Below are 221,209 nucleotides of genomic sequence, written 5' to 3'. Positions count from 1 at the left end.
CACAGCGGGCCGATGCGCTGGCCGTCCGGCACCACCAGGCGGAGCTGCGCCAGCAGCCCGGCCAGGCGCGCGAGTTCGGCCGGCGCCGAGGGCGACAGCCTGGCGGCGGCGGCCAGGAAGGGGGGCAGGCCGGTCATCGCCCTCGGTGTGGACGGCAGCGCCGTGCTTGTCCATCGGCCCGCCTTGCCCGGCGCGCGCCGCCGGCGCAGGTTGCCGCCGTGATCGCCCTTCTCCGACGCCATGCCAGCCTGATGGTGATTGCCGCCATCGGGGTCGCGGCCGCGGCCGCGCTGTGGCAGCGCGACGGCGCGCCCGCGGTCGGCGCCGCGCTGCTGCATGCGTGGGAGCTGTTCCTGTTCATCGCGCCGTCGCTGCTGGCGGGCCTGCTGCTGGCCGCGGCGCTGCGGCAACTGATCTCCCCGGGCGCACTGGCGCGGTGGATGGGGGCCGAGAGCGGCTGGTTCGGCCTGGCCGTCGCCACGCTGGCCGGCGCACTGACGCCCGGCGGGCCGATGGCCGCCTTCCCGCTGGTGCTGGTGCTGGCGGGTGCCGGGGCGGATCGCGGCGCGCTGGTCGCCTATATCCTGTCCTGGGCGCTGAACGGCTTCCAGAAGCTGCTGGTCTACGAGATGCCGCTGCTCGGGCCCGACTTCGCCATCATGCGCACGCTGGTGACGCTGCCGATGCCGATGGTCGCCGGCTGGATCGCGCGGCGCCTGCCGATCGCCTGGGACCCGCCGAAGTGACCGGCGGGCAGGTCTTCCTGGCGGTGGTGGCCTGCATGGCGCTGGGCCTGTGCCTGCGCCGCGGTCCCGGCACGGCGCGGCGCGCCGTCATCGACACCGGCCAGGGGCTGTGGAAGATCCTGCCGACCTTCGCGGTGGCGCTGCCGATGGCGGCCTTCCTGGCGGAGCTCATGCCGGCCGATGCGGCGGTGACCTGGATCGGGCCGGAGTCCGGCCTCAACGGCATCCTGGTCGCCTCCTTCGCGGGCGGGCTGATGCCGGGCGGGCCCTTCGTGACCTTCCCGCTGGTGCTCGCCTTCGCGAAGGCCGGTGCGGGCGTGCCGCAGATGGCGGCGCTGATCACCGGCTGGTCGATCTTCGCGCTGCACCGGATCATCACCTGGGAATATCCGGTGCTGGGCTGGCGCTTCGTGGCGATCCGCCTGATCGCCGCCTTCCCCCTGCCGATCCTCGCGGGGCTGCTGGCCGAGGCGGTGGTGGCGGTGGTGCCGATCGGCCTCGGCCGGCCCTGACGTCGCGCCGCAGGCGCGCGGGAGTCCCCGGTGCGCCGCAGGCGCGCGGGAGTCCCCGGTGCGCCGCAGGCGCGCGGGAGTCCCTGTCGCGCCGCAGGCGCGCGGGAACGTCCCCGGTGCGCCGCAGGCGCGCGGGGATGTCCCTGGCGCGCCCCGCCGGCTTCGGGCATGACGCCGGCAATGCAGTCCAAGCCCCTCGACCCCGCATGGTCGGCGCTGCTGGCCGCGCGCGACGATGCGCCGCCCGCCGGCCCGCTCTCGGCGCTGTTCGCCCCGGTGCTGGCGCCACCCACCGCACCCGATGGCTGCCGCGTGGTCGGCCGCCTGGCGCAGACGCTGGACGGGCGAATCGCCACGGCATCGGGCAGCAGCCAATGGATCGGCGGGCCGGGCGACATCCTGCATACCCATCGCCTGCGTGCCCTGTGCCACGCCGTCGTCGTCGGCGCCGGCACGGTGCGCCACGACGACCCCCGCCTGACCACGCGCGAAGTGCCCGGCCCCGACCCGGTCCGCGTGGTGATCGACACCGACCGGCGGCTCTCGGCCGACTACGCCGTGTTCCGCGACGGCCCACCGACGCTGCTGGCCTGCGCGCAGGACGCGCCGGGCCCCGACACGCACGGCACCGCCCAGGTCCTGCGCCTGCCGCGCGAGGCAACCGGCGGCATCGCGCCGGGCGCCCTGCTGCGTGCCCTCGCGGCCCGCGGCCTCACGCGCATCTTCGTCGAGGGCGGCGGGCTCACCGTCTCCCGGTTCCTGGCGGCGGGCTGCCTCGACCGGCTGCACGTGACCGTCGCACCGGTGCTGCTGGGGTCGGGAATACCGGCCTTCACGCTGCCGGAAGTCAGCCGCATATCCGATGGGCTGCGGTTCACCTGGCAGGTGCACGAGATTCCACCCGACATCCTGTTGGATATCGTGGTCGATCGCGCGCGGCCAGGGACCACATGAGAAGCAAGCAGTGGGGGAGAGAACTCCCCCACACCCCCTCCTTTTTCTGGCTTTTGGGGACTGACGGGTGAAGGACGCACGCGCACTCTGGACCGTCGCGGCCAATCGCTGCGAGATCCGCACGGAACCCCTGCCCGTACCCGGGGCAGACCAGCGCATCATCCGCGCCACGGCATCGGGCATCTCGCGCGGGACCGAACGGCTGGTGCTGATGGGCCGCGTGCCGGAAAACCAATACGCCACCATGCGCTGCCCGCTGCAGGACGGGGATTTCCCCTTCCCGGTGAAGTACGGCTACAGCGCGGTCGGCACCATCGAGGCCGGCTCCGGGGCCGGCCAGCGCGTCTTTGTCCTGCACCCCCACCAGGACCGCTTTGTCGCCCCCGCCGCCATGTGCGCGCCGATCCCCGACAGCGTGCCCGACCGCCGCGCCATCCTCGCCGCCAACATGGAAACCGCGGTCAATGTCCTGTGGGATGCCCGCCCGCTGGTCGGCGAACGCGCCCTGGTGATCGGCGCCGGCGTGGTCGGGCTGCTCACCGCCTGGCTGCTCGCCCGCATCCCCGGCATCGCGGTGACGGTCTGCGACATCGACCCCCGCCGCCGCGCCATCGCCGAAGCCCTGGGCGCCGGCTTCTGCGCGCCAGAGGACGCCCCGGGCGAGCGCGACCTGGTCATCCACGCCTCCGCCGACCCCGCCGGCCTGCGCCGCGCCCTCGACCTCTGCGCCTTCGAGGCCCGCATCGTCGAGGCCTCCTGGTTCGGCACCCGCGAAGCCACGCTGCCGCTGGGCGAGGCCTTCCACAGCAAGCGGCTGCAGATCGTCTCGACCCAGGTCGGCGCGGTGGCGCCGGCGCTGCGCGGGCGGCGCACCCACGGCCAGCGCCTGGCCCTCGCGCTGTCGCTGCTGGCCGACCCGGCGCTCGATGCCCTGGTCGGCCCGGCCACCCGCTTCGACGACCTGCCCGCCGCCATGCCCGGCCTGCTCAACCCCCCGCCCGGCGAGATGCCCCCGCTCTGCCCGCTCGTCACCTACGATTGATCCCGGCAACCCGGGGCGCGCCGGGCCGTTCTCCCCGCATGACATCCGGGAGACACGGCGCCATGGCGCAGCACGAGACACGCCCACCCATGACCCCGCGCGCGCGCGAAACCACGGCGGTGCGGCAGGGCGTGACGCTCGGCGTCATGCGCTACGTGCTGCTGGTGTCGCTGGTGCTGGCCATCGCCGCCCTCGGCGGGCTGTGGTTCGCCTTCGGCGGCTGACCCAGGGGCGGGGCGGCCGCAGGCCCGCCGTGACGGCGCGGCGCGGCGGCGCTAAAAGGGCGCCATGTACAGCCTCACCGTCGTCGACCACGTGATGATCGCCCATTCCTTCCGCGGGGAGGAATTCGGCCCGGCCCAACGCCTGCACGGCGCCACCATGGTGGTCGAGGCGGAATTCCGCGCCCCCGGCCTGGACCGCCTGAACCTGCTGGTGGACATCGCGGCCGCCAAGGTGGAGTTGCGGAAGATCCTCGACGCCTTCGACTACCGCAACCTCGATGCCGAACCGCAATTCGCCGGGCAGAACACCACCACCGAATTCCTCTGCGCCCATATCCACCGGATGCTGTCGGTGGCGCTGGCCGAAGGGCTGCTCGGCGATGGCGGGCGCGCCGTCACCGGCATCAAGGTGCTGCTGAAGGAAAGCCACATCGCCTGGGCGGCCTATGAAGGGGCGCCCGCCGCTTGACCCTGCACCTCCTCGTCCCCGCGCCGTTCGATGCGATCTCGGGCGGCTATATCTACGACCGCCGCATGGTCGACGGGCTGCGCGCGCTCGGCGAGAGCGTCGAGGTCGTCGAACTCCCCGGCCGCCACCCCGCCCCGGACGAGGCCGCCGAGGCCGGTGCGCGCGCCGCCGTGCAGGCGCTGCCCGCCGATGCGCGCATCATCGTCGACGGGCTTGGCCTGCCGGCCTTCCTGCCGCTGGCGCAGGAGCTCACGGCGCGGCGCGCGGTGGCGCTGATCCATCACCCGACCGCGCTGGAACACGGCGCCGACGACGCCACGCGCACCGTGCTCAAGGCCAAGGAACGCGCGCTGTTCGCCGCCTGCGCGCGGCTGGTCTGCACCTCCCCGCTCACGGCGCGCCGCGTGGCGGAGGATTTCGGCATCGAACCGCTGCGCATCGGCGTGGTCGAACCCGGCACCGACGATGCGCCGCGCGCGGCGGGGTCCGGCGGGCCGGGCTGCGCCATCCTGTCGGTCGGCACGCTGGTGCCGCGCAAGGGCCACGACGTGCTGCTGCGTGCGCTCGGGCGGCTGACGGACCTTGAATGGACGCTGACCATCGCCGGCGACGACCGGCGCGACGCCACCCACGCCCAGACCCTGCGCGCGCTGGCCGAGGAGCTCGGCATCGCGCAGCGCGTCACCTTCGCCGGCGAGGTCGCGGGCGACGCGCTGGAGGCGCTGTACCACCACGCCGACCTGTTCGCGCTGGCCACCCGCTGGGAGGGCTATGGCATGGCGGCGGCCGAGGCCATGGCCCGCGGCCTGCCGCTCGCGATCACCGCCGGCGGCGCGATCGCGGAAGTCGTGGTGCAGGGCTCCGCCATCGTCTCCCCGGTCGATGACGCGATGTCGCTGTCCAAGGGCATGCGCCGGCCGATCTTCGACGCCGACCTGCGTGCCGAGATGGCCGCGGCCGCCTGGCAGGGCGGCCAGCGCCTGCCGCGCTGGACCGACCGCGCGCAGGCCTTCCGCGCCGAACTCGACAAGGCATTCGCATAGTGGCGGAAGAATTCGACGGCGACTGGCTCGACCTGCGCGAACCCTACGATGCCGCGGCGCGCGATCCCGGGCTGGCCGCCAGGCTCGCGGCCGCGCTACCGGCCCGCCCGCGCGTGCTGGACCTGGGCGCGGGCACCGGTTCCCTGCTGCGCTGGCTGGGGCATTTCATCGGCCGCGCCCAGGCCTGGACGCTGGTGGACCGTGACGCGGCGCTGATCGAACGCGCCTTCGAGACCATCGCCGATCGCGCCGAGGCGGTCGGCTGGGCCGCCACCTGGCCCAGCCGCAACACGCTGCTGGTGCATTCGCCCGAAGGCGCCTGGCGTGTCGAGGGGCTGATCGCGAACCTGGTGCTGGCGCCGGCGAACCTGCCGCTCGACCGCGTCGATGCCGTGGTGAACACGGCGCTGTGCGACCTGGTCTCGCGCGACTGGATCGAGGCGATGGCCGCGGCCTGCGCGCGCCGCCGCCTGCCCTTCTATGCCGCGCTGAACGTGACGGGGCGCGAGCGTTTCTCGCCGCCCTGGCCCGGCGATGCGCTGGTGGCGCGCGGCTTCCGCCGCGACCAGCGGCGCGACAAGGGCTTCGGCGGCATCGCGCTGGGCCCCGCCGCGCCGGAGGTGATCGCCGAGGCCTTCGCCGCGCATGGCTACAGCGTGCATCGCGCGCCGTCGGACTGGGTGGTGGACCGCCGCTCGCGCCTGTTCGCGCAGGAGATCGCGACCGGCCACGGCTCCGCCGCGATGGCCTGGGAACGGCGCGAGGCCTGGAAGATCGAGGACTGGATCGAAGCCCGCCGCGACCAGGCGATGGATGCGCTGCTGTCGGTGCGCATCGGCCACCAGGATGTGCTCGCCCTGCCCCCCGCCTGAGGACGCCCGCCATGAGCCAACGCCCCATCGCCGTCACCGCCATGGAGGTGCCGCCGCGCGCCAGGCTGTCCGGCTACCCGGCGGACCTGGTGGCAAAGATCGGCGACCGCGAAAAGCGCACGCTGGGCGACCTTTTCGGCCTGCGGAACTTCGGCGTGAACATCACGCGCCTGCCGCCGGGCGCGGCCTCCGCGCTGCGCCACGCGCATGAGAAGCAGGACGAATTCGTCTACATCGTCGCGGGGTCCTGCACGCTGGTGACCGATGCCGGCGACACGCCGCTCAGCGCCGGCATGTGCGCGGGCTTCCCCGCCGGCACCTGGGACGCGCATCACCTGGTCAATCGCGGCGATGCGGATTGCGTCTATCTCGAAGTCGGCGACCGCACGCTGTTCGAGCGCGTGATCTATCCCGACGACGACCTCGACATCCGCCCCGGCCCGGACGGGAAATCCGTCTACTGCCGCAAGGACGGCACGCCCGTTTTCTGAAGGAGGGCGACCATGCCCCTGCTGCTCGGCTGCATCGCGGATGACTTCACCGGCGCGACCGACCTCGCGAACACGCTGGTGAAGGGCGGCATGTCCGCCGTGCAGGTCATCGGCGTGCCCGACGGGCCGCTGCCCCAGGCCGATGCCGTCATCATCGCGCTGAAAACCCGCACCGCGCCGGTGGCCGATGCGGTGGCGCAGTCGCTGGCCGCCTGCGACGCGCTGGTCGCGGCGGGGGCGCGGCAGCTGTTCTGGAAATACTGCTCGACCTTCGACAGCACCGATGCCGGCAATATCGGCCCGGTCGGCGATGCGCTGCTGAAGCGGCTGGGCTCGGGCTTCGCCATCGCCTGCCCGGCCTTCCCGACCAATGGGCGGACCATCTACCTGGGCCACCTGTTCGTCGGCGGCGCGCTGCTGAACGAAAGCGGCATGCAGGACCATCCGCTGACGCCGATGACCGACCCCAACCTGGTGCGCGTGCTGTCGCGCCAGACCTCCGGCGGCGTCGGCCTCGTGCCCTTCAACACGGTGGAACAGGGTGCCGCCGCCATCCGCCGCGAGATGACGCGCCTGGCCGATGCCGGCCGCCGCTGGGCGATCGTGGATGCGGTGACCGACGCGCAGCTGATGGCAATCGGCGAGGCGGTGCAGCCCCATGCGCTGGTCTCCGGCGGGTCGGGTGTCGCGATGGGCCTGCCGGAGAATTTCCGCCGTGCCGGCCTGCTGCCCGCGCGCGCCGATGCGGACCTGCTGCCGCCCATGCAGGGCTTCGCCGCCGTGGTGGCGGGGTCCTGTTCGCGCGCCACGCTCGGCCAGATCGGGCTGGCGCGCGACCACGCGCCGGTGCTGGAGCTCGACGCGCTGGCCACCCCCGACGCTGCGGCGCTGGCGGCGCAGGCGCTGGGCTGGGTGGAGGGCAGGCTGGCCGCCGACCGCCCCGTGGTGATCGCCGCCTCCGCCGCGCCCGAACGCGTCGCGGCGCTGCAGGCGAAGCTGGGGCGGGACGCCGCCGGCGCGCTGGTCGAACACGCCGTCGCCACCATCGCCGAGGGCCTGGTCGCGCGCGGCGTCGGCCGCCTGGTGGTGGCGGGCGGCGAGACCTCCGGCGCCGTGGTGCAGCGCCTGGGCGTGACGACCTTGCGCATCGGCCCGGAGATCGACCCCGGCGTGCCCTGGACCTACGCCACGCCGCGCGGCATCCACCTGGCGCTCAAATCCGGCAATTTCGGCGCGCGCGACTTCTTCCTGAAGGCCTTCTCCCATGGATGAGGCAGCGCTGCGCGACCAGTTGGCCATGCTCGGCGCCTCGCTGTTTGACCGCGGGTATTCGGTCGGCACGGCGGGCAATATCTCGGTGCGGCTGCCGGATGGCTACCTGATGACGCCGACCAATTCCTGCCTCGGGCGGCTCGACCCCGCGCGCATCAGCAAGCTGGCGCCGGACTGGTCGCATATCGGCGGCGACAAGCCCTCGAAGGAGGTCTTCATGCACCGCGCCGTGCTGACCGCGCGGCCGGATGCCGGCGCCGTGGTGCATCTGCATTCGACCCATGCCACCGCCATCGGCTGCCTGGCCGAACCCGGCGAGAGCGCACCGATCCCGCCGCTCACGCCCTATTTCGTCATGCGCGTCGGGCGCAGCCTGCCGGTGATCCGCTACTACCGCCCGGGCGACGGCGCGATGGAAGCCGAGATCCACGAAGCGTCGAAGAACGCCAAGGCCGTGCTGCTGGCGAATCACGGCCCGGTGGTGTCCGGCCGCACGCTGGCCGATGCCGTCGCGGCGGCGGAGGAACTGGAGGAATCCGCGCGCCTCGCCCTGCTGCTGCGCGGCGCGCCCGCCCGCACGCTGACGCCCGCGCAGGTGGACGACCTGCTGGCCACCTTCGGCTGATGTGGATCATGGTCGCCGGGCCCTATGCGACCGGCGGCGCGGATGCGGCCCTGCGCGCGGGGCGCCTGGCCGCGATGAACCGCGCCGCACTCGCGCTGTTCCGCCTCGGCCACGTGCCCGTCATTGGCGTGAACATGGCGCTGCCCGTCATTGCCGCGGCCGGCCACGATGCCCATGACGAGGTGATGCTGCCGCTCTCGCTCGCGCTGGCCGAACGCTGCGACGCCATCCTGCGCCTGCCGGGCGACAGCGCCGGCGCCGATGCGGAAGTCGCCCGCTTCGCCGCCGCCGGCAAGCCGGTGTTCCGCGACCTGGCCGCGGTCCCGCCCGCGCCGTGACGCGCAGCGCCTCGCTGCCGATGTACAACCTGCCGCCGATGCGCCCGGTCAATGCGGCCTTCTGGGATGCGCTGGCGGCCCTGCTGCGCGACCGCGGCATCCACGACCTGCCGGCGACGCTGGCCTTCGAGCGACCCGCCGTGCCCGACGCCATCGGCCCGGAGGTGCTGTTCACCCAGACCTGCGGTTATCCGCTCGGCACGATCTATCGCGGCCAGCACGCGCTGCTCGGCGTGCCGGATTATCGCGAAGCCGACGGCCCCGCGACGTCCGCGCCCGGCACCCATCGCGGCCTGTTCGTGGTGCGCGCGGATGATCCCGCGCAGCGCATCGAGGACCTGCGCGGGCGCGTCTTCGCCTGCAACAGCCGGCATTCCAACACGGGCATGAACCTGCCGCGGCGAACGCTGGCGCCGCTCGCCGGCGGGCAACCCTTCTTCGCGCGCGTGGCGATCACCGGCACGCACCCGGCCTCGATGGCGCTGGTGCAATCGGGCGGCGCCGATGCGGCGTCGATCGACAGCCTCACCTACGCCTTCCATGCCGACCACCAGCCCGAGGCGGTGGCCGGCCTGCGCATCCTGGCCGCCACGGTGCCGAGCCCCGCCATCCCCTTCGTCACCTCCGCCGCCACCGACAGCGCGACGCAGGCCGCGCTGCGCGACGCGCTGGCCGCCTTCGGGCAGGCGCCGGCCCACGCCGCGCTGCGCCAGGCGCTGCGCCTGCGCGCCATCCTGCCGCCCGATGCCGCGGACTACGCCGTGCTCGCCCGCTACGAGGCCGAGGCCAGTGCGCTCGGCTATCCCGACCTCGCCTGACACCGCGGCGCCACGGCGCATCCGCGCGACCCGGCGCCGCGCTTGACCCCCCGCCGCCGCCGGGCGAGACGGCAGCCGAGGACGTCGCGACGCAGCGCCGCCGCCACCGCCGCGCCCGCGCCGGCCGTCCCCCGCAGCAGGAGAAAACCACCCGCCATGACCGACCGAACCGCCCCCGCCGCGCATGCCATCGCCCCCATGCTCGCCGCCCGCTGGAGCCCGCGCTCCTACGAGGACCGCGCGGTGCCCGACGCCGCGCTGGCGCAGGTGCTGGAGGCCGCGCGCTGGGCGGCGTCCTGCATCAATGAACAGCCCTGGAACTTCCTGGTGGCGCGCAAGGCCAAGGAGCCCGAGGCGCATGCGCGGCTGCTCGCCTGCCTGTCGGTGAACAACCAGGGCTGGGCGGTGCGCGCGCCGGTGCTGATGCTGGGCGTGGCGCGCACCGCCTTCGCCTCCAACGGCAATGCGAACCGCCACGCCGGCTACGACCTTGGCCAGGCGACGGCGAACCTGGCGGCGCAGGCCGCCGCGCTCGGGCTGCAGGCGCACCAGATGGCCGGCTTCGACGCGGCCAAGGCGCGCGAGGCCTTCGCCATCCCCGAGGGCTTCGACCCGATGACCGCCATCACGCTCGGCTATCCCGGCCCGGCGTCGGCGCTGCCCGAGGCGCTGGCCGCGCGCGAGGCCGCGCCGCGCGCACGCAAGCCGATCGGCGAATTCACGCACCTGGGTGCCTGGGGCGCGCTGGGGTCGCCGGCATGACGGACGCGCATCTGCTCGACGACCTCGCGCTGCGCCGCCTGGTGCAGGATTGGGCCGTGTGGCGCGACGCCGGCGACTGGGACCGCTTCGCCGGTTGCTGGCACGACGACGCCCGCATGATGGCCACCTGGTTCCAGGGGCCCGCCAGCGAGTTCATCAAGGTCTCGCGTGCCGGCTTCGAACGCGGCGTGCGCATCCTGCACTTCCTGGGCGGCACCAGCGTCGACATCGCCGGCACCCGCGCGATCGTGCAGACGAAGATGACCATCAGCCAACGCGCCCAGGCGGAAGGCGTGCTGGTGGACGTGGTCTGCACCGGGCGCTTCTACGATTTCTGCGAAAAGCGCGACGGGCGCTGGGCCGTGGTGCTGCGCCAGCCCATCTACGAGAAGGACCGGATGGACGCGGTGGATCCCGCCGCGACGCCCGCGCTCGACCCCGCGCTGCTGGCGGAATTCCCAGAGGGCTACCGGCACCTCGCCTATATCCAGACGCGCATCGGCTACAACGTGAAGCGCGACATGCCGGGCCTGACCGGACCGGTGGTCGAAGACCTGTATATTCGCGGAAAAAAATGGCTCGAAATTAAAGAATAAAAAGACAATACGCACCCATCTACCCTCAAACAATAAATATCACTGAAGTATACTATATCAAATATAACAAATTTTGATTCTATTATTATTCTTTCTATGACTCAAATCGCCGCGCGTCATATAGTAAAGGTAGCCACTCTAACGAGTCATGGCCAAATTTTATTCTTCCACCCAGCCAAATTAGAGGCAAACACGTTTTTGGTATACTGTGTGAAAATACCGTAAACGCACCAAATCTATGCGCACCCAGAGAAAATCCTGACATTATGTCAGCCGGCCAGTTTTTATCGTGCTTTTCGACATATTTAGTAATGAGCTGATGCCCCAATTCTTGACAAATATTCAGTGCGTCAAAATATTGATCTCTCCAAATTAGCTTATTCCGAAAAGCCAGTGGCTCGACATGGTTTGAAATCCAGCGCTCGAAGTCCCGAGGAGATAGGTGCCAGTTCTGCTTGATATCGATTTCTCGAATCGAAGGCGAAATTAAATTTAATACCTTCTGATTCCCATCTAATATAAAGTCAATTTTTCCTACTAGATTTTTCTTTTCGATGAATTGTCTACAGCACAGGAGCCCAAAATCTGTAACGAGAGCATGACGAAAGTCGATTCTCTTGAGCGGACTGTGATCACCAAACATATCATTCGACGCAACTTGCTCGATGATTTTGCAGGCTTCATTTCCCGTCCAGAGTGCATCTTCGCAGAGAATGATCCTATCCACGTCGTGGCAATCAAACCTCAGATCCGGCTCCCCACAAACACGATCCTTTCCGTAAAGCTGCACTAGGATTGCGCCAATTCGATTTGAACTTGCGGCTGGATCCATCTCAGGGACGAATGCGAATTTCATTCGCTGCCCGAGATACGAATGAGCTGGAAGTATAAACGCCCTGTTGAGCTCGTCCGGGCCAATAATTTCGAGCTGACGCAACAAATTTTCGCCGATAAACCGGATTCCAAAATGATCAAACTGTTCAAGCCAATGATCGACATCAGTTCTTTTAGCCGCCCACTTCTCTAGCTGCTCGCTGATATTTTTTTTCCAAAGAAGGCCGCGAAGACTAAGTTCTTGACGCAGCAGTCGCTGCCTCAAGAGACTGATAGTCGCACGCCGAATATCAAATTGTGAATATACATCAAGAGTCCTTTGGTCACAGCAAACATCTTTAGCAATAATTAAGCATTGCGCTCCAAACTGTTCTGCCTCATCTAGAAATTTTTTTGCCTGAGCGCTCGCAAAATCGCCCGCTCTTTTTCGTGCGGGCGCAGCGATCAACTTGACTTCATTAGACCAACCCGAAGACGCGATTCCGTTAAGATACTCTTTCGTTCTATCAAACTCTAGTTCAGAAACAACAAGGATAAGGCGCTCCACCATAGCTGGACAGAATCGCCCCCATCAAGGTTGCCTCAGAAGGCCCGCGTCGATTAACACACCCAACGGTATCGCGATCCGACGAACATCCTCAATCGCCATGTGCTCGATAGCGGCTCTGGCAACCGATCGCAAGTCGTGAACAGGTTGCTCTGACAACGCCGCACGCGATGGCCTCGCTGGAACTTTTGCCGCCCCCATCTCGATGGGCCGCTCGGCCTGCGTCGTCTGGACCATCCGGGAAACCCTCTCCCGGAATGCACGCACCTGCTCCGCCTCCATCCGCGACACAAATTGCTGAATCTCCGCCTCAGGCAATCCACTCGCCCGCATATTCTCTCGAAACAATTCCTTAATCGTACCGACTCGAAAAATTCCCCACCTTTGATAATACAAAGGAAATTGCGATCTCAAGATGGAGGTCCATTCCGTGTAGTAATTTTCTCTTTCTAGCACTTCTTCCAATAGATTACTAATTTCCTTTGGTGCAATTTCAAGGAATTTTCTTGATATTTCTCGAAAATCTTCCTTTTCGAGTGGCTTAATTGCTAAATATCCATCAGGAGTGGGTGAATCAATAAATTTACTATGCATTCTTTTCTCGGATGGGGAGTATATCAGCTGTTGCCTTAATGATGGGCTGGAAAAAATACTCCAAAGATCGGGATTCTTTTCCACGCGCCCATCACTGTCATCGGTGGACGCCGGAGATTCGTGGATTAGGTATATTGGGTCGCCCCCCCGCTTTCCAATCGGTTGGACGAGATCTGCGACTTCCGTCGCTAGAAATTTCGTTAGCGCGCCCGGACCGACCAAGATCCCTGTTGCTTCACGCAAATTGAAATCTGGGCACACCGCCTCAATAAGCGACTTCAGCTGACTTCCCGTTTTCTCAAGGCCGGCATACCTGCGGAGGGCCTCACGAATGCGCGAAACATCGCTATCGTTGGCGTTGGCGTTCTCATTTAGAGACAATGCGACATCCTCGTTGTAAATGGCTGCCCAGCGTAATGCCGAGCAGCCAAATCCAATGATCGGGAATGTCGCAGGACAACGGCCCGATTCTACCGATGTCCGCAGCCTGAGTCCGTAGGGTACCAATCAGGCCACGAGTCTTCCGTCTACCCCAACCTATCCAGCCGAGTCGGTCAACGACCTGCCTTCGCTGGCTAGGCACTCCGTGAGTTTGATACGGGATTTCAAGTCGGACTTCAAGTCTGTCGCGTGGCTACCAGCGCCGAAAACGGACAAGTGGCTTCATGAACTTGCCCCCCCCCTCACGGCAGCATCTTCCCCGGATTCATCACCCCGCCCGGGTCGATTGCCGCCTTCACCGCGCGCATCAGGTCCAGTGCCACCGCGTCCTTGTGCGTCGCCATCGCGTGCCGCTTGGACTGCCCGATGCCATGCTCGGCCGAGAAGGAGCCGCCGAGGTCCACCGCGATCGCGTTCACCGCCGCCTCGGCATCGCGGGCACGCTCGCGCCAATCCTCCCGCGACATGCCCGCCGGTGCGTTCAGGCTGATGTGGATGTTGCCGTCGCCGGCATGGCCCAGCGCGATGAACTCGCCCTCGGGCCAGCCTTGCGCGAAGGCCGCCGCGACGCGCGCGCAGAATTCCGGCACGGCCGAGACCGGCACCGAGGTATCGGCGCCGATCGCCGGCCCGTGGCGGCGGTGGCACTCCGGCCAGTCCTCGCGGATGCGCCAGAAGGTCGCGCGCTGCGCCTCGTTGTCGGCGAGCGTGGCGTCGGTCACGTCGCCAGCCTCCATCGCGGCGGCCAGCGTGTCCTCCAGCATCTCGCGCAGCGGCACGGCGGGGTGCGACGCGGCGATCTCGACCATCACGACCCAGGGGCTGTCGATCGGCAGCGGCGAGCGCAACCCATTGCCCATGAGTTCCACGATCTCAAGGCAGCGGCGGATCATGATCTCGAAGGCGATCACCTCCGCCCCGCTTGCCATCATGCGCGAGAACAGCGCCAGCGCGGCATCGGGCGAGGGCACCGCGACGAAGGCCGTCTCCACCCGCTTGAGCGCCGGCACCAGGCGCAGCGCGGCGGCGGTGATGACGCCGAGCGTCCCCTCCCCGCCCAGGAACAGGTGGCGCAGCGCGTAGCCGGAATTGTCCTTGCGCACGCGCCGCAGGTCGTTGAGCACGCGCCCATCCGGCAGCACGACTTCGAGGCCCAGCACCAGGTCGCGCGCATTGCCCCAGCGCAGCGTGCGGATGCCCCCCGCATTGGTGGACAGCGCGCCGCCCACCATGGCCGACCCCTGCGCGCCCCAGGACAGCGGGAACAGCCGGTCGACCGCGGCGGCGGCCTGCTGCACGGTCTGGATGACGCAGCCGGCCTCGGCCACCAGCGAGAAATCCCGCGCATCGACATCGCGGATGCGGTTCAGCCGTTCGAGGCTCAGCACCACCGCGGGCGGCCCGTTCTCCGCCACCACCGCGCCGCCGCACAGCCCGGTGCGCCCGCCGGCCGGCACGATGGCCAGGCCCTCGGCGGCACAGGCGCGCACGGCGGCCTGAACTTCCTCGACGCTGCCGGGCCGCAGCACGGCGCGCGGGATGCCGCGATAGGTGCCGCGCCAATCGACCGCATAGGGCGCGATGTCGTCGGCGGCGGTCAGGCAGTTGCGGTCGCCGAGCGTTGCGGCGAGGTGCTGGATCGTTCCCATGGGCGCGATCCTGCGCCCGCCGGCGTGCCGGTCAAGACGCCGGCGTCGCCTTTTCGGGATACATCGCGGCGATGGCGGCTTCGGTCGCGGGGATGCGCCCGCGCTCCGTGATCAGGCCGGTCACCAGCCGCGCCGGCGTCACGTCGAAGGCCGGGTTGGCGGCGGGGCTGCCGGCGGCGGCGACGCGGATGGTCTCGATCCGCCCATCGGCGGTGCGGCCGGTGACGTCGGTGACCTCGGCGGGGCTGCGTTCCTCGATCGGGATCTCGGCCACACCATCCCCCACGCGCATGTCCAGCGTGGAATGCGGCAGCGCCACCCAGAACGGCACGGCGTTGTCGTGCGCCGCCAGCGCCTTGAGGTAGGTGCCGATCTTGTTCGCGACATCGCCGGTGCGCGTCACGCGGTCGGTGCCGACGATGACGATGTCCACCTGGCCGTGCTGCATCAAGTGCCCGCCGGCATTGTCCGCCACCACCGTATGCGCCACGCCATGCGCGCCGAGTTCCCAGGCGGTCAGGGCCGCCCCCTGGTTGCGCGGGCGCGTCTCATCCACCCAGACATGCACGGGCACGCCGCCATCATGCGCCGTATAGATCGGCGCCAGCGCGGTTCCCCAATCCACCGTGGCCAGCCATCCGGCATTGCAATGCGTCAGCACGTTCACCGGTGCGCCGCGTTTGCGCGCGGCGATCTCCTCCAGGAGCGGCATGCCGTGCCGGCCGATCGCCTCGCAGGTCGCGGTATCGTCGTCGGCGATGGCGGCGGCCTCGGCATAGGCGGCCGGCGCGCGCGCCGCGGGGGGGATGTTGCGCAGCGCGCCCAGCATCCGGTCGATCGCCCAGCGCAGGTTGATCGCGGTCGGGCGGGTCTGCGCCAGCATGGCGCACACGTTCTCCAGCGCCGCCGGATCGCGCCGCATCGCGAGTGCGACGCCATAGGCCGCCGTGGCGCCGATCAGCGGCGCCCCGCGCGCCTGCATCGACCGGATGGCATGCGCGACCTGCGTTTCATCCGTCAGCCGCAGCCATTCCACCGCCCAGGGCAGCCGCGTCTGGTCGAGGATGCGGACCGACCAGCCATCGGCCTCATCCACGCGCACGCTACGGTGCCAGATGCCCTCGACCCTCATGCGTGTCTCCGTGTCATGTCCGGCGCGCGGGCGCGCCACCAGCCTTCCGGGCGCGATCCGGCGCCCGTCACGCCACCAGCCGCACCGGCCCGGGATATTGCCCCAGCGCGCGGTCGGCGGTCAGCAGCGTCGCGCCCTCGGTCTCGGCCTGCGCCAGCAGGATGCGGTCGAAGGGGTCGCGATGCAGCGGCGGCAGGCGCATCAGCGCGATGGCGTGCTCGGCGGTGACGGGCAGTTCGCGATACCCCGCCGCCATCAACCCGCCGCGCAGCACCCGCGCATCCAGGGTGAAATCCGCGCGCCCGAGCGCCGCCTTCACCACCACCTCCCAGATCGAGGCCGCGCTGAACAGCAAATGCTGCGCCGGATCCTCGATAAGCGCGCGGGCGCCGGGCGTCAGCCGCGCGTCGTCCAGCGCCGCCCAGAGCAGCAGATGCGTATCCAGCAACAGCAGGCTCACGCGCCGTCGAACTGCTTCACGATGTCGTCCTGCCCCATGCTGTCGAAGTCGGCAGGCAGCGAGAAGGCGCCAGCAAGGAAGCCGACGCGCTTCACCGGCACGTCGGACGCCGACAGCGGCACCAGCTTCGCCACGGGCTTGCCGGCCCGCGCGATGACCACGCTCTCCCCGGCCCCGACACGGTCGACCAGGCGGGAGAAATGCGTCTTGGCCTCATGGATATTCAGCGTGGACATGCCGAAGATCTATCGGACTAAGTCCACTTGGTCCACTCAAATCCGCTGGTGCAACGCGCAGACCAGCGTGAACAGCCGCCGCGCCGTCTCGAAATCCACCGCGATGCGCCCGGCCAGCCGCGCCTGGAGCAGTTCCGCCCCTTCGTTGTGCAGCCCGCGCCGGCCCATGTCGATCGCCTGCACGCGGCTTTCCGGGCCGGATTCCGCCACCGCCTGCTCATGCGCCTCGACCACCATGTGGTAGTCCTTGATGAGGCGCCGGAACGGCCCCAGCGCCAGCGCCAGCACATGCAGCGGCCGGTTGTCGACATCGCGGATATCGAGCACCAACCGCCCCTCCCGCACCGACACCGCCAGGGCATAGGGCCCGGGCGCCAGGTTCGCCGGGTCGAAGCGATTGCCGGTCAGCAGGTCCGCGATCGCCTGGCGCCGGTCCGCCTCGGCATAGACCGACGGCGCCGGCGGCTCCTCGGGCAGTTCGATGCGGACCAGGCGCTGCTCAGGCATCGCCGGCCGGCCGTCGCACGGCAAGCTGCGCCGGCCCGGCCGGCTGCACGGCGGCCGGGATCGCCGGCCCCTGCTCGTCCCCGGTCAGGCCCAGGCGCAGCATCCACGCCACGACCATGCCCTTCACCGGCCGCAGCATCAGCGTGCAGACAATGGCGAACAGCGGCAGCCAGATCGCCATATGGACCCACATTTCGGGCCGCCACAGCTTCTCGACCAGGAACACCCCCGGCACCAGCACATGCCCGGCGATCAGGATGGTGAAATAGGGCGGCGCATCATCGGCCCGGATCCGCCCGAGCGGCACGTGGCAGGCCGAGCATTCATCGGCCAGCCGCAGATAGCCGTCGAACAGCTTGCCCTGGCCGCAGGCCGGGCAGCGGAACATGGCGCCGCGCGCCAGCGCCACGCCGACCGGCGGGTGCGTCACGGGGAACGCGGCGGGGTCGCGCCTCGGGTCCAGGGGCATCGGCGTTCCTTTCGCGGGCACTCCGCCCGCAGGCGCCTTGGGGCGCCCATTGTGCAACGCAACATTGTCGGCGCTCCGGCCGACGAATTCAAGCATTCCCCACAATGCCGGGCTTGAACAGGGCGCGCCGCCGGCGCGAGGATGCGCCATGGTCGAACGCATCCTGGTCATCAATCCGAACTCCAGCCTGTCCTGCACGGACGGCATCGCCGGCGCCATCGCGCCCTTCGCCGCACCGGGCCTGCCGCGCCTCGACGTCACGCGCCTGCCCGACAGCCCTGGCGCGATCGTCACCTGGCGCGACTGGTACGCCGTGGCCGAACCCCTGTGTCGCATGGTGGAAGCCGAACCGGCCGACGCCTACGTCATCGGCTGCGTCTCCGACCCGGGGCTGGAGGCGGTCCGCACGGTGACCGACAAGCCGGTCTTCGGCCCGCTGCGCTGCGCCGTCGCGGCCGCCATGATGCGCGGCGAACGCTTCGGCATCATCGCCTTCACCGACAAGTCGAAGCCGCGCCAGCGCCGCGCGCTGCAATCCATGGGCGTCGACACACGCCTCGCCGGCACCATCCCGCTCAACCTCGACATGGAGGTGCTGACGGACCCCGTCGCGCCGCGCGCCCGCCTGGCCGATGCGGCGCGCGAGCTGGTCGCGCTGGGGGCGGAGGCCGTCATCCTCGGCTGCGCCGGCATGGCCGGCCACCGCGACTTCGCCGAACAGGCCTGCGGCGTGCCGGTGATCGAACCCTGCCAGGCGGCGGTGACGCAGGCGCTGCTGGCGGTGGTCGCGGCACGCGGCGGCCGCATGCGCCTCGCCGCCGAATAGATCGGATGCCGGTCCGATGCGCCCCATCCGGTCCGGTAGCGGTGCTCGTGCAAGCAAGCGGCTGGAGGCCTCGCGGCGCGCCCAGGCAAACGGCACCGGCGCCGGCCGCGATGTCCCGCAGGCTTCATCCGGCGCCGCCCGCGCCCGGCGCATGATGGCCGGCATGCGTCCCGCCGTCCTGCTCGCCGCCCTGCTGCTGCCCGCCGCCGCCGCCGCCGCGCCGCCGGACCCGATGGACGACCCCGCCGCCATCGAGGCCGTGCGCCTGCAGGCGACCGGCCGCTACGACCTGTCGGTGCCGCTGCTGGAATCCGTGCTGGCGCGGCTGCCCGGCGACCCCGACGTGCTCACCTACCTGGCGCTGGCGCTGCGCAGCGACGGTCGCTTCGCGGAGGCCGCGGCGCGCTACGACCAGGCACTGGCGCGCGACCCGGCGCACCTGCCCGCCCTCGCCTACCAGGGCGTGATGTTCCTCGAGACCGGCCAGCGCGAGCGTGCCGCGGCGAACCTGCGCCGGCTGGAGGCGCTGTGCCCCGCCGCCTGCCCGCCGCGCGACGACCTGGCGCGCGAGATCGCGGCACGGCGCTGAGGCGCCGCGCGCGGCTCACCCCCCCTGGGCGGTGGTGATCTGGCGGAACACTTCCTCCGCCTCCTTGAAGGTTTCCTCGGCGCGCGCCTTCATCGCCGGATCGGCGAAGCGGTCCGGGTGGAAGCGCAGGCGGAAGGCGCGCCGCGCCGCATCGACCAGCCAGGTCGGCGCGGTCTCCGACAGATGGACGCGACGCAGCAGGGCGTTGCTGCGCGCCGGCAGCGCCTCGGTCGCCAGCGCGCGCTCGGCGGCCGAGGCGCGCTGCTCGGCCTCGCGCAGCCGCGCCTCGGTGGCTTCGAGGCGCGCGCGCAGGTGTTCCAGCCGGCCATCGCGCTCGGCCGCGACCTCGGTCGGGTTCTGCGTCGCGCCATTCTCGGCGCGGTTGAGCAATTGGCCGACACGCCGCGCCGCGGATTGCGCGACCTCGACATCGCGGCGCCCGAGCTCGCCCAGGATGAAGGCGAGCAGTTCCACATCCCGAGGATGTGCCTCGGCGAACTCCAGCAGGCGCGAGGAAGGCCAGTTGGTCAGGGCCTTCTTGTTCGCGAGCGGCGAGGTGTCCGACATCGGGTTCTGGAAAGGCCCCTCCATTATTTTTGAGACCTAGCAGTCTTGCGAGTGGCGTTCTACGCATCAGGGGTTGGGTTCGCACAATCCTTGGTTGCTTTCGCGGGCGGAATGCCCCGGGCGCCTCGCGCAGGGATGGCAGCGCGGCGGGCCATGCCGCGCCGGAGTGGTCGATGGCCGCCGGCGCGCTCAGCCGCGCGTTTCGATTTCCGCGAAAACCGCCTCGGCGCGCTTGAAGACCTCCTCGGCGCGGCCGCGCCGGCCGGCATTGGCGTGGCTGTCGGGATGGTAGCGCCGGCGGAAGGCGCGGCGCACCTCGCTGACCAGCCAGGCCGGCGCATCGGGGGTCAGGTAGACGCGCCGATGCGGCCCCGGGTCGTCCTGCTCCCCGGCGGCGGCCAGGCGCGCCTGCGCGGTCGCCAGCGCGGCGCGCAGGCGCACGATCTCCCCGGCCGCGGAGGCCAGCAGGTCGCGCAGGTCGGCCACCGCCATGCCGCGCGGCGCCGCGCCGGCTTCCTCCTGCAGGCGCTGCAGCCGCGCGAGCAGGGCGCGCGCGCGCGTGCCGGGCCGGTGCGCGACCTCGGCCGCCAAGCCATCGAGCACGGCGCGGTTGGCGACATGCAGGATCGCCTGCTCCGCCAGTTGTTCGAGCGGCCATTCGCGGAACGGCCTGTCCTCCGGCATGGCGCCAAGACCCTCCTGGTCCCTGCCTGCGATGTGCCATGGCGCGGGTGAATGCCGCGTGTACGCCCCGCGCTTCCGGCGCGCGCCGGGATGGGCAAGACTGCGCCCGTTCGGGACAGGAAACGCGACATGACGATGATGGACGGCTTCGGGCGGCGCACGCTGCTGGCCGGGGCGGGCGTGCTGGCGGCGCCGGCGGTGCGGGCGCAGGCACCGTGGCCCAGCCGCCCGGTGCGCCTGGTGGTGCCCTTCCCGCCCGGCGGGTCGAACGACGTGGTGGCGCGCCCGCTGGCCGAACGGCTGCAACAGAAGCTGGGCCAGCCGGTGGTGATCGAGAACCGCGCCGGCGCGGGCGGCGCGATCGGGGCGAGCAACGTCGCGCAGTCGCCGGTGGATGGCTACACGCTGATGGTGTCGTCATCCTCCTTCGCCACCACCTCGGTCTCGCAGCGCGTGCCCTGGGGCGTGCTGGAGAACTTCACGCCGGTCGCGCTGCTCGCGCGATCGCCCTTCATCGTCATCGTCAACAACGACCTGCCGGTGCGCAGCATCCAGGACCTGGTGCGGCTGGCGAAGGAACGGCCCGGGCGGATCGACTACGGCACCTCCGGCCCCGGCGGCATCAACCACTTCGTCACCGAGTATTTCGCCCAGCGCGCCGGCGTGCAGATGAACCACGTGCCCTATCGCGGCACCGGGCCGGCGGTGACGGACCTGGTGGCGGGGCATATCCAGCTGATGATCACCACGCTGCCCAGCGCCGCCGGCGTGGTGCGCGACGGGCGCGTGCGGCTGCTGGCCTACAGCGCCGAGGGCATCCCGGCGGGTGCGCCGGCCGCACCGCAGGTGAAGGACAGTGGCCTCGACTACGACATCGCGATCTGGTGGGGGCTGTTCGCGCCGCACGGCCTGCCGGCGCCGATCCTCGAACGGCTGAACGCCGAGGCCAATGTCGCGCTGCGCGACCCCGACATGGCGCGGCTCTACCAGGGCGAGGGTGCGACGCCGTCCCCGGGCACGCCGGCGCAATTCGCCGACATGCTGCGCGCCGACATCGCCCGCTGGCGCGAGGTGGCGCAACTCGCGAACATCAGGATCGAGTGATGACCGGCATCCATCGCAAGGCCTTCGACCCCGCCGCGCGCGGCGCCATGGATGGCGTGCGCGTGGTGGACCTGTCGCGCCTGGTGGCCGGGAATGTGCTCACCAAGGTATTCTCCGACCACGGCGCCGAGGTGGTGAAGGTCGAACCGCCCGAGGGCGACACGCTGCGCGCCTGGCGCGTGGGCGGCGTCGAGACATCCTGGAAGACCATCTGCCGCAACAAGAAGTCGGTCGCCCTGGACCTCAAGCGGCCGGAAGGGGTCGCCGCGGTGAAGGCGCTGGTGCGCGAAGCCGCGATGTTCGTGGAATCCTTCCGCCCCGGCGTGCTGGAGGCGATGGGGCTGGCGCCGGCTGACCTGCTGGCGATCAACCCCGCGCTGGTGATCGTGCGGATCTCCGGCTGGGGGCAGGACGGGCCGTATCGCCACAAGCCGGGCTTCGGCACGCTGGTCGAGGGCTATTCCGGCTTCGCCGCGGTGAATGGCTTCGACGACCGCGAGCCGGTGCTGCCGCCGATGTTCATGGGCGATGCCTATGCGGGGCTGTATGGCGCGTCGGTGGCGATGATCGCGCTGCGCCACGCGGAAGCGGGCGGCGGCGGGCAGGTGCTGGACGTGTCGCTGTTCGAACCGCTGTTCAGCGTGCTGGAACCGCAGGTGGCGAATTGGCGCATCACCGGCAGGCGCAAGCCGCGCACCGGGTCGCGTTCGACCAATACCTCGCCGCGCAACGCATACCGCACGAGCGATGGCGGATGGGTGTGCCTGTCGGCCTCGACGCAGGGCATGACGGAAAAGCTGTTCCGGTCGATCGATCGCCCCGACCTGATCGCCGACCCGCGCTTCGCGAACAACCCCGCGCGGCTGCAGCACTGGCAGGAGCTGGACGCGATCATCGGCGGCTGGATCGGGCAGCGCACGCTGGCCGACAACGTCGCGCATTTCGACCGTGCGGGCGTGACCATCGGCCCCATCATGGACACCGCCATGCTGGAGACCGACCCCTACACCATCGAACGCGAGGCGCTGATCGAGGTACCGGACGACGACATGCCCGGCGGCTGGCTGCCGATGCACGGCATGGTGCCGCGCCTGTCCGCCACGCCCGGCGTGCTCGCACGCCCCGCACCGCGCATCGGCGAGCACAACGACGAGGTGCTGGGCGCGGCCCTGGGCACGGCGGAACTCGCGCGGCTGCGCGGGCTGGGCGTGGTGCGCGACACAGCGCCGCGCAGCGCGGCTTGATATTGGAACGACCGTTCCATATCCTGCGGCGCCCACCGGAGACCGCCCGCCCTGGCCCGACCCCGCACCTTCGACGAGGACGCCGCCCTCGACGCCGCCATGCTGCGCTTTTGGGAGCACGGCTATGCGGCGACCTCGGTGCGCGACCTCGGCCAGGCGATGGGGCTGGGCGCGGCCAGCCTGTACAACAGCTTCGGCGACAAGCATGCGTTGTTCGCGCGCTGCCTGGATCGCTACCTCGATGGCAACATGCGCGAACGCATCGCGCGGCTGGAGGCGACGCACGCCCCGCGCGCGGCGATCGAGACCTTCCTGCAGGAGATCGTGGCGCGGTCGCTGGCCGACCGGCGCGGCTGCCTGCTGGTGAACACCGCGCTGGAAGTCGCCCCGCATGATCCGGCGATCGGCGCCATCGTGGCCGAGCGCCTGGCCGAGCTGGAAGGCTTCCTGCGCCGCTGCGTGGTGGCCGGGCAGCGGGCGGGCAGCATCGCGCGCGGGCGTGCGGCGCGCGACCTGGCGCGGCTGCTGTTGACCACGGTGATGGGGCTGCGGGTGCTGGCGCGCGCGCGGCCCGAGCCGGCCCTGCTGCGCGGTGCGATGCGCGAGGCGCTGGCGCTGCTGGACCCATCGACGACATCGCGGGACGCGGCACGCCCCGCGCGGCGCCACTGACAGGAGAGGCATGATGGCACGGCAACTTTTTGAACTCTACGGCACGGATCCTGCGCGCGTCTTCAGCCCCTTCTGCTGGCGCAGCCGCATGGCGCTGGCGCACAAGGGCCTGGACTTCGACAGCGTGCCCTGGCGCTTCACGGAAGCCGCGCGCCTCGCTTTCGCCAACTACGACAAGGTGCCGGTGCTGGTGGATGGGGATGCCGTCGTGGTCGATTCCTTCGCCATCGCGAAGCACCTCGACGCCGCCTATCCGGATGCGCCGTCGCTGATGCACGGCAATGCCGAACCCTACGCCTTCATCGGCGCCTGGACCGACACCGTGCTGCATGCGGGCGTCGCCGGCCTGGTCGTCTCCGACATCCCGCCGCTGCTGGATGCCGCCGACAGCGCCTATTTCGTGCAGAGCCGCGAAGCGCGCTTCCGCAAGCCGCTGGCCGAGGTGACGGCCGGGCGCGAGGACCGCCTGCCCGCCTTCCGCGCTTCCCTGCTGCCGCTGCGCCACGCGCTGCGCGGGCGGGATTTCCTGGGCGGCGCGGCGCCGGATTATGCGGACTACACGGTGTTCGGCGGCTTCATGTGGGCGCGCAGCGTCAGCCCGCTGCCGCTGCTGGAAGCCGACGACATCATCCATGCGTGGCGCGAGCGGATGCTCGACCTGCATGGCGGCATGGCGCGTCGTGCGCCGTGCTTTGGCGCTTGAGGAGAACGGACATGAACGCAATTCCCGCCGGCGCGCCCTTCCCCGCCATCAGCGTGCCGCGCCTGGGCGGCGGCGAAGTGGCGCCCGCCGCGATGGAGGGCTGGCGCCTGGTCGTGGTGTATCGCGGCAAGCACTGCCCGCTGTGCAAGCCGTATCTGACCGGCCTCGATGGGCTGATCGACACCTTCGCGGAAGCCGGCGTGCAGGTCATGGCGATCTCGGCCGATCCGCAGGAGAAGGCCGCGGCCGATGCGGCCGAATACAAGTGGCGCTTCCCGCTGGGCTATGGGCTGACCATCGCGCAGATGCGCGAGCTGGGCCTGTACGTGTCGGACCCGCGCTCCCCGCAGGAAACCGACCGGCCGTTTGCCGAACCGGGGCTGTTCCTGATCAACCCGGCCGGCACCGTGCAGATCGTGGATGTGTCCAACGCGCCCTTCGCGCGGCCGGACCTGGCGGCCATCGCGCGCGGCGCCAAGCGCATCCAGGAAATGAACTACCCGATCCGCGGCACGAATCGCTGAGGCGTCAGAAGGCGATCTGCACCTTCATCGCGCGCGTGCGGTCAGCGGCGAGTGCGAAGGCCTCCGCCGCGCGTTCGATGGGGAAGCGTTCGGTCAGCAGTGGCGCGACATCGATGCGCCGCGCCGCCAGGGCCTCCACCGCCATGGCGAATTCGGCGTGGAAGCGGAAGGTGCCGCGCCAGGTGATCTCCTTCGCGGCCAGCACCGACATCGGCACCGGCACGTCGCCGCCGATGCCGATCTGCACGATGGTCCCGCCGGGGCGCACCACCGGCAGGATGCCGAGCAGCGCGCGCGGGCTGCCGGAGGCTTCTAGCGCGACGTCGAAGAAGCCCTTGTCGGCGGCGTAGCGGTCGAGACCGTCGGTGTGGAAGCGGTCCGCGCCCATCTTCAATGCGACATCACGCGGCGCGTCGGACAGGTCGGTCGCGACGATCTCCCGCGCGCCGCCCATGCGCGCGGCGGCGATGGCCAGCACACCGATCGGCCCGCAGCCGGTGACCAGCACGCGACGGCCCAGCAGCGGGCCGGCCTGCCGCGCGGCATGCAGGCAGACCGCGAGCGGTTCGGCGAAGGCGGCGGTGGTGGTGTCGAGGCCCTCGGGCAGCGGGATGGCCTGCGTGGCCTCGCAGACCAGCGCCTCGCGGAAGCCGCCATCGACATGCGGGTCGCGCATCGCGCTGCCGTAGAAGCGCATGTCGAGGCAGTGCTGCGCGGCACCCTCCAGGCAGTAGCGGCAGCGCCCGCAGGGCAAGGACGGGTTCACCGCCACCGCCTGGCCGGGCTTCAGCGTCGTGACGCCCGCGCCCACCGCGTCGATCACGCCGGCGACCTCGTGGCCCAGCACCATCGGGTGCTTCACGCGGATGGCGCCGAAGCCGCCATGCTGGAAGTAGTGCAAATCCGACCCGCAGATGCCGCCCGCGGCGATGCGCACGCGCACTTGCCCCGGGCCGGGTTCGCCGGCCTCGCGCTGTTCAACGCGCAAATCCTGCGCGGCGTGGATGACGACGGCGCGCATCACGGCACCGGCGTGGGCAGCGGGCGCCCGTCGAAATGCGCTTCCAGGTTCGCCAGCATCAGCGCGCCCATGGCCTTGCGCGTTTCCACCGTGCCGGACGCCTGGTGCGGCGAGAGCACGACATTGGGGAAGGTCGCGAAGACCGGGTCGATGGCGGGTTCGTTGTGGAAGACGTCCAGGCCCGCGCGGGCGATGCGGCCCTGTTGCAGGGCTTCGACCAGCGCGGCTTCGTCAACGACGCTGCCGCGCGAGACATTCACGAAGATCACGCCGGGGTTCAGTGCCTCGATCGCCGCGCGGTCCACCAGGCCGGCCGTCGCGGCGCCACCAGCGGCGGAGACGACGAAGATGTCCACATGCGGCGCCATCGCCGCGGGTGACGGATGGAAGCTGTAGGGCACATCCTTCTGCGTGCGGCCGGAATAGGCGATGGCCATGCCGAAGCCCTCCGCGCGCCGCGCGATGGCGCGCCCGATGCGGCCCAGGCCCACGATGCCGATCCGCTTGCCCCACACCCGCGTGGCAAGGCGCATCGGCCCCTGCTTCGCCCAGGTGCCGGCGCGCACATAGGCGTCGCAGTCGGGGATTTCGCGCGCGGTCGCCAGCAGCAGGGCGAAGGCCATGTCGGCCACGTCCTCGGTCAGCACGTCCGGCGTGTTGGTGACCGCGATGCCGCGGGCGCGCGCCGCGGGCAGGTCGATGGCATCCACGCCGACGCCGTAGCAGGCGATGATCTTCGCCGCCGGGCAGGCATCCATCATGGCAGGGTCGGCGCCGAGCTCGCCCTTGGTCGCGATGGCGCGTATCGACGGGCCGTGCTGCGCCAGGAAGGCGGCGCGGTCGGGGGCCTCGTACAGCAGGTGCAGGGTGAAGCGGCGCGCCAGCGCCTCCAGGTCCCAGTCGGGCAGCACGCCCACCACCAGCAGTCCCGGCTTGTCCATGCGTGGTCCCTCCCCCTAGCCTTGGCGCGACCTAACACGAGGAAACGCCGATGTCGCGCGCGCTGTTCGACCTGACGGGGAAGCTTGCCCTGGTGACCGGATCGAGCCAGGGGATCGGCCTGGCCTTGGCGCGCGGCCTGGCCGATTCCGGCGCGCGCGTGGTGCTGAACGGGCGCGACGGTGCGAAGCTGGAGGCCGCGCGCGCGCATGTGCCCGGCGCGGTGACGGCGGCCTTCGACGTGACCGACCATGCGGCGGTCGAGGCCGGCGTCGCCGCCATCGAGGCCGCGCACGGGCCGCTGGACATCCTGGTGGCCAATGCCGGCATCAACCTGCGCGCGCCGTCGGTCGAGATGCCGCCCGAGACCTGGCGGCGCGTCATGGACGTGAATGTCGACGGCGTCTGGTATTGCTGCCAGGCGGCGGGCAAGCGGATGGTCGCGCGCGGGCGCGGCAAGATCATCACCATCTGTTCCGTGCAGAGCGAACTCGGCCGCCCCACCATCGCGCCCTATGCCGCCAGCAAGGGCGCGCTGCGGATGCTCACGCGCACGCTGTGCGCCGAATGGGCGAAGCACGGGGTGAACGTGAACGGGCTGGCGCCGGGCTACTACGATACGGAACTGACCAGCGCGCTGGTGCAGGATGCCGCCTTCACCAGTTGGCTGTGCCAGCGCGTGCCGGCAGGGCGCTGGGGCCGCGTGGAGGAGTTGATCGGCGCCGCGGTTTTCCTCGCGGCGCCGGCATCGAACTTCGTGCACGGTCAGTTGCTGTTCGTGGATGGCGGGATGACCGCCGTGGTCTAGCCCGCCCGCGCGATCAGCCGCCGCGCGCGGTCCACGATCGGCTTGTCGATCATGTCGCCCTCGAAGGCCACGGCGCCCTTGCCTTCGGCCAGCGCCGCCTCGAAGGCCGCGACCAGGCGCTGCGCGCGCGCGACCTCCTCGGGCCGCGCGCCGTATTCCTCGTTGATGATCGCCACCTGCGAGGGATGCACGCAGGACGCGCAGGCGAAGCCGATGGCGCGCGACCGGCGCAGCATGGCGCGATAGCCATCGAGGTCCTTCAGCCCCGCCACCGTGCCGATGAATCCCAGCGGCAGCACGCCCGCCGCGCGTGCCGCGACAACGCCCATGCGCTTGGGCAGGTCCAGCGCATCGGGTGTTGGTTCGGCGCCGAGGTCGGTCGCGAGATCCTCGCCGCCAACGCCGAGCGCGACCACGCGCGGATCGGCCGACGCAATGGCCTGCGCATGCGCGAGCGCGGCCGCATCCTCGATCAGCACGATGAAGCGCACGGAGCCGATCGCGCGGCCTGCCTCGGCTTCGGATTCCGCGGTCAGTTCCGACAGCAATCGCACATGATCCGCGCCCATCATCTTGGTGCAGACCAGCCCATCCGCGCCCGCCGCCACCGCCGCGGCGATGTCGCGCGCCGCCATGCGCAGCGGGCGGTTGATGCGCACCACCACATCCGCGCCGTTGCGCCGCACGCTCGCGGCCGATGCCGCCAGCCCGGCCCGAGCCGCGTCCTTCGCATCCGGCGCGACGCCGTCCTCCACGTCCAGGATGATCGCATCCGCGCCGCGCTCATGCGCCTTCGCGACGAATTTCTCCGCGCTGGCGGGCACATACAGCAGCGACCGCCAGGCCGGCAGAACGCGCGTCATGGCAGCATCTCCTACCCCGGCACGATGCCCTTGGGCAGCGACGCCGCGTAGCGCGCCACCTCACCCGGCCTTGCCACCCACAGGCGCTCGCGGTGCGACATGACGTGCCGCAGCGCATCGCGCAGCGCGCGCAGGCGGAAGGGCTGGCCGACGATGAAGGGGTGCAGCACGATGGAACATACCAGTGGGCGCTTGCGGGATTGTTCCAGCATCTCGTCGAACTGGTCGATGATCATCTGCGCGAACTCACGCCCGGTATGCTGGCGGAACACCTGCGCGGGGCTGTCGTTCAGCTCGATGGAATAGGGCACGGACAGGATCGGCCCGGCGCGCGTGGTCATCCAGAAGGGCTGGTCGTCGGCGGGCCAGTCCATGACGTAGGTGAAGCCTTCCTCGCGCAGCAGATCCAGCGTCACCGCCGATTGCGCGATATAGGGGCCGAGCCAACCGGCCGGCGCGCTGCCCGCATGGCGGATGATGGCGTCGCGGCTTTCTGCGATCAGGCGCCGCTCATCCTCCTCCCACATCCCGTCCTGGCGTTCGGCATTGGTGCGGCCATGGCCGATGAATTCATCGCCGCGCGCGCGCAGCGCCGGCGCGATCTCCGGGCAGGCATCGAGCACCGCGCCGTTGACGTTGTGCGCGCAGGGAATGTCCAGCTCGTCCAGCATATCGAGCATGTTCCACAGCCCGACGCGATTGCCGTAGTCGCGCCAGGCGTAGTTGCGCTGGCCCTGCGGGGCCGCCGCGCCGGTGCTGTCGGAACCAAGCCCTGCGCGATAGGCAAACGCCTCGATGTTGTTGCACACCACCACCGCGAGCCGCGCGCCGTTCGGCCAGTCATAGGTGGGGCGCGAGGGAATGGCGCTATGGGCGTAGCGCCCGTGGCCCGGCAGTTTCATCGTGCAACCCTCCGCTTCACGCGGAGGCTGTGGCAGGCGCGCGCGCGCGTCAACGCGGGCTCAGCCCTGCGTCGTGATGCCGGCGGCGCGCACCACCGGCGCCCAGCGGTCGAATTCCTGGCGCACGAAGGCCTCGGTCTCGGCGGGCGGCATGTACAGCGGCTCGCTGCCGATCGCGACCAGGCGGCCGGCGACCTGCGGCGCGGCGAGCGCCTCACGCACCGCCGCGGTGAAGCGCGCGACGATCGGCGCCGGCGTGCCGCGCGGGGCGAACAACCCGGTCCAGGACCGCACCGCGTAATCGGCCACACCCTGTTCCGCCACGGTCGGCAGGTCCGGACGGATCGACACGCGCTCCGCCGTGCAGACCGCGAGGATGCGGACACGCCCGTCGGAGGCCGGCGGCGCCACGGTCGGCAGGTTCATGAAGGCCATCGGCACGGTGCCGGCGATCAGGTCGTTGATGGCGGGCCCGCCACCGCGATAGGGCACATGCGTGAGGTCCACGCCGGTCCGCAGCCTGAACAGCTCCCCCGCCAGATGGTTGGAGGTGCCCACGCCGGAGGAGGCAAAGGACACGCCGCCGCGCGTCGCGCGCACCTTGGCGATCAGCTCCTGAACATTGGTCACGCCGAAACCCGGATGAACGGCCAGGACGTTCGGCACGTCCACCAGCATCGCGATGGCCGGCAGTGCCTCGCGCGGGTCGTAGCCGAGGTCGCCCGACACCAGCGGATGAAACACATGGTTCGATGCCGAGGAGATCAGGAAGACCGACCCGTCCGCCCGCCCGCGCGCCACCATGCCCATGCCGAGCGACCCGCCGCCACCCGGCCGGTTCTCCACCACGAAGGGCTGGCCCAGGCGCGCTTCCAGCACCGGCGCGATCAGCCGCGCCACCACGTCGTTCGACCCGCCCGCGGCGAAGGGCACCAGCAGCGTTACGGGGCGGCTGGGCCAGGCATCCTGCGCGCGCGCGGCGAAAGGCGCGGCAAGGAATGCGGCGGCGGCGATGACATGCCTGCGGTTCATTGGACGGCTCCCGATTTCCGTCCCCCGCGCCTACTCCCTTTGGGTGGGCGCAGGCAAGGCGTCAGCGGATCAGGCGGAGATTCGCCAATTGCCCGCCGATCTCCCGGAAGGCCGCGCGCAGCGATGCCGCGTCCGGGCTGTTGAAGTAGTATTCCGGCCGCGTGGCGCAGGTGCGGTACAGGTTCTGCGTCGTGCTCGACCCGACATTGAAGGTGACGGTGTAGACGATGATGCCGGTCGCCTTGATGCTGGTGCACAGGCGCGACATGCGGGCGTTGATCTCGGTCAGCGCGCGGGCATTGGTGATGCCGGCGACGCCCAGGCGGTTCTCGCGCAGCCGGCCATAGGCGGTCATGTCGGCATCGCCGTCGCTGGCATAGCCGCTGCGGCAGGGCGGGTTGCTGCCGCTGGTGCGGCACGAACCGGGCGCGCCCTCGCCCCAGTCATGCCATTCGTTGTTGCCGTCGGTCATCAGCACCAGGACCTTGTCCATGTACGGCGTGTCATAGGCCAGCGGCAGCGTCGCGCTGCCCCACAGCCCGCGCCAGCGCGGCGACAGCGTCGCCCAGCCCATCTGCAATCCCAGATTGGCCATGGTGCCGCCGCGATGCGTGGCGCGCAGGCTGGCGATCTCGGTCAGCAGCGTGGCGCGCGACTGGATCAGCGGCGTGATGGCGCGCCCGCAGCCCAGGTTCGGACCCCGCGCCTCATTGCCGATGGCATTCTGCGCGCTGTCCGATGCCGGGCTCTCGGGGTTGGGTTCGGTGATCGACCAGGTGGACCATTCATTGTCGCCCCGGTTCGGGCTGTAGCGCCCCACCGTGGACGGCCACACATACGGCTGGAACGGCACGATGGTCGGCGGCGTGTCGGTCTCGTCCTCACGGTTCTGGTGGCGTGCCTGCACGCAGCCGCGCCAGACCGTGCTGCCATAGGCTGTCGGATCGAGGCTGCCCGCCGCCAGCCAATTGGTCCGCCCGCGCCCGATATTCACCATCGAGGTATAGGGCACCACGGACATGTAGAAATTCGGCACCGTCTCGTTCGGCCCGAACAGGATGGTGATCAGCTCGGTGGCGGAATCGCGCAGCGCCGTCATGGACGCCCCCGCCATCGACCCCGTCACGTCGAGCACGAGCGCGAGCTCCATGCCGCGATCCTGCCGGCGCGCCGCGTGGTCGGCGGTCGCCACCAGCGTGTCCTGCCCGAACAGGCGCAGCACCGTGGTGGGCAGCGCGGCCCGCACGCGCAGCCGCACCACGCGGTTCGATTCCTCGACGCTGATGTTGAAGCTGGTGATCTCCGCCCCCAGGAAGCCGGTCTGGCCGAGTTGCCTCTCGCGCGTGAAGTTGGCCCAGAACCAGCGCTGGATCTGCGCGTCGCGATCGAGGTCGTTGATCACGCGCGCGCCCGCCAGCGCCGCCGCATCGACCGAGGTGACCAGGCGCGAATGCAGCAGGTACAACCGCGTCAGGTCGATCGCCGCGCCGGCGATCGCCAGCAGCGGGATCGCCGCAAGCCCCGCCAGCATGGCCACCGCGCCGCGCCGGTCGGCCAGCAACTTCCGCAAGCGTGTCATGGCGTGGATATCCTCAGGATCGAGACCATGCGCGGCCGCTGCAGCGCGAAGGCCTGCAGGCGCGAGAACGGGTCCGCCGTCAGGAAGCGCCCCGACAGCACCCAGGGTTCGCGCGCGTAGAAGATCTCGGCGACCAGCGCCCCCTGCCCGACCGCCAGGCTGAGATCCGCCGAGCGCGCCGGGATGGTGGCGGCGCCGCCCTCGGTGCCGAAGGCGCTGGCATAGCCGCCCGAACCCTGCCGCCGCTGCCACATCACCATCGCCCCGGTGCCGGTATTGCCGAGCCCCGTCAGGATCACCGCGCCATCGGACTGGGTGACGCGATACGGCGCCGCGACACGCCCGGCCAGGTCGAAGATGGTCGCGAAATCCGCCTCGCGCAGCGCCTGGTACTGCGCGACGACGTTCACCACCTCGCCCGCCGTGCGTTCCAGCCGCAGCGCGATTCGCAGGAAGTCCACCACGTCCAGCACGGCAAGGCCGAGCACCGCCAGGATCGGCGCCAGCAGCGTGAATTCCACCGCCACCGACCCGCGGCGGCGACGGCGGCGCTCAGGACGGCGGGAAGGGTTCATTGCGCACGATCATCCGCGACCGGTGCTCGAGGCTCTCGCGCCCGAGGACCATCGCCGGGAAGGGGCTGAGGAAAGGTTGCTGGTACGCGAGGTCATAGAGCACCGTCTCGCTCGCCCCGCCGGCACCGGCGCGCGCCGCCCCCGGCGAGGCCAGGTCCTGCGGCCCGGCAAACGCCGTGACGGTCACGCTGAGCCGATCCTGGTGCAGCACATAGGGCCCGAAATGCAGCACCACGCGGCGCACCGCTTCCTCGCGCGAGGTGGGGGCCGGCGGCGGCAGCCAGTCCGGCATGGCCTGGCCGGTCGAGCCGAAGCGTGATGCCTCGCGCGCGCCGATGTCGAGCGTGGCGGCGGTCAGCGCCTGCCACGCCCCTTCCAGCACGGTCATCATCAGGGCGAACAGCATCGGCCCGACCAGGGCGAATTCGAGCAGGACGGTGCCGCGCCGTCCCGCGATGCCGTGCCGTCGCCCGGTCATGGACCCGCCAGCGCCAGGCGCCAGGCGGCGGCCGCCTCGCGGCTGTTGTCGCCCAGTTCGGGCGCCATCATCTCCGCCGCGCGCGGCGCATCGCCCGACGCGGCATAGGCCAGGGCCAGGTTGTGCCGCTGGCGCGGCGTGGCCTGCGGCGCGCGCGCGACACCTTCCAGCGTGCGCACCGCCTCCGCCCCCTGGCCCGACAGCGTCAGCGACAGCGCCAGGTTGGTCCGTGCGCCGGCATGCGCGGCATCGAGCTCCAGCGCGGCGCGATAGGCGGCCTGAGCCTCGGCATGGCGGCCCTGGTGGTCGAGCGCCACGCCCAGCCCGCTCTGCGCGCCGGGGTCGCGCGGCAGGGCGGCGATGGCCTCGCGGAAGGCGGCCTCGGCGCCGGCCGCATCGCCCCCGCGCAGCCGCGCCCGGCCGAGCCCAAGCCGCGCGGCGCGCGACGCGCCATCGGCCTGCACGGCACGCGCATAGGCCTGCACCGCTTCGTCCCAGCGCGCGCCGGCGGCGAGCATCTCGGCATGGCGCAGCTGCGCCGCCCCGTCGCGCGGACTGGCGGCAGCGGCATGCGCGCTCGCCGCCAGCGCGGCGGAGGGATTGCCGGTCGCCATCGCCGCCGAGGCGATGCGCGCCTGCTGGTCGGCGTCACCCCCCCCGGTCGCGCCACAGGCGCCAAGGGCGGCGGACAGGAAGGCGGGGATCAGGGTCTTGCGCATGATGCCAATTCCTTCGGCTTCAGGGACGCGCGGCGATATCGAGCACCCGCAGCACTGCGGGGCCGCCGACGATCAGGAAGATGCAGGGCAGGATGAACGCGATGGTGGGCAAGGTGAGCAGCGCGGGCAGCCGCGCCGCGCGCGCCTCGAAGCGCATCAGCGTCTCGTGGCGCAGTTCGGTGGAGAGCGTGCGCAGCGCCTGCGACAGCGGCGTGCCGTATTGCAGCGTCTGCGCCAGCGTGCCGCCGAGGCGGCGCAGCGATTCCAGCCCGGTGCGCTCGCCCATGTTCTGCAACGCCTGGCGGCGGTCGGACAGGATGCGCAACTCGGTGCCGACATTGGCGAATTCGGCGGCCAGCGCGCGGTTCGCCTCGACCATCTCGGTCGACACGCGCTCCACCGCGGCTTCCAGCGGCAGGCCGGATTCCGCGCAGATCACCATGAGGTCCAGCGCATCCGCCAGGCCGCGTTCGACCTGCCGCGCATGGGCTTCCTTCATGCGCCGCAGGATCATGTCCGGCAGCACCAGGCCAGCCACCGCGGCCCCGGCCACCAGCAGGTTGCGCCCCATCGGCCCGAAGCCGGAGGACAGCGGCAGCATCAGCACCGGCAGCGCGCCCATCAGCATGACCTTGGCGCCGATGAACACCGCGACCGGGCGCGTGCCGCGAAACCCGGCGGCGACCACGGTGCGCTGCAACTCCGCCAGCGTCTCGCCCTTCACGATGCCCGAGGCCAGCACCGCCTGCCCGACCGACCGCGCGATGCGCTGGGGCAGCGGCGCCTCGTCCGGCTGGGTGCGCCGCGCCAGACCTCGCAGCGTGCCCAGCCGCGCCTGCATCCGTTCCGCGCGCCGCATCCGCGGCACCAGCACCGCCACGCACAGCAGCATCGCCGCGACGATCCCGAACCCGGCCTGGAGCAGCAGCGTGCGGTTCACGACAGGCTCCGCCGGATGATCGCCTTCATGGTGCCGAGCCCGGTCGCCAGCGAGGCGATCGCGCAGGCCAGCACGATGTTGCCGCGCGGGTCGTTGAACAGCACCAGCACGTAGCGCGGGTTGATCAGCAGCAGCGCCGAGGCCGCGAAGACCGGCACGGCCGACAGCACATACGCGCTGGCCCGCGCCTGGGAGGCCAGCGCATGGCCGCGCTGGCGCGTCGCGACGCGCTTGCGGACCACATCCGCCAGGTTGTCGAGCGTCTCGGTCAGGTTGCCGCCCGCACTGTTCTGCAAGGTCAGCGAGACGGCGAAGAAGCGGTATTCCGGCAGGCCCGACCGCCGCGCCAGGCGCTTCAGCGCATCCTCCATGGTGATGCCGATGGCCAGCTGGTCGGACAGCCGGCGGAACTCCGCGCCGGTCGGGTCCGGGATCTCGCGCCCGACCGTGCGCAAGGCCTCGACCACCGGGATGCCGGCGCGCACCGCCCGCACCACCATCCCGAGCGCATCCGGCAACTGCTTGTAGAGCGCATCCGCACGCTTGCGGTGGATCGAGGCGAAGACCCAGCGCGCCACCATCACCCAGATCACGACGGTCGCGAACCAGCCGGCCGGCCCCGCCAGCTTCGCCACATAGGCGCCGCCCGCCACCGCCGGCAGCGCCGCCAGCAGCACCATCAGCGTCGGCGCCAGCGGATACTGGTCGAGCCGTTCGGAATCCCAGCCGAACACCGCCGACAACCTCGCCTCCAGCGGCGCGGGCATGCGGATCAGGCTGGCCTGCGGGGCGCGCTGCGCCAGGCGGCTGGCCATCCGCACCCGCGCATGGGGCAGCGAATGCGCCGCGAAGCGCGCCGCGAGCCGCCGCCCGCGCCCCTTGCTGCCGGTCGTGTGCAGGCCCCAGAAGGCCAGCCCGATGCCGACCAGCAGCGCGAGGAGCAGCGGCGTCATGCCTCCTCCTCCTCCAGCGCGGCATACCAGGCGCGCTCCAGCCCGAAATACGACAGCCGCGGCGCGAATCCCGGGCGTGCGCGGCTCATGCGGTAGATGCCGCGCAGCTTGCCGCCGGGGTCCTCGCCCTCGTACTCCCACTGGAAGATGTCGTTCAGCACGACGACCTCGCCCTCCAGCCCGCACACCTCGGTCAATTGCGTGACGCGGCGCACGCCGTCGCGCATGCGCTCGATCTGGATGATCAGGTCCACGGCGGAGACGATCTGCTGGCGGATGGCGCGCGCCGGCAGCGCGGTCTGGCCCATCAGCACCATGTTCTCGATGCGGGTGACGGCATCGCGCGTGGTATTGGCGTGGATGGTGGACATCGACCCGTCATGGCCGGTGTTCATGGCCTGGAGCATGTCGAAGGCCTCGGCGCCACGACACTCGCCCAGGATGATGCGGTCTGGCCGCATGCGCAGCGCGTTCTTCACCAGGTCGCGCTGCGTGACCTCCCCGCGGCCCTCCAGGTTGGCCGGGCGCGTCTCCAGCGGGATGACATGCGGCTGCTGCAACTGAAGCTCGGCGGCATCCTCGCAGGTGACGATGCGTTCGGTCGGGTCGATCAGCCGCGACAGCGCGTTCAGCATGGTGGTCTTGCCCGACCCCGTGCCGCCCGAGACGATCACGTTCAGCCGTGCGCGCGAGGCGATTTCCAGCACGCGGCCCATGGCCGGCGGGATCGACCCGTTCTTCACCATCTGCTGGAAGTCGATCTTGCGCTTGGCGAATTTGCGGATCGACAGGCAGGGGCCGAGCAACGACAGCGGCGGAAAGATGATGTTGACGCGCGACCCGTCGGGCAGGCGCGCATCCACCATCGGGCTGCTTTCATCGATGCGCCGGCCGATCTGCGCCGCGATGCGCTGCGCGATGCCGGCCAGGTGCGTGCCATCGCGGAAGCGCACGTTCGATTGCGTGAGGCGCCCCTTCTGCTCGATGAATACGCGGAACGGGCCATTCACCATGATGTCGGTGACGGTCTCGTCCTCCAGCAGTGGCGCCAGCGGGCCCAGCCCCAGCATGTCGTCGACCAGCTCGGCCGCGACCTCGCGCTGCTCGCGCGCCGACAGGCCGATGCGCTGGCCGTCGGCGATCTCGGCGATCATGCGCTCGACCTCGGCGAACAGCGCCTCCTGCGGAAGCGCCGCGACCGAGGCCGGGTCGATACGCGCAAGGCACAGCGTCCGCAATTCCTGCTTCTGCCGCTGCACCGGGGTCAGCGCCGCGGTCTGCGCGACCGGGGCCTCGGGCGGCGGCGCCTCGGGCAAGGCGGGCGGCGCCGCCGTCGCGACATCCTTGCGGACCAGCCGCCCGAAGGCGGGCGCGGCGTTGTCTAGCGGAACCATCGCTTGAACAGCCCCCGCTTCTCCTGCTCCTCGCCCTCGGCGCGGATCGAGGCGACTTCCTGCACCAGCTTCAGCAGCGCGGTGCGGAAGGGGCCGCGCTTCGCCCCGGCGGCCTCGCCCAGGTCGGCCGCGGCGGGCACCACCTTGGGCAGCCACGGGATCACCAGGTCGGGATCCTCGCCCATCGCCTCCTTGACCTGCGCGGCGGTCAGCAGGCCCGGCTGGCCGACGCAGTTCAGCACGGTGACGGCACGGCGCGACTGCGTCGGCGCGTTCGGAATGGCGCCGTAGCGCAGCATCTCCCGCGCGCCGGCCAGGGAAGGATCGGTCACCAGGATGCGCTGGTGCGCCATGTCCAGCACCTCGCGCGCCGCGGGGGCGCTGCGCGCCGGCAGGTCCACCACGACGAAATTGTAGCGCCGGCGCAGCATGGTGATCAGGCGCGCCGCGGCGCCGGGCTGGGCCTTCACCGCGTCGCCCGGCTTTTCCTCGGCGGCCAGCACGTGCAGGCGCTCGCCGACCGGCTGCGCGGTGCGCTCGACGAACAGCTCGTCCACCCGCTCGGGATGTTCCAGCGCGGCGCGCAGGCCGTTGGTGGTGCGCGCGCCCAGCAGCAGCGCCGCGGCGCCGGCATGCAGGTCGGCGTCGAACAGCACGGTGTGGCGGCGGGCTTCCTCACCCAGGTGCCAGGCCAGGTTGGCGGCGATGGTGGTGGCGCCGACGCCGCCGCGCACGCCGGTCACGGTGATCACGCGCCCGCCGCGCAGATGGACGTCGCGCTGCGTGCTGCCCTGCCGCAGATAGGGCAGCAGGTGGCGCGCCACCATCTCCTGGGTCAGCGGCTTGAACAGGTATTCCAGCACGCCCAGGCCGCGGGTGAGCTGGCGATAGAAGGCGGCATCCTGGCGTTCGCCGATCACCAGCACGCGCACGTCGGGTTCGACCACCAGCGCCAGTTCCTCGAGCGCCGTCAGCGGCTGCTCGACACCCGAGACATCCACCACCAGCGCCAGCGGCGTGTTGCTGCGCTTCAGCGCCTTGGTCGCCGCCACGATGTCGCCGCGGCGGACCTCGGCCCCCTCGCCCATCTCGGCCAGCAGCGTCTCGCGCAGGATCGCGTCGCTGTCGGCGTCGGTGACGAAGGCGATCAGCGGCGCGCGGTCGGCGGCCGCCGCGCTGGATTGCGCGCCGCCAGGCGCGACGCGATCGGGACCGTCAACGCCCGCCATCGCCACCGCCTCCGGGGGCCGCGGCACCGCCCGCCCCCGTCGCCTGGATGCGCGCCACGCCCGAGGCCGCCAGCGGCTTCACCCGGTCGGTGCGATAGCGATGCACCGCCGCCGCCGTCACCGCGCCATCGGCGCGCGGATCATCCACGCCGCGGTCCAGCATCGCCGGATCGGCGACATGGATGCGCAGGTTCGCCTCGTTGGCGCGCAGCGGGCGCCAGGCGCCCTCGCGCGTGTAGGGATCGATCTGCTCGCAGCCACCGAGCAACAGCACCAGGACCACCGCGCGACGCATCATGGCCTGCCTCAATCCAGCACGAAGCCGGGAATGCCCGACAGGTTGCGCGCCGGCGGCGCCGGTGGCGCGGCGCGGTTGGGCTGCCGCCCGGTCTGGCGCAGCAGCAGGATGCGTTCCACGTCGTTCGGCGGCACGTAGCCATCGGTCGGCGCCACGATGGCGCGCGGGCTCTCGGCCGGCCGCACCAGGTAGGGCGTGATGATGATGACCAGCTCCGTCTCGTTGCGCTGGAAGCGGTCGGAGCGGAACAGCGCGCCCAGGATCGGCACCTCCCCCGCATAGGGCAGCGCGCGCCCGGTCTGGCGCGACGTATCCTGCAGCAGCCCGGCGATCGCGAAGGCCTGGCCCGAGCCGAGCTCGACCGTCGTCTCGGCGCGCCGCACCGTCAGCGCCGGCACGGTGATGGTGTTGTTGTTGCCCGAGAGCAGCCGCACCGCGCCCTGGTCGGACAGCTCGCTGACCTCGGACCTGACGCGGAAGGAGATCCGCCCGTCCGACAGCACCGTCGGCACGAAGGCGAGGCCCACGCCGAACTGCTTGAACTCGATGGTGACCTGGTTCTCGCGCTGCGACACCGGGATGGGGAATTCGCCGCCGGCCAGGAAGGACGCCGTCTCGCCCGATGTCGCGGTCAGGTTCGGCTCGGCCAGGATGGTCACCAGCCGGTCCTGCGCCAGCGCATCGATGATGGCATTGATGTCGCGCAGCTCCGCATTGCCGGTGCGGAAGCCCAGGCCGATGCGGTCGGACGGCGCGGTGCGGTCGAAGGCGAAGTTGAAGGTCTCGGCGGCGATGCCCGCCGGCCCACCGATCGCCGTGCCGATCCGCCCGATATTGCCCAGCGCCTGCCAGTTCACGCCGAGCTGGCGCGTCACCTCGCGCGAGACTTCCGCCACCCGCACGCGCAGGTTCACCTGCGTGACGCCAGTGACCGCGATGCGGTTGTCGATCGGCAGCCGCTGGTCCTCGACGCGCGATCGGATCAGCGTCTGCGCCCGATCCGCATCGGCGGGTGCTGCGACCGTGCCGCTCACGACCAGGCCGCCCGGGCCGGATTCCACGCGCAGGCTGCGATTGCCCGGAAACGCCCGGCGCAGCGCCGATTGCAGGTCCGACAGCAGGAACGCCGAGGGCCGCACCGTGACTTCCCACTGCACCAGCGGCAGCCCCGCCGCGTCCATGGCGGCGAGCGTGGTACGCCCCGGCGCCACCCCGAACACGAAGACGCTGGTGGGGCTGGCCGGGCGCATCTCGGCGATGCGCGGATCGGCGGCGAACAGGCTCGCGGCGGGTGCGGAGAGCACCAGCACGCGCCCGGTGCCGGCCTCCAGCGACATGCGTTCCACGCGCAGGCCGGGCGGCGACTGCACGACCGGCAGCGCCCCTTGCGGATCGGTCTGCGCCGCCGCCGGCCACGCCGCCAGGGCGGCCGTGCAGGCCAGGGCGGCGCGAAGGATGCGGTGATTCATCGGAACTGGATCTCCTCGACCCGTCCTGGGCCTCCGAAGACGCGGATGCGCGCGCCCGAACCGGTCGCGGTCGCCGCGGTGGCGCCGGCCGGCGCGAAGGCGCCACTGACATCGCCGCCCCAGACCGGGCGCTGCGCGATGGTTTCCTCGACCGCCGTGCCGGCCGCGCGCAGCGCGAGCGACAACCGCCCGAGCCGCGTCGCGACGGCCACGCGCGTCGCCTGTTCGGGCGTCACCTCGATGGTGACGGTGCGGTTGCTCTCGCGCAGGCTGTCGCCGACCGCGGCCGGCTGCATGCCCTGCACCAGGTGGCGATCGACCGCGATGACGCGCGCGGCCGCCAGCACCGTCTCACCGGCCACCCGGCGCGCCGGCGCGATGTCGTTCTCGTCGAAGGCCTGGGTCAGGATCACGTCGACACGGTCGCCGGGCCAGATCAGCCCGGCCGTGCCGGTCACCGCATCCACGCCGACCGTCACCGCGCGCATCCCCGGCGCCAGCACGGCGGCCAGGAAGCCGTTCTCGCCAGGCCGCAGCACGGCATCGAGGCGCAGCACGTCGCCCTGCGCCAGCGTCCGGCGCACCATGGCGCCGATCATCTCGACGCGCGCCTCGGGCGAATCGCGCATCGCGCCGGCGGGCAGGTCCTCGGTGGGGAATTCGCGCGCGCCCAGGTCCTCGGGCTTCAGCAGCGTGCCGGCCTGCACGGCGCGCGCGGCAACCAGCAGGCTGATGCGCGCCGCCGGCGCGGCGGCCGTGGTGGCGGGCGGCGGCGGCGTGGGCGCCAGCGCGACCACGCCCAGCAGCCCGAGCCCGGCCACGCCGATGATCACCACCACGATCAGCACCAGGCGCATCGCCATCGGTTCAGGCCCCCGGCCGGGTCATGGCGACAACCGCGCCCAGGGCGATCGCCACGCCATAGGGCAGCGGCGCGCCGCGACGGATGCGCCAGGCCTCGCAGCGCAGGATCCGGCGCCAGGCGCCATCGGCGTGCCGCGGCACCGCGATGCGCCCGCGCAGGCCCAGATGCAGCGCCGCCAGCACGCCGCCGCACAGCGCCACCGCCAGCAGCAGGGCGGGCACCGCCGCGGCCGGCACCAGCAGGCTGGCCGCCGCCAGCAGCTTCACGTCGCCACCGCCGAGCAGCCCGCGCAACCACAGCGCGCCGGCGGCCAGCAGCACGCCGGCGGCGACCGACGCCGCCATCACCGGCGCGCCGAACGCGACCTGGCGCAGCACGCCGGCCAGCGCCACCGCGGCGACGACCCGGTTGGGAATCTCGCGACACGCCACGTCGCGCAGCGCCGCCACGCCAAGCGCGCCGATCGCCGCGAGCATGGCGCCATCCGACAGGATCTGGAGGGTGTTCGGGACCATCGCCGGGATCATCGCGGGCCCCCGTGAAGGAAGTGTTTAACGCTACGCCGGCCGGCCTGCGGCAAGGGGCGGCGGGTCCTTCTCCCGCCGCCCCGCCCGCATCAGGTCGGCGCCACGAACTTCGCGGCGATGCCGTTCAGCATCGCATCCAGGTTGCCGCCCAGCAGCGTCAGCCCGCCGATGATCGCCACCGCGATGAAGGCGGCGATCAGGCCGTATTCCATCGCCGTCACGCCACGCGTATCGGCCTTCAGCGCGGACAGGCGCGCCACGAACGTCTTCACCATTGTCAGGTCTCCGAGGACGCGCGCCGCACGGCGCGCGAGGGGGTGGAGGCCAGGCATCCTGCCAGCCGCAGAGCGGTCCCTTGGCCGCCACCGGCGCCATCGGCGCATCGGGGGGAGCGGTTCGGGCCCTCGCAACCATTTGCGGAGACTGCGCTTAACAAACCGTGAAGCGCGCCCGAGTCACGGCAAGGTGAAGAGGAATTCACCCAGCAGCGCGAAGAACCCCTCGGCGTCCAGCGCCTCCAGCAGCCGCGCATTGGGCGCCGCGCCGGATCGCTCCCAGCGGTCCACCACGGTGCGCCCGCGCGTCACGCCGCCGCATTCGACATGCACATGCACGTCGCGCGAGCTGAACAGCCCCGGCGCCAGCAGCCAGGCGATGGCGCAGGGATCGTGCAGCGGGTGCCCGCGATGCCCGAAGCGGCGCGACGCCGGCACGCTGGCCATGATGCGCGCGGCCGCATCCAGGCACGCCCCGCCGCCGCGCGCGCGCAGCGCGGCGATGCGCGCCGGCGTCACCAGCGCCTGCGCCGTCAGCTCGAGCGTCGCGAGCGTCACCGGCCGCCCGCATTCCAGCAGCACGGCCAGCGATTCCGGATCGGACCAGGCGTTGAACTCGGCCGAGGGCGTGATGTTCCCCTCGGCCCAGGCGCCGGTCATCAGCACGATCTCCTCGACGTGATCCACCAGCGCGGGTTCGGTGGCGAGCGCCAGCGCCAGGTTGGTCGCGGGACCGATGCCCACCAGCGTGACACGCGGTTCGGCGCGCAGCAGCGCACGGATGGCGTCGGCGGCGATGCCCGGCGTGGCGGGCGGGCCCTCGGGCAGCGCCACGCCGGCCAGGCCATCGGCGCCATGCACCTGCGTCTCCGACCGGAAGGCGCCGAGCAGCGGGCCTTCCGCACCCGCCACCACCGGCACGACGCGGCCCGACAGGCCGACGATGGCGCGCGCGTTGCGCAACGTATGCGCCAGCCCGACATTGCCGCCCGCCACCGTCACCAGCCGCACGTCCAGCATCGGCGCCGCGAGCGCCAGCCACAGCGCGATGGCGTCGTCCGTGCCGGGATCGGTGTCGATGATGCAGACGCGGCGCGTCATGCCAGTTCCTGTTCCACCAGCGCGCACCAGAAGGCCGCGCCATGCGCCAGTGCTGCGTCGTTGAAGTCGAAATGCGGGTTGTGGTGGAAGCCCTCGGGATGCGCCGGATCGCCGGTGCCGAGCCAGACATAGGCGCCGGGGCGTTCCGCCAGGAAGTCGGAGAAATCCTCGCCGGGCGTGAGCGGCGGGTGGTCGTCCATGGCCCGTGCATCGCCCACCGCGGCGCGGGCGGCGCGCAGCGCGACGGCGGCCTGCTCGGCGCGGTTGATGGTCGGCGAGATGCGACGGATGTAGCGCGGTTCGGCCCGCAGGCGGCAGGTCGCGGCGATGCCGTGCGCGACCTGCGCGATGCGCGCTTCCAGATGCGCGCGCACGGCTTCGGTGAAGGCGCGCGCGGTGCCGCAGAGGAACACCTCGGACGGGATGACGTTGGGCGCATTGGGCGCGCCGGCGGCCATGTGGCCGACGCTCAGCACCGCGGCCTGCAAGGGGTCGATCTCGCGCGCGACGATCATCGGGAGCGCCGCGATGAACTGCGCGGCCGCCAGCGGCGCATCGGTGCCCAGATGCGGGCGCGCGCCATGCACGCCGGCGCCGCGGAAGCGCACCTCCCAGGTGTCGGAACTGGCCAGCACCGCCCCCTTGGGCACCGCCACGCTGCCGAGCGGCAGGCCGGGCAGGTTGTGCATGCCGTACACCGCATCGACGGGGAAGCGGTCGAACAGCCCGTCCTTGACCATGCGCGCCGCGCCGCCGCGCGATTCCTCGGCGGGCTGGAAGATGAACTGCACGGTGCCGCCGAAGCGGTCGCGATTCATCGCCAGCCAGCGCGCCGCGCCCAGCAGCATGGCGGTGTGCCCGTCATGGCCGCAGGCATGCATCGTGTTGGGCGTGGTGCTGGCGTAGGGCGCGCCGGTCATCTCCGGCATGGCCAGCGCATCCATGTCGGCGCGCAGGCCGATGGCGCGGTTGCCGCCCGGCCCGCGCGTGCCGGTGAGCGTGCCGACCACGCCGGTCTCGCCGATGCCCGTTTCAACCGCGATGCCCCAGCCGCGCAGCAGGTCGGCGACGATGCCGGCGGTGCGGGTTTCCTCGAAGCCCAGTTCCGGGTGGCGGTGGAAGTCGCGCCGCCAGGCGGTCATGTCGGCCGCGAGCGGGGCGAGGTCGTCGGGGGTGGGCACGGGGGCCTCCGTTGCTGCGCTGCGGCGAAGATGCCACGCTGCGCACGCTTCCACCACGGGCCGCACCATGGAGTTCTGGCAAGCTTTCGCCCCGCCCGCCAAGGGCGACGAAGGCCCCTTCACCGACCGCTACGCCGCGCCGATGCCCGATGGCACGCGGCTGATGCTGCCGCTGCGCGACTATGGCGAGATCGCGGTGGCCGGCTTCATCGCCAACCAGGCGGCGATCCGCGTCGCGCAGCGCATCGGCGGCTGGATGGCCCAGGCCGCGCGCGGCCTGGGCGCGGAGGTCGTGGTCGGCATGCCCACCCTCGGCCAGGTCTTCGCGCCGCTGGTGGCGGAGGCGCTCGGCCACGCGAATTGGGTCGCCCCCGGCTGGTCGCGCAAGCGGTGGTACGAGGCGGCGCTGTCGGTGCCGGCGTCGTCGTCGACCGCGCCGGATGCGCGGCGGCTGTGGATCGACCCGCGCATCGTGCACCGGTTGGCCGGGCGGCGCGTGCTGCTGGTGGATGACGTGATCTCGACCGCGTCTTCCGCGCTGGCCGGCGTGGCGCTGCTGGAACGCGCGGGCGTGCGGCCGGTGGCGTTGCTGCTGGCCATGGCGCAGGGCGACCGCTGGCGCGCCGCCTGGCCCGCCGACATTCCCGTGCGCGCCGCCTTCGCCACGCCGATCTTCACGCGCGTGCCCGGCGGCTGGCTGCCGCGCGCGGGGTCCGTGCCGACCGAAACCCTGGGGGATGTCTCCGCATGAAGCGCCTGCTGCTCGCCGCCCTGTTGACGCTGCCGCTGGCCGCCGCGGCGCAGGACCGCGCCGCGCTGCGCATCGGCGTCGAGGCCGGCCCCACCAGCCTGGACCCGCACTACGCCAGCCTGATCACCAACATCGCCTATGCGCGGCACGTGTTCCAGCCGCTGGTCGAACAGGATGCGCGCCAGGTGCTGCGCCCGGCCATCGCGCGGTCGTGGCGCGTGGTGGACGACACCACCTGGGAACTGGAGATCAACCCGGATGCGCGCTTCTCCGACGGGCGCCCGGTCACGCCGGAGGATATCGCCTTCTCCATCGCGCGCGCCGGCGACGTGCCGAACAGCCCATCATCCTTCCGCTACGCCACGCGTCCGGTGGCGGCGGTGGAGCAGGTCGGCCCGCACACCATCCGGCTGCGCACGCACAGCCCCTTCCCGCTGCTGCTGAACCAGCTGGCGCTGGTGATGGTGGTGCCCAAGCGCGACGGGCTGACCACCGCCGCGTTCAACGATGGTTCGGCGATGATCGGCAGCGGGCCGTATCGCCTGGTGTCCTGGCAGCCAGGCCAGCCGGTGCGCTACGCGCGCAACGACGCCTTCGCCGGCGCCGCACCCGCCTTCGCGACCGTCGAATTCCGCCCCATTCCCAATGCCGGCGCGCGCGTGGCGGCGTTGCAGGCGGGCGACGTGGACCTGGTCGAGATCGTCCCGCCCGAACAATTCGCGCGGTTGCGCACCAATGCCGCCTTCACCACGGCCGAGAGCCCATCCAACCGGCTGATCTTCCTGACGCTGGATTCCGGGCGCGAGGAGAGCCCCCACATCCGCGTCCCCGACGGCGCGCCGCTGCGCAACCCACTGCGCGATGCGCGGGTGCGCCGCGCGCTGTCCATCGCGATCAACCGCGAGGCGATCGTCAGCCGCACGCTGCAAGGCCAGGCGGTGGCGGCCGGCGACCTCGGCCCCGCGGGGTATTTCGGCACCTCGCCCGACCTCACGCCGCCGGGCTACGACCCCGACGCCGCGCGGCGCCTGCTGGCCGAGGCCGGCTTCCCGCGCGGCTTCACCGTGCAGGTCAACGGCCCGAACGACCGTTACGTGAATGACGAACAGGTGGTGCAGGCGATCGCGCAGTTCTGGACGCGCATCGGCCTGGCCGCGAGCGTCGAGGTGAAGCCCCGCGGCGTCTGGCTGACCGAGGCGGCGCAGCTGCGCTACTCGGTCAACCTGGCGGGGTTCTCGCCGAACCCGGAAGTGCTCGGCATGCTCGAGACGCAGATCCATTCCTGGAACACCACGCTGGGCCTGGGCACGGCGAACCGCGGGCGGTTCGGCAACCCGGCGATCGACGCGATCATCCAGCGCGCCCGCACCACGATGGACGATGCCGAGCGCGCGCGCCTGACGCAGGACGCCACGCGCCGCGCGCTGCGCGACGAGACGGCGCTGATCCCGCTGTATTTCCAGGTGAACACCTGGGCGATGCGCCGCGGCGTGACCTACGAGGCGCGCACGGACGAGATGACGCTGGCCTTCTCGGCGCGGCGGGCGGAGTAGCGGCGCGCCAGAGTCGCGCCGAGACCGGGACGCTCCAGCGGCGCGCGTATGACCCACGCGCACCCGGCGCGCTGATCAACGGCGCCACGGCCAGCGTGTCAGCGGCGCGCCACGGGCGCGTTCATCCACGGCGCGCCACGGGCGCGTTCACTCGCGGCGCGCCACGGGCGCGTTCACTCGCGGCGCGCCACGGGCGCGTTCACTCGCGGCGCGCCACGGGCGCGTTCACTCGCGGCGCGCCACGGGCGCGACGACCTCATTCCGCCGCAGCGCCGGCACGGTCCAGGGCGGGTCGTAGAACCAGCCCTGCACGGGGCCGGTGGCCGTCCAGCCCGATTCGGCCAGCGCAGCCCTCAGCGCGGCCGTGCTCCGCGCCACCACCTCGGCCCGCGGCACGCCGGAGAAGCGCAGCACGGCCACGGTCTCCTCCGGCACGATCACCAGTGTCACGCGCGCATCGTCGGGCATCGGCAGGGTGTCCATCGTGAAGCGCGCTGGCATGAAGAAGCGGATGGTCCAGCCCGCCGCGTCGCCGGCCTGCGCGACCGGCGCGGTCATGGCGATGCGCTCGCCGCGCGCCTGCGCGACGGGTGCGGTCATGGCGATGCGGTCGCGCCGCGCATTGCCGCCGAAGATGTAGCCGGCCAGGCGGCGGAAGCCCTCGTTGCGCGCCGCCTCCTCCTCGCCGGGCACGGTGGTCTCGGCGGCGATGCGCGGGGCGTAGCGGCGGATCTCGACCTCGCCGATGGTCTCGACCACCTCGAAGCGCGGTTCCTCGGTGCCGCTGCGGATGCCCACGACGGAACAGGCCCCTAGCAGCAGGGAGGACAGGATGGCGGGCAGGCGGGCGGCCATGCGGGGGCACTCCGGGTCATGCGGCAGATATGGCGCGCCGGCCCCCTTTGCGAAGGCGGGGCGGCGTGCGCTACTCACCCCAAGGATAGCGATGGACGGGACAGATCATGCCGGCTGACGGCGGTTCGACGGACAAGATCATCTACTCGGCGCCGATCGGCGACGAGGTGAAGACCACCACCTGCTACATGTGCGCCTGCCGCTGCGGCATCCGCGTGCACCTGAAGGATGGCCGCGTCCGCTACATCGAGGGCAACCCGGATCATCCGGTGAACAAGGGCGTGCTCTGCGGCAAGGGCAGCGCCGGGATCATGACGCAGTATTCGCCGGCGCGGCTGCAGGCGCCGCTGAAGCGCGTGGGTCCGCGCGGGTCGGGCGAATATGCGGAGATCAGCTGGGAGGAGGCGATGGAGACCGCCACCGGCTGGCTCAAGCATGTGCGCGAGACGGACCCGAAGAAGCTCGCCTTCTTCACCGGGCGCGACCAGTCGCAGTCGCTGACCGGCTTCTGGGCGGCGCAATTCGGCACGCCGAATTTCGCAGCCCATGGCGGGTTCTGTTCGGTCAACATGGCGGCGGGCGGACTCTACACCATCGGCGGGTCCTTCTGGGAATTCGGCGAGCCCGACTGGGAACACGCGAAGTACCTGATGATCTTCGGCGTGGCCGAGGACCATGATTCCAACCCGATCAAGACCGGCCTGGCGGCGCTCAAGAAGCGCGGGTCGAAGATCGTCTCGGTGAACCCGGTGCGGACCGGGTATTCCGCGATCGCCGATGAATGGGTCGGCATCCGCCCGGGAACGGACGGCCTCTTCATCATGGCGCTGATCCACGAGCTGATCCGCACTGATCGCGTCGATGGCGAATTCCTGGTGCGCTACACCAATGCGCCCTGGCTGGTCGTGCGCAATCCGGGCGGGGCGGATGACGGGCTGTTCGCGCGCAATGCCGATGGCAAGCCGCTCGCGATGGACCGCGCGCGCGGCGCCATCGCGGCCGAGACGGCGGACCTCTCGCCCGTGCTGGTCGGCGACTTCACGCTGGAGGACGGCCGCCGCGTGCAGCCGGTCTTCAACCTGATGGCCGAACGCTACCTTGGCGCCGACTACGCGCCCGATGCGGTGGCCGAACGCTGCGGCATGACGGCGGATCGCATCCGGCGCCTGGCCGCCGAGGTCGCCGACATCGCCTTCAACCACCCCCTCACGCTCGACATTCCCTGGACCGACGTGTGGGGCCGCAAGCACGAAACCATGGTCGGCCGCCCGGTCGCCTTCCACGCGATGCGCGGCATCAGCGCGCATTCCAACGGCTTCCACACCTGCCGCGCGCTGCACATCCTGCAGATGCTGCTGGGCGCGGTCGATACGCCGGGTTCCTGGCGCTACAAGTCGCCCTTCCCGCGGCCGATCCCGCCGGGTCCCGGGCCGGCCGGCAAGGGGGCGAAGCCGAACACGCCGCTCGCCGGCAATATCCTGTCCTTCACCCATGGCCCGGACGATTTGCTGGTCGAGGATGACGGCACGCCGCTGCGCATCGACCATTCGTTTTCCTGGGAGGCGCCGCTCGGCCTGCACGGGATGATGCACACGGTCATCGGCAATGCGGCGAAGGGCGATCCCTACAAGATCGACACGCTGTTCATGTTCATGGCGAACATGGCCTGGAACAGCGCGATGAATCCCATGGAGACCATCGCCTGCCTGACCGCGCAGGACGAGAACGGCGACTACGTCATCCCGCACGTCATCTACTCCGACGCCTATTTCAGCGAGACGGTCCCCTACGCCGACCTGATCCTGCCGGACACGACGTATCTCGAACGCTGGGATGCGATCAGCATCCTCGATCGCCCGATCGGGTCCTCGCATGGGCCGGGCGATGCGATCCGCCAGCCGGTGATCAAGCCCGACCGCGACGTCCGGCCCTTCCAGGAGGTGCTGATCGAATTGGGCGCGCGGCTCGGCCTGCCGGCCTTCGTGAAGGAGGACGGGTCGCCGAAGTTCAAGGACTATCCGGACTACATCGTGAACCACCAGCGCATGCCCGGTGTCGGCCCGCTGGCCGGCTGGCGCGGCGAGGACGGCACGAAGAAGGGTGTCGGTGAACCCAACCAGGACCAGCTGCAGCGCTACATCGAGAATGGCTGCTTCTGGCGGCACAACCTCGCGCCGGAAGAGTCCTACTTCAAGCACGCCAACGCGACGTACCTGGCGAATGCCAAGGCGATGGGAATGCAGGGGCAGTCGAACCAGATCGTGCTGCAGATCTGGTCCGAGCCCTTGCAGAAGTTCCGGTTGGCCGCGGAAGGCCATGGCGCCAAGCAGCCGCCCGCCGCGCTGCGCGAGCGCGTGCGGACCTACTGCGACCCGCTGCCCTTCTGGTACGCGCCGCTCGAACAGCAACAGCACGACACTGACCCGTATCCCCTGTCCGCGGTCACGCAACGGCCGATGGCGATGTACCATTCCTGGGGGTCGATGAATGCCTGGCTGCGGCAGATCCATGGCTCGAACAAGCTCTACATGTCGCGCGAACGCGCCACCGCCGAGGGCCTGGTCCAGGATGACTGGGTCTGGGTGGAAAGCCGTAGCGGCCGCGTGAAGGCGCAGCTGTCGCTGATGGAGGGCGTCAACCGCGACACCGTCTGGACCTGGAACGCCATCGGCAAGCGCGCGGGGGCCTGGATGCTCACCCCCGATGCCGCGGAGGCGCAGCGCGGCTTCCTGCTGAACCACGTCATCAGCGAGTGGCTTCCCGCGCAGACCGGCCCGCGGCTGGCGAATGCAGACCCCGTCACCGGCCAGGCCGCCTGGTACGACCTGCGCGTGAAGGTGAGCAAATGCGCGCCGGGCGAGGAAGGCGTGACCGACCCCTTCCCCACCATGCTCGACCCGCCGCCCGACATGCCGGGCACGCCTGACATCCTGCGCTACAACGAAGGAGGGTCGAAGCCATGACCTCCCTGCCGCAACCCGGTGCGAAGAAACTCGGCCTGGTCATCGACCTCGATACCTGCGTGGGCTGCCAGGCCTGCGCGACCAACTGCAAGGAATGGAACACCAGCGGCCACATGGCCCCGCTGCCCGACCACAACCCGTATTCCGCGGGCCAGGAAGGCGTGTGGTTCAACCGCGTGCATTCCTACGAGGCCGGCGATGGCGAGGACGGCCGCACCGTCCACTTCCCGCGGTCCTGCCTGCATTGCGAAACGCCCGCCTGCGTCACGGTCTGCCCCACCGGCGCCTCCTACAAGCGCGCCGAGGACGGCATCGTGCTGGTCAACACCGACATCTGCATCGGCTGCCAGTTGTGCGCCTGGGCCTGCCCCTATGGCGCGCGCGAATTCGACGACGATGCCGGCGTGATGAAGAAGTGCACGCTGTGTGTCGACCGCATCTACAATGAGACCATCCCCGAACCGCAGCGCCAGCCCGCCTGCGTCACCACCTGCCCGGCCAATGCGCGGCATTTCGGCGACCTCGGTGACCCCAACAGCGCCGTGTCGCAACTGGTCGCCGAACGCGGCGGGTACGAACTCATGCCCGAGCTCGGCTACAAGCCGGTCAACCGCTACCTCCCGCCACGCCGCGCGCCGAAGGCCGATGCGGGTCCGCCGCGCGATGCCGGTCCCCTCCCCTCCCAGATCAAGAACCCGCTGCTGCGCTGGGTGGACAAGGTCCTGACGCGATGAATCCGGCGCCCTCGATCGTTTTCTTCACCGTGGCGTCCGGCGCGGGCTACGGGCTGCTGTTCTGGGTGGGGCTGCTGCGCCCGCTCGGCCTGGTGCCGGGCAGCGCGGGGTTCGGCGCGCTGGCGGTCGGCATCGCGCTGGTGCTGGTGATGCTGGGGCTGCTGTCCTCCACCGCGCATCTCGGGCGGCCGGAACGCGCCTGGCGGGCACTCAGTCAATGGCGGTCGTCCTGGCTGTCGCGCGAAGGCGTTGCGGCGGTGGTGACCTTCCCGCCGGCCGGGTTGTTCTTCATCGCCGTCATCGGCCACACCGAACGGCTGGCGCTGCCGGCGGGGCTGCTGGGCGCGGCAGGCGCCGCGGTGACGGTCTGGTGCACCGGGATGATCTACGCCTCGCTGAAGCCGATCCGGCAATGGCACCACCCGCTGGTCGCGCCCGGCTACATGCTGTTCGGCGCTTTCTCGGGTGCCGCGCTGCTGGCCATGCTGGCCGGCTTCTGGGGCCAGGCGGCGGTGCCCGCGGCGATCGCGGCCTTGCTCGGCGCAGGCGGCTTCATTCTCAAGCAGGCCTATTGGTCCAGCGTCGATGCCGCACCGCCGGTCGCGACGATGGAATCCGCCACCGGCCTCGGCGGCATCGGCACCGTGCGCGTGCTCGACCCGCCGCATACCGAGACCAACTACCTGCTGCGCGAAATGGCCTTCCGCATCGCGCGCGTGCATGCCGCGCGGCTGCGGCGCATCGCGTCGATCGGCGGCTTCGCGGCGCCGGCGGTGCTGCTGGCGCTGGCGCTGGTCACCGGCGGCGCGCTGGCAGGCGTGCTGGCGGTGCTCGCGACGGGCCTCGCGATCGCCGGGCTGCTCGCCGAACGCTGGCTGATGTTCGCGGAGGCGACGCATACGGTGGCGCTCTACTACGGGATGGGCGAATCGCGCGGCGCCGGCGCGCCCGCCGCCTGACGCGCCGGGGCGGCGCGCGGCCCGCATCGCTGTCGCGCGCCACCGGACGCTGCTATGGTTCCGCCCTGCGCTGATGGTCTTCGCGGCGCGTCACGGAAGGGCACCGCGACCGATGGGCACGCCCCCCGCCACCACCGCGTTCGAGCAGCGTCTCGAACGGCTCGACGTCACGCTGTTCTCCGACACCTCACAGACCTCCGAGGCGGATCGGCAATCGCTGCTGCGCGTGCAGGCGGCGGTGCGGTCCTTCCGCCCCACCTACCGGTATGGCGAGATCGGCTCGCATCTCGGCGGGTCGCTGGTGCCGCACCTGCTGGACCCCGCCTGCACGGCCATCGTGTCGATCGACCCGCGCCCCCTGTCGCAACCCGATGAGCGCGGCCACGATTTCGACTACGACGACAACTCGACCGCCAAGATGATCGCGGCGCTGCGCGACAGCGTGCCGGAGGCATCACTCGCCAAGCTGCTGACCTTCGACCTCGACGCGCGGGACGTGCCGGCATCGCCGCAGACCGCGGGCCTCGACCTCGTGCTCATCGATGGCGAGCACACCGACCCCGCCGCCTTCTCGGATGTCGTGAGCATGCTGCCGTTGCTCGCGCAGGGCGCCATCATTGCCTTTCACGATGCGGACCTGGTGATCGACGCGATCCGCAACGCCGAACGCATGCTGGAACACCTCGGCCGGCCGTTTCGCACCGTGCTGATGGCCGACCGCGTCGGCGCCATCGGCATCGACGACGGCGCCGACGCCGTCGAACGCCACCTGGTACCCCATGCAGCCGATCGCGAGGACTTCATCCGCAGGGCGCGCAGCCATATCTGGCGCAGCATCGTCGAAGCCGCGATCGAACGGGGCGACGCCCTGGCGCCGCTGCCCGCGTCGGCGCCGCACCCCGAACTCGATGCGCTGCGCGCCAGAACCGCGCGGCTCGACGCCGAACTCGCGGCCCTGCGCGGCATCGAGGCCAGCACCACCTGGCGCGCCACCGCGCCACTGCGCCGCATCGTGACGGCGCTGCGCGGGCGGTGATCCGCGCGCCCCGGCGCATCCGCGGATGCCCCGGGGCGCGTCGGCTCAGAAGATCGCGATGTCGCTCGCGCTGACCGCCGCCAGGTTGGTGAAGGTCGCGATCAACGACGACGCCCCCTCGCCCGACCCGTCCGCATCGAAGGACAGGCGCCCGGTGTCGGTCTCATAGATGAAGCGCGTCGCCGCATCCGTCGCGGCGCCACCGGCATTGGCCTCGAACAGCCCGGCCCCCAGCGGCCCCGCCGCCAGCCCGCCGAACACCGCCCCCGACAGCGCGATGCCGTCGATGCCGTGCACGAAGTCCAGCACCAGGTCGGAATTCAGCGCGCCATGGCTCGCGAAGCGGAACACGTCCGACCCGCCGCCGCCCGCCAGCACGTCATGCCCCAGCCCGCCATCGACGAAGTCGCGCCCCGATTCGCCGAACAGCCGGTCGTTGCCGTCGTCGCCATGCATGTTGTCGTCGCCCAGGCCGCCGCGCAGCGTGTCCTGCCCGCGCCCGCCGCCGACATCGTCGTGGCCGCCGCCGCCGGTGCCGCGGTCGCGCCCGTCGCCGCCGCTCAGCCGGTCGTCGTCCAGCCCGCCATCCATGCTGTCGTCGCCGCGGCCGCCGCGCAGCGTGTCGCGCCCGCTGTCGCCGCCCATGTCGTCATTGCCGTCGCCGCCATCGACATCGTCGCGCCCATGCCCGCCGCGCATCCGGTCGTCGTCGCCCTCGCCATGCAACCGGTCGTCGTCGAGCCCGCCATCCATGTCGTCGCGGCCGCGCCCGCCGCGCATCCGGTCATTGCCATCGTCGCCATACAGCCTGTCGTCGCTGTCATCGCCGCCGATGTCGTCGGCGCCATGGCCGCCGCGGATCGAATCCTCGCCGACGCCGCCGTACAGAGTGTCCGTGCCGCCGCCGCCGCCCATGCTGTCGTCGCCGCCACCGCCGCTGATGGTGTCGTTCGAATCATCGCCGTTCAGGCTGTTGCTGCCGTCGTCGCCGAAGTAGGCGCCGGGCGGGAAGGGCGTGCCGTCGGCCTGGGTGTGGAACTCCGCGGTCTCGATGTAGTCGCCGCCGGTGGTCGGGCTATAGACCTTGACCTCCCGATGGGTCGGATACAGCTCGCTCCAGAACACCTGGCCATCGGCCAGCGTGAACACATCGGTGCTGTCGATCGACTTGGCGCGCCAGGCGCCGTTGTGGAATTCGAGCACGCCGGTGACCTGGCCGCCGGTGATGGTGAAGCGATAGAGATCGTTGGCCATGAAAGGCCTCCCTGCAGGTGGATGGCGCGCGACGCGGCGCGGCACCCCCTGCCAATTGCACCGCGCGTGCCAGCCGGCCGGTCGGACACAAGACTTTGAATTGAAAGCATAATATTCCGGATGCCAGGCCGGCGGGCTGGGGCTTCACCCCCAGGATTGGGGGAAATGCCCCACCCACCCGGCGCCCGCCCGCACCCGCGCTCCGGCGCGCGCAGCGCCCGTCAGCCCGCCTCGTCGTCGCGCCGCGCCAGGCGATAGCGCAGCGTGTCGCGGCTGATCCCGAGGTCCCGCGCCGCGCGCGAGACATTGCCCCCGCTCCGCTCCAGCGCCCGCTCGATCAGCTCGCGCTCCATGCCCGGCAGGGTCTCGCGCGTCATCGCCCGCGACACCGGCGCCAGCGCCAGGTTCCCGGCCCCCACCAGGTCGCCGTCGGTGGACAGCGCCGCCTGCTCCATGGCGTTGCGCAGCTCCCGCACATTGCCCGGCCAGGCATGGCGCGCCACCACGGCCGTCGCGGCGTCATCCAGCCGCAGCGCCGGCTTGCCATAGCGCCGCCCGCTCTCGGCGAGGAAATGCCGCGCCAGGGTCAGCACATCGGCGCCGCGCGCGCGCAGCGGCGGCACCTCCATCTCGACCACCCGCAGCCGGTAGAACAGGTCGGCGCGGAAGCGGCCCTCGCGCACCAGCGCCTCCAGGTCGCGATGCGTGGCCGACACGAAGCGCACATCCACCTGCCGGTCGCGCACCGCGCCGATGCGCCGCACCATGCGGTCCTCCAGCAGCTTCAGCAGCTTCACCTGCACGGCGGGCTCGACATCGCCGATCTCATCCAGGAACAGGGTGCCGCCCTGCGCCGCCTCGACCAGGCCGATGCGCCGTTCCTTGGCGTCGGTGAAGGCGCCGCGCTCATGGCCGAACAGCTCCGCCTCCAGCAGATGCGCCGGCAGGGTCGAGCAGTTCAGCTCGATGAACGGGCCATCGCGCCGCGGTCCGTCGAAGTGCAGCGCGCGCGCCACCAGTTCCTTGCCGGTGCCGGTCTCGCCACGCACCAGCACCGCCGGGGGCTGGCCGCCCTGCATGTTGCGCTCGGCCACCAGCAGCCGCGCGATCGACTGGCGCAGCGCCACCACCGGCGGCGAATCGCCCAGGATCGCCGCGGCGCCCGCACCACGCGCATCGCGCCCGCGGTAGTACGACAGCGCGCCCTCCATGCGCTCCTGGCCCGCCGCCTTCTCGATCAGGATCCGCACCTCGCCCAGTGCCACGGGCTTGCCCACATAGTCGAAGGCGCCGGCCTTCATCGCCTCCACCGCCGTCTCGATGCTGCCATGCCCGGTCATCACGATGACCTTGGCGGCGGGGTCGCGCGTGCGGAGCTCCGACAGCACCGTCAGGCCCGAGGCATCCGGCAGGTTGAGATCCAGCATCACCACGTCCGGCCCGAACTCGGCATAGGCCGCCAGCCCCCCCGCGGCGGTCGGCGCGCTGCGCGCATCGAAGCCCTGGCGCTGGAGGTAGCGCACCAGGTTGCGCGCCAGCGTCTCCTCGTCCTCGATGATCAGCACCGCGAGCGTCATCGCGCCGCCACCGCCGGCAGCCGGATGGTCGCGACCGTGCCGCGCGGCGTGCTCGCCAGGGCCAGGCTGCCGCCATGCCCGCCGATGATGCGCCGCGCCAGCGCCAGGCCGAGCCCCGTCCCGCGCGCCTTGGTCGAGAAGAAGGTCGGCGGCCCCTCCCGCGGCAGCCCCGGCGGCAGGCCGGGACCGGTATCGGCGATGCGGATCTCGACCATCCGCGCATCCTCGGCCGGGCCAAGGCCCACGCTCACCGCGCCGCCGTCGTGCATCGCCTCCACCGCATTGCCCAGGATGTTCTCGATCGCCTGGGCCAGCGCGCCGGGCGTGCCGGACACCGGCGGCACGTCGTGCGCGGCGATGTCGAAGCGCACGCCGCGGCGCTCCGCGAGCGGCGCCAGGCTGCGCAGGCTCGCCTGCAGCAGGGGCAGCAGCGCCACGGCCTGGGGCACCACCTGTTCGCCGCGTGCCTGCAGCAGCAGGTCGCGCACCCAGCCTTCCAGCCGGTCGACCTCCCGCACGATGTCGGCGAAGCCCTCGCGCGATGCCTCCGGGCTCGCCTCCTCGGCGGCAAGTTCGGCCGAGGACCGGATCGAGGCGAGCGGGTTGCGGATGCCATGCGCCACCGCCGAGGCGACCGCGCCGATCGCCGCCAGCGCCTCGGCCTCCACCAGGCGGTCCTGCTGCTCGCGGATGGCGCGCCCGGCGCGCCGCACCAGCCAGGCCAGCGCCAGGTAAAGCAGCAGTGCGCCGGCGGCCGAGGACATCCAGACCAGCCGCACGCCCTGGTCCACCGCGCGGAACAGCGCCTGCGGCAGGCGGTAGATCTCGACCACGCCGATGACTTCGCGGCGCTCGGCATCCCATACCGGCAGGTAGGCCTCCATGAAGCGCGATCCGCCGGTCGCGGCATCGAGCGCCATGTGCTCCGGCTTGTCGGAATCGACATCGCCGTATTCCACCAGGACGCGCCCGGCGAAGGCCTGGTCCAGTTCAGGATTGCCGGCGAAGCGCCGGCCGATCATCGCCGCGTCGGACGACCACAGCACCGTGCCGTCGCGCTGGTAGACATTGGCGCGGACCACGCCGGGCATCTGCGCGACGTGGTTGAAGAAGCTGTCGAGCGGGCGGCGCGCATCGTCGCGGCCCGGGTCGGCGAACCAGCCCCAGGTGCGTTCGGCGCGCACGATGCTCTCGATGAAATCCGCGCTCACCTCGGCGTCGCGCTGGAGCATGTGCTCGGTGAGGAAGCGCGAGAGCACGACCGCCGTGCCGACCGCCGAGGCCACCACGCAGGCCAGGCTCAAGGACATGAACCAGCGGGCGAAGACGAAGCGGCGCGGGACGGATGGGGCGGCCATGGCAGGTTCCCCGGCGCTCGGGCGATCGGGCGGATTGGTCGGGCAGGCGGGATTCGAACCCACGACCCCCAGTCCCCCAGACTGATGCGCTACCAGGCTGCGCTACTGCCCGACCGAGGCGCGCGGTGTAGCACCCGCCGCGCCCGCGTCAAACCCCTGAGCATCCGTTTGCGCCCGCCGGCACCGAATTGCATCGGACGGCGCATGCCCAGGAGCTCCCTCAGCCGGTCAAGGCACGGAGGTCGCGCGCGATCTGCTCGAGTTCCGCCAGCGCGGCCCGCAGCGCCGCCGTCTCCTGTTCCTCGGCGGCGGGCGGCGGGTCGCCCAGTGGCAGTTCGGCGGTCGCCGCCTGCGGGCCTTCGTCGGTGCCGTCGCGCAGCAGCCGCTGCACGCCCTTGATGGTGTAGCCCTGGGTATAGAGCAGGTCGGAAATCCGCCGCAGCAGCGCGATGTCCTCGGGCCGGTAATACCGCCGCCCGCCGCCGCGCTTGAGCGGCTTCAACTGCGGGAACTTGGTTTCCCAGAAGCGCAGCACGTGCTGCGGGATGTGCAGGTCGTCGGCCACTTCGCTGATCGTGCGAAAGGCGGTCGGCGCCTTGCGCGTCTTGCCGCGCGCCTCGGCTTCCGGCAGGTCCTCGCTCATTCGTCGCTGCCCACCGGTTCGTTGTTGATGCGTGCCTTGAGCACCTGGGACGGGCGGAAGGACAAGACCTTGCGCGGCAGGATCGGCACCTCGATCCCGGTCTTGGGGTTGCGCCCCACGCGCTGGCCCTTCTGGCGCACCAGGAAGGTGCCGAAGGCGGAGATCTTCACCGCCTCCCCCGCTTCGAGCGCCGCCGACATGCGTTCCAGCACGGTCTCCAGCAAGGCGGCGCTTTCGTTGCGCGACAAGCCGACGCTGGCGTAGACCGCCTCCGCCAGTTGCGCGCGCGTGACCGTATTCATGCCCCCGATGCCCCGCAGTCCCTTGATCCTTCAAGAAAACCGGGAACCTGTGCAGGCGTCAACAGATTGATGCCCTCAATCGACGGGCGGGCCGAATCCGCGGCGCCTGCCTGCGCGCCATGGGCTGCCGCGCGGGCGGCCATCGCTGGCCTGGGCGCGGTCGCGTGTCGCGCGCGCGGATCGTGCATCCGCACCATCCGAAACCCCGCATGACCCTCACGCGGCGGGCGTGGGCGTCGCCGCCGCGGCGCGCCGATGCGCTCAGAACCGCGCGATCGCGGCACCCCAGGTCAGGCCGCCGCCGATCGCCTCCATCACCACCAGGTCGCCATCGGCGATGCGCCCATCGCGCCGCGCCTCGCACAAGGCCAGCGGGATCGACGCGGCGGAGGTATTGGCATGGCGCTCCACCGTCATCACCACGCGTTCGCGCGGCAGGTTCAGCTTGCGGCCCATCGCCTCGATGATGCGGGCATTGGCCTGGTGCGGCACCAGCCAGTTGATGTCGGCATGCGTCATGCCATTCGCCGCCAGCGCCTCATCGACCACCGCCGCCAGCTTGGTCACGGCATGGCGGAACACTTCCTTGCCGGCCATGCGCAGCAGGCCCGCCCCGCCGGTCGAACCGGCGCCGCCCTCGATGTGCAGGATGTCGCCGTGGCGCCCATCCGCATGCAGGTGGCACGACAGGATGCCGCGATCCGCCGTGGTGCCCGCGCCCGGTTCCGCGCGCAGCAGCACCGCGCCGGCGCCATCGCCGAACAGCACGCAGGTGCCGCGGTCGGTCCAGTCCAGGATGCGCGAAAAAACCTCGGTGCCGATCACCAGCACGCAGCGCGCCGCCCCGCTGCGGATCAGGCTGTCGGCGACGCCCAGCGCATAGACGAAGCCGGTGCAGGCCGCCGCCATGTCGAAGGCGAAGCCGCGCGTCACGCCGAGCTGCGCCTGGATCCGCACCGCGGTCGCCGGGAAGGCCGAATCGGGGGTCGAGGTCGCCACCAGGATCGCATCGACCTCCGACGCCTGCGCCCCGGCATGGGCCAGCGCCTCGCGCGCCGCGGCCGCGCCCATCTCGGAGGCCGTCTCGCCGGGCGCGGCCATGTGCCGGAAGCCGATGCCGGTGCGCTCGCGGATCCAGGCATCGGAGGTATCGAGCCCATGCAGCGCCGCCAGCTCGTCATTCGACAGCCGCTGCGCCGGCAGATAGGCACCGCAGCCGGCAATCCTCGCGCGCAGGACCATGGACGTCGTTGCTTTCTAGCGGGGGTCGGCCGCGATCCGCGGGCCGGCCGTGGACAGGCGGGTCAGGCCTTCACGGATACGCTCGTTGAAGCCGTGCGTCACCATGTCCATGGCGACATCGACCGCATGCGCGAAGCCCAGAGCGTCGGTGCCGCCATGGGACTTCACGACCACCCCGTTCAGCCCGATCAGGATGGCGCCGTTGTAGCGGCGCGGGTCCATCCATTCGCGCAGCCGGTCGAGCGCCGGGCGCGCCAGCAGGTAGCCCAGGCGCGCGGGGACGGAACTCGTGAAGACCTGGCGCAGCAGGTCGCGCATCAGCTTCAGCGCGCCCTCCCCGGTCTTGAGCGCGACATTTCCGGTGAAGCCGTCGGTCACGATGACATCGGTGGTGCCGGCGGTGATGTCGTGGCCTTCGACGAAGCCGCGGAACTGCGCGCCGATATGCGAATCGCGCAGCACCTCGGCGGCGTGGCGCACGCGGTCGTCGCCCTTCAATTCCTCGCTGCCCACGTTCAGCAGGCCGATCGACGGGCTGGTGAGGCCCAGCACGGCGCGCGCGAAGGCATCGCCCATCACCGCGAACTCGACCAGGTTGCGCGCATCGCACTGGACGTTGGCGCCGAGATCCAGCAGCACCACGTCGCCGCGCGCCGACGGCCCGATCGCGGCGAGCGCCGGCCGGTCGATCTCGGGCATGGTCTTGATGACGATCTTGGACAGCGCCATCAGCGCGCCGGTATTGCCGGCCGAGACGATGCCGGCGGCCTCGCCGGTCGCCACCGCGTCGATCGCCACGCGCATCGACGACCCGCGGATGCGCAGCGCGGCGGTCGGCTTCAGGTCGGAGGAAATGCGCTCGGGCGCATGGCGCAGCGAACAGGCGCGCGCGGCACGCTTGCGCCGCGCCAGGCCGCCGGCCACCAGGGCCTCGTCGCCCACCAGCAGGAATCGCGCGTCGGGATGGCGCTCGGCGGCCAGTTCCAGGCCATCGAGCACCACGTCGGGCGCATGGTCGCCGCCCATCGCATCGATCGCCAGGGAAAAGGGCGTCGCGTCCTGCGGCACGATCAAGGCTCTCCGCGCGCGGGCGTCAGCACCGCGGCTCAGCTGCGGATGGTCTGGCCCACGCGCTCGGCGGCCACGACCTCGCGCCCGTCATAGTGCCCGCAATGCGAGCACACATGGTGCGGCCGCTTCAGCTCGCCGCAGTTCGAGCACTCCTGGTAGGAGGGCACGCTCAGCGCCTCGTGGCTGCGGCGCATGCCGCGGCGGGAGGGCGAAACCTTCTTCTTCGGAACGGCCATGGTGCCGAGCCTCTTTCATCAATCAACGTGCAGGATAGCGGGAGGGCGGGGCATTAGCACCCGCCCCGCACGGGCGCAAGGCTCGGCAGGCGCCCGCCCGCCCGGCGCCTCACTCGGGTGTGCCATCCGCCCGGCGCAGCGCCGCCAGCGCCCCGAAGGCTCCCTGCGCCCCGTCCGGCGCCCCCTCGGCGCCCGGCAGCACCGCCCCGGCGGCGCGCGGATAGGGGTCGAGCGCCAGCGCCAGTTGCTCGGCCATGGCCTCGCCCAGGTCCACCGCATCGCCTTCGATCGGGATCTCGTCCGGCCCCTCGGGGTCGTCGGAGGGATCGGTCCCGGGCGGCAGCAGCCGCAGTTCGACGGGGTCGTCCACGCGCTCGGGCACCGGTTCCAGGCTGACCACGCAGGCCTGCACCACATCGGCGCGCAGCCGGCCGCTGACCATCACGCCGCCGCCGGGTTCGGGCCGCAGCAGCAGGCTGGCCTCCAGCCGCTCCACCGCCGCGATCGCGAATCGCCTGGCCAGCGCGGCGCATTCGGCGGGGCTGGCGCGCAGCACCGTCTCGCGCCCGGCCTCAGGCAGGCGGGCCAGCAGCACGGGGCGGGAGAATTCAGGCGCCATCGCCCGCCCCCCCGCTGGCCTGGAACGCGACCCGGCCGGCCAGCAGCGCGGCCATGTCCTGCCCGGCCAGGCGCGCCGCCTGCGCCCGCGCCAGGTCGGCCAGCGCCGCCGGCGCGCCCGCCGGCGGCTCGCCGCGCCAGACATTGCGGGCCAGCGCCTCGGCCAGCGCGTCCGGGTCCGGCGAATCGAGCGCCGCCTCATAGGCCAGGGCGCGGCCGTGGAAGGCCTCCCACAGGCCGCGCACGCGCTTGCCCACCGAAAGATCGCCCACGCCCATCTCGCGCAGGTTCACATCCATGTCGGCGAACATGGCGTCGAACACCGCCTGGGCCAGGCCGGGGCCGCGCGCATCGGGATCGGTGCGCAGGCGCCGGATCAGCAGGGCGACATGCAGGCTGACCAGGTCGAAGCGGCCCTCCATCGTGTCGGGCACGCCCAGGCCGGCGAAAAGCGCGGGGTCGCGCGCCGCCGCCACGGCGGCCCCGTACAGTTCGAACCCGGCCCTTTCATGCGGGCGGCGGCGGAACATGGCGAGCAGGCCCATCCTGGCGAATGCCTCCGGCCGCCATTCCCGTTGACCGGGGGGCGGCATGCTGTCTATCGATTGCCGCGACATGGCCCGCCATCCCCGTTCGGTCAACGCTCGCTTGGCCCGCCCCGCAGCTTCGTGCCTGGTCGCGCTCGTCCTGCTGGGCGGTTGCGGCTGGGTCACCGACACCCTCGGCCCCGACCCCGTCATGCGCGGGAACCGCGTTGATTCCGACCGGCTCGGGCAGATCACCCCGGGGGTGCAGACCCGCACCGATGTCGAGGCGCTGCTGGGGTCGCCCACCGCCCGCGGCACCTTCGACGAGGACAACTGGTACTACATCAGCGCCCGCACCCGCCTGCAGCCGGCCCGTTTCCTCGAGGTCGAGGACCGGCGCGTGGTCGCCATCTCGTTCAACCGCCAGGGAGTGGTCAGCGGCGTGCGCGAACTGGGTGATGCCGATGGCCGCAACGTCGCCGTGGTCCGGCGCGAGACGCCGGTGCCGGGCAACGAACGCACGCTGCTGCAGGCGCTGTTCGGCAATCTCGGCCGGCCGGGCCTGGCCGGCGCCGGCTCGACCAACCCGGCGAACACCGGCGGGCGGTACTGACCGCCAAGGCGGCAGCGACGGCCGCCTCAGGAACGGGCTGAGACCGCGCCTCCAGGCGCATCGGCGGCTCCGGCACCGATCCGTTCCGCCGCGGGCCTCTCGATGATGGCGGCCGGGTGCGCCAGTCGCCAAGGGCCGCCTCAGCCCATCGCCTGCCGCGCCACCCGGCCCCGCCAGCCCTGCCAGGCCAGCAACGCCAGCGCCAGCGCCAGCGCGGGCAGCACGCCGAGGTTCAGCACCTCCCACCCCGCCCGGTCGTGCACCGCGCCCGAGGCGAAGGCCGTGCAGGCCACGGTGCCGAACACCAGCACGTCGTTGGCCGCCTGCGCGCGCACCCGTTCCTCGGGCGCATGGGCGGTCGCCAGCAGCTGCGTGGCGCCCACGAACATGAAGTTCCACCCGATGCCCAGCAGCACCAGCGCCGCGGTGAAATGCGCGAAGGACCGCCCGGTCACCGCCACCACCGCGCAGCCGGCGGTCAGCACCGCGCCGGCCACGATCACCCGGCGCACGCCGTGCCGCGCGATCAGCCGCCCGGTCACGAAGCCCGGCGCGAACATCGCCACCGCATGGGCCTGGATGACCGTGGCGCTGGCCGCCACCCCATAGCCGCACAGCATCATCTCGAGCGGCGTCGAGGTCATCACCAGGTTCATCACGCCATAGGCGACCATGCCCGACAGCGCCGCCGCCATGAAGGCGGGGCGGCGCATGATCTCGATGACCGGCGTGGCCACCTTCTGGCGCGGCGGCGCCGGCGGCAGGTCCACCACCATCAGGATCGCCGCGCAGACCGGCGGCAGCAGCGCCAGCAGCAGGTAGGTGCCCAGGAACAGGAACGGCAGCAGCATGTCCTTGCTGTGCTTGACCAGTTCCGGCCCGATCACGGCCGAGGCGATGCCGCCCGCCATCACCAGCGCGATGGCGCGCGGCCGGTAGGCGGGGGTCGCGACCTCGGCGGCGGCGAAGCGGTAGTGCTGCGAGATGCCGAAGCCCAGCCCGGCCGGGATCGCCCCCAGGCAATAGATCAGGAAGTCCCCGCGCCAGACGCCCAGCGCGAAGACCAGCGACCCCGCCATCGCCCCCGCCGCCCCCATCAGGAAGCCGGCGCGCCGCCCGAAGCGGCCGAACACGATGCCGGCCGGGATCGACGCGCACATCGTCGCCAGCATCTGCAGCGCCATCGGCAGCGTCGCGAGCGACTTGTCGTCGGCCAGCGAATGGCCGATCAGCGCGCCCATCGCGACCTGGCCGATCATGCTGGCGCCCATCAGCGCCTGGCAGCAGAACAGCAGCCAGACATTGCGCTTCATGCGCGCGGCAGCGGCGGTTTCGGACACGGCGTTTCCCCAATCCGGCACCCACGGAGGATGCCTTGTCACGCAGACATGCCGCAGGGCGAAGGCTTCGCAAAGGGGCGATGGGGCAACCCTGCCTTGCGTGGGCGCCGGTCGGGGCGGTTGGGCGCGCAGGCCCGGCGGGGCCGCGGTCGCGCCACGGGCGTGGTGCCTGCGCGATAGGCCATGCGCCCCTCGCGCGACAGCCTCGGGCGCCGTTTCCGCGCGACCACCCCGGGAACGCCCCTCGCGCGACAGCCTCACGCGCGCTCCTCGCGCGACAGCCTCACGCGCGCTCCTCGCGCGACAGCCTCACGCGCGCTCCTCGCGCAGCATCATCATCCGAACCCGCGCATGCCGCAGGCCCGCGCGGCGCCCCGGCCCGCGCCGAACAGCGCGCCCCCCGCGCGGCCTCAGAAGTGGCTCCAGCCCCCCTGCGCGATCTCCAGCAGCGCGCCGGCGCCATCGCGCACCCGGACCTCCGGCGCCGCCGCCACCATGCGGCCGATCCGCGCGACAGGCGTGCCGGCGCGCCCGGCCGCCGCGCGCAGGTCATCCGCCGCCTCCGGCGCCGCGGCGAACAGCAATTCGTAGTCGTCCCCGCCGGTCAGCAGGCCCGCCAGCAGGCCAGGCTCGTTCGCCACCAGCGCCCGCGCGGCGGCCGACAGCGGCACGGCATCCGCCTCCACCTCGGCCCCGCAGCCGGCGGCCCGGCACAGATGCCCCAGGTCCTGCACCAGCCCGTCCGAGACATCCATCGCCGCCCGCGCCAGCCCGGCAATCGCCTGCCCCAGCGCCAGGCGCGGCCGCGGCAGGCGGTAGCGGGACGCCAGATGCCCCTCGGCATCCCCCGGCACCTGCCCGCGCAGCACGCGCAGCCCCAGCGCGCCATCGCCGATCGTGCCCGACACCCAGACATCGTCGCCCGGCCGCGCGCCGGCGCGCCGCAGCACCGCCCCCGGCGCCACGGTGCCCAGGATGGTCAGCGACAGGCAGGTCGGCCCCGGCGTCACGGTGGTGTCGCCGCCCAGCACATGCAGGCCGAATTCCCGCTGGTCCTCGGCCAGGCCGCGCACGAAGGCGGCGATCCAGTCATCGCCCACGCCGCGCTGGAAGGTGGTCGTCATCAGGTAGCCGAGCGGCGCCGCACCCATCGCCGCCAAGTCCGACAGGTTCACCCGCAGCAGCTTGCGCCCGATGGTCTCGGGCGGGTCGTCGGGCAGGTAGTGCACGCCCTCGACCATCGCATCGGCGGCGATCACCAGCCGCCGCCCGGCCGGGATGTCCAGCACCGCCGCGTCATCCGCCAGGTCGAGCGCCCCCTGCCCCGCCAGCGGCCGGAAATGCCGGGCGATCAGCGCGAATTCCGCCGGCAGGCTCACCGCGCGGCCCCGAACTCCTGCGGGCGCAGCGCGTGGGCCATGGCATCCAGCACGCCATTGGCGAAGCGCGCCGTCTCCTCATCGAGGAACCCCCGCGCGACATCGAGGTATTCGTTGATCACCACCCGCGCCGGCGGTTCGCGGCCCGCCAGCAATTCCGCCGCCGCCGCGCGCAGCACCGCGCGCAGCACGGGGTCCAGGCGCTCCAGCGTCCAGTCCTTGCTCAGATGCGCGCGGATCTCGGCATCGCCGGCCTCGCTGCCCTTGGCGGCGGCGCCCAGGATGGCCTGGAACAGCGGGATATTCGCCAGCGGCACGCCGCCATCCTCGAAGGCCTCCGCACCCTCGCCGGCGCCGATGCGGTGGCGGATGAACTGGTCGGCGACCGTCTCGGCGCTCTCGCCGGTCTGCTCGGATTGGAACAGGGCCTGCACGGCGGCGACGCGCGCGCCGGTGCGCGGGCGGCCGGCCGGGGTCTGGCGCTGGCTCATCCCGCCACGCTCCAGCCGCGCGCGAGGTCGATCTGGCCCAGCACGGCGTACGCGGCCTCGGCCCCCTTGTTCATGCGGTCGCCGAACGAACGGGCCTCGGCCTGCGCCAGGTTGTCCACGGTCAGCAGGCCGAAGCCGACCGGCACGGCGTGCCTGGTCGAGAGTTCCATCACGCCATGGCAGATGGCGTCGCAGATGAAGCTGTAGTGGTCGGTCTCGCCCTTCACGACGCAGCCCAGCAGCAGGAAGCCATCCCACCGGCGCGGGGAGGCCAGCGCCATCGCCAGCGCGGCGGGCAGTTCATAGGCGCCGGCGACCTCGACGATATCGACGCTGGCGGCCACGTCGGCCAGCACGCGCTCGGCACCGTCGCGCATGCCGTAGACCACGTCGCGGTAATAGGGTGCGGCGATCACCAGGATGCGCGGGGCCGGCCCGGCCAGCGTGGCAGGGCCGCGCTCGGGGGAATCAAGGGTGCTCACGCGTTGGAATCCGATTCGATGGGGCGTGTCTCGACATCCTCCAGCCCATAGCCTTCGAGGCCGACGATCGGGCGGGGGTTGTTGGACAGGCGGATGATGCGGCTGAGGCCAAGGTCGGACAGGATCTGCGCGCCGATGCCGTAGTCGCGCAATTCGGGCGCCACGGTGCGGCCACGCCCGCGGCGGATCTGGTCGGACAGCCCATCGGCGCGGCCATCGCGCAGCAGCACCACCACGCCGCGCCCGGCCTTCGCGATCATGCGCATGGCACCATGCAATTCGCCCAGCGTGCGCCCGGCCACCAGGTCGTTGATCAACGAGGCCGCGTGCATGCGCACCAGGACGGGTTCCGCGCCGGTGATGTCGCCCTTGACCAGCGCCAGGTGCTCGCCGGGGCTGACCGTGCTGGCATAGACCACGGCGCGCCAGTCGCCCCCGATCGCCTGCGGCAGGGTGCTGTCCTCGACGCGCTGCACCAGGCGTTCGGTGCGGCGGCGATGCGCGATCAGGTCGGCGATGGTGCCGAGCTTGAGGCCGTGATGCTGCGCGAAGGCGACCAGGTCGGGCATGCGCGCCATGGTGCCGTCGTCGTTCATGATCTCGCAGATCACGCCCGACGGGTTGAGCCCCGCCATGCGCGCGAAATCGACCGCGGCTTCGGTATGGCCGGCGCGCACCAGCGTGCCGCCCTCGCGCGCCACCAGCGGGAAGACATGGCCCGGGGTGACGATGTGCTCGCGCCCGAGGTCCGGGTTGATCGCGACCGCCACGGTGCGCGACCGGTCGGCGGCGGAGATGCCGGTGGTGACACCCTCGCGCGCCTCGATGGAGACGGTGAAGGCGGTCTGGTGGCGGGTGCCGTTCGACTGCGCCATCAGCGGCAGGCCGAGCTGCTCGACGCGCGCGCGCGTCATGGCCAGGCAGATCAGCCCGCGGGCGAAGCGCGCCATGAAGTTGATGGCATCCGGTGTCGCGAATTGCGCGGGGATGACCAGGTCGCCCTCGTTCTCGCGGTCCTCGTCATCGACCAGGATGAACATGCGCCCGCGCCGCGCTTCCTCGAGCAGTTCCTCGGTGGGCGAGAGGAAGTCGGAGAACGACGTGCGGACGGTCTGGGTGGTCGCGCTCAACGCTGGTACTCCCGCAGCCGCGCGACATAGCGCGCCATCGTGTCGACCTCGATGTTGACCCGGTCGCCGGGCTGCAGCGTGCCGAAGGTGGTGATCGAGGCAGTGTGCGGGATGATGTTGACCCCGAAGACCTCCCCGTCAACCTCGTTGACCGTGAGCGAGACGCCATCGATCGCGACCGACCCCTTGGGCGCGATATAGGGCGCGATGTCGTGCGGCACGCGGAAGCGCCAGCGCACCGAGGCGTTCTCCGGCGTCGCGGAGACCACCTCCCCCACCCCATCCACATGCCCGGCGACGATATGCCCGCCCAGCTCATCCCCCACGCGCAGCGGGCGTTCGAGGTTGATGCGCGCGCCGGGCTTCCAGCTGCCGGCGGTCGTCTTCGCCACCGTCTCGGCCGAGCAATCCACGCTGAAGGCATCGGCGGCGAGGTGCACCACCGTCAGGCACACCCCCGAACACGCGATGGAAGCGCCCAGCACGGCCGGGGCCGGCGAGGCCAGGAAGGCCGGGTCGGTGCCGATCACCAGGCGCAGGTCGTGGCCGCCGCCGATCGGCAGGATGTCGCGCACGCTGCCAAGCGCCGTCACGATCCCGGTGAACATCAGGGGCTCTCCTCGAATTCGGTCAGGATATCGGCGCCCAGGGGGCGGACCGCCACCCTGCGGAAGCGTGGCATGGCCGCCAGGGCCGCGAGGCGCAAGCCCTCGGCGGCCGGCCAGCCCTCGGCGCCGATGATGCCCGGCGCGTGGAACCAGGCCAGGCGATCGACCAGCCCGGCGCGCAGCAGGCCGGCGGCAAGCCCGGCACCGCCCTCGGCCAGCACGCGCGTCACGCCGCGCCGCGCCAGCGCGCCCAGCAGCGCCCGCAGGTCGAGACCCCCGGCGGGATCGGGGGCCACGGTCTGCACCGCGACGCCGGCGGCGATGTAGGGCGCCAGCGCGGCCGGCGGATGGCCCGGCGCGGTGATGATGCAGCTGGGCGCCACGCCGGCCGTCGCGACCAGCCGCGCGGCGACCGGCGTGCGCAGGCGGGCATCGGCCACCACGCGCAGCATCGGCGCGCGCTCCATGCCCGGGATGCGGCAGGTCAGGTCGGGGTCGTCGGCCAGCACGGTGCCGGACCCCACCAGGATGGCGTCGTGCCGGGCGCGCATTGCATGCACCTCGCGCCGCGCCTGCGGCCCGGTGATCCAGCGGGATTCGCCGGCGGCGGTGGCGATGCGCCCATCCAGCGTGGAGGCGAGCTTCAGCGTGACCACCGGCAGCCCGGCCTCGATGCGGCGGAAGAAGCCGGCGTTCAGCGCGCGCGCCTCGGCCTCGCACAGGCCTTCCTCGACCAGGATGGCGGCAGAACGCAGGCGCTCCAGGCCGCGGCCATTCACCCGCGGGTCGGGGTCGCGCATGGCCATCACCACGCGGGCGATGCCGGCGGCTTCCAGCGCATCGCAGCAGGGCGGCGTGCGGCCGTGGTGCGAACAGGGTTCCAGCGTGACATAGGCGGTGGCACCCCGGGCCTTCGAGCCGGCGCGGCGGATCGCCTCGGTCTCGGCATGCGGGCGCCCGCCGGGCTGGGTCCAGCCGCGCCCGACCACCTGGCCATGGCGCACCAGCACGCAGCCGACCGCGGGGTTCGGCCAGGCATTGCCAAGGCCGCGGCGGGCGAGCGCCAGGGCGGCGCGCATGTGGGACAGGTCGTCGGACATCGGGGCGCCGGGTTGTCGCGCGGCGGCGGGCGCGCGGCAAGCCGGCGGGGTCAGCGCACCACGCGCGCCAATTGCAGCAGCGACAGCAGCGCCCCCGCCAGATAGGTGAAGGCCGCCGCCTTCAGCACCGTGCGGGCGGCGCGCAGGTCACGCTCCGCCAGGTAGCCGCCCGCCTGCAGCGCCGGCAATGCGCGCCCGAAGGACGCATCGAATTCCAGCGGCAGCGTGACCAGCTGCAAGCCCACCGACAGCCCGAACACCGCCAGCGCCAGCAGCATCGAGGGCAGCACCAGGTGCCCCGCCCCGGTCGCCACGCCGACCAGCGGCAGCACCGTCATCAGCGCGATCGCCACCATCCGCAGCGGTCCCACGATGCGCGCCAGCGCCAGGCGCAGGTTGAACAGCGGCGCCCCGTCGCGATGCTGGACGGCGTGCGCGACCTCATGCGCCGCCACCGCCACCGCGGTGACCGACCGGCCATCGAGGTGTTCCGGCGACAGCCGCACCATCAGCGCGCCGGGATCGTAGTGGTCGCCCTGGTCGGTCGGCTCCACGCCCACCTGCGGCAGCCCGGCCTGGTCCAGCAGGTGGCGGGCCAATTCGCCGCCGGTGCCCGGCAGGTCGGGGCGATCCGCGCCATGGCGCGCCATCGCCCATTTCACATAGGCCATGGGCCCGAAGACCAGCAGCAGCAGGATGACGCCGCCGATGACGACCATGCCGCCCGCCGTCAGTCCTTCTGGCCGAGTTCGCCCAGGAAGGCCTGGAAGTCCTTCGCCTCGCTGAAATTGCGATAGACGCTGGCGAAGCGGACATAGGCGACCTGGTCGAGCTCGCGCAGCGATTCCATCAGCAATTCGCCGATCTTGCGGGACGGGATCTCGGTCTCGCCCTCGGTTTCCAGGCGACGCTGGATGGAATTCACCAGGCGTTCGATGCGGTCCTCATCGACCGGGCGCTTGCGGAGCGCGACGCGCACGGACCGCGCCAGCTTCTCGCGGTCGAAGGGCACGCGGCGGCCGTCGGTTTTCAGCACCGTGATCTCGCGCAGCTGCACGCGCTCGAAGGTGGTGAAGCGTGCGCCGCAGGCCGGGCAGGCGCGGCGCCGCCGGATCGCGGCGCTGTCCTCGGCCGGACGGCTGTCCTTCACCTGCGTGTCCTCGGAACCGCAGAAGGGGCATTTCATCGGTCAATAGACCGGGAAGCGGCGGCAGAGCTCCAGGACCTTGGCCGCCACCGCGGCCTCGACCGCGCTGTTGCCGCCTTCGGCATTGGCGGCTGCGGCACCGTCCAGCACCTCGCCGATCAGCCGGCCGACCTGGCGGAATTCCGCCGTGCCGAAGCCGCGCGTGGTGCCGGCGGGGGTGCCCAGCCGGACGCCGGAGGTCACCATCGGCTTCTCGGGATCGAAGGGAATGGCGTTCTTGTTGCAGGTCAGGTGGGCGCGGTTCAGCGCCGCCTCGGCGACCTTGCCGTTGAGCTTCTTGGGCCGCAGGTCGACCAGCAGCAGGTGGTTGTCGGTGCCGCCGGTCACCAGGTCGAGGCCCTGGGCCTTCAGTTCCTCGGCCAGCGCCCGGGCATTGGCCACGACCTGCGCGGCATAGGCCTTGAAGCCCGGCTCCAGCGCCTCCCCGAAGGCCACCGCCTTGGCGGCGATGACATGCATCAGCGGCCCGCCCTGCAGGCCCGGGAAGACGGCGGAGTTGAACTTCTTCGCCAGCGCCTCGTCATTCGTGAGGATCATGCCCCCGCGCGGGCCGCGCAGCGTCTTGTGGGTGGTGGTGGTCACCACATGGGCATGCGGCACCGGGCTGTCATGCGCGCCGCCGGCGACCAGGCCGGCGAAATGCGCCATGTCCACCATGAAATACGCGCCCACCTCGTCCGCGATGGCGCGGAAGCCGGCGAAATCCCAGGCGCGGGCATAGGCAGACCCACCCGCGATGATCACCTTGGGCTTCGATTCCAGGGCGATGCGGCGCACTTCGGCCATGTCGATGCGCTGGTCCTCGCGCCGCACCGTATAGGGCACCGGCTTGAACCACTTGCCCGACTGGTTGGCCGGCGAGCCGTGCGTCAGGTGCCCACCGGCGGCGAGATCGAGGCCCATGAAGGTGTCGCCCGGCTGCATCAGGGCCAGGAACACCGCCTGGTTGGCCTGCGCGCCGGAATGCGGCTGCACGTTGGCGAAGCCTGCCCCGAACAGCTGGCAGGCGCGTTCGATGGCCAGGCGCTCGGCGATGTCGACCGCCTCGCAGCCGCCATAATAGCGGCGGCCGGGATAGCCCTCGGCGTATTTGTTGGTCAGCACGGACCCCTGGGCTTCGAGCACGGCGCGCGAGACGATGTTCTCGCTGGCGATGAGCTCGATGCCATCCTGCTGGCGCGTCAGTTCCTGCGCGACCGCGGCGGCGATCGCCGGGTCGGCCTGCGCGAGGGTGGCGCCGAAGAAGCCGGCGGGGGGGGCGGAGCCGGTCGCGGCGCCGTCGGGGGAGCGGGTCGGGGCGGGGGCGGGGCGCGTCATGCGCCGGGTTTTGCGCCGGGGGGGCTCAGCTTGTCCACCCGCCGTTGATGGCGCCCGCCCTCGAAGGGGGTGGACAGGAAGGCGCGCACGGCGTCGAGCGCGGTCTCGACCCCGATGGTGCGGGCGCCAAGGCAGGCGATGTTGGCATCGTTATGGCCGCGGGTGAGGCGCGCCTCGGTCGAGTCGTGCAGCACCGCGGCGCGGATGCCGGGGTGGCGGTTGGCGGCGATCGCCATGCCGATGCCGGTGCCGCAGACCAGGATGCCGAAGGGGGCGGCGCCGGCGGCGACGGCCTCGGCCACCTTGGCGGCGAAGTCCGGGTAGTCTACGGAATCGGGACCGTGGGTGCCGAGGTCGGCGACGGTGTGGCCTTCCGCCTCGAGGGCTGCCTTGAGGGCGAGCTTGAGCGGGAGGCCGGCGTGGTCGGAAGCGAGGGGGAGCGCGATCGCGCCGGCCATGGTGAAGCCTCGTCATGCTGGCGGCGCCGCAGCTGACCCGATGTCGCCCGCGCCGCGGGCCGAGACCTAACCGATCAGGAAGCGAACTGGGATAGCCTTACGGAATGTCTGATCAGAAAAAACTGGCCATCCTTGTCGCCGCGGAGCGGTCCGGCACGCATTACGTTCGGTCGGTCATCAACCAGAACCGGGCGGGCCGCGCCTTCGGCGAGGTCGCCAATGCATCGGTCGACCCCGAACCGGGCGACACGCTGAACTTCTTCGCCTTTCGCCGCGACTACCTGCTGGCGCATCCGGAGATGTTCGTCCCGTCCGTCAGGAATACCGAACAGTTGATCAATGCCTATCTTGATCACTGCCTCGATATCGGCGCCAGCGTTGCCCCGCCGATGATCCTCGACATCAAGTATGGGCACCTCATGAACTTCACCAGCGGCTGGTGGGATGTCCTGTCACGACCGCTGCTGTTCGACATCGCCAAGTCACGCGGCATTCCGATCATCCACCTGGTGCGCCGGCGTGTGTTCGAAACCGTGATCTCCAACATGTACGCAAGCGCCACCGGTGTCTGGCGCGCCTCCTCCACCGAGGAACTGCAGACCATCCAGATCGACATCGACCGGGACCTGCTGATCGAACGCGCACGCCTGCTGCGGCAGTCCATCAACCTGTGCCGGACATGGATCGAGGGCAACCACCATGCCGAACTGCACTACGAGGACCTGCTGTCGGTGCCCTCGCCGGGCTGGAGCCTGCTGGGCTCCCTGACCCATTCGCACGTCACGGAGATCAAGTCGTTCTTCATCAAGACGACCCCGGCCTATGAGACGATCATCACGAATTTCCAGGACATCGCCGACCTGCTGACGCTGGATGTCGACGGCGATCTTCCGGAACCGCCGGCATGACGGATCCGATACCCGTCCTCGGCCCTGCGCGACCGCTGCACCTTCTCACCATCACCCACACGCCGGAGCTGGCCGCGCTGCGGCTGCAGGCGCGTTCGGTGGCGCGTTTCCTCGACCCCAGCCACGCCGGCGCCATCGTGGTCATCTGCAACGAACCGGCCATGGCGCCGTTCCGCGATCAGTTCGACGCGCAGGTCCGCCCGGAATACGGCGCGCATGCGCGCAGCGTCACGCTCATGCATCGCGACGAGCTGGCGCAACCGCGGCACTGGCGCCACGGCTGGCGCTCGCAGCAGCTGCTCAAGCTGCTCGCGTCGCGGCACCTCGCCGAGGGCGATGTCCTCGTGCTCGATTCGAAGAACCATTTCATCCGCCCCATCGCGGCGGACAGCTACCGCGCACCCGATGGCCGCCTGCGGACCTGGCGATCCCACCACCGCGGGCACATGGAGCAGTATTTCCGCGCATCCGTCGCCGCCTTCGATGTCCCGGTCGAACCGCATATCGACCACTGGACCCCGACGGTGACACCGATGGCGTTCCCGGTCGCCGATATCCGGGAATGCCTCGACGCCCTGTATGTCAGGTTCGGGGCCGAGTTCCACGAGACGTTCCTGGCTTCCGACTGCAGGATGACGGAATTCTTCCTCATCGCTGCCTGTCAATTGCGCTCGCAGGGCGATCTGGGCGCGCGCTATGTCTTCGGCGACCGGCCCAACAGCGCCATCCTGTTCAAGGACAAGGTGCTGGACCACAACCGCTTCGGCTCGGTGCTGTTCGCCGCGAGCCAGCCCCACACGCTCAGCTTCGCCATCCATCATGCGGCCGTCGGGCTGCTGAACGAGGCGCAGCGGGACCGGGTCACCGATTTCTGGGTTGATCGCGGCCTCATTGCCCAGCGTGAGGAAGCCGAGGTCTTCCTGCGGCCACCCTACGGTGCATGAGCCGGGCCTCAGCAGGCCGGGGCGCGACATCCGCCGCGCCTCGTCCGCGCTTCCCGCTCGCGCGGTCTGTGCCCCCCCTTGGACGAGGACCTCTTGGTGAACAAGCCAACGCTCGAAGAGACGTTTACCCGCATCTTCCGCTCCGGCTGGTGGGGCTCGGAGGAAAGCGTCAGCGGCCGCGGGTCGGAACTCGCCACGACGGTCGCGATCCGCGAAAACCTGGGCGCGTGGCTGGCGCGGAACCCTCGCGTCCAGACGCTGTTCGACGCGCCATGCGGCGACTTCAACTGGATGCGACTGGTCGATTTCCCCGCCGGCGTGCGCTACATCGGCGGCGACATCGTTGCCGACCTCATCGACAAGAACAATGAAACCTATGGCAACGACCTGCGGCGGTTCGTCCACCTGGACGCCACCTCGGACGCCTTCCCCCAGGCCGATGCGTGGTTCTGCCGGGACATGATGATCCATCTGCCCCTGCCGCTGTGCCTGTCCGCGATCGCGAACTGCAGGCGCGCGGGCATGACCTATATCCTCGCGACGACCTTCATCAATGCCGACAATCAGCGCGATATCGCCCCGGGTCACTACCGGCAGGTGAACCTGGCCAAGGCACCCTTCGATCTCGGACCGCCGATCGAGATGCTCCCCGATCCGGCCGAGAACAACCAGACGGACCGCTTCATCGGCGTCTGGCGCCTCGACTGACCACGGGCGCCGGCGCGTGGTCGCGCGCCGGGCATCATCCCAGGCGTTCGACCAACCGCTGGACCCGCTCGGGGGCGGTTCGCGCGAAGCCCGTCGCCTTCGCCACGAGAGCCGCGAGCCTCACGCGGTCGTCGGCGCGATGCGCGGCATCGGCGGCCGCCTCGATCCAGGACAGCCGGAGGTTCTCGGGCAGGCGGTGCTCCACCGCCTCGAACAGCCGATGGGCGCAAGCAGCCCGACGATCGAGCAACGCGCAGGACACCCCCACCACCCGCCGCGGCGAACGCCGCCTGGCGCCGAGCGCGAAAGCGACCGCCTCGCCGGCGCTGCCGTGCCTGCATACGGAAATCAGGTCGCGTATCGTGGCCGAGGCTGCGAAGGCGTGCCCGACCTCATGGCCAAGGCGCGGCATCGGCACCAGCCTGACACGGTCCGGCGCGACCGCGGCGAGACGCCCCGCCTGGAAGCGATCCGGCGGTTCGCAAGGGTCAAAGAAAACGAAGGCCCGGCCATCCACGGCGTCGTGCGTGACCGCCATGCCGTCATGCAGGCCGGGCACGTAGAAGCGCCGGTACCGCCGGTCAGCATCGCCGACGTCGTTGGGCGAAATGGACCATTGCGGCGCCCATGCGATGACCGTCGTCGCCTGAAGGTCCCGGCTCCATCGCAACGCTCCGTAGCCACCCATCGAAGACCCGAACAGCACGACCTCGCGGAACGCCGCGATGCGCGCACGGATCTCCCCGATCGCGGCCCGCATGGCCTCGGCCGGGAACCATGCGTCATGCCGATCGACGATGCCGATCGCCGGCAGGCCCAGCTTCTCGACCACGGTCCTGGCGAAAAATTCACCATCGGCATCGCCATGGCCCACATGCGAGAACGTGACCACGACGGCATCACCAACGCCGCCCGACCAATAGACGCGCAGCGCCGCGGAATTGTGAATCTCGTGCATTGTGCGATCCTGTCGCGCGCCGTCGTTGGATGCGGGGCTGGCGTCGGCCGATGGGGTGGGTTGAGGCTTCAAGGCGGCCCTTCGCTGATCTAAACACCCCATGGCGCCGTCGCGTGGCAATAGGCAAAGGCTCAAGGTCAGGATATGTCAGTGACCACCGATGGCGGGTACGAGGCCGCCCCCGACCTCGCCGCCCTGCGCGCCGAGGTCGCCGACCTGCGTGCCCGCATGGACTCCTACGAACGCATCCTGCAGCTGCGCGACGCGGCCCTGGACCAGCCCCCCGGGCCCGCCCCCGGGCCCGCCGCCACCCTTCCCCTGCCCGACCATTTCGACATCGCCGCCGACCAGCTGCTGCCGGTGCAGGACGGCTTCTACCAGCTCGAATGGGGCCCCGAGGGCGCGTTCCGCTGGACCGGCCCCGCCCAGGATGTCGGCTTCGACACCTGGGTCGACCGCTCCATCCCGCTGGTCGCCACGCTGCGCCTGTTCCATTTCGGCACCCCCGCCAATGCCGGCGAACTCGCCATCGAGGTCGACGGCACCGCCTATCCGCTGGCGCGCGAAGGCAAGGACAAGCTGCTGCGCTCCGAGCCCATCGCGACCCGCCCGGGCAACGGGCCGACACGCATCACCCTGCGCGTGCCGCACCTGCATTCCCCTGCCGCGCGCGGTGCCGCCGACCGCCGCGTGCTCGGCGTGGCATTCCAGCGCCTGCGCATCGAACCGGCCTGAGGATTCAGGCCCATGACCGTGTCCGCACGCCGCATCACCGCGGCGATCTGCACCTACGAACGCTACGACCTGCTGCCCGGCGCGATCGATTCCGCCCTCGCGCAGTCCCTCCCGCGCGACGCCTTCCAGGTCGTCGTGGTGGACAATTCGCCCGATCCCGAACGCTCGGCGCGCGAAGCCGCGGCCTTCGCCGGCCACGACAACCTGGTCTGGCACCACGAACCGCGCCCGGGCCTGTCCAATGCGCGCAACGTCGCCGCGCGGCTGGCCGGCGCGCCGCTGGTCGCCTACCTGGATGACGATGCCCGCGCCGATGCGGTCTGGCTCGAGAACGTGGCCGGCTGCTTCGACCAGTTCGGCCCCGCCGTGCAGGTGGTGGGCGGGCGCATCCGCCCCTGGTGGGGCGCGCCGCGCCCCGACTGGCTGGCCGACGAGATGCTGGGCGACATCACCGTGGTCGACCTCGGCCCGCACCGCCGCCTGCTGGCCGATGGCGAATGGGTGGCCGGCGCGAATATCGCGTTTCGCGTCTCGGCGCTGGCGGCGGCCGGCTGGTTCGACACCTCGCTCGGGCGGACCGGCGGCGGCGCCAGCCTGCTGTCGGCCGAGGAGACCGCGGTGACCGACCGCATCCGCGCGCTGGGCGGCCAGGTCGCCTACGACCCGCTGGCGGCGGTGGACCACTGGGTCGATCCCGACCGGCTGACGCAGCGCTGGTTCCGCCGCCGCGCCGCCTGGCAGGCGGTGTCGGACTACCTGCGCGACCCCAAGGCGCGCCTGGCCAAGCGCGACGAAGCCTGGGGCGCGGTGAAGGGCTTCCTGCTGCAACAGAACCCGGCCGACCGCACCATGCGCGGGCTGGCGCTGGAACAGGCATCGGCGCCGGATTTCCGCTGGCAGGTCTCGGCCGTCTACAACGCCGTCACCGCGCTGCTCGCGGGCCTCGATGAGCGCGATGACCTCTGACGCGCCCGGCGGCGGCGCGCCATCGCCCCCCGCGCCGCCCGGCGCCTGGGACGGGCTGCGCGTCCTGGTGCTCTCCCCGGTGCCGACCTGGCCGATCACGCTGGGCAACCGCAACCGCATCGTGCAGGTCAACCGCGCCCTCCAGCGCGAGGGCGCGCGCGTGTCGCTGCTGCACTACCCGTCCGACGACGAATGGCGCGTGCGCCTGCCGCGCGCCGCCCTGGCCGAGATGGCGCGGCAATGGGACGAGGTCTTCACCTGCCCCGTCACCCGCCCGCTGCACACCCGCCCCTCGGAAGGCGAGGATCACGCCGCCGATGACTGGTGGGACCCGGCGATCGGCCAGATGCTCGACTGGCTGTTCAAGGTCGGGCGCTACGACGCGCTGCTGGTGAACTACACTTGGCTGTCGAAGGCGCTGGAACACGCGCCGGCCGGGGTGCTGCGCATCCTCGACACGCATGACCGGTTTTCCGACCGCCGCGCGCTGCTGGCGCAGAACGGCCTGCCGCCGGAATACTTCCACACCACGCAGGACCAGGAACGCCTGGCACTGGACCGCGCCGACCTGGTCTGGGCCATCAAGGACCAGGAAGCGGAATTCTTCCGCACCATCACCGCGCGCCCGGTCCGCACGCTGCTGCACGCCGAACCCCTGCGCGCCGCGCCACCACCCGCCGTGACGGCGGCCGCGCCGGCCGCCCCCGATCGCGCCGCCGGCGTGCTGCGGCTGGGCATCGTGGGCGGGCGCAACAACATCAACGCCAGCAACATCCGCGGCTTCCTGAAGACCGCCGACGCCTACCTGCGGCGCACCCTGCTGCCGATCGAGATCGTGGTCGGCGGATCGGTCTGCGACCTGCTGGAAGGCCTGCGCCTGCCCTACCTGCGCCTGCTCGGCCGGGTCGAGGAAATGGACGAGCTCTACGACCAGGTCGATGCCGTGCTGGCGCCGCTGGCCTTCTCCACCGGCCTCAAGATCAAGGTCGGCGAGGCACTGTCGCGCGGCAAGCCGCTGATCAGCCATGTCCATGCCTTCGAAGGCTACGTCGCCACCCACCCCTTCCACGAATGCGCCGATTTCGACGCGATGATGCGCGCCATCCATCGCCTGGTGCGCGACCCCGCCGCGCTCGACACGCTGGCCGAGGCGTCGCGCCGCTCGGTCGATGAAGCCGCCGCCGGGATCGCGGATACGCTGGCCGATGCCGGCCGGCGCGCCGGGCAACTACCGCCCTCGGTCGTGGTGTCGCTGCGCTTCGACCAGGCGCGGCTCGGCGCGCTCGGCTTCGACCACCTGCTGGATGCGGCGCGCTATGCCGGCTTCCGCGCGCCGGTGGTGTTCCACTTCGCCGGGGAAGCGACGGCGGCGGACCCGGCGGCGCTGCGCCTGCTGGCCGCGCGCGGGCGCGCCGTGGTGGATCCGCGCGCCGCCCCCCTGCCCGATGACATCGCCGAGATCCTGTTCGACGACGCGCCACCGCGCCTGGCGAGCCTCGGCGCGCTGCTGCACGAACCGCACCTGATGGCCTGGTTCGCGGCCATGCCCGACCACCTGCCCTGCGTGCCCGTGCGGACCCGCCTGGGCACCTGCCACCTGGGCGCGCTGTCGCTCGATGGCGGGCTGCCGGACCCGCTGGACGTCGCCGCCCTGGCCCGCGCCTTCCCGCGCTTCCTGCTGCTCGAGGAAACACCCTCGCACGATGCCGCCGTGGTGATGCGCGCGGCGGGCGCCGAGCGCGTGCTGGCGCCGCTGCTCTGGCGCGGCGAGGAAAGCCGCCTGCTGGCGGCGCTGCGCGGCAGCCCGCCCGGCCCGGTCGCGCTGATCTGCGCCGATGTGGCGGCGCGCGACATCCTGCCGGTGCTCGCCTGCCTGACCGGCCTGCTGGGCCGCGAGGTCACGCTGTTCTGCCCGCCCGCCGCGACACCGCCGGCCTGGCCGACCAGCGGTCCGCTCGCGGTGCGCGCCGAGGCCGTGACGCGCGCGCCGCTCGCGGCCTTCTTCGCCCCGGCCAGCTGGGCCACGCGCCGCCCCGCCTTCATCCTGGAACACGGCCGCCCGCGCGCGGCGCTGCCAGCGCGCGAGGTCGCGCTGCGCGCCGGCATCGCGCATCTGCGCTTCGGCGACGACAGCGCGCCGGCGGTGGTCCCGACCGCGCCGGCCATGTCGTATCGCACGCGGGGCTTCGTCTCGACCGCGCTGGTGCTGTCGCTGCTGGACCGGCGCGACGGCACGGTGCCGCCCAATACGGGCGCGCCCGAGGAATACGGGCGCGATGCCGGCTGGGCGCGGCTGTGGGGCGAGCTGGGGCGCCTGGTCGCCGCCTGAGGCGCGGGCCGCGGCCAGCGCCGCGAACGCCATCGCGCCGCGCCGCGCGTGCCGATCCGCCCGGCCCGCCCGCACGCCTCCCGGCGCGCGCCACTGCCTCCGGCGCCGCGCTGTTGCGCGCATCCTGGCCGGCCGCGTCCGTCCATCCGGTCGGGATCCGGTCGATCGATCCGCCGTTCACGCCGGCGCGCGCAGCCTTCGCCGCCCGGCTGGTGGCGGTTGAACGGATGATGCGCCCGCCGGTCCCGCATTTCGCTTTCGCCGCCCCCGAACCCGTGGCACTTGATGCGCAGGAAAACGCCACCAACGGAGGGTCCCCCATGTCCGCGCCGAATTGGACCAACCCCGAGACCATCGCGCTGCACGCCGGCTGGCGGGCGGACCCCTCCACCGGCTCGGTCGCGGTGCCGATCCACCAGACCACCTCCTTCCAGTTCCAGGACACCGGCCACGCGGCGCGGCTGTTCGGCCTGGCCGAGATGGGCAACATCTACACCCGCATCATGAACCCGACCGTCGATGTGCTCGAGAAGCGCATCGCCGCGATGGAAGGCGGCGTGGCCGGGCTTGCCCTCGGCTCGGGCCAGGCGGCGACCACCTTCGCGGTGCTGAACCTGTGCGAGGCCGGCGACAACATCGTCAGTTCCACCGACCTGTACGGCGGCACCTGGAACCTGTTCGCGAACACGCTCAAGACCTTCGGAATCGAGGTCCGCTTCGTCGACCCCACCGACCCGCAGGCCTTCGTGCGCGCCACCGATGCGCGCACCCGCTGCTGGTACGCCGAAACCCTGCCCAACCCGAAGCTGCAGGTCTTCCCGATCGCGGAAGTGGCCGCGCTGGGTCGCAAGATCGGCGTGCCGCTGATCATGGACAACACCGCAGCACCCGTGCTGTGCAAGCCGCTGGCGCTCGGCGCGGCCATCGTCATGCACTCCACCACCAAGTGGATCGGCGGGCATGGCACCAGCATCGGCGGCGTGGTGGTCGATGGCGGCAATTTCGACTGGGAGGCGCACCCCGAACGCTTCCCCACGCTGAACAAGCCCGACAGCTCCTATCACGGCGCGGTCTGGACGCAGGCCGTGAAGCCGCTGGGGCCCATCGCCTACATCATCCGCATGCGGGTGATCCTGCTGCGCGACCTCGGTGCGCCGATGGCGCCGATGAATGCCTTCCTGACCTTGCAGGGGCTGGAAACCCTGCCGCTGCGCATCGAACGCCATTGCGAGAACGCGCTGCGTGTCGCCGCGCACCTGGCACAGCACCCGGCGGTGGCGCGCGTGATCCATCCCTCGTTGATGACCGGCGAGGCGAAGCGCCGCGCCGACGCCACGCTGCGCGGCGGCTATGGCAGCCTGATGGGCATCGAGCTGAAGGGCGGCAAGGACGCCGGCCAGAAGTTCATCGAGGCGCTGCAGATGTTCTACCACGTCGCCAATATCGGCGACGCGCGCTCGCTCGCGATCCATCCCGCCACCACCACGCACAGCCAGCTGAACGAGGCCGACCAGGCGGCGTCCGGCGTCTCGCCCGGCTATATCCGCCTGTCGATCGGCATCGAGCATATCGACGACATCCTGGCCGACCTCGACCAGGCGCTGGCGGCGGCGAGCGGCCCGTCCATGAAGGCGGCCGCCGAATGAACGCCGATCGCCGCCAGGGCGCTCCCTTCAGCATCGAGGCGCCCGACACCCCGGGCGCCTACCCCACCGTGCGGCTGCGCCGCAACCGGCGCGACGGATGGACGCGACGGCTGGTCTCCGAGAACACGCTGTCGGTCGACGACCTGATCTGGCCGATCTTCGTCATCGAGGGTTCCAACGAGGAACGCCCCGTCGCCTCCATGCCCGGCCAGGTGCGCGTGACGGTGGATCGCGTCGCGAAGCATGTGGAGCGCGCCGCGACGCTCGGCGTGCCCGCCATCGCCATCTTCCCCGTCACCCCGCCCGAGGCCAAGGACGCCGAGGGCACCGAGGCGCTGAACGCCAACAACCTGATCTGCCGCGCGGCGCGCGAATTGAAGAAGCACTTCCCCGAGGTCGGGCTGGTCGGCGATGTCGCGCTCGACCCCTATACCGACCACGGCCATGACGGCGTGCTGCGCGAAACCCGCACCGGCGACTACGTCCACAACGACGATTCCGTCGCCATCCTGGTGCGCCAGGCGGTCAACCAGGCCGAGGCCGGCATCGACGTGATCGCGCCGTCCGACATGATGGATGGCCGCATCGGCGCGATCCGCGGCGCGCTGGATGCGCAGGGCTTCATCGACACGCGCATCATGTCCTACGCCGCCAAGTACGCGAGCGCCTTCTACGGACCGTTCCGCGATGCGCTGGGCTCGGGCAAGGCGCTGCGCGGCGACAAGAAGACCTACCAGATGGACCCGGCCAATTCCGACGAGGCGCTGCGCGAAGTCGCCCTCGACCTCGCGGAAGGGGCCGACATGGTCATGGTCAAGCCGGGCATGCCGTATCTCGACATCGTGCGCCGCGTGAAGGACCGCTTCGCGGTGCCCACCTTCGCGTATCAGGTCAGCGGCGAATACGCGATGATCATGGCCGCCGTGCAGAATGGCTGGATCGAACAGGATCGCGCGATGATGGAGAGCCTGATGGGCTTCAAGCGCGCCGGGGCGAATGGCGTGCTGACCTATTTCGCCGTGGAGGCCGCGCAGCGGCTGCGCCATGGCTGAGGCCCGCAAGCCGGAGGAGGCGCTGCGCCGCCCCTGGCACGGCGCCTCCGACCGCGACGACGCGCCGGAGGTGCTGGCGATCCGCCTGCATCGCGCGGAGGTCGAGGCGCTGATCGCCTGGCGCCGCACCCCGCCCGGATCGCCCGACCAGGCCCGCGCCTGGCGGCGCCTGGCGGCGCTGCGCGAACGGCGCGTCGCGGTGCTGGGCGCGGGCAGCGCCGACCGCCTGCCGCCGCTGCCGGCCGCCCCGGCCGATACGCTGTCGGCCTGGCAGAAGCTGCGGCGCCGGCTGGGCCTCGGGCGCGGCTGACCCCACCCGGCGGGCGGCGCGCGCCGCCCGTGACGCTGCCGCTGGACGCCGGCCCTCCCGCGCGCGAGGCTCGCGCCGGGAGGATCACCACCATGACGCAGGACTGGCTCGGGCTCGCGGGGCGCGTCGCGATCGTCACCGGCGCGGGTGGCGGCATCGGCGGCGCCATCGCGGCGGAACTGGCGCGGGCGGGCGCGGCCGTGGCGCTGCTCGACCTCGATGGCGCGGCGGCGCAGGCCCGCGCCGCCACCTTGCGCGCCGGCGGTGCCACGGCGGTCGCCGCCGCCTGCGACACCACCGACCAGACCAGCATCGCCGCCGCGCTGGCCGCGACGCGCGCCGCGCTGGGCGATGCCGATATCCTGGTGAACAATGCCGGCATCCTGCGGCCCGGCGCGCTGGCGGACCTGCCGATCGCGCAATGGAACGCGCTGATGGCGGTGAACCTGACCGGCTACCTCGCCTGCGCGCAGGCGGTGCGGCCGCAGATGCTGGCCAAGGGCGGCGGCGCGATCATCCACATCGCCTCGATCGCCGCATCGAACCCGCAGCCGCGCTCGGGCGCCTACAGCGCATCGAAGGCCGGCGTGGCGATGCTGTCGCGCCAGATGGCCGATGAATGGGGCGCCGAGGGCATCCGCAGCAACGTGGTCAGCCCCGGTCTGATCCGCACCGCGCTGTCGGAGGCCTTCTACCAGGCGCCCGGCGTGCTGGAGCGGCGCTCCGCCCTGGTGCCGGCCGGGCGCGTCGGCACGCCGCAGGACATCGCCGATGCCGTGGCCTTCCTGGCCAGCCCGCGCGCCGCCTATGTGAACGGCGCCGAGCTGCTGGTGGATGGCGGGCTCGACCAGGTGATGATGGGGCTGGTGCCGCGCCCGGGCTATTGATCCAGGAACCCCGCCACCAGCGCGATCTGCGCCGGGTCCATCAGCGCCGGGGCATGGCCGGCGCCGGCGATCTCGACCAGCCGCACATGCTCGGCTTCGGCCATCATGCGCGCCGTCCCGGGTAGCAGCAGGTCGCTCTCGGCGCCGCGGATCAGCAGCACGGGCTGGCGGACCATGTTCCACAGGCCCCGCATGTCCACCGCCTCGGGCTCCTGCTCGCAGATCGGGTCGGCGATGGCGGGGTCGTAGTGCAGCGCCACGCCGCCATCGACCGGCCGGGCCGAGGTCTCCGCCAGGTGCCGCCACTGCGCGTCGGTCAGCGCGCCGAAAGGCGCATGGACGCGACGCAGATGCGCCTCCAGCGCCGCGACATCGGCGAAGAACGGGGGCGGCGTGGCCATGTAGTCGACGATGCGCGCCATGGCCGCCTGCGGGATGGTGGCGCCGATATCGTTCAGCACCAGGCGGCGGACCGGGTTGCCGCGCGTCGCCGCGACCGCCATGCCGCAGATGCCGCCCAGCGAGGTGCCGACCCAGTCCACCGGGCCATCCAGCCGCGCCAGCAGGTAGGACAGCGCGGTGACATAGCTGGGCGGCTGATAGAGCGCCGGCGCCGGCAGCCAGTCCGACGCGCCGCGCCCGGGCAGGTCGGGGCAGATCACCCGCCGCCCGGCCGCGCCCAGCGCCTGGGCCAGTGCGTCGAAGTCGCGCCCGGTGCGCGTCAGCCCATGCACGCAGACCACCGGCGCGCCGTCGGCCGGCCCCCATTCCCACCAGCGCAGGGTGAAGTAGCCGACCGGCGAAAGCCACCGAACCGCGCCCGGGCGCATCACTTGCTCCTCACGCCGGCGGGGCCGGCTACAGGATCGCCCTGGCGCGCAGCGCGGCGATCTCCTCGGCCGTCATGCCCAGCAGGCCGGACAGCACCTCCTGCGTATGTTCGCCCAGCACGGGCGGCGCGATACGATAGGTCGGCGGCGTCGCGCTGAGCTTCACCGGGTTGGCAATGACCTTCACGGTCGCGCCGGAGCCGTGCTGCATCTCGAGCGTCATCTGCCGCGCCTGCACATGCGGGTCGGCAAACACGTCGGCCAGCGTGTTGATCGGGCCGCAGCCGATCTTCTGCGCTTCCAGCGCATCGACCCATTCGGTGGTGGTGCGCGTCTTCATCACGGGCGTGAGGGTGGCGGTCACCAGGTCGCGGTTCGCCACGCGCTTCGGGTTCGTCGAGAAGCGTTCGTCGGCCAACAGGTGGTCCTGCCCGAAGGCCTTGCAGAAGCGTTCGAAGGTCGGGTCGTTGCCGACCGCGAGGATGATGTAGCCGTCCTTGGTCGGGAATTCCTGGTAGGGGCTGATGTTCGGGTGCTGGTTGCCCAGCCGCGCCGGGTTCTCGCCGGTGGACAGGTAGTTCATGCCCTGGTTGGCCAGCCAGGCCACATGCGTGTCCAGCATGCCGATGTCGATCTGCTGCCCCTGCCCGGTCGCGGTGCGGTGGTTCAGCGCGGCCAGGATGCCGATGCAGCCATACAGCCCGGCGAACAAATCCGCGACCGGCACGCCGACCTTCTGCGGGGAGCCGTTCGGTTCGCCGGTCAGCGACATGACGCCGCCCATCGCCTGGATCAGCGCGTCATAGCCCGGGCGCGGCGCATAGGGGCCGGTCTGCCCGAAGCCGGTGATCGAGCAATAGATCAGCCGCGGATACTTCTTCGAGAGCTGTTCCCAGCCCAGCCCGTATTTCGCCAGCGCGCCGACCTTGAAGTTCTCCACCAGGATGTCGGTGGATTCCAGCAGGCGGTGCAGGATCGCCTGCGCCTCCGGCTTGGCCATGTCCAGCGTGACCGACTTCTTGTTGCGGTTCACGCCGAGGAAGTAGGCGGATTCCTTCGTCTCGGGCCAGAACGGGGGGGCGAAGCCGCGGGTGTCGTCGCCGGCCTCGGGGCGCTCGATCTTGATCACCTCGGCACCCAGGTCGCCCAGCATCTGCGTGCAGGTCGGCCCGGCCAGGACGCGGGTGAGGTCGAGGACGCGAAGACCCGTGAGCGGGCCGGCGGGGCTGGTCATGCGGAACTCCCTTGGCTCGCGGGCAGGCTTAGTCGCGGCGTATCGATGCGGCAACCCGGCGTGGCGCGCGGTCGGGGCTGTTCCGCTGCGCGGCCGCTTCATGGCAGGCTGCCCGCAAGAACCGGAGGAGACACGCGCATGACCTTCCACCGCCGCCAGGCGCTGGCCGCCGCGCTCGCGCTGTCGCCCGCCGCCGCGCTCGCCCAGGCGCCGGCCGGGCGGGCGATCACGCTGGTGGTGCCCTTTGCGCCGGGCGGGACCACGGATATCGGCGCGCGCCTGGTCGCCGCGCGCCTCGGCGCGCATCTCGGCGGCCAGGCCGTGGTGGTGGAGAATCGCGCCGGCGCCGGCGGCGCCACCGCCGCCGACCATGTCCGCCGCCAGCCCGCCGATGGCGCCACCCTGCTGATCGGCACGGCGTCGACCCATGCGGTGAACCCGGCGCTGTTCACCGACCTGCCCTATGACCCGATCCGCGACTTCGCGCCTGTCGCGCTGCTGGGCGTGACCGGCTTCGTGCTGGTGGTGCCGGCGGCGGCGGGAATTGCCGACATGGCCGCGCTGGTCGCGCGGCTGAAGGCCGAACCGGGGCGGCACAACTACGCCTCCGCCGGGGTGGGATCGATGCCGCATCTGGCGGGCGAATGGTTCGCCACGGGGGCCGGCGTGCGGGTCGAACACGTCGCCTATCGCGGCGGCGGGCCGGCGCTGCAGGCGCTGCTCACGGGCGAGGTCACCTACATGGTCGAATCCGCGCCCACCGTGGCGGGTGCGATCGCCGATGGCAGGCTGCGGGCGCTCGCGCGGGCCAGCCTGCGCCGGTCCGGCCCGCAGGCGGACCTGCCCGCCATCGCCGAACTGGGCATCCCCGGCTTCGATGCCGAGACCTGGATCCTGGCCTTCGCGCCCGCCGGCACCCCGGCGCCGGTGGTCGCGCGGCTCAACGCCGCCTTCAATGCCGCGCTGGCCGAGGCCGAGCTGGTCCGCCGCCTGGCCGAGGTCGGCACCATCGCCGTGCCGGACAGCACGCCCGAGACGACCGCGACCTTCGTGCGCAACGAAGGCGATCGCTGGCGTCGCGTCGTGGCCGAGACGGGCGTGCGGATCACGCGGCAATAGCCGGGCCCGGCGGTTCCCTCGCGGCGCCGCCGGGTCTATTGCTGCCCGCCCGAACGAGACCGCCGAGGAGCGCCCGAATGCTCGACCGCCCGCACCCCACCCCCGCCGCGCCCTCCACCGACCCCTTCGCGCTGGCCCGCGCGCTGTCCGGCGTTCATTTCATCGGCGGCGCCTATGTGCCCGCGCGCTCGGGCAAGACCTTCGCCGTGGTGAACCCGGCGACCGGCGCCGAGGTGGCGCGTGCCGCCGAGGGCGACGCGGCCGACGTGGATGCCGCCGTGCAGGACGCCGCGCGCGCGCAGAAGGATTGGGCGAAGGTGCCCGCCCGCAAGCGCGGCGCCCTGGTGCATCAATGCGCCCAGCTGCTGAAGCAGCATGTCGACGAGCTCGGCCGCCTGATCGCGCTCGAGACCGGCAAGGCGCTGCGCACCGAATCCCGCGTCGAGGCCGGCGTCGTCGCCGATGTCTTCGAATTCTTCGGCGGGCTGGGGTCCGAACTGAAGGGCGAGAGCGTCCCCTTCGACCCGAAGATGCTCTCGGTCACCATCCGCGAACCCCTCGGCGTGGTCGGCGCGATCATCCCGTGGAACGTGCCCATGCTGCTGATGGCGCTGAAGGTCGCGCCCGCGCTGGTCGCCGGCAATGCCGTGGTGGTGAAGTCGGCCGAGGAAGCCCCCCTCGCGGTGCTGCGCATCTGCGAGATCATGAACCGCATCCTGCCGCCAGGCGTGTTCAACATGGTGAGCGGCTTCGGCCCCGACTGCGGCGCGCCGCTGGTCGAACACCGGCTGGTGCGGAAAGTCACCTTCACCGGCTCCGTCGAGACCGGCAAGATCGTCGCCCGCGCCGCCGCCGAGAAGCTGATCCCGGTCACGCTGGAACTCGGCGGCAAGTCGCCCATGATCGTCTTCGCCGATTGCGACTTCGACAAGACCGTGTCCGGGGCGCTGACCTCGATGCGCTTCACCCGCCAGGGCCAATCCTGCACGGCGGCGTCGCGCATCTATGTCGAGCGCCCGATCTTCGATCGCTTCGTCAAGGCGATGACGGATGCGGTGAACGCCATGGTCATGGGCGACCCGCTGGATGAGAAGACCGACATCGGCACGATCGTCTCCGAAGGCCAGCTGGAGAAGGTGCGCGGCTTCATCGCCGAGGGCACCGCGACGCCCGGTGCGACCGCGCATGTCTGTTCCGCCATGCCGAGCGACCCGGCGCTGAAGAAGGGCCTGTTCATCCAGCCCGTGATCTTCACCGGCCTGACCGGCGAAAGCCGCCTGGTGCGCGAGGAAATCTTCGGCCCCGTCACCGTCATGCAGCCCTTCGACGACGCCGAATCCGTGCTGGCCGAGGCGAATGATTCCGACTACGGCCTGGCTGCCAGCCTGTGGACGAACAACCTGAAGGTGGGCCTGGATCTCGCGCATCGGCTGGAAGCGGGCCTGGTGCAGATCAACCAGAACCTGGTGGTGCAGGCGAACCTGTCCTATGGCGGCGTGAAGTCGTCGGGACTGGGCAAGGAGGCCAGCCTTGAGGCGATGCTCGAGCACTTCACGCACAAGAAAACCATCATGGTGAACATGGCGTGATGCGCGCCCCGCGCCCGCGCCGCGCCGCGTTCGGGCGCGCGGCCCTCCTCGCCCTGCTGGTCGCCGGCTGCGCCGCCGAACCGCCGCCGGCCGACCCGACTCCCCCCGCGCCACCGCCGCCGGTGGGCTGGCAGCCGATCCCGGCACTCAACACCAGCGGGGATATCGTCAGCGGCTATGTCCAGACCCGCGGCCTGCTCGCCAGCGGGCGGGTGCGCCGCGCCTGGATCCTGCTCAACCTGCGCGAGCCCATCCCGATCCCCGAGACCGGCGGCCGCGCGCAATCGGTGCGCTTCGTGGGCGAATACCGCTGCGCCGAACGGCAATGGCGCCCGATCGAGGGCGCCTGGTTCGCCCGCCAGAACGCGGTCGACCCGGTACATGCCGAACGCCCGCGCGGCACCGCCTTCCGCCCGGCCGAACCCGCCACGCTCGGCGGGTCGTTCCTGGATGCCGCCTGCGGGCTTTAGGGCAGGTCGCGTTCAGATGGACTCATCTGAACGCGCGAAGATGCTCTGAAAACAACGGGCTGGAGCAGATCCCGAAGTCCTGCGGGCTGCGGCGGGCAGAAGCGGCTTGACGCGCGTGAACCGCCGGCATCAGCGGAACGGGATGCCGATCTGCGGCGTGGCTTGGGGCGCGTCGCCGCCGCCGATCTCGAGGTTGGTGCCCGGCGTGGGCGTGCCGGCGGCGGAGGCGGCATAGGGGTCGGCGTCGCGCGCGCGGTCGCGCCGCGCATCCTGGCCAAGCGCGCGGTCGAGGCGGCGGGCGGCCTGTTCCTCCGGCGTGCCGGCGGCGGCGGGGGTGGCGGGCTGCGGGACATAGGTGACGGGGATGGGCGCTTCCTGCGCGCAGGCGGCGCAGAGCAGGAGCGCGGGCAGGAGGAGGCAGCGCATGGGGCGGGTGAGTCTCGTGGTCATGGGCGGGACCGTAGCGCGTGGCGGGCGCGGGCGGAATCGGGGAAGTGGCGGGGGTTGCCCGGGCTGGACGACGGAGCCGCCCGGCTGGCGCATGGCTGGCGCGGCGCGCGGGGCGGCCCAGGATGCGCTCCATGCAAAGCCCGAGGCCATCACGCGCGTCACCGTGAAGAAGTGGGGCAACAGCGCCGCGGTCCGCATCCCGGGTTCGGTGATGGTGGCGGCGCGCGTTTCGCTCGACCAGGCGGTGGAGGTGCGCGCGGAGGACCGGCGTTCAGAATACTCATGAATCCGATATCAATATAACATTCTAGGCTGCGTGGACAAACTTGATCCAGTGCCTGATGGCGGCGAGCAGGACGAAGCCGACGAAGCTGTTGGCGGTGTGGTCGTATCGGGTGGCAATACGTCGGCTGTTCTTCAGGCGGTTGATGAAGCGCTCGATGCGGTTGCGCAGCGCGTAGAGCGCGCGGTTGACGGAATGCTGCACGCGTCGGTTCTTCTTTGTGGGGATCTCGGGCATGCCGCCCCGAATGCGCACGTCGTCGCGGATCGCATCGCTGTCGTAGCCGCGGTCAGCCAGCAGCACATCGGGATCGCAGTCGTGCGCGGCCATCAGGTCGGAATAGACGGTGCTGTCGTGGGCTTCGCCTGGGGTCAGCAGGACAGCGACCGGAAGACCCTGAGCGTTGGTTCGAAGGTGGATTTTGGTCGAGAAGCCGCCGCGCGAGCGGCCAAGAGCCTGGTTTTGAGTCCCCCCCTTGCGCCGGCGGCGCAGTGGTGCGCCCGGACGATGGTGCTGTCGATCATCTGCAGCGCCGCATCGCCGCCACCCGCGCTCAACGCGTCGAGCATCGCGTCCCACAGCCCGCTCGCCGTCCAGCGACGAAACTGCCGGTGCACCGAGTTCCAGTTGCCCAGCGCGTCGGGCAGATCACGCCAAGGCGCGCCGGTCCGCGTGATCCAGAAAATCGCGTCCAGCACACGCCGATGGTCGACGGGTGGACGACCGCCCCGGGCACCGCTCTCAATCACGAAGGGCGCGAAGAACGCCCACTCCTCGTCGGTCAGAAGGCCTCGGATCACCACTGGTCTCCCACAGGAAGACCAGCTTCGAATCACATCAAACCGCGTCGGGGGAATCCCCCTCGTGCAGTTTGTCCACGCGGCCTAGAAAGCGGCGTATCGAATATCATTCCAGCAACGATTGGTATTTGTTCTATCTCCGCACAATCGACGTTGCTTTTCTTGGCGACAAGATAAACACTCGAATCGCCGGCCTTGATGGCAACGACGGATCAATGAATAAAAACGGAAGCTGAACACCTTCGAGTGAGCCTTCGGGACCGGCACCGAATGAAGGTCAGCGGCTGTCATCACTGGGATCAGCATCGAACGGCGCACTCGGGCGCCTGACGAGGCCAAGCGCTGGCTGCCGCAAGCCGACTGAACCGTTTCGCGGTTCATCTCATGAATCCTTGGCACACGAAAAAAAGGAATCATTGCCTATTTCAGTGTCCCATGCCACCCTCCCGCCATGCCCCACGCCCTCCCCCTCACTGACCTCCAATTCCACGCCCTCCTCCCCTACATCCTCCCCCGCTCCCCCGCCGGCCGCCAGATCGGCGACCTCCGCACCCGCATGGACGCCATATTCCTCGTGGCGTCCGGCACCGGCCCCTGGTGCGACCTGCCCGACCGCTTCGGCCGCCCCGCCACCGTCTCGCGCTACTTCCGCCGCCTCACCCATGCCGGCCTGTGGGAGAAACTGCTCCTCGCCATCAAGGACAACCATCCCAACCACCCGCTGAACCAGATCGCGCCGCTCATCTTCCGCGCCTGCCGCCGCGCCGCGCGCATCCTGGGCCTGGCCTTCATCGCCCTGGTCCGCCGCCTGCGCCTGCCCCAGGCCCTGCCAGGCCCGCCCGACAAGGTCGCCGACCCCGATTTGTCCGAAACCCTGCGCGCGCGCCTCAGCCTGCCGCCCGCGGATGCGCTCTGGGCCGCCCCGCTGGACGCCTGCCGCGCCCTGCTGCGCGACATGCGCGGCCTGCACCGCCGCGCCGGAGGCCTCAAATACCTCCGCCGCGCCCTCCGCCTGGGCTGGTCGTGACCCCCGCCCGCGCCGCCGCCCTGCTCCGCCCCGCGCCAGCGCCCAGCGCGCGCGGCGGCGCCCCCGCGCGCGCCCTATTCCGCCGCCTGCCCCGGCGCCCACACCGCCGGCGCCTCGCTGCCCACCTGGCCGGTGATGCGCCCATAGGCCTCCGGCCGCCGATGCTTCGCGAAGTTGAAGATGGTCGTGCGCCCCAGTTCGCACATGCCGAGGTCGGCCTCCGCCACGATCAGCTCATCCCCCCAGGAGGTCGCCTGCGCCATGATCTCCCCTTGCGGGTTGACGATGATGGAATGGCCGAACAGCTCGTGCCCATCCTCCGTCCCCGCCTTGGCCGTGGCCACCGCGAAGCAGGCATTCTGGTAGCAGCCCGCCTGGATGGTCAGGTGCGAATGGAACACCCGCAGGTGGTGCGCCTCGAACCCCCGGTTATCCATGTTCAGGCTGGGCGTGTTGTAGCCGAGCATCACCAGCTCGACCTGCTGCAACCCCATCACGCGCCAGGCTTCCGGCCAGCGGCGATCGTTGCAGATCATCATCCCCACATTCACGTCCTGCCCCGCCACCGGCGCGCGCACCACGGGGAAACCCAGGTTGCCGACTTCGAAGAACCGCTTCTCCAGGTGCTGGACGCGGCGGATCGGGTCGTATTCGGCATGCCCGGGCAGATGCACCTTGCGGTACTTCAGCATGATGTCGCCGCCCGGGCTGACGAAGGCCGCGGTGTTGTACCGGTGCCCGTCCGGCGTCTTCTCCGCATAGCCCAGGTGGAAGGCGATCCCGTACTTGCGCGCCGCCTCGAAGATCGGCGCGGTCTCGTTGGATGGCAGCGCGCTCTCGTACCAATGGTCGGCCTGCGCGATATCCTCCTCGTACCAGCGCGGGAAGAAGGTGGTCAGCGCCAGTTCGGGAAACACCACCACCTGCGCGCCCATGCGGTGCGCCTTCTCCATCAGCCGCACCATCCGCCCGACCGCGACATCGCGCCCCTCCGCCTTCTGGATCGGGCCGAGTTGCGCGGCGGCGAGGACAAGCGATCGGGTCATGGCGGTGGCGCTCCGGCGGGTCGGTTCCCTACCAGGGTTCCCGATGCCGCGCCCGACGACAACCCCGCCCGCGCCGCCGCGCTGAAGCGCCGGGACGCGCAGGACTGACGTGCCGGCCCTTGCTCCTTGAAGCTGTGAATCCGCCCCCGTCCACCGCCGCGACGCAGCGCGGCGCGCGCTGCGCTCAGCGCGGCTCGATGACCGCCGCCCCGTGCTTCAGCCGCGCCCGCGCCGCGGCGGCGGCCAGCGCCTCCTCCCAGGCTTCGAGCATCAGCTCAGACAGGTCGTTCGCCGCCGCGCGCGTGGTCGTGATGCCCAGCGTCTCGCCGCTTCGGCTCACCACGCGGAAATGGCCGGTCTGCTCGTCCTCGACCACCTCGATCATGGCGCGATGCCCAGTTCGCGCGCCTTGATCTGCAGCGCCAGCACCTTGGAGTAGATGCGGCACTGCGCCAGGCCGCCGGCATGGAACCACAGCCCGTCCTGGCCGGTCGGGCGCCACATGCCGGCGAGTTCTCCCTCCGGGTCCCAGCCCCAGACCTGGCCGACGCGATCGCCCACCGCATCGCCCAGCAGCCGGCGTGCCGCCTGCGCCTGGCCCTCGTAGCCGGTCGCCAGCACCAGCAGGTCGGCCGGCACGATGGACCCGTCCTTCATCCGCGCGCCCTCGGCCACGAAGCGGTCGATGTCGGCGAACTGCATGAGCCCGACGCGCCCATCGATGATCATCTGCGAACAGCCGGCATCGAAGTAGTACCCGCCGCCGCGCTGCGCATACATCATCTGCCAGCCGGTATCGTCCTGCCCGAAGGTCAGGCGGAAGCCGCGCTGGCGCAGCCCTTCCAGCAATGCCGCATCGGCCGCGCTGGTCATCTCGGTCATGCGCTGGTGGCCGCGCTTGTAGACCGGATAGGGAAACGACGTGGCCAGCAGGTCCTTGTCCTCGAAGGCGATATCCTCGTCGTACAGCGCATAGGGCGCCTGCGCTTCCTTCAGGCTGACCACCAGCGACGGCCGGTTCTGGATGATGGCCACGCTGGCCGCGCCCGACACCGCCAGGTCCTGCGCGGTGTCGTGGCCCGATGTCCCGGTGCCCAGCACCAGCGCCCGCTTGCCGGCCCAGTCCAGCCCGCTGCCCATCGCGGAGGAATGCCGCACCGCGCCGGCGAAGTCCTTCAGCCCCGGCAGGTCGGGCATCCGCGGCGTCGTGCTGGTGCCATTCGCCATCACGATGTGGCGCGGGCGCATGGTGCGCGTGGAGCCATCGGCGCGCCGCAGCGTGACGGACCAGCAGCGCGCCGCTTCGTCCCACGACCCGCCGGTGAGTTCCGTGCCGGTCCAGACGTTCAGCTCCATCGCCTCGGCGTACAGCTCGAACCAGTTCGCCAGCATGTCCTTCGGGATGAAGACCGGGAAGGATTTCGGGAAGGGCATGTAGGGCAGGTGATTGACGCGCGTTTCGTTGTGCAGCGTCAGCGCATGGTAGCGGCGCCGCCAGGAATCGCCGATGCGCGCCTCGCGATCCACCACCAGCGTATCGACGCCGAGCAAGCCCAGTCGCGCCGCCACCGACAGCCCCGCCTGCGCGGCGCCCACCACCAGCACGGCTGGGTCGCGGTCGTCATAGGCCACCGCGCGGCGCCGCCGGTCGAGCCAGTTCTCCCCGCCGAAATTGCGCTTCCAGTCCACATCCTGCCAGCGGCGGCCCTCGGCGGGGTCCTCGTGGCCATGGATCTCGGCGAGCGCCGTCATCAGTGTCCAGGCGCGCGGCGTGCCATCCATGGTCACCAGGCGGATCACGCCGGTGCAGGGGCCGGTCGCGGTCTCGAAGGCGAAGATCGCCTCGATGCAGTCGGTGCCGGCGCGGCTGACGCGGCGCGGGGCGGTGCGCCCGGGCGCCAGCGCGAAGCCGCGCGGGCGGGCCGTCGCGGCGCCGGCCAGCAGCCCGGCCGCGATGGCCTCGGCACCGGACGTCGTCCGCAGGTCCCAGCCGAAGCCAAGGATGTCGCGCCAATGGCACTCGGCGGCGAACAGCGCCGCCAGGCCGACCGGGTCGCCGGCATCCAGCGCCTCCGCGAAGTCCCGCAGCCAGCCATCCGCCGCCGCCTCCAGCGATGTGCCGGTCACGATGCCGTCCATGGTGCCATCTCCTCCGCGCCCCGCCTGCGCGGGTGGGGCGAGTGTGCGGTCCGGCCCCGGGCAGGGCAAGCGGGCTGCGCCGCGCCGCCGCCTGGTCCATCATGCGCGGGCATGTGGGACCCCCTGTCGATCCTCGGCATGCTGGCCGGGCTGCTCTGCGCCGCGGGCGCGGCCGCCACGCTGCACCGCCTGGCGGCGGAGGCGGTGCTGGACCGGATGCTCGCCGCGCTGGGCGATCCTGGCGCGGCGGCCGAGCGCCGCCGCAGCCGGTGGCGGATGCTGGGCGGCGTGCTGGGGCTGTTCGCCGGCATCGCGCTGTTGGCGTTGTCGCGCTGGACGCCGCTCGCCTTCGCCCTGGCGGCGCTGGGCGTGCTGGTGGCGACGCCCGGCGCCACGCTGCGCGGCGGCCTGCTGGTCCTGGCGGTGGGCGTGCTGGTCTGGCGGCTCGATCAGGGCGGGCTGTGGCGCCACTGGGTCGAGCCGGCGCTGCTCGAACTGGGCGTGCTGGCGGGCATTGCCGCGATGGTCTCGGCGGTGCTGCTGCGCCACGCCGCGTGGCGGCCGCCCGCGGTGCCGGTCGTGCCGACGGAGCGGATGACGCCGCTACGCCTGGTCCCGGCCTACCGCCAGTCGCCGCTGCGCCGTGCCGATGCGGACGAACCGGTCGATGCGGCGACGCTCGGGCTCGGGGCTGGGCTGGTCGCGCGCATCGCGGCCTGGGATGCCGGCTTCCAGCCGTGGTTCGACAATGACGACCGCGGGGTGATCCGCTTCCCCGACCTCGCGACGGAGCAGGCCTGGTTCGCCGAGGGCTGCGCCATCGCCGGCGCGATCCAGCGCGATTGGGGCGGCGCGGTGCGCAACGACCTGTCGGGCCTCGATACGCTGGAACAGCACGCACGCCGCGGGCTGGACGCCGGCGCGCCGATGCCCCTCGCCGAGGCCATCGCCATGGCGCCGCGCTGCGGCGTGGCCGAGATCCGGGAGGCCTTCCAGCGCCTCGATATCCTGGCGCTGTCGGTTGACCAGGCAATGCCGGACGACCTGGCGGCGCTGGAGCACGAGGCGCGCTTCCTGTCGCTCGTGCTGGCGCATGTCGCGCCGCGCTACGGGCCGGAGGTCGAGGCCGGCCTGGCGACGGCGCACACCGACGTCCGCGCCTGGGTGGCCGAGGTCACGCCGGCGGCAGGGCGCCCACCTGGTCGATGATCGGCCGGTACCATTGCGGGCGGCGGTGGGCGGCGAAGTTGAACATCTTCTCCTTGCCCTGGCGGCAGGCGTCGAAGTCGATGTCGGCGACGATCACCTCGTCGCCCAGCGTGCTTGCCTGCGCCACCACCTGGCCATTCGGGTCGATGATGCAGGACCCGCCGATCAGGCCGGAGCCGTCCTCGTCGCCGGCCTTGGCGACCGACACCGCCCAGGTCGCGTTCATGTAGGCATTGGCCTGCACCGCCATGGTGGAATGGAAGGTGCGCAGGTCGGCGCTTTCCGTCGTGCCGCCCATCGGGTCGTAGGCGGCGGAGTTGTAGCCGATCAGCATCAGCTCGATGCCCTGCAACCCGTACACGCGCCAGCCTTCCGGCCAGCGGCGGTCGTTGCAGATCAGCATGCCCAGCACCGGGCGGCCCCAGGACTCTGGGCCACGGAAGGCGGGGAAGCCCATGTCGCCATATTCGAAGTAGCGCTTCTCAAGCTGCTGGAAGCGATCGCCGACGCGCGGTTCGACCGTGCCGGGCAGGTGGATCTTGCGGTACTTGCCGAGCACCGCGCCGTCCGGCCCCGTGGTGATGGCGCTGTTGAAGCGCTGCCCCGCCGGCGTGAGTTCCGCGTAGCCGACATACATCCCCACGCCCAGCGCGCGCGCGCGGTCGAACAGCGCCTGGGTCTGCGGCGAGGGCATGGCGCGGTCGAAGTAGGTGTCGAGCTCCTGCGTGGACTCGATCAGCCAGCGCGGGAAGAAGGTGGTGAAGGGCAGTTCGGGGAAGACCACCAGCTTCGCCCCCTGCGCCGCGGCATCCTCCAGCAGCGCCATCATCCGCGCGAGGATCGCCGCGCGGCTGTCGGACTTCTGGTTGCCGCCCATCTGGGCGCCGGCGATGCGAAGGGTGCGGGACCTCAAGATTGCCGTCTCCTGGCGATGAAGCGAAGCGCGAGATAGGCGCCGAGCGTGACCGCGACGGCAAGGCCCGCGACGCCGATCCAATCCCCGGCATCGGCGGGCCAGGGGCCGGTCAGCAAACGGGCGACGGCAGCGCCGACGCCGCCGGCGATGCAGATGGGCAGTGGCGACGCCTGGGCCATGGCGCGATCTCCGGAGCCAGGCGGCATGGTCCTCCAGCACCGCGCGCGGCGCAACATCGCGCTCGCGGGTCCGACCGCATGCGCCTGCCCGCGCCACGGCGCTGCCCGCAACGCCTGCCTAGCGCCAGAGGTCGCGTACATCCTGCAGCGTGCCGCCGAAGGCGCGCCAGACCAGCACGGAGCCCAGGCAGAAGCCGCTGCCGGCGACCAGGCCGGGCAGCCCCTCGCGCAGGCCGGCCTGGGCCGCGAGGCTCGCGCCCAGCAACCCGAGCACCAGCCCAGCGCCGACCGCGAGCGCCGCCTGGCCGAAGCCGGGCTTGTCGCGTGGCGGCGGCGCGGCGGGGCCGGTGCGCGAGGGCCGCGGCGGGCGCTTCACCCAGTGCCGCGGCGGGCGGTCATTCTTCCCCGACATAGGTCCCGTTGTGCTGCCGTGGCACGAAGCGCCCCGCACCTGGCTGCGCCAGCACCGCCCTGCCGTCCCAGATGCAGGCGCCGCGCAGATACGTGGCAGCCACGCGCGCCGAGACGCGCCGCCCGTCATAGGGCGACCAGCGGGCATCCTCGTCGTCCTGGATGTCCTTCGCGTCGAAGGTGAAGTCGCCGGTCTCCAGCACCACGAAGTCGGCGTCCGAGCCCACGCGGATCGCGCCCTTCTTGGGGAACAGCCCATGGAACTTCGCCGGCCGCTCGGCGCAGTATTGCGCCATCAGCGTCACCGGCATCGAGCGTTCGCTCAGCAGCGTGTACATCAGCGGCGCGAAGGACTGCATGCCCGTGAGGCCCGCACCGACGCTGAAGATGTCGCCCTTGTAGACCTTGCGGTCATAGGGCCAGGGCGCATGGTCGGTGGAGACATAGGCGATCTTGCCCGCCGCGAAGGCCTCCCACATGCGGTTCACTTCATCCTGCGTGCGGAAGGGCGGGTTGCACTTGCCGAAGCCTTCGAGGCGGATGATGTCCTCCTCGGTCATGCACAAATACTGGATGCAGGCCTCGCCGGAGGCCTTGCCGCCCATGCGGCGGAACACCTCGGCGATCTCGAAGCCGCGCGCCAGCGAGGAATGGGCGATGTGGACGTGGGCGCCGGTTTCCAGCCCGATCTCGAAGATCTCCAGGTCCGCCATGGTCTCGCACAGCGGCGGGCGGGTGCGGCAGTGCCAGATCGGCTGGGTGTGGCCGGCGGCCTTGGCTTCCTCGGTCAGGCGGACGACGATCTCCTGGTCCTCGTTGTGGATCGCGACCATCAGGTTGGTCTTCGCGATCTCGCGGAAGGCCGCGACCATGGTCGGGTGGTCGATGCGCGGGAAGCGCACCGGGTCGTACTCATAGGTCGAGAGCTTGAAGGAACACACGCCGGCTTCCGCCATGCCGGCGATGGCGTCGATGCCGCCGTCCTTCCGGATGGTGCCGTACAGCGCCATATCCACGTGCGACAGCGCGTTCACCTGCTCGATCTTCTCGGCCAGGATCGAGGCATCCGTCACCGGCCGCGGCACGTCATAGGGCATGTCGACGCAGGTGGTGACACCGCCGGCGGCCGCCGTGCGCGACGCGCCGCGGATACCCGGCCACCCGCGCGAGGACGCTGTGTGCATGTGCCCGTCCACCAGCCCGGGCAGCACGAACTTGCCGGTGAAGTCCACGCTGTCCTTGGCGGGCGGGGTTGGCCCCTCGCCGATCGCGGCGATCGTCTCGCCGCGGATCGCGACATAGCCGTCGCGCAGCACCCGGTCGGACAGGACGATGTCGCCGCGGATGACACGGTCGAAGGGGGTGGCGTCGGACATGCGGCAGGCTCCCGGGGGTATCGCGCGCCGGACGCTACCGCCTGGCGCGCGACATGCCCACCCCGGGCGGGCTTGCCGGGCGCGCCGGGCCGCACGACCATCGGTGCATGGACACGCCCGCCGCGCGCCTGCGCGCCCGCCTCGACACCGCCCGCCCCGCCATCGCCATGTCGGCGCACAATGCACTCAGCGCGAAGCTCGCCGCCGAGGCCGGCTTCGATGCCATCTGGGGCAGCGGGTTCGAACTCTCGGCCGCCCATGCAGTGCCCGATGCGTCCATCCTGTCCTGGGAGACGCACCTGGCCGCGATGCGCGCCATGGTCGAGGTGCAGTCCGCGCCGGTGGTGGCCGACATCGACACCGGCGGCGGCAATGCGGTGTCGGTCGCCTACCTGGTGCCGCGCTACGCCGCCGCCGGCGTCGCCGCCGTGGTGATCGAGGACAAGACCTTCCCCAAGGATTCCTCGCTGCGCCCCGGCGGCCGGCAGGCGCTGGTGCCGGTCGCGGAATTCCAGGGCAAGATCGAAGCGGCGCGCATCGCGGACGGCCCGCTGGTCATCGCCCGGACCGAGGCGCTGATCGCTGGGCTCGGGCAGGAGGAGGCGCTGAAGCGCGGCGCCGCCTATGCCGAGGCCGGCGCCGATGCCGTGCTGATCCATTCCAAGCAGACCACGCCCGACGAGATCATCGCCTTCTGCCGGGCCTGGCCGGGCCAGGTGCCGCTGGTGGTGGTGCCGACCGCCTATCCGCAAGTGTCCTTCGCCGAGGTCGCGGCGCTGGGGAAGGTTGGCCTGATCATCTGCGGCAACCACGCGATCCGCGCCGCGGTGGCGGCGATGCGCGAGACCTTCGCGGCGATCCTGGCCGAGGGCGGCATCGCCGGCGTGGAAGCACGCATCGCCAGCGTCGCCGACATCTTCGCGCTGCAGGGCGATGGCGCGATGCGGGAGATCGAGGCGCGGTTCCTGCGCTGAGGGGCGCGCGATGGCCTGGCGCATCCTGGTGGTGGCGGGCGGTGTGGGCGTGGCGACGCTCGGCATCGCGCTGCTGGCGGCGGCGGTGGACTGGCTCGGCTCCGGGCAGGGCGTCGGGCGTGTGGCGCTGCATGTCGGGCTGGCGGCCGCGGGGGTCGCGCTGTTCGTGCGCGGGCTTGCTTTCCGGCGTGGCGGGCAGCGGCGGCAGGCGGCGCTCGCGATGGGCCTGCTGGTCGCGGTCACGCTGCCCTATGCCGCGGTGCTCGCGACCGCGGTCTATCTGTTCGCGCTGGCGGGGGAGCGGTTCTGACCCGGCGGCGGGCCGGCGGATTGGACGACCGCGCGCGACGGGCGCACAAGACCGGCGAAAAATCCTGCCGAGGAGGAAGGCGCCATGAAGCTCCATCCCGTGAAGGTCCATCCCTCCAGGGCGCTGCTGCCGCGCGAGGACCAGCTGGCCTGGAAGATGGCTGGGGTCGCGGTCGACAAGGTGGCGGTCGCGCGCGACGTCCAGGAGATGATCGTCAACCGCGTGATCGACAATGCCGGCGTGGCGATCGCCGCGATCAACCGCCGCGCGGTGGTCTCGGCGCGCGACATGGCGCGGGCGCATGCGAAGAAGGCGGGCGGCGCGCCGGTGATGGGGCTGCGCGCCGGCGCCACCGTCTCGCCCGAATGGGCGGCCTGGGCGAATGGGACGGCGGTGCGTGAGCTCGACATGCACGACACCTTCCTGGCCGCCGATTATTCCCACCCGGGCGACAACATCCCGCCGATCCTCGCGGTGGCGCAGGCGATGGGGAAGTCCGGGCGCGACCTGGTCCGCGGCATCGCCACCGGCTACGAACTGCATGTCGACCTGGTGCGGTCGATCTGCCTGCACGAGCACAAGGTCGACCACATCGCCCATTTGTGCCCGGCCTCGGCGGCGGGGATCGGCACGCTGCTCGGCCTGAAGCAGGACGTGGTGTACCAGGCGATCCAGCAGGCGCTGCATACGTCGGTCACCTTCCGCCAGTCGCGCAAGGGGGAGATCAGTTCCTGGAAGGCCTATGCCCCCGCCCATGCCGGCAAGCTGGCGGTCGAGGCGGTCGATCGCTGCATGCGCGGCGAGGGCGCGCCCTCACCTATATATGAGGGCGAGGACAGCGTGATCGCCTGGGTGCTGTCGGGCCGGTCGAACCGCCAGGACGTGTACGGGCCGGTCTACTACCAGGTGCCGCTGCCCGAACCGGGCGAAGCGAAGCGCGCGATCATGGCGACCTACACCAAGGAACATTCGGCCGAATACCAGTCGCAGGCGCTGATCGACCTGGCCTTCCGGATGCGCGAGCGGATCGCCGATGTCGGGGAGATCGCGCGGGTGGTGATCCACACCTCCCACCACACGCACAACGTGATCGGCACCGGGGCGAACGACCCGCAGAAGATGGACCCGGCGGCGTCCCGCGAGACGCTCGACCATTCCATCATGTACAGCTTCGCGGTCGCGCTGCAGGACGGGCGCTGGCATCACGCGGACAGCTACGCGCCGAAGCGCGCGCGGCGGGCGGATACCGTGCGGCTGTGGCACCGGATCGAGACGCGCGAGGATCCCGAATGGACCCGCCGCTACCATGCCAAGGACCCGGACGAGCTCGCCTTCGGCGGACGGGTGGAGATCACCTTCCGGGATGGCTCGACCCTGGTGGATGAGCTGGGTGTCGCGAACGCCCACCCGAACGGCGCGCGCCCCTTCGCGCGCGAGGACTACATCCGCAAGTTCCGGACGCTGACCGAGGGCATCCTGCCGGCGCGCGAGGCCAACCGCTTCCTGGAGGTGGCGCAGGAGCTGCCGCGGCTGAAGGCGGGCGAGCTCGGCGCGCTGAATGTCGCGCTGCCGGCGGGCGGGCTGCGCACCGGCAAGCCCGGCATCTTCTGAGGGCGCGATGGGGCGCGCGGCGTGGCGCAGGGCGGCGGCGGCCGCCGGCATACCAGCCCCGGCCCGCCCGCACTTGTTAAACGCCCGCGCGGCCGCTGGTATGGCGCCGATGGCGCGCGCAGCCGCCACGCAGCCCTGCACGCACATGCGTCCGGCCACCAGGCCGGGCGCATGACGACAACAGCGAAGGAAGCGAGACCACCCCCATGAGCGACACCCCCGACATCAAGAAGGGCCTGGTCGGCGTCTATGCCGATGTCTCCACCGTCTCGAAGGTCATGCCCGAGACCAACTCCCTGACCTATCGCGGCTATCCGGTGCAGGACCTGTGCGAGAACGCGTCCTTCGACGAGACCGCCTACCTGCTGTGGCACGGCGAATTGCCCAGCCAGGGGCAGCTGAACGCCTTCCGCACCCAGGAGAAGGCGAACCGCGTCCTGTCCCCGGCGCTGCTGCGGGTGCTGGCGGAATTCCCGCGCGACGCGCACCCGATGGATGCGATCCGCACCGCGGTGTCGTTCATGGGCATGGAGGATCCGGAGGCGTCGGACATCTCGGATGCCGCGCAGCGGCGCAAGGCGATGCGGCTGCTGGCCAAGATCCCGACCGCGGTGGCGGCCGCCAACCGGCTGTCGAAGGGCCTGGCGCCGATCGCCCCCGACCAGGGCCTGCCCTTCTGCGAGAATTTCTTCCACATGGTGTTCGGGCGCGTGCCGCAGCCGGAGGTCATCAAGGCCTTCGACGTCTCGATGATCCTGTATGCCGAGCACACCTTCAACGCCTCGACCTACACGGCGCGGCTGGTCACGTCGTCGATGTCGGACATGCATGCGGCGATCACGGCCGCGATCGGCAGCCTCAAGGGTCCGCTGCATGGCGGGGCGAACGAGGCGGTGATGCACATGCTCAAGGAGATCCCCTCCCCCGATGTGGCGGAAGCCTGGCTGCGCGATCGCTTCGACCACAAGGCGCTGGTGATGGGCTTCGGGCACCGCGTCTACAAGACCGGCGACTCGCGCGTGCCCACCATGAAGAAATACGCCGAGGTGATGGCCCGGGTGGTCGGCGATGAACGGTGGATGAAGACATCGGCCGTGCTGGCGCAGGTGATGCTGGCGGAGAAGAACATCCACCCAAACCTCGATTTCCCGGCCGGGCCTGCCTACTACCTGATGGGCTTCGACATCCCGATGTTCACGCCGATCTTCGTGTGTTCGCGCATCACCGGCTGGGCGGCGCATGTGCTGGAACAGGGGGCGGACAACCGGCTGATCCGCCCGCTGTCGCACTACACGGGCGTGGCGGAGCGCGCGGTGGTGCCGCTGGCGTCGCGCGGATAGCGCGCGGGTAGCGCGCGGGATCGACGCGCGGGTAGCGCGCGGGATCGGCGCGCGGGTAGCGCGCGGGATCGACGCGCGGGTAGCGCGCCAACTCCGCGCGGGTAGCGCGCTGTCGGGACGCGCACATGCGCGCGTCCCGCTGCCACGATCGCGCCACGATGCGCGACGCCGCACGCGACGCGCGGCGCAAAAGCGCGACGCGCACGCAACACCGATGAGCGCGATGAACCACGACGCGCATTTTGCGCGCGTGCATGTGCGGATTCTGTTGACACACATATTGCGCGTGCAGATAGCGTGGTGTGCGCGCGAATCATCTTGTGCGATTCGTCGAATTGGTTCTGCGCCGCGCGACTCATCGACGCGGCAACGTGCAGTGAAACCGGACGACGCATCGATGGGTTGAAACGCCGCAGCAGGGAAGGACGGTCCATGGACCGCAGGCTCATCGGACAGGCGGCGCACCACTCCGCCGATCCGTCACCGCCAGCCGGCACCGCCACGGTGCACGGCCTGGACGGCCGAGACGTCGGAGGCAGCGCGCGGCGGAACGCCACCGCACGTCGCACCGGCGCCTGCGTCATGGGGCTCACCGCACGGGAACGACGGCGCGCGACGGGATCCGCGCGCTTCGCATCCGCCCGCACCCATCTGCTGTACCCCCCGGGGCCTGCGCGCCGATGCGCGACGTCCCCGCTTCACCGGAACGCATGGAGACACGACGCATCATGACCGACATCATCGAGACCACCGACGCCGAGGGCGCCGAGCCGCGCGCCCAGGCGATGGCGATGGCCGCCGCGAAGAAGAAGGCGCCCGCCAAGAAGAAGCCGGCGGCGAAGAAGCCCGCCGCGAAGAAGGCCGCCGCCAAGAAGCCGGCTGCCAAGAAGGCCGCGCCGAAGAAGGCCGCAGCCAAGAAGAAGCCGGCCGCCAAGAAGGCCGCTCCGAAGAAGGCCGCTGCCAAGAAGCCGGCCGCCAAGAAGGCCGCTCCGAAGAAGGCCGCTGCCAAGAAGGCCGCGCCGAAGAAGGCCGCCGCCAAGAAGAAGCCGGCTGCCAAGAAGGCCGCGCCGAAGAAGGCCGCTGCCAAGAAGCCGGCCGCCAAGAAGGCCGCTCCGAAGAAGGCCGCCGCCGCCAAGAAGCCTGCCGTGAAGTCCGGCGCCCGTTCGGAGGCCGCGAAGAAGGCCGCCGCCACCCGCGCCGCGAAGAAGGCCGCTGCCGCCGCTGCCGCTGCCGCGCCGTCGAACGACACGCCCGCGAGCTGACGACAGCGCCGATCCCGGCGTCGGGGCGCCGTCCGCGTGAGCGGGCGGCGCCCCAATCGCTTCCAGGCCCCTGATGATCATCGCCACCCTGCCGCCGGACCGACGCCATCGCCTGGCACCGCTGCTCGAAGCCTATGCCGCCGAGATGCGCCACACGCTCGCCGGATCGCGCCCCGCATCCGGCCAGGCCGCCGCCGCGCTGCTCGCCGCCGATCCGCGCGCCGAGGTGCTGGCCGCGTCCGAAGGCGCCGACATCATCGCCTTCGCCATCGTCTTCGACCTGCCCGAGGCGGTCTTCGCGCGGCGCTGCGGCGCGCTCGACGACCTGTTCGTGCGGGCCGATCGCCGCGGCCAGGGCATCGCGCGCGCGATGATCGCGGCACTGGTCGCGCTGGGGCGCGAACGCGGCTGGTCGCACCTGCGCTGGATCGTGCCCGAGGCCGACCGCGGCGCCATCGCGCTGTACGAGCGCATCGCCGAGCGTGCGGACTGGCGTTCCTATGTCATCCGCCTCGATCCCGAGGCATCGCTGTAGCCTGCCCATGCAAGGGAGCGAGGCCATGACCACCTACATCCATCACCGCATTGCCTGCGCGCCGCGCCGCTGGCGCGAAGCCGCCGACATGCTGGCGCGCAATGCCGCGGCACTGGCGCCCACGGGCGGGGCGCTCTACGGCCTCTGGCGCAGCCAGATCGGCCGTCCGCGCGACGAGGTGGTGGCGATCACCGCCTGGTCCTCGGCCGTCACGGCCGGCACGGCGGAGGCGCTGCTGCTCGGCACGCACGAGGGCATCGAGGCGGCATCGAGCCTTGCCATGCACCCGACGCTGCGCCCGCACCAAGCCACCCCGCCGGCGCGCCAGGGCAACTACGCCTTCCGCTGGTTCGTGACACCCGAGCAGCACTGGGAGGCCTTCCTCGCGCTCTGTGCCGAGGGCTGGCCGGGCTTCGAGGCGGCCTATGATTCGCAGGTCATCGGCCTGTGGCGCTGCACGCAGGATCGCACCGGTGCCGCGGGCGCGGATCTCCTGCCGCCCGTCCCGCCGGGCGCGATCGCGAGCCTGCTGCTGACGCGCCGGCCCGACCTGGCGATGTGGGAGCGTTCGAAGCTGCCGCAGGGGGAGAGCGAGACGGCGGTGCGCGATGCGCTCAGCCGCCGCTACGACCTGTGCGACTGGACGGTGGTCTGCACCACGACGCTGCTGACCGCCGCGGATCGCGCGGATCACGCGCGCTGGGCATGAGGGCGGCGCGCTACCGCGCTTCCCAGGCCTCGCCCTCGCGCCGCGCATGTCCCTCCGCGCCAAGCTTGACCAGGTGCGCGAGCAGGCTGCGTGCGGCCGCCGGCACCAGCCGTTCGTCCAGCGCGGGGCCATAGACCGCGCCGACCAGCTCGCGCGCGGTGGCGCGCTTCGCGGCGCGCAGGGCGTCCAGCACCATTGCCTCGCGTTCGCGCCGATGCGCGGCCAGTGCCGCCATGAAGGGCGCGGGGTCGGGCAGCGGCGGGCCGTGGCCGGGCAGGAACAGCCGGTCGTCGCGCGCGCGCAGCCTGGCCAGCGAGGCCATGTAGGCCGCCATGTCGCCATCCGGCGGGCTGACCACGGTGGTCGACCACGACATCACATGGTCGGCGCTGAACAGGATGCCGGTGCCCTCCAGCGCGAAGCACAGGTGGTTGGCGCAATGCCCGGGCGTGTGGATGGCGCGCAGCGACCAGCCGGCGCCGCCGATATCGCTGCCATCGGGCACGGTCACGTCGGGGCGGAAGGCATGGTCGCCGCCCTCCCCGCCCTGGTCCGGTGGCGTGAGGTGCGGGCCGAAGCCGAAGCTGGTCGCGCCGGTGGCTGCGCGCAGCGCCGCGACGCCGGGCGAATGGTCGCGATGCGTGTGGCTGACGATGATGTGCGTGATGCGCTCGCCCTGCGTGGCGGCCAGGATGGCGCGCAGGTGGTCGGCATCCTCCGGCCCCGGGTCGATCACCGCCACCGACAGGCCTTCGCCCACGATCCAGGTATTGGTGCCGCGGAAGGTGAAGGGGCCGGGATTGCCGCACAGCACGCGGCGCACGCCGGGCGCGACCTGCTGCACCGCGCCGGGCGGCAGCGTGTCGTGCTTGAGGAAGGGGATGGTCATGGGGTCCTCCGCTGGCGGGCACGCGTGATCTCGCGGTGCAGGATGTACAGGCCCGCGCCGACGATCAGCGCCGCGCCGGCCAGCGTGCCGATCCCCGGCGCATCCGAGAAGACCACCCAGCCGATCGCCACCGACCACAGGATCGAGGTGTAGGAATAGGGCCCGAGGGCGGAGACCTGCGCCGACGCATACGCCTCGGTCAGCATGATCTGCGCGACGCCGCCGATCAGCCCGACCAGCACCAGCAGCACCAGTTCGAAGAAGGTCGGCGTGGTCCAGAAGAAGGGCAGCGCCACCAGCGTGAAGGCGGTCATCAGCAGGGATTGCCACAGCACGATGGTGGTCGAGGATTCCGTCGCCGAGAGCGATCGCACCAGCAGCGTGGTGGCGGCCGACCACACCCCCTGCGCGACCGCGACCGCCATGCCGATCGCCATCACCCGGTCCGGCCCGCCGCCCTGGAAGGCGCCATCGCCCAGCGCGATCACCAGGATGCCGAGGAAGCCGACCAGCACGGCCGACCAGCGATGGATGCCGACCTTCTCGCCCAGGAAGGGGATGGACAGCAGGGTGACGAACAGCGGCGTGGTGTAGGTCAGCGCGGTCTGCTCGGCCAATGGCAGCACGGTCAGCGCATAGAAGGCACAGCCCTGCGCCATGGTGCCGGTGAAGGCGCGCACCAGGTGGCCGGGCATGCGCTTCGTGCGCAGCACCCCCCAGTTCCGCCCGCGCGCGGCGACCGCGAAGACCACCGGCAGCGCGAAGGCGGAGCGGAAGAACATCGTCTCGATGAAGTGGATGTTCTCGCTCAGGCCCTTGATGAGCGCCGACATGATGGTGAACAGCGATGTCGCCCCCAGCATCAGCAGGGCGCCACGGCGGATGTCGTGGCGCAGCGGCACTACGCGCGGGCCCGTTCGGCGGCGCGCCGCACCCTTTCGCGATGCAGGTTGTACAGCCCGGCGATGATGACGATCACGGCGCCCCCCACGGTGGTCCAGGCCGGCACCTCGGCCCAGATCAGGAAGCCCAGGATGCCCCCGATCAGCAGCGGCGAATACTCATAGGGCGCCAGGGCCGAGACCGGCGCCAGCGCGAAGGCGCGCGCGAACAGGATATGCGCGATGGCATTGGCCACGCCGAAGAACACCAGCGCCAGGATCACCGGCGGCCCCGGGATCGCCGCCGGCGCCGGGAAGGCCGGCAGCAGCGCCAGGCCCACCGGCACATGCGCGACCATCAGCCAGAACGCGATCGACGCCGGCGTGTCGGTCGCCGAGAGCATCCGCGTCCAGATCCGCGTCACCGCCATGGCCACCACCGCGACCAGCAGGAAGGGCGTTTCGAACCGCCACAGGTCGCCGCCGGGCTGCAGCATGAACAGCACGCCCGCGCAGCCCGCCAGGGTCGAGGTCCAGCGCCGCCAGCCGACCTGTTCGCCCAGCATCGGGATGGCGAACAGCGTCATCAACAGCGGCGCGGCCGCGGCGATGGCATAGGAATCGACCAGCGCCATCCCCGACAGCCAGGCCCAGTACCAGATGGCCGAGACGCAGCAATGCAGCAGGCCGCGGATGGTCAGCAGGCGCACATTGCCCGGCGCGATGCCGTGCCCGCGCGTGATCGCCAGCACCGCCAGCGCGCCGACGGCGCCGCGCGCGATCATCGACACCGCGACCCCGACCTCGGGCAGTGCCCATTTCACCGCGACATCGGCGCCGGTGATGACCAGGTAGGCGCCCAGGATCAGCAGGATGCCACGCACGGCTTCCGCGCCGGTCGGCACGCTCAGCCCGCGGGTGCGCATGGGCGTGGCTTCAGGCATGGGCAGTCCGTCGCGGGGCGGTCATGGGCGGCGCAGGAACGGGCGCCAGCCGCCCTGCCCGCCGGCCGGGCGATCGCGCGCCCAGGCCGCGTCGGCGGGTGCGCGCGCCGCCGCGGTCGGGGGGCTGCCGGCGGGCCTCGGCGCTGCGGCGGGGGGGCTGATCGTGAAACGTCATGGATGGGTTGCACATCCTCGGGGCGATGCGCGCCGGACGCAACATGAACCGGTGCCAGGACTGTCCCGCGCGTGCCATGTTCCGGCCTTGCTGCAATGCGATGCAACGGCCCTGTGGAACCTGCCGAATACGACCTGATGGACGCGGCCGAGCAGCGCATGTGGTGGTACCGCGCGCTGCATGCCCGCGTGGCCGATGCGCTGGCGCGCCGCCCGGGGCCGCCTGGCGCGGTGCTGGATGCCGGCTGCGGCACCGGGGGGTTGCTGCGGCGGCTGGGCGCGCTGGGGCGGCCGCTGGTCGGGCTGGACTTCAATCCGAAGGCCGCATGGCGGGCAGCGGCGAAATCCGGCGCGGTGGCCACGGCGGGCGACGCCAATCGCCTGCCCTTTGCGCCTGCCGCCTTCGCCGCGCTCACCTCCTGCGACGTGCTGTGCCATCGCGCGGTCGATCCGCCGGCGGCGCTGGCGGAGTTCGCGCGCGTGCTGGCGCCGGGCGGCACGCTGGTGCTGAACCTTCCGGCCTATGAATGGCTGCATTCGGCGCATGACGAACGTGTCCACAATTCACGGCGATTCACCGCCGGGGGCGCCCGCGCGATGGTCGGCGCCGCGGGCTTCGCCGCGATCGAGGCACGCTACTGGAACGCGCTTCTGCTGCCGCTGATGGTGGTGCAGCGCAAGGTCCTGAAATCCGACGCCGCGCACGACAGCAGCGACGTCGCCCCCTTCCCGCCCTGGCTCGATGCCACGCTGCATGGCGTGACGGCGGCCGAGCGGACCCTCGCCCGCCTCGGCCTGCGCTATCCTGCGGGCGGGTCCATCCTGGTGGTCGCGACGCGGCCGTGATGTCGGAGAGCCCTTCCATGTCCAGTCCCGCGGTCGGGGTCGTGCACCCGGTCGGCCTGTCCATCGTCGTGCCGGTCTACAACGGCGCCGCCACGGTCGGCGCGCTGGTCGCCGCGCTGTCGGCGCTGGCGCCGGAGGGCGGCATCGAGGTCGTGCTGGTCAATGACGGCAGCCCCGACAATTCCGGCGATGTCTGCCGGGAGCTCGCGCGCAGCGCCACCATCCCGCTCACGTACATCGAGCACGCCCGCAACTTCGGCGAGCACAACGCGGTGATGACCGGCCTGCGCCACGCCCGCGGCGCCTATGTCATCACCATGGATGACGACCTGCAGAACCCGCCCGAGGAGGTCATCCGCATCTACGACCACGCCCGCACAGGCGGTTTCGACGTGGTCTATACGCGCTACGCCGTGAAGGAACATGACGGCTGGCGCAACATCGGCAGCCGCTTCGCCAACTGGGTGGCGGACCAGCTGATGGACAAGCCCAAGGGGCTGTATCTGTCGTCCTTCCGCTGCATGTCGGCGCTCGCGGTGGCCGAGGTGGTGAAGTATCGCGGCCCCTACCCGTATGTCGACGGGCTGCTGATGCAGGTGACGCAACGGCTCGACAGCATCGAGGTGAAGCACTTCGCGCGCGTCGAGGGCCGGTCGAACTACACCATGACGCGGCTGATCCGGCTGTGGATGAACCTGGCCACGAATTTCTCGGTGCTGCCGCTGCGGCTCGCGGTGGTGGCGGGGGTGGCGATGGGCGTGCTCGGCCTGCTGGCCGCGGCCTGGGTGGTGTTCGAGGCGCTGGTCGGCGAGACGCCCTCCGGCTGGGCCTCCCTGATGACGGTCACGCTGCTGATCGCGGGCGTGCAGTTCATGATCCTGGGCGTGCTGGGCGAATACGTCGGGCGCGCCTTCATGTCGGCCAATGGCAAGCCGCAGGGCGTGGTGCGCGAAGTGATCGCCCCGCGGGAGGGCGCGGCATGACCGCCCATTGGATCGCCCTGGCCGCCGCCATCACCACCTCGCTGGTCGGCCAGGTGCTGCTGAAGTCGGGCGCCAATACCGCGGTCGAGGCCGCGGGCGGCTTCATCGACCAGCTGTTCCGCCCGGCCACCATGGTGGGCCTGGTCTGCTACGGCGGCGCGGCGCTGCTGTACATCGTGGCGCTGCGGCGCATCCCCATGAGCGTCGCGCTGCCCTGCACGGCTGCGTCCTATGTCGTCATCGCCATCGTCGGCTGGGCGATGTTCGGGGAAACGCTCGGGATGCAGAAGATCGCGGCGATCGGGCTGATCGCGGCCGGCGTGGCGCTGCTGGCGACCACCGCGTGATGCGCCCGCCGGATGCGCCGCGGCGCGCCATGGTGCGCCGCGGCGCGCTGCTGCTGGGCGTCATGGCACTGGCACGCCCGGCCGGCGCGCTCACGCCCTGCCCGCCGGGTTCGCGCCCGGGCGTGCTGGCGTATCTGCGCTTCGCCCTGGTGCTGCCCAATGGCGACGACGTGACCGAGGCGCAGTGGCGCACCTTCCGCAGCGACATCATGGACCCCGTGCTGCGCGCGCCGGTCACCGAACGCGACGAACCGCCGGTCACGCAGCCGCGCCCGCAGCGTTTCCGCAACGCCATCATCGAGGTGCGCGCCGCCTGGAGCCCCGACGCGCCGCCGCCGATGCCCGCGCCGGTGCTGAGCGTGGTGCGCGCCTGGACCGCCCGCTTCCCCGACGCACCGGTCGAGGCACGGCTGGTGCCGGCCTGCCTTGGGCGCTGAGGGCGCCCGCGTCGCGGCGGCCGGGCTTGTCGCGCTGGCCGCCGCCTGCGCGCCGCCAGCGCCGCCCTGCCCCGAGGGCACCACGCAGGCGACGGTCGCCGAGGCCTATTTCGGCCAATCCCGCCGCGACGGACCCGCGATCACCGAGGGGGAATGGCGCGACTTCCTCGCCGGCACGGTCACGCCGGCCTTCCCCGACGGGCTGACCGCACTCGATGGCCGCGGCCAGTGGCGCCGCCCCGACGGCACCATCCTGGCCGAAGCGAGCAAGGTGCTGGTGGTGGTGATGCCCGGCGCCGATGCCGCCGCCGCCCGCGCGCGCCTGCGCCCGGTCGAGGAGGCCTGGAAGGCGCGCTTCCGGCACCAATCGGTGCTGACGGTCTATCGCGCCGCCTGCGTCGGATTCTGATCAGGGCGCGGTGCCGACGCGAAAGAACAGCCCGGCCAGGCTGCCGGCGGCGCCACAGAAATCCGACGGCCGGGGCGCCAGCATCCGCACGCGCAGCATCGCGCCCTCGCGCCACATCGCCAGCGCGCCGTCGCGGGTTTCCAGGCGCTCGAACGACGTGCCGTCGCCCTCGCCGTCGTAGTCGCACATCCAGGCCAGGGCATTGATGTCGATGGTGCTGACCAGGACGCGGTAGCGGCCGCCGCCGGCGGGCTCGACCACCGCCTGGCCCTGCGCGCCGCGCCAGGTGCCATCGAGGCCGGACGGGTCGTGCGCGATGCGCATCAGCCCCGCCAGGCGGTATTCCATCGCCCCGCGCAGCGCGCCGCGCGGGTCGGGCGCGTCCAGCGTGCCATCGGGGTGGAAGAACAGGTCGCGCGACAGGCTGCGCCGCCAGGCGGCCTGCTGGACGGCCAGTTCCGCCGCGCCATCCGCCCCCAGCAGCGGCATTAGTTCAGCCAGGCGCATGCGCTGCGCCTGGTCCAGGATGGCCAGCCAGGGATCGGCCGCGATGGCGGCGTCCACCGCGCGCGCGGCGCCGGCGCAATCGACGTTGCGCCGCGCCGGGCAGGGCTGCTGCGCCGCGCCAGGCAGTGCCGCGACAAGCAGCGAGAGCAGGACCAGCAGGCGCGCGATCATCGCGCCCTTGCTGCCACGGCCGGGCGCCAGCGCGCGCCGAAACCGTTCACGGCCAGTGCGTCATGCTGCCGGCCGGCGCCATCAGCCGAAGGCGCCGACCTCGTGGCTGACCACCGCCGAGCATTCGCGCACCAGCGCGAAGCAGCGCGCCATCGGGGCCAGGATGGCGGCGTGCTCGGCAGCATAGGACGCGCCTTCGCGCGGGGCGGCGGGTTCGGCGAAGTCCAGGCCCGTCGCCGGGTCGGGCGCGGCGGGGAAGATCTGCCCGAGCAGCTCCAGCACCGGCGGCACGTCCAGCTGCAGCAGCCGGGCGATCAGGCTGTCGCGCGTTGCGCCATGGCGCGGGCTGAATTCGGGCAGCGCCACCGCCAGCAGCCATAGCCGCTGCACCAGGCACAGCCGCACCGCATGCACCAGCACCAGGCGGTCGGGCATCTCGGGCAGGTCCGGCCAGGCCGCGCGCAACGCCTGGTGGTCGGCCTGCAGGCGGCGGAACATCCGGCGCGTGGCGGGCGACAGGTCGAGCCGTTCCAGCGCGCTGGCAACCGCCGTCAGCGCCTCCCGCCGGCCGGGCCGCTTCGTGAAGCCGGCGCGGTCGAGCCAGGGCGATGGGTCCAGCATGTCCACCGCGGCGCGCAACACGCCCAGGTCCGAACACGCCGCCGCGCGCGCCGCCATCGCCATGGCGCGGGCGAAGCGCGGCGATCGCGCCAGCATGTCGGCGAAGGCGTCCGGATTGGCCGCCGCCGCCGCGCCCAACCCGTGCAGCGTGTTCGCGAGCCAGCCCATCTGGTGCAGGATCGCGTTGTTCGGGATGGCGCGCAGTTGCGACGGATGGCTGATCCGCGCCGGCCCGCCGGTATCCGATTGCCGCGCCGCCGGGCGCGAGCCGGTCTTGTCGAGCAGGCCCGGGCCGAAGGCGCCGAGCAGCGCGGCATAGCCCGGGTCCTCGACCAGCGCGGCCATTTCGCGCCGCGCGGTGGCGAAGAAATCGGTCGCCCAATCGGCCTCGGCATAGATCGGGTCGGGGTCGGGCGCCGGCCCGCCGAAGGCGTGTTCGGCGATGCGCGCGACGGTGGCGCGCGCCAGCGCGGCCGTGCCGAACAGCATGTAGCCATCGGATCCCTGGAAGGCGGTCTCCTCGCGCAGCGGCAGGTCGGCCGCCGCCAGCGCCGCGCGCGCGGCGGGCGGCGAGAGGTAGGCGAAGCGGTCCGCCAGGCTGTCCGGATGCCCGCCGCGGCCGATGCTCTCGCCATGGGTGTCGAACAGCACCAGTTCGATGCCATCGAGCCCGTGGCGGCGCAGCAACTCCGACAGCCGGATCTTCAGCCGCTCCGCCAGGTAGGACGCCGCCGGCTGCCCGACATAGCGCCCCGAATCGGAATAGCCGAATTGCAGGCAGAGCCGGCCATGGGCCCGCAGATAGTCGCGGTAATGCGGGGAACGCAGGGCTTCTTCCAGCACGCGCTCGCCGCGTTCCAGCGCGTCCGCCGTCTCGAACAGCGGGGAGATCTCGATGCGCTCGGCGATGCCCAGGCGCCTGGCCAGCCACAGCGCGGCCAGCAGCGTGTAGCCGGTCTCGGTCTCGGCGATCAGGAAGCGCACCTTCTGGCTGGCGTCGATATGCTTGAGCATCTGCGCGATGGTCATCATCAGCCGCACGGCGGAGGCCTGTTCGGCCAGCAGCGCGCCGTAATCGACCGGCATCGGCGCTACCTCGCCCAGCGCGGCATTGACCTGGGCCAGCAGCCCGCGCCGCGCCGCGCGGTCCTCCGGCGCGGCGGCGATGCCCAGGCGCTGGCGCAGCGCATTATGCACCTGCGCGGCGTTCAGCCGGACATGGGTATGCGCCAGCGCCAGCCCATGCGCGACCAGCCCCGCGCGCTGCACCGCCAGCGCCTGGCGCGTGGCGCCGTCGGGCGCGGCCTCGATCGCCTGCGCGAACAGCGCGACCAGCGGGTCGGGCGCGGTCAACGCGGTATCGCGCCCATCCACCATGCGGCGGGCGAAATCCTGCACGGCGGCGGCGTCGGTCTTCTCGGGCGCGGCGGCTTCCTGCGCGGCGACCATGGCAGCGGCCTCGCGCGCCCGCGCCACGATGGGCGCGGCGCAGTCGCCCAGCGGTTCGAGGCGATCCGCCAGCCGGTCCAGTTGCAGGCGCTTCATGCGCAGCCGCAGCCGCAGCGTGTCCTGCCAGCCGATGTCGGTGCGCCCATCCGTGTCGTAGCCGACCCAGCTGGACAGGATGACCGGGCGCGGCAGCAGCGCCAGCGCGCGTTCGCCCCACACCGCCCGGCCGGCGTCGAACAGCGCGGCGGACAGGTCGTCCAGCGCGTCGCGCCCGCGCGCGATCGCGGCCGCCGCCTGGTCGAATTCCTGCGCCAGCGTGACCGGCGCCGGACGATGCGACAGGCCATCCGGCAGCGCGCTGCCCGACGCCGCCTCGGCCAGCGCGGTCGAGGTCGCGAGCGGCAGCGAGAAGGTCGGATGGGCGGTGAAGACGGCGGCGAAGCGCGCGCGTTCCACCGCGTCGCGGAAGGCGGCGAAGGGCACCGGGCTGTCCTCGGGGTCGGGGCGCACCAGGCGTGCGGCGAGCCGCGCCAGCGCCGCCGCGTCGTCGCCAATCCCGACATAGCCGGCCAGCCGCGCCGCGCGATCCGCCGCCGCATCCCGCGCCAGGCCGGCGATCAGCGCCGCCAGGTGGTCCAGCGTGACCCGCCCTTCATCCATCGCGCGGCTGATGTCGAGCGCGACCAGCAGCACGGGATCGCCGAAGGGGTCGGCAGCGGAGGCCTGCCGCGCGAGGCGCAGGCGGGCGAGCAGGTCCGGAGGGGCGGCGGCATCGTCCATGGCGTCATGCTGCACTTGCGAAGTGCCCGGGCGCCAGCACGAAATCGCGGCGCCGCGGCGTCGGCCACGGGGGCGCGAGGCGGCGGTGTCGCCGCGCGGCGCCGGCCGGCACGGCGTTCCGCACGGGAGCCTGGCCCAGCGCGGCGGAGCTCGCGGGGCCACCGATCCGCCCGCGCGAGTCTCGACAGAAGGCGGCAGGGCGGGCGAGGGTTGCGCCAGGACGCCACGGGGGAGACCGCATGTCGCTGATCGAGAGCCTGAAGGGGCGGCTGCGCCTGCCGCTGATCGGGTCGCCGCTGTTCATCATCTCGGTGCCCGACCTGGTGGTCGCGCAATGCACCGCGGGCGTGATCGGGTCGATGCCGTCGCTGAATGCCCGGCCGGTCGAACAGCTGGATGAATGGCTGGCCGAGATCAAGGAACGCCTCGCCGCGCACGATGCCGCGCATCCGGACCGGCCCGCGGCCCCCTTCGCCATCAACCTGATCGTGCACCGGTCGAACGACCGGCTGGAGCAGGATTTGGCGCTGTGCGTGAAGCACCAGGTGCCGCTGATCATCACCAGCCTGGGCGCGCGGCCGGAGGTGAATGACGCCATCCATTCCTATGGCGGCTTCACCATCCATGACGTGATCAACCAGCGCTTCGCGCACAGCGCCATCGACAAGGGCGCCGATGGCCTGGTGCTGGTGGCGGCCGGGGCGGGCGGCCATGCGGGCGCGCAATCGCCCTTCGCCCTGGTGCAGGAAACCCGCGCCTGGTTCGACGGGCCGATCGCGCTGTCGGGCGCCATCGCGCATGGCCGGAGCATCCTGGCCGCCGAGGCGATGGGCGCGGACTTCGCCTATATGGGCAGCGCCTTCATCGCGACCGAGGAAGCCCGCGCGGTCGAGGATTACAAGCGCATGATCGTCGAGAGCGCCGCCGGGGACATCGTCTACACCAACCTGATCACCGGCGTGCACGGCAACTACCTGAAGCCCTCGCTGCGCAATGCCGGGCTCGATCCCGACAACCTGGCGGGAGTGGAAGGGTCGCAGATGAACTTCGGCACCGACCGCAAGCGGAAGTGGAAGGACATCTGGGGCGCAGGGCAGTCGGTCGGCGGGATCGACGCGGTGGTGCCGGCCGCGGCGCTGGTGGACCGGCTGGCCAGCGAATACGCGGCAGCGCGGGCGCGCCTGAGCGCCGGATCGCCACTGGTGAACGCAAACTGGGGGCGGCGCGCGGCGGCGTGACGGGGCGCGGCGGGGGCGTTGAGGGATCCAAGGGCCTTAAGCCCTTGGTGGGAGGGGTCCGGGGAGGGCCAAGCCCTCCCCGCCGCGCCCTCACAGCCCGCGCAGTGCCTCGCAGATGCGCTCCACCTGCGCGTCCGTCAGTTCGGGGTACATCGGCAGGCTGAGGACTTCGCCTGCCGCCTTCGCGGTCTCGGCGCAGCCGGCGGGGCCGAGGGGCGTGCGGTCCTTGTAGGCGGATTGCAGGTGGACCGGCACCGGGTAGTGGATGCCGGTGCCGACGCCGTGGGCCTTGAGTTGCGCCTGGATGGCGGTGCGGTCCTCGGTGCGCAGGACGTATTGGTGGAACACGTGCTCGGCGCCGGGGCGGCGGTGCGGGGGGGCGAGCGAGGAGCCGGCCAGCGCCGCGTCATAGGCGCCGGCGATTGCACGGCGCCGTGCGTTGCCGGCATCGAGCGCGGTGAGCTTCACGCGCAGGATCGCAGCCTGGATCTCATCGAGGCGCGAATTGATGCCGACCAGGCTGCTGATGTAGCGCTCGCGCCAGCCATACTGGCGGATGGCGGCGATGCGTTCGGCCAGCTCCGCATCGGCGGTGGACAGCACGCCGCCATCGCCCAGCGCGCCGAGGTTCTTCGTCGGATACAGGGAATAGGCCGCGGCGGTGCCGATGGTGCCGAGCATCCGGCCATCGAGTGTTGCGCCGTGGCACTGGGCGCAATCCTCGATCAGCGGGATGCCGCGGGCGTTGCAGGCGTCCAGCATCGGGCCGAGGTCGCAGGCCTGGCCATAGATGTGCACGGCGATCACCGCGCGCAGCGGCGGCAGGCCCGGCGGCGGGTGGTCGAGCACGCTGGCGAGCTCGTCCGGGTCCATGGTGTAGGTGTCGGGGTCGATGTCGAGCAGCAGGGGGGTGGCGCCCACCATCTCGATCGCCGCGACGGTGGCGACGGCGGTGTGCGAGACGGTGGCGACGGACATGCCCGGGCCGATGCCCAGGCCGCGCAGCACCAGTGCGAGCGCATCGGTGCCGTTGGCGCAACCGACGGCGTGCTGGCCGGCGCCGAGCCAGGCGGCGAATTCGGCCTCGAAGGCGGCGCCCTCCTTGCCGAGGATGTACCAGCCGCTGTCGAGCGCGCGCGCGACGGCGGCGTCGATCTCGGCCTTCTGGGCGCGGTAGCCGGCGCCGGGGTCGGCCTGGGGGATCATGACGAGGGTGGGCGCGTTCATGGCGGGATGCCTTACAGGTAGTCGGACAGACGGGGACGATACCACGCGAGGGAGCGTCGCAACCCCTCATCGAGGTCCACCTTCGGCGCCCAGCCTGAAGCGTTTCGGAAGGCGGTGTCGTCGGCGGCGTAGGAGCCGATGTCGATCGGCGCGCGGTCGGCGGGGAATTCCCGGAGTTCGAACGACCCGGTGCCGTTGTTGGCGGCGATCAGGCGGTTCGCCAGGTCGATCAGCGAGGTTGGCGGACTGCCGCCAAGGTTGAACACCTGACCCGAAAGCCCTGGTTCCGCGGCTTTTTCGGCCGAGACCAGGAAGGCGTCGGTGACGTCCTCCACATAGGTCAGGTCGCGCAATTGCGCGCCGCCCCAGACCTCGAAGGGCTCGTTTTCCAGCACGCGGCGGATCCAGATGCCCAGGAAGGTCTGGCGCGCATCGCGGATGCGCAGGCGCGGGCCGTAGCAATTGGTCAGGCGCAGCGAGACGACCGGGCGGTGATGGACGCGCTGTTCCAGCAGCCAGTACTGCTCGCCCGCCCATTTCGACACGCCATTGGCGTCGGGCGGATTGACCGGGTGCAGTTCATCGACCGGCAGGGCGCGCGGGCGGCCGTAGAACTGGCGGGTCGAGGCATGCACCACGGCGGCCTTGGGGGCCACTTCGCGCATCACGCCGATCAGCCGCACCTGCGCCACGGCGTTGATGGCGATGTCGGCGACCGGGTCCTTCTGGCCGCCCATGTGGCTGGTTTGCGCCGCCATGTTGAACAGCACGTCCACGCCTTCGCACAGCGAATGCAGTTCGGTGTCACGGATATCCCCGCGCACCAGCATCACCCCCGCCCCTTCGAGGTTGCGGGCCGAGGCACCGCCATCGGGCATCATGGCATCGAGCGCGGTGACACGCGCGCCGAACCCGGCCAGCGCATGGCACAGGTTGGACCCCAGGAAGCCCGCGCCCCCGGTCACCAGGACACGCCGGCCGCGCCAGAAATCGGGGGTCACCATTGCCGTGTCGCGTCCTTGTCCAATGAAGGCATCCTGGCCCGCGATTGCGGCGGAATGGCGCCGTGCGCGGGGCTGATTTGCGATGGCCCGCCGGCGGCGCCGGGGCGGATGACCGGCAGGCACATCGGCGCGGTCCGCCGCGGTCGGGACCACCCGCGCCGCGGCCTCATTCGCTGGACCGGCGCGGCGGCGCCTCCGCCGCCAGCACGCGCCGCGTCCGCATGATCTCGGCGAAGCCGAACAGCAGCAGCACCTGGCCCGCCACCACCTGCAGGGAGGCCAGCAGCCGGATGCCGTCGTCATGTGGCGTGACATCGCCGTAGCCCACAGTGGCCTGGGTCACGAGCGAGAAATACAGCGCATCCGGGAAGGGCAGCGGCACCGGCCCGGACGGCCCATGGAACAGCGGCACCATCGAGAGCCCCTGCGCGATCCGGTAGAAGCAGGCGAACAGGATCACCAGCATCGCGTACATGGCCAGGAAGGCCACCACCGGGACCAGCATGCGCGCGGCACGCGCCGCCAGTTCCTCGGTGATCAGCGCCATGTCGGTCAGCAGCAGAACCACCCCGCGGACCGACGCCGCGACGATGATCGCGATGACCAGCATCGCGCCGACCAGCCCGACCCCCTGTTCGAACACCGGCAGCCGGTTCACCGGCAGCGCCAGGGAGAAGGCGCCCACCGCCCAGACCGGCAGCAGCCAGCGCGCCATCCGCGGCAGGTGCCCCAGGTCGAAGGGATGCGCCGCCTCGGCCACCAGGCGCAGCGATCGCCGGCGCCACCAGACCGCCAGCAGGAAGGTCGCGACCGGCAGCAGGAAGGCCACGGCGCGCGCCGGCGCCGGCGCCTCGGGGAAGGCGGCGCGGCCCATCACCGCGAACAGGCAGGCATAGACCGCGAGCCCGGCGCTGGTCCCGAAGGCGAAGTGCATCCCGTGCGGGAACAGCAGGAACAGCGTGCCCAGGCCCAGCGCCGCCACGCCGATGACCAGGAAGGGAAACAGGGTGCCCTGGTCCGCCAGCCCGCCGGCGACGACCAGGCCGAAGCCCAGCGTCATCGCGACCGACCGCAGCCAGCCTTCGGGCAGGACCTGGCGCGGTGACGCCGGCATGGTGGTCAGGGCGCGAGGGCGACGCCGGTGATCTCGACCTTCCAGGCCGGGTCGACCAGCGGCGCCTCGATCGTCATGCGGGCCGGCTTGTGGGCGGGGTCCATCCAGGCATCCCAGGCGCGGTTCATCGCCGGCGCATCGCGGATATCGGCCAGCACCACGGTGATGCTGACCAGGGCGCACTTGTCGGTGCCGGCTTGCGCCAGCAGGGCGTCGATCTGCGCCAGGATGTCGGCGGTCTGGCCCTCGGCATCCAGGGTGGCGTCGTCGGCGACCTGGCCGGCCAGCCAGACCATGCCGCCCGCCACCACCGCGCCGGACAGGCGGGCTTCTTCGGCCAATCGGCGGATGCGCGTCATTGGGTCACTCCCTCAAGGGCCGAAACTCGGCCATAAGCCCGCGGCGCCCCGGGTCGGCCGGGGCGGGTTTCGCACGTCGTGCCGAAGGTTCGTCCCATGCGCCCGATTCTCACCAGTGTCATTCTGGCAAGCCGCTGGATCGCGGCGGTGTTCCTGCTCGGGCTGACGGTGGCGCTGGGGCTTTTCGCGGCGCGCTTCCTGACCAAGCTGGTGAAGTTCGGGACGGGGGTGTTCTCCTCGCCCGAGGACCAGGCGCTGCTCGACCTGCTGCACCTGCTGGACTGGACGCTGGTGGCGGCGCTGGTGGTGATGGTGATCCTGGCATCCTGGGACAGCCTGGTGATGCCCTTCGACGATCCCAAGGCGGGCGGCATGTCGTGGATCCGCAAGCTGGATCCGGGCAACCTGAAGGTGAAGCTGGCGGGGTCGATCGTGGCGATCTCCTCGATCCAGCTGCTGCAGATGTTCCTGCGCGCGGATATCTATTCGGACCGCACGCTGGCCTGGGCGATGGGGCTGCACGCCATGTTCCTGGTGGGCGCGGTGGTGCTGGCGCTGACCGACCGGATTTCCGCCGGAACCAGGCTGCCCAAGGAGTAGCGGGCGGGCCGCGCGCAAACGGGTGGATTCGGGATTCACATGAATCCGTTACCGCCGTAACTTAATCCATTTCATCAAGAACGCCGCCGAGCGTGGTGCGCCGACTCGCGTTTTTACTCCGTCAATTCGCGTTTTCGAACCGCGAGAAATACGGTTTTCGCTTGCCCGGCGTGCGTTCACGTTTCTTTATTCGCCTATAGGTTGATATTTGGGGTCATAAATTCCTGTGATGAGCGAATTCCGTCGACTGGAGCGGCGCCCCGCGCGCCTCGACACGATCATCCGCGACAGGCTCAAGACCTGGCCGCAACGCCCGCCCGGCGCCTGCAGCCTGGGCACCGAGGGCGCCTGGCTGCGCGGCCGGCCCAGCGATGGGGAACCGGTCGCCCAGCCCTACCTGAAGATCCCGGGATCCGACCGGATGCGCACCATCCCCGATGGGCTCTGGCTGCATTTCGGCGGCACGCCCGAGGATGCCTATGCCGACATCCTGTGCATCGAGGCCTGCTCGACCTTCCAGAACCTGCTGGACAAGCGGTCGCGCTTCGCGCCGTCGACCATCTCCCTGCTGGCGCATTGCCCGCTGGCCTGGCTGCTGGCACCGCTGCAGGCCAATGACACCACGCCGCGCTGGCTGATCATCCCGTTCCTGACCAGCGAGCCGATCGCCCCGCTGACGCTGCCGGTGCGCGACCTGCGGGTGCTGTACGGATTGCAGCGCGACCACTACCAGGGCTTCGCGCGCCACCAGATGCCGCATCCGCACGAATACTTCTGCCCGATGGAGGCGCTAACCGCGCATGAAGGGCACGAGAACCCGGCGATGCGGTCGTTGCTGGCGCGCGCCTCGGCGGCATCGGCCTTCATGGATCCGCCGTGACCCTGGGCGGCCGGCGCGGCATGATGCGCGCCGCGCCCGGCCCGGCGTGGCCGCGGCAGACGCGAACACGTTCCGCCTGTTTTCATGGGGTTGCGCCATGCAGTTCAATCACGTCGCGAACCGCCTGGACACCCGCCATTTCGACACCATCGTCACGCTGCTGACCACCCGGCTCGGCTTCGTGGTGCTGCGGCGGACCGAACGGTCGATCTGGCTGCGACAGCCAGGGGCGACCATCGACCTCCAGTTCAGCCGCAGCGAGACCGCCCACCGCGACGCCGACAAGCGCCGCTCCCAGGTCGCCTTCCTCAGCGAGACGCCGCGCGACGACCTCGATGCCCTGGCCACCTGGCTGCGCGGCCAGGGGCTGGAGGCGAGCCTGGGCGCCTATTCCGACCGGGAATTCTACCTCGACGCACCCGCCGCCTTCGTGGATTTCGTCATCGAGGCGATGCGCCCCGAACTGGCCGACTATCCCCTGGCCGACTAAACGGCCCGCTTTCGGGGCAGCCCCCGCCCGCCGATTGGGCAGGGCGCCGCGCGCCGCGCCAGGAATCCGTCCCCGCCCGCCCGCATCGGCCTTGCGCCCCGGCCCGACCTTGCCCCAGGAAGGCAGCCGGGCCGGCCACCAGCGGCCCCCAGGGAGACAATCGATGGTTCCAGGATTCACGCGCCGCGCTGCCCTCCTCGCCGCCGGCGGCACGCTGGGCGCCCCCGGCCTGGCCCGCGCCCAGGCGCCGCGCGTGCGCATCATGCTCGACTGGGCCTTCCAGTCGCCCAACGCCTTCGCGCTGGTGGCCCGCGAGAAGGGCTACTTCCGCGCCGCGGGCGTCGAGGTGCAGGTCGATCGCGGGCAGGGTGGCGGCGCCGTGCCGGTGGCCCTCGCCGGCGGCAGCTACGACATGGGCTATGCCGACATCAACCCGACCATCCGCTTCATGGCCGAGAACCCCGGCCGCGGCATCGTCGCCGTCGCGGTGCTGCACGACCGCAGCCCGCTTTGCGCCATCGTGCGCGCCGACGGGCCGATCCGCACGCCCAAGGACCTTGAGGGCAAGCGCCTGGCGGCCCCGGACTTCGACGCCGGGCGCCAGCTGTTTCCCGCCTTCGCCAAGGCCGCGGGCATCGATGCCGCGAAGGTCACCTTCCTCTCGGTCACCCCGGCGCTGCGCGAACCCATGCTGGTGCGGCGCGAGGCCGATGGCGTCACCGGCTTCGTCACCACCTCGGCCCTCGCGCTCAAGGGCATCGGCCTGCCGATCAACCAGCAGCGCACCATGATGTATTACGACCACGGGCTGAACCTGTATGGCGGCGCCATCCTGACCACGCGCGCCTTCATCCAGCGCAACCCGGATGCGGTGCGCGGCGCGACCGCGGCTTTAATGAAAGGCTTCATCGAAAGTATTCGCAACAGCCAGGACATGCTCGACGTGCTCAAGCGCGTCGAGCCGCTGACCGACGTGGCGCTGGAACGCGAACGGCACGAGCTCAACCTCGAACGCGTCATCATGACCGACAATGTCCGCGCCAACGGCATCTCGGCGGTCGATCCCGCCCGGCTGCAGGCCGGGATCGTGGCGGTCGAGGACGCCTACAACATGACGCCGCGGCTGCAGGGCAGCCAGATCTACACGACCGACTTCCTGCCGCCGGCCGCCGAGCGGCGCATCTGAAAGGAAGCACCGGGGGAGGGAACTCCCCCGGACCCCCTCCTTCTTTTGGCTGTCACCAAGGCAGTCCCGGCCGAACAGCCACCGCACCCCCGGCGAAACGCGGCACATAAAGTGCCAGGACCAGCGCATGAACGCCCCAACGCCACCCTTCGTGCAGATCGACGGCGTCTCCATGCGCTACGGCGGGGTCGAGGGGACGCTCGCCCTGAAAGGGACCAGCCTCGACGTCCAGGATGGCGAATTCGTCGCGGTCGTCGGGCCCTCGGGCTGCGGCAAATCCACCCTGATGCGCCTGGTCACCGGGCTGTGGCCTCCCACCGAAGGCACCGTCATCGTCGACGGGCGCGAAGTCGCAGGGCCGCTGTCGATGGCCGGCATGGCCTTCCAGAACCCCACCCTGCTGCCCTGGCGCAACATCCTCGACAACGTGATGCTGCCGCTCGAGGTCGTGCAGCCGCACCGCCGCCAGCTCCGCAGCCAGCGCGGCCACTATGAATTCAAGGCCAAGGAACTGCTGAAGCTGGTCGGCCTGGCCGGCTTCGAAGGCAAGTTCCCCTGGCAGCTGTCGGGCGGCATGCAGCAGCGCGCATCATTGTGCCGCGCCCTGGTCCACGACCCGCGCCTGCTGATGCTGGACGAACCCTTCGGCGCGCTGGATGTCTTTACGCGCGAGGACCTGTGGGACGTGCTCCAGGATGTCTGGATCGCCCGCAAGCCGACCGTGATCCTGGTGACGCACGACCTCAAGGAAGCGGTCTATTTGTCGGACCGCGTGCTGATCATGTCGAACCGGCCGGGGCGAATCATCGCGGAACGGACAGTCCCCTACGGCCGGCGGCGCAGCCTCGACATCACCTATGCCGCCGAATTCCAGGCCATCGTCCACGAATTGCGCGACCGCATCGCCGATGCCCGCAAGGCGGAGGCCGCCTGATGGCCGCGCCGCGCACCGCCGAAGCCCTGGCCGAGGCCGCCCGCCGCCGCCGCCGGCTGGAGAACGCCCTGCCCTGGCTGGTGATCATCGGCATGTTCCTGGTCTGGGAGGCCGCCTGCCGCGCCTTCGACATCCCGGTCTTCATCCTGCCGGCGCCCAGCGTCATCGCCGAGAGCATGGTGAAGTGGTGGCATCCGCTGCTGACCAATGCCTGGGCCACGCTGGTCACCACCGTGGTCGGCTTCCTGATGGCGGTCGGCTTCGGGCTGCTGCTGGGGGTGGCGATCGGGTCGTCCGTGCTGGTCTATCGCGGGCTCTATCCGCTGCTGATCGCCTTCAATTCCGTGCCCAAGGTGGCGGTGGTGCCGATCCTGGTGATCTGGTTCGGCGCCGGCTTCTGGCCCGCCGTGCTGACCGCCTTCCTGATCTCCTTCTTCCCCATCGTGGTGAATGTCGCGACCGGGATCGCCACAGTCGAACCGGAACTGCGCGACGTGCTGCGCGCGCTGGGGGCCAGGCCGCGCGACATCATCCTGAAGGTCGGGCTGCCGCGGGCCATGCCGTATTTCTTCGCCTCGCTGAAGATCGCGATCACCGTCGCCTTCGTCGGCTCCATCATCAGCGAGACGGTGGCGGCGAATGAAGGGATCGGCCACCTGATGCTGGTCGCCTCCTCGCGCTTCGACGTGCCGCTGGTCTTTGCCGGCCTGATCATCACGGGCATCATGGGCGTGCTGATGTATTGGGTCGCGGTGACGATCGAGGAACGCACGACGGGATGGGCAACGCGCGGACAGAACGACCCGAGGCTCGCGACGGGGGGCTGAGCGCGCTGCGGCTGGGGATGCTGACGCCGTCATCCAACACGGTGCTGGAACCCGCGACCTATGCGCTGCTGGCGGATGCGCCCGGCATCACCGCGCATTTCCAGCGCCTGCGGGTGCTGTCCATCACGCTGGAGGGCGGCTCCACCGGGCAATTCGACCCCGCGCCGATGGTGGCGGCGGCGCAGATGCTGGCGGATGCCAAGGTCCATGCCATCTGCTGGAACGGCACCTCGGGCTCCTGGCTCGGGCTCGATGCCGACCGCGCGCTGTGTGGCGCCATCACCGCCGCGACCGGCCTGGCCTGCACCACCGCCACGCTGGCGCTGCATGATGCGTTGCGCGCGCTGGGGGCGCGGCGGATCGGCCTGGTCACGCCCTACCTCGCCAGCGTGCAGGGCGCGATCCTGGCGAACCTGCGCGCCGAGGGCTTCACCCCCGCCGCCGAGCGCCACCTGGAGGACCCCGGCAACTACTCCTTCGCCGAGCACGCGCCCGACCTGGTCACGCGGCTGGCGCGCGAGGTCGCGGCCGAGGGCTGCGACGCCATCGCCATCCACTGCACGAATTTCCGCGGCCTGGCCGCGGCGGCGGCGGTGACCGGGGTGCCGGTGCTCGATTCCGTCGCGGTCGCGCTGTGGGGCGCGCTGCGCGCGGCGGGGGCGGAGCCTGCGCGCGTCGCTGGCCTCGGCCCCCTCGCCCGCCTCGCGGCCTGATGGTCGCGCTGCGCGAGGTCACGCGGGAGACAGTGCGCGCCGTCTGCGCGCTTGAGGTGCACGACCACCAGAAGGGCTATGTCGCGTCCAACGCGCTGTCGATCGCGCAGGCGCATTTCGAGCCCGGCGCGGCGTTCCGCGCCGTCTGCCTGGGCGCCCAGCCGATCGGCTTCGCGCAGTGGCGCCGCGGCGACGTGCCGGGGTTGGCGATCCTGTGGCGCTTCATGATCGACCGCGCCCAGCAGGGCCGCGGGCATGGGCGGGCGGCGCTGGAAAGCGTCCTGCTGCACCTGCGGACCGAAGGCTTCTCGGCGGTCGAGACGAGCGTCGTGCGCGGCCCGGCAAGCCCGCTCGGCTTCTACCTGGCGCAGGGCTTCGTGGAGCTGGGCCGGGAGACGCCGCGCGGCGAATGGCTGCTGGCCAGGCCGCTGTAGCACGCGCGGCGCCCCGCGATCCGGTCGGCCGGGGCCGGCCGACCGGGGATCGGCGCTACCCGCGCGGGCGAGCGGGTGGCGGCGGCGCGGGCGGCGCATCGGCGGTGCGGATCGCCGCCGGCCCGCCATTGGTGGGAATGCGCTGCCCGGTGTCGCGCAGGCGCCCGTTCTCGAAGCGGAAGACGCCGATGTTGCGGTCCGCCATGTTCTGCACCAGCACCGTGCGCCCATCGCGCGAGAAGGCGATGCCCTGCGCCCAGTCGCCGATCGGCGCGCGCGCCACCTCCCGCAGCCGGCCATTGTCGATGCGCAGCATGATCAGCTGCGCGCGGCCGCGCAGCGGGTGGCCCTGCGGGCGCGCCGAGCCGTTGTGGATGGTGACGGCGACATGCCGGTTGTCGGGGCTGACCTGGATGCCCTCCGGCGTCGGGCCGACCGACACGGTGTCCACCGCCAGATACGGTTCGCGCTGCAGGTTGATCAGCGTGATCGTGTCGTTGTCGCCGCCGCCGCGCCCGATATTCGCCGCCACCGCCCAGCGCCCGTCGGGCGTGATGCCCATGCCATAGGGGCGCAGCCCGGCGGTGATGTCGCGGTCGGTCTTGGTGACGGTCTCGCCATCGATGGCCAGCACGCTGACGAAGGATGCCGCGGCGTCGTCGCGCGTCACGAGCGCGCGCCGACCGTCCGGGGTGAACTGCACATGCGCCGGCGACGACGTCGCATTGCCGACCGTGACCGTCGAGACCGGGGCCAGCATCCCGTTGACGAAGCGGAACACGCTGACCGTGCCCGCATTGCGGTTGGCCACCAGCACCAGGGTGCCGGCGCGGTTGATCGACACGCCGGAGGGCCCGGCCCCGGCCTCGACCGTCTGCGTCACGCGCGGGGGCGTGGCGCGCAGGTCGACCACCTGCACGCGGTTGTCGGGCTGCACCTTGGTGGGGTCGGCCGGGTCCAGCCGCTCGGCCGAGGTGACGATGGCGAAGCGTTCATCGGGCGTGATCGCCACCGAGGTCGGCGGGCCGACCACGGAATGCGACAGCGCCACCTCGCCCAGCGCGCGCGGCGTGCGGCCGCCCAGGTCGATGATGGTGATGGTGTCGGCCGGCGGGTTCTGCACCACCGTATTGGCGCCATTGACCAGCCGCCGCCGGTTGTCGTTGCCCGAGACCGCGATCTGCGCCGTCGCCGGCAGTGCCAGGGCGAGCGCGAGCACGAATGCGCCGCCGCCGAGCAGCCTGGATGTCATCGATGTTTCCTCCGCCTTGGTCGCCCGGCGGCGGGATGTTCCCCCCGCGATCCCGGCCATGCAAGGGATGGTTGCAAGTGGCCCCCCGCCTGGGGCATTGCGGTGGCAAGCCTGGGGAACGCGCATGATCGGGATCGACTGGGGCACCACCGGCCTGCGGGCCTATCGGCTGGCGCCGGATGGCACGGTGCTGGCGCGGCGCGAGACGCCGCGCGGCATCCTCGGCATCGAGCCGGGCGGCTTCCCCGATGCGCTGCGCGCCAGTGCCGGCGACTGGATCGACAAGGGCGACACCCGCGTGCTGGTCAGCGGCATGGCCGGCAGCCGCCAGGGCTGGGTGGAGGCGCCCTACCTGCCCTGCCCGGCGGACCTCGATGGCCTGGCCGAGGCCACGGTCGCGGTGCCCTTCGATGGCGCCGAGGTGCGCATCGTGCCCGGCCTGTGCTGCCTCGACCGCCACGGCGTGCCCGAGGTGATGCGCGGCGAGGAGACGCAGATGCTGGGCGCCCTGGCCGGCGCCGAGGCTGCCACCGTCTGCCTGCCCGGCAGCCATTCCAAATGGGCGACCATGGCGGGCGGCGCGGTGACCGGCTTCGCCACGCACCTGACCGGCGAGGCCTATGCCGCGCTGTCGGGCCACACGATCCTGGCCCGCATGATGGACCCGGGCGCGCCGGCCGATCCCGCCGCCTTTGCCCGCGGCGTTGCACGCGCCAAGCAGCCTGGCGGGCTGCTGCACCACCTGTTCGGCCTGCGCGCGGCATCGCTGTTCGACGAGATCACCGAGGCCGAGGCGGCGTCCTTCCTGTCCGGCCTGCTGGTCGGCCACGAGGTCGCGGCGGCGCTGGAGGGGGGCGTGGCGCCGCCGGTCATCCTGGTCGGCGCGCCGGCGCTGACGGCACGCTACGCCGCGGCGCTCGATGCCTTCGGCGTGCCGCATCGCAGCGCGGCGCCCGATGCGGCGGCGCGCGGGCTGCACCTGATCGCCACGCGGCTGGCGGCGTGGCGGCCATAGCGCGTGGCCGCGCCCTTGCGCGCTGCGCCGGGTTTCGCTTGAAACCGGCGTGAACCGGGGGCCTCATGCCCGGAAGGCTTCACCCAGGGGAAACGAACCGATGCTGCACCGCCGCCTGCTGCTGACCGGCGCCGCCTTCGCTGCGCCCGCGCTGGCCTTGCCCCGCCGCGCCGCGGCGCAGGAAGTGACGCTGCGGCTGCACCACTTCCTGCCGGCGGTCTCCAACGTGCACCGGCATTTCCTGGTGCCCTGGGCGAACAAGATCCGCGACGAATCCGGCGGCCGCCTGCGCATCCAGATCTTCCCGTCCATGCAACTGGGTGGCGCGCCGCCACAGCTGTACGACCAGGCGCGCGACGGTGTCGCGGACATCATCTGGACGCTGCCCGGCAATACGCCCGGCCGCTTCCCGCGCATCGAGGTGATCGAGCTGCCCTTCATCGCGCACAAGCGCGCCAGCGTGAACGCGAAGGTCTGCTGGGAGCTGTTCGACCGCCACATGCGCCCGGACTTCGCCGAGACGCACATCATCACCGCCTGGGCGCATGATGGCGGCCTGATCCATGCGCGGCGCGAGGTGAAGTCCATGGACGACATGCGCGGCCTGAAGCTGCGCTTCCCCACGCGCCAGGCCGGCGAGGCGCTGAAGGCGCTGGGTGCCACCGCGATCGGCCTGCCGGTCCCCCAGGTGCCCGAGGCGCTGTCCCAGGGTGTCATCGACGGCGCCGTGGTGCCGTGGGAAGTGGTGCCCGCCATCCGCATCCACGAGATGGTGCGCAACCATGTCGGCATCCCGGGCACGCCGACCTTCTATTCAGCGTCCTTCATCCTGGCGATGAACAAGGCGCGCCATGACGGGCTGGCGACGGAATTGAAGCGCGTGCTGGATGCCAATTCGGGTGCGGTGGCCGCCGAGATGGCGGCGAAGGTCTGGGACGACCAGGGCCCGATCGTCGAGGAGATGGTCCGCCGCCGCGGCAACACCATCAGCGAGATCAGCGCCGAGGAAAAGGCGCGCTGGGTCGCCGCCACCGCGCCGGTGACCACCGCCTGGGTCGCCGCCATGCGCGAGCGCAACATCGACGGCGCCGCGCTGGTCGAGGAAACCCGCGCGCTGGTCGCCCGCCACGGCCAGGGCGTGGCGTGACGGGGGCGGGGGCGGCCGGCGCCGTCCCGGCAGCGCCGGGCGCACCGCGCGGCCCCGTCGCGTGGCTGGCCACCGGCTTCGCCGTCGCGGGCGGTGCGGTGCTGCTGGGCGTGGCCTTCCTGGTCAGCATCTCCGTGGTGCTGCGCTGGGTGGCCGGCCAGCCGGTGAAGGGCGACATCGAGCTGGTGCAGATCGGCGGCGGCCTCGCGGTGCTGGGCTTCCTGGCGCAGGGCACGATGATGCGCGCCAACATCTTCGTGGACAGCTTCACCGCCTGGCTGCCACGGCGCGTGAACCAGGCGATCGACGCCTTCTGGAACCTGGTCTGGGGCGTGGTCGCGCTGGTGCTGGCGGAACGCATGGCGGTGGGTGCGAGCGAGGCGCTGCACAGCCACACCACCACCATCGGCCTGCTGGCGGTGCCGATCTGGTGGGCGATCGGCCTGGGCGCGGCGTGTTTCGCGGCGACCGGGCTGGCGGCGCTGTACTGGGTGCGTCGCCTGGCCCGGGGGCGCGGCTGATGGCGCTCGCGCGCAGGCGCGGCTGATGGCCGAGGAATTCGTCCTGGCCGGCGCCGGCTTCGGCGCGCTGCTGCTGCTGATGGCGCTGCGCTGCCCGATCGGCCTGGCGATGCTGGTGGTGGGCTGCGCGGGGTATGTGCATATCGTCGATGCGACGCGGCTGCTGGCGTATCTCAAGACCACGCCGTTCTTCCTGTTCGCCAACTACACGCTGTCGGTCATCCCGCTGTTCATCCTGATGGGCGCGCTGGCCGAACGCGGCGGGCTGGCGCGCGACCTGTTCGTGGCGGCGAATGCGCTGGTGGGCCACAAGCGCGGCGGGCTGGCGATGGGCGTGATCGGCGCCTGCGCGGGGTTCGGCGCGGTGTGCGGGTCATCCGTCGCGACCACGGCCACGATGGGGCGCGCCGCGCTGCCGGAACTGCGCCGCTACGGCACGCTGCCGGGATTCGCGGCCGGCACCATCGCGGTGGGCGGCGTGCTCGGCATCCTGATCCCGCCCTCGGTGATCCTGGTGGTCTATGCCATCAGCACCGAGCAGAACATCGCACGGCTGTTCATGGCCGCGCTGATCCCCGGGCTGATGGCGACCGGCTTCTACATCCTGGCCATCGCGGTGATGGTCCGGCTGCGCCCTGCCCTGTGCCCGGCCGGGCCGCGCGTGGCGCCCGACGAACGCCGCGCGGCGCTGCGCAATGTCATCCCGGTCATGCTGATCGCGGTGGTGGTGGTGGGCGGCATCTATGGCGGGGTGTTCACGCCCACCGAGAGTGCCGCGGTGGGCTGCGCCGCCACGCTGCTGGTCGGCCTGGCGCGCCGCACGCTGGGCGGGCGCCAGGTGGTCGATGCGCTGAAGGCGACCGCGGAGACCACCGCGATGATCTTCGCGATCCTGCTGGGGGCGGAGGTGTTCAACGCCTTCCTGGCACTGTCGCAGGCGCCCGACCTGCTGGCGGTCTGGGTCAGCGAGCAGGGCTTCCCGCCCTATGGCGTGCTGATCGCGTTCCTCGCGGTCTACATCGTGCTCGGCGCCGTGATGGACGAATTGGCGATGATGCTGCTGACCCTGCCGGTGTTCTTCCCGGTGATCACCGCGCTGGATTTCGGCCTGACCACCGAGGAAACGGCGATCTGGTTCGGCATCCTGGTATTGTGCGTGGTGGGCATCGGGCTCGCGGCGCCGCCGATCGGGCTGAACGTGTTCGTGGTGTCGGGGTTGGCGCGGGATGTGCCGATCGGGGCGATCTATCGCGGCGTGCTGCCGTATCTGCTGACCGATGTGGTGCGGCTCGGGCTGTGCGTGGCCTTCCCGTGGCTGTCGCTGGCGATGGTGCGGGCATTGAGCTGAGCGGCGGGTTGCGCGGGGCGGCGCGGCGGTATCATCCTCCGGCCACACACACGGAGTCGCCCGCCCCATGAAGACCCGCGCCGCCGTCGCCTGGAAAGCCGGTGCCCCGCTGACCATCGAGACCATCGAGATCGGCGGGCCGAAGCCCGGCGAGGTGCTGGTGGAGGTGATGGCGACCGGCGTGTGCCACACCGACGCCTATACGCTGTCGGGTGCCGACCCGGAGGGGATCTTCCCCGCCATCCTGGGCCATGAGGGTGCCGGCATCGTGCGCGAGGTCGGTGCCGGCGTGACCACGCTGAAGCCCGGCGACCATGTGATCCCGCTCTACACGCCGGAATGCCGGCAGTGCAAAACCTGCCTGTCGCAGCGGTCCAACCTGTGCACCGCGATCCGCGCGACGCAGGGCAAGGGCGTGATGCCGGATGGGAGCAGTCGTTTTTCCTGCGACCAGGGAACCGTGTTCCACTACATGGGCTGCAGCACCTTCGCGAACTTCACCGTGCTGCCCGAGATCGCGCTGGCGAAGGTCCGGCCGGACGCGCCCTTCGACAAGATCTGCTACATCGGCTGCGGCGTGACCACCGGCATCGGCGCCGTCATCAACACCGCGAAGGTCTGGCCGGGGGCCAATGTCGCGGTGTTCGGGCTCGGCGGGATCGGGCTGAACGTGCTGCAGGCGGCGCGGATGGTGGGCGCCGACAAGATCATCGGCGTGGACATCAACCCGGCGCGCGAGGAGATGGCGCGCAAGTTCGGCATGACCGACTTCGTGAACCCGGATGCGATCGGCCGCGACAAGGTGGTGCAGGCGATCGTCGACCTGACCGGCGGCGGCGCGGATTTCTCCTTCGAATGCGTGGGCAATGTGAACCTGATGCGCCAGGCGCTGGAATGCACGCATCGCGGCTGGGGCGAGAGCATCATCATCGGCGTCGCCGCCAGCGGCCAGGAGATCAGCACGCGCCCCTTCCAGCTGGTGACCGGGCGCAACTGGCGCGGCACGGCCTTCGGCGGCGCGCGCGGGCGCACCGACGTGCCGCGCATCGTGGACTGGTACATGGAAGGCAAGATCGAGATCGACAGCCTGATCACCCACACCATGCCGCTCGATGAGATCAACACGGCCTTCGACCTGATGCATGAGGGGACGTCGATCCGGTCGGTGGTGGTGTACTGAGATGCCCGTGAACCCCGCCGACGGCGCCGTGCTCGGCGCGCTCTATGGCACCGATGCGATGCGCGCGGCGATGGGCGAGGACGCCTTCCTGCAACGCATGCTGGATGTGGAGGCCGCGCTGGCGCGCGCGCAGGCGCGGCTGTCGATCATTCCCGCCGAGGCCGCTTCCGTCATCACCGAAGCGGCGTCGGATGCGTCGCGACTGGATCGCGCGGCCATGGCGGCGGCGACGCGCAACACCGGCTATCCGGTGGTGGCGCTGGTCAAGCAGCTCACCGCGCTGGCCGGCCCCGATGCCGGGCGCTGGACGCATTGGGGTGCCACCACGCAGGACATCATGGACACGGCGGTGGTGCTGCAGCTCCGCGACGGCCTGGCGCTGATCGAATCCGACCTGCGCGCGACCTGCGCCGCGCTGGCGCGCATGGCGGCCGCGCACCGGGGCACGGTGATGGCCGGGCGCACGCACCTCCAGCACGCGCTGCCGGTGACCTTCGGCTACAAGGTCGCGGTGTGGCTGTCGCCGCTGCTGGCCTCGCTCGACGCCCTGCCCCGCGTGCGCGAACGGGCGCTGCGCCTGTCCTTCGGCGGTGCGGCGGGGACGCTGGCCTCGCTCGGCGCGCAAGGGCTGGATGTCTCGCGCGAACTGGCGGTGGAACTGGATTTGGCCGAGGCCGACATCCCCTGGCATGTCGCGCGCGACGGGCTGAACGAGGCGGTCTGCTGGCTCGGCATCCTGTGCGGGACCCTGTCCAAGATCGCGACCGACGTCATGCTGATGTCGCAGACCGAATATGGCGAGGTGAGCGAGCCGCATGTCTTCGGCCGCGGCGGGTCGTCGACCATGCCGCAGAAGCGCAACCCGATCGCCTGCGAATACGTGCTGAGCCAGTCGCGCGGCGTTCATGCGCTGGTGCCGCAGATGCTCGGCGCCATGGCGCAGGATTTGGAGCGCGGCACCGGACCCTGGCAGGCGGAACTGCTGGCACTGCCGCAGGCCTTCCTGCTGGGCCATGGCGCGCTGTCCCAGGCGCGGTTCATCGCCGAGGGGCTGGTGGCGGATGCGCCGCGGATGCGCGCGAACCTCGATGCCACCGGCGGGCTGATCGTCAGCGAGGCGGTGATGATGGGCCTCGCGCCCGTGCTCGGGCGGATGGACGCCCACCATGTGGTGAACGACGCCTGCGACACGGTGCGCGAGAGCGGCGGCAGCCTGACCGCCGCGCTGCTGGCCGACCCGCGCCTGGCCGGCAAGCTGGATGCCGCGGCCATCGCGCGCATGACCGACCCGGCGGGCTACCTCGGTTCCGCCGGCGCCTTCACCGACCGCGTGTTGGCGCGCGCGGCCGGCATGGGGCTCAGTTAGCCGCCTCGGCCAGTTCCAGCAGGGCGGCGCCGTTGCGGCGGAAGGCCGCCATCTGGGCGCTCGTGCCGCGGCAGCGTTCCGTGAAAAGGGCGCTGTCGGGGGCGACCACGTCGATCTTGCTGCGCACGCGGCAGACCAGGCGCGTCATCTGCCGCGGCGACCCGCCATGCCAGCGCACCACGGCCAGGCCCCAGTCGCCATAGGTGTCGTAGTGCTGGCGCAGGTAGCCCGCGGCCCAGTCGGTGGCGCGCCAGGGGTCGAGCGGCCAGTCCTGCCCGCCGCGCGCATGCACGCCGGTATGCACCTGCACGCAGCCGGCCATGGCGCGACCGCCGGCGGCGCGCATCAGCCGCGCCGCTTCCTCGCGCGTCTCGGGGTAGAAGGCGCGGCCGCCGATGCTCAGCGCATGGGCGTGCAGACCGCTTTCATTGAGCGCGATGCCGACCAGCAGGCCTTCGGGCAGGCCGTGCTTGCGCTCGGCGTCGCGCGCGGCCTCCAGGCAGGAGCCGCGCGGGGAGGTGTCGCGCACGGCCGGCGCCGCGAGGACGAGGCCCTCGAGCGGTTCGTGCTGCGCGCAGGCCACGGTCGACAGCGCCATGGCGCCGACCAGCACGGAGGCGAACAGCGGCGACAGGAGCCGCCGTCGTCGCCGGCCTGCCATGGCCCAGATCCGGCGGAGCCGGGTCCCGGAGCGTCGGGCGACCCGCGGCATCGCGCGCGCGGGTGCCGCAACATGTCGTCGGCAGGGGGGTGCCGACGATCCATTCGCGGTCGTCATGGCGCCCAGACATCACAGTCCTGCCGAAAGATCAAATGCCGTGAACCACAAGAGGCGCAGCACAATGCCAAGAGACACAATGAGGCAGGAATGCGGCAAAGTCAAAATTCAATAATATGACTTCGTCTCCGCGCATCCTTCTGGCCTGTCTTGTCGTCGAATACTACAAAGTTAACTAATTGTGATCCGAAGGCCCGGCAGCCGGCGAGGTGTTCCTGCCGGGCCGGCCGGGCCATCTTACGCTGTGCGTCAGCCCATCCGGACCGTGGGGGCAGCCTGGCCATCGATCAGCACATTGACGCAGGCCGGCTTGCCGGAGGCGAAGGCGCGCTCCACCGCCGGGGCGATCTCGCTGGCCTCGGTGACGAATTCGCCATGGCCGCCGAGTGCGGCCACCACCAGGTCGTAGCGCGTGCCCGGCGCCAGTTCGCAGCCATGGGCGCGTTGGGCGCCGTAGTCGCGCAGCTGGATCTGGTGTTCCGCATTCCACTTCGCGTCGTTGCCGACCACCGCGACGAAGGGCAGGCCGTGACGATGCGCGGTGTCGAATTCGGCCATGTGGAAGCCGAAGGTGCCATCGCCCAGCACGCAGAGGATGCGTGCATCGGGCCGCGCCGCACGCGCCGCCAGCGCGAAGGGCAGCGCGGCGCCGATCGCGCCCGCCACGCCGTTGATGATCCGCGCCGGCGCCGACAATGTCGCCTGCGCCCATTGCCCGATCTCGCCGCCATCGACCACCAGCACGCTGTCGGGCGCGGCGATGAACGGGCGCAGCGCATGGAACAGCGTGGCGGGATGGATCGGGCCCGGCGGCGTGCCGGCCAGCGCCGCCCAGCCGGCCGGGCGGAAGGCGATGGCCTGGCCGAGGCGCTGCGACCAGGCCGCATTGCCATGCGCCGCCACCGCCGGCGTCAGCGCGGCGACCGCCTCCGCCGCGCCGGCCATGGCGGCGAGCGCGACGCGATCGCCCAGGCTGCGGACGGCGCGGGCCAGCACCTCCGGCTCCGGGTCGATCACCACGAAGCGGGCGGACGCCGCGATGCCCGGCGCGCGACCGAAGCGCAGCGTGAAGTCCAGCGCCTTGCCGACCAGCACCACCAGGTCGGCTTCCGCCAGCACCTGCGCGAAGGCGCCGAGCGACGGGTCGCCAAGCCCGCGCGGGCTCTCCATCGCCACGACCGGCAGGCCCGCGGCGGCGGACAGGGCCGCGATGGCATCGCGCCCGGTGGGCGTGCACAGCGCCGGCGGCGCGACCAGCACCGGGCGTTGCGCGCCCGCGATCACGCGCGCGATCGCCGCCGCGCTGTCGGCCGACAGCGGCATGGGCGCGGGCGCATAGGCGGCCGGCCCGCGCAGGGTGGGCGGCGCGACGCGCGCATCCAGCACGTCGGTCGGCAGCGACAGATGCACCGGCCCCGGGCGCCCCGACCGCGCCAGGCGGATCGCGGAGGCGACCTCGCCCGCCAGCGCCTCGGGTGACGACGCGGTGAAGGCCTTCTTGCAGACCGGTTCCGCCATGCGCGCCTGCTCCAGTTCCTGGAAGGCGCCGAGGCCGAGTTCGCCCAGCGGCGCATGGCCCGAGAGCAGCAGCACCGGCACCTCGCCCGCCATGGCGGTGGGCAGCGCGGCGACCGCGTTGGAATGCCCCTGCCCGCCGGTGACCAGCGCCACGCCGCATTCTCCGGTCAGCCGCGCCCAGGCATCGGCCATGTGGACCGCGGCGGCCTCGTGGCGGACGTGGATGATCTCGATGCCCGAGCCGACCAGCGCGTCGTAGACCGGCATGATGTGGTTGCCCGACAGGCTGAAGATGCGGCTGACGCCCGCGACCTTCAGCGCCTGCACAAGGATGTCCGCGCCGCGGATCGTCTCGGCCATGATGTTCCTCCCGTTCGATGGTCGCGCGCAGGACGCCACGGGCTGGACAGGCTGTCCAGCGCCGGTAGTCTCGCGGCAAGTCCTGCCATGGCGTGGCCCGCCGGTTCGCCGCGGTGGCCGATGGAACGGCGACCTCGCGGGCGGGACACGAGGGGAGAACCGCATGGCCGAGCCGGCCAGCCTGAAGGTCAGCGTGTGGCGCGGCGATGCGTTCCGGCGCTACGAGGTGCCGGCGGGCACCAACCAGACCGTGCTGGACGTGGTCACGCATATCCAGCGCGAGATCGACCCGTCGCTGGCCTATCGCTTCGCCTGCCGCGTCGGCATGTGCGGGTCCTGCGCCATGACGGTGAACGGGCGCGCGCGCTGGACCTGCCGGACGCATGTGAAGCGCGTGGTGGGCGAAGACGGCGCGCTGGAATTGCGCCCGCTGGCGAACCTGCCGGTGATCCGCGACCTGGCCGCCGACCTCACGCCCTTCTTCGACAAGTGGCAGCGCGCGCGCGGGACGTTTCAGCCGAGGGATGCGGCGGATGGCGTCGTGCCGGAAGGCGCGCTCGTCAACGTCGTGCCCGAAGGCGCGCTCGTCAACTTCGTGCCGGAAGGCACGCTCGGCAACGTCGTGCCGGAAGGCGCGCTCATCAACGACGTGCCGGAAGGCGCGCTCGTCAACGACGTGCCCGAGGATTTCGCGGTGGTGCCGCCGGCGAGCAAGGCGCGGCGCGAGGCCGATGCCGGCATCGAATGCATCGGCTGCGCGGTCTGCTACGCCAGTTGCGACGTGGTGGCGTGGAATGCCGACTACCTCGGCCCGGCGGCGATGAACCGCGCCTGGACGCTGGTGAACGACGTGCGCGACGGGGCGCGTGCGGAACGCCTGGACGCGGTGGCGGGCGATGCCGGCTGCCATTCCTGCCATTCCACGCAATCCTGCACGGAACGCTGCCCGAAGAACCTCGACCCGTCCTCGGCGATTGCCGGGCTGAAGCGGACGTTGTTCTGGGACGCGCTGCTGGGGCGGCGGTGAGCGGCGCGCGCGGGCAGACGCATCTGTGGGTGGTGCAGCGCGTCACGGCGATGCTGCTCGGCATCGCGGTGGTCGTGCACCTGGTCACCATCGTGACCGCGGTGCGCGGCGGGCTGTCGGCGCGCGAGATCCTGGACCGCACCCAGGGCAACGAGGCCTGGCTGGCCTTCTACGTGGTCTTCGCGCTGGCGGCCGGGCTGCATGGCGCGATCGGGCTGCGCAACATCGCCGCCGAGACGATCGGCCTGCGCGGGCGCGGCGCCGATCTGGCGTGGCTGGCGGCCGGGCTGGTGACGGCCGGCTTCGGCATCCGCGCGGCGCTCGGGCTTTATGCGTGATGGACCTGCGGCCGCGATCCCACCCGACCTACCTGGCCTTCGTGGTGCACCGCGTCTCGGGCCTGCTGCTCGCGCTGTTCCTGCCGCTGCATTTCTGGGCGCTGGGCAGCGCGATCAGCGGCGAGGCACGGCTCGACGGCTTCCTGCGCTGGGCCGACAACCCGCTGGTCAAGGCCGCCGAGACGGTGCTGGTGGTGCTGCTGGCCGCGCACCTGGCCGGCGGGCTGCGCGTGATGGCGCTGGAATTCCTCGGCTGGCGGCGGCGGCAGAAGGACATGGTGGCGGCCTCCGCCGGGGTCGCGCTGCTGGTCGGCCTGTTGTTCCTGCTCAATGTGGTCTGAGGCCGCGCTGGTGGCCGGGGCGTGCTTCGTCGCCGCCTTCTGCGCGGGGATGGCGGGGTTCGCCTTCGTGCTGGTGGCGGCGGGCATCCTGCTGCATGTGGTGCCGCCCGCCATCACCGCGCCGGTGCTGGTGCTGGGCAGCCTGATGGCGCAGTCCATGGCGCTGCCCGCGCTGTGGAAGCACATCGACTGGCCAAGGCTGCGCTTCTTCCTGGGCGTGGCGGTGCTCGGCCTGCCGGTCGGGCTGCTGGTGCTGGCGAAGGGGCCGGCGCCGATGATCGTCGCGGGGGTCGGGCTGCTGCTGGTGGTCTATGCCGGCTACATGCTGTCGCGCATCGCGCTGCGCCTCGCGCCGCCGGCCGTGGGTGGCGGGCGCGCGGCCGATGGCGTGGTGGGGTTCCTCAGCGGCATCCTGGGCGGGGTGGGCGGCTTCGTCGGCGCGCTGCCGGCGATGTGGGCCGATATCCAGGGCTGGCCGAAGGACCGCGCGCGCGCCTTCATGCAGCCCTTCATCGTGGCGATGCAGGCGATCACCGCGGTCGGCCTGGCCTTCGCCGGCTTCTTCACGACCGAGGCGCTGGTGCTGACCGCGGCGGCGACGCCCGCTTTGGTGGTCGGCACCTGGATCGGGCTGCGCGCCTATGTGAGGCTGCCGGCGCAGGGGTTCCGCGTGGTATTGCTGGTGCTGCTGCTGGTGTCCGGCATCTCGCTGCTGGTCTGAACGGGAGGGTCCGCCATGACGCTGATGACGAAGCCCGGGGTAGAACCCCTGCGCGTCGAACCGGACGCGATCGAGGAAGCGGCGAAGCTGCTGTACATCCGCGCCTGCAAGATATTGCCCGACGACATCAAGGCGGGCTTCGCGCGGCTCGATGCCAGCGAGACCGACGGCACCGCGCGCACCATCCTCGCGACCATGATCGAGAACATCGGCGTGGCGGAGCGCATGGACAACCTGCTCTGCCAGGACACCGGCATCCCGATCTTCAATGTGCTGGTCGGGCGAAACGTCCAGGTCGATGGCTGGGCGCTGAAGGCGGCGATCGCGCGCGGCACGGCGCGGGCCACGCGCGAACACCCGCTGCGGTCCTCGGTGGTGCATCCCATCACCCGCCGGAACGAGCACACGTCGTGCGGCGAGCGCGTGCCCGTCATCAACATCGACTTCACCGATGTCGAACGCGAACTCCGCATCGAGATGATCCCGAAGGGCAGCGGGTCCGAGAACGGGTCCTTCCTGCAGATGCTGATCCCGGCCGATGGGGTTGCGGCGGTGAAACGCTTCGTGGTGGACCGGGTGATCCAGGCGGGGGGAAAAGTCTGCCCGCCGACCATCGTGGGCGTGGGCATCGGCGGCACCTCCGACCTGTGCATGCACCTGGCCAAGATTGCGGCGACGCGCCCGCTGGGATCGCGCTGCGCGGATGCCGAGGGCGCGAAGCTGGAGGCGGAACTGTCCGAGGCCGTGAACAGCCTCGGCATCGGCCCGCAGGGCCTGGGCGGCGATTCCACCGCCTTCGCCGTGCATGTGGAAACCGCCGCGACGCACATCACGATGAATCCGGTGGCGGTGAACATCCAGTGCCATTCGGCGCGCCGCGCGAGTGCGACCTTCACGCCGGATGGCGTGGCGATCGGCTTCTGATGCTCGTGGTGGCCGAGGCGACGCCCGCCGACCGCCCGGCGCTGGTCGCGCTGCTGGCGGAGATGGCCGGCTTCTATGCCGAACGCCGCGACGCGACCACGCTGGCCGGCGCCGCCGAGGCGCTGACCACGCCGGCCGGGCGCGCCGGCCCCTTCTGCCTGCTGGCGCGACGCGGCGGCGACCCCGCCGGCCTCGTGTCCCTGTCCGGCTTCTTCCCCGCCTTCGACTTCACCTGGGGCCTGCTGCTGAAGGACATCTTCGTGGCCGAGGCCGCGCGCGGGTCCGGCGCGGCGCGCGCGCTGATGAGGGCGGCGATGCGCTTCGCCACGGATCGCGGCTATTCGCGCGTGGACTGGACCACCGATGGCGGCAATGCGCGGGCGCGCGGCTTCTATGCCGGGCTCGGCGTCGCGCCGGCGGACAAGATCTTCTATCGTCTGGCCGATACCGCGCTGGCCGCCGCCGGCGCGGGGGACTGGCCGGCGCCGAGGGACACGCCATGACCCACCACACCCTGCCCATGCCGATCACCGAGGCGCAGGTGCGCGCCTTGCGCATCGGCGACACCGTGACGCTGGAGAACCTGGTCTTCGGCATCCGCGACGCCACGCAGATCCACATGTTCGACCACGGCCGGCGGACCACCTTCGACCTGCGCGGCCATGCGGTGATCCATACCGCGCCGAACCTGCGGAAGGTGGAGCGATCCGGCACCAACCATTCGGGGTATGAGGCGGTGTGCGTCGGCACCACCACCTCCGACCGCATGGAACGCTTCACGCGCCCGCTGATGGAACGCGAGGGGGTTCGCATCATCATCGGCAAGGGCGGGCTGCGCGAGGGCTCGCTGGAGGCCTTCCGCGACATCGGCGGCGTGTACCTGGCGGTGGTCGGCGGCGCGGCGGCGCTGGAGACCACCTGGATCGAGGCGGTGGAGGATGTCGACCTCGACGACCTCAATCCTGAGTCGCTCTACAAGTTCCGCGTCAGGGGCTTCGGGCCGCTGCTGGTCGCGATGGACAGCCATGGCGGCAGCCTCTACGAGACCGTCAATGCGGAAGCGGCGCGGCGGCGCCAGGCCGTGCTCGAGAAGCTGGGGGCCGCATGACGGCGATCATCGCCCCCATGATCCTGCTGCCGCTGCTGTTGCTGGGCCAGGTGATCCCGCCGCCATTCGGGCAGTTCGCGCTGCTGCTGGTGGTCGGCCGCGCCTATGGCACCGACCAGCGCGACGTGCCGGTGCCCGAGCCGCGCCTGCAATCCGCCCCCGCCGAGGACTGCAATTGCGGCGTGCCCGCCAGCCCGCGCGGGCCGCGATGATCGGCGCAGCGCCGCGAAGGCACGGCCCGCATGCGTGACACCATCGCACGCCGCCGCACCGACATCCTGGTGCTGGGCGCGGGCGGCGCCGGGCTGCTCGCCGCGCTGCATGCGAAGGATGCCGCGCCGGATCTCGACGTGACCATCGCGGTGAAGGGCCTGCTGGGCAAATGCGGCTGCACCCGCATGGTGCAGGGCGGCTACAATGTTGCGATCGCCGCGGGGGATTCCGCCGAGCGTCACTTCATGGACACGCTCGATGGCGGCAAGTGGCTGAACGACCAGGACCTGGCCTGGACGCTGGTGGTCGGCGCGCAGCGGCGCATCCGCGAACTCGAGAACCGCTGGGGCTGCTTCTTCGACCGCAACCCGGACGGCACCATCCACCAGAAGGCCTTCGCCGGGCAGACCTTCGATCGCACGGTGCACAAGGGCGACCTGACGGGCATCGAGATCGTCAACCGCCTGGCCGAACAGGTCTGGGCGCGCGGGATCAACCGCATGGAGGAACATCGCGCGGTGGCGCTGATCCCCACGGCCGACGGGTCGCGCCTGTCGGGCGTGCTGCTCATCGACATGCGCGGCGGCGGCCTGGTCTTCGTGCAGGCGCGCGCCGTGCTGCTGGGCACCGGCGGCGGGCCGACCATGTACAAGTACCACACGCCCTCGGGCGACAAGGCCTGCGACGGCATGGCGATGGCGCTGCGCGCGGGCCTGCCCCTGCGCGACATGGAGATGGTGCAGTTCCACCCGACCGGCGTGCTGGCGGGCCCCGGCACGCGGCTGACCGGCACCATCATCGAGGAAGGGCTGCGCGGCGCGGGCGGCTACCTGCTCGGCGGCGACGGGCAGCGCTTCATGCACAAGTACGACAGCCGCGGCGAACGCGCGACGCGCGACATCGTCAGCCGGTCCATGCAGCGCGAGATCCTGGCCGGCAACGTGAACGCCGAGGGCGGGCTGTGGATCGAGATGAAGCACCTGGGTCCCGACCGCGTGGCGCGCGAGTTCAAGGGCATGGTGGAACGCTGCGCCGATGTCGGCTTCGACCTGGCCGGCGGGCGTGTGCCGGTGGTGCCGACCGCGCATTACATGATGGGCGGCGTGGTGTTCCGCGCCGATGGCGCCACCGACCTGCCCGGGCTGTTCGCCGCCGGGGAGGATACCGGGGGCGTGCATGGCGCGAACCGCCTCGGCGGCAATGGTGTCGCGAATTCCACGGTGTTCGGCGGCATCGCCGGGGACACGATGGGCACCTGGGTGCCGAAGCAGGGCAGCTTCGAGGAACCGGACGCGGCCGCGCTGGACGAAGCCATCGCGGGCATCCAGGCGCCCTTCGCGAAGCCGGCGCGCAACCTGTCCCCGATCCGCGACGCGCTGCTCGACCTGATGTGGGACAAGGCGGGCATCCTGCGCGACGGCCCCGGGCTGGCGGTGGCGGCGGCGGGGCTCGATGCGCTGGAGGCGGAGACCGACGCCGCCGGCGTCGATGGTGCCGACCGCGCCTTCAACATCACCTGGCACGACTGGCTGAACCTGAAGTCGCAACTCCTGGTCAGCCGCGCGATCGTGGCCGCGGCGCAGGCGCGCGAGGAATCGCGCGGTGCCCATTGGCGCGAGGATTTCCCGCAGACCGACGACGATGCCGCCGGCCTGGCCGCCACGCGCGTGACGCTGCGCGGCGGCACCATCGCGCTGGACTGGCAGGCGGTGCAGTTCACGCGCCTGCGCCCGGGCAGCAGCCTGCTGGCCGCGGAATGACCAGGTAGGCGGTTTCTTCACCTTCCTCGGCCAGGCTGCGACCCCTGCAGAGCCGGGAATTCGTCATGCTTCCGAAGTCGATCGGCGCGCGCATCGCCGCTGCCGCCATTGCCATCGCCGTGATCGCCTGCCTGGGCTTCGGCGCCCTGGTTGTGCTGCGGGACACGCAGGCCGCCGATGCGCAGCTCGAACAGTCGCTGGGCGCCGCGCGCAACGCCTTCGACGCCGCGCTGCAGGCCGAAACGCGCGAGATCGCCAGCGCCGCCGAGGCGATCGCCGCCATGGCGCCGGTCGCCGAAGCCCTGGCCCGGCAGGACCGCGCCGCGCTGCTGGCGCTGCTGCAACCCGCGCAGGCCGGCATGACCGCCGCCAGCAAGCGGCTGAACATCCAGGTGCCGCCGGCCGTCAGCTTCCTGCGGGTCTGGCAACCCAACCAGCATGGCGACGATGTCTCCGCCCGCCGGCATACCGTGCCCGCGGCGATGCGCACCGGGCGCACCCATGCCGGCCCGGAGCGCGGCCTGAACGATGTCAGCCTGTTCGGCACGGCGGCGATCCGCGCCGATGGCCGGGTGATCGGCACCGTCGACATCGCGATGAACTTCTCCGCCGAGGTGCTGGCCAGGCTGCGCAGCGCCACCGGAACCGACATCGCCATCCTGCGCGCCACCGACCGGGGCTTCGAGCCTGTCGGCAGCACGCTGCCGGCCGGCGCCGAGCTCGCCACCGCGGCCGCCCGGACCGAGGCGATGCGCCAGCAGGGCATCCGCAGCGAAGCCCGCATCGGCGAGCGCGACTTCGCGGTGCTGTCCTTCCCGCTGCGCGATGCCGGCGGCAATGCCATCGGCGTCGTCGAACTGGCGGTGGACACGGCCGCGATCGGCGCGGCGCGGATGGAGACGATCCGCTTCGTGCTGTTCACCGCCGCGGCGCTGCTGGCGGTCGCGGTGCTGCTCGGGCTGCTGGTGGCGCGCTCGATCGCCCGGCCGGTCACGCGGCTGACCGCGCGCATGCAGGCGCTGGCCGGGGGCGAGCTGGCTGCCGACGTGCCCGGCCGCGACCGCACCGACGAGATCGGCGCCATGGCCCGCACGGTCGAGGTGTTCCAGCAAGGCCTGGTCGAGGCCGAGCGCCTGCGCGGCGAACGCGCCGCGGCGCGCGAACGCGAGGCCACCGCCCGCCACCAGGCAACCCAGGCCATGGCGAGCGAGGTCGAGACCGCCTTGTCCGACATCGCCCAGCGCCTGGCCGGCACGGCGGGCGGCCTGGCCGATGCCGGGCGGCGCCTCAACGCCACCGCCGAAAGCTCGAACGCCGCCGCCGCGCAGACCGCCGAGGGCGTCAGCCGCGCGTCCAGCAACGTGCAGACGGTCGCTGCCGCGACCGAGGAGCTGGCCGCCTCGACCGCCGAGATCAGCCGGCAGATCGCCGAGGCCGCGTCGGTCGCCGGGGAGGCCGCGCAGCAGTCGCGCAACACCGATGCCACGGTGCAGTCGCTGGCCGAGGCCGCCGGGCGGATCGGCGACGTGGTGCGGCTGATCAACGACATCGCCGGGCAGACCAACCTGCTGGCGCTGAACGCCACGATCGAGGCGGCGCGCGCCGGCGAGGCCGGCAAGGGCTTCGCCGTGGTCGCCAGCGAGGTCAAGACCCTGGCCGCCCAGACCGCCCGCGCCACCGAGGAGATCGCCAGCCAGATCACCGCCATGCAGGCCGCGACCAATGCCTCCGTCGCCGCGGTGCGGACCATCGGCGAGACGATCCAGCGCATGGACAGTGTGGCGACCGCCATCGCCGCCGCGATCGAGCAGCAGGGCGCGGCGACGCGCGAGATCGCGCGCGCCGTGCAGCAGGCGGCCGAGGGCACCAACGACGCCTCGGCCTCGGCCGGCCAGGTGGCGACCGAGATGGGCGAGACGCTGGCCTCGGTCCGCGCGGTGAGCGACGGCGCCGCCCAGGTGCGCGCCCAGGGCGATGGGTTGCGCGATGCGGTGGGCGGCCTGATCGGGCGGCTGCGCGCCGCCTGAAGCGGCGCGGGCGCGATTGCCACGCGCCCGCGCTTGACACTGCCCCACGCGCTTCGCCACATACCCTGCATGGGGATGTCCGCGATCACCCCGTGAGGCCTCGGCCGAAGCATCGCGTCCAGAACTCCCGCATACGGAGAGGACGCCCATGCCGGCTCCCACCATCGTCACCGCCCCGCAGCTTGTCCGCCGGATCGGGCTGCCCGACTCCCCCGTGCTGATCGACGTCCGCACGGATGAGGACGCGGCGGCCGACCCGCGCTTCATCCCCGGCAGCATCCGGCGGTCGCATCGCGACGTCGCCGACTGGGCCGCCGCCTTCGCCGGGCGCGACGCCGTGCTGGTCTGCCAGAAGGGGCTGAAGCTCAGCCAGGGTGCCGCGGCCTGGCTGCGCCATGCGGGGGCGGCCGCGGAATCGCTCGAAGGCGGGTTCGAGGGCTGGCGCGATGCCGGCCTGCCGCTGGTACAGCCCGCCCATGTTCCGCCACGCGACACGCAGGGCCGCACGCTGTGGGTGACACGCGCGCGGCCGAAGGTGGACCGCATCGCCTGCCCCTGGCTGATCCGCCGCTTCGTCGATCCCTCCGCGGTGTTCCTGTTCGTCGCCCCTTCGGAAGTCGCCGCCGTGGCCGATCGCTTCGGCGCGACACCCTTCGACATCGAGGATGTCTTCTGGTCGCATCGCGGCGGATCCTGCACCTTCGACGTGATGCTCGATGAATTCACGCTGCACACGCCGGCACTCGACCGGCTCGCGCTGATCGTCCGCGGGGCGGATACCGCGCGGGCGGACCTGGCGCCCGAGGCTGCAGGGCTGCTCGCCGCCTCGCTGGGGCTGTCGCGAATGCATCGCGACGACCTGGTGCAGCTCGATGCCGGGCTCGCACTGTACGATGCCTTCTATCGTTGGGCACGCGATGCGACCGACGAGACCCACAACTGGCCCACCCCCGGGAAACCCGCATGACCACGCCCGCCTTCCCGACCTTCGCCGAAGCCGTGCGCGTGTGGCTGCGCGTCGGCCTGCTGTCCTTTGGCGGGCCGGCCGCGCAGATCGCGGTGATGCACCGCGAGGTGGTGGACGACCGCCACTGGGTCTCCGACGCGCGGTTCCTGCATGCGCTGAACTTCTGCATGCTGCTGCCGGGGCCGGAGGCGCAGCAGCTCGCGACCTACCTCGGCTGGCTGATGCATGGCGTGCGCGGCGGGCTGGTCGCGGGGCTGTTGTTCATCATCCCTGGCGCCGCGGTGATGCTGGCGCTGTCCATCATCTACGCCACGCTGGGCGAGGTGCCGATCGTCGCCGCGCTGTTCTTCGGCCTGAAATGCGCGGTGCTGGTGCTGGTGGTGGAAGCGCTGCTGCGGGTGGCCAAGCGCGCGCTGAAGGGCAGCGCGCCGTGGCTGTTGGCGGGCGCGGCCTTCCTGGCGCTGGCGGTCTTCAACCTGCCCTTCCCGCTGGTGGTGCTGGCCGCGCTCGCGGTCGGCTATGCCGCGCCGGGCGCCTTCGCCGCCGGGGGCCATGGCAAGGCGAAGGACGGCCCACCCGCGCTGCTCGATGCCGCGCTGGCGGCCGACCCCGACCGCATCGCGCGCATGGCGCCGGCGGCGCGCCGCGCAGGGCTGATCGCGGTGGCGATGTGGGTCTGGCCGGTGGCGCTGCTGTTCGGTGCGGGCGTCTATGGCGATGTCGCGTGGTTCTTCTCGAAGATGGCGGTGGTCACCTTCGGCGGCGCCTATGCGGTGCTGGCCTATGTCGCGCAGGAGGCGGTGGAGAATTTCCGCTGGCTGACCGCGCCCGAGATGCTGGCCGGCCTGGGCCTGGCGGAAACCACCCCCGGCCCGCTGATCCTGGTGCTGCAATTCGTGGGCTTCCTGGCCGGCTACCGCGCCGATGGCGTGCTGGGCGGCGTGGCGGCCAGCCTGGTCACGCTGTGGGTCACCTTCGCGCCCTGCTTCGCCTGGATCTTCCTGGGCGCGCCCTTCGTCGAACGCATGCACGACCAGCCGCGGCTGAAGGGCGCGCTGGCGGGCGTCACGGCGGCGGTGGTCGGCGTGATCGCGAACCTGGCGCTGTGGTTCGGGCTGCGCGTGGTCTTCGCGCAGGTGAACCGCGTGCCGGTCGGCCCGGCGGCGATCGACGTGCCGGTGTGGTCCACGCTGCAGCCCAGCGCGCTGGCGCTCGCGGTGCTGGCGGCGGTGCTGCTGTTCGGGCTGAAGCAGGGCCTGGCGCGGACGCTCGCGATCAGCGCCGCGGCTGGGCTGGCGCTGTCGTTCCTGCCGTCCTGACGCCGGTCCGCGGTTCCTCCAGCAGCCAGTACAGGATGTTGTTGCGGAAGGTCGGGTCGCGGGTGATCTCCAGATGCTCGCGCGGCAGGAACAGCGCGCGGCGGAAATCCATCGGGCTGACCACGCCGGGGCTGCGCGCCGCCGGGTCCTGGCCTTGGCGCGCATCAAGCAGGGCGGAATCGCGCAGCACCAGGCCATCGCCCGGCGCTGTCGCCACTTGCACGATGGCGCCGGTCGCGGGGTTGGCGGCGTAGCGTTCGGTGGTCGGCAGGGCGTCGCCGGCCACGATCATCAGTTCGGTGCCCGCCGGGATGGCGGCGGGGCGGTCCATGGCGGCGGCGAAGGCGCGCGCGCGGGCCAGCAGCCGCGCCTGCAGCGCGATGGCGATGCGGCGGCGTTCCTCGGCGCCGGCCACGTCGGGCATGAGCTGAGCGAGGTCGGCATCGATGCCGGGCTTGGCGATGCCCCACCCCATGCGTTGCCACAGCGCCGGGTCGTAGGTGTCGACCGCCGTATCGGTGCCCGCCAGCACAACCGGGCGCGAGCGCGGGCGCGGCAGCAGCTGGTACAGCGATGGCATGGTGCCGAGAATGGCCGGGCTGTAGCGCGGCACGATCGGCGAGCCGAAGTCGCGCCCATCGACCAGCACGCGGAAGCCGTCGAGCGACCCGCCATTGGGCGTGCCCACCTGGATCAGCCGGCCCATCATGCCCGCCCCTTCCCAGGTGAGCGGCGGCAGGCTGCCATTCGCCGGCAGGTCGGCGCCGCCATACATCATGGCGTAGCGCGCGACGATGCCCCCCATGGAATGCGCGACGATGTCGAACTTCACCGGCGCGTCGCGCACGCCGTAGCGCCGCGCGTATTCGCCCTGCACGAAGGCGCGCTTTTCCCGCATGAAGGCGATCAGGCGGCGGGCGTTCACCACGTTGTCCTGGCGCCAGTCATAGGCGAACTGGAAGCAGGTGAAGTGGTCGTTGCCGTAGTTGACCTGGCCGCCCAGGCCGAGGGCTTCGTCGCGATAGCCGCCGACGCCGAGCGTGCTGAGGATCTCGGCATAGGCCTGCAGCGCGATCGGGATGCCGGCCACGCGGATGCGCACGCGGTCGAGCACGCCGTCCGCCGCGACCGCGCTGCCCGGCGTGTTCATCATGTCGGTGAAGGGCAGTGCCACCAGGCGTGCGCCATCGGCGGTGCCGGGGTCGGCGGCGTTGCCGTCGAAGGCGCCCCAGACGATGCGGCCCGAGGCCGGGTCGCGCAGGCGGCTGCCGAGCAGGCCCGGGATGACGATGATCGGGTTGCGGTCGATGCCGTGGTTCTGTGCCGCCGGGTTGTACAGCAGCGCGAGGTCGGCCACCGGTTCGCGCGCGCAAGCCGCGAGTGTTGCGGTGGCGCCCAGCAGCAAGGCACGTCGCGATGCGGTGTTCATGTCCCGGCTTTCGCTCGTCGGGGACCCCCCGTTACGTTCCCCCGGTTCCAAGGGGCGGTTGCCCCTTGGTGGGGAGCGCGAGGGGCAAGGCCCCTCGTTCCTACCGTGCCGCCTTGCGGATGTTCCACGCAATGATGATCCCCGGCATCGCCAGCACGTCCGAGATGCGCGGCGTGATGGCGGAGGGCAGGTACCACTGCCCATAGGGCACGTAGGGCACCAGCCGGTACGCGCTCTCGTGCAGTTGCGTCAGGATGCGGGTGCGTTCGGCGTCGTTGGCGGCGTAGGGGAAGGCGTCGATCAGCGCCTGGTGCTGCGGGTCGCAGGGCCAGCCCGGCCAGGCGCGTTCGCAGGATGCCTGCATGGGCACGTTGCCGACGGGGTCCGATGCACCCAGGCCGTTCCAGAAGGTCAGCCCGATATGCCACCCACCTTCGGCCGGCGGTCGGCGATTGGCGCGCCGCCCGGCCATGGAGGCGAAGTCCATCGCCTGCACATCCGTCCGGAAGCCGATGGACTGTATCTGCTGCGCCAGCACCAGGGTCGCGGCATGCACGAAGGGGTTGTCGGTCGGGTCCATGATGACGATGGGCGTGCCGTCATAGCCGGATTCACGCAGCAGGGCGCGCGCACGTTCGCGCGCGGCGGGCGAACCCAGGCCCGCCGGCACGCCGGCATTGGATTCCTGCGGAGAGCCACACACGAAGAAGGCGTGGCAGACCTGGTACAGCGACGGCTCGGGGAACATCGCCTGGAGGATTTCCTCCTGGTTCACCAGCAGCATCAGCGCCTGGCGGGCGCGGGCGTCGTTGAAGGGCGGGTGGATGTGGTTCATCCGGATCATGCCAGGCGCGCCCAGCGTATTGGTGCGGATGATGCGCATGCCGCGGCGCTGGAGCATCGGCAGGAAGTCCACGCCGGGGCTCTCGATGTAGTCGAGCTCGTTCTGGATCAGCGCCAGCACCGCGGTCTGGGCGTTGGCGATGTTCAGCCATTCGACGCGATCGACATGCGCGACCTTGCCGCCCGCGGTGCCGGAGGCCGGTTCGCTGCGCGGCACATAGGCCGGGTTGCGGCGATAGACCACGCGCGACCCGGGGATCCATTCATCGCGGACGAAGATGAAGGGGCCGGAGCCGATCGTCTCGGTGATGTTGGTGAAGGGGTCGGTGGCGGCGACGCGCGCGGGCATGATGGCGGGCATGTTGCCGGCCGGCTTGGACAGCGCATCCAGCATCAGCCCATAGGGCCGGCGCAGCTTCCAGGTGATGGTCTTGCCGTCGGGCTCGGCGGTGAGTGCCTCGGTGATCGCGAGGATCTGGCGGCCATGCGGGTCGCGCGCGCCCCAGCGGCGCAGCGAGGCGACCACATCCGTCGCCGTCACCGGCGCGCCGTCGTGGAAGGCCAGGCCGTCGCGCAGGGTGAAGGTCCAGGTCAGGGCATCGGGCGTGACCGCGAAATCGCGCACCATCTGCGGCTGCGGGCGCTGGTTCGCGTCGCGGCCGAAGAGCTGGTCGTAGATCATGTGCGCGTGGGACTGCACGACGCCGGCGGTGGTGTTGATCGGGTCCAGCGTCTGCAGGTCGGCGTTGGGGACCATGCGCAGGATGCGCTCGGGCGGGATGGGCTGGGCCATGGCCGGCGCGGCCAGGGCGGCGGCGGCCAGCAGCAGGGCGCAGGCGGTGCGAAGGAACATGGCGGGTCTCCCGGTGGCGCCGGCTGGGGCGGTGGTTGATATTGGACCGCCCGCTCCAGAATGAGAACCCGCCCGCGCGGGCGTAACCCTGGACCGCCACGCGGCGAACCCCCGGCGGAGCCGAAGATGACCCAAACGACCCGCCGCCTGCTGCCGCTGCTTGCCCTGCCGTTCCACGCGGCGGCGGCGGAGGCGTCGCTCGATGCGCTGCTCGGGCGGCATGTGTCGATGCATGGGGATGGCGTGGCGCGGGTGGCCTATGCGCGCTGGAAGGCCTCGGGCGCCGACATGGCGGCGCTGGACGCTTGGATCGCCGAGGCCGCGACGCGCCGGCCCTCGTCCATGGCACGCGCCGAGGCCTTCGCCTTCTGGGCCAACCTGTACAACGCGCTGACGCTGAAGGTGGTGCTGGATCGCTACCCGGTGCGATCGATCCGCGACATCCGGTCGACCGGCGTGCCCTTCGACCCGCGGCAGTTCAACGGGCCGTGGCGCACGCGGCTGGTCACGGTGGAAGGGCGCGCGATGTCGCTGGACGATATCGAGCACGGGGTGATGCGCCCCACCTTTCGCGACCCGCGGGTGCACTACGCCGTGAATTGCGCGTCGATCGGCTGCCCCGACCTGCGCCCGCGCGCCTTCCGCGCCGCGACGCTGGAGGCCGAGTTGGACGATGCCGCGCGCGCCTTCGTCAACCATCCGCGCGGCGTCAGCGTGCAGCCCGACGGGCGGCTGCGGGTGTCGTCGATCTACCAGTGGTTCCGCGAGGATTTCGGCGGCGACGATGCGGGCGTGATCGCGCATCTGCGCCGCCATGCCGCGCCACCGCTGGCCGCGCGGCTGGCGCAGGCCACCGGCATCGCCGGGCATGCCTATGACTGGGCGCTGAACGACGCCGGCGCCTGAGGCACGAAGGCGACGCCGGGCGGGCGCGCCAGCCGGCCGGCGCGGCGCCCGGGGAGCCGCGCCGCGGTGGCCATCCCGCCCGGTGCCTGGTTGCTATTCCGTGGCGCGGCGGACGAAGCCATCCAGCGCGGCCTCGGTCATCCGCCGCGCCTCGGGCGGCAATTGGATGCCGTGGCGGGCGAAGATGCGCGTCGCGGTGTCCTCGCCGGTGCTGCGCGTGACCTGGGTGGCGCCGGCATCGTCCTGCCAGACCAGCACGCGCATCGGCAGGTCGAGCGCCAGCGTGGGGTTGGCGGCCATGGCGGGCGTGCCGCCACGCGGATTGCCGAACACCACCACGGTGCGCGGGCGCAGCGCGAGCCCGGCGGCCTGGGCGGCGGCGGCGTGGTCGATCTCGGTGAAGACCACCCAGTTGGCGGCGCGCACGGCGGCGGCGAAGCGGTCGATCGTGCCGCGCACGTCATGCGGGCTGGGGCGGGTGACCAGGCCGGATTCCTGCGCGAGGGCCGGCGCGGCCCCCGGCAGGGCAGCCAGCGCGATGAACAGGGCGGCACGGCGGGCGAGCGCGAGCGTGGTGGACATGCGGGGGGGTCTCCATGGTTGCGCGAAGGGCCGGCATTCGGGGTTCGCCGCGACGCCGCGGCCGGTTACGCCGCCCGCGCCACGCGGCGCGCCGGCATGGTCGCGGCCGGCGCCGGGGCGCGGGCGCCTCAGGCGCCCTGCAGCGCCACCTTCTCCTCGCGGTCCGCGGCGTGGTGGAAATTGGCGCGCTGGTAGCCGGTCATGAACTCCGGATAGGTGATGGCAGGCAGCCGCGCCGGGCTGCCATCCGCCGTCACGGGTTGCATCACCGCGGTGTAGTCGGCGTCGAAGAAGAACGGGATGGCGTAGCGTTCGCGCCCCGACCGGTTGATCACGCGGTGCGGCGTGGCCAGGAAGCGGTTGTCGGTCCAGCGCCGCAGCATCATCCCGCCATTGACCAGCAGCGCGCCCTCCGGCGCCGGCGCATCGACCCATTCGCCGGTGGTCAGGCGCAGCGACAGGCCGGGGATGCGGTTCTGCGCCAGGATGGTCATGAACGAGGTATCGAGGTGCGGGGCGATGCCGAACTCGTTCTCGGGCGCGGTCGGTTCCTGCTGCGGGTAGTGCGACATCCGCAGCGTGTACATCGGGTCGGTGAAGAAGGGCGCGAAGAAGTCCGGCGCGAGGCCGAGGGCGCGCGCATAGACGGGCAGCAGGGACAGCGCCAAGCCCTCGAAGGCGTCGCAGGCGGCCAGCACCTGGTCGCGGAAGCCGGGCAGGCCGGCGGGCCACTGGTTCACGCCGCGGAAGCGCAGCCCGGCCAGCACGTCGGGGTGGTCGGCGGGCAGGTCGCGCTTGAAGAAGACCGCTTCGTTGGCGTTGGGCAGCGCCACCTCGCCCACCGCGTTGACGCGGGTGGTGGCGCCACGCAGCGGCATGTAGCCGATATTGTGCTCGTTGATGCGCAGCGCGAGCTTGGCGTCGATGTCCTGCGCGTGGAAGCGCTCGGCCGCGGCGAAGGTCGCGTCCAGCAGGGACTGCCCGATGCCGTGGTTGCGGACGAAGTAGAAGCCGACCTCGGTGAAGGCGTGGCGCAGCTCGCGGCCCAGCGCCTCCAGCGCGCCGGGGCGGCCTTCGCGCAGGGGCGCGAGGTCGAGCACGGGGATGGTCATGGCGTCCTCCTCAGGCGGGCAGCAGGTTGAGGCGGCGGAGCAGCGCGCGCTCCTCCTCCATGGTGCGGCGCATCTGCTCGCGATAGGTCGGGCCGTCGAGCAGCATCAGCGGCTGGTCCATGCGTTCGAGGAACGCGGTATGCGCCGGGTCCTGCGCGGCGGCGCGGAAGGCGTCCGCCAGCACCGCCACCACCGCCGGGTCCATCCCGCGCGGGCCGATCAGCCCGCCGGGGCTGTCCACCACGATGTCGAGCCCCTGTTCGCGCAGCGTCGGCACGTTGGGGAAGCGGCGCGCGCGCTGGGTGCCGTAGGTCGCCAGCAGCCGCAGGTTCCCGGCCTCGACCAGCGGGGTCCAGCCGGAGGATTCCGAGGCGAAGTCGATCTCCCCGCCCATCAGCGCGCGCAGCGTGTCCGCCGTGCCGCGATAGGGCACATGGGTCCAGGTGAGGCCCTGCGCGAGGCCGATGCGTTCGATCACCAGGTGCTGCGTCGACCCGGTGCCGAGCGAGCCGAAGTTCAGCCGCCCCGGATTGGCGCGCGCATGCGCCAGCAGTTGATCGAGCGTCCGGAAGGGCGAATCCGCGCGCACGACCAAGCCCATCACGAAGCCGGTGATCTGCAGGATGTAGGTCAGGTCGTTGATCGGATCATAGGGCGGGCGCGGGTTCAGCAGCATCTGCCGCACCACGCCCACATGCATCTGCGACACCGTGTAGCCGTCCGGCCGCGCTTCCTGCAGCGCCAGCGCGCCCAGCGTGCCGGCGGCGCCGGCGCGATTGTCCACCACCACGGGCTGGCCGAAGCGGCGCGCGGCGACCTCCGCCATGATGCGGAAGCCGAGGTCGGCCGGCCCGCCGGCGGTCCAGGGCACGATCAGGCGGATCGACCGGTCGGGGAACCGCGCCTGCGCCAGGGCGGGCAGCGGCAGCGCCGCCCCGGGGGCCATGACGGCGCCGCGCAGCACGGCGCGGCGGGTCGGTGCGGTCATCGGCTCTGTCTCCCGGGGGCCATTGCCGGAATGGTGCGCGCCGGGGGCCGGCGCGGCAAGCCGGCGCCCAGGGCAGCCCGCCGGCGGACGCCTTCGCGCGGCTGACGCGGGTGAACCCACAGGGCCAGGAACGCGGCGGCGCGCCACGGCGGGCGGACGTGGCTCTAGAGAACCGGCCCCAGCACCGCCACCGCGTTGTTCCACAGCCGCCGCGTCCAGGGCCAGGCGGCGACCTCGGCGGCGCTCACTCGGCGGCTGCGCGCCAGGAAGTCGTACTGCCGCGCGCGGATCGCGGCGGTGGCGGCGGCATCGGCCAGCAGGATGGTGTTTTCGTAGTTCAGGTCGAAGCTGCGGCGGTCCATGTTGGCGGAACCGACCAGCGCGACCTCGCCATCCAGCGTGAGGGTCTTGGCGTGCAGCAGCCCGCCCTCGAATTCATGGATGGCCACGCCGGCTTCGAGCAGCTCCGCGTAGCAGGACCGGCTGGCGGCGCCCACCGCCCAGTTGTCGTTGCGCGCGGGCAGCACCAGCGTGGTCGCGACACCGCGGTTGGCCGCCGCGCACAGCGCCGCCTGCAACGGGTCGTCGGGCACGTAGTAGGGGGTGGTGATGACCAGTTCGCGCTCGGCCGCGTAGATCAGCGACTGGAACAGCTCGGGCATGCCGGAATGGCGGGTGGTCGGGCCGCTCGCCACCACCTGGGCGGCGAAGCCCTCGCCCGGCGGGGGCATGGGGCGCGCCAGCAGGGCGGCCAGGTTCTCGGTGGACCAGGCCATCCAGTCGCTGGCGAACAGGTGCTGATTCTGCCGCGCGACAGGGCCTTCGAAGCGCAGCAGCACATCCACCCAGGGGGCGTAGCGCGGCTTGATGCGGAATTCGGGGTCGGCGCAGTTCTGGCTGCCGCACCAGGTGATGGCATCGTCGATCACCGCGATCTTGCGGTGGTTGCGAAGATCCACGCGCCCATGCAGCGCGCGCAGCAGAGGATTGCCCACCGGCAGCGCGCGCGCGAGCCGCACGCCGGCCGCGCCCATCGCGGTCCAGAGCGCGCTGCGGATCAGCAGCTTCGACCCGATGTCGTCGACCAGCGCGCGGCAGGCCACGCCGCGGCCGGCGGCGCGCATCAGCGCCTGCGCCACCCTGGTGCCGTTGCCGTCGGGCAGCCAGATGTAGAACAGCAGGTGGACGTGGTCGGTGGCGGCGTCGATGTCGGCCACCAGGGCGTCGATGGCGGCGTTGGAATCGGCGGCCAGCGTCGCGCGGTTGCCGCCGGTGGGCGCATAGCCGCCGATCGATTGCCCCACCCGGAACAGCGGCGCGTGGCGCGGCGCGATGGCCACCGGCGCCGCCGGCGGGTCGGGCAGTTCGGCGCGGACGCGCTGCATGCGCAGGGCACGGCGGCGGCCGATATTGGTCTCGCCCAACAGCAGGTAGCCGATCATGCCGGCCACCGGCACCGCCAGCACCACCACCACCCAGGACAGGCGGGAGGCCGGGTTGCGATGCGGGCGCAGCAGCACGCGGATGATGACCGCGGCCTGCGCCAGCAGGTGCAGCGCGACCAGCATCGCGCGCGTGCCTTACGCCGTGCCGCGCCCGAGGATCGCGCCCGCCATGCGCTTCAGCCCGACCGCCTGCTGGCGCAGCCAGCCGCCGGTGGCCAGCGCCTCGGGCGCCTCGGGGTCGCCGGTCTCGGGATAGACATCCCGGCGGAAATCCGCGGTGCCGAACATCCAGTCCCAGACCGGCAGCAGCACCGCGTAGTTCTTGCCGTGGTCGGCGGTGGACAGCACGCCGTGATGCAGCCGGTGGAAGCGCGGGGAGACCAGCAGCCGTTCGCCCACCCGCCCGAAGGACAGGCGGACATTGGCGTGGGACAGGCTCTCGGCCAGGCGCATCACCAGCACCAGCAGCGGGAACTGGCCGGGCGGCACGCCGATCAGCAGGGCGATGGCGCCGAACCACAGCGCGCCGATGACCTCATCGAGGATGTGGTTGCGGTCGTCGGACCAGAAGGTCATCTGGCGCTGCGCGTGGTGGATGGAATGCAGCGCCCACCACCAGCGGAAGGAATGCTGGAAGCGATGGCGCCAGTATTCGCCGAAATCCAGGATGACCACGTAGATCGCGAAGGCCAGCAGCGGCATCTCGCGCAGGCCGGGGAACAGGGTTTCCAGCGTCGGCGGGACGAAGCCGCTGGAGGCGACCGACCCCTCCCACCAGGCCTGCAGAGACGCCAGCAGCACGAAGGCCACCATCGGCAACAGGCCCAGCCGCGTCAGCAGCGTATAGATGATGTCGGTGCGGATGGCGCGGCGGTCGGTGACCGGTTCGACCGGCCACCAGGCTTCCAGCGGCCGGCAGACCACATAGACGACCAGGATCGAGAACACCCCGAACAGGCCGAATTCCAGCCAGTCCAGCGCATCGTCGGCCCAGTCCATCAGGCCCCATTCGTACAGCAGGGGCTGCAGCAGGGTCTCGAAGATCCAGCCCGTCACGTCGTCCAGGCCGCGGTTGAAGGCGTCGGTCATGGGCCTATCGGCGCCCCTCGGGCGGCAGGGTGGCGAAGCAGAAGCCGCGCGCCTGGAGGCCGGCGATCACCTCCTCCAGCACATGGGCATAGGGGTCGCGGCGGGAGCGGATGCCCCAATGCATCACCAGCACCTCGCCATCGCGGATGGTCGCCAGCGCGCGGCCCGCCAGCGCGCCGTTGGGATGGGCGTCGGAGGGCAGTTCGTCGCCCAGGAAGCCGTTGGCGGTCCAGCCCTGGTGCGCCAGGCCGCAGGCGGCGGCCATGCGGATCGCGCCCGGCGTGGTGATGCCGCCGGGGGCGCGCCAGAGCGGCAGCACCACGGCATCGGGCACCGCCTCGCGCAGGCGTTCGATCGGGCGCGCCAGTTCGCGGCACATGGCGGGCTGGTCCAGCATCTCCTCGCCTTCGCGCGTGCGCGAGACATAGCGGGTGCGCCCGGGGCCGGCATCGCCGCGGAAGTACCAGTGGCGGTCGGTGTGGCTGGCGAAGACATGGCCCTCGGCGGCGCGGGCGCGCCAGAAGGCGGCCCAGCCGGGGGCCAGGCTGCGTTCGCCGGTATGGGTCGGTTCGTTGGCGACGAACAGCGTGGCGCGCACGCCGCGGCGGTGCAGGATCTCGGCGATGCGCTCGGCCTCGCGGCCCCAGCCGGTATCGATGGTCAGGTAGAGCGTGCCGGCGCGGCAGGCGGCGGGCGGCGCCTGCGCCGCGGCGGGCGCCGCCAGCAGCGTGAGCCCCGCGCCCAGCAGCGCGACGACAGCGCCGAAGAAGCCGCCTCGCGCCTCAGCGCGCATGCGTTGCGGGGCGGGCGGAGACGGTCTGCGCCGGCCCCTCGGCACGGCGGGGATGGATGAAGATGCCGTGCGGGCTGCGGCCGACGCGAATGGTTTCGTATTCGCCGGTGCGGGTATCGACGCGCGCGATGCGCCCGGACCAGCGCAGCGTTGTCCACAGCCGCCCATCGGGGTCGAAGGCGATGCAGTCCGGCCCGCCCGGAATGTCGATGATGCGCCGCACGTCCAGCGTGCTGGGGTCGATCTCGGCCAGGCGGCTCTGGACCCGGCTGGTCGCCCACAGCGCCCGCCCGTCCGGCTGCGCGAAGATGGTGTGCGCGCCGCGCCCGACCACGATCTGGCGCTCGATCTCGCGCGTCTCGGGGTTCAGCACGGCGAAGTGGTCGGAGCCCATGACGCCGGTGATCAGCTTGCCGCGGTGCCAGATGATGCCGGCCGGCTCGCGACCCACCGGGACTTCCCACAGGGCCTCGCGCGTCACCAGGCTGACCGCGGCGACGGTGCCGCTGCCCTGCAGCGTGACATACACCACGCTGGAATCCGGCCGGAACGCCATGTGGGACGGCTTGTCGGGCATCCGCAGCCGGGCCAGCAGGGCCATGCTGCGTGCCTCGTAGATATCGACCTGGTTGCGCCGCAGGGAACAGATGACCAGGAAGCGCCCGTCGGGCGAGAAATCCAGGTGGTAGGGGTTCGACACCCTTTCGCGCCGGCGGATGTCGCCGGTCGCGGGGTCGACGAAGAAGATCTCGTTGCCGCCGGAATCCGCGATCAGCAGGTCGCGCCCATCGGGCGAGAGGACCAGGTGGTGGACCTCGCGCAGGGCGGGGATGCGGCGCAGTTCGGTCCGCGTGATGGCATCGAGGATCGAGATGCTCGAATCCCCCGAATTCAGCACATAGACCAGGTCGGCCGCGGCCGGGCGCGCCAGCAGCAGCAGGGGGGCGGAGAGCAGGAGCGAGCGGCGACGCATGGCGGGGCACGGGTTCCGGATGACGGTGGGGGCGCCGTCGGGCCGGAAATTGCGCCGCGCCCGCGCGCGACGCAAGCCCGCAATGGCCCCCGCCGCGCGTCAGCCCTCGGCGGGCTGGAAGGCGAGCGACACGCCGTTCATGCAGTAGCGCAGCCCGGTCGGCCGCGGCCCGTCCGGGAACACATGGCCAAGGTGCCCGCCGCAGCGCGCGCAATGCACCTCGGTGCGGGTCATGAAGAAGGACCGGTCCGATTTCTCGGCCACCGCGCCGTCGATCGGCGCGAAGAAGGACGGCCAGCCGGTGCCGCTTTCGAACTTCGCGCCGGCGTCGAACAGGGGCGTCGCGCAGCCGGCACACAGGAAGGTGCCCGGGCGCTTTTCGTCGTTCAGCGGGGAGGTGCCGGGGCGCTCGGTGCCGTGCTGGCGCAGCACGCGGAAGGCCTCGGGGCTGAGGGCCGCGCGCCATTCGGCGTCGGTCCGGGTGACCGGAAAGGTCTCGTCGGGAGTCTCGTTGCGCTTGAAAAGCATGGTTCCTGTCCTGTCGTTCTCGCGGTCCAGGGGGCCGTCGCCCCCTGGTGGGGGAGCGCGCGGGGGCGACGCCCCCTCGTTCGTCACGCCGCCGGCCGCTTCACCCGGTCCGCAAACACCTTGCGGAACTTGACCACCTTCGGCGCCACCACCGCCCGGCAATAGCCCGACCAGGGGTTGCGCGCGAAGTAGTCGTGATGCTCGGCCTCGGCCGGCCAGAACGGCGCCTCGTCCAGCAGCTCCGTCACCACCTTGCCGTCATACAGACCGGCCTGCTCGACCTCGGCGACCACGGCGCGCGCGGTGGCGGCCTGTTCCGGCGAATGGGTGAAGATGACCGACCGGTATTGCGGCCCGACATCGGCGCCCTGGCGGTCCCTGGTGGTCGGGTCGTGAATGGTGAAGAACACCCGCAGCAGGTCGGCATAGGCCAGCTCGGCCGGGTCGAAGACCACCCGCACCACCTCGGCATGGCCGGTCTGCTTGCCGCAGACCGCCTCGTAGGTCGGGTTGTCGACATGCCCCCCGGCATAGCCGGACATCACCGACACCACGCCACGCAGGTCCTTGAACACCGCCTCAAGGCACCAGAAGCAGCCGCCGCCCAGCGTCGCCGCCTCGTGTCCTGCCTGTGCGATCATCATATCCTCCTTGCTTCGCGGGTGTCCCGCCATCCTGGCCCGGCCGATCGGCGGAAGGGAACGGCGGGTCACCCGGCACCATGGCCCGCGGCACGGCGACGACGCCCCCGGGACGTCACCGCGCGCCCGCCGACACCCTTCGCCATGTGGGGGCGAAAGGTCACGCGCGGAAGGCTCGCACGCGGTGCGACAGGGCTGCCCTCGGCGCGGGCGCGCCGCCGACCCCGCCGAGGGCAGGGCTGGCGTGCAGCGCGCGAAGCCGCGCCAGCCGGCGCCCCGGGCGGGGCCGCAGCCCGGCGTCCGGGCGGTCCGTCACGCCAGGAAGACGAAGTCCGCCGATCCCAGCGCGGATTTCTGCACCCCCGCCAGCAGCACGGAATCGCCGGCAGCCAGGTCGATGATCGCGCCGCTGGCGCCCTGGCGCGTCGCCGCCAGCACGGCCGCGGCATTGGCGAAGCCGAAGCCCTGCAGCAGCAGCCGGTCGAAGCCCGGCGCGTAGTCGCGGATGGCGTCGATTCCGGAGCCGGGCGCGAACAGGAAGGCGTCGCGCCCGCCTTCGCCGAACAGCGCATCGGCATTGCCGCCGCCCACCAGCGTGTCGTTGCCGTCGCGCCCGAACAGCGTGTCGGCGGCGGCGGACCCGGTGATCCGGTTGGACAGCGTATTGCCGATGCCGCGCGTCGCGCCCTCCAGCAGCAACTGCTCGACATTCGCCGGCAGGGTGAAGGACCCCTCGCCGCGCGCCACCACCAGGTCGATGCCCTGGCCGGGCTGCTCGAAGATGCTCTCGACCTGCTGGCTGGCGATGATGGTGTCGTTGCCGAGGCCGCCATAGATCAGGTCGTTGCCCGGCCCGGCATCCAGCCAGTCATTGCCGGCCTGGCCATAGAGCAGGTCGGTGATGGTGTCGGTGCCGCCGCGGATGGTGTCGTTGCCGTCCTGGCCCTGCAGGTTGTCGCGGGCGACATCGCCGTCGATCACGTCGTCGCCGCTGCCGCCATAGATGAAGTCGGAACCGGCCTCGCCCAGCAGGCTGTCGGCGCCCTCGCGGCCCTGGATGCGGTCGCCGCCCGCGCCGCCCCAGACCGTGTCGTCGCCGCCCAGGGCGATGATCAGGTTGACGCCCTCGTTGCCGCGGATGCGTTCGTCGCCGATATTGCCGATGCCGAAGATCCCGCCGGTGCCGGGCGCCAGCACCAGCCATTCGATGTTGCGCGGCAGGTAGATGCTGCTGGCGGCGATGACGGTGTCCTCGCCGCTGTTGAGGAAGTCGAGCACCACGTCGGCGCGGCTGTCGACCTGGTACAGGTCGTTGCCGAAGCCGCCCGCCATCCGGTCGCCGCCCTCATTGCCATCGAGCACGTCGTTGCCGTCGCCGCCCTGCAGCGTGTCGGCCTCGGTGCCGCCCACCAGGCTGTCGATGCCCGCGCCGCCCGACAGGCTGTCGCGCCCGGCCGCGCCGACCAGCGTGTCGTCGCCGCCCAGGCCATCCAGCGTGTCGTTGCCGGCCAGGCCCTCGATCCGGTTGGCATCGGCCGCGCCGGACAGGCGGTCGGCGAAGCCCGACCCGCGCAGCGCCTCGAAGCCGGCCAGCGTATCCCCCGCGCCGCCGCCCACCAGGCCGATGGTCACCGCCGCGCTGGCATCGGCGTAGGACAGGATGTCGAAGCCCGCGCCGCCGTCGAGGCGGTCGCCGCCCACCCCGCCCTGCACCAGGTCGTCGCCCGCCCCGCCATCGATGGTGTCGGCGCCGCCGCCGCCCTCCAGCGTGTCGTTGTTGTCGCGCCCCTCGATCCAGTCGCCGCCGATGCCGCCCACCAGCCGGTTGCGCGCGGTCGACCCCGCCAGGGTGATCGCCACCGCCACGGCCGAGGCATCGACCCCCTCGAAGCCGCGGGTGATGCCGCCGCCGGCCACCTGGTCGATGCTGCTTTCCAGCGCGATGCTGGCGGCCGCCGCCAGCACCAGCAGGTCGTTGTCGTCCCCGCCATCGACCAGGCTGTCCGCCGGGTCGTAGTCGACCGTGTCGTCGCCGGAAGCGGCATCGATCGAATCGGCGCCCGCCCCGCCCACCACCAGGTCGGCGCCATCGCCCGCGATGATGGTGTCGTCGCCCTCCCCGCCCAGCAGCGTATCGAGGCCGACGCCGCCATGCAGGCGGTCGGCGCCCAGCCCGCCATCGAGGGATTCGCGCCCATCGGCGCCCCACAGGCTGTCATTGCCATCGCCGCCGGCCAGGGTGTTGCGGGCGAAGATGCCGTCCTGCTCCTCGATGCCCGGGCCCTCGACGAACAGCTCGTCGTCGGCGGCGCCGCCGTCCAGGCTGTCATTGCCCGCGCCGCCCCAGAGCTGGTCGATCCCGCCGGCGCCCAGCAGCGTGTCGTCGCCCTCCCCGCCGACCAGCCGGTCGGCGGCGTTGCGCCCGGTCAGGCGGTCATTGCCGGCCAGGCCGAACATCTCCTGCCCGTCGGCGGCGGCCAGCAGCACGTCGGCGCCGGCGGTGCCGACGCGCAGGCGGAAGGTGCCCTCGGCGAAGTGCTCGGGCGCCAGCGCGATCGGGGCGGCCGGCCCGCCGATGCGGATGATCGCGTCATCCGCGCCGATCACCAGGTCCTGGTCGAGGTCGACGATGAACCAGCCGCCCGCCGCGAGCCCACCCGAGACCGCCGGCAGGAACCAGGACTGGTAGTAGCCCGGCCCGAGGTCGGACCCCGGCAGGACCGTGCCGAGGCCCACGCCCAGGGCCAGGTCGCGCGGCGCCAGCGCGCCGCGCCAGGCGAGCGGCCCGGGGCCGAAGGCGCCGCCGACCAGCCCGCCGACCAGCGCGAGCGACAGCACGTCGCCCTGCGCCGGGTCGAAATCGGTGATCCAGTCCGGGGCGTCGCCGGTGGCCTCGGCCTGGCCGCCGGTCGACAGGTCGATGATGAACAGGTCCGCGCCGGCGCCGCCGGTGAAGGTATCGGCGCCGAGGCCGCCCAGCAGCGTGTCCTCCGCGCCGCCGCCATCGAGGACGTCGTCGCCCTCCAGCCCATAGAGCAGGTCGATCCCCTCGCCGCCGGCCAGGTTGTCGTTGCCCTCGCCGCCCCAGAGCAGGTCGTCGCCCTCCCCGCCCAGCAGCGTGTCCAGGCCGGCGCCGCCGAACAGCATGTCCCGCCCGGCGGCGCCATCGAGGAGGTTGCGGTCCTCCGGCGCCTCGGTCTCGGGGGACAGGTTGTCGAAGGCATAGAGCGTGTCCCAGCCCTCGCCGCCCTCGAGCCAGTCGGAGCCCGGCCCGCCGCGCAGCTGGTCCGCCAGGTCGTCGCCGCGCAGCGTGTCGTTGCCGAGGCCGCCTTCGAGCACATCGACGCCGTCGCCGCCCGACAGCACGTCGTTGCCGCCCTCGCCCCAGAGCTGGTCGTCGGTGCCGCCGAGCCCGGCGAAGGAATCATTGCCCGCGCTGCCCACCAGCCCGGCGAAGCCCGCCACGAAGTCGCCCGGCGCCAGGGTGGTGGCGGTGTCCCCCGCCGCCACCGCGATCCGCAGGAACAGGTCGCCGGGGCTGAAGCGGCCATCGTCGTTGAGGTCGGCCCAGAGCTCGAAGCGCCAGGCCTCGCCCTCGACCAGGCGCCACATGACGTCGGCGAAGCCGTCGCCGATCCGCGCGGCGGGCAGCTGCACGCCCGATTCGGCATAGCCTTCGAAGACGAAGTCGGCGGCGCCGACATGGAAGGTCAGCCCCAGGCCGATGGCGGCGACGCCGGGCAGGCCGATGCGGTCGCCCCCAGCCACGCCGCCGCCGGCGAAATCCGCCACCAGGTCGGGCGTCGCCGGCGGGCTGTTGGCCAGGCCCGCCACGTCGAACAGGAACAGGTCGTCGCCCAGCCCGCCGGTCAGCAGGTCGATGCCACCGCCGCCCGACAGCGTGTCGTCGCCCCCGGCGCCATCCAGCGTGTCGTCCCCGGCGGCGCCCAGCAGCGTGTCGCCGCCGCTGCCGCCGGCCAGCGAATCATCCCCGCCGCCGGCCAGCAGCGCCATGCCGCCGGCGGTCACCGCGCGGCCATCGACCCACAGGCGCTGCCCGCTGCCCTGCGCCGTGCCGTCGATCGTGAAGACCGCCCCGGCCGCCAGGGTGGCGGTCGCGACGGTGGCGGCATCGAGGGTCAGCGAGACGGTGCCCGGGCCGACCTCGAAGCGTTCGATCCCGGTGACGGTCAGCGGCCCCAGCACCACCGAGACGCTGCCGGAGAGATAGAGCAGGTCCCCCGTGCCCGCCCCGCCATCGATGGTGTCGAGCGGGCTGAGCCCCGCCTCGGCGTGGATGTAGTCGTCCCCGGCATCGGCGGTGATGCGGTCGTCGCCGCCGCGATCGGCGCCGATCCAGTCGCCGCTGCTGCTGCCGACGCGCACATTGCCGGCCGGGCCATCGAGGATCAGCAGGCTGCCATCCTGGGTCGCCAGGTTGGCGGCCGTGAACCCCGCCCCGCCGAAGCCGATGCCCAGCAGCCGCACCGAATCCGGCCCCAGGCTGACCAGCAGGTCGCTGCCCGACGCCGCGAAGCGCAGCGCGGCCGCCGGCACGCCGAACGGCAGGACAAGCAGGTCCTGGGCCGGCACGAAGGCAAGGCTGGTGCCGGCGACATCGGTGAAGGCGTAGGTGGTCATCGCGTCCTGCGATCCGATCAATGCAGGAAAGCGCGCAGAAGTTGAATGAACAATGAACAGCCCGGCGAAAATTGCCGGGTGGTCCCGCAGGGGCGGCGCGGCCGCACCCGGCCCCGCGGGGCGCTTGACGCGGGCGCGCCGCCGGCCGGACTCTGCGCGCCCCGAGGCAGGGCGGAGGATGGCGCGGCGATGCGGTGGCGGATGGCCCTGGCGATGGTGGTGCTGGCCGGCGGCGCGGCGCAGGGGCAGGACCTTGCCGCGCTGCAGGCGCGCGCGGTGGCGGCGCTGGGCGAAGGCTACATCGCGCAGGTCGAGGACCAGCGCATGACCCTGACCTGCCCCGGCTGCGACGGCGCGCCCGCGGTCGAATTGCGGGTCGGCCGCCAGGAGGACGGGACCGAGGCGCGGCTGCGCTCCGGCGCCACGACCATCGCCGTGCTCGACCAGCAATGCCGCGGCCGCAACCCGACCTGCCGGGTGCAGCGGGCCGACCTGGGGCCGGCGGTGGGCTGGGTCTCGGCCTATCGCGCCGGCGCCGTGGCCGGGTCCACGCTGGTGCTGCTGCGCGACGGCGCCATGGTGATCGCGCGGTCGGTCGCGGGGTCCCCGGAGGTGGCGCGCGGCAATATCGAGAAGCTGCGCGCCGAGGTGCTGCCGGCGCTGGTGGCCCCCTGAGCGCGGCTGGACGTCGCGGCGGGCGCGCGCGAAGGTCGGCCGCATGAGCATCGCCGCCGCCATCATCCCGGTCACGCCGTTCCAGCAGTAGTTAACCCCATGCCTGGGTCGGCACGGGGGGACCCGGAAAGGCCCGGCAAACCGCCATTCATGGTATTCCCCGGTGTGGCGTGGCATGGTGCAGCCCGTGCTTAGAGGGTGCATAGCCAATGCTGACCGAACGCGTGATAGCCGCGCTGAATCCGCCCGAAGGACAGGCGCAAATCCGCATCCAAGACGAGCGCCAGCGCGGCCTCTACCTGGTTGTCGGCAAGGCGACCAAGACGTGGATGCTCAAGCGTCGCAACCGCTGGGTCCGCGTGGGAGGCTGGCCCGCTCTCAGCCCCGCCGCCGCTCGCCAGCGCACGCTGGAACTCCTGGCCGCCGACGACACGGGGCGCCCCATGGGGCTGACCGTGGAGGCCGCATACGGCCTCTGGAAGAAGCAGAAGCCGCGCGCCGCATCCACGCTGCGGAATCACCGCGAGTATCTCACCCTGCACTTCGGCGACTGGCAGGACACCGACCTAGCGAAGATCAGCCGCGTGGACATGCAGCGTCGGCATGAGAAGGTCACACGCGACCGAGGCCCCAAGGCAGCGAACAACGGGGCGAAGGGGTTTCGGGCGTGGTGGTCCGCCGCGCAGAAACTCGACCCGCATCTGCCCGCCTGCCCCACCATCGCGATCAACTGGCACGCTCAGCGGCCGGTGGATGAATCGGCCTTGCTGGCACGGCTTCCTGAATGGAGCACGGGGCTGGACACGGCCGTCGTCAATCCGCTTCGCCGCACCATGCTCCGCTTCATGTTGTTGACCGGCCTTCGCAGCGGCGACGTCAAGACCATGAGATGGGACGCGATCCGGGGGGACACGCTGTTCGTGCCCAATCCCAAAGGTGGATCCTCCAAGGCGTTCACTCTGCCGCTAACCGCCGCCCATGTTGAGCTCCTTGGGCAAGCCCGGCCGCATAGCCGGGGGCAGCGCGTGTTCCCGCTGTTCAACGCAAGGCTCAGCCCCGGCGAGGTCAAGCGGTTCGGCGACCTTCGCTGGTCCCCCCACTCGCTGCGTCGCGTGTTCATATCCACCGCGGTTGAGGCTGGCCTGACCCCGTTCGAGATCGCCCTGCTGGTGAATCACAAGGTGCCGGGGGTGACGTTCGGATATGTCGCCAAGGCTAGCGACATGCGGCCCGCCATGGAGAGAGTGGTAGCCCGGCTGCAAGCGAGACTTGCGGCGGAATAACTCCCTGGGCTACCCTAGCAGCGGCCCCGGCACCGCGAGGTTTGAACCGGTCAAGCCCACCCGAGAAAGACCCGCACACTCCCGGCAAGGAGTGAGGCTCCCCGCCAGGAGCCCGCGTGCGGCGGAGCCCAAGGCTCTAGACGGGGGACAACCCGATATTCGGGACCCCCGCTATGAGTCTGCGCGCAGAAGTCGCCGCTTGGCCTGACGAAACTCTCCTCCGTCGCAAAGAAGCCGCCACCTACCTGGATTGCCGGCACCAACTCCTTGAGGAGTGGGCTGTCCAAGGCATCGGCCCGAAATACATCAAGAACGGTCGCTGGGTCCGCTACCGCATGGGCGACTTGCGTGCCTGGGTGCGGAAGCACGAGCGCCGCACCATCAATCGTCGCCGGGTGATCCTCGGCCAGGGGGTGGCGCTGTGATCGCCCGCCTGTGGATCGGCCTTGGGCTGTCGTTGATCGGCTTTCTGGCCCTGACCCACGGCAGCCTTTGGCGATAGGCCCAGCGCCCCCTGCCCGAATGCCCATTCGGCCTTGCCCGGTAGCGCCAAGGGAGCCGCCCTGGCCATGCGCCCGCACCCATGCACCGGCCGGCACCGCAGAGGGCTCAGAATAGGCCCCCTGGCAAGCCCTGTTACTCAGAAAGCACATCGCTCGCATACAGAAACATGCGGGCTAGTCACGTCAGCGACGCGCCTGCCACACTTTAAGTATTCATATGGAGTAATTCTATGGACCTGCCCGAAGTCGTGATCAGTGACGATCTGATGGCCCTCGGTATTTTCCGGTCTCGTCAGACGATACACTGGCAAGTCAAGAATGGGAAACTGCCGCGTCCCCGGATGCTCAACAACCGCTACGTCTGGTCCAAAGCCCAGATCGAGAAATACTTGGAATGGAGGGAGACGTGGGCGCTGCGACACGCCATCAAGCCTCGAAAACATTCGCGCCCGCCCCTGGGTGATCAGGAGCGGGCGCAGGAACTCATCCCCGGAAGACATAGGCCAGTAGACCGCCGCCTCAACTCGGCAATCCAGAACATCAAGGATCAACAAGATGTCTGACGATAATTATAGCAGCGAAAATCCCGACGCGCAAGCATTAGATGGCAGCGACTACGAACGCTCGCAGGACCTAGGGACAACCGTCAAGCGGGCGCGGGCGCTCTACAAGAAAGGTATCTCCCCCGTTCCTGAGGATCATCCGGTCGGCATCTATCTTGCGAGCCGTGGATTGCTGCCCCTGCTGGAAAATGAGCGGCATCTACTCAAGGTTCAGTGCGATGACCTTGATCCGGCACTAGACCTTGACCTCGACTATTCGGGTTTCTGGCTGGTGGCGCCCCTGCTGGACAAGGACGGGTTGATCGCCGCCATTCAGCGGACAGCCGTCAACAAGCAGGGGGAGAAGGTCAAAGTCGGCACTCGCAACGACCGCATCACGGTTGGCGAAGCATACGGGGCGGCGATCTGCCTCGGCCAGCCGAAGGACGGCGTGCTGTATGTCGCCGAGGGGCTGGAAGACGCCATGTCCGTCGTCCGTCTCTTTCCGGGCTCGTCCTGCTGGGCGTGCTGCGGCCGGCGCGGCATGGAGGAGATAGATCTTCCCCCCGGCCTGAGGGACCTGCGTATCTGCGCGGACAATGATCCGGCCGGTTTGGACTCAGCGCAGAAACTGGCGATGCGTGCCGTGCTGGCCGGTAAGATCGTGCATATCTTCGCCTCGCCCATGTCGGGTCACGATCCCAACGACGTGTGGCGCGAAAAGAGCGACATCGTGCCCATCCTCCAGGGGTGGATCGAGCGTCTCACCCTGTTCTCGCAATGGCGGTCGCTGTCTGCCGGGGAGATTGACCTTCGCCTGCGCGATCTCGCCAAGGCTAGCGGCGTCAAACTCGGCTCCATTCAGGTTGAATGGAAAGGGTTCATCAAGGCGGCTCGGCCTAAGCGTTCGATCGTCGCAAGCGGCGTCTCCGATTCAATCCGGCACGCGGCTACCGCCGGCTACCGCTTCAACCGCGAAGGCATCAAGCCCAGCGACATTGTCAACGCGATGATCGCGTTCCAGCGCATCGGCCTGACCGCGCGCCTGGACCTGTTCGACATGAATCTGTTTCTTGAGGCGGCGAATCCACAATCGCCGATCGTTGCCATTCCCCAGGCCCCACTTCACGGCATGGGGGGTGCCGTCGCTCTGCGCGACGAACTCCTGTCGCCCCTGATCGCGTTTATCGCCCTGCGCGAAGGCGTCACCTTCTCGCCGCCGATGATCCATTCGGGGCTGGCCGCCCTCGGTCACGCTGCCCGGCAGCACTCCATGCAAGACTGGCTAGAGGCGCGCGCAGCCTGGGATGGCACGCCGCGCATGGCCAAGGTGCTCCAGGAGGTCTTCGGCATGGCGGCAACCCCCCTGAATGAGTGGGGTTCGGCGGCGCTGTTCCTCGGGCAGGCGCTTCGCATCTTGTATCCCGGCGCCAAGGTGGACGTGATGAATGTGCTCGTTGGTGCGTCCGGCTACCGGAAGTCATCCTTCGCGCGCGCCATCGCTGCCGGGGGGCCGGAGAGGTTCACCGATGCGCGGCTGAACGTGGACGACCCGCGCCAGGTCTTGGAGCAAACGCTCGGCAAGACGGTGGTTGAATGGGCCGAGATGGAGGGGTTCAACAAGTCGGATTGGGAGTCGCACAAGGCGTTCCTCACCCGCACGGAAGACACCGGGCGCATGGCCTATGGCCGCGCGACGCTGAACATGCCTCGCGGGTTTATCAACGTCGGCACTGTCAACGGCATGGACTTCATACGGTCGCAGGTCGGCAGTCGGCGATTCCTCCCCCTGCCGGTGCAGCGCATGGGGGACTTCACCTTCCTTACCGCTAATCGGGAGCAGATTTGGGCCGAGGCGAGGGACACTGCGAAGGCGATCATCCAGGCGGCAGGGGGTGCCCGGCCGGAACTCGCGGTGCCGACCGAGTTGTGGGCCGAGATGGAGGCGACGCTGGCGGCGCACACGCGGCTGAGCATCTACGCCATCACGCTGGAGCCATTTCTGGAAGCATTCCCCGACGCCGTGATCCGGTCGGCCGACGTGCAGAAATTCCTAATCGGCCATGGGAGGTCGTGCCCAGACAAGGAGATCGGTGACGCCATGCGTGCGCTCGGGTTCCAACGGCCGGACAACGCCTTTGAGCTCGCGGCGATTGATAAGGGTGCGAAGTGGAGGGGGTGGTATCGCGGTGAGAAGCCGGGGGGCGGGGATATCGTCGGTCGGCTTTTGACGATTCACCGCGACATGGACATCAGCAAGCCGTCCTTCGTTGTGTGGCAGCCGACCGCCACCCTTGCGGGAGCGCAGGCCGCGTCTGCTGCGGATGCCGCGGACCCCACGCCCCCAACGCCAACCCCCCGCCTCGTGCGCCGGAGCCGTGGGCCGTGGGCCGTCGTAAACTAGTTGCCGGGCCGCTTTCTTACTATACCCCACACCACCCACACTAAGAATAGTCAAAGGGTATATAGTGCTAACGGGTAGATGGCTTTTGCGGCACACAGTAGCCATAAGGCAACCCCTTTTAGGGGGGGGTTACTGTGGGGGCTCTCCTAATTCAGGCGAAGCCTAATGTGTGACGCGCTTAGGGGGTGAGGGCTGCCCCAGCCGGGAGTGGGGGGGGCCATTTCCACCTTTGTGACGCCGCTTTCTCAACCGGCCAAACCAGATCATTCCTAAATTCTACAGAAAAAATCATAATTCCAAACCGCATACTTGGGCAGAAAACCAGTATTCCCTAACTCTTAATCTTATTCGGTTCACCACCGATATTGTTGCGACACAATGTTTCCGGACTCTTGCCCGGAATTGTTCTGGCTACGGAACGGCACCTCCCGGCAGAACGGTTGCACGGCGCCCATGGGGGGCACCGCTGCAAGGACAAAGCCCATGACCGACACCACCGCCACCACCAAGTCCGCCAAGCCGGCCAAGGCTGCCAAGCCTGCGACCGAGGCACCCGCCGCCGAGGCACCCGCCAAGACCAAGACTGCCAAGCCGAACCTGGACGGCCAGAAGATCACGGTTCTGGTGCAGGACCCGAAACTTCGGGGCACCCGCGCCGAACGCTGGCCGCTGGTGCTGGCGTCCAAGACGCGGGGCGAGCTGGCCCAAGCCCTGAAGGATGGCGGCTACAAAAACCCGGTCGGCGGCATGCTGAAGTTCATGGTCGAGCGCGGACTGGTGCGCCTTGGTTAGGATCGTGCGGCGCGGCCGCATGTTCCTGGTGCTGGTGCAGACCGCACGGGATCATTGGGAAACCGTGCTGGTCACAGCCGACAAGGCCGCAGCCGACGCGGCATACGCGAAAGCCCTGGCCGACACCTAGGCCGGGGGACTATGCCGGGGGCAGAGGGGGTAGGGCGAAAGCCTTGCCCCCTTTGAACATGCCCTGATCATTGCCACGCCCTGCCAGCCTAGACCACCGCCCGCCCGTCGGCCGGCCATGGCCACGCCGCGCCGCGCATAGGCGCCCACTGGACCGCCCCTGGCGCCCGCCCGCCCTATGGCACCGGCCACCCTGGCGCACTGGCTCAGATGCGGCTACCGGCACACGGCACGCGCCGCGCTGGCCGGCCATGCCCCCTGCCCCTGCACCCTGGCGCACCGACCGCGCCGGCACCGCTCGCATCGCGCACGTGGGAACTGAAACATGCCAAGGCATCGGTCCTCCCTGCGTAGAGACGAATGTTCCCTAGCGGTTCGCAGATTAATGCGGCCGTAGGAGATGGCTGGCTGGACTGTCAGGCTTGTGAGGAATACCTGTCTTTACATGGATTAGTCTGTTTGGCTGCCTCCCGATTTCCAGCCAATCCTAAATCTTGTGGGACCTGTCGCAATCCGTCTTTCTACATATAGAGGGAGAAACTGTATTCGTCCGCTCGCAATGCCGGCGCGCTGGCCACGGGCGGGGGAGTGGACAAAAGTTGGCTTGAAGGCCGAAACCGACACGGCCCAGGGCGCAAAGTTTTGTTTGGCCCTGAGGGTCCCTTGGCCGCCCCGGACGCCCCCCGGATCGCTCGCAACCTGCCGCGACCGCGCCGGCACCGCGCGCCGGGCCGTGCTACCATGCCCCCATGCCCCGCGTCCGCCGAACATTCTACGTTCAGGTAGGCGACCTCGTAGTAGTTCGCCGAACCCGCCGAGTAGTCCTGATAGATCGTGGACCCGCCAAGGTCTTTACCCGAAAGCGCGACGCCGAGCGAGCCGCATCCCACGCGGGGGGTTGGATCGTCGAGTTGCGCGGCAGACAAACCGCAGAAATAGGCTGGCCGTGGAAGTAACGCCCTAAACTGAATCTTGTCTTTACTTGCACCTGTGGTAGAATTTCTCCTGCATTACTTCAACAAGCAGGAGGGCCCCGGGCCATGCGTGTCAGCAAATCCGAATTCGACGCCATCATCCGAGGAACCGCGGTGATCGCGAAGATCGAGGCCACGAAGGCCGCCGCGCCCCTGCACAACGAGATCGCCGCCCTGAAGGCCGAACTGTTCGCGATCAAGGACGCCATCCGGCAGATGCGCGAGCAGCAGGCACTCGCAGCCCGGACGCCCGCCGCCGTGCGCGCTCGCTACGACGCGATCCAGTGACACCCCGGAAGCCCGTCAGCCTCTCCTACGCCTTCAACATGATGTGCCGGCTGGGATACGTGCCCGACCTGAACGACGAGTTCCGGGTTCGGGGGGAGGCAGTCCGGCTGATCGTGGTGGATGACGAGGTCGTGGCCCGAACGCCCCAAGGAGACCGCCCGTGGGACACCTTCACCCGAACGCTGAGGCCCCAGGGATGACCCCCACACTTCACGTTCCGCCATCGTGGCCAATGACCTGGTGGAGCGGCGACAACTCCACCATCCGCATGAGTTGCCCGGCGTGTGGGGCGTTCTCCCTGACGCTGACGCTGGCCAAGCCCGACAACGCGATCAAGGCCCTGTCCTGCGATACCTGCAACCTGAGCGGATACGAGCAGGTCCAGGCCGCGATGGATTCCTGGGCCGACCGCACGGCAGCCGCCGAAGCGAAGGACCAGGCCGCCCACGCCCAGGCCGCCGCGGAGGCTCTCCCCGAACATCACGCCAACCGCCGAAGGAAAGTCGCATGAACCGCCTCGAAGCGTTGCGAGTTGTCGCCAAGGACCTCGCCAGTCAACGCCCCGTCACCACGCAGATCCCGGCCTTCGCCGGCCTCCCCCAGGAAGCGCAGGATCAACTCCGCGAACTGCTCGGCCCCATGCAGGCTCGGGGGGTGCGGATGGAACTCGACCCCGTGATGCCCGACACGGTCGGCGTGCTGCTGGAAGGTCGCCTGTTCCGCGTGTCGTGTGTCACCAATCGCCATACCGGCGCCCTGACGATCGAGATTCTCGGCCCCAATCTGGCGCCGTGGTCGAGGGAGGACTTTCTGGCCCTCGCGCCGGATGCCGAGGACGAACCGGCCCCCGAGCCCATTCGGTTCAGCCCGATGCCTCCTGCCAAGCGCGCCCAGGCGGAAATCCTGGAGGACGTGCTGCTGGAACTCCGGGCGATCCGCGGGCTGCTGTCCGGCCGGTGACCATCCCGGTGGACCTCGGCAACGGCGACATGGCCGCCCTCGACACGCTGACCGCCAGCCGTCAGGGGCTGGTGGTGGTGCTACTCGATGGCCGGGTCATTCTCGTGCCGCTGTCCTGGCGCGAGGTGCAGGAAGTCACCGAGGCATGGCAGGGGGGACGCCTCGACGACCTGTTGATTCGGCCCCCCTACGTGACATTCACCCGAACAACGGTGCATTGAAATGAGCAACGTAGTCCCGCTCTTCAAAGCCCTCCCCGAACCCGCTGGGGACGCTCGCATCAGCGCCCTCTACTCGGCGTTTGGACGAAGGCCGTTTTCGATATCCCAAGCCGTGGACGTTCTGGACATTTCCTACGACGAGGCCCGGCACATCCTGTTCGCCCACCCGCTTTGCGATGGCCGGTTCCGGGTCAGCCCCTACTCGCTGGGCTTCTGGCTGCTGCCGACTGGCCCCCACGAGCGAGCCGCGCAGACGTGGCAGTCGCAGTATGCGCCTGTGGTCAAGGAACTCTGTCGCAACCAGACGTCATTTAGCGGAGTAGACTTCGCAAAGAAGGCGGCCGTCCCGTTCTCGTCCGCTCAGTATATCCTGAGTATGCTGGTTAAAAATGGACTGTTGACGATTCAGGCCCTGGAAAATGGCGGCGCCGCGACGTTCAGCCTCAACCGCAAGCGCCGCCGTGTGATTCGGGCGTATTAGAGTCGCCCGCGCTATCCTCGCCGAATGACCCGCGGATACGGCAGCCCGACTGCCCGACGCAGCCGCACCTTCTCCGCGATAGCCTGTGTTTCGGGCGACGCCGAGTAGTGTCCGCTAATTGCGCGGCACCGTGCCGCCGCAGAGGGGAAATCCCTCCGTGCGATTTGCACCAGTAAATCAGCGGCCCAGCCTATGAGACCGCAAATCATGTTATCAGACGAGGTGTAACCCCCAAAATCAACGAGAGCGTCGGGCGAAAAGATAAAATACGAAGCCGCATACAAGCGCGCCGAACCCCGATTTATTTAAGATATTATTGATGAATGCACGATCAAAAACCGGATGAATCTCGAGTGTTCCATAGATAATCTGGAGGTATAATAATGAAAAGGCTATGTTTCCGACAATAACCGAAATAAAAACTAATGCGGAAAATGCCAGAGCTTTTATTTTGCTTATTTGAGCCCATTGCATCTTATGGAAAAATAACCATATTATCAGACAGAATATACCTGTAGATAAGAGTAGACTATACCAAGATGCGTTCTTGGCTTCCACAAAAAGCAAAGCAATTAATCTTGTTTGATCCATTGAACCAGCATTCGGCGGATGGCCAGCCCATCCGGCCACAGAGAAACAAGCCTACCAGCAACTCAACAGATCATTCAACGACGACAGCGCCGAGGGCTATCGCACGCCCTTGTCGCCGCGCTGCGCCAGCCTGTTGCGGGACACCCGGATGCCCGCAACGATGTCTGTGGCCGGGGGCGTCTTGCGGACCTCCGCGACCAGCCCCTTCCCACGCAGCCGCTCCTCTCGCATCAACGTCGTACAGACCTTGACTGCGAGAAGGTAGGGGTGCTGTGGCCAGCGGATCACGGCGCGTGGGGTCGCGTAGCGCACGCCTCCCTGTCCTCAACCCCGTGCATGGCCTAGCCTGGGATATGCGCTTCGCACCGCATATGCTGATCTCGCATCAGCAAGGACCGGTCGCTGCGGATGAGCCAAGTTCCCCTCTGGGTGTCCTACCTACAGGCGCTCGCGACGCCCGCCATCGCGCTGCTGGCCGCCGCCATCGCATGGGGGCAATGGCAGACGTCGCGGCAGAAATTTGTGCAGGACCTGTTTGATCGTCGCATGGATGCGTTTGCTCAGCTTCAAATAATTGTTCACAAAGCAACCTTTGAAGATCATCTTGAGGCTCTAGCACTTGTTGTTCAGAACGGCGCAAAAATACGATTTTTGTTCGGCGACGATCTATTTGAGGAGTGCAAGATTCTTACTGATTATATTGCCAGAATGAATGGCATCGTTAAATCAGACGAGCAACCGCCTAAAGAGGTAGACCTACAGAACCTTCGGGACAGATTGCAGAAACAGTTCACGGCGATGGTCCCGATGTTTGAACCTTACATGCGGATGGATCAGATGCTCCCAGGGCGGCTGAGGTTGCTTTAGTGCCTAAGCCGTGCATAGCCGCCCCCATAACAGCCCGGAAACCGTTATGCTACAAGCCACTATAATTCTCGTAACGCCGTTCCAGCAGAACTGCACGCTGGTCTGGGACCAGGCGACGAAGCAGGGCGTGGTGGTCGACCCCGGCGGCGACGCCGAACGCATCCAGGACGCGATCCAGCAGGCCGGGGTGCAGGTGCAGCGCATCCTGCTCACGCATGGGCACCTGGACCATGCCGGCGCGGCGACGGAACTGGCGCGCGCGCTGGGCGTGCCGATCGAGGGGCCGCACCGCGCCGATGCCTTCCTGCTCGACAGCCTGCCGGAACAGGGCGCGAAATACGGCATGGCCTGCCGCGCCGTGACGCCGGACCGCTGGCTGAACGAGGGCGACAGCGTCGAGATCGCCGGGCAGGATTTTTCCGTGTTGCACTGCCCGGGGCACACGCCGGGGCATGTGGTGTTCGTGAACGTGGCGCTGGGCATCGCGCTGGTGGGGGATGTGCTGTTCCAGGGCTCGGTCGGGCGCACCGACTTTCCCTATGGCGACACGCAGGCGCTGATCTCGGCGATCCGCACCAAGCTGTTCCCGCTGGGCGACGACATCCAGTTCATCTGCGGCCACGGGCCGGGATCGACGTTTGGCGACGAACGCCGCAGCAACCCCTATGCCGGCGAAGGAGCCGCGTGATGGACACGATCCAGGCCGATATCGCACCGCTTGCGCCCACGAAGCCCGAGAGCGTGGGCATGTCCTCCGCCAGGCTCGCGCGCATCCGCCCGGCCTTGCAGCGCGAGGTCGATGAAGGCCGCTTCCCCGGCGGCGTGGTCGCCATCGCGCGCGACGGCCGGCTGGTCCACCTGGAGGCGGTCGGCTTCCTCGATCCCGAAGCCCGCGTGCCGATGCGCCCCGATGCGCTGTTTGCCATCGCATCCATGACCAAGCCGGTCTGCGGCGTGGCGGCGTTGAGCCTGGTCGAGGAAGGCCGGTTGCTGCTGTCCGACCCGGTCGGCGCCCATGTGCCGCCGCTGATGTCGATGCAGGTGGCGAAGGCCACGCCCGCGATGCTGTCGGGCGAAGGGCCGCTGGACCTGGAGCCGCAGCGCCGGCCGATGACGGTGCAGGACGCGGCGCGCCACACCACCGGCTTCGTCTATGGCGGCTTCGGCGCCACGGCGGTGCATGCGGCGCATCCGGGCACCTCGCTGACCGTGGCGCGCGACCATGATGCGGCGTCGCTCGCGGCCGCGCTGGCCGCCACCCCGCTGCGCCACCATCCGGGCGAGGCCTGGGACTACGGCTTCTCGACCGATGTGCTCGGGCTGGTCGCGGGCGCGGCGGGCGGGGCGTCGCTGGGCACGCTGATGCGGCAGCGGATCTTCGACCCGCTGGGGATGACCGAGACCGGGTACGTGCTGCCCGAGGGCGGGCTGGCGCGCTTCGCCACGGCGCTGCCGACCTGCCCGCTGACCGGCAAGCCGCAATCGGTGGCCGCGCCCGACGGCCCGCCGCGGCTGGAGGTGGGCGGCGCGGGGCTGGTCTCGACCGCCGCCGACTACCTGCGCTTCGCCGAGATGCTGCGCGGCGGCGGCACGCTGGGGGGCGCGCGCGTGCTCTCGCCGGCGACGGTGCGCTGGATGGGCTCGGACCACCTGCAGGGGATCGAGGGCGGGCCGGACCGCATGGACCCCGGCCTGGCCGGCTACGGCTTCGGGCTGACGGTGGCGGTGCGCCGCAACCCGGGCGGGTCGGCCTTCATGGGCGCGCCGGGCGCCTTCGGCTGGTCCGGCGTGTTCGGCACCTTCTTCTGGGTGGACCCGGCGGAACGCCTGGCGGTGGTGCTGATGGCCCATGCACCGGGCGAGATGCGGCTGCGCTACCGGCGGCTGGTCAACATGCTGGCCTACCAGGCGATCGAGGACTGAGCCGTGAGCGGCCGCATGCTCCGCACCGCGCCGCTCGACTGGACCTCCGACGATCCGCACCTGTCGGGCAACTTCATGCCGATCGGGCCGGAGATCGACGCCAACGACCTGCCGGTGATCGCCGGGCGCATCCCGCCCGAATTGCGCGGCAGCTACATGCGCAACGGGCCGAACCCGGAATTCAAGCCGATCTCCTACGCCTATCCCATGGATGGCGACGGCATGATCCATGCGGTGCGCTTCGAGAACGGCCGCGCGCGCTACCGCAACCGCTTCGTGCTGACGCGCGGGCTGATGGTGGAACGCCGCGCCGGGCGCGCGGTCTATGGCGGGCTGATGCGCCCGGTCCCGGTCGACCCGGCGCTGGTCGGGCCGGACGGCGACCCCGGGCCGCTCAAGACCGGCGCCTTCATCAACGTGCTGCGCCATGGCGGGCATCTGCTGGCGCTGCACGAGGCGTCGCCCGCCTATGCGATGACGATGGACCTTGAGACCATCGGCGAATGGACGGCCGGCACCGCCGCGCCCATCGCCATCGGCGCGCATAACCGCCGCCACCCGGCCAGCGGGTCGATGTTCGGCATCAGCTACCGCGTGAGCGAAGCGGTGGTGGACCTGCACGAGATCGGCGCCGATGGCGTGCTGCGGCGCAGCCAGGCGATCGCGCTCGCCGCCCCCAGCATGATCCACGACTTCGTGCTGAGCGAACGCCACGCCGTGCTGCTGGTCGGCCCCGCCATCTTCGACGTGGCGGCGGCCGAACAGGGCAAGCCGCTGCTGCAATGGCGCGCGGAGATGGGCATGCGCATCGCCCTGGTGCCGCTGGATGGCGGCCCGCCGCGCTGGATCGAGGCCGATCCCTTCTTCGTCTTCCACTTCGCCAATGGCTTCGAACGCGGGCGCGACATCGTGGTGGATTATGTGCGGCACCAGGATCCCGGGATGGGCCCGCGCAGCGCGGACCGTACGCCACCGCGCGCGCATCGCATGGTGATCGACACGATCGGCCTGCGCATCGCCGCCGATCACCCGCTGGCCGATTTCCCCACCGAGTTCCCGCGCATCAACGATGAATTCGAGGCGCGTCCGTCGCGCTTCATCCACCTGCCGACCCTGACCGGCACGCTGACCATGCCCGACCCACCCAGCGCCAGCTTCAACGCGCTGGTGACGCTCGATGCCGAGACAGGCGCGATGCGCCGCCACGACCTCGGCAACAGGCTGGCGGGCGAGCCCGTCTTCATCCCCCGCCCCGGCGGCCGCGGCGAACAGGATGGCTGGCTGGTCGTCTATGCCTTCGACCCGGCGACGCAGACATCCGACCTGCTGCTGCTGGATGCCGCGCGGATCGACGCAGCACCGGTCGCCGTGATCCGCCTGCCGCAGCGCGTGCCGCAGGGGCTGCACGGCCATTGGATGCCGGACTGACCACGCCGCGCCGCCTTCCGTGACTTGCGCCGGCAGGGGCGCAATGCGGTAGCCTCCCGGCAGGGAGGACCCGGCCATGATGATCGTGCAGGTCAACTACACGCGCCCCGACATGCCCAAGGCGGACTGGGAGGCGCGCTACACCGACGACCGCGCGCGCCAGTTCCTCGCGGTGCCCGGCCTGCACTGGAAGATCTGGCTGGATGGCGAGGCCGACCGACGCGCCGGGGGCATCTACCTGTTCGACACGCGCGCCGCCGCGCAGGCCTACGTGGACGGCCCCATCGTCGCGCGCATGAAGGCCAACCCGGACATCACCGACCTGCAGATCCGCATCTTCGACGTGCGGGAGAACATGACCGCCATCACGAATGGACCGGTGCCGGGCCTGGCGATGGCGGCGCAGTAGCCCCGCCCGCCAGCGTCGCCGCGTCGCGGTGCGTCAGCAGCCCGGTCTTGAGGCCGGCCAGCGTGCGGATCATCTCGCGCCGCAGCCAAGGCACGACCTTCAGCCGGTCGAAGACCAGGTCGCGCACCATCGCCAGGCTGCGCGCGTCGGACTGGAAGAAGGGCGTCATCACCGCGCTGGCGCGCTGGTAGAAGCGCACATGCGCGCGCCGCGCGGCGGCGTAGCGCGCGAAGGCGGCCTCGTGCCCCGCCTCCGCCGCCAGCGCATCGGCCAGCGCCAGCGCATCCAGCATGGCGTTGTTGGCCCCCTGCCCGAGCTGCGGCGAGGTCGCATGCGCGGCATCGCCCAGCAGCACCAGCCGCCCGCGCCACGGGCGCTTCGCCGTGAACTGGATGTAGGTGGCGGGCGAGAAGGCCTGCGGGCCCGGCAGCGCCGCCAGCACCGGGGCGATCGGCGGCCACAGCGCGGCGGCCTGCTCGCACCAGTCGCCATACCGCGCCACCCAGGCCGCGTGGTCGCCCGGCTTGAGCGACCAGAACAGCGCGGCGAGCGGCGGGCCGCCGGGCTCGGCGCGCCCGACCGGCAGCCAGCCCAGCATGATGCGCGCCGCCACATAGCGTTGCAGCAGCATCCCCGGCGCCAGGCCGGGATCGGGCACGCTGGCCCAGACCGCGCCATAGGCGAAGGCGCGCGGCGGCGCCGGTTCGACCAGCGCGCGCAGCACGGATCGCGCGCCGGAGGCATCGATGGCGATGTCCGCCTCGGCCAGCGTCGCGCCCGCGGCGTCGTGCAGCAGGATGCGGTCGGCGTGTTCCGTGATGCCGGCCACCGGGCGCGCCGTCTCGATGCCTGCGCCGCACGCCGCGAAGGCGCGCCACAGCACGCCATGCAGCGCGGCGCGATGCACCGCCAGCGCATGCAGCCCGGGCGCGAGGTCGCCATAGGCCAGGTCGAAGACCGTGGCGCCGCGGTCGGTCGTGCCGTGGAGGCGGTCGATCCGCGCGCCAAGCGCCTCGATCTCCGCGCGCAGGCCAAGCCGGTCCAGCGCGGCCAGCCCCGTCGGCTGCAGCATCAGCCCCGAGCCCACCGGCGCCGGCCTGTCGAAGCGTTCCAGCACGCTCACGCGATGGCCCGCGCGCGCCAGCAGCGTCGCGACGGCCAGGCCCGCCACGCCGGCGCCGACCACCGCGACGTCGCGCATCACGCGATGTCGCCGCGCCGCCGCAACGCCGCGAAAGCCCTGTGCGCGATGGCCGGCGGTTCGGGATCGACATCGAGGTCGATGACATCGGCCTCGGTATCCGGCGGCTCCAGCGTGGCGAATTGCGAGGCGATCAGGCTGGCCGGCATGTAGTGCCCGGTGCGCGCGGCCTGGCGCGCCATGATCAGGCCGGGCTCGCCCGTCAGGTGCAGGAAGCGGACATCGCCATGGCCATCGCGCAGCCGGTCCCGATAGGCGCGCTTCAACGCGGAACAGGCGACCACCACGCCGGCGCCACCCGCGCGCGCGGTCGCGATACGCGCGGCGATGGCAGCCAGCCACGGCCAGCGATCCTCATCGGTCAGCGGCGTGCCGGCGCGCATCTTCTCCACGTTCTGCGGCGGGTGGAAGCCGTCGCCATCCTCGAAAGCCCAGCCGAGGCGTTCGGCCAGCAGCGCGCCCACGGTGGACTTGCCGCAGCCCGACACGCCCATCACCACGATGGCGGCGATGGTCATTTGGGTTCCAGATGCCCGCCGAAGCCCGCGCGCATGGCCGACAGCGCCTTGCCCGCGAAGCGGTCCTGGTCGCGCGAGGCGAAGCGCGCATACAGCGCCGCGGTCAGCACAGGCGTGGGCACCGCGGTCTCGACCGCCTGCTGCACGGTCCAGCGGCCCTCGCCGGAATCGCCGACCGTGCCGGCGTAGCGCGCCAGCGCCGGGTCCTGCGCCAGCGCCGCCGCCGTCAGGTCGAGCAGCCAGGAGGTGACGACGGACCCGCGCCGCCAGACTTCGGTGACATCGGCCAGGTCCACGCTGATGCGGTGCGCCTCCGGCAGCGCCGGGCTGTCGGCGGCGCGCAGCAGGTCGAGGCCCTCGGCCAGTGCCTGCATCATGCCGTATTCGATGCCGTTATGGACCATCTTGACCAGGTGGCCGGCGCCGTGGCCGCCGCAATGCAGCCAGCCTTCCTCGATGTTGGGCGCGCGGCCCTCGCGGCGCGGGGTGGCGGGGATGTCGCCGCGCCCGGGTGCCAGCGCGTCGAAGATCGGCGCCAGCCGCGCGACCGGTTCCGCCCGGCCGCCGATCATCAGGCAATAGCCGCGTTCGAGCCCCCAGACGCCGCCGGAGGTGCCGATGTCGAGGTAATCCACCCCGCGTTCGGCCAGCGACGCCGCGCGCCGCACATCATCCTTCCACTGCGTATTTCCGCCATCGATGGCGACATCGCCGGGCGCGAGCAGCCCGCCCAGCGCGGCGATGGCGTGTTCGGTCGGCTCGCCATGCGGCAGCATGACCCAGACGGCGCGGGGTGCGGCCAGCGCGGCGACCACGCCGGCCAGGTCGGCAGCTCCCGTCGCGCCATCGGCCACCACGGCGGCGACGGCCGCGCCATCGCGGTCCCACACCACGCAGCGATGCCCGGCGCGCATCAGGCGGCGGGCGATATTCGCCCCCATCCGCCCCATCCCGACGATGCCGATCTCCATGCGCTTCCCCCCTGCCGCGCGCGATGCTGGCCCGGCGCGCGCGGCCGCGCAACGCAGCGCGGATCGTCGCCCGCCCGCGCAGCGCCAGCGGCGCACGAGGCCGGGCCGGCACGCCGTAGCGGATGCCGCCGCGATGCCGTCAGCCCGCCAGCGCGGCCCGCACCCGGCCGATGAACCCGTCCATCGCCGCCGGGTCGGTCCAGCGCAGCACCGCGACGATGCCGCTGGACGGATCGACCCAGGTGAGGTTGCCCCCCGCGCCGGACGCGAAGAACGCATCGCGCGCCGCCGAGGCAAACCGCTTCCCGTCCGAATTCAGCCACCACAGGAAGCCGTAATGCGGGTTCAGCGCGCAGGGCTGTACCGACAGGTCGAACCAGCTCGCCGGGATCAATTGCCGCCCGCCCCAGGCGCCGCGGTTCAGCGCCAGCAGGCCGACACGGGCCTGGTCCTCGGCATGGATCGAGATGCCGCCGCCCCAATGCGTGCCGCCCGGCACCGACTGCACGCGCGACCCGTCCGCCAGCGTCACCCAGGAGGTCCGATAGCCATCCCAGCGCCAATCGGACGACCCTCCGATGGGGCCCAGCACGCGCTCGCGGAACACCTCCGGCAGCGGGCGGCCGAACAGGCGCAGCAGAGACAGCGACAGGCGGTTCACCCGCACGTCGTTGTATTCCCAATGCGTGCCGGCGGGCTCCAGCGCGCGCTGCCCCTTCTTGCCCTGGCCCTCGACACCGAGGTTGCGGCCGCGGTCGATGCTGTCCGCCTTGCCGAACAGGCTGCCTTCCCATTCCGAGGTGTTGGTCAGCAAATGCCGCCAGGTGATCGGCGCGTTCTGCGCGCTGTCGAAGCCGCCATCGTCGATGCTCTGCCGCACCGGGCGGTCGATGTCGGCGATCAGGCCGTCCGCCACCGCGATTCCGGTCAGCAGGGACAGGTAGGATTTCGCGACGCTGAAGGTCTGGCTGACCTCCCGCGTGTCACCCCAGCGCGCCACCAGCACGCCATGGCGCGTGACCAGCCCGCCGGGGCCGCCGCGCGGCCAGAGCACGCCCAGCACCTCGTTGTCCGGCGGCGGTTCGAAGCCGCCGCGGCCGATATGGCCGGCCAGGTCATGGGGCCAGGGCGTCTCGTGCGCGGCGGCGAAGGCGGTGGCATCGGCCAGGCGCGCGGGGTCGAAGCCCTGGGCGGCCGGCGGGGCCTCGGGCCAGGGGGCGGGGTGGGCGGCGGGGAAGATCATGGACATGGGCGCGACCATGCGCGGAAGCGGGGCGGCATCCAAGGGGGCGCGCAGGCCGCCGGCGGAAGGCCGCGTGCCGTCACGATCCGCGGCGGTGCCGGCGCGACGCGGCCATGGCGCGCACCCGCCGCCTTGCCCCGCATCGCGCGCATCCCGATCTGACGCAGAACACCGGGACGGCGCGCTGCCGCGCGATGCCCGCAACGGAGCCCATCCATGCCCGCCCAGCGTCGCCTGCATCTCGGCGCCTTCATGCGCCCTGTCTCGATCCATGCCGGGGCCTGGCGCTATCCCGGCGCCTGGCCGGAGGCGAATTTTTCCTTCCCGCGGCTGAAGCACCTGATCCAGCGGCTGGAAGCCGGCAGGTTCGACGCCTTCTTCATGGCCGACCACCTGGCGCTGCTGAACATGCCGGTCGAGGCACTGCGGCGCAGCCACACCGTCACGTCGTTCGACCCGCTGACGCTGCTGCCCGCGCTGGCCGCGGTGACCGAGCGCATCGGCCTGATCGCGACCGCGTCCACCACCTACAACGACCCGTATCACGTGGCCCGCAAGTTCGCCTCGCTCGACCACATCTCGAACGGGCGGGCGGGGTGGAACGTGGTGACCACCGCGAACCCGGACGCCGCGCTGAATTTCGGCCATGACGAACACATGGCGCATGGCGAACGCTACAGGCGCGCCCGCGAATTCTACGACGTCGTCACCGGGCTGTGGGACAGCTTCGCCGACGACGCCTTCATCCGCGATCCCGAGAGCGGCATCTTCTGGGATCCGTCGCGCATGCACGTGCTGAACCACGAGGGACCGGAGCTGAAGGTGCGCGGGCCGCTCAATGTCGCGCGGCCGGTGCAGGGCTGGCCGTTGATCGTGCAGGCGGGCGCCTCCGATGCCGGCCGGCAGCTCGCCGCCGAGACCGCCGAGATGGTCTTCGCGGCCGGCGGGCCGATCGCCGATGCGCGCGCCTTCTACGCCGACGTGAAGGGCCGCGCCGCGGCGCATGGCCGCAACCCGGACCACATCAAGATCCTGCCCGGCGCGCTGGTCGTGGTCGGTGCCACGGTCGACGAAGCGCGGGACAAGCGCGCGCTGCTCGACAGCCTGGTGCATGACGAGAGCGCGATCGGCGCGCTGTCGATCGCGCTCGGCGTCGATGCCCGCGCCTTCGACCCGGACGCGCCGCTGCCCGAGATTCCGGAAACCGAGCACAGCAAGAGCGGCCGCGAACGCGCCATCACGCTGGCGCGGCGGGAGGGGCTGACGGTGCGCCAGCTGGCGCAGCGCCTGGGCGGGTATGGTGGCGCGGCGATCGTCGGCACGCCCGCCACCATCGCCGACGAGATGCAGGACTGGCTGGAGAGCCGCGCCTGCGACGGCTTCAACGTGATGTTCCCCCACGTGCCCGGCGGGCTGGAGGATTTCGTGACGCAGGTGGTGCCGGAACTGCAGCGGCGCGGGATCTTCCGCACCGAGTATGAAGGCACGACGCTGCGCGAGCACCTCGGCCTGCCGCGGCCGGAGAACCGTTTCTTCCGCCAGGCCGCCCGCGCCGCCGAATGATGGGCCGCCCGCTTGCCCGCGCCCCGTCGCGCCACCATCCTGCCTGACGCACCCACCGAGGATCCGCCATGTCCCCCATCCCCGCCACCGCCGGCCGGCTCCAGATCGTCTCGGACGCGATCTGCCCCTGGTGCTGGATCGGCAAGGCGAACCTCGATGCCGCGCTGGAGATCCTGGCGGCGGAGGGGCTGACCTTCGAACTCGGCTGGCTGCCCTTCCAGCTCAATCCCGAGATGCCGGAGGGCGGTGTCGATCGGCGGACCTACCGGACGGAGAAGTTCGGCTCCTGGGAACGCTCGCAGCAGCTCGATGCCCAGGTGGCCGAGGCCGGGCGCGTGGCCGGCGTGGCGTTCCGGCACGACCTGATGGCGCGCACGCCCAATACGGTCGAGGCCCATCGCCTGATCCGCCTGGCCGGCGAGGACGGCGTGCAGCACGCCACCATGGACCGCGTGTTCCGCGCCTATTTCCAGGAGGGCCAGGATATCGGGGAGCGCGGCGTGCTGGCCGCGCTGGGCGCCGAAGCCGGCATGGCGGCGGCGACGCTGGCCGCCTTCGCCGCGGGCCAGGCCGCGCGCGCCGAGGTGGTGGAGGAATCCCGCGCCCTGGCGCAGGCCGGGATCAACGGCGTGCCGTCCTTCCTGCTGGACCGCCACCTGCTGTTCTCGGGCGCGATGCCGGCCGATCGCATGGCGGATGGCTTTCGCCGCGCGGTGGCGATCCTGCGCGACCGCGCCGCCTGATCATTGCTGCGACCGGGCGCGGCAGGCGGCGCCAGGCGCCCCCGGTCGCGCGATGATTGCCCGGCGCGTCAAGCGGTGCCGGGCGCGCCCGCTGCCCCGCGACAGCACCAGGTGCTGACGCGCCGCGGCAGGCGGAACCAGCCGCCTCAGGCGCCTCCGGCCCAGAGCATGATTTCCGCCGCCGCCCAGGCCAGCACCAGGAAGGCGGTGAAATCGCGCAGCGCCTGGCGTGCGGCGCGGGCCGGCGGCGTGGCCGGCACGAAGCGGACCACGACAGGGTGGGGCGGGATGACCAGGGAGGGGTCGAAGGCGGTGCGCTGGCTCATGCGATGATAAGAACAAAACCAGAACATGAATGCAAGCCCCCTGAAGGCCTTCGTCGCATCGCCGCCCCAGGCCCGCCCAAACCCCGGTTCGGCCTTGTGTCCAACCACCCGCGGTGTCGACAATGCCGCCGTCGACCTTCACCGGAGCAACGGTCCGATGCCCGATTCGCCCGACCACCGCCTCGCCCGACGCCTCCTGGTGGTGCGCGTGGCGGCTGCCGGGGGTGCCGCGGCGCTGCCCGGCACCGTGCTGGCCCAGGGCACCAAGGGCGAGGATGGCGGGACCACCCCCTCGCCGGGGCCGATCCCGGCACCCTCCCCCGCGCCCAGTCCCGCGCCGCGCGCCGCGCCCGGCGGGATCTCCGACGCCGATCCATCCGACCCGGCCGGCCAGGGGCGCGGCGGCGGCACCGCCCCGCAGCAGCGCCAGCAGCGCACCGGCGTCACCGATGCCGACCCCAATGACCCGCCCGATGGCGGCCGCGGTCCGCAGGGCGGCGGGCGCCCGCGCACCGGCGTGTCCGATGCCGATCCGACCGACCCGCCCGGCGGCGGGCGCGGCGGTGGCGCCCAGCGCCCGCGCACCGGCACGACCGATGCCGACCCGAACGACCCGCCCGGCGGCGGGCGCGGCGGTGGCGGCGGCGCGCGGCCACCCTCGGGGCCGAGCGACACCGACCCCGACGACCCGCCCGGCCGCGGGCGCGGCAGTCGAGGTCCGATCAAGACCTGACGCCATTTCCGGGAATTTGTCTCTCAGCACGAGATCAGTCTCGGAAATTCGTCTCCTTTTAAAGACACGTGGGCATCCTGGCGGGGCCCGGCGCACCCCCGCGCCGGTTCCGAGCCGGAGCCCCGCCCCTGTCCGTCGTCACGCTTTCCGCCTCGGCGCCCAATGCGCAGGCGGTCCCGTCCTTCTCGACCCTCACCGGTGGCGCGCTCGCGGATGATGTCTCGGTCACCGGCGCGCTTGCCGGTGGCGTGGCGGACCTGCTCGACGGCGCCGACCAGCTCAGCCTGGCGAACGGCACCAACACGCTGCTCGTCGCCGGCGTCGAGACGCTGAACGGCGGCACCGGCACCGACATCATCACCCTCGCCGCGCCGGTCACGGGCATGACCGTGGCGCTGCGCGGCGGCGCCGACCGGCTCACCCTGGCCGATGGGGCCAACCAGGTGCGGGTCACCAATGTCGAGACGGTGATCGGCGGCGGCGGCGCCGACGATGTCTCCTCCGGGTCGCGCTTCGCCGGGTATGTCTCGCTCGGGGCCGGCGCCGACCGCCTGTCCTTCAGCTCCTCCGCCGGCAACGACCTGCTGCTGGCACCGGATATCGAGACCATCACCGGCAGCGCCGGCCAGGATGGCGTGACCTTCACCGGCGCCGTGGCCGGCGGGGCGCGCATCGACCTGGGCGGCGGCGACGACACCGTCACCCTGGCCGATGGGCCGAACCTGCTGACCCTGCGTGGCGTCGAGACCGTCACCGCCGGCGCCGGCGACGACACCATCGCCCTGGAGGGCGCCTATCGCGGCACCGTCAATCTGGGGCTGGGCGAGGACTGGCTGCTGCTGGGCGATGGCGGCGGCACGCTGGACGCGGCCGGGGTCGAGAACCTGGTCGGCGGCGCCGGCGCGGATGCCATCACGCTGTCCGCCCCGCTGGCCGACCGGCTGGTGGCGCTTGGCGACGGCGCCGACCGCCTGGTGCTGGCGGATGGCGGCAACCTGCTGCGCGCATCGGGCATCGAGACGCTGCTCGGCGGCGTCGGCGACGACCGCGTCCTGCTGCTCGAGGCCGTCGCGGCGGGCGGGCTGATCGACCTCGGCGCCGGCGCCGACAGCCTGGCGCTGGCCGATGGCGACAACATCGCCAGCCTGGGCGGGGTCGAGACGCTGACCGGCGGCGCCGGCGCCGACCACATCACGCTGCTGGACGGGGGCACCCTGCGGATGCGCGGGGTCGAGACGCTGGTGGGCAGCACCGGGGAGGACCGCGTCACCGCCCTCACGCGCATCCTGGGCGGGGTGGTCGATCTCGGCGCGGGTCGCGACAGCCTGCTGCTCGCCGATGGCGGCAATGTGCTGCGCGCCGCCGGCATCGAGACGCTGACCGGCGGCGATGGCGCCGATGTCGTCACGCTCTCCGGCGCGATCGCCGATGGCGTCATCGACCTCGGCGGCGGCCAGGACCGGCTGGTGGTGCGCGGCGGGCCGGTCAGCGCCCACCTGATCGGCATCGAGACGGTGCAGGGCGGCGGCGGCGACGAGGACCTGACGCTGACCGCGCCGATGACCGGCACGATCGACCTGCAGGGCGGGCAGGACCGGCTGCGCCTGGCGGATGGCGGCAATACCTTCGACCTCGGCGGCATCGAGACGCTGGTGGGTGGCGATGGCGCGGACCTGGTCCAGCTGCTGCGCGGCGTGCGCGACATGGTGGTGCAGCTCGGCGAGGGCAGCGACCGCCTGTCGCTCGCCCCCGGCGGCAGCAGCGTGATCGTCTCGGACATCGAGGTGCTGGACGGCAGCGCCGGGCATGATGAGGTGACCTTCACCGGGCGCGCCGCCAACCCGCTGGTGGCGCTCGGCGCCGGGCGCGACCGGGTGACCCTGGACGACACCCACGACGTGGTCCGCCTGCGCGGCGTGGAACTGGTGCAGGCCGGCGGCGGCAACGACCGCGTCACGCTGCTGGACGCGGTGCGCGGCGGCCACCTGCACCTGGGCGCCGGCAACGACACCGTCAGCCTGGCCGAGGGGCGCAACGTGCTGACCATCGCGATGGCCGAGACCATCCTGGGCGGCGCCGGGGACGATGCCATCATCCTGGGCAGCGCCCTGCCCGCGGGCGTGGTGGACCTGGGTGCCGGAAGCGACTGGCTGATCCTCACGCGGGCGGTCAACGCGATCTCGGTCGCCGGGGTCGAGCTGCTGCTCGGCAGCGATGGCGGGGACACCATCGACCTGGCGGGCGGGGCGGATGGCGTGATCCTGCGCATGGGCGCCGGCGACGACCTGCTGCGGCTGGGGCCGGGCGGAAACACCGTGATCGTCGCGGATGCCGAGCGGATCGAGGGCCAGGCCGGCGACGACAATGTGGTGCTGTCGCGCGTCGCGGCGGGGGCGGTGATCGACCTCGGCGCGGGCATCGACCGCGTGGTGCTCGGCCCCGGGTCCAACGCGGTGCGCCTGCAGGGCGTGGAAGGCGTGCAGGGCAGCCGCGGCAACGACCAGGTGATGCTGGAGGGCCCTGCCGCGACGGTGGTGGCCTCGCTGGGCGATGGCTACGACGTGCTGACGCTGGGCGATGCCGGCTTCACCGTGCTGGTGTCGAGTGTCGAACGGGTGCGCGGCGGCGCCGGCGCCGACCTGGTGACGGTGGCGCCGGGGGCGCAGCGGGCCTGCCTGGAAGGCGGCGATGGCGACGACACGCTGACCGGCGGCACGGGTGCCGACACGCTGATCGGCGGTACGGGGGCGGACCGGCTGGCGGGCGGCACCGGCGCGGACCTGTTCATCTACACCGCGGTGGGGCAGTCGTCGGCCGACGCGCCCGACACCATCGTGAATTTCAATCCGCTGGAGGGCGACGTGTTCGGCTTCGCCGGCATCGGGAGCGGCGGGCCGTTCCGCTGGCGCGGCGCCTTCTCCTTCAGCGGCGAGGGCGGCATGGAGGGTCGCTTCGACGAGGCGACGAAGCAGCTGCGCATCGACCTGGATGGCGAGGGCAGCGCCGACATGGCCTTCTGGCTGCCCGGCTTCCCGCCCGAGGGCTTCGACGGGAATTCGGTGATGTGGGCGTGACGGCGGCGTGGGATTCGCGGGCGGCGCGCTGAGCGCGCGCTTGATGTACGGCGCGCCTGGCGCGCGCTTGATGTGCGGCGCGCCTAGCGCGCGCTTGATGCGCGGCGCGCCTAGCGCGCGCCGAGCATCGCTCGCGCCACGATCATCCGCATGATCTCGTTGGTGCCTTCCAGGATGCGGTGGACGCGCAGGTCGCGCACGATCTTCTCGATCCCGTAATCGGCCAGGTAGCCGTAGCCGCCGAGCAATTGCAGCGCATCATCGGCCACGCGCGAACAGGTGTCGGTGACGAAGCGCTTGGCCATGGCGCAGAAGGCGGTGGCATCGGGCGCGCCGGCATCGAGCTTGGCGCAGGCGCGCCACAGCAGGGCGCGCGCGGCTTCCAGTTCGATCCGCATGTCGGCCAGCCGGAACTGCGTGTTCTGGAAATCGCCGATCGCCTTGCCGAAGGCGCGGCGGCCCTGCACGTAGTCCAGCGCGATCGCGACCGCCGCCTCCGCCCCGCCCAGCGAGCACGCCGCGATGTTCAGCCGCCCGCCATCGAGCCCCGCCATGGCGAAGCGGAAGCCCTGCCCTTCCTGCCCCAGCAGCGCCGAGGCCGGCACGCGCGCATCCTCCAGGATGACCTGGCGGGTCGGCTGCGCGTTCCAGCCCATCTTGCGTTCATTGGCGCCGAAGGACAGGCCGGGCGTGTCCTTGGGGATCAGCAGGGCGGAGATCCCCGACGGCCCGTCGCCGCCCGTACGCACCATGGTCAGGTACAGGTCCGACACGCCGGCGCCGGAGATGAACTGCTTGGTGCCATTCAGCACATAGCCCGCGTTGTCGCGCGCCGCGCGCGTGCGAAGGGCCGCGGCATCGCTGCCCGAACCCGGTTCGGTCAGCGCGTAGGAGGCGATGCGGTCCATGGCGATCAGCGCCGGCAGGTGTTCGGCGCGCTGCGCGTCGCTGCCGAAGCGGTCGATCATCCAGGCGACCATGTTGTGGATCGACAGGTAGGCCGAGACGGTCGGGCAGCCGGTGGCCAGCGCCTCGAACACCACCGCGGCATCGAGGCGCGTCAGGCCCGACCCGCCGCTTTCCTCGCGCACATACAGCGCGGCCATGCCGAGTGCTGCGGCCTGGCGCATTTCCTCGACCGGGAAATGGCGCTGTTCGTCCCAGCGCAGCGCGTTGGGCGCCAGTACGTCGAGGGCGAAGTCGCGCGCCACGGATTGCAGGTCGCGCGTGGCCTCGGGCAGGTCGAAGGTGGCGGTCATCGGTTTCCCCCTGGCGGGCAGCATAGCGCGCCCGTCGCGCGCCGCCATCGACGGGCCGGCGCTGCCATCGACGGGCCGGCGCTGCCGCCGCAAGCTGCGCGCCGGCGCCCACGACAGGATCACGGAGGAACGGCCCATGGATTTCAGCGGCAAGGTGGCGGTGGTGACGGGCGGGGGCAACGGCATCGGCCGCGCCGCCTGCCTGGGCTTCGCGGCGCATGGCGCGCGCGTGCTGGTGGTGGACCGCGACGAAGCCGCCGCGGCGGCGGTGGCGGCCGAGATCGGCGGCGCCGCCCTGGCCTGCGCCGCCGACGTGACCAGGGCGGCCGATGTCGCCGGCTATGTCGCGCGCGCGCTCGATGCCTTCGGGCGCATCGACTGCTTCCACAACAATGCCGGCATCGAGGGCAAGGTCGCGCCGGTCGTCGAATACGAGGACGCCGATTTCGACGCCATCATGGCGGTGAACGTGAAGGGCGTCTTCCTGGGCCTGAAGCACGTCCTGCCGGTGATGATCCGCCAGGGTGCGGGCGCGGTGGTGAATACCGGATCGACCGCCGGGCTGGTGGGCACGGCGCGGATGCCGATCTATGTCGCGTCCAAGCATGCGGTGCTCGGGCTGACGAAATCCGTCGCGGCCGAGGTCGGGCCGCAGGGCATCCGCGTGAACGCCGTCTGCCCCGGGCCGATCGACACGCGCATGATCCGCGACCTCGCGCGCCAGATCTCCCCCAACCGGCCCGAAAGCGTGGAGGAGGCCTATGTCGCCGGCATCCCGCTGCGCCGCTACGGCCTGGCCGAGGAAGTCGCGAATGTGGTGATGTTCCTGTGCTCGGGCCTGGCCGGCAACATCACCGGCGCGCAGTACGTGATCGATGGCGGGCGCACGGCGGCGCCGGCGGGGGTGTCGCAGACGATCGGGCGCTGACGCGCCACCGCGCTCACTCGGCGGCGGTCGCCGGCGCGACGAGTTGCGCGAGGCGCGCGCGTGTCGCCGCCAGGTTGCGCGCCTTGACGTGGCCGAAGCCCTTCACGCCGGCCCAGGCCTCGGCCCAGTCGCAGGCGGTCGCGTGGCGGTCGGGCAGCGTGGCGAGGAACCCCTCGATGCCCGCGCGGAATTCGCCCGGCAAGGCGCGTTCCATGCGGCGTTCCTCGGTCCGGCCGAAGGGGTCCAGCACGGTGCCGCGCAGCAGCTTGCCGTGGCGCAGCAACGCCATCGCGCGCAGCATCCAGGGGCCGAAGGCGCGCTTGGCCGGGACGCCGGTGACGGGGTCGGCCTTGGCCAGCACGGGCGGCGCGAGATTGAGCTCGACACGCTGCGTGCCGGTGAAGCCGTGCGCCAGCGTCGCTTGCCAGGCCGGGTCGGCGTGCAGGCGCGCGACTTCGTATTCGTCCTTGTAGGCCATCAGCCGGTGCAGCTGGGTCGCGACGGCGCGTGACAGGCGGTCCTGGTGCGGCAGCGCGGCCGCCTCGGCGGCGCGGACCCGGGCGATGAAGCCGGCATAGTCGCGGGCATGGCGCGCGGACTGGTAGGCGGTGAGGTCGGCGACGCGCCGCGCGATGAGCGCATCCAGCGTCTCGGCGGCCTCGACCGGCGGCGCGAGGTCCTCCAGCGCCGCCGCGCGGCCACGCGCGAAGGCTTCCTTGTTCAGCGCCACCTGCGCGCCGTTGAGTTCCAGCGCGCGGGCGATCGCCTCGCTGCTCAGCGGCACCAGGCCGCGCTGGTAGGCGATGCCGAGCAGGAAGACGTTCAGCATCACCGCATCGCCGAGTTCCGCGGTGACGCGCGTGGCGCCGCCCAGCGCCACCGTCTCTCGGCAGGCGCTGCGGATCGAGGCCAGCATCTCGGCCGCGCGATAGCGCGTGCCGGTGTCCTTCACGAATTGCGCGGTCGGCGCCAGGTCGGCATTGACCACCGCGACCGTGCGCGCGGGGCCGAGCAGCGGGCGCGCCGTCGTGCCATGCGCCACCACCATGTCGGCGGCGACCAGCAGGTCCGCCGACCCGGCCGCGATGCGTGCGCCGGCGATGGCATCGGCCGCCGCGCCCACCGCGCCGATGCGCAGCTGCGCGTAGACGCCACCGCCCTTCTGCGCGAGGCCGAGGAAATCCAGGCTGCGCACCGGCCGCCCTTCCAGATGCGCCGCCTGCGCCAGGATGGCCGCGAGCGAGGACACCCCCTGCCCGCCCACGCCCGCCATCAGCAGGTTCCAGGGTTCCGCGCCGACCACCGGGCGCGTCGGTTCCGGCGGCTGCGCGCCGGCGGCGGTGACCACATGGTCGGCCGGTCGCGCGCCCACCAGCGTGACGAAGGACGGGCAGAAGCCCTGCACGCAGGACAGGTCCTGGTTGCAGGCGGATTGGTCGATGGCGCGCTTGCGGCCGAATTCGGTCTCGACCGGTTCCACCGCCAGGCAGTTGGACGCGCGCGAGCAGTCGCCGCAATCCTCGCAGACGCGCGGGTTGATCATGACGCGGCGCTCGGCCTTGGGGGCCAGGTCGCGCTTGCGCTTGCGGCGGCGTTCCGTCGCGCATTCCTGGTCGTAGATGATGGCGGTGACACCCGGCACGTCGCGCAATTCGCGCTGCACGGCATCGAGCTGCGACCGGTGATGAAAGCCCGTGCCGGGCGGGATCAGTGGATTGCCGCGGTGGCGGTCCTCGTCGTCTGCCACGATCTCGATGCGCTGCACGCCCTCGGCACGCAGGGCGGCGGTGATGTGCGGGACGTCGATCTCGCCCTCGGGCATCTGCCCGCCGGTCATGGCGACGGCGCCGTTGACCAGGATCTTGAAGGTCATGTTGGCCTTGGCGGCGACCGCGAAGCGCACGGTCAGCGACCCCGAATGCCCCCAGGTGCCGTCGCCGATATTGGCGAAGACGTGCTTTTCCGTGGTGAAGGGGGCGGCGCCGATCCAGGGCATGCCCTCGCCGCCCATCTGGGTGAACAGGTCGGAATTCCGGTCCATGTTCTTGGCCAGGTAGTGACAGCCGATGCCGGCCAGGGCGCGCGATCCCTCGGGGATTTTCGTGGAGGAATTGTGCGGGCAGCCGGGGCAGAAATACGGGTCGCGCGCATGCAGCGGCGCGGCCTGCGCGGCGGCCAGCGCGTCCAGCTCCGCGATGCGGTCCAGCAGGCGGTTGGTGCGCAGGGCTTCGGGCAGGCGCACCGCCAGCGCGCGCAGGATGGCGCCGGTGTCCAGTTCCGTCAGGTCGGACAGCAGCGGGCGCCCGTGCTCGTCCTTCTTGCCGGTGACGCGCGGACGGGTCGGCGCGTGGAACAGCGCATCGCGCAGCTGCCATTCCAGCATGGGGCGGCGGTCCTCGATGACCAGCACTTCCTCAAGGCCATCTGCGAAGGCGCGCGCGGCCTCGGTGTCCATCGGCCAGGCCAGGCCGACCTTCCAGATGCGCAGGCCGGCGTCGCGCGCCATGGCCTCGGTGATGCCGGCCTCCTCCAGCGCCTGGCGGAACACCGCATAGGCCTTGCCGCGCACGGCGATGCCGAAGCGCGCATTCGGGCTGTCCAGCACGATGCGGTCGAAGCCATTGGCGCGCGCGAAGGCGATGGCGTGCGGCAGCTTGAAGTGGCGCAGCCGCGCTTCCTGCGCGATCGGCGCATCGCGCAGGCGGATATGCAGCCCGTCGGGCGAAGGCGGCAGGCCGACCGGATCGCGCGTGGCATAGCGCGCGGGGTCGAGCAGCACGGTCATCGACGCATCCATCGTGTCCGCCACGCATTTCATGCCGGCCCAGGTGCCGGCGAAGCGCGACAGCGCGATGGCCTTCAGGCCGAATTCCAGCACCTCGCTCACATCGGCCGGGTCCAGCACCGGGATCTCGGCATCCATGAAGGCGTATTCGCAGCCCGAGGTGATGGTGGAGGACTTCGACGACGGATCATCGCCCGCCAGCGCCAGCACGCCGCCACGCGGCATGGTGCCGGCGGAGTTGGCATGGCGCAGCACGTCACCGGACCGGTCGATGCCCGGCCCCTTGCCGTACCAGATGGCGAAGACGCCCTCGACCGTCGCGCCCGGCGTGAGGCCGACCTGCTGGGACCCCCACACCGCGGTCGCGGCGAGGTCCTCGTTCAGGCCCGGCTGGAACACCACGCCATGGTCGCGCAGGCGCTTCTGCTGCTTCGCGAGTTCCCGGTCGAAGCCACCCAGCGGCGACCCGCGATAGCCCGAGATGAAGCCGCCGGTCTTCCACCCGAGCGCGGTATCCATCTCCTGCCGCAGCAGCGGCAGGCGCACCAGCGCCTGGGTGCCGGTGAGCAGCACCGGCCCGCCCACGGCGTCCCAGCGTTCCTCGAGTGTCGCGTCGGGTCGGATGATGCTGCCCATGGCGGTCATGTTGGGGGTCCCGGAGCGGTCTGCCAATGGCAGGATGATGCGCCCGGTCCAGCGGCGATATTTTCCGATTCCTGTTGTGCAGCGCCGAACAGGCGGAACATCCTGCCGGCATGGACGCCATCGACCGCAAGATCCTCCGTGCCCTGGCCCGCCGCGCGCGGCTGACCAATGCCGAACTGGCCGAGGAGGTCGGCCTCTCGCCCTCGCCGTGCTGGACGCGGGTGAAGCGGCTGGAGCAGGCGGGCGTGATCCAGGGCTACCACGCGCTGCTCGACCAGGCCGCGCTCGGCCTGCCGGACACGGTGTTCCTGGAGGTGATGATGGAACGCCACGACGACACGCACCTGGCGCGCTTCGAGGAAGCCGTGCTGGCCATCCCCGAAGTGCTGGAATGCTGGCTGGTGACGGGCGAATACGACTATGTGCTGAAGGCCGCGGTCGGCGGCACCGCGGGCTACGAGGCGCTGCTGCGGGAGAAGATCTACCGCCTGCCCGGCGTGCGCCACACGCGCACCGCCTTCACGCTGCGCTGCCTGAAGCGGACGCTCTCCCCGGTGCCGTGATCAGTGGCGGCCGGCACCGTCGTAATGCGCGCCGATGGTGCGGTAGGCGTTCAGCACACCGAACAGCACCAGGCCCCAGGCGAAGATGGTGATGCCGGCATCCTTCGCCGCCGCCGCCAGGAACAGCCCGACCAGCGCCAGAACGGCGTAGAACATCAGGAAAAAGGCGCGGGTTCCGGTCATGGCGGGGTTTCCTTGCGGGGCTTGTCGTCGAACAGGATGCGCGCGGCCGCACCGTCCAGGTCGTCATACTGGCGCGACCGCAGCGCCCAGAGGAACGCCACCAGGCCGAGCAGCCCCAGCAGCAGCGAGACGGGAATGAGGTAGAGCAGCACGTCCATGCGTCAGTCCCTGCCCGCCCGCAGCGCGTTCAGCACGACGATGATGGACGACGACGCCATCACCACCGCGGCGACCAGCGGCGTGACCAGCCCCGCCACCGCGACCGGCACCGCCAGCACGTTGTAGCCGACCGAGAAGCCGATGTTCTGCCGGGCGATCGCCTGCGCGCGCCGCGCGATGCGCACCGCCGCCGGCAGCATCGCCAGGCCCTCGCGCTGCAGCACCAGGTCGGCGGCGGTCTGCGCGAGGTCGGTGGCACCCGCAGGGCTGGCCGAGACATGCGCGGCGGCCAGCGCCGCGGCGTCGTTGATGCCATCGCCCACCATCAGCGGGCGGCGCCCTTCGGCCAGCAGCGCGGCGATGCGCGCCTGCTTCGCCACCGGGTCGGCGCCGGCCTGCCAGCCGCCGATTCCCGCCTGCCAGGCGAGCGCGGCGACCGCGCCCTCGCCATCGCCCGACAGTAGTTCGGGTGCGAGCCCCAGCGACGCCAGCGCGGCCACCGCCTCTGGCGCGTCATCGCGCATGCGGTCGGCGAAGCGGAACAGCACGGGCGCTGCGTCGCCCTCGCGGAAGGCCAGCGTCATGCCGTCGGCCGATGGCGGCAGCCCGACGAAGGCAGGCGAACCGAGCCGCGCCGCGCCGGCCACCAGCCCCTGCCCCGGCACCTCGCGCACGGCATCGGCCAGCGGCGCGTCGGGGCAGGCGCGCACCAGCGCCTGCGCCAGCGGATGGCGCGACGCCCCCGCCAGCCCCGCGGCGCGTGCCAGCACGCCGGCGTCGTGGCCGCCGGGCAGCAGCACCGGCCGGCCTTCGGTCAGCGTGCCGGTCTTGTCGAACACGGCGCAATCGGCGCTGGCCAGGCGTTCCAGCGCGGTGGCGGAGGTCACCAGCACGCCGCGGCGGAACAACGCGCCCACCGCCACCACCTGCACCGCCGGCACCGCCAGCGCCAGCGCGCAGGGGCAGGTGATCAGCAGCACGCAGACCGCATGCACCAGCGCAACCTGCCACGGCGCATCCAGCACGCCCCACCACAGGAAGAAGGTCGCCGCCGCCACCGCATGGACCACCGGCACGTACAGGCGCGCGGCACGGTCGGCGATGGCGACGAAGCGGCCCTTCGCCTGCTCCGCGCGTTCCAGCAGCCGCGCCATGGCGGCGAGCGAACCGTCCTTGGCCGCCGCGCTGACCGTCATGGTGAAGGCGGCGCCCATGTTCACGGCGCCGGCCGGGAGCGCGTCGCCGGGCGCGAAGCTGCGCGGCAGGCTCTCGCCGGTGGTGGCGGCGGCGTCCAGCAAGGCCGCGTCGTCGCTCCTGCCATCGAGGCGCAGGCGCTCGCCGGCGGCGACCAGCACGCGATCGCCGGCGGCCACGGCCTCGGCCGGGACGCTCTCGCCGCGCCCGTCGGGCCGCAGGCGCGTGACCAACCCGTCCTGCAATGCCAGCAGTTCCGCGACCGACTGCCGGGCACGCCGCCGCGCCGCCCGGTCGAAGACGCGCCCGGCCAACAGCAGCGCCAGCAGCATGGTGGCGCCGTCGAACCAGGTATAGGGGCCGTTGCGGATGGTCTCGGACAGCGACATCGCGGCGGTGGCAAGCACCCCCAGCGACACCGCCAGGTCCATGGACGGCCGCCCCGCGCGCAGCGCCGCCCAGGCCGATGCGTAGAACGGCATCCCCGCCACCAGCACCACCGGCAGGCCGATCATCGCCGCCAGCCAATGCAGCCCGTGGCGCAGCGACGGCCCCATATCCCCGCCGACCCAGACCGCCACCGAGATCAGCATGATGTTCATCGCGCCGAAGCCGGCGATGCCCAGCGCGCGGGCAAGCCTGCGGCCCTCGGCATCCTCGGTGGCGCGCAGGCAGGCGGGCGACCAGGGCGCGGCGCGGAAGCCCAGCCGCGCGAGCACGCGCGCGAGGTCGTTCGCCCGCGCCGCCGCGCCGCGCCAGGTGATGGTCAGCCGTCGCGTCGCCAAGGCCGCGCGGGCGGAGAGCACGTCCGGCTCCACCGCCAGCGCCTGTTCGACCAGCCAGACGCAGGCGCCGCAGCTCAAGCCCGAGACCACGAGGTCGAGCCGCTGCACGCCATCGCCTTGCGCGGTCGCGACGGGCGCGAAGTCCAGCGCCGGTGCGGCGGCTTCCGGGCGCAGCGTGCCGGCCTCGGTCGCCTGGCGCCGGTAGAAGGCATCGAGCCCGAGGCCCGCGACCAGCCCATGCGCGCCCTCGCAGCCGGCGCAGCAGAATCGCGCCTGGCCTGGCGCCAGCCGCGCGCCGCAATGCGCGCAGGCCGCGACGGAGACCGCGCCCGACGCGACCGGCTGGGTGCGGCCGAGAAGGCTCATGGCACCGCCACGCGGCGGCGGATGTCGAAGGGCGTGCCGTCCGGGCCGAACAGGGTCAGCCGCGCTTCCCACTGGCCGCGCTGCGCGGGCAGCGCCTGCGCCGCCCAGCGCCCGGTGCCGCGCGCCACGAAGTCGAGCGGGAACTCGTGGCCCTCCAGCGGGCGCAGCAGGATGCCTTCGATGCGCCCGGGGATGCCGCGGCCGTCGCGATCGGTCGCGATCACGGCCAGCGCGCCGCCGGCCAGCGTGACATGGGCGGTCCAGCCGAGCGCATCCTGGCGCGCGGCCTCGGCCAGCACCTGGCCGTAGCCGCGGCCGCGTTCATAGGCGCGCGGGACCGTCACGCCGGTGAAGGTCGAGATGGCGTAGTAGGCCATGATCCCGTTCACCACGACGACCAGCGCCATGCCGCCGACGAAGGCCCAGGGGATCCAGCGGCTGCGCTTCGGATCGTAGGTCGCGCTCATGGGCGGGGTCCTGCGAAGGTGCTGGAGGTGCTGGCCACGGCGCGGCCCGTCGCGTCGAGCAGGCGGAAGGTGACCGGCGTGGAGTCCGCCACGCGCTGCCCGCCGGGGACCGTCACGAGCACGCGATACTGCGCGATGCCATCGGCGCGGCGCGACAGCAGCGGGCGGCCCTCAGCGTCGTCCGGCACGTCCTGCACCACCATGCGGAAGCCTTCGGGCGCCTGGAGCACCAGCGCGAGCGGCGCTTCCTCGCGTGTCTTGTTGACGATCTTGACCGTGTAGGCGTTGCGGATGCCGCCATCGGACAGCCGCACGAACAGCGGCGCGCGGTCGCGGATGACGGTGACGTCCAGCGTCGATCGCAGCAGGAAGGCGCCCAGCATGACCAGCGAGACGACCGCCAGGGCGCCGGCATACATCATGGTGCGCGGGCGGATGAAGCGCGGCAGGTGGCGCGCCGCCATGCCGGCCTTGAAGCGTGCCTCGCCGGGCGGCATCGCGGCGGTGGCGGCGGCGCTGGCCGAGAGGTTCCTCAGCGTCTCGAAGGCGATCAGCCCCTTCGGGCGCCCGAGCTTGCCCATGACGCTGTCGCAGGCATCGACGCACAAGCCGCAGCCGATGCATTCCAGCTGCTGCCCGTCACGGATGTCGATGCCGGTCGGGCAGACATGCACGCAGGCGAAGCAGTCCACGCAATCGCCGGTGGCGGCGTCACGCGGCTTGCCGCGGGGTTCGCCGCGCCAGTCGCGATAGGTCACGACCAGCGAGTTCTCATCGAGCATCGCCGCCTGGAAGCGCGGCCAGGGGCACATGTAGGTGCAGACCTGTTCGCGCGCCCAGCCCGCCAGCAGATAGGTAAAGCCGGCGAACAGCGCGAAGAAGAAATACACCTCCAGGCTGGCGCGCCCGGTCAGGATGGCGTGCGTCACGCTCGGCGCGTCGTTGAAGTACATGACCCAGGCGCCACCCGTCGCGGCCGCGATCAGCAGCCACACGCCGTGCGTCAGCGCCTTGCGCGTCCACCAATTCGCATCGCGCGGCCCCTGGTCGAGCTTCATGCGCGCATTGCGGTCGCCCTGGATCCAGCGTTCGACCCACATGAACAGGTCGGTCCAGACCGTCTGCGGGCAGGTGAAGCCGCACCACAGCCGCCCGAACAGCGAGGACACCGCAAAAAGCGCGAAGGCGCCCAGGATCAGCGCGCCGGCCAGGAAGTAGATCTCCTGCGGCCAGAGCTCGACCCAGAAGAAGAACAGCCGCGCATGGGCGATATCGACCAGCACCGCCTGGTCGGGCACGCCAGGCCCGCGGTCCCAGCGCAGCCAGGGCAGCACGTAGTACAGCGCCAGGCACGCCACCAGCACCGCCCACTTCACCGAGCGCACGCGGCCGAAGACCCGCTTCGGATAGACCTTCACGCGGTCCGCATACAACGGCTGCCCGGCGGCGGGCGATGCCGCCGGCCGGTCCGCCTTCGCGCGGTGCGGTGCGTCGATCGTGCTCATGGCGCGCGGCCTATTCGCCCCCGCCGAGCGAATGCACGTAGACGGTCAGCATGTTGACCATGGCGGGGTCGAGCCGGCCCTGCCAGGCCGGCATCACGCCGGCGCGGGGGTTGTTGATCATCGCCACGATGTCCCGCTTGCTGGCGCCATAGAGCCAGACCTGGTCGGACAGGCGCGGCGCGCCGACCTCGCGGTTGCCTTCGCCGCGATCGCCGTGGCAGGCGACGCAGTTCTCGGCGTAGATCACCGCGCCGCGCGCCGCGGCCGCCGGGTCGGTGGCGCGGTTGGCCAGGGAGAGCACATGCTCCGCCACGTCGTCGACCTGCGCGCGGGTCAGCAGCCCGTCGGCGCCGAAGCGCGGCATGATGGATTGCCGCTGGTCGTCGCTTTCATTGGCGCGCACGCCGTGGCGGATGGTGTGCTGGATGGCCTCCAGCGAGCCGCCCCAGATCCAGTCGTCATCGGCCAGCGAGGGGAAGCCGCCCAGCGCGCCCTGCCCGCCCGCGCCGTGGCAGCCGGCGCAGTTGTTGGCGAAGGCGACGCGCCCGCCGGCCTGGGCGAAGGCGCGCAGCTCGGGGTCGGCCTGGATCTGCGCGGGCGTCGCTTCGCGCAGCCGGGCCATCATCGGGGCGTTGCGCGCCTGCGCGGCGGCGACCTCGGCCACCACGGCCTCGCGCGCCACCCAGCCGCTGGTGCCCTTCCAGCCGGGGATGGAGGGGTAGATCACCATCCACACCACCGCGAAGGCGATGCAGGCATAGAAGGTGTACAGCCACCACTTGGGCAGCGGGTTGTTCAGCTCCTTCACCCCGTCCCATTCATGGCCGGTGGTGTCGGTGCCGGTCAGGGCGTCCTTCTCGATCTTGGTCGGCATCCTCGGATGCTCCTGTCAGCGTGTGCTGCGCGGGCGGGATGTGTCGTCCCGGAACGGAATATCGGCCTGGTCCTCGAAGTGCCGCTTCTTCGACGGGCGCAGCACGAACCACAGCATCCCGAGGAACAGCACGAAGAACCACACCACCCACATCGCGCGCAGCGCGGGCAGGCCTTCGATCAGCGTCTGCATCGCGCGGTCCCTTACGGCTGGCGCAGCTGGGCGGGGGTGACGTCGCGGAAATCCACCAGCGTGCCGAGCATCTGCAGGTACGCGACCAGCGCATCCATCTCGGTCACCACGCCGGGATTGCCGTCGAAGGCGGATTGCCGGGCGCGGGCGTAGCGGCCCTGGAAGCCGGCGGCATCGGCGTCGGGCACGGCCTGCGCGCGCAGGTCGGCCGCCGCATTGGCGATCATGTCGTCGCTATAGGGCACGCCGACGGCGCGCAGCGCCCGCATTCGCCGCTGGATGTCGCTGACATCGAGCGGGCGATCGAGGAACGCATAGGGCGGCATGATCGACGCCGGCACCAGGTCCCGCGGGGAGCGCAGATGCGCCGCCTGCCAGTCATCCGAATACCGCCCGCCCACGCGCGCCAGGTCCGGCCCGGTGCGCTTGGAACCCCACTGGAAAGGATGGTCGTACATGCTCTCGGCCGCCAGCGAGTAGTGGCCGTAGCGTTCCAGCTCGTCGCGGAACGGGCGGATCATCTGGGAATGGCAGTTGTAGCAGCCCTCCCGGATGTAGATGTCGCGCCCGCGCAGTTCGAGCGGCGTGTAGGGGCGCACCCCCGCCACGCGCTCGATCGTGGTCTCGATGGCGAACAGGGGCACGATCTGCACCAGCCCGCCGATCGAGATGGTGATGAGGGTGAGCACCGCCATCAGCACCACGTTGCGCTCGATGATGCCGTGGTCGCGAAGCCATGCGAACATCTGCGTGCTCCCCTTATTCCGCCGCGACGGCGATGGAGGAAGCGGGGGCGGCGACCGGGGCCGGCGCGGCCTCCTCGCCGGCGGTCACCGTCTTCCACAGGTTGAAGGCCATGATCAGCGCGCCGGTGAGGTACAGCAGCCCGCCCAGCAGCCGGATCACGTAGTAGGGGTGCATCGCCTCCACCGTCTCGACGAAGGAGTATTGGAGGAAGCCGAGCTCGTCATACGCCCGCCACATCAGGCCCTGCATGATGCCCGAGACCCACATCGCGGTGATGTAGAAGACGATCCCCAGCGTCGCGAGCCAGAAGTGCCAGGCGATGAGCTTCTCGCTCCAGATCGCCTTCTTCCGCCACAGCACCGGGAACAGGTAGTACAGCGCGCCGAAGGTGATGAAGCCGACCCAGCCCATGGCGCCGGAATGCACGTGCCCGATGGTCCAGTCGGTGTAGTGCGACAGCCCGTTCACCGCGCGGATCGACATGACCGGGCCTTCGAAGGTGGACATGCCGTAGAAGCCGACCGCCGTGACGCTGAAGCGCAGCGCGGGATCCGTGCGCAGCTTGTCCCACGCGCCCGAGAGCGTCATCAGCCCGTTGATCATGCCGCCCCAGGAGGGCATCCAGAGCACGATCGAGAACACCATGCCGAGCACCTGCGCCCAGTCGGGCAGCGCGGTGTAGTGCAGGTGGTGCGGACCGGCCCAGATATACAGGAAGATCAGCGTCCAGAAGTGCACGATCGACAGCCGGTAGGAATAGACCGGCCGGTCCGCCTGCTTCGGGATGAAGTAGTACATGATGCCGAGGAAGCCGGCGGTCAGGAAGAAGCCGACCGCGTTGTGGCCGTACCACCACTGGATCATGGCACCCTGCACGCCCGGCGTCGCCGAGTAGGACGCCGACGCGCCGATATCGACCGGGATCGAGATGTTGTTGCCGATATGCAGGACGGCGACGGTGATGATGAAGGCGAGGTAGAACCAGTTCGCCACGTAGATGTGCGGTTCCTCGCGCTTCATGATGGTGCCGGCGAAGACCACCAGGTAGGCGACCCAGACGATGGTCAGCCAGATATCGGCATACCATTCGGGCTCGGCATATTCCTTCGACTGCGTGACACCGAGCACGTAGCCCAGCGCGGCGATCACGATGAAGAAGTTGTAGCCCCAGAACAGGAACCAGCCGGCATCGTCACCGCCGAACAGCCGTGCGCGGCAGGTGCGCTGCACGACGAACAGCGAGGTGCCGATCAGCGCATTGCCGCCGAAGGCGAAGATCACCGCGCTGGTATGCAGCGGCCGCAGCCGCCCGAAGGTGGTCCATTCCAGGTCGAGGTTCAGCAGCGGGAAGGCCAGCTGGGATGCGATCACCACGCCCGCCAGGAAGCCCACCACGCCCCAGAACGCCGTGATGACCGCGAAGGCGCGGATCGGCGCCTCCACATAGGTCTCCTCCTGCGCCCGCCATGCCTGCCCCGGGGCCAGGGCGGCGGTTGCCGTTGCTGATGCCACGACCGATCTCTCCTGCACTGGCGCCGACGCGGAGTCGCGAGGCACGCCACGGGCGGCAGGGAACGCCGGGGATGGCGAGGCGTCCTTGATCCGGATCAAGTTTCTTGCGGTGCAGCACGACTAGTCTGCGCGACGGCCACCGGGAGAGGATCCGCCATGCCAAGCGACGTGCCGGCCGCCGCCCGCCGACCCGCCACCATCCGCACGGTCGCGCCCGACCGGCCATGGGCCTGGCTCACGGCGGGCTGGCGCGACCTGATGGCGAACCCGCAGGTCGGCTTCTTCTATGGCGGGGCGCTCACCCTCGCGGGCTGGGTGCTGGCGATGCTGCTGCTGTGGGCGCGCACCGCCTGGGCGATCCTGCCGGCCTCGGCCGGGTTCTTCATGGTGGCGCCGATCCTGGCGGCGGGGTTGTACGAGGCCTCGCGGCTGCGCGAAGCCGGCCAGCCGGTGACCTTCGCCGCCTGCATGGGCGGCTTCACGCGCAATGGCGGGCAGCTGGCGTTCATGGGCGTGGTGCTGGTGGTGCTGCACCTGTTCTGGGTGCGCGTGGCGGCGCTGATCTTCATGCTGATGTTCGGGATCAACTTCACGCCGTCGCTCGAAGCCCTGCCGATGGCGATGCTGCGGTCGGAGATGCTGCTGCCCTTCCTGATCGTGGGCACCGGCGCGGGGGCGGTGCTGGCGGGGGCGGCCTTCGCGATATCGGCGGTGTCGATCCCGATGCTGGTGGACAGGCCGGAACTCACGGCGATGGAGGCGATCTCGGTCTCGGTCCGCGCGGTGCTGGCCAATCCGGGCGCGATGCTGTTCTGGGCCGGGCTGATCGTGGTGTTCACGGCGATGGCGATGGTGCCCTTCTTCCTGGGCCTGGCACTGGTGATCCCGCTGGTCGGGCACGCCACCTGGCATGCCTATCGGGATCTTGTGCAGGCCTGACCCGGGCGCGCCTCGTGTCCCGGTTCCGAAGCCCTGTGGGCTTCGCAACCGGGACACCGGCCTGTGTTTTCAGTGACCTGCCTGCCCGCTGCGTGCGTGGGCAGACCCACGCACGCAGCGGGCAGGACACTACGCCGGGCCGGGGTCCAGCCTGCGCGCCAGGGGTCCGTCCGCACGCGCCAACAGCGCGGCGCCCGGCGTCTCGTTGGGCCGCAGGCGTCCGACCAGCCGGCCATCGAGCAGGATCGACGCGCACGCCCCGCCAGGCCCCGCCGACCAGGTCACGCGAAGCTGCCCGGCGCGTATCAGCGGCGGCAGCGCCACGTCGTCGCGCACGAGGTGGCGGGGGTTGAGGAACGGCGTGCGCGACAGCCAGGCCGCCTTGTCCGACCGGTCGTGCCATTCGGGCTCGGCGGGCGCGGCCAGCACGTTCCACAGCCAGGCATCGGCGCAGATCCGGCCCTGCGGATCATGCAGATAGGCGTAGCAGGCCTTCGCGCATTGCTCGACCACGACCGCACAGCCCGTGCCCGGATCGGCGAAGCGCAAGGCGGCATCCAGCAGGACAGGCGGCGCGTCGTGCATGCGGCAGGGACCCTGGAGTTGCGGCGCCCTTGGTGCCAGCTGCCGCGCCATCAGGCCACCACCCGTACGGCCATCGCCGCCAGCACCACCCCGTTCAGCGCGAACAGCGCCGCGCCCGCCGCGCGCATCCCCGGCCCCGCGCGCCGCCCGAAGAAGCGCCCGAGCAGCGCAACGCCCACCAGCGCCGGCACCGTGCCTGCCACGAAGGCCGCCATGGCCAGCGCCCCGCCCAGCGCCGAGCCCGTCGCCGACGCCCCGGCCAGCGCGCCATACAACAAGCCGCAAGGCAGTGCGGAGAGCATCAGCCCCAGCGCCACGCCGCGCAGCCCCGTGGGTGCGGCCAGCAGCGCCCCCATCTGGCGTTCCAGCACGCCCGGCAGACGCGGCGCCGGCATCCGCGGCAGCAGCGCCGCGATGCGTGCGCTGGCCTGCGCGAACATCAGCACCGCCGCCAGCACGAGCAGCCCCGCCAGCACGAAGCGGAACCCCGTGCCCAGCGCCACGACCCCCGCGAAGCCGCCCGCCGCCGCGCCAAGCACGCCGTACCCCAGCATCCGCCCCGCGTGATAGGGCAGCAGCGCCGCGCCCGCCACGCGCGCCAGCGCGCCACCGCCCGCCGCGCGGTCCGCCACCGCGGCCGATTGCGCCATCACGAAGGGCCCGCACATGCCCGCGCAATGCGTCGCCCCGCCCGCCAGCCCCGCCAGGAACAGCGCCGCCATCACCGCCGGCACCCCGCCGGGGCCGAGCGCCGTCAGGTCGTGCAGGCAATTCGCCAGGAACTCCATGGCGCACATCTACCATGCGCCGCGCGCGCTGCCTTGCGGCGGCGCAAGCCCTCGCCATGTCGCGCGGCAGGACGTAAAGCGATGGCCATGCGCCCCCTCGTGCTCACCATGGGAGAACCCGCCGGCATCGGCGCCGAGATCGCCGCCGGCGCCTGGCGCGCCCTGCGCGAATCCGGCCCGGCCTTCGTGCTGATCGACGACGCGGCGCGCCGCCTTGCCGTGCCGGTCCGCGCGGTGGACGCGCCCGAAGATGCCGCCGCCTCCTTCGCCGATGCCCTGCCCGTGCTGCATCGCCCGCTGCCGCGCACCCCTGTCGCCGGATCGCCCGACATCGCGAATGCCCCCGCCGTGATCGCCGCCATCACCGAGGCGGTGGCGCTGGCGCGTGCCGGCCGCGCCGCCGGCGTGGTCACCAACCCGATCCAGAAGTCCACGCTGACCGCCGCCGGCTTCAAGCACCCCGGCCATACCGAATACCTCGGCGAGATCGCCGGCACCGGCATCCCGCCCGTGATGATGCTGGCCAGCAGCGACCTGCGCGTGGTGCCCGTGACCGTGCATGAAGCGCTGGCGACAGCCATCGCGCGACTGACGCCGGACCTGATCGCGCAGACCGCCCGCATCACCGCGCGCGCGCTGCGCGACGAATTCGCCATCGCCGCGCCGCGGCTCGCGATCGCAGGGCTGAACCCGCATGCCGGCGAGGCCGGCACCATGGGCCGCGAGGACATCGACATCGTCGCCCCCGCCGTCGCGCTGCTGCGCGCCGAGGGCATCGACGCGCGCGGCCCGCTGCCACCCGACACCATGTTCACCGCGCATGCGCGCCCGACCTACGATGCCGCGATCTGCCTGTACCACGACCAGGCACTCATCCCGATCAAGACGCTGGACATGGCGGGCGGCGTGAATGTCACGCTGGGGCTGTCCATCGTGCGGACCAGCCCGGACCACGGCACGGCGCTGGACATCGCGGGCACGGGGCGGGCCGATCCATCATCGTTGATCGCGGCCATCCGCCTTGCGGCGGAACTCGCGCGCGCCAGGGGGTTCGCATGACGCATCTCGATTTCTCGGTGAATGTCGATCACGTCGCGACGCTGCGCAACGCGCGCGGCGGCAGCTTCCCCTGCCCGGTCGAGGCCGCGCGCGTGGCGGTCGCCGCCGGCGCCGATGGCGTGACCCTGCACCTGCGCGAGGACCGCCGCCACATCCGTGACCGCGATGTCGAGCGCGTGCGCGCCGAGATCGCCGCTCCCCTCAACTTCGAAATGGCCGCGACCGGGGAGATGGTCGCCTTCGCCGAACGCATCCGCCCGCCCTATTGCTGCCTGGTGCCGGAGAAGCGCGCCGAACTGACCACCGAGGGCGGCCTGGACGTGCTGCGCGCCGGCCCCTTCCTGCGCGAAGCCGTGCAGCGCCTGCGCGCGGCGGATGTGCGCGTGTCGATCTTCATCGAGGCCGATCCGGCGCAGATCGAGGCCGCCGCGCGGATCGGCGCGCAGGCCATCGAACTGCACACCGGCACCTATGCGGAAGGCCCGCTGGCGAACCGCGACGCGCAATTGGCACGGCTGAAGGCCGGCGCGACGGCGGCGCGCGCGGCGGGGCTGCTGTGCCACGCCGGCCACGGCCTGTCCTACGACACGGTCGGCGCCATCGCCGCCATGCCCGAGGTGACGGAAGTCTCGATCGGCCACTTCCTGGTCTCGCAAGCCGTCTTCGAAGGCCTGGACGCCACGGTGCGCCGCTTCCGCGCCATCATGGACGCGGCGCGCGCGGCCTGACCCTTTGCGGCGGCCGCGCATCGTGCCTCCATGGCACGAGACGGAGGACGCACCCATGCCCAGCATCGCCATCGACGGCTTTCCCATCGCCTATGCCGAGGCCGGGTCCGGCCCGCCGCTGCTGATGATCCATGGCACGCTGGGCGACCAGCGATCCTGGGGCGGCCAGATGGCGGCCTTCGGCGCGGGCCACCACGCCATCGCCGTGAGCCTGCGCCATTGCTGGCCCGGCGCATGGACCGATGACGGCGACTTCACCATCGCGCGCCACACCGCCGACATCGCCGGCGTCATCCGCGCGCTGGGCGAAGGCCCGGTGCGGCTGGTCGGTCATTCGCGCGGCGGGCACATCGCCTTCCGCGTGGCGCAGCACCATCCCGACCTGGTGCAGTCCCTGGTGCTGCTGGAACCGGGCGGCGAACTTGACGAAACCCTCGGCGGCGCGCCGCCCGCCGGCCAGCAGGGCGCGGCCTTCGCGAAGGGCGCCGCGCTGATCGGCGCCGGCCAGGTCGAGGAAGGCCTGACCGTCATCGCCGAACACACCGGCGGCCCCGGCGCCTGGGCCAAGCGGTCCGAGGCACGCAAGGCGGTCAATCGCGACAATGCGCGCACGCTGCTCGGCCAGGTCAACGAACAGCGCAAGCCCTATTCCCGCGCCGAGGCGCAGGGCATCGCCATCCGCACGCTGCTGGTCGGCGGCGACCAGTCGCAGCCGCAATTCGGCGTGATCCTGGACGCGCTGCAAGCGGCCATGCCGAACGCCGCGCGCGTGACCATCGCGCGCGCCGCGCACAGCGTGCAGGCGGACAACCCGGCGGATTTCAACGCCGCGGTGCTGGCCTTCCTGGATGGGCATTGACGCCGGCACGCAGCACCGCGACCATCATCCGATGACCGCGCGCCCCGCCCTGCCGACCACCCGACGTCGCAGCACGACGATGGTGCGGCGCGCGCCCGTTCCGACGACACGAGGTTAGCGGGCCCGCCCGCACCGCCTCTCGGTCTTCCCGGCGCCCCGCCCACCGCAAGGTCGGCGGGGCTTTTCGTGTCTGGCCCGCCGCCGCTCGCTGCTCCGCCCAGGACAGCCTGGTTCGGCGCGCAGCTTCACCCGACCGGCTCCCGCTCTCTCGCACAGGATCGACGCCATGGCCGTGCTGCCCCCCACCGCGTTCCGCCGCGCCACGCCGGAGGATGCGCCCGCGATCCGCGACGTCACGCGCGCCGCCTATGCGCGATGGCTGCCGCTGATCGGGCGCGAGCCGATGCCGATGCGCGCCGACTACGCCGCCGCCCTGCTGGCGCATCGCTTCGACCTGCTGCTGCGCGGCATTTCGCTGATGGCGCTGATCGAGACCGATCTGCGCGACGACCACCTGTGGATCGAGAATATCGCGGTGCATCCTGACCATCAGCGCCAGGGCCTCGGCCGCCGCCTGCTGGCCCATGCCGAGGCGCTGGCGCGCGAGGCCGGGCGCGCCGAGCTGCGCCTGCTGACCAACGGCGCCTTCGCCTCGAACATCGCGCTGTACGAGGCCGCCGGCTACGGCGTGACGGCGCGCGAACCCTTCCTGGGCGGCGAGACGGTGTACATGGCGCGACGCCTCGCGTGATCAGGCATCGGTGAATTGCAGCGACGCCAGGCGCGCGTAAAGCCCGCCCTGCGCCAATAGCGCCTCATGCGTGCCGGTGGCGGCGATGCGCCCGGCCTCCATCACCACGATGCGGTCGGCCGCGCGCACGGTGGCGAGGCGATGCGCCACCACGATGGTGGTGCGCCCGCGCGACAGGCGCGCCAGCGCATCCTGCACGGCGCGCTCGCTCTCGGCATCCAGCGCGCTGGTCGCTTCGTCCAGCAGCAGCACCGGCGCGTCGCGCAGGATGGCGCGCGCGATGGCGATGCGTTGCCGCTGCCCACCCGACAGCGTGACGCCGCGCGCGCCCAGATGCGTTGCGTAGCCGTCCGGCAGGGCGGCGATGAAGTGGGCGGCGGAGGCCGCCTCGGCCGCGGCCTGCACCTCGGCATCGGACGCACCGGGGCGGCCGTAGCGGATGTTGTCGGCGACGGTGGCGCTGAAGATCGACGGGTCCTGCGGCACCAGGCCGATGCGCCCGCGGATGTCTTGCGGCGCGGCGGCGGCGATGTCCACGCCATCCAGTTCGATGCGCCCGGCCTGCGGGTCGTAGAAGCGCAGCAGCAGCGCCAGCACCGTGGTCTTGCCCGCGCCCGACGGGCCGACCAGGGCCACGGTCTCGCCCGGCGCGACCTCCAGCGAGAAGCCGTCCAGCGCCGCGACCTCGGGGCGCGAGGGATAGCGGAAGGTCACGTCGCGCAACGCCACCGCGCCGCGCGGTGCGGGCAATGCCAGCGGTGACCCCGGCGCGGCGATGGTCGGCGCCACCGCCAGGATCTCCGCCAGCCGATCGGCGGCGGCACCGGCGCGCTGGATCTCGCCCCACAATTCGCTGACGGTCGCACCCGCGCTCGCGAGCAGCACCGCGTAGAACACGAAGGCCGTGAGATCGCCGCCCGTCATGCGCCCGGCGATCACATCCTGCCCGCCCACCCACAGCGCGAAGGTGATGGCGCCGAAGCCCAGCAGGATGACCGACAGGATCAGCGCCGTGCGCGTCGCGATGCGGCGCAGCGCCGCCTGCACCGAGCGTTCGGATTCCGCGCCGTAGCGCGCGCGCTCGGCCGCCTCGTGCGTGAAGGCCTGCACGGTGCGCATGCCGTTGATGGCTTCCTCGGCGGTGGCGGCGAGGTCCGCCACGCGCTCCTGCGCCGCCTTGGACAGCTTGCGTTCGCGCCGCCCGAACAGGATCATCGGCAGCACCACCAGCGGCACCACCACCGCCATCAGCCCGGCCAGCTTGGTGCTGGTCAGCACCAGCATGACGAAGGCGCCGATCCCGGTCAGCGCATTGCGCAGCCCCATCGAGATGGCCGAGCCGATCAGCGACTGCAGCAGCGCGACATCGGCGGTCAGGCGCGACATCAGGTCCCCGGTGCGCGCGGTTTCATAGAAGCGCGCATCGAGCCGCGTCAGGTGGTCGAACACCGCGCGGCGCAGGTCGGCCGCGACGCGTTCGCCCAGCCAGGTGACCAGGTAGTAGCGCAGCGAGGTGGCCAGCCCGAGCGCGGCGACGATCAGCGCCATCACCAGCGCGGCCCGGTTCAGCGCGCCCGCGCCGCCGGCGAAGCCGTCATCGATGAAGCGCCGCAGCCCCTGGCCGATCGCGAGGGTGAGCCCGGCGGCGGCCAGCAGCGCCACCGCGGCGCCCAGCGCGCGCCCGAGATAGGGGCGCAGGAAGGGCAGCAGCAGGCGGAGCGAGGAAGCGCCCCGCGCGCGAAGACCAGCGGACATGCGTCAGGCCTTCGCCGCGCTGTGGGATCGACGCATCACGCGCAGCGAGATCCCTGCACGCATGGCCGCTTCGTGCGCGGGAGATCGGCCGACCCCGAGGCGCGCGCGGGCGGCGCAAAGGCAAGCCCGCCCACGCCATCCGGTGCCAGCGGGTCGTGCGAAGCGCGATCCGGGAGCGCACAGCGCGACCGCGCCCAGACCATCAGCCGCGCCCGGCGCACCAGCGCACGGCGCGCAGGCAAGCCGGCGCATGCCGGCGCCCGCCGATGGAGGGCGGAAAAAGACTGAGGCGCCCGCTTCTGGCGGTCGCCTCAGACATGCTGCCCGCCATTGATGTGGATCTCGGCGCCGTTCACATAGGAGGACGCCTCAGTGCACAGGAAGTAGATCGCCTGCGCCACTTCCTCGGGCCGGCCGAGGCGGCGCATCGGGATCTGTTCCTGCACGATCTTCTCGGTGCCCGGCGAGAGGATCGAGGTGTCGATCTCGCCCGGGCTGATCGCGTTCACGCGGATGCCCAGCGGCGCGAAATCCGCCGCCATCTCCCGCGTGAGGCCGGCCAGCGCGGATTTCGAGGTGGAATACGCCACTCCCGCGAAGGGATGCACCCGCCCGCCGGCGATCGAGGTCACATTCACCACCGCGCCATTGGCCTTCTGGAGCGGTTCGACCAGGCCGCGCGCCAGCAGCACCGGGGCGAAGAAGTTCACCCGGAAGACCTTCAGCCAGCCCTCCAGGTCCATTTCGAGCGAGCCCAGCCGCGACCCGCCCGGCCCCTTGGGCGAGATGGCGGCGTTGTTCACCAGCGCATCGAGCCGCCCATCCTCGGGCTTCAACCGTTCCTTGATCTCGGCGATCGCGGTTTCGGTCGCGGCGGGGTCGGTGAGGTCGAGCTGGATGTGGTCCTCGGGGCCCATCTCCCACGGGCATTGCTCGGGGAAGGGCTGGCGGGAGACGGTGATGACCCGCCAGCCGGCCGCCGAGAAGCGTTTGACGGTCGCGTGGCCGATGCCACGCGATGCGCCGGTCAGCAGCAGGACGCGCCGCGGCGCGTTGCCTGCCTTGCCCCGGCTTGCGCCGCTCGATGTCATCATGCCCATCCCGTGCTGCAAGGAAGCGCGGGTATAGCGCGAATGCGTCGCGCTGGCACCCAGCGCGCCGGGACGAGGCAGGCTGGCACCGGGCGCGCCCGGACAAGGCAAGCTGGCACCCAGCGCGCCGGGACGAGGGACGCTGGCACCGGGCGCGCCCGGACAAGGCAAGCTGGCACCCCGCGCGCCCGGACGACGCACGCTGGCACCCGGCGCCGCAGCACCGGGTGCGGCGCGGCCATCACGCCGCCAGGCGGTCCGTGCGCGGCGCGAAGGCCGCCGCCCAGCGCGGCGCGGCACGCAGCAGGCGCTCCAGCGCGGCGGCGGGCAGCGTCTCGGCATATTCGAAGGCCGTCACGGCACCGGCATCCCAATGGCGGGCGATCTCGGTCACCGCCTGCACGGCGGGGTCGGCCATGGCGGGCGCGGGCAGCGGCGCCTCGGCCCCGGCGCGGCGCGCGGTCGCGAGGATGCGCGCGGCGGTCTCGAGGCGCATGCGGTCGGCCAGGTCGCCCTCGGCGATCTCGGCGATGGCGCGGGCCAGGGTGGTGGTGTGAATGCGTGCGGTCATGCTGGTTGTCCTTCGGATCACGGTCGCGGCCTCCCCACCTTCGATCGTCATGTCGAAATGGTGACGTTGACGCGCCGCAGCAAGCGCGGTGCGTCGATGGCGGACATGATGCCCACGCATATGGCAGCACGATGACGGACGCGCGGCGGGTGCGCCGCGCGCGCCGTTACTCCGGCTCGATCCCCGCAGCGCGCGCCTGTTCGCCCCAGAAGGCGATCTGCTGGCGGATGAAGCCGGCGAATTCCGCGGGGGTCGAGGTGACGCGCTCGATGCCGAATTCGCCGAGCCGGCGCTCGGTCTCCGGGCGCTCCCAGACACGGCGGATGGCGGCGTTCCAGCCGGTCACCACCTCCTCGGGCAGCCGCGCGGGGCCGACGGCCCCCATGAAGGACAGCATCTCGAAGCCCGGCAGGCCGGATTCCGCCAGCGTGGGCCAGTCCGGAAACAGCGGCGTGCGCCGCGCCGAGGTGATGCCGAGCGGCTTCAGCTTGCCCTCCGCGAGGAAGGCGCGCGAGGCGGCGACATCCGCGAACATCGAGCTCACCCGCCCGGCGATCACGTCGGTCATGGCCGGTGGCGAGGAGCGATATGGCACGTGCGTGATCTCGACCCCGCCGAGCCGGTTCAGCATGGCCGCGCCGACCACGCCGGTGGTGTTGCCGGATGCGCAGGTCAGCCGGCCAGGCTGCGCGCGCGCCAGCGCCAGGAATTCGCCGAGCGTGCGCGCCGGCACCTGGTCGTTCAGCGCCAGCACGAAGATGTAGGTGCCCATGCGCGAGATCGCGGTGAAATCGGCGACCGCGTCATAGGTCGGGCGCCGCATCAGCGCCGGTGTCGCGCCATGCGGGCTGTTGGTGGTGATCATCACCGTCTGGCCGTCGGGCGCGGCGCGCGCGGTCGCGACGGCGGCGATCGCGCCATTGGCGCCGGGGCGGTTCTCGACCACCACCTGGATGCCCCAATCGGCCTCCAGCAGGGAGGCCAGCAGGCGAGAGACGGTGTCCGTGCCCGACCCGGCGGCGAAGGGCACGATCATGTTGACCGGGCGCGCCGGCTTCCAGGCCCCCTGGGCGCGCACCATGGCGGGGGCGGCGAGCGGCGCGGCCAGCAGCGCCCGCCGCGGGATCGTGATGGTCATGGTCGTGTCCTCCTGGCGCATCGCTGCCCGAGGAAGGGCGCGGCGTTGCGCGCAGGGTCGCAGCGCCGCCGCCGGCTGTCCATCCGGCCGGCGTTCGCGCAGCAGGACGACGCGCGGGCAGCCGGCGTCGATTCCGCGCTGGGCTGGCGGGCCGGGGCGGCTGCGGCGCGACGCGGCGGGGCGGAGCACCGCATTCGCGGTCTTTCGTTGCGACTTTGCAATACAACGACGGTGCGCAACGCTTGACCCGGCGCGACAACCCGGTCCATGACCGCGCCATGCTTGCGCACGGACACCGCGCCGCAGGGCTTTCGCTTGGCCTCACGCTGGCCTTCGCCGCCCCGCTGCTGCTGCTGGCGCCCCATCGGGCAGAGGCCAATGCCACGCCGCGCCCCCAGGCCGCCCGCGCCGCGACCCCTGCCGCCCCGCCCGCGCGCCGCGTCGCCGCGCGGCCGGCGCCCGCCGTTCCTGCCCCGCCGGTGCTCTCCGACAGCCCTTGGGATGTCTGCGCGCAGGCGATCGCCGCGGCGGAAGCCGGGTCCGGCATGCCGCCCGGATTGCTGGGGGCGATCGCGCGCGTCGAGACCGGCCGGCGCACCCCGACCGGCGGGGTCCAGCCCTGGCCGTGGTCCTTCAACGCCGCCGGCGAGGGCCGCTACATGGGCTCGCGCGCCGAGGCCGTGGCGGAAGTCCAGGCGCGCCTGGCGGCGGGCACCCGGTCGATCGACATCGGCTGCATGCAGATCAACCTGCTGCACCACCCGAGCGCCTTCCCCTCGGTTGATGCCGGCTTCGATCCGGCGACCAATGTCGCCTATGCCGTGCGCTTCCTGCGGATGCTGCACGCGCAGACCGGCGACTGGGCCCAGGCCACGGCACGCTATCATTCCGCCACGCCGGAGCGCGGCCTGATCTATCACCAGCGCGTGATGGCGGCGATGACCGGCCAGGGCTTCGTGCCCGGGCCGGCGCCGGGTGTCATCCCGCTGCCGGGGCCGGCCATGGCGGGGCTTTGCGCGTCCGGCCGCGGGGCGGTGCTGCTGCTGGGGTCATCCACGCCGAACCTGCAGCCGGTGATCGCGGTGCCGAATGTCGAGTTGCGCCTGCGCGGCCGCGCCCCCGCGGCCGCCGGGCCGAACCGCCCGCGCATCATGTGCCTGCGCACGGCAAGCCGATCGGCGCCGGGCTGACGCCGCGGGTCACGAGGGTCAGCTGCGCCCGCCGGGCGGCGTGACCTCGATGACCTGGCGATTGACGCGCAGCACTTCGGACACGCCGCGCAGGTCGGCTTCCTCGCTGCCGAGCACCGTGCGGGCGGCGGCCTCGTCGCCCGTCGCGGCGAGGGAAATGGCGTAGTTCGCGGTGACGCGCTGATTCGCATCCGACCGCCGCGCCAGCGGTTCGAGCACCGCGCGCGCCTCGTCCGGGCGGCCATCCAGCAGCAGGGACAGGCCGAGATTATTGGCGACCGAGATGGAGTCCGGCGAGACCGCCTGCGCCCGGCGGTAGGAATCCTGGGCTTCGGGATGGCGCCCCATCAGGTCCAGCGCCACGCCGCGCCCGTCCAGCGCCGCGACATTGCGCGAGTCACGCGCCAGCACGCGGTCGAACAGGCCGAGCGCCTCCCCCGCGGCGCCGCCGCGCAGGCGCATCTTCGCGAGTTCCAGCAGCAGGCGACCGTCATCGGGGCGGCGCGCCACGGCGGCTGCCAGCACCTGTTCGGCCTGGGCGCGGTTGCCCGCGCGCATCAGCGCCGCGGCGAAGCGGGCCTGCGCCTCGGCATTGTCGGGATCGCGCGCGGCGGCGGCGCCGAACATCGACAGCGCGACATCCATCTGGCCGCCCGCCTCGGCGGTCTGGGCGACGCGCATGCGCGACGCCGCATCGGGATCGCGCACGCCTTCGGTCGCGCAGGCCGTCAGCGCCGCGGCCGCGACGGCCAGCGTGACGAAGCGGAGCGGAATCTGGCTCATCGCCTGGGCGTCTCCCCTATGCCCTGGAGGATGCCGCCGCGCAGCTGGAGCGCGGAGGGACCGACCAGGGCGATGAATACCGCCGGCATGATGAACAGAATCAGGGGAATCACCAGCACCGCGGGCAGGCGGATGGCCTTTTCCTCGATGCGGAGCATGCGGTCCTGGCGCATCTCGGCCGCGAGCACGCGCAGCGCCTGGGCCAGCGGGGTGCCGTATTTCAGGGTCTGGGAGAGGGTGCCGCCCAGCCGCTTGAAGCCTTCGAAGTCCGAACGCTGGGCAAACCGTTCGAGCGCCTGGCGGCGGTCGGGCAGCATGCGGAGCTCCTGCACCAGCACCAGGAAGGAGATCGCCAGCGGGCGGTTGTTGTTCTCGATCTCGCGCGCGACACGGTCGAGCGCGGTCTCGATGCCCATGCCGGCCTCGGCGGTCACCACCAGCAGGTCGAGCGCATCGGGCAGGCCCTTGCGCAGCTTTTCCTGGTGCTTCCGCTTCATGTAGGTGAGGAACATGTTCGGCCCGAACATGCCGACGATGATCGCGCCGAACACGATGATCGCCATGCGCATCGGGTCGACCACGTTGAAGTAGCAGTACAGGCCCGCGATCACCGGCAGGCCGAGCATCAGCACCGCCTTCACGCCGATGAAGGTCGGCACCGCGGCGCGCGGGTTCAGGCCCGCCGAGGCGATGGCGACCTGGAAATCCTCGATGTCCTTGTCCGACACCAGGGTGGTGTTGCGCAGCTTCTCGCCGATCCGCCGGAACGGCGCGGCGGCCGCGTTCATCCGGGAATCGCCTTCGCCGCGAACGGCGTCGGCGGGGCGCAGGACGCTCTGGACGCGCCCGGCGATGTCGCGGTCCTCGGCCCCGCGGGCCAGCACGATGGCGGCCATGATCGCAAGGCAGACGGCGACCGCGACAGCCAGGATCGGCAGCCAGCCGGCGTCGGCGAAAAGCTCGGCCATGGCGGTCAATCCTGTCCCGCGCGCTTGATGAGCCAGCGGATGATGAGGAAGCCGGTCAGGGAGAAGCCCAACCCGACCAGCGCCAGCTTCTGGCCGGCCGGCGAGCTGAACTGCTCGATGTAGAAATCCTGGATCTGCGACATCGCCAGCGCTGCGATGAAGGGCAGCGCCATCAGGATGCCGGCCTGCATGCGCGCTTCGGCGGCGAGCGCCTTGGCCCGCTTGGCGAGTGCCACGCGCTTGCGGACGATATCGGCCAGGTTGTCGAGCGTCTCGGCCAGGTTGCCACCGGTCTGCGACTGCATGCCGAGCGTGACAGCCAGGAAGGAGAATTCCGGCAGCTCGGTGCGCTTGTACAGCCGCATCAGCGCCTGGTCGACCGGCCGGCCGATCGCGACGTCGCCCAGCATGCGGGAGAATTCATCGCGCAGCGGGGAGGCGAGCTCGGCGGCGACGGAGCGCATCGCCTCGCCGACCGGCAGGCCGGCGCGGATCGCGCGCACCATGAGGCCGATGGCATCCGGGATCTGCTTGAAGATCTTGTCGACATAGGCGTTGTACTGGAAGGCGAAGATCGACCGGATGACGAAGAAGCCGGTCGCGATGCCCAGCGGGATCGACATCGACAGCGACAGCGGCCGCGACATCATGTTGGCCACCAGCACGGCGACCAGGACGCCGAAGACCAGCACGATGTACCACGGGATGGTATGCGCCTGCGGCACGTCGGGATGGTAGCGCAGGAACCGCAGGAAGCGTTCGAGGAACGGACGCGATTCCGTGGTCTGCAGGCGGATGCTGGGCAGCCCGTTGGCCTGCAGGCCGGGGGTCTCCAGCGCGCCGGCATTCGACACCCGTTCCCGCAGCCGCCGCTGCTGCCCCGATTTCAGCAGGGTCAGCACGCCGGTCACCAGGGCGATGGTGAGCATCGCCGCCGTGCCGAGGAGAAGGGTGCGATCCATGGTCAGGCTTCCTGGAGCGCACGCATCCAGGGGTCGAGCATGCCGAAGTAGTTGAGGCGTTCGACGAAGGCCGGGCGCATCCCGGGCGACACCCAGGACCCGCGCAGCTTGCCCTCGGCGGTCTCGCCTTCGTACTGGTAGGTGAAGATGTCGTTCATCGTGATGACATCGCCTTCCAGGCCGCAGATCTCCGAGACCTGCGACACGCGGCGGCCGCCATCGCGCATGCGTTCGATCTGCACGATCAGGTCCACCGCGGCGGCGATCTGGGTGCGGATGGCGCGCGAGGGCAGCGTGGACTGCGCCATCATCACCATGTTCTCGATGCGGGTCAGCGCATCGCGGGCGGTGTTGGCGTGGACGGTACAGAAGGACCCGTCATGGCCGGTGTTCATGGCCTGGAGCATGTCGAAGGCCTCGCCGCCGCGGACCTCGCCCACGATGATGCGGTCGGGGCGCATGCGCAGCGCATTGCGGACCAGGTCGCGCGCGGTCACCTCGCCGCGTCCTTCCAGGTTGGCGTGGCGGGTTTCGAGCCGCACCACATGCGGCTGCTGGAGCTGCAGTTCCGCCGCGTCCTCGATGGTGACGATGCGTTCGCCATGGTCGATCAGCCGCGACATGGCGTTCAGCATGGTGGTCTTGCCCGAGCCCGTGCCGCCCGAGACCACCACGTTCAGCCGGCAGCGCGACGCGATCTCGAGGATGCGCTGCACCGAGGGCGACATCGCCCCGTTCTGCGCGAGCGCCGGCAGGTCGAACCGCTTCTTGGCGAATTTGCGGATCGAGATGCAGGGACCGTCCAGCGCCAGCGGCGGGAAGACGATGTTGACGCGCGAACCATCCAGCAGGCGCGCATCGCACAAGGGCGAGGATTCATCCACGCGCCGCCCCACGGTCGCGGCGATCTTCTGCGCGATGGCCGCGATCTGCGCCGCCGAGCGGAACCGGACATTGGTGCGGATCAGCTTGCCGCGGACTTCCACGAAGACATGGTCGGGCCCGTTGACCATGATGTCGTTGATGGTGTCGTCGGCCAGCAGCGGTTCCAGCGGGCCGTAGCCCACCATGTCGCGGGCGATTTCCTCGGCGATGCGCGACTGGTCGCGCGCCGAGATCTCCATGCGTTCGCGGCTGGCGAGCTCATGGACCAGCGCATCCAGCTGCTGGCGCAGCGCCGCGGCGGGCAATTCGCCGGCCACCACCGGGTCGATGCGTTCCAGCACCAGGGTGCGCAGCCGCGCCAGCTCCGCGCTGTCCGACAGCGCGATGTCGCCGGCCGAGATATTGACCGAACGGAATTCCGGCTCCGCCGCCAGCGGGACCGGGAGATGCGGCGAGCCGTCGCTGCGCCGTCCGAAGGGGCGCATCAGTCGCCTCCCTTGCCAAAGAGCCGCGCGAAGAAGGACCCGCCCGGGCCGCCGGAGCGCACGGCGGCGATCTCCTGCGTCAGCTGGCCAAGCGCGCGGCGCAGCGGCGCACTGTCCTTGCGCGCGGGTCGCCCCAGATTGGCCGCGCGCGGCAATTGCCGCGACAGGTCGCCGATCGATACGTCGGGGGCCGCGCCGATGCCTTCCTCGATCAGCTTGATCGGCAGGTAGCCGCGCCGGCCGATGCCGTTCAGCACCGTGATCACGCGCCCGGACCCACCGGTCAGCGCCACCAGCTTCTTGATCGCGACGGTGTCGCGGATGCTCGCGACATCGGGGCCCAGCACCAGCACCACGTGCCGCGCCTTCTGCAGCACCGCGACCTCGGCCGGGCCGGGGGGCATCGGCAGGTCGACGACCACGTGGTTGAAGCGCTGGCGCAGCATGTCGACCACGCGGCGCACGCCTTCCTCGGTCGGCTTGATCTGCGCCTCCATCGGCTCCTCGGCGGCGATCAGCCGCACGCGGTCGCCGATCGGCACGCCCACGCGGTCGAGGAACAGCGCGTCGACGCGCTCGGGTTCCTCGATCGCGACGCGCAGGCCGGAGGTCACCCGCGCGCCCAGCATCATCGCCGCCGCGCCGCCGCGCAGGTGCAGGTCGAGCAGCGCCACGTGGCTGCGTGTCGCTTCCTCGAGCTCGAGCGCGAGGTTGACCGCGATGGTGGTCGCCCCCACGCCGCCATGCACGCCGCACACGACGGTGACCTGGCCGCCGCGATCCTGCCCGGCATCGCCGCCGCCCTGGATATGCGGGGCAAACAGCCGCGCCACATTGTCGCGCGTCAGCGGCTTGTGCAGGTATTCATGCACGCCGACGTTGCGGGTGATGTCGCGGTAGAAGCCGATCTCGGTCCGTTCGCCGACCACCAGCACGCGCACATCCGGCGTGCAGACGGAGGCGAGGTCGTCCAGCGCCGCGAAGGGATCGTCGACGCCGCTGATGTCGACGATCAGCACCCGCGGCGTGGTTTCCTTCTCGAGCGACTTCACGGCGGTGCGGACCGTGCCGCGGCGCATCTGCGCGCCGAGCACGTCGCCAATGCCGCCGCGGATCGCCGCCTCGCTCGCCTCGTCGGCGACGAAGACCATGAGCGCAGGGCGGTCGGCCGAGATGACCGCGCCGCCACGCGTCGCGTCGGGAATCTCGCGGACCGCCATGCGATCAGTTCTGGCCACCGCCGCCTCCCCCGCCGCCGCCACCGCCGCCGCGACCACCGCCGCCACCGCCGCCCCCACCGCCGCCGCAGCTGGTGATGCCGGATGCGGCGGCATCATCCTCGCCGATATCCGACAGCCCGGTGGGCAGGGCCGGGCGGCGGCAGGCCAGCATGGCGCGGATCGCCAGGGAGCCATGTTCGCCGCGGTCGGTCGCGGCGCTGGCGCCGCGCGTCAGATGCGCCGGGTTCGCCACCTGCAGGCGCAGGTTGCGGTCGTTGATGCCTTCCGCCTGCCAGGTGCCGCGGCGGTCGATGTCCTGGGCGGGGAAGTAGTTGTCCGTGCCGCAGGCGCCCAGGGCGAGCGCGACGACCAGGGCCGCAGGGATGTGCCGTGCCATGGTGCTCACTCCACGATGAAGCCAGCGGCCGCCGGCGGGCGGATCTGGCGATACGGGGCGCCCGACCCGGTCTGCCGGCGCAGCAGGATGCGTTCCAGATCGGTCGACGGCCGGAAGCTGTCGAGCGGCGTCGCCAGTGCCGACGGGTCGGAGACCGGGCGCACCAGATACGGGGTGATGATGATCACCAGCTCCGATTCGTTGCGGCGGAAGCGGTCGGAGCGGAACAGCGCGCCCAGCACCGGGATCTCGCCCAGCCCCGCCAGGCCGCTGTTGTTGGCCGCCATGTTGCGGCTCAGCAGGCCGGCGATGGCGAAGCTCTGGCCGCTGCCGACCTCGATCGTCGTCTCGGCGCGCCGCACGCTCAGGCCCGGCACGCGCACCACGCCGCCGGCGACCGGGAAGGTGATCGAATTCGCCTCCGACAGTTCGCTGACCTCAGGGCGCACGCGCATGTTGAGGCGCTCGGGCGACAGCACGGTCGGCACGAAGGCCAGGCTGACGCCGAAGGGCTTGAATTCGACCGTCAGCGCATTGCTGTTGCCCGAGGCCGCCACCGGCACCGGGAATTCGCCGCCCGCCAGGAACGACGCGACCTCGCCCGACTGCGCCGTCAGGTTGGGTTCCGCCAGGATCGTCACCAGGCGGTCCTGCGCCAGGGCGTCGATGATGCCGTTGATGTCGAAGCGGCTGCTGTTGAAGCCCACGCCCACCAGCCCGCCCGTCGCGGTGGCGCCGGTCAGCGCGCCGACCAGCGATCCGACCACGCCGCTGCCGGTGCGCAGCCCGACCTGCCAGGTGCCGTCGTTGAACGCGCCGAGCCAGTTGAAGCCGAGGTCGCGCGTGATCTCGCGCGAGATCTCGGCGACCCGCACGCGCAGGTTCACCTGGATGCCCGACAGCAGGGTGAGGTTGTTGATGACCTCGCGCGATTCGCCGCCCATCGCCTTGGCCACGGCCTCGGCGCGCTGGGCATCGGCGGCCGACGGCACCATGCCCGACAGCGAGATGGCGCCGCGCCCGACCATGCTGACGCGCACGTTCTGCCCGCCGCGCACCGTGCGGCGGATCATGCTCTGGACCTGGCCGGCGGTGACCTGCGGCACGGCGGCCGCGGCCCCGGGCGCCGCCAGGTTCGGCGTCGCGACGGTGGACGCCACGGTGATGTCGAATTCCGCGACCAGCGACCCGTCCTCGCGCGTGGCGATCAGGTTCGTGCGACCGGCATTGACGCCCATGATGAACAGGCTGGTGGGCGAGGCCGGCTGCACGCGCGCGATGCGCGGGTCGGCCACCAGCACGGTCAGCGCCGCGGAGGGCAGCTCGACCAGCCGCCCGGAGCCCTGCTCCAGCACCAGCGGCCGGGTGAGCGTGGTCCCCGGCGCCGGCGCGATCACCTGCGGAGCGCCCGGCACCTGCGGCTGGCCCGGCACCCCCTGCGCCTGCGCCTGCGGCACCAGCGGGATGCCGAAGGGCGCGCCCTGCACCGGCACGGTCAGCGGCACGCCGCTGCGCGGCCCACCCTGGGGCAGCGCCTGCGCCATGCGGACCACGGCCGGGGCCGGGGCCTCGACCGCCAGCGGCGCATCGCTGATGACCGCGGCGGGGGCGCCGCGCGAGGCCGGCGTCGCGCTCGCGAGCACCGGCGGCGTCGCCGGGCGGCCGGGCGCGCGGATGCGTGTCGCGGCCGCGAGGTCCGCGAGCCTGGTTCCTCTACAACTCTCCGATCCCACGCAACTAGTCATGAGCCCGTATGCTGTCTTCTGCTCGAAACATACACTGTCCAACCACA

General features: G+C 71.4%; 232 protein-coding genes and 1 tRNA gene (1 of these 233 cut by a window edge). 114 read left to right on the top strand and 119 right to left on the bottom strand.

Annotated elements, in window-relative coordinates:
* Positions 1-137 carry the 5' end (the start) of a hypothetical protein gene (locus LQ222_RS02495; protein WP_230164253.1) on the bottom strand. It extends 1,156 nt beyond the left edge of the window, so 137 of the gene's 1,293 nt are visible here — the first part of the coding sequence; the start codon lies at positions 135-137; its stop codon lies off the left edge, out of view.
* A gap of 81 nt (positions 138-218) precedes the next feature.
* Between LQ222_RS02495 and LQ222_RS02490 the strand changes: the two genes are divergently transcribed.
* From LQ222_RS02490 to LQ222_RS02425, 15 genes are all read left to right on the top strand, one after another.
* Complete coding sequence (locus LQ222_RS02490; RefSeq protein WP_230164252.1) at positions 219-746, top strand: hypothetical protein; 528 nt, start codon at positions 219-221, stop codon at positions 744-746.
* Positions 743-1,258 carry a permease gene (locus tag LQ222_RS02485; protein ID WP_230164251.1) on the top strand — a complete coding sequence of 172 codons (516 nt, stop codon included), beginning with the start codon at positions 743-745 and terminating at the stop codon, positions 1,256-1,258. The genes LQ222_RS02490 and LQ222_RS02485 overlap by 4 nt, the downstream gene beginning before the upstream one ends.
* 180 nt (positions 1,259-1,438) lie before the next feature.
* The gene (locus LQ222_RS02480) at positions 1,439-2,212 is read left to right on the top strand and encodes a RibD family protein (RefSeq protein WP_230164250.1); all 774 of its coding nucleotides are present in this window, start codon (positions 1,439-1,441) and stop codon (positions 2,210-2,212) included.
* Positions 2,213-2,279: 67 nt separating this feature from the next.
* A complete protein-coding gene (locus LQ222_RS02475; RefSeq protein ID WP_230164248.1) occupies positions 2,280-3,254 on the top strand; it encodes a zinc-binding alcohol dehydrogenase in 975 nt (324 codons plus the stop codon).
* An 89-nt stretch (positions 3,255-3,343) separates the two neighbouring features.
* Positions 3,344-3,478 carry a hypothetical protein gene (locus LQ222_RS26180; protein WP_256443984.1) on the top strand — a complete coding sequence of 45 codons (135 nt, stop codon included), beginning with the start codon at positions 3,344-3,346 and terminating at the stop codon, positions 3,476-3,478.
* A 64-nt stretch (positions 3,479-3,542) separates the two neighbouring features.
* Positions 3,543-3,947 carry a 6-carboxytetrahydropterin synthase gene (locus LQ222_RS02470; protein WP_230164246.1) on the top strand — a complete coding sequence of 135 codons (405 nt, stop codon included), beginning with the start codon at positions 3,543-3,545 and terminating at the stop codon, positions 3,945-3,947.
* Positions 3,944-4,990, top strand: coding sequence for a glycosyltransferase family 4 protein (locus tag LQ222_RS02465; RefSeq protein WP_230164245.1), 1,047 nt, complete (start codon positions 3,944-3,946; stop codon positions 4,988-4,990). Before LQ222_RS02470 ends, LQ222_RS02465 begins: the two co-directional genes overlap by 4 nt.
* Positions 4,990-5,862, top strand: coding sequence for a class I SAM-dependent methyltransferase (locus LQ222_RS02460; RefSeq protein WP_230164243.1), 873 nt, complete (start codon positions 4,990-4,992; stop codon positions 5,860-5,862). The genes LQ222_RS02465 and LQ222_RS02460 overlap by 1 nt, the downstream gene beginning before the upstream one ends.
* An 11-nt stretch (positions 5,863-5,873) precedes the next feature.
* Complete coding sequence (locus LQ222_RS02455; protein ID WP_230164242.1) at positions 5,874-6,353, top strand: cupin domain-containing protein; 480 nt, start codon at positions 5,874-5,876, stop codon at positions 6,351-6,353.
* Positions 6,354-6,365: 12 nt separating this feature from the next.
* Positions 6,366-7,625, top strand: coding sequence for a 3-oxo-tetronate kinase (otnK, locus tag LQ222_RS02450; RefSeq protein ID WP_230164241.1), 1,260 nt, complete (start codon positions 6,366-6,368; stop codon positions 7,623-7,625).
* Positions 7,618-8,250: an aldolase gene (locus LQ222_RS02445; RefSeq protein ID WP_230164240.1), complete on the top strand. Its 633-nt coding sequence runs from the start codon at positions 7,618-7,620 to the stop codon at positions 8,248-8,250. The genes otnK and LQ222_RS02445 overlap by 8 nt, the downstream gene beginning before the upstream one ends.
* 8 nt (positions 8,251-8,258) lie before the next feature.
* On the top strand, positions 8,259-8,588 hold the full coding sequence (locus LQ222_RS02440) for a DUF1937 family protein (RefSeq protein WP_230164239.1): 330 nt from the start codon (positions 8,259-8,261) through the stop codon (positions 8,586-8,588).
* A complete protein-coding gene (locus LQ222_RS02435) occupies positions 8,585-9,406 on the top strand; it encodes a phosphate/phosphite/phosphonate ABC transporter substrate-binding protein (protein ID WP_230164238.1) in 822 nt (273 codons plus the stop codon). The genes LQ222_RS02440 and LQ222_RS02435 overlap by 4 nt, the downstream gene beginning before the upstream one ends.
* Positions 9,407-9,562: 156 nt before the next feature.
* Positions 9,563-10,168, top strand: a complete 606-nt coding sequence (locus LQ222_RS02430) for a nitroreductase family protein (protein ID WP_230164237.1) — start codon at positions 9,563-9,565, stop codon at positions 10,166-10,168.
* Entirely contained in the window at positions 10,165-10,764 is a 600-nt protein-coding gene (locus tag LQ222_RS02425; RefSeq protein WP_230164235.1) for a nuclear transport factor 2 family protein, read from the top strand. Before LQ222_RS02430 ends, LQ222_RS02425 begins: the two co-directional genes overlap by 4 nt.
* 94 nt (positions 10,765-10,858) lie before the next feature.
* Here LQ222_RS02425 and LQ222_RS02420 read toward each other — a convergent pair whose 3' ends face one another.
* The 8 genes from LQ222_RS02420 to LQ222_RS02385 all read right to left on the bottom strand — a co-directional run bounded on the left by LQ222_RS02420 (position 10,859) and on the right by LQ222_RS02385 (position 17,633).
* Positions 10,859-12,148 carry a hypothetical protein gene (locus tag LQ222_RS02420; protein ID WP_230164234.1) on the bottom strand — a complete coding sequence of 430 codons (1,290 nt, stop codon included), beginning with the start codon at positions 12,146-12,148 and terminating at the stop codon, positions 10,859-10,861.
* A 21-nt stretch (positions 12,149-12,169) separates the two neighbouring features.
* Positions 12,170-13,246 (bottom strand): hypothetical protein, encoded by a 1,077-nt coding sequence (locus LQ222_RS02415; RefSeq protein ID WP_230164233.1) that lies wholly within the window; start codon positions 13,244-13,246, stop codon positions 12,170-12,172.
* 176 nt (positions 13,247-13,422) lie between these two features.
* On the bottom strand, positions 13,423-14,829 hold the full coding sequence (locus LQ222_RS02410; RefSeq protein WP_230164232.1) for an FAD-binding oxidoreductase: 1,407 nt from the start codon (positions 14,827-14,829) through the stop codon (positions 13,423-13,425).
* Positions 14,830-14,860: 31 nt separating this feature from the next.
* Positions 14,861-15,961, bottom strand: coding sequence for an S-methyl-5-thioribose-1-phosphate isomerase (gene mtnA / locus LQ222_RS02405; RefSeq protein WP_230164231.1), 1,101 nt, complete (start codon positions 15,959-15,961; stop codon positions 14,861-14,863).
* Between the two features lie 67 nt (positions 15,962-16,028).
* Entirely contained in the window at positions 16,029-16,421 is a 393-nt protein-coding gene (locus tag LQ222_RS02400; RefSeq protein ID WP_230164230.1) for a type II toxin-antitoxin system VapC family toxin, read from the bottom strand.
* Positions 16,418-16,657 carry a type II toxin-antitoxin system Phd/YefM family antitoxin gene (locus LQ222_RS02395; protein ID WP_230164229.1) on the bottom strand — a complete coding sequence of 80 codons (240 nt, stop codon included), beginning with the start codon at positions 16,655-16,657 and terminating at the stop codon, positions 16,418-16,420. Before LQ222_RS02395 ends, LQ222_RS02400 begins: the two co-directional genes overlap by 4 nt.
* Positions 16,658-16,693: 36 nt before the next feature.
* Positions 16,694-17,164 carry a UPF0262 family protein gene (locus tag LQ222_RS02390; RefSeq protein ID WP_230164227.1) on the bottom strand — a complete coding sequence of 157 codons (471 nt, stop codon included), beginning with the start codon at positions 17,162-17,164 and terminating at the stop codon, positions 16,694-16,696.
* Positions 17,157-17,633, bottom strand: coding sequence for a DUF983 domain-containing protein (locus LQ222_RS02385; protein WP_230164225.1), 477 nt, complete (start codon positions 17,631-17,633; stop codon positions 17,157-17,159). The genes LQ222_RS02390 and LQ222_RS02385 overlap by 8 nt, the downstream gene beginning before the upstream one ends.
* A gap of 148 nt (positions 17,634-17,781) precedes the next feature.
* Here LQ222_RS02385 and LQ222_RS02380 point away from each other — a divergent pair, with 148 nt between their 5' ends.
* Positions 17,782-18,459 (top strand): aspartate/glutamate racemase family protein, encoded by a 678-nt coding sequence (locus LQ222_RS02380; RefSeq protein ID WP_230164224.1) that lies wholly within the window; start codon positions 17,782-17,784, stop codon positions 18,457-18,459.
* A 163-nt stretch (positions 18,460-18,622) separates the two neighbouring features.
* Complete coding sequence (locus tag LQ222_RS02375; protein ID WP_230164223.1) at positions 18,623-19,048, top strand: tetratricopeptide repeat protein; 426 nt, start codon at positions 18,623-18,625, stop codon at positions 19,046-19,048.
* Between the two features lie 15 nt (positions 19,049-19,063).
* Here LQ222_RS02375 and LQ222_RS02370 read toward each other — a convergent pair whose 3' ends face one another.
* Positions 19,064-19,639 (bottom strand): hypothetical protein, encoded by a 576-nt coding sequence (locus LQ222_RS02370; protein WP_230164222.1) that lies wholly within the window; start codon positions 19,637-19,639, stop codon positions 19,064-19,066.
* Between the two features lie 165 nt (positions 19,640-19,804).
* Positions 19,805-20,299, bottom strand: coding sequence for a hypothetical protein (locus LQ222_RS02365; RefSeq protein WP_230164221.1), 495 nt, complete (start codon positions 20,297-20,299; stop codon positions 19,805-19,807).
* Between the two features lie 129 nt (positions 20,300-20,428).
* On the opposite strand from LQ222_RS02365, the gene LQ222_RS02360 reads away from it, so the two are divergent.
* The 5 genes from LQ222_RS02360 (at position 20,429) to LQ222_RS02340 (ending at position 24,546) form a co-directional block, all read left to right on the top strand.
* Positions 20,429-21,403, top strand: coding sequence for a tripartite tricarboxylate transporter substrate binding protein (locus tag LQ222_RS02360; RefSeq protein WP_230164219.1), 975 nt, complete (start codon positions 20,429-20,431; stop codon positions 21,401-21,403).
* Complete coding sequence (locus LQ222_RS02355; RefSeq protein ID WP_230164218.1) at positions 21,403-22,647, top strand: CaiB/BaiF CoA-transferase family protein; 1,245 nt, start codon at positions 21,403-21,405, stop codon at positions 22,645-22,647. Before LQ222_RS02360 ends, LQ222_RS02355 begins: the two co-directional genes overlap by 1 nt.
* Positions 22,648-22,746: 99 nt before the next feature.
* Positions 22,747-23,319 carry a TetR/AcrR family transcriptional regulator gene (locus tag LQ222_RS02350; protein ID WP_230164217.1) on the top strand — a complete coding sequence of 191 codons (573 nt, stop codon included), beginning with the start codon at positions 22,747-22,749 and terminating at the stop codon, positions 23,317-23,319.
* A gap of 13 nt (positions 23,320-23,332) precedes the next feature.
* Positions 23,333-24,022: a glutathione S-transferase family protein gene (locus LQ222_RS02345; protein WP_230164216.1), complete on the top strand. Its 690-nt coding sequence runs from the start codon at positions 23,333-23,335 to the stop codon at positions 24,020-24,022.
* An 11-nt stretch (positions 24,023-24,033) separates the two neighbouring features.
* Positions 24,034-24,546, top strand: a complete 513-nt coding sequence (locus LQ222_RS02340; protein WP_230164215.1) for a peroxiredoxin — start codon at positions 24,034-24,036, stop codon at positions 24,544-24,546.
* A gap of 4 nt (positions 24,547-24,550) precedes the next feature.
* On the opposite strand, the gene LQ222_RS02335 is transcribed toward LQ222_RS02340, so the two are convergent.
* Both LQ222_RS02335 and LQ222_RS02330 read right to left on the bottom strand, forming a co-directional pair.
* Positions 24,551-25,567: an L-idonate 5-dehydrogenase gene (locus LQ222_RS02335; protein WP_230164214.1), complete on the bottom strand. Its 1,017-nt coding sequence runs from the start codon at positions 25,565-25,567 to the stop codon at positions 24,551-24,553.
* Complete coding sequence (locus tag LQ222_RS02330) at positions 25,567-26,508, bottom strand: 2-hydroxyacid dehydrogenase (protein WP_230164213.1); 942 nt, start codon at positions 26,506-26,508, stop codon at positions 25,567-25,569. The genes LQ222_RS02335 and LQ222_RS02330 overlap by 1 nt, the downstream gene beginning before the upstream one ends.
* Before the next feature lie 50 nt (positions 26,509-26,558).
* Here LQ222_RS02330 and LQ222_RS02325 point away from each other — a divergent pair, with 50 nt between their 5' ends.
* Positions 26,559-27,314 carry an SDR family oxidoreductase gene (locus LQ222_RS02325; RefSeq protein WP_230164212.1) on the top strand — a complete coding sequence of 252 codons (756 nt, stop codon included), beginning with the start codon at positions 26,559-26,561 and terminating at the stop codon, positions 27,312-27,314.
* Here LQ222_RS02325 and LQ222_RS02320 read toward each other — a convergent pair.
* The 18 genes from LQ222_RS02320 to LQ222_RS02235 all read right to left on the bottom strand — a co-directional run bounded on the left by LQ222_RS02320 (position 27,311) and on the right by LQ222_RS02235 (position 43,694).
* Positions 27,311-28,177, bottom strand: coding sequence for a CoA ester lyase (locus LQ222_RS02320; RefSeq protein WP_230164210.1), 867 nt, complete (start codon positions 28,175-28,177; stop codon positions 27,311-27,313). The genes LQ222_RS02325 and LQ222_RS02320 overlap by 4 nt on opposite strands.
* An 11-nt stretch (positions 28,178-28,188) precedes the next feature.
* Complete coding sequence (locus LQ222_RS02315; RefSeq protein WP_230164208.1) at positions 28,189-29,079, bottom strand: polysaccharide deacetylase family protein; 891 nt, start codon at positions 29,077-29,079, stop codon at positions 28,189-28,191.
* Positions 29,080-29,139: 60 nt separating this feature from the next.
* On the bottom strand, positions 29,140-30,111 hold the full coding sequence (locus LQ222_RS02310) for a tripartite tricarboxylate transporter substrate binding protein (RefSeq protein ID WP_230164207.1): 972 nt from the start codon (positions 30,109-30,111) through the stop codon (positions 29,140-29,142).
* Between the two features lie 61 nt (positions 30,112-30,172).
* Positions 30,173-31,690, bottom strand: a complete 1,518-nt coding sequence (locus tag LQ222_RS02305) for a TadE/TadG family type IV pilus assembly protein (protein WP_230164205.1) — start codon at positions 31,688-31,690, stop codon at positions 30,173-30,175.
* Complete coding sequence (locus LQ222_RS02300) at positions 31,687-32,265, bottom strand: TadE/TadG family type IV pilus assembly protein (RefSeq protein WP_230164204.1); 579 nt, start codon at positions 32,263-32,265, stop codon at positions 31,687-31,689. The genes LQ222_RS02305 and LQ222_RS02300 overlap by 4 nt, the downstream gene beginning before the upstream one ends.
* A complete protein-coding gene (locus LQ222_RS02295) occupies positions 32,243-32,743 on the bottom strand; it encodes a TadE/TadG family type IV pilus assembly protein (RefSeq protein ID WP_230164203.1) in 501 nt (166 codons plus the stop codon). The genes LQ222_RS02300 and LQ222_RS02295 overlap by 23 nt, the downstream gene beginning before the upstream one ends.
* Positions 32,740-33,462, bottom strand: a complete 723-nt coding sequence (locus tag LQ222_RS02290; RefSeq protein ID WP_230164202.1) for a tetratricopeptide repeat protein — start codon at positions 33,460-33,462, stop codon at positions 32,740-32,742. The genes LQ222_RS02295 and LQ222_RS02290 overlap by 4 nt, the downstream gene beginning before the upstream one ends.
* A 19-nt stretch (positions 33,463-33,481) precedes the next feature.
* Positions 33,482-34,402, bottom strand: coding sequence for a type II secretion system F family protein (locus LQ222_RS02285; RefSeq protein ID WP_230164201.1), 921 nt, complete (start codon positions 34,400-34,402; stop codon positions 33,482-33,484).
* The gene (locus tag LQ222_RS02280; RefSeq protein WP_230164200.1) at positions 34,399-35,355 is read right to left on the bottom strand and encodes a type II secretion system F family protein; all 957 of its coding nucleotides are present in this window, start codon (positions 35,353-35,355) and stop codon (positions 34,399-34,401) included. Before LQ222_RS02280 ends, LQ222_RS02285 begins: the two co-directional genes overlap by 4 nt.
* Positions 35,352-36,749 carry a CpaF family protein gene (locus tag LQ222_RS02275; protein WP_230164199.1) on the bottom strand — a complete coding sequence of 466 codons (1,398 nt, stop codon included), beginning with the start codon at positions 36,747-36,749 and terminating at the stop codon, positions 35,352-35,354. The genes LQ222_RS02280 and LQ222_RS02275 overlap by 4 nt, the downstream gene beginning before the upstream one ends.
* A complete protein-coding gene (locus LQ222_RS02270) occupies positions 36,737-37,978 on the bottom strand; it encodes a cellulose synthase operon protein YhjQ/BcsQ (RefSeq protein WP_230164198.1) in 1,242 nt (413 codons plus the stop codon). Before LQ222_RS02270 ends, LQ222_RS02275 begins: the two co-directional genes overlap by 13 nt.
* Entirely contained in the window at positions 37,965-38,276 is a 312-nt protein-coding gene (locus tag LQ222_RS02265; RefSeq protein ID WP_230164197.1) for a hypothetical protein, read from the bottom strand. Before LQ222_RS02265 ends, LQ222_RS02270 begins: the two co-directional genes overlap by 14 nt.
* 8 nt (positions 38,277-38,284) lie before the next feature.
* Positions 38,285-39,745, bottom strand: coding sequence for a type II and III secretion system protein family protein (locus tag LQ222_RS02260; protein WP_230164196.1), 1,461 nt, complete (start codon positions 39,743-39,745; stop codon positions 38,285-38,287).
* Positions 39,742-40,608, bottom strand: a complete 867-nt coding sequence (cpaB, locus tag LQ222_RS02255; RefSeq protein ID WP_230164195.1) for a Flp pilus assembly protein CpaB — start codon at positions 40,606-40,608, stop codon at positions 39,742-39,744. Before cpaB ends, LQ222_RS02260 begins: the two co-directional genes overlap by 4 nt.
* 4 nt (positions 40,609-40,612) lie before the next feature.
* Positions 40,613-41,125 carry a prepilin peptidase gene (locus tag LQ222_RS02250; protein ID WP_230164194.1) on the bottom strand — a complete coding sequence of 171 codons (513 nt, stop codon included), beginning with the start codon at positions 41,123-41,125 and terminating at the stop codon, positions 40,613-40,615.
* Between the two features lie 101 nt (positions 41,126-41,226).
* Positions 41,227-41,412, bottom strand: coding sequence for a Flp family type IVb pilin (locus LQ222_RS02245; protein WP_198370732.1), 186 nt, complete (start codon positions 41,410-41,412; stop codon positions 41,227-41,229).
* Positions 41,413-41,592: 180 nt separating this feature from the next.
* Positions 41,593-42,513 carry a nucleoside hydrolase gene (locus tag LQ222_RS02240; RefSeq protein ID WP_230164193.1) on the bottom strand — a complete coding sequence of 307 codons (921 nt, stop codon included), beginning with the start codon at positions 42,511-42,513 and terminating at the stop codon, positions 41,593-41,595.
* A complete protein-coding gene (locus LQ222_RS02235) occupies positions 42,510-43,694 on the bottom strand; it encodes an amidohydrolase (RefSeq protein ID WP_308071538.1) in 1,185 nt (394 codons plus the stop codon). The genes LQ222_RS02240 and LQ222_RS02235 overlap by 4 nt, the downstream gene beginning before the upstream one ends.
* Here LQ222_RS02235 and LQ222_RS02230 point away from each other — a divergent pair.
* Together LQ222_RS02230 and LQ222_RS02225 are read left to right on the top strand one after the other, a co-directional pair.
* Complete coding sequence (locus tag LQ222_RS02230; RefSeq protein ID WP_374202144.1) at positions 43,687-44,445, top strand: phosphoribosyltransferase; 759 nt, start codon at positions 43,687-43,689, stop codon at positions 44,443-44,445. The genes LQ222_RS02235 and LQ222_RS02230 overlap by 8 nt on opposite strands.
* A complete protein-coding gene (locus tag LQ222_RS02225) occupies positions 44,442-45,998 on the top strand; it encodes an ABC transporter substrate-binding protein (RefSeq protein WP_230164191.1) in 1,557 nt (518 codons plus the stop codon). Before LQ222_RS02230 ends, LQ222_RS02225 begins: the two co-directional genes overlap by 4 nt.
* Before the next feature lie 225 nt (positions 45,999-46,223).
* On the opposite strand, the gene LQ222_RS02220 is transcribed toward LQ222_RS02225, so the two are convergent.
* A complete protein-coding gene (locus LQ222_RS02220) occupies positions 46,224-46,853 on the bottom strand; it encodes a heme-binding protein (RefSeq protein WP_230164190.1) in 630 nt (209 codons plus the stop codon).
* 107 nt (positions 46,854-46,960) lie between these two features.
* On the opposite strand from LQ222_RS02220, the gene LQ222_RS02215 reads away from it, so the two are divergent.
* The 4 genes from LQ222_RS02215 (at position 46,961) to LQ222_RS02200 (ending at position 52,545) form a co-directional block, all read left to right on the top strand.
* Positions 46,961-49,816: a molybdopterin oxidoreductase family protein gene (locus LQ222_RS02215; RefSeq protein ID WP_230164189.1), complete on the top strand. Its 2,856-nt coding sequence runs from the start codon at positions 46,961-46,963 to the stop codon at positions 49,814-49,816.
* The gene (locus LQ222_RS02210) at positions 49,813-50,550 is read left to right on the top strand and encodes a 4Fe-4S dicluster domain-containing protein (protein WP_230164188.1); all 738 of its coding nucleotides are present in this window, start codon (positions 49,813-49,815) and stop codon (positions 50,548-50,550) included. The genes LQ222_RS02215 and LQ222_RS02210 overlap by 4 nt, the downstream gene beginning before the upstream one ends.
* The gene (locus LQ222_RS02205) at positions 50,547-51,509 is read left to right on the top strand and encodes a DmsC/YnfH family molybdoenzyme membrane anchor subunit (RefSeq protein ID WP_230164187.1); all 963 of its coding nucleotides are present in this window, start codon (positions 50,547-50,549) and stop codon (positions 51,507-51,509) included. The genes LQ222_RS02210 and LQ222_RS02205 overlap by 4 nt, the downstream gene beginning before the upstream one ends.
* 112 nt (positions 51,510-51,621) lie before the next feature.
* Positions 51,622-52,545, top strand: a complete 924-nt coding sequence (locus LQ222_RS02200) for a class I SAM-dependent methyltransferase (protein ID WP_230164186.1) — start codon at positions 51,622-51,624, stop codon at positions 52,543-52,545.
* A gap of 45 nt (positions 52,546-52,590) precedes the next feature.
* Here the strand turns inward: LQ222_RS02200 and LQ222_RS02195 are convergent, their stop codons facing one another.
* The 11 genes from LQ222_RS02195 to LQ222_RS02145 all read right to left on the bottom strand — a co-directional run bounded on the left by LQ222_RS02195 (position 52,591) and on the right by LQ222_RS02145 (position 61,391).
* Entirely contained in the window at positions 52,591-53,799 is a 1,209-nt protein-coding gene (locus tag LQ222_RS02195; protein WP_230164185.1) for a calcium-binding protein, read from the bottom strand.
* Between the two features lie 221 nt (positions 53,800-54,020).
* Positions 54,021-55,376 (bottom strand): sigma-54 dependent transcriptional regulator, encoded by a 1,356-nt coding sequence (locus LQ222_RS02190; protein WP_230164184.1) that lies wholly within the window; start codon positions 55,374-55,376, stop codon positions 54,021-54,023.
* On the bottom strand, positions 55,373-56,734 hold the full coding sequence (locus LQ222_RS02185; protein ID WP_230164183.1) for an ATP-binding protein: 1,362 nt from the start codon (positions 56,732-56,734) through the stop codon (positions 55,373-55,375). Before LQ222_RS02185 ends, LQ222_RS02190 begins: the two co-directional genes overlap by 4 nt.
* Positions 56,735-56,769: 35 nt before the next feature.
* Positions 56,770-56,846: transfer RNA gene (locus LQ222_RS02180), tRNA-Pro, on the bottom strand.
* A gap of 108 nt (positions 56,847-56,954) precedes the next feature.
* On the bottom strand, positions 56,955-57,377 hold the full coding sequence (locus LQ222_RS02175; protein ID WP_230164182.1) for a MerR family transcriptional regulator: 423 nt from the start codon (positions 57,375-57,377) through the stop codon (positions 56,955-56,957).
* Positions 57,374-57,679 carry an integration host factor subunit alpha gene (locus LQ222_RS02170; RefSeq protein ID WP_230164181.1) on the bottom strand — a complete coding sequence of 102 codons (306 nt, stop codon included), beginning with the start codon at positions 57,677-57,679 and terminating at the stop codon, positions 57,374-57,376. Before LQ222_RS02170 ends, LQ222_RS02175 begins: the two co-directional genes overlap by 4 nt.
* Before the next feature lie 261 nt (positions 57,680-57,940).
* Entirely contained in the window at positions 57,941-58,921 is a 981-nt protein-coding gene (locus tag LQ222_RS02165; protein ID WP_305800002.1) for a beta-ketoacyl-ACP synthase III, read from the bottom strand.
* 15 nt (positions 58,922-58,936) lie between these two features.
* Positions 58,937-59,989, bottom strand: a complete 1,053-nt coding sequence (gene plsX / locus LQ222_RS02160; RefSeq protein WP_256443982.1) for a phosphate acyltransferase PlsX — start codon at positions 59,987-59,989, stop codon at positions 58,937-58,939.
* Between the two features lie 38 nt (positions 59,990-60,027).
* Positions 60,028-60,228 (bottom strand): 50S ribosomal protein L32, encoded by a 201-nt coding sequence (gene rpmF / locus LQ222_RS02155; protein ID WP_230164179.1) that lies wholly within the window; start codon positions 60,226-60,228, stop codon positions 60,028-60,030.
* Between the two features lie 109 nt (positions 60,229-60,337).
* Positions 60,338-60,847: a DUF177 domain-containing protein gene (locus tag LQ222_RS02150; RefSeq protein ID WP_230164177.1), complete on the bottom strand. Its 510-nt coding sequence runs from the start codon at positions 60,845-60,847 to the stop codon at positions 60,338-60,340.
* Positions 60,837-61,391, bottom strand: coding sequence for a ubiquinol-cytochrome C chaperone family protein (locus LQ222_RS02145; protein WP_230164175.1), 555 nt, complete (start codon positions 61,389-61,391; stop codon positions 60,837-60,839). Before LQ222_RS02145 ends, LQ222_RS02150 begins: the two co-directional genes overlap by 11 nt.
* Positions 61,392-61,494: 103 nt before the next feature.
* Here LQ222_RS02145 and LQ222_RS02140 point away from each other — a divergent pair, with 103 nt between their 5' ends.
* Positions 61,495-61,986 carry an outer membrane protein assembly factor BamE gene (locus LQ222_RS02140; protein ID WP_230164174.1) on the top strand — a complete coding sequence of 164 codons (492 nt, stop codon included), beginning with the start codon at positions 61,495-61,497 and terminating at the stop codon, positions 61,984-61,986.
* Between the two features lie 140 nt (positions 61,987-62,126).
* Here the strand turns inward: LQ222_RS02140 and LQ222_RS02135 are convergent, their stop codons facing one another.
* The 11 genes from LQ222_RS02135 to rpiB all read right to left on the bottom strand — a co-directional run bounded on the left by LQ222_RS02135 (position 62,127) and on the right by rpiB (position 71,498).
* Positions 62,127-63,326 carry an MFS transporter gene (locus LQ222_RS02135; RefSeq protein WP_230164173.1) on the bottom strand — a complete coding sequence of 400 codons (1,200 nt, stop codon included), beginning with the start codon at positions 63,324-63,326 and terminating at the stop codon, positions 62,127-62,129.
* Between the two features lie 410 nt (positions 63,327-63,736).
* Positions 63,737-64,705 carry a thiamine-phosphate kinase gene (gene thiL / locus LQ222_RS02130; protein ID WP_230164172.1) on the bottom strand — a complete coding sequence of 323 codons (969 nt, stop codon included), beginning with the start codon at positions 64,703-64,705 and terminating at the stop codon, positions 63,737-63,739.
* Positions 64,702-65,196, bottom strand: coding sequence for a transcription antitermination factor NusB (gene nusB, locus LQ222_RS02125; protein ID WP_230164171.1), 495 nt, complete (start codon positions 65,194-65,196; stop codon positions 64,702-64,704). Before nusB ends, thiL begins: the two co-directional genes overlap by 4 nt.
* Positions 65,193-65,678: a 6,7-dimethyl-8-ribityllumazine synthase gene (gene ribH / locus LQ222_RS02120; protein WP_230164170.1), complete on the bottom strand. Its 486-nt coding sequence runs from the start codon at positions 65,676-65,678 to the stop codon at positions 65,193-65,195. The genes nusB and ribH overlap by 4 nt, the downstream gene beginning before the upstream one ends.
* The gene (ribB, locus tag LQ222_RS02115; RefSeq protein WP_230164169.1) at positions 65,675-66,808 is read right to left on the bottom strand and encodes a 3,4-dihydroxy-2-butanone-4-phosphate synthase; all 1,134 of its coding nucleotides are present in this window, start codon (positions 66,806-66,808) and stop codon (positions 65,675-65,677) included. The genes ribH and ribB overlap by 4 nt, the downstream gene beginning before the upstream one ends.
* A complete protein-coding gene (locus LQ222_RS02110; RefSeq protein WP_230164167.1) occupies positions 66,805-67,416 on the bottom strand; it encodes a riboflavin synthase in 612 nt (203 codons plus the stop codon). The genes ribB and LQ222_RS02110 overlap by 4 nt, the downstream gene beginning before the upstream one ends.
* Entirely contained in the window at positions 67,416-68,516 is a 1,101-nt protein-coding gene (gene ribD, locus LQ222_RS02105; protein WP_230164165.1) for a bifunctional diaminohydroxyphosphoribosylaminopyrimidine deaminase/5-amino-6-(5-phosphoribosylamino)uracil reductase RibD, read from the bottom strand. The genes LQ222_RS02110 and ribD overlap by 1 nt, the downstream gene beginning before the upstream one ends.
* 50 nt (positions 68,517-68,566) lie before the next feature.
* Positions 68,567-69,235: a zinc metallopeptidase gene (locus LQ222_RS02100; protein WP_230164163.1), complete on the bottom strand. Its 669-nt coding sequence runs from the start codon at positions 69,233-69,235 to the stop codon at positions 68,567-68,569.
* Positions 69,236-69,246: 11 nt separating this feature from the next.
* The gene (gene nrdR / locus LQ222_RS02095) at positions 69,247-69,702 is read right to left on the bottom strand and encodes a transcriptional regulator NrdR (RefSeq protein ID WP_230164162.1); all 456 of its coding nucleotides are present in this window, start codon (positions 69,700-69,702) and stop codon (positions 69,247-69,249) included.
* A 3-nt stretch (positions 69,703-69,705) separates the two neighbouring features.
* Positions 69,706-71,040, bottom strand: a complete 1,335-nt coding sequence (gene glyA, locus LQ222_RS02090) for a serine hydroxymethyltransferase (RefSeq protein WP_230164160.1) — start codon at positions 71,038-71,040, stop codon at positions 69,706-69,708.
* Positions 71,037-71,498: a ribose 5-phosphate isomerase B gene (rpiB, locus tag LQ222_RS02085; protein WP_230164159.1), complete on the bottom strand. Its 462-nt coding sequence runs from the start codon at positions 71,496-71,498 to the stop codon at positions 71,037-71,039. The genes glyA and rpiB overlap by 4 nt, the downstream gene beginning before the upstream one ends.
* Positions 71,499-71,602: 104 nt before the next feature.
* Here rpiB and LQ222_RS02080 point away from each other — a divergent pair, with 104 nt between their 5' ends.
* The 3 genes from LQ222_RS02080 (at position 71,603) to LQ222_RS02070 (ending at position 74,058) form a co-directional block, all read left to right on the top strand.
* Positions 71,603-72,406, top strand: coding sequence for a hypothetical protein (locus LQ222_RS02080; RefSeq protein WP_230164158.1), 804 nt, complete (start codon positions 71,603-71,605; stop codon positions 72,404-72,406).
* Positions 72,403-73,350, top strand: a complete 948-nt coding sequence (locus LQ222_RS02075; RefSeq protein WP_256443981.1) for a DUF6492 family protein — start codon at positions 72,403-72,405, stop codon at positions 73,348-73,350. Before LQ222_RS02080 ends, LQ222_RS02075 begins: the two co-directional genes overlap by 4 nt.
* Positions 73,351-73,446: 96 nt before the next feature.
* Positions 73,447-74,058 carry a class I SAM-dependent methyltransferase gene (locus LQ222_RS02070; RefSeq protein WP_230164156.1) on the top strand — a complete coding sequence of 204 codons (612 nt, stop codon included), beginning with the start codon at positions 73,447-73,449 and terminating at the stop codon, positions 74,056-74,058.
* Positions 74,059-74,092: 34 nt separating this feature from the next.
* On the opposite strand, the gene LQ222_RS02065 is transcribed toward LQ222_RS02070, so the two are convergent.
* Positions 74,093-75,088, bottom strand: a complete 996-nt coding sequence (locus LQ222_RS02065; protein ID WP_230164155.1) for a hypothetical protein — start codon at positions 75,086-75,088, stop codon at positions 74,093-74,095.
* A 78-nt stretch (positions 75,089-75,166) separates the two neighbouring features.
* Between LQ222_RS02065 and LQ222_RS02060 the strand changes: the two genes are divergently transcribed.
* The 7 genes from LQ222_RS02060 to LQ222_RS02030 all read left to right on the top strand — a co-directional run bounded on the left by LQ222_RS02060 (position 75,167) and on the right by LQ222_RS02030 (position 82,941).
* Complete coding sequence (locus LQ222_RS02060; protein WP_230164154.1) at positions 75,167-75,751, top strand: hypothetical protein; 585 nt, start codon at positions 75,167-75,169, stop codon at positions 75,749-75,751.
* Between the two features lie 12 nt (positions 75,752-75,763).
* Positions 75,764-76,717: a glycosyltransferase family 2 protein gene (locus tag LQ222_RS02055; RefSeq protein WP_230164152.1), complete on the top strand. Its 954-nt coding sequence runs from the start codon at positions 75,764-75,766 to the stop codon at positions 76,715-76,717.
* Positions 76,707-79,046 (top strand): glycosyltransferase family 4 protein, encoded by a 2,340-nt coding sequence (locus tag LQ222_RS02050; RefSeq protein ID WP_230164150.1) that lies wholly within the window; start codon positions 76,707-76,709, stop codon positions 79,044-79,046. Before LQ222_RS02055 ends, LQ222_RS02050 begins: the two co-directional genes overlap by 11 nt.
* Before the next feature lie 320 nt (positions 79,047-79,366).
* Entirely contained in the window at positions 79,367-80,692 is a 1,326-nt protein-coding gene (locus LQ222_RS02045) for an O-acetylhomoserine aminocarboxypropyltransferase/cysteine synthase family protein (protein WP_230164149.1), read from the top strand.
* Positions 80,689-81,744, top strand: a complete 1,056-nt coding sequence (hemB, locus tag LQ222_RS02040; RefSeq protein ID WP_230164148.1) for a porphobilinogen synthase — start codon at positions 80,689-80,691, stop codon at positions 81,742-81,744. The genes LQ222_RS02045 and hemB overlap by 4 nt, the downstream gene beginning before the upstream one ends.
* Positions 81,737-82,054: a hypothetical protein gene (locus tag LQ222_RS02035; protein ID WP_230164147.1), complete on the top strand. Its 318-nt coding sequence runs from the start codon at positions 81,737-81,739 to the stop codon at positions 82,052-82,054. Before hemB ends, LQ222_RS02035 begins: the two co-directional genes overlap by 8 nt.
* Positions 82,055-82,146: 92 nt before the next feature.
* Complete coding sequence (locus tag LQ222_RS02030; protein ID WP_230164146.1) at positions 82,147-82,941, top strand: SDR family NAD(P)-dependent oxidoreductase; 795 nt, start codon at positions 82,147-82,149, stop codon at positions 82,939-82,941.
* Here LQ222_RS02030 and LQ222_RS02025 read toward each other — a convergent pair.
* Together LQ222_RS02025 and LQ222_RS02020 are read right to left on the bottom strand one after the other, a co-directional pair.
* Positions 82,935-83,771, bottom strand: coding sequence for an alpha/beta fold hydrolase (locus LQ222_RS02025; protein WP_230164145.1), 837 nt, complete (start codon positions 83,769-83,771; stop codon positions 82,935-82,937). The two genes, LQ222_RS02030 and LQ222_RS02025, sit on opposite strands and share 7 nt — an antisense overlap.
* Positions 83,772-83,799: 28 nt before the next feature.
* On the bottom strand, positions 83,800-85,005 hold the full coding sequence (locus LQ222_RS02020; protein WP_230164144.1) for a CaiB/BaiF CoA-transferase family protein: 1,206 nt from the start codon (positions 85,003-85,005) through the stop codon (positions 83,800-83,802).
* 138 nt (positions 85,006-85,143) lie between these two features.
* On the opposite strand from LQ222_RS02020, the gene LQ222_RS02015 reads away from it, so the two are divergent.
* The 3 genes from LQ222_RS02015 (at position 85,144) to LQ222_RS02005 (ending at position 88,183) form a co-directional block, all read left to right on the top strand.
* On the top strand, positions 85,144-86,124 hold the full coding sequence (locus LQ222_RS02015) for a tripartite tricarboxylate transporter substrate-binding protein (protein WP_230164143.1): 981 nt from the start codon (positions 85,144-85,146) through the stop codon (positions 86,122-86,124).
* Positions 86,125-86,201: 77 nt separating this feature from the next.
* The gene (locus LQ222_RS02010) at positions 86,202-87,713 is read left to right on the top strand and encodes an aldehyde dehydrogenase family protein (RefSeq protein WP_230164142.1); all 1,512 of its coding nucleotides are present in this window, start codon (positions 86,202-86,204) and stop codon (positions 87,711-87,713) included.
* A complete protein-coding gene (locus LQ222_RS02005) occupies positions 87,713-88,183 on the top strand; it encodes a surface-adhesin E family protein (RefSeq protein WP_230164141.1) in 471 nt (156 codons plus the stop codon). Before LQ222_RS02010 ends, LQ222_RS02005 begins: the two co-directional genes overlap by 1 nt.
* A 129-nt stretch (positions 88,184-88,312) precedes the next feature.
* Here LQ222_RS02005 and LQ222_RS02000 read toward each other — a convergent pair whose 3' ends face one another.
* Positions 88,313-88,609 carry a hypothetical protein gene (locus LQ222_RS02000; protein ID WP_230164140.1) on the bottom strand — a complete coding sequence of 99 codons (297 nt, stop codon included), beginning with the start codon at positions 88,607-88,609 and terminating at the stop codon, positions 88,313-88,315.
* Positions 88,610-88,724: 115 nt separating this feature from the next.
* On the opposite strand from LQ222_RS02000, the gene LQ222_RS01995 reads away from it, so the two are divergent.
* Positions 88,725-88,919, top strand: a complete 195-nt coding sequence (locus LQ222_RS01995) for a hypothetical protein (protein WP_230164139.1) — start codon at positions 88,725-88,727, stop codon at positions 88,917-88,919.
* 21 nt (positions 88,920-88,940) lie between these two features.
* Here the strand turns inward: LQ222_RS01995 and LQ222_RS01990 are convergent.
* Positions 88,941-89,719 (bottom strand): IS5 family transposase gene (locus LQ222_RS01990; protein ID WP_230164137.1). Its coding sequence is split into 2 segments (ribosomal slippage): positions 88,941-89,389 and positions 89,389-89,719, totalling 780 coding nucleotides; the frame shifts between segments, so codons are not numbered across the junction.
* A 448-nt stretch (positions 89,720-90,167) separates the two neighbouring features.
* Between LQ222_RS01990 and LQ222_RS01985 the strand changes: the two genes are divergently transcribed.
* Positions 90,168-90,743 (top strand): transposase, encoded by a 576-nt coding sequence (locus tag LQ222_RS01985; RefSeq protein WP_230164136.1) that lies wholly within the window; start codon positions 90,168-90,170, stop codon positions 90,741-90,743.
* Positions 90,744-90,817: 74 nt separating this feature from the next.
* Here LQ222_RS01985 and LQ222_RS01980 read toward each other — a convergent pair whose 3' ends face one another.
* The 3 genes from LQ222_RS01980 to LQ222_RS01970 form a co-directional block, all read right to left on the bottom strand.
* Positions 90,818-91,789, bottom strand: coding sequence for an N-carbamoyl-D-amino-acid hydrolase (locus tag LQ222_RS01980; protein WP_230164135.1), 972 nt, complete (start codon positions 91,787-91,789; stop codon positions 90,818-90,820).
* Between the two features lie 184 nt (positions 91,790-91,973).
* On the bottom strand, positions 91,974-92,174 hold the full coding sequence (locus LQ222_RS01975) for a hypothetical protein (protein WP_230164134.1): 201 nt from the start codon (positions 92,172-92,174) through the stop codon (positions 91,974-91,976).
* Positions 92,171-93,928 (bottom strand): NAD(P)/FAD-dependent oxidoreductase, encoded by a 1,758-nt coding sequence (locus LQ222_RS01970; protein ID WP_230164133.1) that lies wholly within the window; start codon positions 93,926-93,928, stop codon positions 92,171-92,173. The genes LQ222_RS01975 and LQ222_RS01970 overlap by 4 nt, the downstream gene beginning before the upstream one ends.
* Positions 93,929-94,039: 111 nt before the next feature.
* Here LQ222_RS01970 and LQ222_RS01965 point away from each other — a divergent pair, with 111 nt between their 5' ends.
* Positions 94,040-95,137 carry a hypothetical protein gene (locus tag LQ222_RS01965; protein ID WP_230164132.1) on the top strand — a complete coding sequence of 366 codons (1,098 nt, stop codon included), beginning with the start codon at positions 94,040-94,042 and terminating at the stop codon, positions 95,135-95,137.
* On the opposite strand, the gene LQ222_RS01960 is transcribed toward LQ222_RS01965, so the two are convergent.
* The 4 genes from LQ222_RS01960 to LQ222_RS01945 all read right to left on the bottom strand — a co-directional run bounded on the left by LQ222_RS01960 (position 95,103) and on the right by LQ222_RS01945 (position 98,019).
* Positions 95,103-96,050 (bottom strand): N-carbamoyl-D-amino-acid hydrolase, encoded by a 948-nt coding sequence (locus LQ222_RS01960; protein WP_230164131.1) that lies wholly within the window; start codon positions 96,048-96,050, stop codon positions 95,103-95,105. The genes LQ222_RS01965 and LQ222_RS01960 overlap by 35 nt on opposite strands.
* On the bottom strand, positions 96,047-96,232 hold the full coding sequence (locus LQ222_RS01955) for a hypothetical protein (protein WP_230164129.1): 186 nt from the start codon (positions 96,230-96,232) through the stop codon (positions 96,047-96,049). The genes LQ222_RS01960 and LQ222_RS01955 overlap by 4 nt, the downstream gene beginning before the upstream one ends.
* Before the next feature lie 118 nt (positions 96,233-96,350).
* Positions 96,351-96,644, bottom strand: coding sequence for a hypothetical protein (locus LQ222_RS01950; RefSeq protein ID WP_230164128.1), 294 nt, complete (start codon positions 96,642-96,644; stop codon positions 96,351-96,353).
* The gene (locus LQ222_RS01945) at positions 96,628-98,019 is read right to left on the bottom strand and encodes a dihydroorotase family protein (protein WP_230164127.1); all 1,392 of its coding nucleotides are present in this window, start codon (positions 98,017-98,019) and stop codon (positions 96,628-96,630) included. Before LQ222_RS01945 ends, LQ222_RS01950 begins: the two co-directional genes overlap by 17 nt.
* 107 nt (positions 98,020-98,126) lie before the next feature.
* On the opposite strand from LQ222_RS01945, the gene LQ222_RS01940 reads away from it, so the two are divergent.
* The 7 genes from LQ222_RS01940 to LQ222_RS01910 all read left to right on the top strand — a co-directional run bounded on the left by LQ222_RS01940 (position 98,127) and on the right by LQ222_RS01910 (position 104,760).
* Complete coding sequence (locus LQ222_RS01940; protein WP_230164126.1) at positions 98,127-98,993, top strand: phosphonopyruvate hydrolase; 867 nt, start codon at positions 98,127-98,129, stop codon at positions 98,991-98,993.
* A 10-nt stretch (positions 98,994-99,003) separates the two neighbouring features.
* Entirely contained in the window at positions 99,004-99,303 is a 300-nt protein-coding gene (locus LQ222_RS01935; protein ID WP_230164125.1) for a hypothetical protein, read from the top strand.
* Between the two features lie 84 nt (positions 99,304-99,387).
* Positions 99,388-100,914: an MmgE/PrpD family protein gene (locus LQ222_RS01930; RefSeq protein WP_230164124.1), complete on the top strand. Its 1,527-nt coding sequence runs from the start codon at positions 99,388-99,390 to the stop codon at positions 100,912-100,914.
* A 206-nt stretch (positions 100,915-101,120) separates the two neighbouring features.
* Positions 101,121-102,254: a bifunctional 2-methylcitrate synthase/citrate synthase gene (locus LQ222_RS01925; RefSeq protein WP_230164122.1), complete on the top strand. Its 1,134-nt coding sequence runs from the start codon at positions 101,121-101,123 to the stop codon at positions 102,252-102,254.
* 728 nt (positions 102,255-102,982) lie between these two features.
* On the top strand, positions 102,983-103,516 hold the full coding sequence (locus tag LQ222_RS01920) for a hypothetical protein (RefSeq protein ID WP_230164120.1): 534 nt from the start codon (positions 102,983-102,985) through the stop codon (positions 103,514-103,516).
* Between the two features lie 73 nt (positions 103,517-103,589).
* Positions 103,590-104,051 carry a GNAT family N-acetyltransferase gene (locus LQ222_RS01915; RefSeq protein WP_230164118.1) on the top strand — a complete coding sequence of 154 codons (462 nt, stop codon included), beginning with the start codon at positions 103,590-103,592 and terminating at the stop codon, positions 104,049-104,051.
* A 25-nt stretch (positions 104,052-104,076) separates the two neighbouring features.
* Entirely contained in the window at positions 104,077-104,760 is a 684-nt protein-coding gene (locus LQ222_RS01910; RefSeq protein ID WP_230164117.1) for a hypothetical protein, read from the top strand.
* Between the two features lie 10 nt (positions 104,761-104,770).
* Here the strand turns inward: LQ222_RS01910 and LQ222_RS01905 are convergent, their stop codons facing one another.
* The 3 genes from LQ222_RS01905 to LQ222_RS01895 are packed head-to-tail and all read right to left on the bottom strand — an operon-like array spanning position 104,771 to position 107,474.
* Complete coding sequence (locus LQ222_RS01905; RefSeq protein ID WP_230164115.1) at positions 104,771-105,649, bottom strand: MBL fold metallo-hydrolase; 879 nt, start codon at positions 105,647-105,649, stop codon at positions 104,771-104,773.
* Positions 105,646-106,551, bottom strand: coding sequence for a DMT family transporter (locus LQ222_RS01900; protein WP_230164113.1), 906 nt, complete (start codon positions 106,549-106,551; stop codon positions 105,646-105,648). The genes LQ222_RS01905 and LQ222_RS01900 overlap by 4 nt, the downstream gene beginning before the upstream one ends.
* Entirely contained in the window at positions 106,551-107,474 is a 924-nt protein-coding gene (locus tag LQ222_RS01895) for a DMT family transporter (RefSeq protein WP_230164112.1), read from the bottom strand. Before LQ222_RS01895 ends, LQ222_RS01900 begins: the two co-directional genes overlap by 1 nt.
* 288 nt (positions 107,475-107,762) lie before the next feature.
* On the opposite strand from LQ222_RS01895, the gene LQ222_RS01890 reads away from it, so the two are divergent.
* From LQ222_RS01890 to LQ222_RS01870, 5 genes are read left to right on the top strand one after another with little or no spacing between them, the layout of a single operon-like run.
* The gene (locus tag LQ222_RS01890) at positions 107,763-108,494 is read left to right on the top strand and encodes a bifunctional 2-polyprenyl-6-hydroxyphenol methylase/3-demethylubiquinol 3-O-methyltransferase UbiG (protein ID WP_230164111.1); all 732 of its coding nucleotides are present in this window, start codon (positions 107,763-107,765) and stop codon (positions 108,492-108,494) included.
* Positions 108,495-108,511: 17 nt separating this feature from the next.
* Positions 108,512-109,477, top strand: coding sequence for a glycosyltransferase family 2 protein (locus LQ222_RS01885; RefSeq protein WP_230164110.1), 966 nt, complete (start codon positions 108,512-108,514; stop codon positions 109,475-109,477).
* Positions 109,474-109,824: a multidrug efflux SMR transporter gene (locus LQ222_RS01880; protein WP_230164109.1), complete on the top strand. Its 351-nt coding sequence runs from the start codon at positions 109,474-109,476 to the stop codon at positions 109,822-109,824. Before LQ222_RS01885 ends, LQ222_RS01880 begins: the two co-directional genes overlap by 4 nt.
* Entirely contained in the window at positions 109,821-110,261 is a 441-nt protein-coding gene (locus LQ222_RS01875; RefSeq protein WP_230164108.1) for a hypothetical protein, read from the top strand. Before LQ222_RS01880 ends, LQ222_RS01875 begins: the two co-directional genes overlap by 4 nt.
* Positions 110,251-110,670, top strand: coding sequence for a DUF3574 domain-containing protein (locus LQ222_RS01870; protein ID WP_230164107.1), 420 nt, complete (start codon positions 110,251-110,253; stop codon positions 110,668-110,670). Before LQ222_RS01875 ends, LQ222_RS01870 begins: the two co-directional genes overlap by 11 nt.
* Here LQ222_RS01870 and LQ222_RS01865 read toward each other — a convergent pair whose 3' ends face one another.
* Together LQ222_RS01865 and LQ222_RS01860 are read right to left on the bottom strand one after the other, a co-directional pair.
* Positions 110,671-111,348: a hypothetical protein gene (locus LQ222_RS01865; protein WP_230164106.1), complete on the bottom strand. Its 678-nt coding sequence runs from the start codon at positions 111,346-111,348 to the stop codon at positions 110,671-110,673. It lies immediately after the preceding gene.
* 81 nt (positions 111,349-111,429) lie between these two features.
* Positions 111,430-114,198, bottom strand: a complete 2,769-nt coding sequence (locus tag LQ222_RS01860) for a phosphoenolpyruvate carboxylase (protein WP_230164105.1) — start codon at positions 114,196-114,198, stop codon at positions 111,430-111,432.
* Positions 114,199-114,437: 239 nt separating this feature from the next.
* Here LQ222_RS01860 and LQ222_RS01855 point away from each other — a divergent pair, with 239 nt between their 5' ends.
* The gene (locus tag LQ222_RS01855; protein ID WP_230164104.1) at positions 114,438-115,436 is read left to right on the top strand and encodes a nitronate monooxygenase family protein; all 999 of its coding nucleotides are present in this window, start codon (positions 114,438-114,440) and stop codon (positions 115,434-115,436) included.
* A gap of 90 nt (positions 115,437-115,526) precedes the next feature.
* Here LQ222_RS01855 and LQ222_RS01850 read toward each other — a convergent pair whose 3' ends face one another.
* From LQ222_RS01850 to LQ222_RS01835, 4 genes are all read right to left on the bottom strand, one after another.
* Positions 115,527-116,663, bottom strand: a complete 1,137-nt coding sequence (locus LQ222_RS01850) for a DegT/DnrJ/EryC1/StrS aminotransferase family protein (protein WP_230164103.1) — start codon at positions 116,661-116,663, stop codon at positions 115,527-115,529.
* An 11-nt stretch (positions 116,664-116,674) separates the two neighbouring features.
* Positions 116,675-117,667 (bottom strand): NAD(P)-dependent oxidoreductase, encoded by a 993-nt coding sequence (locus LQ222_RS01845; RefSeq protein WP_230164102.1) that lies wholly within the window; start codon positions 117,665-117,667, stop codon positions 116,675-116,677.
* Between the two features lie 166 nt (positions 117,668-117,833).
* On the bottom strand, positions 117,834-118,781 hold the full coding sequence (locus LQ222_RS01840) for a potassium channel family protein (RefSeq protein ID WP_230164101.1): 948 nt from the start codon (positions 118,779-118,781) through the stop codon (positions 117,834-117,836).
* A gap of 5 nt (positions 118,782-118,786) precedes the next feature.
* Positions 118,787-119,140, bottom strand: a complete 354-nt coding sequence (locus LQ222_RS01835; RefSeq protein ID WP_230164099.1) for a RidA family protein — start codon at positions 119,138-119,140, stop codon at positions 118,787-118,789.
* 96 nt (positions 119,141-119,236) lie between these two features.
* Between LQ222_RS01835 and LQ222_RS01830 the strand changes: the two genes are divergently transcribed.
* The 8 genes from LQ222_RS01830 (at position 119,237) to LQ222_RS01795 (ending at position 125,204) form a co-directional block, all read left to right on the top strand.
* Positions 119,237-119,740, top strand: coding sequence for a YqhA family protein (locus tag LQ222_RS01830; protein WP_230164097.1), 504 nt, complete (start codon positions 119,237-119,239; stop codon positions 119,738-119,740).
* Between the two features lie 229 nt (positions 119,741-119,969).
* A complete protein-coding gene (locus LQ222_RS01825; RefSeq protein WP_230164095.1) occupies positions 119,970-120,620 on the top strand; it encodes a hypothetical protein in 651 nt (216 codons plus the stop codon).
* 97 nt (positions 120,621-120,717) lie between these two features.
* The gene (locus tag LQ222_RS01820) at positions 120,718-121,110 is read left to right on the top strand and encodes a hypothetical protein (RefSeq protein WP_230164093.1); all 393 of its coding nucleotides are present in this window, start codon (positions 120,718-120,720) and stop codon (positions 121,108-121,110) included.
* A 163-nt stretch (positions 121,111-121,273) separates the two neighbouring features.
* Positions 121,274-122,296, top strand: coding sequence for an ABC transporter substrate-binding protein (locus tag LQ222_RS01815; protein ID WP_230164092.1), 1,023 nt, complete (start codon positions 121,274-121,276; stop codon positions 122,294-122,296).
* 127 nt (positions 122,297-122,423) lie between these two features.
* Positions 122,424-123,230 (top strand): ABC transporter ATP-binding protein, encoded by an 807-nt coding sequence (locus LQ222_RS01810; protein ID WP_230164090.1) that lies wholly within the window; start codon positions 122,424-122,426, stop codon positions 123,228-123,230.
* A complete protein-coding gene (locus LQ222_RS01805; protein ID WP_230164089.1) occupies positions 123,230-124,057 on the top strand; it encodes an ABC transporter permease in 828 nt (275 codons plus the stop codon). Before LQ222_RS01810 ends, LQ222_RS01805 begins: the two co-directional genes overlap by 1 nt.
* A complete protein-coding gene (locus tag LQ222_RS01800; protein WP_230164088.1) occupies positions 124,009-124,770 on the top strand; it encodes an aspartate/glutamate racemase family protein in 762 nt (253 codons plus the stop codon). The genes LQ222_RS01805 and LQ222_RS01800 overlap by 49 nt, the downstream gene beginning before the upstream one ends.
* Positions 124,770-125,204: a GNAT family N-acetyltransferase gene (locus tag LQ222_RS01795; RefSeq protein ID WP_230164087.1), complete on the top strand. Its 435-nt coding sequence runs from the start codon at positions 124,770-124,772 to the stop codon at positions 125,202-125,204. The genes LQ222_RS01800 and LQ222_RS01795 overlap by 1 nt, the downstream gene beginning before the upstream one ends.
* 55 nt (positions 125,205-125,259) lie before the next feature.
* On the opposite strand, the gene LQ222_RS01790 is transcribed toward LQ222_RS01795, so the two are convergent.
* Positions 125,260-126,456 carry a beta-propeller fold lactonase family protein gene (locus tag LQ222_RS01790; protein ID WP_230164086.1) on the bottom strand — a complete coding sequence of 399 codons (1,197 nt, stop codon included), beginning with the start codon at positions 126,454-126,456 and terminating at the stop codon, positions 125,260-125,262.
* Between the two features lie 124 nt (positions 126,457-126,580).
* Between LQ222_RS01790 and LQ222_RS01785 the strand changes: the two genes are divergently transcribed.
* The 6 genes from LQ222_RS01785 (at position 126,581) to LQ222_RS01760 (ending at position 133,033) form a co-directional block, all read left to right on the top strand.
* Complete coding sequence (locus LQ222_RS01785) at positions 126,581-127,471, top strand: 2-dehydro-3-deoxygalactonokinase (RefSeq protein ID WP_230164085.1); 891 nt, start codon at positions 126,581-126,583, stop codon at positions 127,469-127,471.
* Positions 127,472-127,571: 100 nt separating this feature from the next.
* Entirely contained in the window at positions 127,572-128,618 is a 1,047-nt protein-coding gene (locus LQ222_RS01780) for a TRAP transporter substrate-binding protein (RefSeq protein WP_230164084.1), read from the top strand.
* Positions 128,615-129,139 (top strand): TRAP transporter small permease, encoded by a 525-nt coding sequence (locus LQ222_RS01775; protein ID WP_230164083.1) that lies wholly within the window; start codon positions 128,615-128,617, stop codon positions 129,137-129,139. The genes LQ222_RS01780 and LQ222_RS01775 overlap by 4 nt, the downstream gene beginning before the upstream one ends.
* Positions 129,140-129,164: 25 nt before the next feature.
* Positions 129,165-130,487, top strand: coding sequence for a TRAP transporter large permease (locus LQ222_RS01770; protein ID WP_230164082.1), 1,323 nt, complete (start codon positions 129,165-129,167; stop codon positions 130,485-130,487).
* A gap of 67 nt (positions 130,488-130,554) precedes the next feature.
* Positions 130,555-131,667, top strand: a complete 1,113-nt coding sequence (locus LQ222_RS01765) for an S-(hydroxymethyl)glutathione dehydrogenase/class III alcohol dehydrogenase (RefSeq protein WP_230164081.1) — start codon at positions 130,555-130,557, stop codon at positions 131,665-131,667.
* A 1-nt stretch (position 131,668) separates the two neighbouring features.
* Entirely contained in the window at positions 131,669-133,033 is a 1,365-nt protein-coding gene (locus LQ222_RS01760) for an adenylosuccinate lyase family protein (RefSeq protein ID WP_230164080.1), read from the top strand.
* Here the strand turns inward: LQ222_RS01760 and LQ222_RS01755 are convergent.
* Positions 133,026-133,694, bottom strand: coding sequence for a transglycosylase SLT domain-containing protein (locus tag LQ222_RS01755; protein WP_230164079.1), 669 nt, complete (start codon positions 133,692-133,694; stop codon positions 133,026-133,028). The genes LQ222_RS01760 and LQ222_RS01755 overlap by 8 nt on opposite strands.
* Positions 133,695-134,060: 366 nt before the next feature.
* On the bottom strand, positions 134,061-135,689 hold the full coding sequence (locus LQ222_RS01750) for a thiamine pyrophosphate-binding protein (protein ID WP_230164078.1): 1,629 nt from the start codon (positions 135,687-135,689) through the stop codon (positions 134,061-134,063).
* Positions 135,690-135,852: 163 nt separating this feature from the next.
* Between LQ222_RS01750 and LQ222_RS01745 the strand changes: the two genes are divergently transcribed.
* The 12 genes from LQ222_RS01745 (at position 135,853) to chrA (ending at position 146,434) form a co-directional block, all read left to right on the top strand.
* The gene (locus tag LQ222_RS01745) at positions 135,853-136,716 is read left to right on the top strand and encodes a succinate dehydrogenase/fumarate reductase iron-sulfur subunit (RefSeq protein ID WP_230164077.1); all 864 of its coding nucleotides are present in this window, start codon (positions 135,853-135,855) and stop codon (positions 136,714-136,716) included.
* Entirely contained in the window at positions 136,713-137,054 is a 342-nt protein-coding gene (locus tag LQ222_RS01740) for a succinate dehydrogenase (RefSeq protein ID WP_230164075.1), read from the top strand. The genes LQ222_RS01745 and LQ222_RS01740 overlap by 4 nt, the downstream gene beginning before the upstream one ends.
* On the top strand, positions 137,054-137,395 hold the full coding sequence (sdhC, locus tag LQ222_RS01735) for a succinate dehydrogenase, cytochrome b556 subunit (RefSeq protein WP_230164073.1): 342 nt from the start codon (positions 137,054-137,056) through the stop codon (positions 137,393-137,395). The genes LQ222_RS01740 and sdhC overlap by 1 nt, the downstream gene beginning before the upstream one ends.
* Positions 137,385-138,116 (top strand): sulfite exporter TauE/SafE family protein, encoded by a 732-nt coding sequence (locus LQ222_RS01730; protein WP_230164072.1) that lies wholly within the window; start codon positions 137,385-137,387, stop codon positions 138,114-138,116. The genes sdhC and LQ222_RS01730 overlap by 11 nt, the downstream gene beginning before the upstream one ends.
* 15 nt (positions 138,117-138,131) lie before the next feature.
* Positions 138,132-139,040, top strand: coding sequence for a fumarate hydratase (locus tag LQ222_RS01725; RefSeq protein ID WP_230164071.1), 909 nt, complete (start codon positions 138,132-138,134; stop codon positions 139,038-139,040).
* Positions 139,040-139,543 (top strand): GNAT family N-acetyltransferase, encoded by a 504-nt coding sequence (locus LQ222_RS01720; protein WP_230164070.1) that lies wholly within the window; start codon positions 139,040-139,042, stop codon positions 139,541-139,543. The genes LQ222_RS01725 and LQ222_RS01720 overlap by 1 nt, the downstream gene beginning before the upstream one ends.
* Positions 139,540-140,148: a fumarate hydratase C-terminal domain-containing protein gene (locus LQ222_RS01715; protein ID WP_230164069.1), complete on the top strand. Its 609-nt coding sequence runs from the start codon at positions 139,540-139,542 to the stop codon at positions 140,146-140,148. The genes LQ222_RS01720 and LQ222_RS01715 overlap by 4 nt, the downstream gene beginning before the upstream one ends.
* Positions 140,145-140,360, top strand: a complete 216-nt coding sequence (locus LQ222_RS01710; RefSeq protein WP_230164068.1) for a hypothetical protein — start codon at positions 140,145-140,147, stop codon at positions 140,358-140,360. Before LQ222_RS01715 ends, LQ222_RS01710 begins: the two co-directional genes overlap by 4 nt.
* A 30-nt stretch (positions 140,361-140,390) precedes the next feature.
* A complete protein-coding gene (locus tag LQ222_RS01705) occupies positions 140,391-142,121 on the top strand; it encodes an L-aspartate oxidase (protein WP_230164066.1) in 1,731 nt (576 codons plus the stop codon).
* 65 nt (positions 142,122-142,186) lie between these two features.
* Positions 142,187-144,148, top strand: coding sequence for a methyl-accepting chemotaxis protein (locus LQ222_RS26275; protein ID WP_305800001.1), 1,962 nt, complete (start codon positions 142,187-142,189; stop codon positions 144,146-144,148).
* A gap of 148 nt (positions 144,149-144,296) precedes the next feature.
* Positions 144,297-145,115, top strand: a complete 819-nt coding sequence (locus tag LQ222_RS01690; RefSeq protein ID WP_230164064.1) for a sulfurtransferase/chromate resistance protein — start codon at positions 144,297-144,299, stop codon at positions 145,113-145,115.
* Positions 145,112-146,434: a chromate efflux transporter gene (gene chrA, locus LQ222_RS01685; RefSeq protein WP_230164062.1), complete on the top strand. Its 1,323-nt coding sequence runs from the start codon at positions 145,112-145,114 to the stop codon at positions 146,432-146,434. Before LQ222_RS01690 ends, chrA begins: the two co-directional genes overlap by 4 nt.
* Here the strand turns inward: chrA and LQ222_RS01680 are convergent.
* Both LQ222_RS01680 and LQ222_RS01675 read right to left on the bottom strand, forming a co-directional pair.
* Positions 146,391-147,863, bottom strand: a complete 1,473-nt coding sequence (locus LQ222_RS01680; RefSeq protein ID WP_230164059.1) for a lipase/acyltransferase domain-containing protein — start codon at positions 147,861-147,863, stop codon at positions 146,391-146,393. The two genes, chrA and LQ222_RS01680, sit on opposite strands and share 44 nt — an antisense overlap.
* Positions 147,864-147,963: 100 nt before the next feature.
* Positions 147,964-149,559: an ABC transporter substrate-binding protein gene (locus LQ222_RS01675; RefSeq protein WP_230164058.1), complete on the bottom strand. Its 1,596-nt coding sequence runs from the start codon at positions 149,557-149,559 to the stop codon at positions 147,964-147,966.
* A gap of 126 nt (positions 149,560-149,685) precedes the next feature.
* On the opposite strand from LQ222_RS01675, the gene LQ222_RS01670 reads away from it, so the two are divergent.
* Positions 149,686-150,465: a DUF547 domain-containing protein gene (locus tag LQ222_RS01670; protein ID WP_230164057.1), complete on the top strand. Its 780-nt coding sequence runs from the start codon at positions 149,686-149,688 to the stop codon at positions 150,463-150,465.
* Positions 150,466-150,558: 93 nt separating this feature from the next.
* On the opposite strand, the gene LQ222_RS01665 is transcribed toward LQ222_RS01670, so the two are convergent.
* The 10 genes from LQ222_RS01665 to LQ222_RS01620 form a co-directional block, all read right to left on the bottom strand.
* Positions 150,559-151,047 carry a DUF302 domain-containing protein gene (locus LQ222_RS01665; RefSeq protein ID WP_230164056.1) on the bottom strand — a complete coding sequence of 163 codons (489 nt, stop codon included), beginning with the start codon at positions 151,045-151,047 and terminating at the stop codon, positions 150,559-150,561.
* Between the two features lie 128 nt (positions 151,048-151,175).
* The gene (locus LQ222_RS01660) at positions 151,176-152,159 is read right to left on the bottom strand and encodes an isopenicillin N synthase family oxygenase (RefSeq protein ID WP_230164055.1); all 984 of its coding nucleotides are present in this window, start codon (positions 152,157-152,159) and stop codon (positions 151,176-151,178) included.
* A 10-nt stretch (positions 152,160-152,169) separates the two neighbouring features.
* Positions 152,170-153,147, bottom strand: coding sequence for a tripartite tricarboxylate transporter substrate binding protein (locus tag LQ222_RS01655; protein ID WP_230164054.1), 978 nt, complete (start codon positions 153,145-153,147; stop codon positions 152,170-152,172).
* A gap of 164 nt (positions 153,148-153,311) precedes the next feature.
* Entirely contained in the window at positions 153,312-154,715 is a 1,404-nt protein-coding gene (gene cls, locus LQ222_RS01650) for a cardiolipin synthase (RefSeq protein WP_230164053.1), read from the bottom strand.
* A 12-nt stretch (positions 154,716-154,727) separates the two neighbouring features.
* Entirely contained in the window at positions 154,728-155,681 is a 954-nt protein-coding gene (locus LQ222_RS01645; protein WP_230164052.1) for a sterol desaturase family protein, read from the bottom strand.
* Positions 155,682-155,685: 4 nt separating this feature from the next.
* Positions 155,686-156,474 (bottom strand): polysaccharide deacetylase family protein, encoded by a 789-nt coding sequence (locus LQ222_RS01640; RefSeq protein WP_230164050.1) that lies wholly within the window; start codon positions 156,472-156,474, stop codon positions 155,686-155,688.
* Complete coding sequence (locus LQ222_RS01635) at positions 156,464-157,447, bottom strand: YncE family protein (RefSeq protein ID WP_230164049.1); 984 nt, start codon at positions 157,445-157,447, stop codon at positions 156,464-156,466. The genes LQ222_RS01640 and LQ222_RS01635 overlap by 11 nt, the downstream gene beginning before the upstream one ends.
* Before the next feature lie 99 nt (positions 157,448-157,546).
* Positions 157,547-157,975, bottom strand: coding sequence for a peptide-methionine (R)-S-oxide reductase MsrB (gene msrB, locus LQ222_RS01630; protein WP_230164048.1), 429 nt, complete (start codon positions 157,973-157,975; stop codon positions 157,547-157,549).
* 83 nt (positions 157,976-158,058) lie between these two features.
* A complete protein-coding gene (gene msrA, locus LQ222_RS01625; RefSeq protein ID WP_230164047.1) occupies positions 158,059-158,616 on the bottom strand; it encodes a peptide-methionine (S)-S-oxide reductase MsrA in 558 nt (185 codons plus the stop codon).
* 312 nt (positions 158,617-158,928) lie between these two features.
* Entirely contained in the window at positions 158,929-163,257 is a 4,329-nt protein-coding gene (locus LQ222_RS01620; protein ID WP_230164046.1) for a calcium-binding protein, read from the bottom strand.
* 189 nt (positions 163,258-163,446) lie between these two features.
* Here LQ222_RS01620 and LQ222_RS01615 point away from each other — a divergent pair, with 189 nt between their 5' ends.
* The 16 genes from LQ222_RS01615 to LQ222_RS01540 all read left to right on the top strand — a co-directional run bounded on the left by LQ222_RS01615 (position 163,447) and on the right by LQ222_RS01540 (position 177,727).
* Positions 163,447-163,932 carry a hypothetical protein gene (locus LQ222_RS01615; protein WP_230164045.1) on the top strand — a complete coding sequence of 162 codons (486 nt, stop codon included), beginning with the start codon at positions 163,447-163,449 and terminating at the stop codon, positions 163,930-163,932.
* A gap of 209 nt (positions 163,933-164,141) precedes the next feature.
* Positions 164,142-165,215 carry an integrase family protein gene (locus tag LQ222_RS01610; RefSeq protein WP_230164044.1) on the top strand — a complete coding sequence of 358 codons (1,074 nt, stop codon included), beginning with the start codon at positions 164,142-164,144 and terminating at the stop codon, positions 165,213-165,215.
* A 173-nt stretch (positions 165,216-165,388) separates the two neighbouring features.
* Entirely contained in the window at positions 165,389-165,640 is a 252-nt protein-coding gene (locus tag LQ222_RS01605) for a hypothetical protein (protein WP_230164043.1), read from the top strand.
* Between the two features lie 308 nt (positions 165,641-165,948).
* On the top strand, positions 165,949-166,281 hold the full coding sequence (locus LQ222_RS01600) for an AlpA family transcriptional regulator (RefSeq protein ID WP_230164041.1): 333 nt from the start codon (positions 165,949-165,951) through the stop codon (positions 166,279-166,281).
* Positions 166,274-168,664, top strand: a complete 2,391-nt coding sequence (locus LQ222_RS01595; RefSeq protein WP_230164039.1) for a VapE domain-containing protein — start codon at positions 166,274-166,276, stop codon at positions 168,662-168,664. The genes LQ222_RS01600 and LQ222_RS01595 overlap by 8 nt, the downstream gene beginning before the upstream one ends.
* 483 nt (positions 168,665-169,147) lie before the next feature.
* On the top strand, positions 169,148-169,456 hold the full coding sequence (locus LQ222_RS01590) for a hypothetical protein (protein ID WP_230164037.1): 309 nt from the start codon (positions 169,148-169,150) through the stop codon (positions 169,454-169,456).
* Positions 169,457-170,673: 1,217 nt separating this feature from the next.
* Positions 170,674-170,847 (top strand): hypothetical protein, encoded by a 174-nt coding sequence (locus LQ222_RS01585; protein ID WP_230164035.1) that lies wholly within the window; start codon positions 170,674-170,676, stop codon positions 170,845-170,847.
* A 232-nt stretch (positions 170,848-171,079) separates the two neighbouring features.
* Positions 171,080-171,358 (top strand): hypothetical protein, encoded by a 279-nt coding sequence (locus LQ222_RS01580; RefSeq protein ID WP_230164033.1) that lies wholly within the window; start codon positions 171,080-171,082, stop codon positions 171,356-171,358.
* Complete coding sequence (locus LQ222_RS01575) at positions 171,355-171,807, top strand: hypothetical protein (RefSeq protein WP_230164031.1); 453 nt, start codon at positions 171,355-171,357, stop codon at positions 171,805-171,807. The genes LQ222_RS01580 and LQ222_RS01575 overlap by 4 nt, the downstream gene beginning before the upstream one ends.
* Complete coding sequence (locus LQ222_RS01570) at positions 171,804-172,028, top strand: hypothetical protein (protein WP_230164029.1); 225 nt, start codon at positions 171,804-171,806, stop codon at positions 172,026-172,028. The genes LQ222_RS01575 and LQ222_RS01570 overlap by 4 nt, the downstream gene beginning before the upstream one ends.
* Positions 172,029-172,140: 112 nt before the next feature.
* Positions 172,141-172,509: a hypothetical protein gene (locus tag LQ222_RS01565; RefSeq protein WP_230164028.1), complete on the top strand. Its 369-nt coding sequence runs from the start codon at positions 172,141-172,143 to the stop codon at positions 172,507-172,509.
* Between the two features lie 999 nt (positions 172,510-173,508).
* Positions 173,509-173,967 carry a hypothetical protein gene (locus LQ222_RS01560; RefSeq protein WP_230164026.1) on the top strand — a complete coding sequence of 153 codons (459 nt, stop codon included), beginning with the start codon at positions 173,509-173,511 and terminating at the stop codon, positions 173,965-173,967.
* A gap of 46 nt (positions 173,968-174,013) precedes the next feature.
* Positions 174,014-174,655, top strand: coding sequence for an MBL fold metallo-hydrolase (locus tag LQ222_RS01555; protein WP_230164025.1), 642 nt, complete (start codon positions 174,014-174,016; stop codon positions 174,653-174,655).
* Entirely contained in the window at positions 174,655-175,890 is a 1,236-nt protein-coding gene (locus LQ222_RS01550) for a serine hydrolase (RefSeq protein WP_230164024.1), read from the top strand. Before LQ222_RS01555 ends, LQ222_RS01550 begins: the two co-directional genes overlap by 1 nt.
* Positions 175,891-175,905: 15 nt before the next feature.
* Positions 175,906-177,318 (top strand): carotenoid oxygenase family protein, encoded by a 1,413-nt coding sequence (locus LQ222_RS01545; protein WP_230164023.1) that lies wholly within the window; start codon positions 175,906-175,908, stop codon positions 177,316-177,318.
* A 76-nt stretch (positions 177,319-177,394) separates the two neighbouring features.
* A complete protein-coding gene (locus tag LQ222_RS01540) occupies positions 177,395-177,727 on the top strand; it encodes a YdhR family protein (RefSeq protein ID WP_230164022.1) in 333 nt (110 codons plus the stop codon).
* On the opposite strand, the gene LQ222_RS01535 is transcribed toward LQ222_RS01540, so the two are convergent.
* The 4 genes from LQ222_RS01535 to LQ222_RS01520 all read right to left on the bottom strand — a co-directional run bounded on the left by LQ222_RS01535 (position 177,684) and on the right by LQ222_RS01520 (position 181,666).
* Positions 177,684-178,928, bottom strand: a complete 1,245-nt coding sequence (locus LQ222_RS01535) for an NAD(P)/FAD-dependent oxidoreductase (RefSeq protein ID WP_230164021.1) — start codon at positions 178,926-178,928, stop codon at positions 177,684-177,686. The two genes, LQ222_RS01540 and LQ222_RS01535, sit on opposite strands and share 44 nt — an antisense overlap.
* Entirely contained in the window at positions 178,928-179,446 is a 519-nt protein-coding gene (locus LQ222_RS01530; protein ID WP_230164020.1) for a gluconokinase, read from the bottom strand. Before LQ222_RS01530 ends, LQ222_RS01535 begins: the two co-directional genes overlap by 1 nt.
* On the bottom strand, positions 179,443-180,417 hold the full coding sequence (gene gnd, locus LQ222_RS01525) for a phosphogluconate dehydrogenase (NAD(+)-dependent, decarboxylating) (protein ID WP_230164018.1): 975 nt from the start codon (positions 180,415-180,417) through the stop codon (positions 179,443-179,445). Before gnd ends, LQ222_RS01530 begins: the two co-directional genes overlap by 4 nt.
* A 139-nt stretch (positions 180,418-180,556) precedes the next feature.
* Positions 180,557-181,666: a serine hydrolase gene (locus LQ222_RS01520; protein WP_230164017.1), complete on the bottom strand. Its 1,110-nt coding sequence runs from the start codon at positions 181,664-181,666 to the stop codon at positions 180,557-180,559.
* Between the two features lie 210 nt (positions 181,667-181,876).
* Here LQ222_RS01520 and LQ222_RS01515 point away from each other — a divergent pair, with 210 nt between their 5' ends.
* A complete protein-coding gene (locus tag LQ222_RS01515) occupies positions 181,877-183,223 on the top strand; it encodes an LLM class flavin-dependent oxidoreductase (RefSeq protein ID WP_230164016.1) in 1,347 nt (448 codons plus the stop codon).
* A 68-nt stretch (positions 183,224-183,291) separates the two neighbouring features.
* Positions 183,292-183,966 (top strand): DsbA family oxidoreductase, encoded by a 675-nt coding sequence (locus tag LQ222_RS01510; protein ID WP_230164015.1) that lies wholly within the window; start codon positions 183,292-183,294, stop codon positions 183,964-183,966.
* Between the two features lie 146 nt (positions 183,967-184,112).
* On the opposite strand, the gene LQ222_RS01505 is transcribed toward LQ222_RS01510, so the two are convergent.
* Positions 184,113-184,292, bottom strand: coding sequence for a hypothetical protein (locus LQ222_RS01505; protein ID WP_230164014.1), 180 nt, complete (start codon positions 184,290-184,292; stop codon positions 184,113-184,115).
* Between the two features lie 157 nt (positions 184,293-184,449).
* Here LQ222_RS01505 and LQ222_RS26270 point away from each other — a divergent pair, with 157 nt between their 5' ends.
* Both LQ222_RS26270 and LQ222_RS01495 read left to right on the top strand, forming a co-directional pair.
* The gene (locus LQ222_RS26270) at positions 184,450-185,025 is read left to right on the top strand and encodes a hypothetical protein (protein ID WP_305800000.1); all 576 of its coding nucleotides are present in this window, start codon (positions 184,450-184,452) and stop codon (positions 185,023-185,025) included.
* 68 nt (positions 185,026-185,093) lie between these two features.
* Positions 185,094-188,099, top strand: coding sequence for a calcium-binding protein (locus LQ222_RS01495; protein WP_230164013.1), 3,006 nt, complete (start codon positions 185,094-185,096; stop codon positions 188,097-188,099).
* A gap of 110 nt (positions 188,100-188,209) precedes the next feature.
* Here the strand turns inward: LQ222_RS01495 and LQ222_RS01490 are convergent, their stop codons facing one another.
* Positions 188,210-189,358, bottom strand: a complete 1,149-nt coding sequence (locus tag LQ222_RS01490; RefSeq protein WP_230164012.1) for an acyl-CoA dehydrogenase family protein — start codon at positions 189,356-189,358, stop codon at positions 188,210-188,212.
* A gap of 136 nt (positions 189,359-189,494) precedes the next feature.
* On the opposite strand from LQ222_RS01490, the gene LQ222_RS01485 reads away from it, so the two are divergent.
* Complete coding sequence (locus tag LQ222_RS01485; protein WP_230164011.1) at positions 189,495-190,286, top strand: SDR family NAD(P)-dependent oxidoreductase; 792 nt, start codon at positions 189,495-189,497, stop codon at positions 190,284-190,286.
* Positions 190,287-190,299: 13 nt separating this feature from the next.
* Here LQ222_RS01485 and LQ222_RS01480 read toward each other — a convergent pair whose 3' ends face one another.
* Positions 190,300-193,716, bottom strand: coding sequence for an indolepyruvate ferredoxin oxidoreductase family protein (locus tag LQ222_RS01480; protein ID WP_230164010.1), 3,417 nt, complete (start codon positions 193,714-193,716; stop codon positions 190,300-190,302).
* Positions 193,717-193,826: 110 nt separating this feature from the next.
* Here LQ222_RS01480 and LQ222_RS01475 point away from each other — a divergent pair, with 110 nt between their 5' ends.
* Complete coding sequence (locus LQ222_RS01475; protein ID WP_198378001.1) at positions 193,827-194,279, top strand: Lrp/AsnC family transcriptional regulator; 453 nt, start codon at positions 193,827-193,829, stop codon at positions 194,277-194,279.
* Here LQ222_RS01475 and LQ222_RS01470 read toward each other — a convergent pair whose 3' ends face one another.
* The 9 genes from LQ222_RS01470 to ccoN are packed head-to-tail and all read right to left on the bottom strand — an operon-like array spanning position 194,280 to position 202,194.
* Complete coding sequence (locus LQ222_RS01470; protein WP_230164008.1) at positions 194,280-194,462, bottom strand: hypothetical protein; 183 nt, start codon at positions 194,460-194,462, stop codon at positions 194,280-194,282.
* Positions 194,459-194,620, bottom strand: a complete 162-nt coding sequence (gene ccoS / locus LQ222_RS01465) for a cbb3-type cytochrome oxidase assembly protein CcoS (protein WP_230164007.1) — start codon at positions 194,618-194,620, stop codon at positions 194,459-194,461. The genes LQ222_RS01470 and ccoS overlap by 4 nt, the downstream gene beginning before the upstream one ends.
* Before the next feature lie 3 nt (positions 194,621-194,623).
* Positions 194,624-196,966, bottom strand: a complete 2,343-nt coding sequence (locus LQ222_RS01460) for a heavy metal translocating P-type ATPase (RefSeq protein WP_230164006.1) — start codon at positions 196,964-196,966, stop codon at positions 194,624-194,626.
* On the bottom strand, positions 196,963-197,433 hold the full coding sequence (locus LQ222_RS01455; protein WP_230164005.1) for a FixH family protein: 471 nt from the start codon (positions 197,431-197,433) through the stop codon (positions 196,963-196,965). Before LQ222_RS01455 ends, LQ222_RS01460 begins: the two co-directional genes overlap by 4 nt.
* Complete coding sequence (gene ccoG, locus LQ222_RS01450) at positions 197,430-198,938, bottom strand: cytochrome c oxidase accessory protein CcoG (protein ID WP_230164004.1); 1,509 nt, start codon at positions 198,936-198,938, stop codon at positions 197,430-197,432. The genes LQ222_RS01455 and ccoG overlap by 4 nt, the downstream gene beginning before the upstream one ends.
* A gap of 10 nt (positions 198,939-198,948) precedes the next feature.
* A complete protein-coding gene (gene ccoP / locus LQ222_RS01445; protein ID WP_230164003.1) occupies positions 198,949-199,812 on the bottom strand; it encodes a cytochrome-c oxidase, cbb3-type subunit III in 864 nt (287 codons plus the stop codon).
* A gap of 15 nt (positions 199,813-199,827) precedes the next feature.
* The gene (locus tag LQ222_RS01440) at positions 199,828-200,004 is read right to left on the bottom strand and encodes a cbb3-type cytochrome c oxidase subunit 3 (RefSeq protein ID WP_230164002.1); all 177 of its coding nucleotides are present in this window, start codon (positions 200,002-200,004) and stop codon (positions 199,828-199,830) included.
* Between the two features lie 11 nt (positions 200,005-200,015).
* Positions 200,016-200,750 (bottom strand): cytochrome-c oxidase, cbb3-type subunit II, encoded by a 735-nt coding sequence (gene ccoO, locus LQ222_RS01435; protein WP_230164001.1) that lies wholly within the window; start codon positions 200,748-200,750, stop codon positions 200,016-200,018.
* A gap of 13 nt (positions 200,751-200,763) precedes the next feature.
* Positions 200,764-202,194 (bottom strand): cytochrome-c oxidase, cbb3-type subunit I, encoded by a 1,431-nt coding sequence (ccoN, locus tag LQ222_RS01430; RefSeq protein WP_230164276.1) that lies wholly within the window; start codon positions 202,192-202,194, stop codon positions 200,764-200,766.
* 225 nt (positions 202,195-202,419) lie between these two features.
* Here ccoN and LQ222_RS01425 point away from each other — a divergent pair, with 225 nt between their 5' ends.
* Positions 202,420-203,202 carry a DUF2189 domain-containing protein gene (locus LQ222_RS01425; protein WP_230164000.1) on the top strand — a complete coding sequence of 261 codons (783 nt, stop codon included), beginning with the start codon at positions 202,420-202,422 and terminating at the stop codon, positions 203,200-203,202.
* A gap of 129 nt (positions 203,203-203,331) precedes the next feature.
* Here LQ222_RS01425 and LQ222_RS01420 read toward each other — a convergent pair whose 3' ends face one another.
* Positions 203,332-203,787, bottom strand: coding sequence for a hypothetical protein (locus tag LQ222_RS01420; protein ID WP_230163999.1), 456 nt, complete (start codon positions 203,785-203,787; stop codon positions 203,332-203,334).
* Between the two features lie 50 nt (positions 203,788-203,837).
* Positions 203,838-204,575 carry a sulfite exporter TauE/SafE family protein gene (locus LQ222_RS01415; RefSeq protein WP_230163998.1) on the bottom strand — a complete coding sequence of 246 codons (738 nt, stop codon included), beginning with the start codon at positions 204,573-204,575 and terminating at the stop codon, positions 203,838-203,840.
* 81 nt (positions 204,576-204,656) lie between these two features.
* Here LQ222_RS01415 and pdxA point away from each other — a divergent pair, with 81 nt between their 5' ends.
* The 4 genes from pdxA (at position 204,657) to LQ222_RS01395 (ending at position 207,972) form a co-directional block, all read left to right on the top strand.
* Positions 204,657-205,634, top strand: coding sequence for a 4-hydroxythreonine-4-phosphate dehydrogenase PdxA (gene pdxA, locus LQ222_RS01410; RefSeq protein ID WP_230163997.1), 978 nt, complete (start codon positions 204,657-204,659; stop codon positions 205,632-205,634).
* Entirely contained in the window at positions 205,631-206,362 is a 732-nt protein-coding gene (locus tag LQ222_RS01405; RefSeq protein WP_230163996.1) for a pyridoxine 5'-phosphate synthase, read from the top strand. Before pdxA ends, LQ222_RS01405 begins: the two co-directional genes overlap by 4 nt.
* A 55-nt stretch (positions 206,363-206,417) precedes the next feature.
* Positions 206,418-207,221 carry an alpha/beta fold hydrolase gene (locus LQ222_RS01400; protein WP_230163995.1) on the top strand — a complete coding sequence of 268 codons (804 nt, stop codon included), beginning with the start codon at positions 206,418-206,420 and terminating at the stop codon, positions 207,219-207,221.
* Positions 207,222-207,507: 286 nt separating this feature from the next.
* Positions 207,508-207,972: a GNAT family N-acetyltransferase gene (locus tag LQ222_RS01395; protein WP_230163994.1), complete on the top strand. Its 465-nt coding sequence runs from the start codon at positions 207,508-207,510 to the stop codon at positions 207,970-207,972.
* Here LQ222_RS01395 and LQ222_RS01390 read toward each other — a convergent pair whose 3' ends face one another.
* The 4 genes from LQ222_RS01390 to LQ222_RS01375 all read right to left on the bottom strand — a co-directional run bounded on the left by LQ222_RS01390 (position 207,973) and on the right by LQ222_RS01375 (position 212,527).
* Positions 207,973-209,727 (bottom strand): ABC transporter transmembrane domain-containing protein, encoded by a 1,755-nt coding sequence (locus tag LQ222_RS01390; protein WP_230163992.1) that lies wholly within the window; start codon positions 209,725-209,727, stop codon positions 207,973-207,975.
* 311 nt (positions 209,728-210,038) lie between these two features.
* Positions 210,039-210,818, bottom strand: a complete 780-nt coding sequence (locus LQ222_RS01385; RefSeq protein ID WP_230163991.1) for an SDR family NAD(P)-dependent oxidoreductase — start codon at positions 210,816-210,818, stop codon at positions 210,039-210,041.
* A 241-nt stretch (positions 210,819-211,059) separates the two neighbouring features.
* A complete protein-coding gene (locus LQ222_RS01380; RefSeq protein ID WP_230163990.1) occupies positions 211,060-211,389 on the bottom strand; it encodes a hypothetical protein in 330 nt (109 codons plus the stop codon).
* 166 nt (positions 211,390-211,555) lie between these two features.
* Entirely contained in the window at positions 211,556-212,527 is a 972-nt protein-coding gene (locus tag LQ222_RS01375; protein ID WP_230163989.1) for a tripartite tricarboxylate transporter substrate binding protein, read from the bottom strand.
* A 278-nt stretch (positions 212,528-212,805) separates the two neighbouring features.
* Between LQ222_RS01375 and LQ222_RS01370 the strand changes: the two genes are divergently transcribed.
* The gene (locus LQ222_RS01370; protein WP_230163988.1) at positions 212,806-213,717 is read left to right on the top strand and encodes a lytic transglycosylase domain-containing protein; all 912 of its coding nucleotides are present in this window, start codon (positions 212,806-212,808) and stop codon (positions 213,715-213,717) included.
* 18 nt (positions 213,718-213,735) lie between these two features.
* Here the strand turns inward: LQ222_RS01370 and LQ222_RS01365 are convergent, their stop codons facing one another.
* Genes LQ222_RS01365 through LQ222_RS01335 form a run of 7 tightly spaced genes read right to left on the bottom strand, consistent with a single transcriptional unit; the run spans position 213,736 to position 221,060 of the window.
* Positions 213,736-214,500, bottom strand: a complete 765-nt coding sequence (locus tag LQ222_RS01365; RefSeq protein WP_230163987.1) for a tetratricopeptide repeat protein — start codon at positions 214,498-214,500, stop codon at positions 213,736-213,738.
* Positions 214,497-215,468 carry a type II secretion system F family protein gene (locus LQ222_RS01360; RefSeq protein WP_230163986.1) on the bottom strand — a complete coding sequence of 324 codons (972 nt, stop codon included), beginning with the start codon at positions 215,466-215,468 and terminating at the stop codon, positions 214,497-214,499. Before LQ222_RS01360 ends, LQ222_RS01365 begins: the two co-directional genes overlap by 4 nt.
* A 5-nt stretch (positions 215,469-215,473) precedes the next feature.
* Positions 215,474-216,430, bottom strand: coding sequence for a type II secretion system F family protein (locus tag LQ222_RS01355; RefSeq protein ID WP_230163984.1), 957 nt, complete (start codon positions 216,428-216,430; stop codon positions 215,474-215,476).
* A gap of 2 nt (positions 216,431-216,432) precedes the next feature.
* On the bottom strand, positions 216,433-217,800 hold the full coding sequence (locus LQ222_RS01350; RefSeq protein WP_230163982.1) for a CpaF family protein: 1,368 nt from the start codon (positions 217,798-217,800) through the stop codon (positions 216,433-216,435).
* A complete protein-coding gene (locus tag LQ222_RS01345; protein WP_230163980.1) occupies positions 217,800-219,038 on the bottom strand; it encodes a hypothetical protein in 1,239 nt (412 codons plus the stop codon). Before LQ222_RS01345 ends, LQ222_RS01350 begins: the two co-directional genes overlap by 1 nt.
* Complete coding sequence (locus LQ222_RS01340; protein WP_230163978.1) at positions 219,025-219,417, bottom strand: hypothetical protein; 393 nt, start codon at positions 219,415-219,417, stop codon at positions 219,025-219,027. The genes LQ222_RS01345 and LQ222_RS01340 overlap by 14 nt, the downstream gene beginning before the upstream one ends.
* A gap of 5 nt (positions 219,418-219,422) precedes the next feature.
* Positions 219,423-221,060: a type II and III secretion system protein family protein gene (locus tag LQ222_RS01335; protein ID WP_230163976.1), complete on the bottom strand. Its 1,638-nt coding sequence runs from the start codon at positions 221,058-221,060 to the stop codon at positions 219,423-219,425.
* Positions 221,061-221,209 lie beyond the last annotated feature (149 nt).

Origin of the sequence: Roseomonas sp. CECT 9278 (assembly GCF_918698155.1) — a bacterium.
Taxonomy (GTDB): domain Bacteria; phylum Pseudomonadota; class Alphaproteobacteria; order Acetobacterales; family Acetobacteraceae; genus Neoroseomonas.
This window is presented reverse-complemented; position numbering and strand designations above follow the sequence as displayed.

Bases quoted from the DNA above. Each gene is read 5' to 3' on its own strand.
- LQ222_RS02480 (WP_230164250.1), top strand. From the start codon at position 1,439: ATGCAGTCCAAGCCCCTCGACCCCGCATGGTCGGCGCTGCTGGCCGCG.
- LQ222_RS26180 (WP_256443984.1), top strand. From the start codon at position 3,344: ATGACCCCGCGCGCGCGCGAAACCACGGCGGTGCGGCAGGGCGTGACG.
- LQ222_RS02470 (WP_230164246.1), top strand. From the start codon at position 3,543: ATGTACAGCCTCACCGTCGTCGACCACGTGATGATCGCCCATTCCTTC.
- LQ222_RS02455 (WP_230164242.1), top strand. From the start codon at position 5,874: ATGAGCCAACGCCCCATCGCCGTCACCGCCATGGAGGTGCCGCCGCGC.
- otnK (WP_230164241.1), top strand. From the start codon at position 6,366: ATGCCCCTGCTGCTCGGCTGCATCGCGGATGACTTCACCGGCGCGACC.
- LQ222_RS02445 (WP_230164240.1), top strand. From the start codon at position 7,618: ATGGATGAGGCAGCGCTGCGCGACCAGTTGGCCATGCTCGGCGCCTCG.
- LQ222_RS02440 (WP_230164239.1), top strand. From the start codon at position 8,259: ATGGTCGCCGGGCCCTATGCGACCGGCGGCGCGGATGCGGCCCTGCGC.
- LQ222_RS02430 (WP_230164237.1), top strand. From the start codon at position 9,563: ATGACCGACCGAACCGCCCCCGCCGCGCATGCCATCGCCCCCATGCTC.
- LQ222_RS02425 (WP_230164235.1), top strand. From the start codon at position 10,165: ATGACGGACGCGCATCTGCTCGACGACCTCGCGCTGCGCCGCCTGGTG.
- LQ222_RS02420 (WP_230164234.1), bottom strand. From the start codon at position 12,148: ATGGTGGAGCGCCTTATCCTTGTTGTTTCTGAACTAGAGTTTGATAGA.
- LQ222_RS02410 (WP_230164232.1), bottom strand. From the start codon at position 14,829: ATGGGAACGATCCAGCACCTCGCCGCAACGCTCGGCGACCGCAACTGC.
- mtnA (WP_230164231.1), bottom strand. From the start codon at position 15,961: ATGAGGGTCGAGGGCATCTGGCACCGTAGCGTGCGCGTGGATGAGGCC.
- LQ222_RS02395 (WP_230164229.1), bottom strand. From the start codon at position 16,657: ATGTCCACGCTGAATATCCATGAGGCCAAGACGCATTTCTCCCGCCTG.
- LQ222_RS02390 (WP_230164227.1), bottom strand. From the start codon at position 17,164: ATGCCTGAGCAGCGCCTGGTCCGCATCGAACTGCCCGAGGAGCCGCCG.
- LQ222_RS02385 (WP_230164225.1), bottom strand. From the start codon at position 17,633: ATGCCCCTGGACCCGAGGCGCGACCCCGCCGCGTTCCCCGTGACGCAC.
- LQ222_RS02380 (WP_230164224.1), top strand. From the start codon at position 17,782: ATGGTCGAACGCATCCTGGTCATCAATCCGAACTCCAGCCTGTCCTGC.
- LQ222_RS02375 (WP_230164223.1), top strand. From the start codon at position 18,623: ATGCGTCCCGCCGTCCTGCTCGCCGCCCTGCTGCTGCCCGCCGCCGCC.
- LQ222_RS02370 (WP_230164222.1), bottom strand. From the start codon at position 19,639: ATGGAGGGGCCTTTCCAGAACCCGATGTCGGACACCTCGCCGCTCGCG.
- LQ222_RS02365 (WP_230164221.1), bottom strand. From the start codon at position 20,299: ATGCCGGAGGACAGGCCGTTCCGCGAATGGCCGCTCGAACAACTGGCG.
- LQ222_RS02360 (WP_230164219.1), top strand. From the start codon at position 20,429: ATGACGATGATGGACGGCTTCGGGCGGCGCACGCTGCTGGCCGGGGCG.
- LQ222_RS02355 (WP_230164218.1), top strand. From the start codon at position 21,403: ATGACCGGCATCCATCGCAAGGCCTTCGACCCCGCCGCGCGCGGCGCC.
- LQ222_RS02350 (WP_230164217.1), top strand. From the start codon at position 22,747: ATGCTGCGCTTTTGGGAGCACGGCTATGCGGCGACCTCGGTGCGCGAC.
- LQ222_RS02345 (WP_230164216.1), top strand. From the start codon at position 23,333: ATGGCACGGCAACTTTTTGAACTCTACGGCACGGATCCTGCGCGCGTC.
- LQ222_RS02340 (WP_230164215.1), top strand. From the start codon at position 24,034: ATGAACGCAATTCCCGCCGGCGCGCCCTTCCCCGCCATCAGCGTGCCG.
- LQ222_RS02335 (WP_230164214.1), bottom strand. From the start codon at position 25,567: ATGCGCGCCGTCGTCATCCACGCCGCGCAGGATTTGCGCGTTGAACAG.
- LQ222_RS02330 (WP_230164213.1), bottom strand. From the start codon at position 26,508: ATGGACAAGCCGGGACTGCTGGTGGTGGGCGTGCTGCCCGACTGGGAC.
- LQ222_RS02325 (WP_230164212.1), top strand. From the start codon at position 26,559: ATGTCGCGCGCGCTGTTCGACCTGACGGGGAAGCTTGCCCTGGTGACC.
- LQ222_RS02320 (WP_230164210.1), bottom strand. From the start codon at position 28,177: ATGACGCGCGTTCTGCCGGCCTGGCGGTCGCTGCTGTATGTGCCCGCC.
- LQ222_RS02315 (WP_230164208.1), bottom strand. From the start codon at position 29,079: ATGAAACTGCCGGGCCACGGGCGCTACGCCCATAGCGCCATTCCCTCG.
- LQ222_RS02310 (WP_230164207.1), bottom strand. From the start codon at position 30,111: ATGAACCGCAGGCATGTCATCGCCGCCGCCGCATTCCTTGCCGCGCCT.
- LQ222_RS02305 (WP_230164205.1), bottom strand. From the start codon at position 31,690: ATGACACGCTTGCGGAAGTTGCTGGCCGACCGGCGCGGCGCGGTGGCC.
- LQ222_RS02300 (WP_230164204.1), bottom strand. From the start codon at position 32,265: ATGAACCCTTCCCGCCGTCCTGAGCGCCGCCGTCGCCGCCGCGGGTCG.
- LQ222_RS02295 (WP_230164203.1), bottom strand. From the start codon at position 32,743: ATGACCGGGCGACGGCACGGCATCGCGGGACGGCGCGGCACCGTCCTG.
- LQ222_RS02290 (WP_230164202.1), bottom strand. From the start codon at position 33,462: ATGCGCAAGACCCTGATCCCCGCCTTCCTGTCCGCCGCCCTTGGCGCC.
- LQ222_RS02280 (WP_230164200.1), bottom strand. From the start codon at position 35,355: ATGACGCCGCTGCTCCTCGCGCTGCTGGTCGGCATCGGGCTGGCCTTC.
- LQ222_RS02275 (WP_230164199.1), bottom strand. From the start codon at position 36,749: ATGGTTCCGCTAGACAACGCCGCGCCCGCCTTCGGGCGGCTGGTCCGC.
- LQ222_RS02270 (WP_230164198.1), bottom strand. From the start codon at position 37,978: ATGGCGGGCGTTGACGGTCCCGATCGCGTCGCGCCTGGCGGCGCGCAA.
- LQ222_RS02265 (WP_230164197.1), bottom strand. From the start codon at position 38,276: ATGATGCGTCGCGCGGTGGTCCTGGTGCTGTTGCTCGGTGGCTGCGAG.
- LQ222_RS02260 (WP_230164196.1), bottom strand. From the start codon at position 39,745: ATGAATCACCGCATCCTTCGCGCCGCCCTGGCCTGCACGGCCGCCCTG.
- cpaB (WP_230164195.1), bottom strand. From the start codon at position 40,608: ATGGCGATGCGCCTGGTGCTGATCGTGGTGGTGATCATCGGCGTGGCC.
- LQ222_RS02250 (WP_230164194.1), bottom strand. From the start codon at position 41,125: ATGGTCCCGAACACCCTCCAGATCCTGTCGGATGGCGCCATGCTCGCG.
- LQ222_RS02245 (WP_198370732.1), bottom strand. From the start codon at position 41,412: ATGGTGAAGACGTTCGTGGCGCGCCTGTCCGCGCTGAAGGCCGATACG.
- LQ222_RS02240 (WP_230164193.1), bottom strand. From the start codon at position 42,513: ATGACGCGCCGCGTCTGCATCATCGACACCGATCCCGGCACGGACGAC.
- LQ222_RS02225 (WP_230164191.1), top strand. From the start codon at position 44,442: ATGAAGCGCCTGCTGCTCGCCGCCCTGTTGACGCTGCCGCTGGCCGCC.
- LQ222_RS02220 (WP_230164190.1), bottom strand. From the start codon at position 46,853: ATGGCCGCCCGCCTGCCCGCCATCCTGTCCTCCCTGCTGCTAGGGGCC.
- LQ222_RS02215 (WP_230164189.1), top strand. From the start codon at position 46,961: ATGCCGGCTGACGGCGGTTCGACGGACAAGATCATCTACTCGGCGCCG.
- LQ222_RS02210 (WP_230164188.1), top strand. From the start codon at position 49,813: ATGACCTCCCTGCCGCAACCCGGTGCGAAGAAACTCGGCCTGGTCATC.
- LQ222_RS02205 (WP_230164187.1), top strand. From the start codon at position 50,547: ATGAATCCGGCGCCCTCGATCGTTTTCTTCACCGTGGCGTCCGGCGCG.
- LQ222_RS02200 (WP_230164186.1), top strand. From the start codon at position 51,622: ATGGGCACGCCCCCCGCCACCACCGCGTTCGAGCAGCGTCTCGAACGG.
- LQ222_RS02195 (WP_230164185.1), bottom strand. From the start codon at position 53,799: ATGGCCAACGATCTCTATCGCTTCACCATCACCGGCGGCCAGGTCACC.
- LQ222_RS02190 (WP_230164184.1), bottom strand. From the start codon at position 55,376: ATGACGCTCGCGGTGCTGATCATCGAGGACGAGGAGACGCTGGCGCGC.
- LQ222_RS02185 (WP_230164183.1), bottom strand. From the start codon at position 56,734: ATGGCCGCCCCATCCGTCCCGCGCCGCTTCGTCTTCGCCCGCTGGTTC.
- LQ222_RS02175 (WP_230164182.1), bottom strand. From the start codon at position 57,377: ATGAGCGAGGACCTGCCGGAAGCCGAGGCGCGCGGCAAGACGCGCAAG.
- LQ222_RS02170 (WP_230164181.1), bottom strand. From the start codon at position 57,679: ATGAATACGGTCACGCGCGCGCAACTGGCGGAGGCGGTCTACGCCAGC.
- LQ222_RS02165 (WP_305800002.1), bottom strand. From the start codon at position 58,921: ATGGTCCTGCGCGCGAGGATTGCCGGCTGCGGTGCCTATCTGCCGGCG.
- rpmF (WP_230164179.1), bottom strand. From the start codon at position 60,228: ATGGCCGTTCCGAAGAAGAAGGTTTCGCCCTCCCGCCGCGGCATGCGC.
- LQ222_RS02150 (WP_230164177.1), bottom strand. From the start codon at position 60,847: ATGGCGCCTGAATTCTCCCGCCCCGTGCTGCTGGCCCGCCTGCCTGAG.
- LQ222_RS02145 (WP_230164175.1), bottom strand. From the start codon at position 61,391: ATGGGCCTGCTCGCCATGTTCCGCCGCCGCCCGCATGAAAGGGCCGGG.
- nusB (WP_230164171.1), bottom strand. From the start codon at position 65,196: ATGAGCCAGCGCCAGACCCCGGCCGGCCGCCCGCGCACCGGCGCGCGC.
- LQ222_RS02110 (WP_230164167.1), bottom strand. From the start codon at position 67,416: ATGTTCACCGGGATCGTGACGGCGCTTGGCAGCGTGCGCGACATCCTG.
- ribD (WP_230164165.1), bottom strand. From the start codon at position 68,516: ATGTCCGACGACCTGTCCCACATGCGCGCCGCCCTGGCGCTCGCCCGC.
- LQ222_RS02100 (WP_230164163.1), bottom strand. From the start codon at position 69,235: ATGGTCGTCATCGGCGGCGTCATCCTGCTGCTGCTGGTCTTCGGGCCC.
- nrdR (WP_230164162.1), bottom strand. From the start codon at position 69,702: ATGAAATGCCCCTTCTGCGGTTCCGAGGACACGCAGGTGAAGGACAGC.
- glyA (WP_230164160.1), bottom strand. From the start codon at position 71,040: ATGACGCGCCCCGCCCCCGCCCCGACCCGCTCCCCCGACGGCGCCGCG.
- rpiB (WP_230164159.1), bottom strand. From the start codon at position 71,498: ATGGCCGGCGCGATCGCGCTCCCCCTCGCTTCCGACCACGCCGGCCTC.
- LQ222_RS02080 (WP_230164158.1), top strand. From the start codon at position 71,603: ATGTCTGATCAGAAAAAACTGGCCATCCTTGTCGCCGCGGAGCGGTCC.
- LQ222_RS02075 (WP_256443981.1), top strand. From the start codon at position 72,403: ATGACGGATCCGATACCCGTCCTCGGCCCTGCGCGACCGCTGCACCTT.
- LQ222_RS02055 (WP_230164152.1), top strand. From the start codon at position 75,764: ATGACCGTGTCCGCACGCCGCATCACCGCGGCGATCTGCACCTACGAA.
- LQ222_RS02050 (WP_230164150.1), top strand. From the start codon at position 76,707: ATGACCTCTGACGCGCCCGGCGGCGGCGCGCCATCGCCCCCCGCGCCG.
- LQ222_RS02045 (WP_230164149.1), top strand. From the start codon at position 79,367: ATGTCCGCGCCGAATTGGACCAACCCCGAGACCATCGCGCTGCACGCC.
- hemB (WP_230164148.1), top strand. From the start codon at position 80,689: ATGAACGCCGATCGCCGCCAGGGCGCTCCCTTCAGCATCGAGGCGCCC.
- LQ222_RS02035 (WP_230164147.1), top strand. From the start codon at position 81,737: ATGGCTGAGGCCCGCAAGCCGGAGGAGGCGCTGCGCCGCCCCTGGCAC.
- LQ222_RS02030 (WP_230164146.1), top strand. From the start codon at position 82,147: ATGACGCAGGACTGGCTCGGGCTCGCGGGGCGCGTCGCGATCGTCACC.
- LQ222_RS02025 (WP_230164145.1), bottom strand. From the start codon at position 83,771: ATGCGCCCGGGCGCGGTTCGGTGGCTTTCGCCGGTCGGCTACTTCACC.
- LQ222_RS02020 (WP_230164144.1), bottom strand. From the start codon at position 85,005: ATGACCAGCCCCGCCGGCCCGCTCACGGGTCTTCGCGTCCTCGACCTC.
- LQ222_RS02015 (WP_230164143.1), top strand. From the start codon at position 85,144: ATGACCTTCCACCGCCGCCAGGCGCTGGCCGCCGCGCTCGCGCTGTCG.
- LQ222_RS02010 (WP_230164142.1), top strand. From the start codon at position 86,202: ATGCTCGACCGCCCGCACCCCACCCCCGCCGCGCCCTCCACCGACCCC.
- LQ222_RS02005 (WP_230164141.1), top strand. From the start codon at position 87,713: ATGCGCGCCCCGCGCCCGCGCCGCGCCGCGTTCGGGCGCGCGGCCCTC.
- LQ222_RS02000 (WP_230164140.1), bottom strand. From the start codon at position 88,609: ATGCGCTGCCTCCTCCTGCCCGCGCTCCTGCTCTGCGCCGCCTGCGCG.
- LQ222_RS01995 (WP_230164139.1), top strand. From the start codon at position 88,725: ATGGCTGGCGCGGCGCGCGGGGCGGCCCAGGATGCGCTCCATGCAAAG.
- LQ222_RS01985 (WP_230164136.1), top strand. From the start codon at position 90,168: ATGCCCCACGCCCTCCCCCTCACTGACCTCCAATTCCACGCCCTCCTC.
- LQ222_RS01980 (WP_230164135.1), bottom strand. From the start codon at position 91,789: ATGACCCGATCGCTTGTCCTCGCCGCCGCGCAACTCGGCCCGATCCAG.
- LQ222_RS01975 (WP_230164134.1), bottom strand. From the start codon at position 92,174: ATGATCGAGGTGGTCGAGGACGAGCAGACCGGCCATTTCCGCGTGGTG.
- LQ222_RS01970 (WP_230164133.1), bottom strand. From the start codon at position 93,928: ATGGACGGCATCGTGACCGGCACATCGCTGGAGGCGGCGGCGGATGGC.
- LQ222_RS01965 (WP_230164132.1), top strand. From the start codon at position 94,040: ATGTGGGACCCCCTGTCGATCCTCGGCATGCTGGCCGGGCTGCTCTGC.
- LQ222_RS01955 (WP_230164129.1), bottom strand. From the start codon at position 96,232: ATGGCCCAGGCGTCGCCACTGCCCATCTGCATCGCCGGCGGCGTCGGC.
- LQ222_RS01950 (WP_230164128.1), bottom strand. From the start codon at position 96,644: ATGTCGGGGAAGAATGACCGCCCGCCGCGGCACTGGGTGAAGCGCCCG.
- LQ222_RS01945 (WP_230164127.1), bottom strand. From the start codon at position 98,019: ATGTCCGACGCCACCCCCTTCGACCGTGTCATCCGCGGCGACATCGTC.
- LQ222_RS01940 (WP_230164126.1), top strand. From the start codon at position 98,127: ATGGACACGCCCGCCGCGCGCCTGCGCGCCCGCCTCGACACCGCCCGC.
- LQ222_RS01935 (WP_230164125.1), top strand. From the start codon at position 99,004: ATGGCCTGGCGCATCCTGGTGGTGGCGGGCGGTGTGGGCGTGGCGACG.
- LQ222_RS01930 (WP_230164124.1), top strand. From the start codon at position 99,388: ATGAAGCTCCATCCCGTGAAGGTCCATCCCTCCAGGGCGCTGCTGCCG.
- LQ222_RS01925 (WP_230164122.1), top strand. From the start codon at position 101,121: ATGAGCGACACCCCCGACATCAAGAAGGGCCTGGTCGGCGTCTATGCC.
- LQ222_RS01920 (WP_230164120.1), top strand. From the start codon at position 102,983: ATGACCGACATCATCGAGACCACCGACGCCGAGGGCGCCGAGCCGCGC.
- LQ222_RS01915 (WP_230164118.1), top strand. From the start codon at position 103,590: ATGATCATCGCCACCCTGCCGCCGGACCGACGCCATCGCCTGGCACCG.
- LQ222_RS01910 (WP_230164117.1), top strand. From the start codon at position 104,077: ATGACCACCTACATCCATCACCGCATTGCCTGCGCGCCGCGCCGCTGG.
- LQ222_RS01905 (WP_230164115.1), bottom strand. From the start codon at position 105,649: ATGACCATCCCCTTCCTCAAGCACGACACGCTGCCGCCCGGCGCGGTG.
- LQ222_RS01895 (WP_230164112.1), bottom strand. From the start codon at position 107,474: ATGCCTGAAGCCACGCCCATGCGCACCCGCGGGCTGAGCGTGCCGACC.
- LQ222_RS01885 (WP_230164110.1), top strand. From the start codon at position 108,512: ATGTCCAGTCCCGCGGTCGGGGTCGTGCACCCGGTCGGCCTGTCCATC.
- LQ222_RS01880 (WP_230164109.1), top strand. From the start codon at position 109,474: ATGACCGCCCATTGGATCGCCCTGGCCGCCGCCATCACCACCTCGCTG.
- LQ222_RS01865 (WP_230164106.1), bottom strand. From the start codon at position 111,348: ATGATCGCGCGCCTGCTGGTCCTGCTCTCGCTGCTTGTCGCGGCACTG.
- LQ222_RS01860 (WP_230164105.1), bottom strand. From the start codon at position 114,198: ATGGACGATGCCGCCGCCCCTCCGGACCTGCTCGCCCGCCTGCGCCTC.
- LQ222_RS01855 (WP_230164104.1), top strand. From the start codon at position 114,438: ATGTCGCTGATCGAGAGCCTGAAGGGGCGGCTGCGCCTGCCGCTGATC.
- LQ222_RS01850 (WP_230164103.1), bottom strand. From the start codon at position 116,663: ATGAACGCGCCCACCCTCGTCATGATCCCCCAGGCCGACCCCGGCGCC.
- LQ222_RS01845 (WP_230164102.1), bottom strand. From the start codon at position 117,667: ATGGTGACCCCCGATTTCTGGCGCGGCCGGCGTGTCCTGGTGACCGGG.
- LQ222_RS01840 (WP_230164101.1), bottom strand. From the start codon at position 118,781: ATGCCGGCGTCACCGCGCCAGGTCCTGCCCGAAGGCTGGCTGCGGTCG.
- LQ222_RS01835 (WP_230164099.1), bottom strand. From the start codon at position 119,140: ATGACGCGCATCCGCCGATTGGCCGAAGAAGCCCGCCTGTCCGGCGCG.
- LQ222_RS01830 (WP_230164097.1), top strand. From the start codon at position 119,237: ATGCGCCCGATTCTCACCAGTGTCATTCTGGCAAGCCGCTGGATCGCG.
- LQ222_RS01825 (WP_230164095.1), top strand. From the start codon at position 119,970: ATGAGCGAATTCCGTCGACTGGAGCGGCGCCCCGCGCGCCTCGACACG.
- LQ222_RS01820 (WP_230164093.1), top strand. From the start codon at position 120,718: ATGCAGTTCAATCACGTCGCGAACCGCCTGGACACCCGCCATTTCGAC.
- LQ222_RS01815 (WP_230164092.1), top strand. From the start codon at position 121,274: ATGGTTCCAGGATTCACGCGCCGCGCTGCCCTCCTCGCCGCCGGCGGC.
- LQ222_RS01810 (WP_230164090.1), top strand. From the start codon at position 122,424: ATGAACGCCCCAACGCCACCCTTCGTGCAGATCGACGGCGTCTCCATG.
- LQ222_RS01805 (WP_230164089.1), top strand. From the start codon at position 123,230: ATGGCCGCGCCGCGCACCGCCGAAGCCCTGGCCGAGGCCGCCCGCCGC.
- LQ222_RS01800 (WP_230164088.1), top strand. From the start codon at position 124,009: ATGGGCAACGCGCGGACAGAACGACCCGAGGCTCGCGACGGGGGGCTG.
- LQ222_RS01795 (WP_230164087.1), top strand. From the start codon at position 124,770: ATGGTCGCGCTGCGCGAGGTCACGCGGGAGACAGTGCGCGCCGTCTGC.
- LQ222_RS01790 (WP_230164086.1), bottom strand. From the start codon at position 126,456: ATGACATCCAGGCTGCTCGGCGGCGGCGCATTCGTGCTCGCGCTCGCC.
- LQ222_RS01785 (WP_230164085.1), top strand. From the start codon at position 126,581: ATGATCGGGATCGACTGGGGCACCACCGGCCTGCGGGCCTATCGGCTG.
- LQ222_RS01780 (WP_230164084.1), top strand. From the start codon at position 127,572: ATGCTGCACCGCCGCCTGCTGCTGACCGGCGCCGCCTTCGCTGCGCCC.
- LQ222_RS01770 (WP_230164082.1), top strand. From the start codon at position 129,165: ATGGCCGAGGAATTCGTCCTGGCCGGCGCCGGCTTCGGCGCGCTGCTG.
- LQ222_RS01765 (WP_230164081.1), top strand. From the start codon at position 130,555: ATGAAGACCCGCGCCGCCGTCGCCTGGAAAGCCGGTGCCCCGCTGACC.
- LQ222_RS01760 (WP_230164080.1), top strand. From the start codon at position 131,669: ATGCCCGTGAACCCCGCCGACGGCGCCGTGCTCGGCGCGCTCTATGGC.
- LQ222_RS01755 (WP_230164079.1), bottom strand. From the start codon at position 133,694: ATGGCAGGCCGGCGACGACGGCGGCTCCTGTCGCCGCTGTTCGCCTCC.
- LQ222_RS01750 (WP_230164078.1), bottom strand. From the start codon at position 135,689: ATGGCCGAGACGATCCGCGGCGCGGACATCCTTGTGCAGGCGCTGAAG.
- LQ222_RS01745 (WP_230164077.1), top strand. From the start codon at position 135,853: ATGGCCGAGCCGGCCAGCCTGAAGGTCAGCGTGTGGCGCGGCGATGCG.
- sdhC (WP_230164073.1), top strand. From the start codon at position 137,054: ATGGACCTGCGGCCGCGATCCCACCCGACCTACCTGGCCTTCGTGGTG.
- LQ222_RS01730 (WP_230164072.1), top strand. From the start codon at position 137,385: ATGTGGTCTGAGGCCGCGCTGGTGGCCGGGGCGTGCTTCGTCGCCGCC.
- LQ222_RS01725 (WP_230164071.1), top strand. From the start codon at position 138,132: ATGACGCTGATGACGAAGCCCGGGGTAGAACCCCTGCGCGTCGAACCG.
- LQ222_RS01720 (WP_230164070.1), top strand. From the start codon at position 139,040: ATGCTCGTGGTGGCCGAGGCGACGCCCGCCGACCGCCCGGCGCTGGTC.
- LQ222_RS01715 (WP_230164069.1), top strand. From the start codon at position 139,540: ATGACCCACCACACCCTGCCCATGCCGATCACCGAGGCGCAGGTGCGC.
- LQ222_RS01710 (WP_230164068.1), top strand. From the start codon at position 140,145: ATGACGGCGATCATCGCCCCCATGATCCTGCTGCCGCTGCTGTTGCTG.
- LQ222_RS01705 (WP_230164066.1), top strand. From the start codon at position 140,391: ATGCGTGACACCATCGCACGCCGCCGCACCGACATCCTGGTGCTGGGC.
- LQ222_RS26275 (WP_305800001.1), top strand. From the start codon at position 142,187: ATGCTTCCGAAGTCGATCGGCGCGCGCATCGCCGCTGCCGCCATTGCC.
- LQ222_RS01690 (WP_230164064.1), top strand. From the start codon at position 144,297: ATGCCGGCTCCCACCATCGTCACCGCCCCGCAGCTTGTCCGCCGGATC.
- chrA (WP_230164062.1), top strand. From the start codon at position 145,112: ATGACCACGCCCGCCTTCCCGACCTTCGCCGAAGCCGTGCGCGTGTGG.
- LQ222_RS01680 (WP_230164059.1), bottom strand. From the start codon at position 147,863: ATGAACACCGCATCGCGACGTGCCTTGCTGCTGGGCGCCACCGCAACA.
- LQ222_RS01675 (WP_230164058.1), bottom strand. From the start codon at position 149,559: ATGTTCCTTCGCACCGCCTGCGCCCTGCTGCTGGCCGCCGCCGCCCTG.
- LQ222_RS01670 (WP_230164057.1), top strand. From the start codon at position 149,686: ATGACCCAAACGACCCGCCGCCTGCTGCCGCTGCTTGCCCTGCCGTTC.
- LQ222_RS01665 (WP_230164056.1), bottom strand. From the start codon at position 151,047: ATGTCCACCACGCTCGCGCTCGCCCGCCGTGCCGCCCTGTTCATCGCG.
- LQ222_RS01660 (WP_230164055.1), bottom strand. From the start codon at position 152,159: ATGACCATCCCCGTGCTCGACCTCGCGCCCCTGCGCGAAGGCCGCCCC.
- LQ222_RS01655 (WP_230164054.1), bottom strand. From the start codon at position 153,147: ATGACCGCACCGACCCGCCGCGCCGTGCTGCGCGGCGCCGTCATGGCC.
- cls (WP_230164053.1), bottom strand. From the start codon at position 154,715: ATGCTGGTCGCGCTGCACCTGCTGGCGCAGGCCGCGGTCATCATCCGC.
- LQ222_RS01645 (WP_230164052.1), bottom strand. From the start codon at position 155,681: ATGACCGACGCCTTCAACCGCGGCCTGGACGACGTGACGGGCTGGATC.
- LQ222_RS01640 (WP_230164050.1), bottom strand. From the start codon at position 156,474: ATGCGCGCTGAGGCGCGAGGCGGCTTCTTCGGCGCTGTCGTCGCGCTG.
- LQ222_RS01635 (WP_230164049.1), bottom strand. From the start codon at position 157,447: ATGCGTCGCCGCTCGCTCCTGCTCTCCGCCCCCCTGCTGCTGCTGGCG.
- msrB (WP_230164048.1), bottom strand. From the start codon at position 157,975: ATGCTTTTCAAGCGCAACGAGACTCCCGACGAGACCTTTCCGGTCACC.
- msrA (WP_230164047.1), bottom strand. From the start codon at position 158,616: ATGATCGCACAGGCAGGACACGAGGCGGCGACGCTGGGCGGCGGCTGC.
- LQ222_RS01620 (WP_230164046.1), bottom strand. From the start codon at position 163,257: ATGACCACCTACGCCTTCACCGATGTCGCCGGCACCAGCCTTGCCTTC.
- LQ222_RS01615 (WP_230164045.1), top strand. From the start codon at position 163,447: ATGCGGTGGCGGATGGCCCTGGCGATGGTGGTGCTGGCCGGCGGCGCG.
- LQ222_RS01610 (WP_230164044.1), top strand. From the start codon at position 164,142: ATGCTGACCGAACGCGTGATAGCCGCGCTGAATCCGCCCGAAGGACAG.
- LQ222_RS01605 (WP_230164043.1), top strand. From the start codon at position 165,389: ATGAGTCTGCGCGCAGAAGTCGCCGCTTGGCCTGACGAAACTCTCCTC.
- LQ222_RS01600 (WP_230164041.1), top strand. From the start codon at position 165,949: ATGGACCTGCCCGAAGTCGTGATCAGTGACGATCTGATGGCCCTCGGT.
- LQ222_RS01595 (WP_230164039.1), top strand. From the start codon at position 166,274: ATGTCTGACGATAATTATAGCAGCGAAAATCCCGACGCGCAAGCATTA.
- LQ222_RS01590 (WP_230164037.1), top strand. From the start codon at position 169,148: ATGACCGACACCACCGCCACCACCAAGTCCGCCAAGCCGGCCAAGGCT.
- LQ222_RS01580 (WP_230164033.1), top strand. From the start codon at position 171,080: ATGACCTGGTGGAGCGGCGACAACTCCACCATCCGCATGAGTTGCCCG.
- LQ222_RS01575 (WP_230164031.1), top strand. From the start codon at position 171,355: ATGAACCGCCTCGAAGCGTTGCGAGTTGTCGCCAAGGACCTCGCCAGT.
- LQ222_RS01560 (WP_230164026.1), top strand. From the start codon at position 173,509: ATGAGCCAAGTTCCCCTCTGGGTGTCCTACCTACAGGCGCTCGCGACG.
- LQ222_RS01555 (WP_230164025.1), top strand. From the start codon at position 174,014: ATGCTACAAGCCACTATAATTCTCGTAACGCCGTTCCAGCAGAACTGC.
- LQ222_RS01550 (WP_230164024.1), top strand. From the start codon at position 174,655: ATGGACACGATCCAGGCCGATATCGCACCGCTTGCGCCCACGAAGCCC.
- LQ222_RS01545 (WP_230164023.1), top strand. From the start codon at position 175,906: ATGCTCCGCACCGCGCCGCTCGACTGGACCTCCGACGATCCGCACCTG.
- LQ222_RS01540 (WP_230164022.1), top strand. From the start codon at position 177,395: ATGATGATCGTGCAGGTCAACTACACGCGCCCCGACATGCCCAAGGCG.
- LQ222_RS01535 (WP_230164021.1), bottom strand. From the start codon at position 178,928: ATGCGCGACGTCGCGGTGGTCGGCGCCGGCGTGGCGGGCCTGGCCGTC.
- LQ222_RS01530 (WP_230164020.1), bottom strand. From the start codon at position 179,446: ATGACCATCGCCGCCATCGTGGTGATGGGCGTGTCGGGCTGCGGCAAG.
- gnd (WP_230164018.1), bottom strand. From the start codon at position 180,417: ATGGAGATCGGCATCGTCGGGATGGGGCGGATGGGGGCGAATATCGCC.
- LQ222_RS01520 (WP_230164017.1), bottom strand. From the start codon at position 181,666: ATGTCCATGATCTTCCCCGCCGCCCACCCCGCCCCCTGGCCCGAGGCC.
- LQ222_RS01515 (WP_230164016.1), top strand. From the start codon at position 181,877: ATGCCCGCCCAGCGTCGCCTGCATCTCGGCGCCTTCATGCGCCCTGTC.
- LQ222_RS01510 (WP_230164015.1), top strand. From the start codon at position 183,292: ATGTCCCCCATCCCCGCCACCGCCGGCCGGCTCCAGATCGTCTCGGAC.
- LQ222_RS01505 (WP_230164014.1), bottom strand. From the start codon at position 184,292: ATGAGCCAGCGCACCGCCTTCGACCCCTCCCTGGTCATCCCGCCCCAC.
- LQ222_RS26270 (WP_305800000.1), top strand. From the start codon at position 184,450: ATGCCCGATTCGCCCGACCACCGCCTCGCCCGACGCCTCCTGGTGGTG.
- LQ222_RS01490 (WP_230164012.1), bottom strand. From the start codon at position 189,358: ATGACCGCCACCTTCGACCTGCCCGAGGCCACGCGCGACCTGCAATCC.
- LQ222_RS01485 (WP_230164011.1), top strand. From the start codon at position 189,495: ATGGATTTCAGCGGCAAGGTGGCGGTGGTGACGGGCGGGGGCAACGGC.
- LQ222_RS01480 (WP_230164010.1), bottom strand. From the start codon at position 193,716: ATGACCGCCATGGGCAGCATCATCCGACCCGACGCGACACTCGAGGAA.
- LQ222_RS01475 (WP_198378001.1), top strand. From the start codon at position 193,827: ATGGACGCCATCGACCGCAAGATCCTCCGTGCCCTGGCCCGCCGCGCG.
- LQ222_RS01470 (WP_230164008.1), bottom strand. From the start codon at position 194,462: ATGACCGGAACCCGCGCCTTTTTCCTGATGTTCTACGCCGTTCTGGCG.
- ccoS (WP_230164007.1), bottom strand. From the start codon at position 194,620: ATGGACGTGCTGCTCTACCTCATTCCCGTCTCGCTGCTGCTGGGGCTG.
- LQ222_RS01460 (WP_230164006.1), bottom strand. From the start codon at position 196,966: ATGAGCCTTCTCGGCCGCACCCAGCCGGTCGCGTCGGGCGCGGTCTCC.
- LQ222_RS01455 (WP_230164005.1), bottom strand. From the start codon at position 197,433: ATGAGCGCGACCTACGATCCGAAGCGCAGCCGCTGGATCCCCTGGGCC.
- ccoG (WP_230164004.1), bottom strand. From the start codon at position 198,938: ATGAGCACGATCGACGCACCGCACCGCGCGAAGGCGGACCGGCCGGCG.
- ccoP (WP_230164003.1), bottom strand. From the start codon at position 199,812: ATGCCGACCAAGATCGAGAAGGACGCCCTGACCGGCACCGACACCACC.
- LQ222_RS01440 (WP_230164002.1), bottom strand. From the start codon at position 200,004: ATGCAGACGCTGATCGAAGGCCTGCCCGCGCTGCGCGCGATGTGGGTG.
- ccoO (WP_230164001.1), bottom strand. From the start codon at position 200,750: ATGTTCGCATGGCTTCGCGACCACGGCATCATCGAGCGCAACGTGGTG.
- LQ222_RS01425 (WP_230164000.1), top strand. From the start codon at position 202,420: ATGCCAAGCGACGTGCCGGCCGCCGCCCGCCGACCCGCCACCATCCGC.
- LQ222_RS01420 (WP_230163999.1), bottom strand. From the start codon at position 203,787: ATGCACGACGCGCCGCCTGTCCTGCTGGATGCCGCCTTGCGCTTCGCC.
- LQ222_RS01415 (WP_230163998.1), bottom strand. From the start codon at position 204,575: ATGGAGTTCCTGGCGAATTGCCTGCACGACCTGACGGCGCTCGGCCCC.
- pdxA (WP_230163997.1), top strand. From the start codon at position 204,657: ATGGCCATGCGCCCCCTCGTGCTCACCATGGGAGAACCCGCCGGCATC.
- LQ222_RS01405 (WP_230163996.1), top strand. From the start codon at position 205,631: ATGACGCATCTCGATTTCTCGGTGAATGTCGATCACGTCGCGACGCTG.
- LQ222_RS01400 (WP_230163995.1), top strand. From the start codon at position 206,418: ATGCCCAGCATCGCCATCGACGGCTTTCCCATCGCCTATGCCGAGGCC.
- LQ222_RS01395 (WP_230163994.1), top strand. From the start codon at position 207,508: ATGGCCGTGCTGCCCCCCACCGCGTTCCGCCGCGCCACGCCGGAGGAT.
- LQ222_RS01390 (WP_230163992.1), bottom strand. From the start codon at position 209,727: ATGTCCGCTGGTCTTCGCGCGCGGGGCGCTTCCTCGCTCCGCCTGCTG.
- LQ222_RS01385 (WP_230163991.1), bottom strand. From the start codon at position 210,818: ATGACATCGAGCGGCGCAAGCCGGGGCAAGGCAGGCAACGCGCCGCGG.
- LQ222_RS01380 (WP_230163990.1), bottom strand. From the start codon at position 211,389: ATGACCGCACGCATTCACACCACCACCCTGGCCCGCGCCATCGCCGAG.
- LQ222_RS01375 (WP_230163989.1), bottom strand. From the start codon at position 212,527: ATGACCATCACGATCCCGCGGCGGGCGCTGCTGGCCGCGCCGCTCGCC.
- LQ222_RS01370 (WP_230163988.1), top strand. From the start codon at position 212,806: ATGCTTGCGCACGGACACCGCGCCGCAGGGCTTTCGCTTGGCCTCACG.
- LQ222_RS01365 (WP_230163987.1), bottom strand. From the start codon at position 214,500: ATGAGCCAGATTCCGCTCCGCTTCGTCACGCTGGCCGTCGCGGCCGCG.
- LQ222_RS01360 (WP_230163986.1), bottom strand. From the start codon at position 215,468: ATGGCCGAGCTTTTCGCCGACGCCGGCTGGCTGCCGATCCTGGCTGTC.
- LQ222_RS01355 (WP_230163984.1), bottom strand. From the start codon at position 216,430: ATGGATCGCACCCTTCTCCTCGGCACGGCGGCGATGCTCACCATCGCC.
- LQ222_RS01350 (WP_230163982.1), bottom strand. From the start codon at position 217,800: ATGCGCCCCTTCGGACGGCGCAGCGACGGCTCGCCGCATCTCCCGGTC.
- LQ222_RS01340 (WP_230163978.1), bottom strand. From the start codon at position 219,417: ATGGCACGGCACATCCCTGCGGCCCTGGTCGTCGCGCTCGCCCTGGGC.